193 protein-coding genes, 1 tRNA gene, 2 pseudogenes and 1 riboswitch (2 of these 197 cut by a window edge) are annotated in these 230,686 nt (G+C 73.6%); of the genes and pseudogenes, 115 read left to right on the top strand and 81 right to left on the bottom strand.

The genetic code is table 11. The annotated features are described in order from the left end of the window. Both CLV70_RS01755 and CLV70_RS01750 read left to right on the top strand, forming a co-directional pair. Nucleotides 1–903, top strand: the 3' portion of a protein-coding gene (locus tag CLV70_RS01755; RefSeq protein WP_245907956.1) for a hybrid sensor histidine kinase/response regulator. It extends 1,014 nt beyond the left edge of the window; only the last 903 of its 1,917 coding nucleotides appear in the window; its start codon lies beyond the left edge, outside the window; it ends in the stop codon at nt 901–903. 108 nt (nt 904–1,011) lie between these two features. Then, nucleotides 1,012–1,950, top strand: a complete 939-nt coding sequence (locus CLV70_RS01750) for a DUF5995 family protein (RefSeq protein WP_211303599.1) — start codon at nt 1,012–1,014, stop codon at nt 1,948–1,950. A gap of 18 nt (nt 1,951–1,968) precedes the next feature. On the opposite strand, the gene CLV70_RS01745 is transcribed toward CLV70_RS01750, so the two are convergent. Beyond that, nucleotides 1,969–2,529, bottom strand: coding sequence for a hypothetical protein (locus CLV70_RS01745; protein ID WP_106124523.1), 561 nt, complete (start codon nt 2,527–2,529; stop codon nt 1,969–1,971). Between the two features lie 23 nt (nt 2,530–2,552). Further along, the gene (locus CLV70_RS01740; RefSeq protein WP_106124522.1) at nt 2,553–2,870 is read right to left on the bottom strand and encodes a CU044_2847 family protein; all 318 of its coding nucleotides are present in this window, start codon (nt 2,868–2,870) and stop codon (nt 2,553–2,555) included. A gap of 73 nt (nt 2,871–2,943) precedes the next feature. Between CLV70_RS01740 and CLV70_RS01735 the strand changes: the two genes are divergently transcribed. The 11 genes from CLV70_RS01735 to CLV70_RS01685 all read left to right on the top strand — a co-directional run bounded on the left by CLV70_RS01735 (nt 2,944) and on the right by CLV70_RS01685 (nt 22,263). After that, on the top strand, nt 2,944–7,083 hold the full coding sequence (locus tag CLV70_RS01735) for a trypsin-like peptidase domain-containing protein (RefSeq protein ID WP_106124521.1): 4,140 nt from the start codon (nt 2,944–2,946) through the stop codon (nt 7,081–7,083). Nucleotides 7,084–7,169: 86 nt separating this feature from the next. Then, nucleotides 7,170–9,983 (top strand): AfsR/SARP family transcriptional regulator, encoded by a 2,814-nt coding sequence (locus CLV70_RS01730; protein ID WP_211303598.1) that lies wholly within the window; start codon nt 7,170–7,172, stop codon nt 9,981–9,983. Between the two features lie 91 nt (nt 9,984–10,074). Next, complete coding sequence (locus CLV70_RS01725) at nt 10,075–10,620, top strand: hypothetical protein (protein WP_146163921.1); 546 nt, start codon at nt 10,075–10,077, stop codon at nt 10,618–10,620. A 96-nt stretch (nt 10,621–10,716) separates the two neighbouring features. After that, a complete protein-coding gene (locus CLV70_RS01720) occupies nt 10,717–11,517 on the top strand; it encodes an SDR family NAD(P)-dependent oxidoreductase (RefSeq protein ID WP_106124990.1) in 801 nt (266 codons plus the stop codon). Nucleotides 11,518–11,858: 341 nt separating this feature from the next. Next, nucleotides 11,859–12,977: a uroporphyrinogen-III synthase gene (locus CLV70_RS01715; protein WP_425440102.1), complete on the top strand. Its 1,119-nt coding sequence runs from the start codon at nt 11,859–11,861 to the stop codon at nt 12,975–12,977. Continuing rightward, nucleotides 12,974–13,612 carry a sirohydrochlorin chelatase gene (locus CLV70_RS01710; protein ID WP_106124519.1) on the top strand — a complete coding sequence of 213 codons (639 nt, stop codon included), beginning with the start codon at nt 12,974–12,976 and terminating at the stop codon, nt 13,610–13,612. The genes CLV70_RS01715 and CLV70_RS01710 overlap by 4 nt, the downstream gene beginning before the upstream one ends. A 69-nt stretch (nt 13,613–13,681) precedes the next feature. Continuing rightward, on the top strand, nt 13,682–15,775 hold the full coding sequence (locus CLV70_RS01705; RefSeq protein WP_106124518.1) for a molybdopterin oxidoreductase family protein: 2,094 nt from the start codon (nt 13,682–13,684) through the stop codon (nt 15,773–15,775). A gap of 1 nt (nt 15,776) precedes the next feature. Continuing rightward, nucleotides 15,777–18,236 (top strand): nitrite reductase large subunit NirB, encoded by a 2,460-nt coding sequence (nirB, locus tag CLV70_RS01700; RefSeq protein WP_245907955.1) that lies wholly within the window; start codon nt 15,777–15,779, stop codon nt 18,234–18,236. Then, nucleotides 18,233–18,547, top strand: coding sequence for a Rieske (2Fe-2S) protein (locus CLV70_RS01695; protein WP_106124517.1), 315 nt, complete (start codon nt 18,233–18,235; stop codon nt 18,545–18,547). The genes nirB and CLV70_RS01695 overlap by 4 nt, the downstream gene beginning before the upstream one ends. After that, nucleotides 18,544–19,878: a nitrate/nitrite transporter gene (locus CLV70_RS01690; RefSeq protein WP_106124516.1), complete on the top strand. Its 1,335-nt coding sequence runs from the start codon at nt 18,544–18,546 to the stop codon at nt 19,876–19,878. The genes CLV70_RS01695 and CLV70_RS01690 overlap by 4 nt, the downstream gene beginning before the upstream one ends. 78 nt (nt 19,879–19,956) lie before the next feature. Continuing rightward, entirely contained in the window at nt 19,957–22,263 is a 2,307-nt protein-coding gene (locus tag CLV70_RS01685) for a hypothetical protein (protein WP_146163920.1), read from the top strand. Here CLV70_RS01685 and CLV70_RS01680 read toward each other — a convergent pair. Continuing rightward, on the bottom strand, nt 22,260–22,610 hold the full coding sequence (locus CLV70_RS01680) for a DUF5955 family protein (protein WP_106124514.1): 351 nt from the start codon (nt 22,608–22,610) through the stop codon (nt 22,260–22,262). The genes CLV70_RS01685 and CLV70_RS01680 overlap by 4 nt on opposite strands. Continuing rightward, nucleotides 22,607–24,433, bottom strand: coding sequence for a hypothetical protein (locus CLV70_RS01675; RefSeq protein ID WP_106124513.1), 1,827 nt, complete (start codon nt 24,431–24,433; stop codon nt 22,607–22,609). The genes CLV70_RS01680 and CLV70_RS01675 overlap by 4 nt, the downstream gene beginning before the upstream one ends. A 261-nt stretch (nt 24,434–24,694) precedes the next feature. Between CLV70_RS01675 and CLV70_RS01670 the strand changes: the two genes are divergently transcribed. Then, nucleotides 24,695–25,522, top strand: coding sequence for a hypothetical protein (locus tag CLV70_RS01670; RefSeq protein ID WP_146163919.1), 828 nt, complete (start codon nt 24,695–24,697; stop codon nt 25,520–25,522). 181 nt (nt 25,523–25,703) lie between these two features. After that, nucleotides 25,704–27,062 (top strand): IS4 family transposase, encoded by a 1,359-nt coding sequence (locus CLV70_RS01665; RefSeq protein ID WP_106124511.1) that lies wholly within the window; start codon nt 25,704–25,706, stop codon nt 27,060–27,062. Between the two features lie 36 nt (nt 27,063–27,098). Here CLV70_RS01665 and CLV70_RS01660 read toward each other — a convergent pair whose 3' ends face one another. Together CLV70_RS01660 and CLV70_RS01655 are read right to left on the bottom strand one after the other, a co-directional pair. Continuing rightward, entirely contained in the window at nt 27,099–28,319 is a 1,221-nt protein-coding gene (locus CLV70_RS01660) for an AGE family epimerase/isomerase (protein ID WP_170148557.1), read from the bottom strand. Nucleotides 28,320–28,460: 141 nt separating this feature from the next. Next, complete coding sequence (locus CLV70_RS01655; RefSeq protein WP_106124509.1) at nt 28,461–29,909, bottom strand: flavin-containing monooxygenase; 1,449 nt, start codon at nt 29,907–29,909, stop codon at nt 28,461–28,463. 69 nt (nt 29,910–29,978) lie between these two features. On the opposite strand from CLV70_RS01655, the gene CLV70_RS01650 reads away from it, so the two are divergent. Then, a complete protein-coding gene (locus tag CLV70_RS01650; protein WP_245907954.1) occupies nt 29,979–30,998 on the top strand; it encodes an AraC family transcriptional regulator in 1,020 nt (339 codons plus the stop codon). On the opposite strand, the gene CLV70_RS01645 is transcribed toward CLV70_RS01650, so the two are convergent. Together CLV70_RS01645 and CLV70_RS01640 are read right to left on the bottom strand one after the other, a co-directional pair. Beyond that, on the bottom strand, nt 30,952–31,368 hold the full coding sequence (locus tag CLV70_RS01645; protein ID WP_106124508.1) for a DUF4873 domain-containing protein: 417 nt from the start codon (nt 31,366–31,368) through the stop codon (nt 30,952–30,954). The genes CLV70_RS01650 and CLV70_RS01645 overlap by 47 nt on opposite strands. Then, nucleotides 31,365–32,033 (bottom strand): TetR family transcriptional regulator, encoded by a 669-nt coding sequence (locus CLV70_RS01640; protein ID WP_106124507.1) that lies wholly within the window; start codon nt 32,031–32,033, stop codon nt 31,365–31,367. Before CLV70_RS01640 ends, CLV70_RS01645 begins: the two co-directional genes overlap by 4 nt. Before the next feature lie 54 nt (nt 32,034–32,087). On the opposite strand from CLV70_RS01640, the gene CLV70_RS01635 reads away from it, so the two are divergent. Continuing rightward, on the top strand, nt 32,088–32,972 hold the full coding sequence (locus CLV70_RS01635; RefSeq protein ID WP_106124506.1) for an AurF N-oxygenase family protein: 885 nt from the start codon (nt 32,088–32,090) through the stop codon (nt 32,970–32,972). A 10-nt stretch (nt 32,973–32,982) separates the two neighbouring features. Here the strand turns inward: CLV70_RS01635 and CLV70_RS01630 are convergent, their stop codons facing one another. Further along, entirely contained in the window at nt 32,983–33,627 is a 645-nt protein-coding gene (locus CLV70_RS01630; protein WP_106124505.1) for a DsbA family oxidoreductase, read from the bottom strand. Nucleotides 33,628–33,638: 11 nt separating this feature from the next. Beyond that, nucleotides 33,639–33,803 carry a hypothetical protein gene (locus CLV70_RS39550; RefSeq protein ID WP_158277676.1) on the bottom strand — a complete coding sequence of 55 codons (165 nt, stop codon included), beginning with the start codon at nt 33,801–33,803 and terminating at the stop codon, nt 33,639–33,641. A gap of 75 nt (nt 33,804–33,878) precedes the next feature. Between CLV70_RS39550 and CLV70_RS01625 the strand changes: the two genes are divergently transcribed. Next, complete coding sequence (locus tag CLV70_RS01625; protein WP_106124504.1) at nt 33,879–34,241, top strand: winged helix-turn-helix transcriptional regulator; 363 nt, start codon at nt 33,879–33,881, stop codon at nt 34,239–34,241. A gap of 35 nt (nt 34,242–34,276) precedes the next feature. On the opposite strand, the gene CLV70_RS01620 is transcribed toward CLV70_RS01625, so the two are convergent. Beyond that, nucleotides 34,277–35,257 carry a hypothetical protein gene (locus CLV70_RS01620; RefSeq protein ID WP_106124503.1) on the bottom strand — a complete coding sequence of 327 codons (981 nt, stop codon included), beginning with the start codon at nt 35,255–35,257 and terminating at the stop codon, nt 34,277–34,279. A 201-nt stretch (nt 35,258–35,458) separates the two neighbouring features. Here CLV70_RS01620 and CLV70_RS01615 point away from each other — a divergent pair, with 201 nt between their 5' ends. From CLV70_RS01615 to CLV70_RS01595, 5 genes are all read left to right on the top strand, one after another. Further along, nucleotides 35,459–36,037, top strand: a complete 579-nt coding sequence (locus CLV70_RS01615; RefSeq protein ID WP_106124502.1) for a DUF6642 family protein — start codon at nt 35,459–35,461, stop codon at nt 36,035–36,037. Continuing rightward, nucleotides 36,037–36,543: a hypothetical protein gene (locus CLV70_RS01610; protein ID WP_106124501.1), complete on the top strand. Its 507-nt coding sequence runs from the start codon at nt 36,037–36,039 to the stop codon at nt 36,541–36,543. Before CLV70_RS01615 ends, CLV70_RS01610 begins: the two co-directional genes overlap by 1 nt. Before the next feature lie 45 nt (nt 36,544–36,588). After that, nucleotides 36,589–39,153, top strand: a complete 2,565-nt coding sequence (locus CLV70_RS01605; RefSeq protein ID WP_211303597.1) for a glucosidase family protein — start codon at nt 36,589–36,591, stop codon at nt 39,151–39,153. Nucleotides 39,154–39,188: 35 nt separating this feature from the next. After that, the gene (locus tag CLV70_RS01600; RefSeq protein WP_106124500.1) at nt 39,189–40,220 is read left to right on the top strand and encodes a zinc-dependent alcohol dehydrogenase family protein; all 1,032 of its coding nucleotides are present in this window, start codon (nt 39,189–39,191) and stop codon (nt 40,218–40,220) included. Between the two features lie 251 nt (nt 40,221–40,471). Next, on the top strand, nt 40,472–42,376 hold the full coding sequence (locus CLV70_RS01595) for a carboxypeptidase-like regulatory domain-containing protein (RefSeq protein WP_106124499.1): 1,905 nt from the start codon (nt 40,472–40,474) through the stop codon (nt 42,374–42,376). A 16-nt stretch (nt 42,377–42,392) separates the two neighbouring features. Here the strand turns inward: CLV70_RS01595 and CLV70_RS01590 are convergent, their stop codons facing one another. From CLV70_RS01590 to CLV70_RS01580, 3 genes are all read right to left on the bottom strand, one after another. Then, entirely contained in the window at nt 42,393–44,345 is a 1,953-nt protein-coding gene (locus tag CLV70_RS01590; protein ID WP_245907953.1) for a right-handed parallel beta-helix repeat-containing protein, read from the bottom strand. 152 nt (nt 44,346–44,497) lie between these two features. Continuing rightward, on the bottom strand, nt 44,498–44,884 hold the full coding sequence (locus CLV70_RS01585; protein ID WP_106124497.1) for a DUF2255 family protein: 387 nt from the start codon (nt 44,882–44,884) through the stop codon (nt 44,498–44,500). 61 nt (nt 44,885–44,945) lie between these two features. Further along, nucleotides 44,946–45,668 (bottom strand): SDR family NAD(P)-dependent oxidoreductase, encoded by a 723-nt coding sequence (locus CLV70_RS01580; protein WP_106124985.1) that lies wholly within the window; start codon nt 45,666–45,668, stop codon nt 44,946–44,948. Nucleotides 45,669–45,763: 95 nt separating this feature from the next. Here CLV70_RS01580 and CLV70_RS01575 point away from each other — a divergent pair, with 95 nt between their 5' ends. Beyond that, nucleotides 45,764–46,600 carry a LysR family transcriptional regulator gene (locus CLV70_RS01575; protein WP_106124496.1) on the top strand — a complete coding sequence of 279 codons (837 nt, stop codon included), beginning with the start codon at nt 45,764–45,766 and terminating at the stop codon, nt 46,598–46,600. 82 nt (nt 46,601–46,682) lie between these two features. On the opposite strand, the gene dacB is transcribed toward CLV70_RS01575, so the two are convergent. Continuing rightward, nucleotides 46,683–48,284 (bottom strand): D-alanyl-D-alanine carboxypeptidase/D-alanyl-D-alanine endopeptidase, encoded by a 1,602-nt coding sequence (dacB, locus tag CLV70_RS01570; RefSeq protein WP_106124495.1) that lies wholly within the window; start codon nt 48,282–48,284, stop codon nt 46,683–46,685. 506 nt (nt 48,285–48,790) lie between these two features. Between dacB and CLV70_RS01565 the strand changes: the two genes are divergently transcribed. Continuing rightward, the gene (locus tag CLV70_RS01565; protein WP_106124494.1) at nt 48,791–49,663 is read left to right on the top strand and encodes an NAD(P)-dependent oxidoreductase; all 873 of its coding nucleotides are present in this window, start codon (nt 48,791–48,793) and stop codon (nt 49,661–49,663) included. Between the two features lie 22 nt (nt 49,664–49,685). Here CLV70_RS01565 and CLV70_RS01560 read toward each other — a convergent pair whose 3' ends face one another. The 4 genes from CLV70_RS01560 to CLV70_RS01545 form a co-directional block, all read right to left on the bottom strand. After that, a complete protein-coding gene (locus CLV70_RS01560) occupies nt 49,686–50,234 on the bottom strand; it encodes a hypothetical protein (protein WP_106124493.1) in 549 nt (182 codons plus the stop codon). Nucleotides 50,235–50,307: 73 nt separating this feature from the next. Continuing rightward, the gene (locus CLV70_RS01555; protein ID WP_106124492.1) at nt 50,308–51,246 is read right to left on the bottom strand and encodes an RICIN domain-containing protein; all 939 of its coding nucleotides are present in this window, start codon (nt 51,244–51,246) and stop codon (nt 50,308–50,310) included. 99 nt (nt 51,247–51,345) lie between these two features. Continuing rightward, nucleotides 51,346–51,855, bottom strand: a complete 510-nt coding sequence (locus tag CLV70_RS01550) for a hypothetical protein (protein ID WP_106124491.1) — start codon at nt 51,853–51,855, stop codon at nt 51,346–51,348. Beyond that, nucleotides 51,852–53,513 (bottom strand): serine/threonine protein kinase, encoded by a 1,662-nt coding sequence (locus CLV70_RS01545; RefSeq protein ID WP_245907952.1) that lies wholly within the window; start codon nt 53,511–53,513, stop codon nt 51,852–51,854. The genes CLV70_RS01550 and CLV70_RS01545 overlap by 4 nt, the downstream gene beginning before the upstream one ends. Nucleotides 53,514–53,616: 103 nt before the next feature. On the opposite strand from CLV70_RS01545, the gene CLV70_RS01540 reads away from it, so the two are divergent. The 5 genes from CLV70_RS01540 to CLV70_RS01520 all read left to right on the top strand — a co-directional run bounded on the left by CLV70_RS01540 (nt 53,617) and on the right by CLV70_RS01520 (nt 58,450). Beyond that, on the top strand, nt 53,617–54,366 hold the full coding sequence (locus tag CLV70_RS01540) for a GNAT family N-acetyltransferase (RefSeq protein WP_106124490.1): 750 nt from the start codon (nt 53,617–53,619) through the stop codon (nt 54,364–54,366). Then, on the top strand, nt 54,363–55,469 hold the full coding sequence (menC, locus tag CLV70_RS01535; protein WP_106124489.1) for an o-succinylbenzoate synthase: 1,107 nt from the start codon (nt 54,363–54,365) through the stop codon (nt 55,467–55,469). The genes CLV70_RS01540 and menC overlap by 4 nt, the downstream gene beginning before the upstream one ends. A gap of 52 nt (nt 55,470–55,521) precedes the next feature. Then, nucleotides 55,522–55,902, top strand: a complete 381-nt coding sequence (locus CLV70_RS01530) for a DUF2064 domain-containing protein (protein ID WP_106124488.1) — start codon at nt 55,522–55,524, stop codon at nt 55,900–55,902. Between the two features lie 37 nt (nt 55,903–55,939). Further along, on the top strand, nt 55,940–57,520 hold the full coding sequence (locus CLV70_RS01525; RefSeq protein WP_106124487.1) for a PucR family transcriptional regulator: 1,581 nt from the start codon (nt 55,940–55,942) through the stop codon (nt 57,518–57,520). A 110-nt stretch (nt 57,521–57,630) separates the two neighbouring features. Further along, nucleotides 57,631–57,812, top strand: a riboswitch (cyclic di-AMP (ydaO/yuaA leader). Next, nucleotides 57,812–58,450, top strand: coding sequence for a LysM peptidoglycan-binding domain-containing protein (locus CLV70_RS01520; protein ID WP_106124486.1), 639 nt, complete (start codon nt 57,812–57,814; stop codon nt 58,448–58,450). Its footprint overlaps the riboswitch before it by 1 nt. 88 nt (nt 58,451–58,538) lie before the next feature. Here CLV70_RS01520 and CLV70_RS01515 read toward each other — a convergent pair whose 3' ends face one another. Next, nucleotides 58,539–59,561, bottom strand: coding sequence for a LacI family DNA-binding transcriptional regulator (locus tag CLV70_RS01515; RefSeq protein ID WP_106124983.1), 1,023 nt, complete (start codon nt 59,559–59,561; stop codon nt 58,539–58,541). Nucleotides 59,562–59,687: 126 nt separating this feature from the next. On the opposite strand from CLV70_RS01515, the gene CLV70_RS01510 reads away from it, so the two are divergent. From CLV70_RS01510 to CLV70_RS01475, 8 genes are all read left to right on the top strand, one after another. Continuing rightward, entirely contained in the window at nt 59,688–60,563 is an 876-nt protein-coding gene (locus CLV70_RS01510) for a carbohydrate ABC transporter permease (protein ID WP_245907951.1), read from the top strand. Nucleotides 60,564–60,567: 4 nt separating this feature from the next. Continuing rightward, nucleotides 60,568–61,428 carry a carbohydrate ABC transporter permease gene (locus CLV70_RS01505; RefSeq protein WP_106124484.1) on the top strand — a complete coding sequence of 287 codons (861 nt, stop codon included), beginning with the start codon at nt 60,568–60,570 and terminating at the stop codon, nt 61,426–61,428. A 14-nt stretch (nt 61,429–61,442) separates the two neighbouring features. Next, entirely contained in the window at nt 61,443–62,783 is a 1,341-nt protein-coding gene (locus CLV70_RS01500) for an ABC transporter substrate-binding protein (protein WP_106124483.1), read from the top strand. Further along, nucleotides 62,780–64,777, top strand: a complete 1,998-nt coding sequence (locus CLV70_RS01495) for a beta-galactosidase (protein ID WP_106124482.1) — start codon at nt 62,780–62,782, stop codon at nt 64,775–64,777. The genes CLV70_RS01500 and CLV70_RS01495 overlap by 4 nt, the downstream gene beginning before the upstream one ends. Before the next feature lie 267 nt (nt 64,778–65,044). Beyond that, the gene (locus CLV70_RS01490) at nt 65,045–65,797 is read left to right on the top strand and encodes a hypothetical protein (protein ID WP_106124481.1); all 753 of its coding nucleotides are present in this window, start codon (nt 65,045–65,047) and stop codon (nt 65,795–65,797) included. Nucleotides 65,798–66,003: 206 nt separating this feature from the next. Beyond that, a complete protein-coding gene (locus CLV70_RS01485; RefSeq protein WP_106124480.1) occupies nt 66,004–68,916 on the top strand; it encodes a glycoside hydrolase family 48 protein in 2,913 nt (970 codons plus the stop codon). Nucleotides 68,917–68,932: 16 nt separating this feature from the next. Further along, nucleotides 68,933–70,009 (top strand): lytic polysaccharide monooxygenase, encoded by a 1,077-nt coding sequence (locus tag CLV70_RS01480; protein WP_106124479.1) that lies wholly within the window; start codon nt 68,933–68,935, stop codon nt 70,007–70,009. A gap of 158 nt (nt 70,010–70,167) precedes the next feature. Beyond that, nucleotides 70,168–71,160 carry an AbfB domain-containing protein gene (locus CLV70_RS01475; RefSeq protein ID WP_106124478.1) on the top strand — a complete coding sequence of 331 codons (993 nt, stop codon included), beginning with the start codon at nt 70,168–70,170 and terminating at the stop codon, nt 71,158–71,160. 1 nt (nt 71,161) lies between these two features. On the opposite strand, the gene CLV70_RS01470 is transcribed toward CLV70_RS01475, so the two are convergent. Beyond that, nucleotides 71,162–72,160: a LacI family DNA-binding transcriptional regulator gene (locus CLV70_RS01470; RefSeq protein ID WP_106124982.1), complete on the bottom strand. Its 999-nt coding sequence runs from the start codon at nt 72,158–72,160 to the stop codon at nt 71,162–71,164. 290 nt (nt 72,161–72,450) lie between these two features. On the opposite strand from CLV70_RS01470, the gene CLV70_RS01465 reads away from it, so the two are divergent. Genes CLV70_RS01465 through CLV70_RS01445 form a run of 5 tightly spaced genes read left to right on the top strand, consistent with a single transcriptional unit; the run spans nt 72,451 to nt 77,593 of the window. Next, nucleotides 72,451–73,437 (top strand): ABC transporter substrate-binding protein, encoded by a 987-nt coding sequence (locus tag CLV70_RS01465; RefSeq protein WP_106124477.1) that lies wholly within the window; start codon nt 72,451–72,453, stop codon nt 73,435–73,437. 56 nt (nt 73,438–73,493) lie between these two features. Continuing rightward, nucleotides 73,494–75,053 carry a sugar ABC transporter ATP-binding protein gene (locus CLV70_RS01460; protein WP_106124476.1) on the top strand — a complete coding sequence of 520 codons (1,560 nt, stop codon included), beginning with the start codon at nt 73,494–73,496 and terminating at the stop codon, nt 75,051–75,053. Then, nucleotides 75,050–76,060: an ABC transporter permease gene (locus tag CLV70_RS01455; protein WP_106124475.1), complete on the top strand. Its 1,011-nt coding sequence runs from the start codon at nt 75,050–75,052 to the stop codon at nt 76,058–76,060. The genes CLV70_RS01460 and CLV70_RS01455 overlap by 4 nt, the downstream gene beginning before the upstream one ends. Continuing rightward, complete coding sequence (yjfF, locus tag CLV70_RS01450) at nt 76,057–77,067, top strand: galactofuranose ABC transporter, permease protein YjfF (RefSeq protein WP_106124474.1); 1,011 nt, start codon at nt 76,057–76,059, stop codon at nt 77,065–77,067. The genes CLV70_RS01455 and yjfF overlap by 4 nt, the downstream gene beginning before the upstream one ends. 1 nt (nt 77,068) lies before the next feature. Next, complete coding sequence (locus CLV70_RS01445; protein WP_106124473.1) at nt 77,069–77,593, top strand: RICIN domain-containing protein; 525 nt, start codon at nt 77,069–77,071, stop codon at nt 77,591–77,593. 51 nt (nt 77,594–77,644) lie between these two features. On the opposite strand, the gene CLV70_RS40260 is transcribed toward CLV70_RS01445, so the two are convergent. The 3 genes from CLV70_RS40260 to CLV70_RS01430 form a co-directional block, all read right to left on the bottom strand. After that, on the bottom strand, nt 77,645–79,285 hold the full coding sequence (locus tag CLV70_RS40260; RefSeq protein WP_211303596.1) for a serine/threonine-protein kinase: 1,641 nt from the start codon (nt 79,283–79,285) through the stop codon (nt 77,645–77,647). 447 nt (nt 79,286–79,732) lie between these two features. Then, nucleotides 79,733–80,698, bottom strand: coding sequence for a sensor histidine kinase (locus CLV70_RS01435; protein ID WP_106124472.1), 966 nt, complete (start codon nt 80,696–80,698; stop codon nt 79,733–79,735). Further along, on the bottom strand, nt 80,695–81,480 hold the full coding sequence (locus CLV70_RS01430; RefSeq protein WP_245907950.1) for an MEDS domain-containing protein: 786 nt from the start codon (nt 81,478–81,480) through the stop codon (nt 80,695–80,697). Before CLV70_RS01430 ends, CLV70_RS01435 begins: the two co-directional genes overlap by 4 nt. A 290-nt stretch (nt 81,481–81,770) precedes the next feature. Between CLV70_RS01430 and CLV70_RS39545 the strand changes: the two genes are divergently transcribed. From CLV70_RS39545 to CLV70_RS01410, 5 genes and pseudogenes are all read left to right on the top strand, one after another. Beyond that, nucleotides 81,771–82,544 carry a hypothetical protein gene (locus CLV70_RS39545; RefSeq protein WP_158277675.1) on the top strand — a complete coding sequence of 258 codons (774 nt, stop codon included), beginning with the start codon at nt 81,771–81,773 and terminating at the stop codon, nt 82,542–82,544. Between the two features lie 15 nt (nt 82,545–82,559). Then, nucleotides 82,560–83,132, top strand: a pseudogene (locus tag CLV70_RS41960) (ATP-binding protein); the annotation flags it as partial. Between the two features lie 446 nt (nt 83,133–83,578). Then, nucleotides 83,579–85,465: a helix-turn-helix domain-containing protein gene (locus CLV70_RS01420; RefSeq protein ID WP_245907949.1), complete on the top strand. Its 1,887-nt coding sequence runs from the start codon at nt 83,579–83,581 to the stop codon at nt 85,463–85,465. Between the two features lie 89 nt (nt 85,466–85,554). Next, nucleotides 85,555–87,786 carry a M4 family metallopeptidase gene (locus tag CLV70_RS01415; RefSeq protein ID WP_245907948.1) on the top strand — a complete coding sequence of 744 codons (2,232 nt, stop codon included), beginning with the start codon at nt 85,555–85,557 and terminating at the stop codon, nt 87,784–87,786. 210 nt (nt 87,787–87,996) lie between these two features. After that, nucleotides 87,997–88,242 carry a hypothetical protein gene (locus CLV70_RS01410; protein ID WP_106124469.1) on the top strand — a complete coding sequence of 82 codons (246 nt, stop codon included), beginning with the start codon at nt 87,997–87,999 and terminating at the stop codon, nt 88,240–88,242. 69 nt (nt 88,243–88,311) lie between these two features. Here the strand turns inward: CLV70_RS01410 and CLV70_RS01405 are convergent, their stop codons facing one another. Next, nucleotides 88,312–89,319: a TerC/Alx family metal homeostasis membrane protein gene (locus tag CLV70_RS01405; protein WP_106124468.1), complete on the bottom strand. Its 1,008-nt coding sequence runs from the start codon at nt 89,317–89,319 to the stop codon at nt 88,312–88,314. Between the two features lie 92 nt (nt 89,320–89,411). Continuing rightward, on the bottom strand, nt 89,412–90,179 hold the full coding sequence (locus tag CLV70_RS01400) for a dioxygenase family protein (protein ID WP_211303595.1): 768 nt from the start codon (nt 90,177–90,179) through the stop codon (nt 89,412–89,414). 354 nt (nt 90,180–90,533) lie between these two features. Between CLV70_RS01400 and CLV70_RS01395 the strand changes: the two genes are divergently transcribed. From CLV70_RS01395 to CLV70_RS01385, 3 genes are read left to right on the top strand one after another with little or no spacing between them, the layout of a single operon-like run. Beyond that, nucleotides 90,534–91,181, top strand: a complete 648-nt coding sequence (locus tag CLV70_RS01395; RefSeq protein WP_106124467.1) for a GOLPH3/VPS74 family protein — start codon at nt 90,534–90,536, stop codon at nt 91,179–91,181. A gap of 29 nt (nt 91,182–91,210) precedes the next feature. Then, complete coding sequence (locus CLV70_RS01390) at nt 91,211–92,698, top strand: APC family permease (protein WP_106124466.1); 1,488 nt, start codon at nt 91,211–91,213, stop codon at nt 92,696–92,698. Next, complete coding sequence (locus CLV70_RS01385) at nt 92,695–93,276, top strand: GNAT family N-acetyltransferase (RefSeq protein ID WP_106124465.1); 582 nt, start codon at nt 92,695–92,697, stop codon at nt 93,274–93,276. Before CLV70_RS01390 ends, CLV70_RS01385 begins: the two co-directional genes overlap by 4 nt. 45 nt (nt 93,277–93,321) lie before the next feature. Here CLV70_RS01385 and CLV70_RS01380 read toward each other — a convergent pair whose 3' ends face one another. After that, a complete protein-coding gene (locus CLV70_RS01380) occupies nt 93,322–95,607 on the bottom strand; it encodes a hypothetical protein (protein WP_106124464.1) in 2,286 nt (761 codons plus the stop codon). A gap of 57 nt (nt 95,608–95,664) precedes the next feature. Then, nucleotides 95,665–96,429 carry a GntR family transcriptional regulator gene (locus tag CLV70_RS01375; RefSeq protein WP_245907947.1) on the bottom strand — a complete coding sequence of 255 codons (765 nt, stop codon included), beginning with the start codon at nt 96,427–96,429 and terminating at the stop codon, nt 95,665–95,667. Nucleotides 96,430–96,567: 138 nt separating this feature from the next. Between CLV70_RS01375 and iolC the strand changes: the two genes are divergently transcribed. Genes iolC through CLV70_RS01330 form a run of 9 tightly spaced genes read left to right on the top strand, consistent with a single transcriptional unit; the run spans nt 96,568 to nt 105,933 of the window. Next, nucleotides 96,568–97,518, top strand: a complete 951-nt coding sequence (gene iolC, locus CLV70_RS01370) for a 5-dehydro-2-deoxygluconokinase (protein ID WP_106124463.1) — start codon at nt 96,568–96,570, stop codon at nt 97,516–97,518. Further along, nucleotides 97,515–98,384, top strand: coding sequence for a Cgl0159 family (beta/alpha)8-fold protein (locus tag CLV70_RS01365; protein ID WP_106124462.1), 870 nt, complete (start codon nt 97,515–97,517; stop codon nt 98,382–98,384). The genes iolC and CLV70_RS01365 overlap by 4 nt, the downstream gene beginning before the upstream one ends. Next, the gene (iolB, locus tag CLV70_RS01360; protein WP_106124461.1) at nt 98,381–99,259 is read left to right on the top strand and encodes a 5-deoxy-glucuronate isomerase; all 879 of its coding nucleotides are present in this window, start codon (nt 98,381–98,383) and stop codon (nt 99,257–99,259) included. Before CLV70_RS01365 ends, iolB begins: the two co-directional genes overlap by 4 nt. Further along, nucleotides 99,256–101,109 carry a 3D-(3,5/4)-trihydroxycyclohexane-1,2-dione acylhydrolase (decyclizing) gene (gene iolD, locus CLV70_RS01355; RefSeq protein WP_106124460.1) on the top strand — a complete coding sequence of 618 codons (1,854 nt, stop codon included), beginning with the start codon at nt 99,256–99,258 and terminating at the stop codon, nt 101,107–101,109. Before iolB ends, iolD begins: the two co-directional genes overlap by 4 nt. Nucleotides 101,110–101,125: 16 nt before the next feature. Beyond that, nucleotides 101,126–102,049 (top strand): TIM barrel protein, encoded by a 924-nt coding sequence (locus CLV70_RS01350; RefSeq protein ID WP_106124459.1) that lies wholly within the window; start codon nt 101,126–101,128, stop codon nt 102,047–102,049. Then, nucleotides 102,046–103,038: a substrate-binding domain-containing protein gene (locus CLV70_RS01345; protein ID WP_106124458.1), complete on the top strand. Its 993-nt coding sequence runs from the start codon at nt 102,046–102,048 to the stop codon at nt 103,036–103,038. Before CLV70_RS01350 ends, CLV70_RS01345 begins: the two co-directional genes overlap by 4 nt. Then, nucleotides 103,038–104,063: an ABC transporter permease gene (locus CLV70_RS01340; protein WP_106124457.1), complete on the top strand. Its 1,026-nt coding sequence runs from the start codon at nt 103,038–103,040 to the stop codon at nt 104,061–104,063. The genes CLV70_RS01345 and CLV70_RS01340 overlap by 1 nt, the downstream gene beginning before the upstream one ends. 3 nt (nt 104,064–104,066) lie before the next feature. After that, nucleotides 104,067–104,882: an ATP-binding cassette domain-containing protein gene (locus CLV70_RS01335; RefSeq protein WP_106124456.1), complete on the top strand. Its 816-nt coding sequence runs from the start codon at nt 104,067–104,069 to the stop codon at nt 104,880–104,882. A gap of 40 nt (nt 104,883–104,922) precedes the next feature. Further along, complete coding sequence (locus CLV70_RS01330) at nt 104,923–105,933, top strand: Gfo/Idh/MocA family oxidoreductase (RefSeq protein ID WP_106124455.1); 1,011 nt, start codon at nt 104,923–104,925, stop codon at nt 105,931–105,933. A 294-nt stretch (nt 105,934–106,227) separates the two neighbouring features. On the opposite strand, the gene paaK is transcribed toward CLV70_RS01330, so the two are convergent. The 3 genes from paaK to paaI are packed head-to-tail and all read right to left on the bottom strand — an operon-like array spanning nt 106,228 to nt 108,607. Further along, nucleotides 106,228–107,553, bottom strand: a complete 1,326-nt coding sequence (paaK, locus tag CLV70_RS01325; protein ID WP_106124454.1) for a phenylacetate--CoA ligase PaaK — start codon at nt 107,551–107,553, stop codon at nt 106,228–106,230. Nucleotides 107,554–107,573: 20 nt separating this feature from the next. Continuing rightward, nucleotides 107,574–108,206, bottom strand: coding sequence for a TetR/AcrR family transcriptional regulator (locus CLV70_RS01320; protein ID WP_106124453.1), 633 nt, complete (start codon nt 108,204–108,206; stop codon nt 107,574–107,576). Next, entirely contained in the window at nt 108,203–108,607 is a 405-nt protein-coding gene (paaI, locus tag CLV70_RS01315; RefSeq protein ID WP_245907946.1) for a hydroxyphenylacetyl-CoA thioesterase PaaI, read from the bottom strand. The genes CLV70_RS01320 and paaI overlap by 4 nt, the downstream gene beginning before the upstream one ends. Before the next feature lie 94 nt (nt 108,608–108,701). On the opposite strand from paaI, the gene paaN reads away from it, so the two are divergent. The 10 genes from paaN to CLV70_RS01265 all read left to right on the top strand — a co-directional run bounded on the left by paaN (nt 108,702) and on the right by CLV70_RS01265 (nt 119,434). After that, nucleotides 108,702–110,390: a phenylacetic acid degradation protein PaaN gene (paaN, locus tag CLV70_RS01310; RefSeq protein WP_106124452.1), complete on the top strand. Its 1,689-nt coding sequence runs from the start codon at nt 108,702–108,704 to the stop codon at nt 110,388–110,390. Then, nucleotides 110,383–111,561: a thiolase family protein gene (locus CLV70_RS01305; protein WP_106124451.1), complete on the top strand. Its 1,179-nt coding sequence runs from the start codon at nt 110,383–110,385 to the stop codon at nt 111,559–111,561. The genes paaN and CLV70_RS01305 overlap by 8 nt, the downstream gene beginning before the upstream one ends. Then, nucleotides 111,561–112,295, top strand: coding sequence for an enoyl-CoA hydratase/isomerase family protein (locus tag CLV70_RS01300; RefSeq protein WP_106124450.1), 735 nt, complete (start codon nt 111,561–111,563; stop codon nt 112,293–112,295). Before CLV70_RS01305 ends, CLV70_RS01300 begins: the two co-directional genes overlap by 1 nt. Nucleotides 112,296–112,384: 89 nt before the next feature. After that, nucleotides 112,385–113,227 (top strand): 3-hydroxyacyl-CoA dehydrogenase family protein, encoded by an 843-nt coding sequence (locus CLV70_RS01295; protein ID WP_425440105.1) that lies wholly within the window; start codon nt 112,385–112,387, stop codon nt 113,225–113,227. Continuing rightward, nucleotides 113,224–114,150 carry a 1,2-phenylacetyl-CoA epoxidase subunit PaaA gene (paaA, locus tag CLV70_RS01290; protein WP_106124448.1) on the top strand — a complete coding sequence of 309 codons (927 nt, stop codon included), beginning with the start codon at nt 113,224–113,226 and terminating at the stop codon, nt 114,148–114,150. The genes CLV70_RS01295 and paaA overlap by 4 nt, the downstream gene beginning before the upstream one ends. Continuing rightward, entirely contained in the window at nt 114,147–114,443 is a 297-nt protein-coding gene (gene paaB, locus CLV70_RS01285; RefSeq protein WP_106124447.1) for a 1,2-phenylacetyl-CoA epoxidase subunit PaaB, read from the top strand. The genes paaA and paaB overlap by 4 nt, the downstream gene beginning before the upstream one ends. A 10-nt stretch (nt 114,444–114,453) precedes the next feature. Beyond that, nucleotides 114,454–115,530 carry a 1,2-phenylacetyl-CoA epoxidase subunit PaaC gene (paaC, locus tag CLV70_RS41640; RefSeq protein ID WP_106124446.1) on the top strand — a complete coding sequence of 359 codons (1,077 nt, stop codon included), beginning with the start codon at nt 114,454–114,456 and terminating at the stop codon, nt 115,528–115,530. After that, nucleotides 115,527–116,039 (top strand): 1,2-phenylacetyl-CoA epoxidase subunit PaaD, encoded by a 513-nt coding sequence (gene paaD / locus CLV70_RS01275; RefSeq protein WP_281260421.1) that lies wholly within the window; start codon nt 115,527–115,529, stop codon nt 116,037–116,039. The genes paaC and paaD overlap by 4 nt, the downstream gene beginning before the upstream one ends. 1 nt (nt 116,040) lies before the next feature. Next, nucleotides 116,041–117,096, top strand: coding sequence for a 1,2-phenylacetyl-CoA epoxidase subunit PaaE (paaE, locus tag CLV70_RS01270; protein WP_106124445.1), 1,056 nt, complete (start codon nt 116,041–116,043; stop codon nt 117,094–117,096). 127 nt (nt 117,097–117,223) lie between these two features. Beyond that, the gene (locus CLV70_RS01265) at nt 117,224–119,434 is read left to right on the top strand and encodes a putative bifunctional diguanylate cyclase/phosphodiesterase (protein ID WP_211303594.1); all 2,211 of its coding nucleotides are present in this window, start codon (nt 117,224–117,226) and stop codon (nt 119,432–119,434) included. A 176-nt stretch (nt 119,435–119,610) separates the two neighbouring features. Here the strand turns inward: CLV70_RS01265 and CLV70_RS01260 are convergent, their stop codons facing one another. From CLV70_RS01260 to CLV70_RS01245, 3 genes are all read right to left on the bottom strand, one after another. Next, nucleotides 119,611–120,213 carry a class I SAM-dependent methyltransferase gene (locus tag CLV70_RS01260; protein ID WP_106124443.1) on the bottom strand — a complete coding sequence of 201 codons (603 nt, stop codon included), beginning with the start codon at nt 120,211–120,213 and terminating at the stop codon, nt 119,611–119,613. 181 nt (nt 120,214–120,394) lie between these two features. Further along, nucleotides 120,395–121,987 (bottom strand): prolipoprotein diacylglyceryl transferase, encoded by a 1,593-nt coding sequence (locus CLV70_RS40695; protein ID WP_245907944.1) that lies wholly within the window; start codon nt 121,985–121,987, stop codon nt 120,395–120,397. Between the two features lie 355 nt (nt 121,988–122,342). Next, a complete protein-coding gene (locus tag CLV70_RS01245; protein ID WP_211303593.1) occupies nt 122,343–124,409 on the bottom strand; it encodes an MMPL family transporter in 2,067 nt (688 codons plus the stop codon). A gap of 77 nt (nt 124,410–124,486) precedes the next feature. Between CLV70_RS01245 and CLV70_RS01240 the strand changes: the two genes are divergently transcribed. Next, nucleotides 124,487–124,981: a MarR family winged helix-turn-helix transcriptional regulator gene (locus tag CLV70_RS01240; RefSeq protein ID WP_106124442.1), complete on the top strand. Its 495-nt coding sequence runs from the start codon at nt 124,487–124,489 to the stop codon at nt 124,979–124,981. Nucleotides 124,982–125,036: 55 nt separating this feature from the next. Here CLV70_RS01240 and CLV70_RS01235 read toward each other — a convergent pair whose 3' ends face one another. From CLV70_RS01235 to CLV70_RS01220, 4 genes are all read right to left on the bottom strand, one after another. Then, entirely contained in the window at nt 125,037–125,984 is a 948-nt protein-coding gene (locus tag CLV70_RS01235) for an Acg family FMN-binding oxidoreductase (RefSeq protein ID WP_106124441.1), read from the bottom strand. Then, entirely contained in the window at nt 125,981–126,955 is a 975-nt protein-coding gene (locus CLV70_RS01230) for an Acg family FMN-binding oxidoreductase (protein ID WP_106124975.1), read from the bottom strand. Before CLV70_RS01230 ends, CLV70_RS01235 begins: the two co-directional genes overlap by 4 nt. A 78-nt stretch (nt 126,956–127,033) precedes the next feature. Further along, nucleotides 127,034–128,689: a sensor histidine kinase gene (locus CLV70_RS01225; protein ID WP_106124440.1), complete on the bottom strand. Its 1,656-nt coding sequence runs from the start codon at nt 128,687–128,689 to the stop codon at nt 127,034–127,036. A gap of 13 nt (nt 128,690–128,702) precedes the next feature. After that, nucleotides 128,703–129,578, bottom strand: coding sequence for a universal stress protein (locus tag CLV70_RS01220; protein WP_106124439.1), 876 nt, complete (start codon nt 129,576–129,578; stop codon nt 128,703–128,705). A 127-nt stretch (nt 129,579–129,705) separates the two neighbouring features. Between CLV70_RS01220 and CLV70_RS01215 the strand changes: the two genes are divergently transcribed. Continuing rightward, nucleotides 129,706–130,347 (top strand): response regulator, encoded by a 642-nt coding sequence (locus CLV70_RS01215; protein ID WP_106124438.1) that lies wholly within the window; start codon nt 129,706–129,708, stop codon nt 130,345–130,347. A gap of 6 nt (nt 130,348–130,353) precedes the next feature. On the opposite strand, the gene CLV70_RS01210 is transcribed toward CLV70_RS01215, so the two are convergent. Continuing rightward, nucleotides 130,354–131,265, bottom strand: coding sequence for a nucleoside hydrolase (locus CLV70_RS01210; protein ID WP_106124437.1), 912 nt, complete (start codon nt 131,263–131,265; stop codon nt 130,354–130,356). 45 nt (nt 131,266–131,310) lie between these two features. Between CLV70_RS01210 and CLV70_RS01205 the strand changes: the two genes are divergently transcribed. Next, on the top strand, nt 131,311–132,267 hold the full coding sequence (locus CLV70_RS01205; protein WP_106124436.1) for a TIGR03885 family FMN-dependent LLM class oxidoreductase: 957 nt from the start codon (nt 131,311–131,313) through the stop codon (nt 132,265–132,267). Nucleotides 132,268–132,279: 12 nt separating this feature from the next. On the opposite strand, the gene CLV70_RS01200 is transcribed toward CLV70_RS01205, so the two are convergent. Beyond that, nucleotides 132,280–132,942, bottom strand: a complete 663-nt coding sequence (locus tag CLV70_RS01200) for a lysophospholipid acyltransferase family protein (RefSeq protein WP_245907943.1) — start codon at nt 132,940–132,942, stop codon at nt 132,280–132,282. Beyond that, on the bottom strand, nt 132,936–133,490 hold the full coding sequence (locus CLV70_RS01195; protein WP_106124435.1) for a TetR/AcrR family transcriptional regulator: 555 nt from the start codon (nt 133,488–133,490) through the stop codon (nt 132,936–132,938). Before CLV70_RS01195 ends, CLV70_RS01200 begins: the two co-directional genes overlap by 7 nt. Before the next feature lie 402 nt (nt 133,491–133,892). On the opposite strand from CLV70_RS01195, the gene CLV70_RS01190 reads away from it, so the two are divergent. Together CLV70_RS01190 and CLV70_RS01185 are read left to right on the top strand one after the other, a co-directional pair. Beyond that, on the top strand, nt 133,893–135,221 hold the full coding sequence (locus CLV70_RS01190) for an alginate lyase family protein (RefSeq protein ID WP_245907942.1): 1,329 nt from the start codon (nt 133,893–133,895) through the stop codon (nt 135,219–135,221). A gap of 9 nt (nt 135,222–135,230) precedes the next feature. Further along, the gene (locus tag CLV70_RS01185; protein WP_106124434.1) at nt 135,231–137,393 is read left to right on the top strand and encodes an RICIN domain-containing protein; all 2,163 of its coding nucleotides are present in this window, start codon (nt 135,231–135,233) and stop codon (nt 137,391–137,393) included. A 52-nt stretch (nt 137,394–137,445) separates the two neighbouring features. Here CLV70_RS01185 and CLV70_RS41955 read toward each other — a convergent pair whose 3' ends face one another. Beyond that, a complete protein-coding gene (locus tag CLV70_RS41955) occupies nt 137,446–137,940 on the bottom strand; it encodes an ABC transporter permease (RefSeq protein ID WP_342750344.1) in 495 nt (164 codons plus the stop codon). A 17-nt stretch (nt 137,941–137,957) separates the two neighbouring features. Here CLV70_RS41955 and CLV70_RS41950 point away from each other — a divergent pair, with 17 nt between their 5' ends. Then, the gene (locus CLV70_RS41950; RefSeq protein WP_342750343.1) at nt 137,958–138,155 is read left to right on the top strand and encodes a hypothetical protein; all 198 of its coding nucleotides are present in this window, start codon (nt 137,958–137,960) and stop codon (nt 138,153–138,155) included. A 67-nt stretch (nt 138,156–138,222) separates the two neighbouring features. On the opposite strand, the gene CLV70_RS01175 is transcribed toward CLV70_RS41950, so the two are convergent. The 7 genes from CLV70_RS01175 to CLV70_RS01145 all read right to left on the bottom strand — a co-directional run bounded on the left by CLV70_RS01175 (nt 138,223) and on the right by CLV70_RS01145 (nt 147,294). Next, nucleotides 138,223–139,146, bottom strand: a complete 924-nt coding sequence (locus CLV70_RS01175) for an ATP-binding cassette domain-containing protein (RefSeq protein WP_106124433.1) — start codon at nt 139,144–139,146, stop codon at nt 138,223–138,225. Then, the gene (locus CLV70_RS01170; RefSeq protein ID WP_106124432.1) at nt 139,143–140,006 is read right to left on the bottom strand and encodes a DUF4097 family beta strand repeat-containing protein; all 864 of its coding nucleotides are present in this window, start codon (nt 140,004–140,006) and stop codon (nt 139,143–139,145) included. The genes CLV70_RS01175 and CLV70_RS01170 overlap by 4 nt, the downstream gene beginning before the upstream one ends. Before the next feature lie 413 nt (nt 140,007–140,419). Further along, nucleotides 140,420–140,926 carry a toxin-antitoxin system HicB family antitoxin gene (locus CLV70_RS01165; protein WP_106124431.1) on the bottom strand — a complete coding sequence of 169 codons (507 nt, stop codon included), beginning with the start codon at nt 140,924–140,926 and terminating at the stop codon, nt 140,420–140,422. 208 nt (nt 140,927–141,134) lie between these two features. Next, complete coding sequence (locus CLV70_RS01160) at nt 141,135–142,115, bottom strand: aminoglycoside phosphotransferase family protein (RefSeq protein ID WP_106124430.1); 981 nt, start codon at nt 142,113–142,115, stop codon at nt 141,135–141,137. Then, on the bottom strand, nt 142,109–143,596 hold the full coding sequence (locus CLV70_RS01155; RefSeq protein ID WP_106124429.1) for an SDR family NAD(P)-dependent oxidoreductase: 1,488 nt from the start codon (nt 143,594–143,596) through the stop codon (nt 142,109–142,111). Before CLV70_RS01155 ends, CLV70_RS01160 begins: the two co-directional genes overlap by 7 nt. 102 nt (nt 143,597–143,698) lie before the next feature. Continuing rightward, the gene (locus CLV70_RS01150) at nt 143,699–146,221 is read right to left on the bottom strand and encodes an MMPL family transporter (protein ID WP_211303592.1); all 2,523 of its coding nucleotides are present in this window, start codon (nt 146,219–146,221) and stop codon (nt 143,699–143,701) included. Between the two features lie 62 nt (nt 146,222–146,283). Further along, complete coding sequence (locus CLV70_RS01145) at nt 146,284–147,294, bottom strand: hypothetical protein (protein ID WP_106124428.1); 1,011 nt, start codon at nt 147,292–147,294, stop codon at nt 146,284–146,286. Nucleotides 147,295–147,609: 315 nt separating this feature from the next. Here CLV70_RS01145 and CLV70_RS01140 point away from each other — a divergent pair, with 315 nt between their 5' ends. Continuing rightward, nucleotides 147,610–148,209 carry an FKBP-type peptidyl-prolyl cis-trans isomerase gene (locus CLV70_RS01140; protein ID WP_106124427.1) on the top strand — a complete coding sequence of 200 codons (600 nt, stop codon included), beginning with the start codon at nt 147,610–147,612 and terminating at the stop codon, nt 148,207–148,209. A gap of 3 nt (nt 148,210–148,212) precedes the next feature. Here the strand turns inward: CLV70_RS01140 and yaaA are convergent, their stop codons facing one another. Genes yaaA through CLV70_RS01125 form a run of 3 tightly spaced genes read right to left on the bottom strand, consistent with a single transcriptional unit; the run spans nt 148,213 to nt 151,031 of the window. Next, the gene (gene yaaA / locus CLV70_RS01135; protein WP_106124426.1) at nt 148,213–148,998 is read right to left on the bottom strand and encodes a peroxide stress protein YaaA; all 786 of its coding nucleotides are present in this window, start codon (nt 148,996–148,998) and stop codon (nt 148,213–148,215) included. 9 nt (nt 148,999–149,007) lie between these two features. Continuing rightward, nucleotides 149,008–149,346, bottom strand: coding sequence for an STAS domain-containing protein (locus tag CLV70_RS01130; RefSeq protein ID WP_106124425.1), 339 nt, complete (start codon nt 149,344–149,346; stop codon nt 149,008–149,010). A gap of 41 nt (nt 149,347–149,387) precedes the next feature. After that, entirely contained in the window at nt 149,388–151,031 is a 1,644-nt protein-coding gene (locus CLV70_RS01125) for a copper resistance CopC/CopD family protein (protein ID WP_106124424.1), read from the bottom strand. Between the two features lie 160 nt (nt 151,032–151,191). On the opposite strand from CLV70_RS01125, the gene pgm reads away from it, so the two are divergent. Next, complete coding sequence (pgm, locus tag CLV70_RS01120; protein ID WP_106124423.1) at nt 151,192–152,835, top strand: phosphoglucomutase (alpha-D-glucose-1,6-bisphosphate-dependent); 1,644 nt, start codon at nt 151,192–151,194, stop codon at nt 152,833–152,835. Here pgm and CLV70_RS01115 read toward each other — a convergent pair. Together CLV70_RS01115 and CLV70_RS01110 are read right to left on the bottom strand one after the other, a co-directional pair. Then, on the bottom strand, nt 152,825–153,475 hold the full coding sequence (locus CLV70_RS01115) for a response regulator (protein ID WP_245908009.1): 651 nt from the start codon (nt 153,473–153,475) through the stop codon (nt 152,825–152,827). The genes pgm and CLV70_RS01115 overlap by 11 nt on opposite strands. Further along, nucleotides 153,475–155,847, bottom strand: coding sequence for a sensor histidine kinase (locus CLV70_RS01110; protein ID WP_106124422.1), 2,373 nt, complete (start codon nt 155,845–155,847; stop codon nt 153,475–153,477). The genes CLV70_RS01115 and CLV70_RS01110 overlap by 1 nt, the downstream gene beginning before the upstream one ends. Before the next feature lie 178 nt (nt 155,848–156,025). Between CLV70_RS01110 and CLV70_RS01105 the strand changes: the two genes are divergently transcribed. Beyond that, a complete protein-coding gene (locus tag CLV70_RS01105) occupies nt 156,026–158,350 on the top strand; it encodes a putative bifunctional diguanylate cyclase/phosphodiesterase (RefSeq protein ID WP_106124421.1) in 2,325 nt (774 codons plus the stop codon). 9 nt (nt 158,351–158,359) lie between these two features. Here the strand turns inward: CLV70_RS01105 and gndA are convergent, their stop codons facing one another. Beyond that, nucleotides 158,360–159,793 (bottom strand): NADP-dependent phosphogluconate dehydrogenase, encoded by a 1,434-nt coding sequence (gene gndA / locus CLV70_RS01100; RefSeq protein WP_106124420.1) that lies wholly within the window; start codon nt 159,791–159,793, stop codon nt 158,360–158,362. Between the two features lie 197 nt (nt 159,794–159,990). On the opposite strand from gndA, the gene CLV70_RS01095 reads away from it, so the two are divergent. The 8 genes and pseudogenes from CLV70_RS01095 to nrfD all read left to right on the top strand — a co-directional run bounded on the left by CLV70_RS01095 (nt 159,991) and on the right by nrfD (nt 169,934). After that, the gene (locus tag CLV70_RS01095) at nt 159,991–160,305 is read left to right on the top strand and encodes a type II toxin-antitoxin system PemK/MazF family toxin (protein ID WP_106124419.1); all 315 of its coding nucleotides are present in this window, start codon (nt 159,991–159,993) and stop codon (nt 160,303–160,305) included. A gap of 149 nt (nt 160,306–160,454) precedes the next feature. Then, nucleotides 160,455–162,302, top strand: coding sequence for a SpoIIE family protein phosphatase (locus CLV70_RS01090; protein ID WP_106124970.1), 1,848 nt, complete (start codon nt 160,455–160,457; stop codon nt 162,300–162,302). Nucleotides 162,303–162,377: 75 nt separating this feature from the next. Next, nucleotides 162,378–163,049: a phosphoribosyltransferase gene (locus CLV70_RS01085; RefSeq protein ID WP_106124418.1), complete on the top strand. Its 672-nt coding sequence runs from the start codon at nt 162,378–162,380 to the stop codon at nt 163,047–163,049. A gap of 85 nt (nt 163,050–163,134) precedes the next feature. Further along, nucleotides 163,135–163,470 (top strand): ArsR/SmtB family transcription factor, encoded by a 336-nt coding sequence (locus CLV70_RS01080; RefSeq protein ID WP_106124417.1) that lies wholly within the window; start codon nt 163,135–163,137, stop codon nt 163,468–163,470. After that, nucleotides 163,467–163,931, top strand: a complete 465-nt coding sequence (locus CLV70_RS01075; protein ID WP_106124416.1) for an SRPBCC domain-containing protein — start codon at nt 163,467–163,469, stop codon at nt 163,929–163,931. The genes CLV70_RS01080 and CLV70_RS01075 overlap by 4 nt, the downstream gene beginning before the upstream one ends. A 60-nt stretch (nt 163,932–163,991) precedes the next feature. Continuing rightward, nucleotides 163,992–167,237, top strand: a pseudogene (fdh, locus tag CLV70_RS01065) (formate dehydrogenase); the annotation flags it as partial. 25 nt (nt 167,238–167,262) lie between these two features. After that, entirely contained in the window at nt 167,263–168,492 is a 1,230-nt protein-coding gene (locus tag CLV70_RS01060) for a 4Fe-4S dicluster domain-containing protein (protein WP_106124413.1), read from the top strand. A 338-nt stretch (nt 168,493–168,830) separates the two neighbouring features. Next, nucleotides 168,831–169,934 (top strand): NrfD/PsrC family molybdoenzyme membrane anchor subunit, encoded by a 1,104-nt coding sequence (gene nrfD / locus CLV70_RS01055; RefSeq protein WP_106124412.1) that lies wholly within the window; start codon nt 168,831–168,833, stop codon nt 169,932–169,934. On the opposite strand, the gene CLV70_RS01050 is transcribed toward nrfD, so the two are convergent. Both CLV70_RS01050 and selD read right to left on the bottom strand, forming a co-directional pair. After that, the gene (locus tag CLV70_RS01050) at nt 169,918–170,862 is read right to left on the bottom strand and encodes an ATP-grasp domain-containing protein (protein ID WP_106124411.1); all 945 of its coding nucleotides are present in this window, start codon (nt 170,860–170,862) and stop codon (nt 169,918–169,920) included. The two genes, nrfD and CLV70_RS01050, sit on opposite strands and share 17 nt — an antisense overlap. Nucleotides 170,863–170,889: 27 nt before the next feature. Then, nucleotides 170,890–171,894, bottom strand: coding sequence for a selenide, water dikinase SelD (gene selD, locus CLV70_RS01045; RefSeq protein ID WP_106124969.1), 1,005 nt, complete (start codon nt 171,892–171,894; stop codon nt 170,890–170,892). Nucleotides 171,895–171,954: 60 nt separating this feature from the next. Between selD and CLV70_RS39540 the strand changes: the two genes are divergently transcribed. Both CLV70_RS39540 and CLV70_RS01040 read left to right on the top strand, forming a co-directional pair. Beyond that, nucleotides 171,955–172,047 (top strand) — tRNA-Sec (locus CLV70_RS39540). A gap of 176 nt (nt 172,048–172,223) precedes the next feature. Continuing rightward, nucleotides 172,224–172,583, top strand: a complete 360-nt coding sequence (locus CLV70_RS01040) for a hypothetical protein (RefSeq protein WP_106124410.1) — start codon at nt 172,224–172,226, stop codon at nt 172,581–172,583. On the opposite strand, the gene CLV70_RS01035 is transcribed toward CLV70_RS01040, so the two are convergent. Further along, the gene (locus CLV70_RS01035; RefSeq protein WP_146163916.1) at nt 172,576–173,379 is read right to left on the bottom strand and encodes a hypothetical protein; all 804 of its coding nucleotides are present in this window, start codon (nt 173,377–173,379) and stop codon (nt 172,576–172,578) included. The two genes, CLV70_RS01040 and CLV70_RS01035, sit on opposite strands and share 8 nt — an antisense overlap. Next, the gene (locus CLV70_RS01030; protein ID WP_106124408.1) at nt 173,343–175,739 is read right to left on the bottom strand and encodes an NACHT domain-containing protein; all 2,397 of its coding nucleotides are present in this window, start codon (nt 175,737–175,739) and stop codon (nt 173,343–173,345) included. The genes CLV70_RS01035 and CLV70_RS01030 overlap by 37 nt, the downstream gene beginning before the upstream one ends. A gap of 113 nt (nt 175,740–175,852) precedes the next feature. On the opposite strand from CLV70_RS01030, the gene CLV70_RS01025 reads away from it, so the two are divergent. Genes CLV70_RS01025 through selB form a run of 3 tightly spaced genes read left to right on the top strand, consistent with a single transcriptional unit; the run spans nt 175,853 to nt 180,446 of the window. Beyond that, on the top strand, nt 175,853–177,397 hold the full coding sequence (locus CLV70_RS01025; RefSeq protein WP_146163915.1) for a cache domain-containing protein: 1,545 nt from the start codon (nt 175,853–175,855) through the stop codon (nt 177,395–177,397). Between the two features lie 30 nt (nt 177,398–177,427). Next, complete coding sequence (gene selA / locus CLV70_RS01020; RefSeq protein ID WP_106124406.1) at nt 177,428–178,714, top strand: L-seryl-tRNA(Sec) selenium transferase; 1,287 nt, start codon at nt 177,428–177,430, stop codon at nt 178,712–178,714. A gap of 1 nt (nt 178,715) precedes the next feature. Then, nucleotides 178,716–180,446 (top strand): selenocysteine-specific translation elongation factor, encoded by a 1,731-nt coding sequence (selB, locus tag CLV70_RS01015; RefSeq protein WP_106124405.1) that lies wholly within the window; start codon nt 178,716–178,718, stop codon nt 180,444–180,446. Here the strand turns inward: selB and CLV70_RS01010 are convergent. Continuing rightward, nucleotides 180,406–181,848 carry an MFS transporter gene (locus tag CLV70_RS01010; protein WP_106124404.1) on the bottom strand — a complete coding sequence of 481 codons (1,443 nt, stop codon included), beginning with the start codon at nt 181,846–181,848 and terminating at the stop codon, nt 180,406–180,408. The two genes, selB and CLV70_RS01010, sit on opposite strands and share 41 nt — an antisense overlap. Nucleotides 181,849–182,029: 181 nt before the next feature. Here CLV70_RS01010 and glgX point away from each other — a divergent pair, with 181 nt between their 5' ends. Then, nucleotides 182,030–184,138 (top strand): glycogen debranching protein GlgX, encoded by a 2,109-nt coding sequence (glgX, locus tag CLV70_RS01005; protein WP_106124403.1) that lies wholly within the window; start codon nt 182,030–182,032, stop codon nt 184,136–184,138. 55 nt (nt 184,139–184,193) lie between these two features. After that, nucleotides 184,194–184,700 carry a hypothetical protein gene (locus tag CLV70_RS01000; protein WP_146163914.1) on the top strand — a complete coding sequence of 169 codons (507 nt, stop codon included), beginning with the start codon at nt 184,194–184,196 and terminating at the stop codon, nt 184,698–184,700. A gap of 121 nt (nt 184,701–184,821) precedes the next feature. Here the strand turns inward: CLV70_RS01000 and CLV70_RS00995 are convergent, their stop codons facing one another. From CLV70_RS00995 to CLV70_RS00980, 4 genes are all read right to left on the bottom strand, one after another. Beyond that, nucleotides 184,822–185,730: a JmjC domain-containing protein gene (locus tag CLV70_RS00995; RefSeq protein WP_158277674.1), complete on the bottom strand. Its 909-nt coding sequence runs from the start codon at nt 185,728–185,730 to the stop codon at nt 184,822–184,824. A gap of 25 nt (nt 185,731–185,755) precedes the next feature. Then, on the bottom strand, nt 185,756–186,232 hold the full coding sequence (locus CLV70_RS39535; RefSeq protein ID WP_158277673.1) for a hypothetical protein: 477 nt from the start codon (nt 186,230–186,232) through the stop codon (nt 185,756–185,758). Between the two features lie 76 nt (nt 186,233–186,308). Then, nucleotides 186,309–186,548: a DUF397 domain-containing protein gene (locus tag CLV70_RS00990; protein ID WP_106124400.1), complete on the bottom strand. Its 240-nt coding sequence runs from the start codon at nt 186,546–186,548 to the stop codon at nt 186,309–186,311. A 463-nt stretch (nt 186,549–187,011) separates the two neighbouring features. Next, nucleotides 187,012–187,263 carry a hypothetical protein gene (locus tag CLV70_RS00980; protein WP_106124398.1) on the bottom strand — a complete coding sequence of 84 codons (252 nt, stop codon included), beginning with the start codon at nt 187,261–187,263 and terminating at the stop codon, nt 187,012–187,014. 338 nt (nt 187,264–187,601) lie between these two features. Here CLV70_RS00980 and CLV70_RS00975 point away from each other — a divergent pair, with 338 nt between their 5' ends. Then, nucleotides 187,602–188,168: an NUDIX hydrolase gene (locus CLV70_RS00975; RefSeq protein WP_375790645.1), complete on the top strand. Its 567-nt coding sequence runs from the start codon at nt 187,602–187,604 to the stop codon at nt 188,166–188,168. Here CLV70_RS00975 and CLV70_RS00970 read toward each other — a convergent pair. Further along, complete coding sequence (locus CLV70_RS00970; protein ID WP_106124396.1) at nt 188,165–189,541, bottom strand: helix-turn-helix domain-containing protein; 1,377 nt, start codon at nt 189,539–189,541, stop codon at nt 188,165–188,167. The two genes, CLV70_RS00975 and CLV70_RS00970, sit on opposite strands and share 4 nt — an antisense overlap. A gap of 160 nt (nt 189,542–189,701) precedes the next feature. Further along, nucleotides 189,702–189,998, bottom strand: a complete 297-nt coding sequence (locus tag CLV70_RS41945; protein ID WP_342750342.1) for a DUF6119 family protein — start codon at nt 189,996–189,998, stop codon at nt 189,702–189,704. 161 nt (nt 189,999–190,159) lie between these two features. On the opposite strand from CLV70_RS41945, the gene CLV70_RS00965 reads away from it, so the two are divergent. The 4 genes from CLV70_RS00965 to CLV70_RS00950 all read left to right on the top strand — a co-directional run bounded on the left by CLV70_RS00965 (nt 190,160) and on the right by CLV70_RS00950 (nt 196,000). Further along, on the top strand, nt 190,160–190,570 hold the full coding sequence (locus CLV70_RS00965; protein ID WP_106124968.1) for a DUF1810 domain-containing protein: 411 nt from the start codon (nt 190,160–190,162) through the stop codon (nt 190,568–190,570). A gap of 65 nt (nt 190,571–190,635) precedes the next feature. Further along, complete coding sequence (locus CLV70_RS00960; RefSeq protein WP_106124395.1) at nt 190,636–191,565, top strand: FAD-dependent oxidoreductase; 930 nt, start codon at nt 190,636–190,638, stop codon at nt 191,563–191,565. Between the two features lie 121 nt (nt 191,566–191,686). After that, nucleotides 191,687–193,795 carry a PhoX family protein gene (locus tag CLV70_RS00955; RefSeq protein WP_106124394.1) on the top strand — a complete coding sequence of 703 codons (2,109 nt, stop codon included), beginning with the start codon at nt 191,687–191,689 and terminating at the stop codon, nt 193,793–193,795. Between the two features lie 108 nt (nt 193,796–193,903). Next, on the top strand, nt 193,904–196,000 hold the full coding sequence (locus CLV70_RS00950; protein WP_106124393.1) for a PhoX family protein: 2,097 nt from the start codon (nt 193,904–193,906) through the stop codon (nt 195,998–196,000). 43 nt (nt 196,001–196,043) lie between these two features. On the opposite strand, the gene CLV70_RS00945 is transcribed toward CLV70_RS00950, so the two are convergent. After that, nucleotides 196,044–196,805, bottom strand: a complete 762-nt coding sequence (locus tag CLV70_RS00945; protein ID WP_211303613.1) for an alpha/beta fold hydrolase — start codon at nt 196,803–196,805, stop codon at nt 196,044–196,046. A 144-nt stretch (nt 196,806–196,949) separates the two neighbouring features. On the opposite strand from CLV70_RS00945, the gene CLV70_RS00940 reads away from it, so the two are divergent. Further along, nucleotides 196,950–197,906, top strand: a complete 957-nt coding sequence (locus tag CLV70_RS00940; protein WP_106124391.1) for a sigma-70 family RNA polymerase sigma factor — start codon at nt 196,950–196,952, stop codon at nt 197,904–197,906. Here the strand turns inward: CLV70_RS00940 and CLV70_RS00935 are convergent, their stop codons facing one another. The 4 genes from CLV70_RS00935 to CLV70_RS00920 all read right to left on the bottom strand — a co-directional run bounded on the left by CLV70_RS00935 (nt 197,907) and on the right by CLV70_RS00920 (nt 202,276). Next, complete coding sequence (locus CLV70_RS00935; RefSeq protein ID WP_106124390.1) at nt 197,907–198,983, bottom strand: hypothetical protein; 1,077 nt, start codon at nt 198,981–198,983, stop codon at nt 197,907–197,909. It lies immediately after the preceding gene. Continuing rightward, a complete protein-coding gene (locus CLV70_RS00930) occupies nt 198,980–199,696 on the bottom strand; it encodes a TIGR03943 family putative permease subunit (RefSeq protein ID WP_106124389.1) in 717 nt (238 codons plus the stop codon). The genes CLV70_RS00935 and CLV70_RS00930 overlap by 4 nt, the downstream gene beginning before the upstream one ends. Then, nucleotides 199,693–200,709 (bottom strand): permease, encoded by a 1,017-nt coding sequence (locus CLV70_RS00925; protein WP_106124388.1) that lies wholly within the window; start codon nt 200,707–200,709, stop codon nt 199,693–199,695. The genes CLV70_RS00930 and CLV70_RS00925 overlap by 4 nt, the downstream gene beginning before the upstream one ends. A 91-nt stretch (nt 200,710–200,800) precedes the next feature. Beyond that, nucleotides 200,801–202,276 (bottom strand): GGDEF domain-containing protein, encoded by a 1,476-nt coding sequence (locus CLV70_RS00920; RefSeq protein ID WP_106124387.1) that lies wholly within the window; start codon nt 202,274–202,276, stop codon nt 200,801–200,803. Between the two features lie 119 nt (nt 202,277–202,395). Here CLV70_RS00920 and CLV70_RS00915 point away from each other — a divergent pair, with 119 nt between their 5' ends. After that, nucleotides 202,396–203,565 carry an acyl-CoA dehydrogenase family protein gene (locus tag CLV70_RS00915; RefSeq protein ID WP_106124386.1) on the top strand — a complete coding sequence of 390 codons (1,170 nt, stop codon included), beginning with the start codon at nt 202,396–202,398 and terminating at the stop codon, nt 203,563–203,565. A 97-nt stretch (nt 203,566–203,662) separates the two neighbouring features. On the opposite strand, the gene CLV70_RS00910 is transcribed toward CLV70_RS00915, so the two are convergent. Both CLV70_RS00910 and CLV70_RS00905 read right to left on the bottom strand, forming a co-directional pair. Beyond that, nucleotides 203,663–206,677: a putative bifunctional diguanylate cyclase/phosphodiesterase gene (locus CLV70_RS00910; RefSeq protein WP_106124385.1), complete on the bottom strand. Its 3,015-nt coding sequence runs from the start codon at nt 206,675–206,677 to the stop codon at nt 203,663–203,665. A gap of 89 nt (nt 206,678–206,766) precedes the next feature. Then, nucleotides 206,767–207,813, bottom strand: coding sequence for a Gfo/Idh/MocA family protein (locus CLV70_RS00905; protein ID WP_106124384.1), 1,047 nt, complete (start codon nt 207,811–207,813; stop codon nt 206,767–206,769). Nucleotides 207,814–207,844: 31 nt separating this feature from the next. Here CLV70_RS00905 and CLV70_RS00900 point away from each other — a divergent pair, with 31 nt between their 5' ends. Continuing rightward, a complete protein-coding gene (locus CLV70_RS00900; protein WP_245907940.1) occupies nt 207,845–208,369 on the top strand; it encodes a discoidin domain-containing protein in 525 nt (174 codons plus the stop codon). Nucleotides 208,370–208,497: 128 nt separating this feature from the next. Here CLV70_RS00900 and CLV70_RS00895 read toward each other — a convergent pair whose 3' ends face one another. Beyond that, a complete protein-coding gene (locus tag CLV70_RS00895) occupies nt 208,498–208,935 on the bottom strand; it encodes a nuclear transport factor 2 family protein (protein ID WP_106124382.1) in 438 nt (145 codons plus the stop codon). Between the two features lie 88 nt (nt 208,936–209,023). Here CLV70_RS00895 and CLV70_RS00890 point away from each other — a divergent pair, with 88 nt between their 5' ends. Further along, nucleotides 209,024–209,644 (top strand): TetR/AcrR family transcriptional regulator, encoded by a 621-nt coding sequence (locus CLV70_RS00890; protein WP_158277671.1) that lies wholly within the window; start codon nt 209,024–209,026, stop codon nt 209,642–209,644. Nucleotides 209,645–209,723: 79 nt separating this feature from the next. Here CLV70_RS00890 and CLV70_RS00885 read toward each other — a convergent pair whose 3' ends face one another. Both CLV70_RS00885 and CLV70_RS00880 read right to left on the bottom strand, forming a co-directional pair. Then, a complete protein-coding gene (locus CLV70_RS00885; RefSeq protein ID WP_106124380.1) occupies nt 209,724–212,378 on the bottom strand; it encodes a molybdopterin-dependent oxidoreductase in 2,655 nt (884 codons plus the stop codon). Next, a complete protein-coding gene (locus CLV70_RS00880; protein WP_245907939.1) occupies nt 212,375–213,199 on the bottom strand; it encodes an FAD binding domain-containing protein in 825 nt (274 codons plus the stop codon). The genes CLV70_RS00885 and CLV70_RS00880 overlap by 4 nt, the downstream gene beginning before the upstream one ends. A 139-nt stretch (nt 213,200–213,338) precedes the next feature. Here CLV70_RS00880 and CLV70_RS00875 point away from each other — a divergent pair, with 139 nt between their 5' ends. Together CLV70_RS00875 and CLV70_RS00870 are read left to right on the top strand one after the other, a co-directional pair. Then, nucleotides 213,339–215,741, top strand: a complete 2,403-nt coding sequence (locus CLV70_RS00875) for a phosphoketolase family protein (protein WP_106124378.1) — start codon at nt 213,339–213,341, stop codon at nt 215,739–215,741. A gap of 119 nt (nt 215,742–215,860) precedes the next feature. Beyond that, the gene (locus CLV70_RS00870; protein WP_106124377.1) at nt 215,861–216,493 is read left to right on the top strand and encodes a response regulator transcription factor; all 633 of its coding nucleotides are present in this window, start codon (nt 215,861–215,863) and stop codon (nt 216,491–216,493) included. A 7-nt stretch (nt 216,494–216,500) separates the two neighbouring features. Here the strand turns inward: CLV70_RS00870 and CLV70_RS00865 are convergent, their stop codons facing one another. Then, the gene (locus tag CLV70_RS00865; RefSeq protein ID WP_106124376.1) at nt 216,501–217,412 is read right to left on the bottom strand and encodes an endonuclease/exonuclease/phosphatase family protein; all 912 of its coding nucleotides are present in this window, start codon (nt 217,410–217,412) and stop codon (nt 216,501–216,503) included. A 101-nt stretch (nt 217,413–217,513) separates the two neighbouring features. Between CLV70_RS00865 and CLV70_RS00860 the strand changes: the two genes are divergently transcribed. The 3 genes from CLV70_RS00860 (at nt 217,514) to CLV70_RS00850 (ending at nt 220,302) form a co-directional block, all read left to right on the top strand. Further along, entirely contained in the window at nt 217,514–218,053 is a 540-nt protein-coding gene (locus CLV70_RS00860; protein ID WP_146163913.1) for a hypothetical protein, read from the top strand. Between the two features lie 81 nt (nt 218,054–218,134). Beyond that, entirely contained in the window at nt 218,135–218,971 is an 837-nt protein-coding gene (locus CLV70_RS00855) for a hypothetical protein (RefSeq protein WP_106124967.1), read from the top strand. Further along, nucleotides 218,968–220,302: a hypothetical protein gene (locus CLV70_RS00850; RefSeq protein WP_106124374.1), complete on the top strand. Its 1,335-nt coding sequence runs from the start codon at nt 218,968–218,970 to the stop codon at nt 220,300–220,302. Before CLV70_RS00855 ends, CLV70_RS00850 begins: the two co-directional genes overlap by 4 nt. On the opposite strand, the gene CLV70_RS00845 is transcribed toward CLV70_RS00850, so the two are convergent. The 4 genes from CLV70_RS00845 to CLV70_RS00830 form a co-directional block, all read right to left on the bottom strand. Further along, nucleotides 220,217–221,398, bottom strand: coding sequence for a glycosyltransferase (locus CLV70_RS00845; protein ID WP_106124373.1), 1,182 nt, complete (start codon nt 221,396–221,398; stop codon nt 220,217–220,219). The genes CLV70_RS00850 and CLV70_RS00845 overlap by 86 nt on opposite strands. After that, complete coding sequence (locus tag CLV70_RS00840) at nt 221,395–222,324, bottom strand: glycosyltransferase family 2 protein (protein ID WP_106124372.1); 930 nt, start codon at nt 222,322–222,324, stop codon at nt 221,395–221,397. Before CLV70_RS00840 ends, CLV70_RS00845 begins: the two co-directional genes overlap by 4 nt. Before the next feature lie 101 nt (nt 222,325–222,425). Next, nucleotides 222,426–222,761, bottom strand: a complete 336-nt coding sequence (locus CLV70_RS00835; protein WP_106124966.1) for an STAS domain-containing protein — start codon at nt 222,759–222,761, stop codon at nt 222,426–222,428. A gap of 8 nt (nt 222,762–222,769) precedes the next feature. After that, nucleotides 222,770–223,990 carry a PP2C family protein-serine/threonine phosphatase gene (locus tag CLV70_RS00830; RefSeq protein ID WP_106124371.1) on the bottom strand — a complete coding sequence of 407 codons (1,221 nt, stop codon included), beginning with the start codon at nt 223,988–223,990 and terminating at the stop codon, nt 222,770–222,772. Nucleotides 223,991–224,092: 102 nt separating this feature from the next. Here CLV70_RS00830 and CLV70_RS00825 point away from each other — a divergent pair, with 102 nt between their 5' ends. From CLV70_RS00825 to eboE, 7 genes are all read left to right on the top strand, one after another. Further along, on the top strand, nt 224,093–225,625 hold the full coding sequence (locus tag CLV70_RS00825) for a serine/threonine-protein kinase (RefSeq protein WP_106124370.1): 1,533 nt from the start codon (nt 224,093–224,095) through the stop codon (nt 225,623–225,625). Between the two features lie 106 nt (nt 225,626–225,731). Next, entirely contained in the window at nt 225,732–226,868 is a 1,137-nt protein-coding gene (locus tag CLV70_RS00820; RefSeq protein ID WP_106124369.1) for an inositol-3-phosphate synthase, read from the top strand. Beyond that, complete coding sequence (locus CLV70_RS00815; RefSeq protein WP_106124368.1) at nt 226,865–227,713, top strand: SCO3242 family prenyltransferase; 849 nt, start codon at nt 226,865–226,867, stop codon at nt 227,711–227,713. The genes CLV70_RS00820 and CLV70_RS00815 overlap by 4 nt, the downstream gene beginning before the upstream one ends. Beyond that, entirely contained in the window at nt 227,710–228,579 is an 870-nt protein-coding gene (locus tag CLV70_RS00810; RefSeq protein WP_106124367.1) for a sugar phosphate isomerase/epimerase family protein, read from the top strand. Before CLV70_RS00815 ends, CLV70_RS00810 begins: the two co-directional genes overlap by 4 nt. Further along, a complete protein-coding gene (locus CLV70_RS00805; protein WP_106124366.1) occupies nt 228,576–229,172 on the top strand; it encodes an EboA domain-containing protein in 597 nt (198 codons plus the stop codon). The genes CLV70_RS00810 and CLV70_RS00805 overlap by 4 nt, the downstream gene beginning before the upstream one ends. Continuing rightward, entirely contained in the window at nt 229,172–230,023 is an 852-nt protein-coding gene (locus tag CLV70_RS00800; RefSeq protein WP_106124365.1) for a TatD family hydrolase, read from the top strand. The genes CLV70_RS00805 and CLV70_RS00800 overlap by 1 nt, the downstream gene beginning before the upstream one ends. After that, nucleotides 230,023–230,686 carry the 5' portion of a metabolite traffic protein EboE gene (gene eboE, locus CLV70_RS00795; RefSeq protein ID WP_106124364.1) on the top strand. Its footprint extends 488 nt past the window's final position, so the window shows 664 of its 1,152 coding nt (coding positions 1–664); the start codon lies at nt 230,023–230,025; its stop codon lies beyond the right edge, outside the window. The genes CLV70_RS00800 and eboE overlap by 1 nt, the downstream gene beginning before the upstream one ends.

Here is a 230,686-nt window from a genome sequence, read left to right as displayed (position 1 = left end):
CGCCTCGAGCCCTCCCAGCCGGAGGTGCTCGACCTCAACGCGCTCGTCGCCGACGTGCAGCGGCTGCTCAGCCGTACCCTCGGCGAGGACATCGAGGTCACCGCCGTGCTGGACCCGGAGCTGCCGCCGGTCATGATGGACCGCAGCAAGCTGGAACAGGTGCTGGTCAACGCGGTGATGAACTCGCGGGCCGCGATGCCGTCGGGCGGGTACCTCACCATCGCCACCGCCGTGGGCACGGACCGGTCCGCCGTGCTCACCATCACGGACACCGGTTGTGGCATGCCGCCCGAGGTGATGGCCCGCGCCTTCGAGCCGTTCTTCACCACCAAGGGCCGGGATCAGGGCACCGGGCTGGGACTCGCCACCGCGTACGGCGCGGTCACCGAGGCGGGCGGCACCATCGAGCTCGAGTCGAGCCCCGGCGACGGCACCACCGTACGCGTGACCCTGCCCGCCAGCACCGAGCCGCTGCCGCCGCCGTCCTCCTCGCCGGCCGCCCCCGCGCCGGGCGGCGGTGAGCGCATCCTCGTGGTCGAGGACGAGGAGGCGGTGCGCGACATCGTCACCCGGATCCTGCGCAAGGCCGGGTACGAGGTGCACGCCGCCCCGGACCCGGAGCGGGCGCTGAAGATGTGCGTCCACGGGGATCTGGTCGTCGACGCCCTGCTGACCGACGTCATCATGCCGGGGATGTCCGGCACGCAGCTCGCCGCCGAGATGCGCCAGCACCGGCCGGACCTGCCGGTGCTGTTCATGTCCGGCTACACCAGCGGTCCGGCACCCGGCGGCCAGGAACTGCCCGCGGACGCGCCCCTGCTGCGCAAGCCGTTCGAGACCGACACCCTCCTGCGCGAACTCCGCAAGGTCCTCACCAGCCACGGGAATGCACTGTCGCAATGACCCGTACGCCCTCTACTGTCGGGTAGCCGCCGGGAGCCTGGTCAACCCCGGCCGGGGTGAGCAGTGTGAACGACCGACGGAAAAGCTTCGGGGCTGGGGGGCCACGCGATGACGACGACTGTCGGCTTCGACCGGGGTGGAGTGCAGAGCAGTGCCGACCTGCTCCGCACCGAACGACTGCGGATCGCCCGCGACGAGCCGGGCCTGATTCCGCGGGGACGCGGCTGGGAACCGGCGTCGCGCGAGATGGCCGAGCTCTGCGCGGACTGCCCGGACACCATCGGGGACGTGCTGCGCATGCTCACCCGCGCCCAGGAGATCCTCAACCTGCTGCCGCCGCCGGCCGCCAACCGCGTCGCGTCGTTCAACTCGCTCTACTTCACCATCACCGACCGGGTCGCCCAGTCGCTGCGCGGCACCGAGGTGCGCGACCCGTCGTTCCTCGAACTGCTCGACATCGAGTTCGCCAAGCGCTACTTCGAGGCGCTGCGCCTCTGGGGCGACGAGGACCGCTCCACACCGGACGCCTGGGAGATCCTCTTCCGCCGCGCCCAGGACCCCGGGGTGAGCAAGCTCGCGGCGGCCATGCTCGGCGTCAACGCCCACATCAATCACGACCTCGCGCTGGCCCTGACCTCCACCTGGGAGCAGCTGGGAGCGCCCCGCGACGAGGTGGTCCACCCGGACTACCTGCTGGTCAACAAGATCTTCTACCAGGAGATCCCCCGCCTGCGCCGCCGCTACTCCACCCGCTTCCAGCTGCGCATCGACGGCCTCCTCGGCGACCTCGACGACTGGAGCCAGCGCGTCCTGGTCGCGGCAACCCGCGCCCACGCCTGGGAACAGGCGCAACGCCTGTGGGAACTGCGTGACGACGAGGACGACCTGGCCCGGGCCAAACTGGTGATGGACCGCGCCTCCGCGTACGTCGGCGAACTCCTCATCACCGGCGACGGCGTGGTCAACCGCACGGGCGCGGTGCTGCGCGCAGGCCGCGACACCACCCGCTCCAGCCTCCGCCGCCTCTTCGGCCGCGCGCGGCACTGACCACACGGCCGTACGCGTTCAGGCCTTGTCGAATCTGGCCAGCATGACCCGGTCGATCTCCTGGGTGTCGTGATGGCCGTCATTGGAAACCGGAGGCAGGCCGAACTCCGACCTGACCGCATTCACGAAGGCCAGTTGCGCATCCCAGAACTGGACATCAAATTCATAGGGGATAGCCGCCGTGTCGTTCAGGCCCTTTGCGACGGCGGTCCTCCGGCTGACCCGGGCAGCGAAGCGCGCAGCTTCGACTGTGGCCTGATCGGGCGACACCAGCTGCAACTGCGCGAACGCCGCGTCCAACCGCTGCATGTGCTCCGATCCTGACGGCTCGAACTCCGGCATCAACCGTCGGCCGTCCGCGTGCTTCCGTACACCGATCCTGGTGGTGGTTCTTCCGATGTAGGACCGATAGTCCCGCAGAGATCCGAGAAACTCCGTGTACGCCGCCTGGCGGGTGTCGCGCCAGTGCTGCTGATCGGCCCGGTCCCAGGACGCCCGCTGCGTCCGCAGCGCGAGCCGCCCACCGACCCAAACCCCGACCAGGGCGACCAACGGGCTCAGGGTAGCCAAGACGTTCATGCCAGCTCCATCCCGACAGTGCCCTATTCCGGTTGGCGCGCCTGACCGGGACGCCAGGAGAGGGTGATTTCGAAGTTGCCCTCCGTCGCTGCCTTGGCCACCAGCCAGTTCGCGGTCCCGGTGACCTTGACCCCGAACTTCACCTGGACGGTGTCGGGTGCCATTGCCCGCGTCTGGTCGAGTACCTCTCTGGCTGCCGCGATGGCCGGCTCGACGGCTCGACGGACATGTCCCGCCACCTGCTCGACGCCCACCGGGATGACTCCTTCGACCGGCGTGATCTCGATGGACACCGGCTCTTCGTCGTCGAGAGCGTAGGTGACAACCTGCGAGTCGGACATGGTACCTCCCGGGACGGTACTCGGACGGATTGCCAGTCTGGACGGTTGCAGGACGTGATGCAAACATCTACGCATGGTCATCGATCGGGCGGACAGCCGACATTCTGCCGGGCCCGGGTACGACCCCTGGACGGTGACGGTCTTTGCCGGTGCGGCTGGTGCGCCCCTTGGATGCGGCGTACTGATCGATCGGCGACGGGTCCTCACCTGTTGGCACGTGGTCGAGGGCCAGAGCGCCATGACCGTCGCTTTCCCCAAGGCAGGGGTGCCGCGGACGGTGCGGGGGGAGGTCGCGGAGGTCCGCGGTGACCGGGACCTCGACGTGGCGGTGTTGCAGCTGGCCGCCGACGCGCCACCGGAGGCAGCACCGGCGCCCCTCAGGTCACCGCGCGCCCAGGATCTCGTCGGGGACCGGTGGTGGGCCTTCGGTTTCCCCCGGGAGTCCGGCTCCGGAGCGGACGCGCACGGGCAGGTCGGCATTCCCCTCGCGTACGGGCGGGTCCGCCTCGACACCCAGTCGCGGTACGTCGTCAAGGCGGGATTCAGCGGCACCGGCGTATGGTCTCGCGACTTCAACGCGGTCGTCGGTCTCGTCGTGCAGGCCCAGCAGGGTGGACGGAACGCCGGCGACGCCGAGGCGATCACGCTCCACCAGATCGCCCGGGAGTTGCCGGACGAGAACGTGCAGGCGTTGGCGGCCTGGTCGATCGCCGCGGCGGGGGACACCGCCCTCGAAGCGTGGGGCTGGTCGCTGACCACCGACCTGGAGGCGGTGCGGCACTGGCGGCCCCGAGCGCGCGGCGTGTCCATCGACACCGAGGGTGGCTACAGGTTCCGTGGTCGTACGGTCGCTCTGACCGAGATCGTCGACTGGCTGCAGCGCGCGGTGCCGGACACGAGGGCGCTGGTGATCACCGGCTCTCCGGGAGTCGGCAAGTCGGCCGTGCTGGGCCGCATCGTGACGACCGCCGACGCTGCCGTCCGCGCGGCGCTGCCCGCGGACGACCGCAACGTCCAGGCACCTGTCGGCTCAGTGGCCTGCGCGGTCCACGTGAAGGGGAAGACCGCTCTGGACGTGGCCGTCGAGATCGCCCGTGCCGCTTCCGTCCGGATGCCCAGGACCGTCAACGACCTGGTGCCCTCGCTGCGGGACCGGTTGTCGCGGACCCGGGGCCGGTTCAACCTCATCGTGGACGCCCTCGACGAGGCGGCCAGCCCGCCGCAGGCCCGGCTGATCGTCTCCGCGCTGCTGCTGCCGATCGCTCGCACCTGCGCACCGTTCGGCGCCCAGGTCATCGTCGGTAGCCGGCGCGCCGACGACGAGGGTTCCCTGCTGCGGGCGTTCGGCAGGAGTGCCCACCTCATCGATCTGGACCGGCAGCAGTACTTCGCCGAGGTGGACCTCGAGGCGTACGTCCTGGCCACACTGGCTCTGCTGGGAGCCGAGCGGGCCGGCAACCCGTACGCCGACAGGGCGGTCGCCGGCCCGGTAGCGCACCGGATCGCCGCCCTCGCGGACCGGAACTTTCTCATCGCGGGTCTCATCGCCCGCTCCCATGGCATGTACGACGACGAGGCCATCGACCCGGATTCGCTCTCCTTCACCGCGACCGTCGACCAGGCGCTCACCGAATATCTCCGCCGGCTGCCCCCGGTCGACGGCGTACCGGCGTCCGACCTGCTGACGCCTCTCGCCTATGCCCATCCGCCCGGTATGTCGGTCGACCTCTGGCGGGTCGCGCTGGAAGCGCTCGACTTGCGTATCAGTCGTGAAGGGCTCGTAGCTTTCGCCAGCTCCTCCGCGGCCAACTTCCTGGTCGAGTCGAGCCGCGACGCCGGTACGCCCCGGTACCGGCTGTTCCACCAGGCACTCAACGACTCGCTGGTGAAGCGTCGCACCTCGCATGGCCGTCGTGGCGCCGACGAGCTGGCGCTCGCCCGGCACCTCATCGGCTACGGGCGGCAGGCCGGCTGGGCGCAAACCGACCCGTATCTGCTGCGTACCCTTCCCGCCTATGCCGCCCAGGCCGGCATGATCGACGAATTGCTCGCCGACGACGCCTTCCTGCTCCACGCGGATCTCCCACGCCTGACGCAGCTCGCCGAGCACGCGCTGACACCTGAGGGGCGTACCCGCGCCCGGCTGTTGCGGTTGACCCCGCATGCCCTCAACGCACCACCGGCCGAGCGGGCCGCCCTGTTCGGCGTGACCTCCGCGCTGGAGCAGCAGCCGAACACCTTCGCGGCCTGGCCGGGGGCGCCGTACCGTGCGGCGTGGGCGGCGGTGCCCAGCCGCGCCGAGCACAGCATTCTGGAGAGCCACACCGGCGCCGTGCGGGCGATCTGCGCCGTGACCGTCGATCGCAGGTCACATGTCGCCTCGGTCGGCGACTTCCCGTACGTGCGGCTCTGGGACCCGGCGACCGGACAGCACTGGGCGGTGCCGATCGCGACCGGCGAACAGCGGACCCAGAAACAGGTCGGTTCGCTGTTCGCGGTCTGCCCTGTGACCGGGGGCGGCCGGACCCTGCTCGCCGCCGCCGGACGGAGCGGAACGATCTACTTCATCGACGCCACCAGCAGGCGCCTGGAGGGCACGTTCCAGGGGCCGACCGCGGCCATCTGGTCGCTGTGCACCGTCACCATCGGACGGCGTACCCATCTGATCGCCGGCTGCGACGACGGCATGATCCGAGTCTGGGAGGTTCACACCGGTCAGGTCCGGGTCATCCCGGCACACCGGGGCCCGGTACGCACGGTGTCGACGGCCGTCTTCGCCCGCGGCGCTGCCGTGTTGACGGCAGGGGACGACTTCCTCGCTCGGATATGGGATCCACGCCGCTGGGAGGTCATCACTCAGTTCGCCGGCCACGTCGACCGGGTCCGTGCTGCCTGCACGCTGACCGGAGGTGGACAGGTCTCGATCGCCACAACCAACTTCACCAGTATCCTGATCCACAACCGTGGCACTCTGAGACCGTCGATAGCGTCGAACGGGCACAGCAGGGCGATCCTCGGCATCTCCGCCTGCACGATCGACGGCCAGACGGCACTGGCAACGGTGTCCAGCGACGGCGACGTCCGGGTGTGGGACCCGCGCGAAGGTAGCTGCCTACGGGTCCTGGCCGGTCACACGGACGCGGTCAACACCGTCTGCACTGTCGTCCTGGACGACCACGAGTACCTCGCCACCGGTAGCAAGGATCGCACGGTCAGGCTGTGGGATCTGACCGCGGATGAGGGCAGGGTCGGGGCCACCCGTCGTGGCGGTCGCACCAGTGCGGCGTGCGCGATACACCTGGGAACCGACACGGTGGCCGGCGTGGACGGCACCAGCGGTGTCATCCGGCTGCAGTCCGCCGAAACCGGTGCCGAGGTCCGGTTGATGGGTGGCGGTCTCGGAACCGTCAACAGCCTGTGCAAGGTACGGGTTCAGGGTCGCGACTTTCTCGTTGTCGCGTCCGACTCCGGCGTCATACAGACCTGGGATCCCGTAGCCAGCAGGCAGATCCTCAAGGAGATCCGCCGCTTCGAGGACATCCAGGCGGTCTGCGCCTTCCGCGCTGAGGACGGCGAGGACCTGGTAGCAATCGCGGGTGCCCGCGGCCGCCGCGTCACCGTGAAGTTCTGCCGGCCGGACGATGGCCGGATCGTCCACCGGCATCGCCTGACGGACCGGTTGACCTTCGGCGGACCGGTCGGCAACGTCGAGCGGATCAATGCCATCCGGCAGCTGGACGGCGTCGGACGGATGCTGGCCGCGGCCGGCGACGAGAACGTGCTCTTGTGGAGTCCGGAGGGCCGTTTCCTGGCGGGCCTCAACGGGCACAGCAGAGCGGTGCGGGCGTTGACCGAAGTCGTGGTCGACGGTGGCCGGCGGCTCGCCTCCGCGGGCGACGACCGTACGATCCGAATCTGGGACACCCGGGACGGAGCATGTACCGCCGTTCTGGCCGGCCACCTGGACGGGGTGAGCGCGCTGTGCCCGGTCGTTGTCGGCGGCCGGTCCCTGCTCGCCTCCGGCGGAAGGGACCGGACGATCCGCCTCTGGGATCCGGCCGGTGGCTCTCCGATCCTCTCGATTCCGGTGCACTATCCGGTGCTGGCCTGCCTGGAAGTGTCCGGCCTGCTGTTCGTCGGCCTCACCGCGGGCTCCCTGGCTCTGAATCTGAACGCGAGGCACCAGGAACTTCCGAGCTTCTGGGAGCACTAGGTCCGCTCTCCGTCCGCAGTCGCGGGCCGAACGACTACATTGTGGACGGAGGGTCGACGGGTCGGACTGGGTGCTGGGGTCGTGTCGTGGAGTTTCGCGTGCTGGGCGCCGTGGAGGTGGTTGCGGGCGGTCGGGTCCTCGGGGTCGGCAGGCCTCAGCAGGCGGTGGTGTTCGCGGTGCTGGTGGCCGAGGCGGGCCGGGCCGTTTCCGTGGGGACGCTGGTGGACCGGGTGTGGGGTGATGCTCCTCCGCAGCGGGCGCGCCGGCTGTTGCAGACGCATGTCGCGCGGTTGCGCCGGGTGCTGGAGCAGGCTTCGGCCTTCGGTGGCGGGGCGGCCTCGGTGGTGCGCCGGGGCGACGGGTATCTGCTCGACGTACGGCCGGAAGCCGTTGATCTGGAAAGGTTCCGGGGTCTCGTGGCGCGGGCCGGGGCGGCCGGTTGTCCCGCCGGCCGCCGCGCCGCCCTGCTGCGGGAGGCGCTCGAGCTGTGGCGGGGCGAACCGTTGGCCGGGCTGGCCGGTGAGTGGGTGGAACGGACCCGGCACGTGTGGGCGCAGCAGCGGCTCGACGCCGTTCTGGAGTGGGCCCGTGCCGAGCTCGACGGCGGTGATCCCGCCGCGGCGCTGCCGCGGCTCGGCGAGCTGGTCGGCGAGCATCCGCTGATGGAGTCCCTGGCGGCGGTCTATATGCGTACGCTGTATGCGACCGGCCGTCCCGCGGACGCCCTGCACCACTACACCGCTCTGCGGCGCCGGCTGGCCGACGAACTCGGCACCGATCCCGGCGGGGAGATCCAGCGACTCCATCGGCAGGTGCTGGCGGCCGATCCGGTCCTGGCCCCGCCGGGGTCGCCGGCGGTGCCGCGGCAACTGCCGGCGGCACCCCGGAACTTCACCGGCCGGCTCCGGGAGCTGGCCGCCCTCGACCGATCGCCCGACGTGTCCGCGGTGGTGATCACCGCGATCGACGGGATGGCCGGGATCGGCAAGACCGCCCTGGCGGTCCAGGTCGCCCACCGGCTCGCCGGCCGCTACCCGGACGGCCAGATGTTTCTCGACCTCCACGGCTACACCCGGGAGACGGAGCCGACCGAACCGGCGGAGGCGCTGGACCACCTGTTGCGCGGCCTGGGCGTACCCGGGACCGAGATCCCGGCCGGCCTCGACCGGCGCGCGGCGCTGTACCGCACCCGGCTGGCCGGCCGGCGCATGCTGATCGTGCTGGACAACGCCGCCACCGAGGCACAGGTGGCACCCCTGCTGCCCGGCAGCGCGGGGTGTCTGGTGCTGGTCACGAGCAGGCGCCGGATGACCGGGCTGGACCACGCGCGCACGCTGTCGCTGGACACCCTCTCGCTCCCGGAGGCCGTGGAGCTGTTCACCCGTGCCGTCGACGGGGAGCGGCTCGCCGGCGAGCCGGCCGAGCGGGTGGCCGAGCTGGTCGAGCTGTGCGGCCGGCTGCCACTGGCCGTCCGGATCGCCGCGGCCCGGCTGGGCGCCCACCCGAGCTGGCGCCTGCCCGACCTCGTGCGGCGGCTGCGTGACCGGCGGCAGCGGCTCCGCGAGCTGGAGGCTGGGCAGCGCAGCGTCACCGCCGCGCTCGACGTGTCCTACCAGGACCTGGACCCCGAACTGCGGTGGATGTACCGGTCGCTGGGGGTGCACCCCGGCCCCGACCTCGATGCGTACGGCGCCGCGGCCCTCGCCGCAGGCACCGTCCCGCGGGCCGACCGGCTCCTCGACCGGCTCCACGACGCCCACCTGGTGCAGGAACCCACTCCCGGCCGCTACCGGTTCCACGACCTCACCCGTGCCCATGCCGCGGACACCGCCGCGGCGGACGACGCGCGGGCGGCGTTCGATCGGTTGCTGCGCTACTACGAGCACACGGCCTCGGCCGCGATGGACGTCGCCTACCCGTACGAGGGGACGCACCGGCCGCGGGGTGCACCCGTGGCCGCCCCCGACCTCGGCACCCCGGAGGCGGCGCGGGCCTGGCTCGACGCCGAGCTGGCCAACCTCCTCGCCGCGGCCCGGCACGCCGTCGACCGGGACAGGCCCGGCTACGTCCGGAATCTGTCGGGCATCCTGCACCGGCATCTGGCCACCCGGGGCCGCTACCACGACGCCGGCATCCTTCATGGTCTGGCGCTGGCCGCCGCCCGCACCGCCGGCCATCAGGAGGGCGAGCTGGACGCCCTCCTGCGCCTCGGCACCATCCACCGCTGGCAGGGCCGGCACGACGAGGCCATCGACCACCACGAGCGGGCGCTGCACATCGCCCGCGCCCTGGGCGACGGTCCCGGCGAGCTGAAGGCGCTGACCGGGCTCGGCCACCTGCACCGGGAGCAGGGCCGCGACGGGACGGCCGCCGATCACCACGAGCGGGCGCTGCGGATCGCGCGGGCCGTCGGCCACCGCCAGGGCGAACTGGACGCGCTCGTCGGCCTCGGCCGCATCCACCTGCGGCAGGGCCGGTACGACCGGGCCGCCGACCACCACCGGCAGGCGCTGCGGATCGCCCGCGGCATGGGTCACGGCCCCGGCGAGCTGAGGGCGCTGACCGGTCTCGGCCATGCCCACCGGCGGCAGGGCCGATACGAGCAGGCCGCCGACCACTACGAACGGGCGCTGCGGGTCGCGCGGGCCGTCGGCCACCGCCAGGGCGAGCTGGAGGCGCTGGTCGGGCTCGGCCGCGTCCACCTGTGGCAGGGCCGCGCCGCCGACCCCGTCCTGCGCCTGCTCACCGAGCTCGGTGTCGATCGCGCCGACGACGAGGAGGCCACCGTGGCGGCCATCCGCACCCACCTGGCCCACGGCGACCGAGCGGGATCGGCGGCCTGTCAACAATTTGGCGACACCCGCACGCCACCCTCACGGGCGGAACGTCCGCGCGAGTGAGGGGGACTTGATGGCTGAACGCAGCACACGGGCCGGGGGAGGGTGGCGGCGCCTCGCATCCTGGAGACCACGGATCGCCGCCGGTGCCGTGTTGATCACTCTGACGTCGGCCCTGACCACGGTGGCCATGCCGGCGCCGGCCCAGGCGCACAGCTGCCCCGCCGGCCTGCAATGGAGCCTCACCAGCCACGAATGGTTCCCGGAGTACTACGCCGTGCAGTACGTGGTGGACTCGGTGACCCCGGACTTCCTGGTGAGCGAGCAGCGCGCGGTGGTCAACAACACGAACACCCAGGCGACGGCCAGCTTCACCTCGTCGGTGTCGCAGACCTTCTCCATGAGCGTCACCGTCGGCACGTCCGCCTCGCTGTTCGGCTTCCTGACCGCCAACGTCAGCGCCAGCATCTCGATGAGCACCACCACCATGACCGGCGTCTCGGCCTCCGCGCCGGTCCCCCCGTTCAGCCGGGTGGTCGGCCAGTACGGCGTCGAGGCGTACCGGGTGACCTACACCGAGAACACGTACCACAACATCGGCTACAACCCGCCCAACGACAGCTGCACGCTGTACGCCTCACGCCAGGGCACGAGCGTCGCTCCCACGGTCTTCAGCGGCTGGCGCGTGCTGCCCGGCTGACCACCACCACGGGAAGCCGGCCGCGCAGGGCCGGCTTCCCGCTGGGCCCCGGCGCCGGGGCCGGGCAGAATGGCGGTGTCGACAGGGGGAGTGGTGATGCGGCGATTCGCGCACAAGGTCGCGTTTGTCACGGCGGCGGCCCAGGGCATCGGGCAGGCCGTCGCCCGCCGGATCGCCGCCGAGGGCGGCACGGTGGTCGTCACGGATCTGCGGCAGGAGGCGGTCGCGGCGCTGGCCGACGAGCTCGGCGCCGAGCGCGCGCTCGGGCTCAAGGCCGACGTCACCTCCCGCGCCGACATCGACGCCGCGGTGGCCGCCGCGGTCGGGCGGTTCGGCCGGCTCGACCTGGTGGTGAACAACGCGGGCGGCTGCATCGTCTCCTCGCGGCCGGAGGACACCTCGGACGAGGACTGGCACCGTCAGCTCGACGTCACCCTGCTCAGCGCCGCCCGCTGCATCCAGGCGGCCATCCCGCACCTGGTGAAGACCCGCGGCAACGTTGTCACGATCAGCTCGGTCAACGGCATCGCCGCCTTCGGCAACGTGGAGTACGCCGCGGCGAAGGCCGGCCAGATCGCGATGTCCCAGAACTACGCCGCCCGGTACGGCCCCCTCGGCGTCCGCTTCAACGTCGTCGCCCCCGGCACCGTCCGGACGCCGGTCTGGGACTCCCAGCCGGGCGCGCTGGAGCAGCTCACGTCGATGTATCCGCTCGGCCGCGTCGGCGAGCCCGAGGACATCGCCGCGGCGGTCGCGTTCCTCGGCTCCGACGACGCCGCCTGGATCACCGGCCACACCCTCCCCGTCGAGGGTGGCGTGCTGACCGGCCCGGCCCGGCCGCCGGTCGGTGACGCTGCCGCCGACCGCCCGGCACCCGCCGCGGCCCCTACTCGCTGAAGCCGCCGTGGGTCAGGGCCATCGCGGCTCCGCCCACGATGAAGAGGTCCGCGACGACGGAACGCTGCCGGAGCCCAGACCAGCGCCTCCATCCGCTTCGAGCGCAGCGGGGAGGGGAACCAGGGCGTATCGAGGATCCGGACCCGGGACCATTCCGGCGGTGCCAGATCGAGCTGGGCGGCGAGGTGTTCCGCCAAGGCCGCCGGCCCACGGGCCTGGGCGGGAAGGGCGTCGTGATCCGGGCCGGTCACAGGCGGGTGGGGTGGCAAGTGATACCGCGTTATCACCGGGGAAACATTCGGGTTCCCGGACCGTAATGGCTGGTGGTGAGCATCTGACGGGTGAATCCCGATCAGATCGCCGATGGTGCCGGACCGCTTGCCGGGTTCACCGTGGCCGTGACCGCCGAGCGGCGCCGTGAAGAGCTTGCCGCCCTGTTCGAGCGGCGGGGGGCCCGGGTCGTCGTCGCGCCGGCGATCACGATCGTGCCGTTGGGGGACGATCAGGCGTTGCATGCCGCGACCGAGGCGTGTGTCGGGCTGGCGCCGGACATCGTCGTCGCCACCACCGGGATCGGGTTCCGGGGGTGGCTGGAGGCGGCCGAGGGGTGGGGGATGGGTGACACCCTGCGGGCCGCGCTCGGGCGGGCGCGGCTGATCGCGCGGGGGGCCAAGCCGTGCGGGGCGATCCGGGCCGCCGATCTCACCGAGGACTGGTCCGCGGTGACGGAGTCGTCCGAGGAGATTCTGGAGCGGTTGCTCGCGCAGGGCATCGCGGGGCGGCGGATCGCGGTGCAGTTGCACGGCGGGCCGCAGGCCGGCTTCACCGGGGCGCTGCGGTCCGCCGGGGCCGCCGTCGTGGAGATCCCGGTCTACCGGTGGACGCTTCCGGCGGACCTGACGCCGGTACGCCGGCTCGTCGGCCAGCTGACCTCCGGGCAGGTCGATGCGGTGACGTTCACCAGCGCGCCGGCCGTGCAGGCGCTGCTGGAGATCGCCGGGCCGGCCGCCGGGGAGGTGCTCGAGCGGTTCCGGGGCGCGACGATGGCCGCGTGCGTGGGGCCGGTGACCGCCGCGTCGCTGGTCGAGCGGGACGTTCCCGTGGTGACGCCGCACCGGTCCCGGCTGGGGGCGCTGGTCAAGGTCGTCACCGACGAGCTGCCGCGGCGCGCCCGGAGGATGACCGTGGCCGGCGACGAGCTGGAGATCCGCGGGCACGCGGTGCTCATCGACGGCCGGGTGCAGGCGCTGGCGCCGGCCGCGATGGCGATCCTCGGCTCGCTCGCCGACCGGCCGGGCGCCGTGGTCGCCAAGGAGAAGCTGGTGGAGGCGCTGCCGCGGGGCACCGACGGGCACGCCGTGGACGTGGCGATCGCCCGGCTGCGGACCGCGCTGGGCGGCGGCGGCCACATCGAGACCGTCATCAAGCGGGGCTACCGGCTGCGGGTGGACGAGGCGTGAGGCGGCTGCTCGCCGTCGCGCACGGCACCCGGTCCGCCGCCGGGCAGGCCCAGATCCGCGACCTCGCCGGCCGGGTGGCCCGCCGGCTGCCGGAGGCGGATCTGCGCCTGGCCTACGTCGACGTGCAGCAGCCGCGGGTCGGCGACGTCATCCGGGAGACGGACGCGGTGGTCCCGCTGCTGTTGTCGGCCGGCTACCACGTACGCGTCGACATCGCGCAGGCCGCGGCGTCCGCCGGGGCGACCGTGGCCCCGCCGCTCGGGCCGGACCCGCTGCTCGCGGACGTCCTGCGGCGGCGGATCCCGCGGTGCGACGCCGTCGTGCTCGCCGCCGCCGGCTCGTCCGACCCGGCGTGGCGGGCCGACGTGGAGGCGGTGGCCGCGCAGCTCGGCGCGACGGTCGCGTACGCCTCCGGCACCGAGCGACGGGTGCCCGACGTGGTGGCCGGGCTGCGGGAGCGGGGCGCCGAGCGGATCGCCGTGGCGGCGTACCTGCTGGCGGAGGGGCTGTTCTACCGCTCGCTGCACCGCGCCGGGGCGGACCACGTGACCGCGCCGCTGGGCGCGGACCCGGCGCTCGAGGACCTGGTCCTGGCCCGGTACCGCGATCTCACAATGGCCGCCGGCGCGTTGTAGGGATTTCCGAACCTCGGGGCAATCGTTTGACGCGAGTGGCCGAAACGCCGGCCCGCGACGATCTGTCGCGTGACGGTGACCGAGACGCATTGCCCGTACTGCGCGTTGCAGTGCGGCATCCGGTTGACGCCCGAGATCCCGCGGGTACGGCTGGAGCCCGCCGAGTTCCCGGTGAACCGCGGCGGCCTCTGCGCCAAGGGCTGGACCGCCGCCGAACTGCTCGACCACCGGGACCGGCTGCTCACCCCGCTGGTCCGCAAGGACGCCGGGGACCGCACGAGCCCGCTGCGCGAGGCGACGTGGGAGGAGGCGCTGGACCGGATCGTGACGGCGATCCGGGCCGGCCAGGAGCGGTACGGCCCGGACAGCGTCGGCGCGTTCGGCGGCGGCGGGCTGACCAACGAGAAGGCGTACACGCTGGGCAAGTTCGTCCGGGTGGCGCTGCGTTCGGCGTCCATCGACTACAACGGCCGGTTCTGCATGTCGTCGGCCGCGACCGCCGCCAACCGGGCGCTGGGCGTGGACCGGGGGCTGCCGTTCCCGCTGGAGGACGTGGCCCAGGCGCGTACGGTGCTGCTGGTCGGGGCCAACCCGGCGGACGCGATGCCGCCCTCGATGCAGTACCTCGACGCCGGTCGCGCCGAGGGTGCGCGGCACATCGTCGTCGACCCGCGGCTGACGGCGACCGCGAAGGGCGCGTACCGGCATCTGCAACCGCTGCCCGGCACGGACCTGGCGCTGGCCAACGGCCTGCTGCACATCGCGATCCGCGAGGCTCTGATCGACGAGGAGTACATCCGGGACCGGACGACGGGCTTCGACGCGGTCCGCACCGCGGTCAACTCCTACTGGCCGGAGCGGGTCGAGCGGATGACCGGCGTGCCGGAGGCGCACCTGCGGGAGACCGTGCGGCTGCTGGCGGCCGAGCGGCCGTCGATGATCCTCACGGCCCGCGGTGCCGAACAGCACAGCAACGGTACGGACACCGCCCAGGCCTACCTCAACCTGGCCCTCGCGCTGGGCCTGGTCGGCCGGCCGTACTCGGGCTACGGCACGATCACCGGCCAGGGCAACGGGCAGGGCGGTCGCGAGCACGGGCAGAAGGCCGACCAGCTGCCCGGCTACCGCCGCCTCGACGACCCCGCCGCCCGCGCGCACGTGGCGAAGGTGTGGGGCATCGACCCGGCCGAGCTGCCCCTGCCGGGCCGGTCCGCGTACGAGATGCTCGACCGGCTCGGCACCGACGGCGGCGTCCGGGTGCTGCTGGTGCTGGCCAGCAACATCGCCGTCTCCGCGCCGCACGCCAACCACGTCATCGACCGGCTGCGCGCCCTCGACCTGCTCGTGGTCTCCGACATCTTCCTGTCCGAGACCGCCGCCCTCGCCGACGTGGTCCTCCCGACCGCGCAGTGGGCCGAGGAGGAGGGCACGATGACCAACCTGGAGGGCCGGGTCATCCGCCGGCGCAGCGCGCTGCCGCCGCCCCCGGAGGTCCGCACCGACCTGCGCTTCCTCAAGGACCTGGCGGAGCGCCTCGGCCGCGGCGACTTCTTCAGCGACGAGCCGCGGGAGGTCTTCGACGAGCTGCGCCGGGCCAGCGCCGGCGGGATCGCCGACTACGCCGGCATCACCTACGAGCGGATCGAGGCCGAGCAGGGCGTCTTCTGGCCGTGCCCGGCCGAGGACCATCCCGGCACGCCCCGGCTGTTCGCCGACGGCTTCCCGACCCCGGACGGCAGGGCCCGGTTCGTGCGGGTCGAGCACCGCGACCCGCACGAGGTCCCCGACAAACTGTTCCCGTACGTCCTGACGACCGGCCGGACGATGCAGCAGTACCAGAGCGGCAACCAGACCCGCCGCGTCGCCGCGCTCACCGTGTCGATGCCCGAACCGCGGGTGGAGCTGCATCCCGACCTCGCCCGGCGGCACGGCATCGCCGACAGCGACATGGTCGAGCTCCGCAGCCGCCGGGGCCGGGCGTTCTTCCGGGCCCGCCTCAACGCCGGCATCCGCCCGGACACCGTCTTCGCACCCTTCCACTGGGGCGGCGACAACGCCGTCAACGCCCTCACCGATCCCGCGCTCGACCGGCACTCCAAGATGCCCGCCTTCAAGGCGTGCGCGGTCGCCATCTCGCGTACTGAAGAAGAAGGGACCCGCTGAGGTGCAGCAACCACGTCTGGTGGTCATCGGCAACGGCATGGCCGGCGCCCGTACGCTGGAGGAGATCCTCGCCCGCGGCGGCGACTTCGCCATCACGGTGTTCGGCGACGAGCCGTACGGCAACTACAACCGGATCATGCTCTCCAACGTCCTCGCGGGCGTGGAGGACGAGTCCGGCATCTTCCTCAACGACCTGTCCTGGTACGCCGACAACGGCATCACCCTGCACACCGGCACCCGGATCGCGCGCATCGACCGGGCCGCCAAGCGGGTGCACGCCGACGACGGCACGGTGACCCCGTACGACAAGCTGATCATCGCCACCGGCAGCCGCGCGTGGGTGCCGCCGATCCCCGGCGTGCACCGCCCCGGCCGCGGCTACCACCAGGGCGTCTTCGCGTTCCGGACGCTCGACGACACCCGCGCGATGATCCGCTACGCCCGCGAGCACGAGCGCGCCGTGGTCATCGGCGGCGGCCTGCTCGGCCTGGAGGCGGCCCGCGGCCTGCAGAACCACCTGAGCCACGTCACGCTCGTGCACGCCGCCGGGCACCTGATGAACACCCAGCTCGACGCGCAGGGCGGGGCGATCCTGCAGCGCAGCGTGGAGAAGCTCGGCATCGAGGTGGTCACCGACGCGCTCACCACCGAGATCCTCGGCAAGCACGCGGTCACCGGGGTGAGGCTCAAGGACGGCACCACCATCGACTGCGACGTCGTGGTCATCGCCGCCGGCATCCGCGCCAACGCCGAGGTGGCCCAGGCCAGCGGGCTGGTGGTCGACCGCGGCGTCGTCGTCGACGACCAGATGCGCGCGCAGGGCGAGCCCGACATCTACGCCGTCGGCGAGTGCGCCCAGCACCGCGGCGAGACGTACGGGCTGGTCGCCCCGCTGTGGGACCAGGCCAAGGTGCTCGCCGACCACCTCACCGGGCGCGACCCCGAGGCGGCGTACCACGGCTCGCGGATCGCCACGAAGCTGAAGGTCGCCGGGGTCGACGTGGCCGCGATGGGCCTCAAGGAGGCCGAACGCGACGACGACGAGACGCTGGTCTTCAGCGAGCCGCGCAGGGGCGTCTACAAGAGCCTCGTCATCCGCGACGGCCGCCTGGTCGGTGCCACCCTGGTCGGCGACGTGCGCAAGTACGCCTTCCTCATGCAGGCCTTCGACCGCGGCCTGGCGCTGCCGGAGGACCGCGTCGAGCTGATGTTCGACCTCGGCGGGCCGCCCGCGGAGGTGAGCGCCGCCGACATGGCCGACGACGCGCAGGTCTGCAACTGCAACGGCGTCAGCAAGGGAACTCTCGTCGAGACCGTGCACGGCGGCTGCAAGACGGTCAACGGCGTCATGGACAGGACCCGGGCCGGCAAGGGCTGCGGCACCTGCAAGAGCCTCGTCCAGCAGATCGTCGAGTGGGCCGCCGGCGGGGAGGTCGAGGAGGACCCCAGGGCTTCCTGGTACGTGCCCGGCGTACCGATGCCCAAGCCCGAGCTGATGCGTGCCATCCGTACCCACGGCCTGAAGTCGGTGTCCTCGGTCTTCGCCACCCTCGTGCCCGGCGGCGAGGAGGACGCCAAGAGCAAGATGGGCCTCGCGTCGCTGCTGAAGATGATGTGGGGCGCCGAGTACGTCGACGAGCGCGACGCGCGGTTCATCAACGACCGGGTGCACGCCAACATCCAGCGCGACGGCACGTTCTCGGTGGTGCCGCAGATGAAGGGCGGCGTCACCACCCCGGCGCAGCTGAAGCGGATCGCCGAGGTGGCCGAGCGGCACTCGGTGCCGATGGTGAAGCTGACCGGCGGCCAGCGCATCGACCTGCTGGGCGTGCCCAAGGAGAAGTTGCCGCAGATCTGGGCGGAGCTCGACATGCCCTCCGGGTACGCGTACGGCAAGAGTTTCCGCACGGTGAAGACCTGCGTCGGCTCGGACTTCTGCCGCTTCGGCGTCGGTGACTCGACCGCGCTGGGCATCGCGCTGGAGGAGCGCTACCAGGGCATCGAGGGGCCGGGCAAGATGAAGCTGGCCGTGACCGGGTGCCCGCGCAACTGCGCCGAGGCGTACGTGAAGGACCTGGGGGTCGTCGCGATCGACGGTGGCCGCTGGGAGATCTACGTCGGCGGGGCGGCGGGGGCGCACGTGCGCAAGGGCGACCTGCTGGCCACCGTGGACTCGCCGGCCGAGGTCATCACGCTCACCGGGCGGTTCCTCCAGTTCTACCGCGAGAACGCCAACTGGCTGGAGCGCACGTACGCGTGGGTGCCCCGGATCGGCATCGAGCGCATCCGCGAGGTCGTCGTCGACGACGCCGACGGCATCGCCGCCGACCTGGACGCCGCGATGGCGGAGTCCGTGGCCGCCTACCGCGACCCGTGGAAGGAACGCGCCGCACCGGCGACCCCCGGGCAGTTCCGGACGTCGCTGCCGCTGGTGGTCCTGCCGCAGGTGCCGGTCCGATGACGACCCGGCTCGGTCCCGTGGACCAGATCCCGCCCGGCGAGGGGCGCACGTTTGCCGTGGACGGCGACATGGTGGCCGTCTTCCGGCTGCGCGACGGCTCCTTGCGCGCATTGTCCGCCGTCTGCCCGCACAAGGGCGGGCCCCTCGCCGACGGGCAGATCGACAGCAAGGTCGTCGTCTGCCCGCTGCACCTGAACGCCTTCGACCTGACCACCGGCTGCTCGCTGAGCGGGCTGCCCGGACTGACCGTCTACCCCGTCGGCGTCGACGACGAGGGGCACATCGTGATCTATTCGGAGGTTCCCGCATGAGTGCCACGACCCTGGAACGTCCCGCGCTGACCGTGCGCGGACACTGGATCGACGACTGGCGCCCGGAGGATCCGGCGTTCTGGGCGAACGGCGGCGCCGCCATCGCCCGGCGCAACCTGATCTACTCGATCTTCTCCGAGCACATCGGCTTCTCGGTGTGGACGATGTGGTCCGTGCTGGTGCTCTTCCTCGGGCCCGCGTACGGCATCGACCCGGCCGGGAAGTTCCTGCTCACCGCCGTGCCCGCGCTGGTGGGGTCGGTGCTGCGGATCCCGTACACGTTCGCGGTGGCGCGGTTCGGCGGGCGCAACTGGACGATCATCAGCGCGTCGCTGCTGCTGATCCCGGCGGTGCTGGCGGCGTTCCTGATCGAGCCGGGGGTCTCCTACAGCACGCTGCTGATCCTGGCCGCGGTGGCCGGCGTCGGCGGCGGCAACTTCGCGTCGTCCATGGCGAACATCAACGCCTTCTACCCGGACCGGCTCAAGGGCTGGGCGCTGGGCATCAACGCCGGCGGCGGCAACCTGGGCGTGGCGGCGGTGCAACTCGTCGGGCTGTTCGTCCTGGCGGTCGTCGGCGCCGGCCACCCGGGCGTCGTGGCGGGCATCTACATCCCGCTGATCGTGGTCGCGGCGGCCGGTTCGGCGCTGGCCATGGACAACCTCAGCCAGGCCCGCAACGAGAAGCGCGGCATGCGCGACGCCGCGCGGGAGCCGCACACGTGGATCATGTCGCTGCTCTACATCGGCACGTTCGGCTCGTTCATCGGCTTCGGCTTCGCCTTCGGCCAGGTGTTGCAGGTGCAGTTCAGCGACGTGTTCAGCACGCCGGTGAAGGCCGCCTACCTGACGTTCCTCGGCCCGCTGCTGGGCTCGCTGATCCGGCCGGTCGGTGGCGCCCTGGCGGACCGGCTCGGCGGCGCCCGGGTCACCTTCGTCAACTTCATCGCGATGGCGGCCGGCGCGAGCATCGTCCTGCTCGCCTCGCAGCTCAAGTCGCTGCCGCTCTACCTCGTCGGGTTCATCGCCCTGTTCGTGTTCAGCGGGATCGGCAACGGGTCGACGTACAAGATGATCCCGCGCATCTTCGCCCTGAAGAACCCGGACGACCAGCACGAGGCCCGCCGGCTGTCCGGCGCGGTGATCGGCATCGCCGGGGCGATCGGGGCGTTCGGCGGGGTGCTGGTCAACCTGGCCTTCCGGCAGTCCTTCCTGGAGTACCGGACGGCGGATGCCGCGTACCTCGCCTTCATCGCGTTCTACGCCCTGTGCGTACTGGTGACGTGGGCCGTCTACCTGCGGCGCTCGGGCGGCAGCCTGAGCGGCGTCTGACCTCACCCGGGGGACTTCCGCGCCCTGCTGTCGGCGAGCCGATCGACGGCGGGGCGTGCCGGGTGGTCGGATGCAGGCATGACGAGTCACGGCCGTCGCGTGGTGCTCCTGCTGCTCGCCGCCGCGTTGCCCCTGATCGTCGCGGCGTGCGCGCCCGGGGACCCGCCGGACCTCCCGGTGCCCTCGGGCGCGGCCGTCACCGACGCGGGGTGCGCCCCGGCGGGGCAGGCCCTGGTGGACGGCCGCCTGGCGGACGCGGAGAAGGCGTACCTCGCCCTGATGGCGTCGTCCCGGCCGGCCTGCGCCCGGGAAGGGGTGTTCGCCGTGCGCGAGCGCCGGGCCGAGGCCGCCGGCGCGGTGGCGGCGGGGGACGACGCGTACGCCACCGGCCGGTACGCCGCCGCCCGGCGCTGGTATCGGCAGGCCCAGCGCATCGACCTGGACAACACGGCCGCCACCGACGGCCTCACCGCCGTGCAGCGCCGGACCCGGGGCGAGGACCGCCTAGGGACCGGCTGGGCCGACCCGCTGGGGCGGCTCGTGCTGCCGTTCCTCGGCGCGCTCGTGGCCATGCTGCTGATCGCGCGCGTGCTGACCCGCCCGAGCCTGCCGCTGCCGAAGGACCCCGCGCGGCGCGTCCTGCTGCTCGCGGCCGGCGTGGCGTGCGGCCTCGCCGGGGCCGCCGGCATCGCCGCGACCGTCGCCGGATACGCCGCCGGCCTCCTCGTGCCGGCCGTGTCCGTCCTGCTCGGCGTGGTGGCGGCGGTCGTGCTCGCGCTGTGGCTGGGCATGCGGCTCGGCGCGCGGGTGGAGGTACGAGCCGCCGACGACAAGGGCGACGCGCAGGCCACGGCGTTCCTGGTCGGCCGGCTGGCGGCCCTCGGCGGCGAACCGCCGCGCGGGCTGCACATCCCGCGCGGCACGGACGTCGCCACGCTGCCCGAGAGCGCGTTCGCGGCGATGCCCCAGGGCGCCGTCCTCCAGGCGTTGCTCAAGGCCGGCTGGGCGGTGCTGCGACTGTCGCCCTGGCGGCTGGTCGTCACGCTCGGCGAGTGGGACAACGCGACGGTCGAGATCTCCCGCAACGGCCGCCCGGTCTCCACGGAGGTCGTGTGGCGTCGCGATCTCGTGCCGCCGGACGCCCCGGCGGACGGCGCGAAGGACGCCGTGCTCACCGGCGCCGCCGCGCTCTTCCTCATCACCCTGAGCCGCTCGCACACGAGGCTGGCCAAGGGCCTGTGCGGCACCACGAACTGGCGCAGCCTGACCAGGCAGGTGCTGGCGGGCGAGACGCAGGACCCCGGCCTGCGCACCCGCCTGCTGGCCGACGCCATCGACGCCGACCCGGCCAACGGGCTGGCCTGGTATGCGTACCTGCTCGCCCTCGCCGGCGGCGAACCGGCCCGGGTCGGCGGGTGGCGCGGCGTCGCCTGCCGGCTCGACGCCCTCTACGAGCGGCTGCAGAGTCGCCGGGCCACGGGCGCCCCGGCCTGCCCGGACGACGGGTACGCGGCGTTGCGCATCCGGGTCCTCTACTCGAGCGCGGTCGGCTGGCTGCGCCACTGGGAGGACGACAAGCGAACGGATCCGGAGCGGGCCGCGGCCCTGGCGCACGCCGCCGCCTCCGTCGAGGCGATGAACCGGGCGGTCACCGCCGCGCTCGGCATGCCGACCGTCAAGGACTTCGCAGCGGAGGCGCAGCCCCTGGCGGCGGCCCTCGCGGCGACGGTCACGGCGGCCGGCGGTGGCAAGGAGCCGGCCGGGCCATGGCTGGAACCCGGCGACCGGTACCTGACGGAACTGGTGCTCAGCTCCCTGCGCGCCCTCTACGCGATCGCCTGCCGTGAGGCCCGGACGAAGGACGGGGCGACGCGGGCCCTCGCCGCGCTGGGGCTCGCCGCCGGGCGCCCGGAGCAGCGGGCCGGCGCGGGCTCCGATCCCGCCCTGCGCGGCCTGCTGAGCGGCGGGCCCTTCCGCCAGCTGGTCACCGGCCAGCCGGGGATCTCCGAGCTCGCGCCGATCGTCTCCTACGCGGCCCCGCTCGCCGAGCAGAGGATCTTCGTCCCCGGCGACCTGCTGGCCCGGCCGCCGGCCACCGACGCGGCCCTGGCCACGGCGCTCGGCGTGCCGGTCGCCGAGGTGACGCGCTGGCGCGACTTGTGCCTCGTCGCCGTCACCTGCCCGGACCCGCGCCACGCCGCCACTTGGACGAACCTGCTCCACGGTCTCGGCATCGGCTCGCTGGGCACCCTCCGGGCCCTGCTCGGTACGCCGGGAGCCAGGCGCGGCACCGTCCCTCTCCTGGCCGCGGTATCGGCGGGCGCCCAGACCCCGCCGCCGGACGGGAAGACCCTGGAGTCCTGGGCGGCGCCGGCCACCGCCTAGGGCAGGAGGCGCTCGATGAGCTCGCGGACGTCGTTGACGGCGCTGACCACCGGCGCCGCCGCGGCGACCCGGAGGCCGATGCGCCTGAGGGCGTCGCGGAGGCGGTCCGGGTCCGGGTCCGGGCCGGCGGCCTCCTCCTCGACGGCGTCGATGTCCCGCTCCACCCGGGCGGCCTCCGGAATCCGGTCGCGGTGTTCCGCCACGAGGGAGCGCAGCCTCGCCAGCGCGCCGGTCAGCGGGTCGTCGGCGGGAGTGCCGATCGCGACGTGATGCTGGGTGGCGCGGGCGCCGCGGCCGACGGCGTTGGGGCCGTACGAGTTGCCGCCGATGTTCAGCTCGCTGGTCATGAGCCGTTCCCTTTCTTCCTGCCGCCCGTCAATGCGGCCGCGGCCGCCGACATGGTCGCCGACGCACCCGTGCCGGTGGCCACCGGCCCGTACGCCGAACCGCCGATCGTCGTGTTGTTGTACTGCCGGAAATTCACCTTGGCCGCGAAATCGGAGGTGTCCACGCCCTTGTCGGTGAGGAATTCGTAGATGGCCTCGGTGGCCCGCCGATCGATGAGGCGGGTGTATTTCTCCGCGTCGAGGCGCTGCAGATAGTTGGCGAAACCGTCGCGGGAACCCAATTGGCGTACGTCGACCCGCGCGCCGAAGTCGTACACCGCGTCCTCGGCCGCCTCGCGGTCGGCCCGGTGGATCGCGTTGACCAGCGTCACGGCCCGTACGGCGGAGCGGATCAGCCGCAGCGGCGCGAGCGCGGTCGTGCGGAAGACCCGGCGCAGCGCCTCGCCCGCGGCCGTCGTGAGCGCGTCGGTGCCCCGGTCGTAGACGTCGATGTCGAGGTAGCGCTGCTCGATCGGGCCGAGCACGGCGGTGACCAGCTCGACGTAGAGCAGGCCGCCCTCGACCGCCACGTGCACGTACGTGGAGCCGACGACGCTCTGGTGCTCGGCGGGCATGACGGCGCGCCCGTCGTCGGTGACGGCGGCCATCTCCGCGGCGCCGACGGTGGCCCGCAGGAAGTGCCGGGCGCCGGTCTGCGGGAAGCGGATGATCGCGTTGATCGCCTCCGCGGGGGCGAACGTGTACGGCAGCTTCGCCCGCTCGTCGATGAGCGGGTAGTCGTGCCAGCGCGCGCCGGAGGAGACCACGAGGTCGCGCAGTTGCAGTCCGCCGATGCGCTCCTGGGGTGGCAGGTCCCGGGAACGCAGCGCCGCCAGCCGCCGCCGCAGGTGGGTGACCAGCTCGACCGGGTCGATCGGCACCCGGCCGGTGAGCGGCCGCGGCCGGGACCCGCCGTCGACCCGGTCGCCGGGATGCTCGTCGTCCTGCTCCGGCCGCAGCTCGGTGGCGATGGACCAGGCGTTGGCCCGGCGTCCCGCGCCGACGAACGGCTCGTAGCCCGAGTGCAGCAGGATGTTGCCGTGCTGCGCCTCGTCGATCACCCGCAGCCGCTGCTCGACCTCCCGCCGGTTCGCCGGCGGCGCGGCGCGGGGGCCGCCGCGTCCGAGGTCCGCGGTGATGATCCCGATCATGCGCTGCCGGGACCACACCACCGTCGCGTACGCCGCCCCGGCGACCAGTGCCACCTTGAGCAGGAAGACGAGCACGGTGCCGGTGAGATCCGTGCCCGTGCCGCCGGTGCCGCCTTCGCCGAACGAGCCGTCGAAGGATCCGCCGCCGGCGAAGGGGTCGCCGAGGGCCTGCACCAGCCCCAGCAGCGGCCCCAGTACGCAGCCGATCAGCAGGAGGGCCGCCAACCCGGTCGCCACCGCCTTCCACGACGGGCGCCTGCCGGGCTCCGGGTGCTCCGAGGTGAACACGGCCGCGGCCACGCACACGGCGAGAACCGTCACCGTGGCCGAGGTGAAGAACGCCAGGCCCACGAGGAGGATCGCGGTGATGACGGCGTTCTGGGCGAGCCACAGCCGCTGGGCGCGGAAGCAGTGCCGGATGACAGTGGTGACGTCGTAGCCGACGGCCGGCGCGACGGCCCGGTGGCTGTCGGCGACCAGTTCGCGGATCACGTCGTCGGCGAACTTCTCGTCGACGTACGCGGCGCCGCTGAGATAGCGGGTCGTCGAGGACATCCGGGCGCCCGGGTCGCGCACGGTGCCGTCGCCGTGGCTGAAGCCGGGTTCGACCCCGGCCGTACCGTCGATTCTCATGGCCCTCTTCAATCGTGAGTGAAATCCACATTGCACAGGCCTTGTCGCCGCCGAAATTACCCACCCGCGCGGCGCTCGCCCATAGTCCGAACAGGGGTTTACGAACAGCATCGTCCGATCGGCGGAAATGGATCTTCGAATGGTTCCGGACTCCGGCAGAAAGCCGTCTGTTCCGTACGGCGGCAGTGCGATTCACTCACTCAGATGTGGACCTGCGGGCAATGCGGCGAGCGGAATGCGGAAGGCGCGGCATCGTGCGACGTGTGCACGGGGCCGCGCGGGACGCCCGCCGTGCCGCCGGCGGCGCCGCGACCGGTGGTGCTGCCGCCGGCCGCGCCGGACGAGGAGGCGCTGACCGCACCGCTGCCGTCGCCGCACCCGGCGAGCCACTGGGCGCCCGCGCCCGCCGTCGTGCCGCGGGTCCGGCGCGGCCCCGGCCGGCTGCTGCTCGTGGTCCTGCTGATCGGCGGGACGGCCGTCGCCGCGGCGCTGGTCGTGCCGCGGCTGCTCGACGCCCGCGCGGACGAGAGCCCGGCGGCCACGGCGGGGCTCGGCGAGGCGGAGCCCACGGCCGAGGAGATCGAGCCGGAGCCCACCGCGGAGGAGACCGGGCCGGAGCCCTCTGCCGATTCCGTGGCGACGGAGGACGTGACCACGCCCGAGCCGTCTCCCACCGCCGTGGGCATCGTGGAGATCGGCCCCGGGGTCACGGACGGCCGGGCCGGATCGCTGGCCGGCATGTTCGACGCGTACTTCGGCGGCATCAACGACAAGGACTACGACCGGGTCGCCGCGGTGCTGGACCCGTCCGGCTCGGTCGACCCCGGCGATCCCGCGGACATGGCGGGCCTGGCGCGCGGCACGCGGACGACGCGGGACTCCGAGATCGTGCTGCTCGGGGTCGAGGACGCCGGCGGCGGCCGGCTCCGCGCCGACGTGACGTTCCGCAGCGACCAGGAGGCCGGCGCCGGGCCGCGGCAACGGCCCGGCGAGACGTGTACGCGCTGGCGGATCACGTACACGGTCAGCGGCACGGCGCCGGGGGACTACCGGATCGTGCGCGGCAAGGGCACGTCGGCGCCGTGCTGAGGAAGGCGCCGTGCCGGGGAAGGCGCCGTGCCGGGGAAGGCGCCGTGCCGGGGAACTAGGCCCAACGCCGTTCAGTTAGGCGGTATGGATGGCTGTCAAGGTGTGTTGATCGGGAAGTGAGAAGCGGAGTTCCGGTATCAAGGTTTGTCACTCCAAGACAACCCAGAACCAGGAACTCCGCTTGGTCGATCAGATTGCCATAACCCGGACCACGACGGTAGCCGCGGGGGTGTTCGCGCCGGGGCATCTCGGTGAGCTGACCCGTCTCGTACCGTTCGAGATGATCGATGATGTCCTGGCCTCGACCGGCCGCACGCAGCAACGCCTGCGGCTGTTGCCGGCCCGGGTCGTGATGTATCTGCTGCTCGCGGCCGGTCTGTTCGCCGACCTCGGCTACCGGCAGGTCTGGGGCAAACTCCTCAGCGGCTTGCACGGCCTGCCGATCGTCACGCCTACCGGCAGTGCCCTGCGCCAGGCACGGCAACGGCTCGGGGCCGCGCCGATGCGGGCATTGTTCGACCTGCTGCGCGGGCCCGCGATCACCACTGCCACTCAGGTGCGCTGGCAGGGCATGTTGCTGGCAGTGATCGACGGGACCACGATGGTCGTCGCGGACTCGCCGGCCACCCTGCGCCGGTACACCAAACACGGCTGCGCCAACGGCACCTCGTCCGGCTACCCGCAATTACGCCTGAGTGTCCTGCTGACCTGCGGCACCCGATCGGTCATCGACGCCGTGTTCGGTCCCATCAGTGACGGCGAGATCGCGCAGGCCCACACCCTGTCCCGCAGTCTGCACACGGGAATGCTACTGCTGGCCGACCGTAACTACGCCGCCGCCGACCTGCTCGCCACCATCACCGCGACCGGCGCAGACCTGCTGATCCGCTGCAAGAACGGCCGCAAACTAGCCATCACCGGCCAGCTCGACGACGGGTCCTGGCTGACCCGCATCGCCGGCCTGCCGATCCGGGTGATCGAGGCCCGGATCAGCATCACCACCACGACCGGCACCCGAACCGGTGACTACCGGCTGCTGACCACGCTGCTCGACCCGCACCGCTACCCGGCCGGCGAACTCATCCGGCTCTACCACGAACGCTGGGAGATCGAGACCGCCTACCTCGAACTCAAATCCTCCATCCTCGGCGGACGAGTCCTACGCTCACGCACCATCGACGGCATCGACCAGGAAATGTATGCCCTGCTGACCGCCTACCAGGTTCTGCGCACCGCCATGACCGATGCCACCGACAGCCGACCCGGCACCGATCCCGACCGGGCCAGCTTCACCACCGCTCTGAACACCGCCCGCGACCAGATCATCCACGCCGCCGGCGTCATCACCGGCACCGTCATCGACCTGGTCGGCGTCATCGGCGCCCACGTCCTGGCCAACCTGCTACCCGAACGCCGGATCCGCACCAAAACCCGCATGATCAAACGCTCGAACAGCAAATACCAAGCCCGCGGCCCCAACATCGACCGGCGCAGCTACCAAGCCACCACCAGCATCGACATCATCAGCCCCGACCCTTGACACCCAACACCACGCCCTAACTGAACGGCGTTGGAACTAGGCCAGGTGCTCGTCGACCGCCGTCGCGAGCATCGGCCACAGCGGCACGCGGGCGCCGAGCGTCGCCTGGAACGCGTGGTAGAGGTCGGCCTTGCCGGGCCACACGGTCGCGGCGGGGGTGTTGGACGCGTCGAGCTGGTGGAACCAGGAGCCGCGGTCGTGGTCGATCAGGTACGCGTCCGCGTAGTCCCACCACGTCCGGTACCACTGCGCGTACGAGGGCTCGCGGGTGTACGCGTACAGCGCCGCCGCGGCGTTGATGCCCTCCGCCGCCACCCAGTGCATGCGGTCGCGGACCACCGGCCGACCCGTCCAGTCGGTCGTGTAGACGAAGCCGGGCTGCCCGTCCACGTCCCAGCCGTCGGCCACCGCACGGGCGAACAGCTCGCGGGCGGCGGTCGTGAGCCAGGACGACTCGCCCACGCGCGGGGCGGAGGCGGCGTGCAGCAGCAGGCGTGACCATTCGAGGCCGTGACCGATCGTGGCGCCGTACGGCTTGAACGGGTCGTCGGGCCGCTCGCGGTGGTAGTCGGGCAGCGGCTGCCAGGCGGCGTCGTAGTGCTCGGGGATGCGCCACTGGTGCGCCTCGGCGGCGGACACGACGAACCGGCAGATCCGCACGGCGCGGGCGATCCAGGCGTGGTCGCCGGTCACGCTGGCCACCGACAGCATCGCCTCGACGGTGTGCATGTTGGCGTTGATGCCGCGGTAGTCGTCGAGGGTCGTGAACGCCGTGTCCCAGGTGTCGGCGCACAGGCCGGCGGACTCGTCCCAGAACCGGTCGAGGAAGACCTCCTGGGCCGCGGTGAGCAGGTCGGCGGCGCCGGGCAGCCCGGCCTGCACCCCGGTGGACGCGGCCAGCAGCACGAAGGCGTGGTCGTAACAGGACTTGCCGGGTTCCGGGGTGCCGTCGGCGGCGACCGCCGAGAACCAGCCGCCGTGCCGGGGGTCGCGCAGCCGCCCGGTGAGCCCGGCCATCGCCTGCGCGGCGATCCGGCCCGCGCCCGGCACGCCCAGCAGCGCGCCGATGCCGTAGACGTGCGTCATCCGGCTGCTGATCAGGGCGGACACCGGCCGCTCCGGCTCCGGCGCGCCGTCGTCGCCGAGCCAGCGGGCGCCGCCGCCCGGGTCGGCGGTGCGGCGCCCGAACGCCAGCAGATCGCGGCTGTGCTGGTCGAGCCAGCGGTGATGGGCGGGACTGGTCGGCCAGACGGACATGGTGATCACTCTAGGTCAGGCGCCGATCCGGCCCGTCACCCGCCGCCGCGCCGGGAAGGCCGTGGCCGGCACGGTGGAGCGGCGTCCCGGACCCTGCGGCGCCGGTCACCACGGCGGTACGCCCGGCGAACCGGTACGGGGTCATCGCCGGGTCTCCTCCCGTACGGGGGCGGGCTTCGGGCCGAACGCCATGTCCCGGCGTACGTCGGCACGCGGGGTGAGAAGAACGTCGCGCAGGTAGCTCTGCTTGACCGTCCACGGGTCCCGGTCGCCCTGCTGCGGGAAGAGGTCCAGGGCGCGCTGCACGTAGCCGGACGTCAGGTCGAGCAGCGGCCGGCGTGGCCCCGGCCGCTCCTGCGGGGTCGCGGTGGCGTAGCCGTGCCGGTCCATGTGGGACAGCAGCCGGCACACGTAGCGGTGGGAGAGGTCGGCCCGCAGGGTCCAGGACGCGTTGGTGTAGCCGATGCAGTACGCCAGGTTCGGCACCCCGCTGAGCATCACGCCCCGGTACGCGACCCGGGTGGCCGGATCGACCTTCTCGCCGTCCACGGTGAGCTCGATCCCGCCGATCGGCAGCAGCGAGAGGCCGGTGGCGGAGACGACCACGTCGGCCGGCAGGACCCGGCCGCCGGTGAGCCGGATCCCCTCGGGGACGAAGCGGTCGATGCGGGCGGTGACCACCGAGGCGCTGCCGTCGCGGATGGCGGTGAACAGGTCGCCGTCCGGCACGGCGCACAGCCGCTGGTCCCAGACCCCGTACGTGGGGGTGAAGTGCTCGTCGAGGTACGCCGGGTCGTTCAGGCGGGTCAGCGCGAGGCGGCGGACGACGGCGGCGGCGGTCGCCGGGCGGCGCCGGGATAGGCGGTAGAAGCCCTGGGCGACGAGGATGTTCTTGGCGCGGACCAGCTTGCTCGCCACGCGGGGCGGCAGCCGGCGCAGGGCCGTGGCGACGACGTCCCGCCCGGGGCGGACGAGCACGTGGGTGGGGGAGCGCTGGAGCATGGTCACGTGGGCCGCCTCCGGGGCCATCGCCGGCACGAGGGTCACGGCGGTGGCGCCGCTGCCGATGACGACCACGCGCTTGCCGGCGTAGTCGAGGCCGGCGGGCCAGAACTGCGGGTGCACGAGGGTGCCCCGGAAGTCGTCCAGCCCGGGGAAGTCCGGCTGGTAGCCGTGCGCGTAGTCGTAGTAGCCGGCGCACGCGTACAGGAAATCGCAGGTGAAGGTGCCGTTGCCGGTGGTGACCGTCCAGCGGGAGTCCGCCCAGCTCGCCGCCGTGACCCGGGTGCCGAAGCGGATGTGCGGGGTGATCCCGCCCTCGTCGGCGGTGTCCCGGATGTAGCGCAGGATGGCGTCGCCCGCGGCCATCGACCGGTCGCCGCGCCACGGCCGGAACGGATAGCCGAGGGTGAACATGTCGGAGTCCGAGCGCACGCCGGGATAGCGGAACAGGTCCCAGGTGCCGCCCATCGCCGCGCGGGCCTCGAGGATCGCGTACGTGGTGCCGGGCCGCCGCTGCCGGAGCCGCCAGGCCGCGCCGATCCCGGACAGGCCGGCGCCGACGATGAGGACGTCGAAGTGTTCGGGCATGGTCCCAGTGTTCGCCCGTACCCGCACAGTGACTTGCCTTCGCGCGACAGCGATTTATCCTTGCGCGACATGGAGTCGATGGTGCGCGCCGCCGGGCTGCGGGGACTGCCCGCGCTCGTGGACAGCCTCGGCGGCGACGGGCCGGAGCTCCTCGCCCGCTTCGGCGTGACCTGCGCGGCGGTCGAGTCCGACGACGCGGTGATCCCGGCGGAGGCGGCCGGCCTGCTGCTGGAGTCGGCCGCGGCCGAACTGGCCTGCCCGGACCTCGGCCTGCGCCTGGCCGGGTCGCAGAACACCTCGGTGCTCGGCCCGCTCGCGCTCGCCATCGAGAACGCGGCGACCCTGGGCGAGGCGCTGGAGACCACCCGGCGCTACCTGTTCGTGCACAGCCCGGCCCTGACCGTCGCGCAGATCCCGGACCCGTCGGGGCGGCCCGGCGTGGTGGGCCTGCTCTACCGGGGTACGGACGCCGAACCGCTCCCGCCGCAGGTCGTCGACGTCGGGCTCGGCCTGTTCCACCGGATCATCCTGCTGCTGCACGGCGGCCCGTACGGCCTGCGCTCGGTGCATCTGCCGCATCCGGCGCTGGCGCCCGCCGAGGCGTACACCCGGTTCTTCGGCGCCGAGGTGCGCTTCGGCCGGCCGGACGCGGTGCTGCGGGTGCCCGGCGGCCTGACCAGCGCCGGGGTGCGCGGCGGCAACCAGGTGCTGCGCGACCTGGCGGTCGCCTACCTGGCCGGCCACTTCCCGCAGCCGGGCCGGAGCACGGCCGAGCGGGTGCGGATGCTGCTCACCCAGGCGCTGGGTTCGTCGCCGGTCGAGGTGGCGGCGGTCGCCCGGCGGCTGCGGACCCATCCGCGGACCCTGCAGCGCCGGCTCGCCGCCGAGGGCGCGAGCTTCGAGGCGATCCTCGACGACGTACGGCGGGTGGCCGCGTACCGGCTGATCACCCGGACCGATCTGCCGTTCACGCAGGTCACCGCCATGGTCGGGATGGCCGAGCAGTCGGCGCTGAGCCGGGCGGTGCGCCGCTGGTACGGCGTCACGCCCCGGGCGTTGCGCTCCAGGGCGGCCGGCCCACCCCGGTGAGGCGTACGCCGCCCCAGGGGTCGGGCTCGCCCAGCCGCGCGTCCGCCTCGCGCCCGCCGATCCGCACGGTCACGTCGCGGGCGCCGGCCCGGAGCCGGGCGCTGAGGGTCTCGTCGGGCGCGGCGCGACCGCCCCAGCGGTAGCGGCCCTCGATCGGTTCGAACCGGACCGACAGCCGCACCGCGACGGTCACCGCCGCCTCCCCGGCCCGGATCAGCGCCTCGCCCCGGTATTCCTCGTCCGGGGCGCCACACCGCGCCGCCTCACCGACGTCCGGCCCCTCCCGGCCGCGCTCGCCGGGGTCCGGCGCGTCCCGGCCGCGCTCGGCGAGGTTCGGCGCGTCCCGGCCGGGCTCGGCGGGGTCGCTCACAGCGTCGCCGCCAGTCCGCCCGGGGTGTCCGCGGCTGACCGGATGCCGGTGACGCCGCCCCACAGGAAGGCGGTCAGGTACTCCGCGAGCGCCTCGCGGCTGATCGGCTGCTGATGCCGCAGCCACCAGTCGCCGACCGCCTGGACGTAACCCACGATTCCGTACGCCCAGGGCAGCGCCGGACCGGAGTCCAGGCCGAGCGCCCGCAGCCGGTCGCCGAGGATGCGCGCGAGGCCGCTGGCGACCGTGTCCACCGCGTCGGCGACCACGTCGCGGGACCGGGCGATGCCGCGCTGGTGCACGACGAACCGGTACAGGTGCGGGTCGGCCTCGATGAAGGACAGGTACGCGTCGACCGCCGCGGCCACGACCTGGCGCTCCTCGCGTACGGCCGCCACCGCGGGAGCGACCGCCTCGACGAGCGCCGTGGCCGCCCGCCGCCCGACCGCCTCCCACAACCCCGGCTTGTCCTCGAAGTAGCGGTAGAGGACGGGCTTGCTGACCCCGGCGTGCGCGGCCACCGCGTCGATGCCGGGCTCCGGGCCGAGCTCGCGGATGGCCTCGATGACGGCGTCGACCAGGTCCTCGCGCCGCCGTTCGCGGTGATCGGCCCACCGCCGGCTGCGCCCGTCGGCACGGTTGACGGTCCCGTCGGTGGAGTTCATAGTACGACAAGTAGCTGTTACTTCCGGTAACGTCAACCCCCGCGGAGGTCAGACGTGGTTCTCCCCGACCGCTCCCAGACGGCCACGCGGCTGCTGCGCTCGTCGGCGTCGCACTCGTACGACCCCGAGGTCGAGATCGACTGGGACGCGCCGCTCGACCCGGACGCCTGGTTCGTGCCGGAGACCCGGTCCTCGCTCTACGGCACGGCACTGTGGGAGGGGCTCACCCCCGGGCAGCGCCGCACGCTCACCCGGCACGAGGTGGCCAGCATCGCCGGCCTCGGGATCTGGTTCGAGACGATCCTCATGCAGCTGCTCCTGCGCGAGTACTACAAGCAGGACCCCACCCGGCCGCACGCCCAGTACGCGCTCACCGAGGTCGCCGACGAGTGCCGGCACTCGGTGATGTTCGGCCGCATGATCGACAAGCTCGGGTGCCCGGTCTACCGCGTCGGCGCCTTCGACAACGGCCTCGGCAAATGGATCGCCGCCACCGCCACCGGGCCCCGGATGTACGCGGCCATCCTCATCGCCGAGGAGATCCTCGACGCCCTCCAGCGCGAGGCGGCGGCGGACGGGACGGTGCAGCCCCTGGTCCGGATGGTGTCCCGCATCCACGTGATCGAGGAGGCGCGGCACGTCCGCTACGCCCGCGAGGAACTGGCCCGGCAGGTACGCGCGGCGGGCCGGCGGCGGCTCGCGTACGACCGGGTGGTGATCGCGCGGGCGGCGTACCTCACCGGGCGGCGGCTCATCGCGCCGGAGGTGTACCGGTCGGTCGGCATCGACCCGCGGGCGGGCGCGGAGGCCGCGCGGGCCAACCCGCACCACCGCGAGACGCTGCGGTGGGCGGGGGAGGGGATCGTCGCGTACCTTCGCGAGCTGGACCTCATCGGCGGCCCGGGCCTGGCCCTGTGGCGGCGCTCCGGGCTGCTCTGACCGGGGCGGGTCAGCCGGCCGGGACGCCGGCCTCCCGGGCGGTGCGCAGGGCCTGGAGGAACACGTCCGCGGACTGGGCGCCGGAGACCCCGTACGCGCGGTCCAGCACGAAGAACGGGACGCCCGTCGCCCCGTACCGGTGTGCCTGCTCGATGTCGGCCAGGACGTCGCCGGTGTAGTCGTCGCCGTCGAGCACCCGCTGCGCCTCCGCGGCCGGCACGCCCACCTCGGTGCCCAGCCGCACCAGCGTCGCGGTGTCGAGCGTGGCGCCCTCGACGAGGTTGGCGCGCATCAGCCGCTCGTGCGCCTCGGCGCCGGCGCCGTGCGCCTTCGCCAGGTGCAGCAGCCGGTGCGCGTCGAAGGTGTTGAAGCTGACCGCGTGCTCGAAGTCGTACCGCAGGCCCTCGGCCGCGGCCAGCGCGCCGACCTGGGCGGTCATCGCCTTGACCTGGGCCCGCGAGCCGCCGAACTTCTTGGCCAGCGCGTCGTACACCGGCTCGAAGCGGCCCTTCGGGTAGCCCGGGTCGAGCTGGAAGCTGCGCCACACGATCTCGACCTCGTCCGCGTGCTCGAACGAGCGCAGGGCGGTCTCCAGGCGTCGCTTGCCGATGTAGCACCACGGGCAGACGATGTCGGACCAGATCTCCACCAGCATGTCCGTCCCCCTCAGCCGCAGGATCCGTCGGCGCACGCCTCGGCGTCGGCGTCCCCGAGGACGACGAGCCCGTGCAGCACCGGCGGCCGGGCCGCCGCGAGAAGTTCGGGTGCCTCCGGCGGCGCCGCGGCCGGCCCGGGGCCGGCCGGCGCGGGTTCGGTCGTGGTCTGGTCCATGGGTGCTCCTAGGTTACCTATTGTTAGTAACCCCATCATGCGTCAGCATTGGGTGATCGTTAAGGGGGCACATCCATGTCCGTCAGGCACCCCGGGGTAAGCACCGACGACTGTCCCGTCCGGGAGATCCTCGACCGGGTCGGCGACAAGTGGAGCGTGCCGATCGTCGTGCTCCTCGGCGAGCGCGGGCACCGCTTCAACGAGCTGCACCGCCGGATCGACGGCATCAGCCAGCGGATGCTCACCCTGACCCTGCGCACGCTGGCCCGCGACGGGCTGGTCAGCCGCACGGTGCACGCCAGCGTGCCGCCCCGCGTCGACTACGAGCTCACCGAGCTGGGCCGCACCCTGCTGGTGCCGGTCCGGGCCCTGGACGAGTGGGCCCGCGAGCACCGCGACGACATCCGGGCCGCCCGGCAGCGGCACGACGCCGGCTGACCGGCGCCGCCCGGGCGGGCGGCGCCGGCCGGGTGTCACCGGGTGAACCTGAGGTACTGCCAGGAGCCGGTCGCCGAGGCGTTGAGCGCGTCGCCGGCGAAGGCGGCCCGCAGGCGGTAGCGCATGCCGGCCTTGTGGGTGCCGACGAGCGTGCCGCCGCCGATGCTGGTGCCGTCGAGCGCGACACACCGGGCGGTCGGCAGCGGCCACCACTTGCCGGCGTCGTAGACCTGCGCGTGCAGGTCGATGCAGCCGTACGGGTGGGCCGGCGACACCATCGCCACCAGGACCGGGTCGACGTTCGTGCGGTACAGCTTCTCCGCCCCGGACGTGCGGTAGGAGCGGTCCAGCGCCTGGGTGATCCTGGCGTGCGCGGTGACCGTACGGGTGGCGGTCGCCGGGGCGTACCACTGGTCGCCCGCGAAGGTGGCGCTGAAGGTGGTGCGGCGGGTCGTGGCGTACGTGGCGGTGACCGTACCCGAGCCGCACTTGACCTTGGTCTTCGTCCCGCCGCGGGGCGTCGCCCACAGGCAGAGCGCCCGCGAATCGTGGGTGGTGCCGAGCTTGGCGGTCAGCTTCGCCTTCCCCCGGTACGCGAACGTCGACCCGTTGACCCCGAGCGTCACCTTCGACGCCCGCCGCGAGACCGCGACCCTGGCCTGCACGCTGGTTCCCGCGTACGTGTCATTCCCGGCCCAGCTGATCGTGTACGTGTTCGTGCCGCCCACCGGGGGCTTGTCCCGGACCGTCCACGCGCCGGCGGCGTCCGAGGTCACCGACGGCAGCGTCCGCGTGCCGGCGAGGTCCTTGCGGGTGACGGTGAGCGTGCCCGCCCCCGCCGACAGCGTGCCGGTGAGGGTCACCGAGCCCAGCCGGGCCACGGTGTTCGGCGCGGACACGGTCAGCGTGGCCGGCTCGGCGGCCGTCACCACTCCGGCGCCGGTGACCGGTCCGCTCGCCTGCGCCGCCACCGGCACGGCGAGCGCCGCGGCGCCTCCCGCCGCTGCCGCCGCCATCCAGGCCCATCCTCTGCTCCGCACCCGTGACCTCCACCTGTCCGCGCCGGGACGGTCCCGGCGCGGTGCGAGCCGAGAAGTCGGCGGGCCGGAGGTATTTGTGAGCCTTATCCGGCTTCATGTGTCCGATCCCACCGTACGGGCGGGCGTGGGCTAGCGTCGTCGGTCGGGCCATGATGCGACAGCGCGGGAGGAGGGGCCGTGGCGAAGGCCGGGGGAGTGTTCTGCGTCGAGGGTCAGTGGGAGGACGATCTCACCGAGCGGGGATCGGTGCTGCCCACGCTCGAGCTGCTCGAGCGCCTCGGCAGCATCCGCTTCATCCACCGTGACACCGCGACCACCGAGGAACTGCACTACTACCTGGACACCTGGCTCTCCCGGAAGTACCAGGACTTCAAGGTCGGCTTCTTCGCCCTGCACGGCCAGCCGTCCCAGCTCTGCCTCACCGACAAGACCACCGTCGAGCTCGACGAGATCGCCGCCTGGATGTCCGGGCGCTGCGGCGGCCGCAGCCTCTACTTCGGCAGCTGCTCGGTGCTGCGCGCCTCCGACCGGGTGCTCAAGGAATTCCTGCACGAGACCAAGGCCGCCATGCTCTGCGGCTTCACCAAGGCGATCGACTGGGTGGAGTCGGCGGCCTTCGAGACGGTCGTGCTCAACGCCATGGTGAACGGCGGCCGGATCGACAGCGTGGAGCGGCTCATGCGATCCAGCCGGTGGGGCGCCCTCGCCGACCACCTCGGCTTCCGCGTCGTGTACGCGAACGGCCGCACCGGCTGATGAGGGGCACCGCCGCCGTCGGGGCGGCCCTCTGCGTCCTCGTCGCGCTCGGCGGCTGCGGCGGCGACCCCGCCCCGCCGGCGGCCCGCCCGTCATCGGCGTCCCCGGCCGCCCCGGACCTCACCGCGGCGAACACGCGGGTCACAGTGCGGCTCTGGTACTTCAACGTCCGGGAACGATCGGCGGTCGTCGAGCCGACGTCGCTGCTGACCGGCGCGCAGTACTGCGCCCGGTACGCCATCCCCTCGTCGGACGACGCGTGCCGCCGCAAGCTGGTCGCCACCGGGTCCAACGTGAAGCTCACCGTGCCGATCAGCGGGAAGGTGCGGCGCCTCGGCTTCCCCGACCTCGACCTCTCCTGTGTCGACGAGGCGACGGCCGAGGGCACCTGCAAGATCACCGAGTCCGATTTCAACACGTGGGCCACCATGAACAGCCCGGCACCCGCCCGGATCACCACCGAGAAGGGCGCGATCGTCGAGGTGGCGGCCCTGCTGCTGCTCTGACCCCCGGCGGTTGTGCGGGCGCGCGCCGCGGAGGAGGGTGGGCCCATGGCACCCCACCTCCGCCGCCGCGCGGGAGGGCGAGCCCTCACCGCGGCCGTCGTGCTCGGCACCGTCCTCGGCCTGGCCGGATACGCCCCGGCGGCCCCTGCCGTCGCCGTGGCCCCCGCCCCCGCCGCCGTCCCGGCCGCCGCGGGGCTGTCCGAGACCGGCCGGCTCGCCGACCGCAGGTTCGTGGTCACCGGGACCCGGCTGTACGAAGTGGGCGCCGAGGACGGCACCTACCCCGCCACCGGGTGGCACATCCGCGGCGAGATGGGCGGCTTCTGGACGCCGCCGATCAAGATCCTGGACGGGATCTGGTTCGGCGCGAACGGGAGCTGGCTGCGGGCCGGCCGGTTCACCGCGGGCGCCGGATACACCACCATGGACCTGACCGGGCCCGGCGGCCTGACCGTCCAGCGTGTCGACGTCGTGCCGGACGGCGGGCGGGCCGCGCTCATCGGGCTGCGGTTCCCGCCCCGCGCCGGGACCGTGCGGCTGACCGTGGACGCGCACTCGGAGCTGCTGGCGGCGTACCCGTGGAGCGGGACGACCCCCGGCCAGGGCGCGGTCAACCTGCCCGACACCGGCTCCTTCGACGGCCGCAACCTGGTCTTCCGCGACCGGGGCCGGCCACCGGTCGACGGCGTCCCGCCGCACGACTGGGCCGCGCTGGTGGGCAGCGCCCTGACCCCGGCCGGGCACGCGCTCGGCCCCGGCCTGCGCGGCCCGCAGGGCGACGTCGTCTGCGGCGATCCGGCGCCGGTGGTCTGCGACGACGGACCGGACGGCCGGGGTACGGGCGGCCGGCTCACGTACGACGTCACGGTCGGCGGCTCCGGCCGTACGGTATGGTTCGCGGTCGCCGGGTCCGACCGGGGCCTCGCGCCCGCACGGGCGGAACTGGCCCGGGCGCTGCACGACCCGGCCGGCGCGCTGGCCGCCAAGCGGGCCGCGCGGGCCGCGGTCGCCCGGCACAGCCGCGTGGACCTGCCCGGCGACCGGCTGCTGCAGCGCAGCGTGGAATGGTCCAAGCAGAACCTCGCCGACTCCGTCCAGGAGTCGCGGCACCTGCGCGTCTTCGCCAGCGACCAGGGCACCGCCCACCCGCCGCCGGCCGGCGTGCTGGACCGGGCCCGCTGGATCGGCGCCGGCTGGCCGGACTACCCGTGGATCTTCGCCACCGACGGCGAGTACACGGCCTTCGCCGCCGTGGCCGCGGGACAGTTCGCGGCCGTCAAGGACCACCTGCGCACCCTGCGTGACCTCAGCGAGATCGTCAACGGCGGCTCCGGCAAGGTGGTCCACGAGGTCACCCCGGACGGCCAGGTCTACTACGGAACCCTCGCCGACCCCGGCAACACCGACGAGACCGTCAAGTTCCCCAGCGTGGTGGCGCTCGTCTGGCGGTGGACCGGCGACAACGCGTTCCGCGACGACCTGTACGACTTCTCGGTGCGCGCCATGCGCTACGCGACCGGCCTGGACGCCGACGCCGACGGCTGGCCCGAGGGCAGCGGCAACGTGGAACGTCCCGGCATGGGCGAGGAGAAGCTGGACGTGGCCGTCTACACCGTCCGCGGCCTGCTCGACCTCGCCGCCATGGCCCGGTCCAGGGGCGACCGGGCCACCGCGGCCTGGGCGCGGGACCAGGCCGCCCGGCGGATCCGGGCCTTCGAGCGCACCTGGTGGTACGGCGGCGACGCGCGCTCCTACGCCGACTCGCTCACCGGAGCGGGCAACGAGCGCCTCTACCAGCGCTACTGGATCGGCGCGACGCCGATGGAGGCCGAACTGCCGGCGCCCGGCGGCCCGCTCGCCCCGGCCGGGTTCGCCACCACCGCGCTGACCCAGCGGGAACGGGACTGCTTCACCGGCGCTTCCGGCTTCTTCCACACCGGAACCGGCCCCACCGCCGATCCCGCCGGCGATCCCGGCCCGGCGTGCGACAGCGTGGTCTCCGCCGTACCGTCCGAGCGGACCGTCTTCTCCCTCGGCAACGCCATCATGGCGGTGGCCGAGGGCAACTACGGCCGGTTGCCGCAGCAGCGGCGCTACACCACCGCGAACGCGCGCAGCCAGCTCGACCCGGGCGAGTGGGAGATGCCCGGCGCGATGCCGGAGATCCTGCCGTCCCCGGACTTCGGCTCGAACCTGAGCATGGACTTCCTCAGCCGGTCCAGCGTGCTCCAGGCCTGGGGCGCGTACGGCGTCCTCTGGCCGGTGATCCACCAGCAGCTCGGCGTGGCCCCCGACCTGGGCGCCGGACGCCTGTCCGTGGTCCCGCAGATCCCGGCGGCGGGCCGGATCGCGGGCTCGGACATCCTGGCCGGCACCGGTCACCTCGACGTCGCGGCGGCCCGCCACGGCTCCGCGCTGACGGTCACGGTGAACGCGGCCGTCGAGGCCCGGCTCACCCTCGGCACCGTCGTCCCGCCCGGCGCGCGGATCGCCGCGGTGACCCTCGACGGCCGCCACGTCCCGGCCCGGCGGCTGCACACCGCCCGCGGCGACGAGCTGACCACGACGACCGGACCGGGCCGCCACACGCTCACGGTCACCCTGCGATGAGCCCCGACGCCCGCCGCGGCTGAGATGATGGGCCGGTGCGTGCCGTAGTCCTCGATGCCGCCCGGGCCACGCCGGAGGTCCGTGAGGTCGTCGCGCCCACCGCCCCGCCCGGCGGTGTCGTGGTGCGGGTGCTGGCCACCGGGATGTGCCGCAGCGACTGGCACGCCTGGGCCGGCCACGACGACGGGATCGTCTTCCCGCACGTGCCCGGCCACGAACTCGCCGGGGTGGTGCACGAGGTGGGCGCCGGCGTCGCCCGGTGGCGGGCCGGCGACCGGGTGACCGTGCCGTTCGTGTGCGGCTGCGGCCGGTGCCGGTGGTGCCGCGCCGGGGACGCCCAGGTGTGCCCCGACCAGCAGCAGCCCGGCTTCACCCACTGGGGATCGTTCGCCGGGTACGTCGCGCTGCACGCCGCGGACACCAACCTGGTCGCCCTCCCCGCGACGGTGGACTTCCCGGCCGCCGCGAGCCTGGGGTGCCGGTTCGCCACCGCCTACCGGGCGCTGACCGCCCGCGCCCGGCTCGCCCCGGGCGAGTGGGTGACCGTGCTGGGCGCCGGCGGGGTGGGGCTCAGCACGGTGATGATCGCCCGCGCCCTGGGCGCCCGGGTCGTCGCGGTGGACCGCAACCCGCGGGCCCTCGCCGTCGCGGCAGGCCTCGGCGCCGACCACACGCTGCTCGCGGACGGCACCGACCTCCCGGCCGCCGTCGCCGCCCTCACCGGCGGCGGCAGCCACGTCGCGGTCGACGCGGTGGGCAGCGAGCGGACCTGCGCCGACGCGATCCTCAGCCTGCGCCGCCGGGGCCGCCACGTGCAGGTCGGCCTCCTCGGCGGCCACCCCCGGCTGCCGATGGCGCGGGTCATCGGCTGGGAGCTCGACCTGCTGGGCAGCCACGGAATGGCGGCGGCCGACTACCCGGCCATGATGGCGCTGGTCGAGCAGGGCCGGCTGCGACCCCAGCACCTGATCGAACGCACGATCGGCCTGGCGGAGGCGGCGGCCCTGCTGCCCACCTTCGACAGTGCCGCGGTCGCCGGCATCACCGTCGTCGACCCGTCCCGCTGACCGAAGGTCCTACCTTTCCGGCTTCGGTCGGTCTTCGGTCACAGAACTGCCGTGTCCCTCGTCGCGCGAGGACGGTGAGCGTGACAGCTGTGTCTCGTCCCGCAAGGGGGTCACCATGCGCCGTCTGATAACCGTCCTTTCCGCCCTTCTCCTGATGCTGGTGATGACGCCGGCACCGTCGCGGGCCGCCGAACGCGGGGCCGCCCGGCACTACTCAGCCGCAGGACGAACCGGAGTGGATCTCCCGGGCGGTGCTGACGCTCGACGGCGCCGCCCCGGACCGGTTCAACGCGGCCGGCACCGCCTTCTCCGTGCGCTCCTCCTGCCCGACCCTGGCCCCGGACACGGTCATCGTGTACGCCGACGGCGCCGCCGTCGCCGCCACCGTGTCCAGTGACGCGATCTCGGTCACCGGCGGAGTGCCCACCGGCCGGCACACCGTCGAGGTGCTCGGCCAGGACGTGTACGGCTTCACCGTCCGATTCGCCCAGACCCTGTGGTTCGGTGACGGGGAGCTGAGCGTCACGGTGCACACCCCCGGTGGGCAACCCGCCGGGGGCGCCGCGGTCCGGGCCGTGCTCGCCGACGACAGCTCCGTCACCGCCGCCGCGACGACGGACAGCGCCGGGCAGGCCACCTTCACCCACCTGCCCGACCGCACCTTCGAGCTGACCGCGACGGCGCCCGGGAACCTGGTCGGGTCCGTGCCGGCGACCATTCCCGACTCGCCGGTCACCCTGACGCTGGCCGCGCCGATGACGCCCAGCCCGATCGACAACAACGACTTCGCCGGCGGCACGGCCGACGGATGGGAGGTCGGCACCGCGCCGGTGGAGATCGTCCCGCACGTCGAAGGGCCACTCGGCGGCCCGGCCGTCGCGCAGACCAGGACCGGAACCGCCGCCGGCGCACGCGGGACACGGGCCGCGAAGGCCCAGTTGCCCGCCCCGAAGGCGCGGGCAGCCGCGGCCGACTTCGACCTGCAGCTGAACACGGCCGGAGAGGGCGAGCAGCGCATCGGCCGCGCGTTCAAGGTGGAACCCGGGTACAGGAGTGTGGTCGTCAGGTACCGGTTCGTCACCACCGAGGTGCCCGGCGGCTTCTTCGGCACCAAGTACAACGACTACTTCTCCATCGACGCCCGTACGCTCGCCGGTGGCACCATCCACGCCGGCAACAGCATGAACGGCCTCGGGCTGTGGGCCTTCGACGCGGCCGGCGCCACCGCGTGGTACACCGTGGAGATGCCGGTCGAGGAGACCGGCGACGAGGTGCAGTTCTTCCTCGGCGTCGCCAACGTGGCCGACGGCCTGTTCCCGTCCGCCGTCGTGGTCGACCTGGTGCAGAAGAAGAAGCTGACGATCTCCGCGCTGTCGCTGAACGACATCGACAACAGCGCGCTGCAACGGATGAGCGTGTCCGCACACGGATACTTCGGCGGCGTCACCCGCGTCCACGGCTCCCTGACCGTCGAGGGCGACGAGGACGACACGCTGCAGGAGCTGACCCTGGAGGTGGTGCAGGCCGGCGCGGTGGTCGCCACGGGGACGCTCGAACCGGGCCTCACCGGCACCCTGTACCGGCGGTTCGGTGACACGGAGACCATCGAGCTGGCGGCGGTGCAACTGCTGTTCCGGGTCCCGGCCGCCGACGTGGCCGCCGGTGACCAGGTGTCACTTCGGGTCCGGGCGCGCTCTGCCGGTGACACCGCGCAGAAGGACTTCGGCGCGGTGCAGAAGCTGGAGCGCTACGCCGCCGGCAACCGGTACGGCGGGCGCGACGAGGCCGTCGGCGGCGACGACTGGGTGCGTCCCGGGGTGCGTACGTTCATGACCGGCATCGGAGCTGTGACTTGGGGCGATATGTCGAACATGCACGGCGGCACGTTCGCGCCGCACCAGACCCACCAGGTCGGGCACAGCGCCGACGGCTGGTTCGCCGGCTACAACGCCCGCAACGCCGCCACCGCGGCCACGGTCGTCGCCCAGCTGAACGCGAACGGCCTGCGGATCACCCAGGTGTACGTGACGTTCACGCCGGCGTTCCAGGCGGCGATCCAGGGTGTCGTGCTCACCGACGGGCGGCAGGCGGTCAACGTCATCCGCAACGTCGCCGGGCACGACACCCACTTCCACTGGGAGATGACCGAGGCGTGAGAGGTGGTCCGGGGCGTTACCAGATGCGTACGCGGGACGTCCCGGACCTCAGCGCCGCCACCGGGCCCGGGGCAGCCGTCTCGCCGGCGGTCCGGCGTTCGCCGGTAAGGTCCAGGTCGATGACCGCCGGGGTGCCGTCCGGCTCCTCGAACTCGGCGTCGGCGAAGCGGACCCTGGGCAGGTCACGGCCGCCGACCGGGCCGACCCGGGCGGCGTCGAAGCCGGCCGGGAGGTTCGTCTCGAGGTAGACCGTGTCGTTCTCCTCGACGACCGAGACGCTCGCGTCGCCGAGGACGTGCGGGCCGGGCTCGGCGGCGAACGGGCGGGCGCCGGCGGCGTACACGTTGTCGCGGGCGTAGACCGGCTGGAGGACGTCGAGGTAACGCTGGTGGTCGCCCGGCGGCTGGGCGTCGATGCGGGCCAGGTACTCCTCGAAGGAGGCCGGGTACGCGTCGAAGCCGGCCAGGCCGTACCCCGGGGCCGCCTCGCCGTGGCCGCCCTCCGGGCCGTACGCCGCGGTGAGGTCGCCGCCGAGGAAGATGTTGCCGAGGTAGCGGTCGTCGCCGCCGCGGATCACCGCGTAGCCGGCCACCTGGGTGCTGTGCGGGCGGTGGTACGGCGTGGCGCGGTCCATCACCGGCTCGAAGCGCAGCGTGCCGGCGAACAGGTTGCCGACGAACGCGCCGCCCTGGCTGAACGACTCGAACGACGCCCGGGACGCGAGCACGTTGTGGTCGACCAGGTAGGGGCCGTGGCTGACCTCGATGAACAGGTCCCGGTTGTTGCGGTAGAAGATGTTGCGGGTGACGCGGGTGCCCTGGGTCTCCCAGTCGAGCCAGGTGCCCAGCGAGCAGTCGTGGATGCGGTTGTGCCGGATCACCACGTCGATGGCCGCGTGCAGCTTGATGCCGCCGATCTCGTAGCCGTAGAACTCGCGCTTGATGGCGATGTTGTAGATGTGGTTGTCCTCGATGGTGGAGAAGACGCACCCGAGGTGGCCGACGATGCCGTTCTGCCCGCAGTCGTAGATCGTGTTGCGGCGGATGACGTGCGAGCCGATGTGCTCGCGGTCCCAGCCGATCTGGCGCGCGGAGAACACCGATTCGAGCTGGTACTGGTAACCGGGCTTGTCGCCGCGCTCGGTGGCGTAGTTGTGCCCGGTCGACGCCTCCTTGCCGATCGAGATCGCCGAGCACTTCGCGTCGTGGATGACGTTGTCCTCGATGATCCAGCCCTTGGCCCAGTTGGGGCCGATCAGGCCGGGCTGGTCGGCGGTCGGCGGGGTCCACGGCGAGGCGGCCTGGGCCAGTTCGAAGCCGCGCACGGTGATGTAGTCCAGGTGCGGCACGAGCGGGTAGAACACCGACCGGCGTACGTTGATCTCGGCGAGTTCGGCGTTGGGGTCGGCACCCTGGAAGTTCGCCCAGATCGTGGTCTCGGCGGCGCCCACCTCGGCGTACCAGACGAGCCGGGTCTGCTCGGGGTCCCGGACGGTGTCGTCGACGGTGGTCCAGTCGTCGAGCACCTCGGTGCGCAGCGGCGGGTCGTCCAGCTCGGCCCGGCCGGCGACCTCGTAGAAGCTGCGGCCGTTGAGGTAGACGTCGCCGAGGTGCTTGTGCGGCGCACCCTCGGCGTAGACGATCCAGTCGCCGGCGACCTCCTCGGCGAACGGGTTGAAGTCGCCGAACAGCGTGTTCGGCACGACCGCGCGCCAGACCGTGCCGCCGTCGGACTCCCAGCCGGTGATCCGCTCGGAGCCCTTGATCACGACGTGCTCGCCGTCGGCGGCGGTGTAGGTGATCCGGCGGGTGTCGCTGAGGCCGCCGCGCCGGGGCGTCACCCACTCCCGGTACTCCCCGGCGTGCACCACGACCGTGTCTCCCGGCCGGGCCTCGGCGGCCGCGCGGTTGATCGTGCGGAACGGCCGCTCGGCCGTGCCGTCGGCATCGTCGGCACCGGAGGTCGACACGTGAAGAACAAAAGTCATGATCGGCAAAGCCCTTCTGCGTACGGCGGGAGCCGCGGAGGGGGAGACCCGGCCAACGTAATCTTCCGAAACATTCGGTGTCAACGCCGATACATTCCGAAACATTTGCGTACGCTCTCGGCAGCGTCGACGTGCTACTCCGGCCGGAGTCGCAACGTGGTGGCGGCGGCCTCGGGCGTCACCATCGGGCCCACCGCCCCGGCGCCGTACCGCCCGTATTTCGCGCGGTAGGCGGCGTCGATCGCGGTGCGCAGCCCGTCCGGTCCCGCCCCGGCCTCCTCGACCGTAACCTCTGCATCGAGTCCCGGTACGCGGATCGCCGCCCTTCCCGTTTCCCGCACGTGACCGAACCAGCCGGTGTCCCGCCGGTACCACGTCCGTACGTACACCTCGCCCCCGGTCGTCACGACCCAGATCGGCAGCCGGCGCCGCAGGGTGCCGTCGGCGCGCCGGGCCGCGATGAGCAGCTCGCCGGCGACGTCGATCCGGCGCAGGTCCGCCGGGCTCCAGGCCGCGGTCATGACGCCGCGCCCCGCGCACCCGCCCCGCCGCGAACCGGCCGCGCGGGATGCCACGCTCCGCTCACCAGGGCACGGGGCCGGCGGCGTCGAACAGGCCGCCGGTCGGGCCGTCGTCGGGCAGGGTGGCGAGCCGGATGGCGGGACGGGCGCCCTCGGCGGGGGTGCTGGTGCCCGTGAAGCCGTTCAGGTCCGTGGCGACGTACCCGGGGCAGGCGCTGTTGATCTTGATCGTGTCACCGAGTTCCTTGGCGTACTGGATCGTGACCGCGTTGAGGAACGTCTTCGACGGCGAGTACGCGCCGCTCACCCCGCCGAGGTCGACGCCCGGCGTGGTCTGCAGGGTCAGGGAGCCGACGTGGCTGGACTGGTTGACGATGCGCGGGTGCGCCGAGCGGCGCAGCAGCGGCAGCATCGCGTTGATGACCCGGACCACGCCGATCACGTTCGTCTCCACCACCGCCCGCAGGACGGCCAGGCTGACCGCGGTCGGCTCGTCCGGCCACGCCCCGGCGATGCCCGCGTTGTTGACCAGCACGTCCAGCCGCCCGGCCCGCTCCTCGAGCAGCGCCGCGGCGGCGGCCACGCTCGCGTCGCCGGTCACGTCGAGCGGCACCCCGAACGCGTCGGCTCCCGCCGCGCGCAGCTTCGCCACGGCGTCCTCGCGGCGCCGGTCGTCGCGGGCGCCCACCCCGACCCGCCACCCCAGCGCGCCGAGGCCGGCCGCAATCTCGTACCCGATGCCCTTGTTCGCGCCGGTGACCAGCGCGATCGTCGTCTCACTCATGCCGTCGATCGTGGTCGCGGCACGGCCGCGGACCAACACCGAACGGGCCGGGCAACGATACCCGGGCGGTATCGATCCGGCGGTAGGCTCGACCGGTGGACACCCGGGAGCTCAGCTACTTCGTCGCGGCCGCCGAGGAACTGCACTTCGGCCGCGCCGCGCAGCGCCTGGGCATCACCCAGCCGCCGCTGTCGCGCGCGATCGGCCGCCTCGAACGGCGGCTCGGGGTGGCGCTGCTGCACCGCACCAGCCGCCGGGTGACGCTCACCGACGCCGGAGCGGTGCTGCTGGCCGAGGCCCGCCCGATCCTCGCCGCCCTCGCCGCGGCCGAACGCCACACCCGGCGGGCCGGCACGAGCGGGCCCGGGCTCGTCCTGGCCACCAAGGCCGGCGCGTCGGGCGAACTGCTGGCGAAGCTGCTGGACGCGTACGCCGCCGAGCCCGGCGCCGTCCCCGTCGACCTGGCGCTCTGCGAATCCCAGCCCCAGCGGCTGCTGCACGACGGCCGGGCCGACGTGGCGCTGCTGCACCAGCCCTTCGACCCCGTCGCCGGCCTCGACACCGAGATCCTGCACACCGAGGGCCAGGTCGCCATCGTGCCGTCCGGGCACCCCGTCGCCGTCCGGGCCGAGCTGCGCACGGCGGACGTCAGCGACCTTCCGGACCTGCCGCTGGCCCGCTGGCCGGGCCCGGACGGCGCCTACCCCGACGGCCCCGGCGCGGAGGTCCGCAACCAGACGCAGCTCTTCCAGCTGATCGCGCTCGGCCGCACCGCGGTGATCATGCCCGAGTCCTCCGGCGCCGGCCTGCCTGAGGGACTCACCGCGGTGCCTATCGTCGACGCGCCCGCCGTGACGACCGTGATCGCCTGGCCGCCGCACAGCCGCTCCCGCGCGCTGGCCCTGCTCGTCCGGGTGGCGACCCGCTTCTGAGGACGGTCCGGGCGGCGACCCGCCTCCGGGAACGCGAACGCCGCCCGGGAGCGTCTCCCGGGCGGCGTCGGATGCCGTGCGATCAGCAGGCGTTCGGCACCCACGAGCACTCGACGTCCTCGCCGTTGCGCTTGACGACGTGGCGGGGGACCGTCGGCAGCTCGGCCGTCCGGCGGGAGGCCGCCTGCGGGCCGCCGGTGCTCGCGATGGCGACGGCCGCGGTGTCCAGGAGGTCCGCGACGTTGGACTGCGCGGCGTTCGAGATCGACGAGAAGAGCAGCTTGCGGCCCGACCGGTCGGTGACGTAGCCGGACAGCGCGTTGACGCCGGTGAGAGTGCCGGTCTTGCCGTGCAGGTTGTTCTCGGCCGGCGTGCCCTTCATGCGGCTGGCCAGGGTGCCGCCGACGAGCGGGGCCGGGTTGCCGGCGATGGGCAGCGCGGCGTACCAGGTGGCGAACCACGGGCGGGACTGGGCCGCCTGCAGCAGCGTGGCGATCTGGGCGGTGGTCAGCCAGTCGCGGCGGCTCAGGCCCGAGCCGTCACCCATGGTGATCTTCCCGGTGTCGACGCCGATGGCCTTCAGCGCGGCGGTGGAGGCGGCCAGCCCGGTGCTCCAGCTGCCGGCGGAACCCGGCGTCCTCGCCCGGCCCATCGCCTTGGTCAGCAGCTCGGCGTGGCCGTTGTTGGGCAGCTTCAGGAAGTACGGCAGCAGCTGGCTGAGCGGGATCGACGCGTGGTCGGTGATCGTCTTCGCGCTGCTCGGGGTCGCCCCGGTGGTGGTGGCACCGACCACCGTCACGCCGTGGCGCTTCAGGGCGTCACGGAACACGCCGGCCGCCACCTGGGTCGGGCTCAGCACCGACACCAGGCTGGTCTTCGCGGCCCCGCCGAGCGGCACGGAGCCGGACACGGTGATGGTGTTCGTGCCGTGCGCGCGGGTCGCGGAGACGGTGTTGGCCGAGCCCGACGCGCCGGTGACCGTGTTGTTGACGACCTTGAGGACCGAGTTGGCCGGCGTGAGCGTGACGGCCCCCGCCTTGTTGGCGGCGCTGCCCGGCTTGGTCACCACGGCGACGGCCCCGGAGTTGAAGTTGCCGTCCGCGGCGACGGTCAGCGCGGAGATCGGCGCCGTGTCCGCGTACGTCTCGTCCTGCCACGACCAGTCCAGGCCCAGCGGCGTACGGTCGAACCAGGTGTCGTCGGCGACCAGCGAACCGGTGAACTTGGTGATCCCGGCCCGGTTGACCGCGGTGGCGATCGCGTCGAACTGCGCGTACGTGAGGGTGGGGTCGCCCTGGCCCTTCAGATACAGGTTGCCGGAGACGGTCTTGCCGCTCTTGGTGCCGGAGTAGCGCGCGTACGTGTGGAACTTGTACCCGGTCCCGAGCACCTCGAGCGCCGCGGCCGACGTCATGAGCTTCTCGTTCGACGCCGGAATGACCCGCTGCTCGGCGTTGTGCGAATAGATCACCGCCCCGCTGGTCGCGTCCCGCACCTGCAACCCCGTGGTCGAACCGGCCAGCCGGGAGTTGGCGAGCACCTGGTCCAGCGTGGCGACCAGGGCGGTGTCCGACGCACCGCCGGTCTCGGCGGACGCGGTACCGACGGCCAGCGCCGTACCGGTGACGGCGACGGCGACCACCGCCAGGCCCGGGACCAGCGGCAGCTTGAGCACTTTACGCATGAGGTCTCTGCTCTGTTCTCGTCAGGAAGTCCGAAAGGGGGCGGCACATCCTCGCACGATCCGGCCGCCCGGTGGGGGCACGACGACCGGCCATACGGGCACGCCGAGAGCGGACCATACGGACCCGCCCTCCCGCGGGCGCGCTATCGCTCCGTGCCCGGCCCGCACTCGCCGGGGAACAGGTCCGCCCGGCTCCAGCCGGACCGTCGCGCCCCCGACCGGCAGGACCGTCGCGCCGTCGTACGCCCGGCCGGTCAGGCTCGTGAGGCTCCGGACCTCGAAACTGTCCACCGCCCAGGTGCAGGCATGCGTCTCTCCACTCCGGAATGTCTGGTAACGAGGAGTATCACTGGATCTCCCCCGTTTGGCCAGCGCGTACCGTGCCGTGCGAAAGGAGGACGGACGATGGCCGCCGGCGTCCCGAGGGCCGGCCCGCACGCGTTTTTGAGCCGCGGTCGCCGGATTGGCACGTGGCCGGTGGGGCAGCGGGCGGTTACGGTACGGCCATGGCGTACGGCAAGATCGTCGGGTTTCTCGGTCTGGGGGTCATGGGGGAGCCCATGGCGCTGAACCTGGCGCGGGCCGGCACCCCGCTGGTGGTGTGGAGCCGCCGGACGCAGCGGTGTGCGGGGGTGGCCGAGCACGGGGCGATCGTCGCCGGTAGCCCGGGTGAGGTGCTGGAACGGGCCGGGATCGTGCTGGTCATGCTGGCCGGCGGGGCGGCGATCGACGCGGTGCTGGGGCGGGGGACGCCCGCGTTCGAGGGGGTCGCGGGGCGGCTGATCGTGCACATGGGTACGACGTCGCCCGAGTATTCGCAGGGGCTGGGGGCCGATGTGGCCGCCGCCGGCGGGCGGTACGTCGAGGCGCCCATGTCCGGGTCGCGCCGGCCGGCCGAGGCCGGGCAGCTGGTCGCCATGCTCGCCGGGGACCCCGCCGACGTCGGTGCGGTACGGCCGGTGCTCGCGCCGATGGTGCGCGAGACGGTCGAGTGCGGGCCGGTGCCGCAGGCGCTGCTCATGAAGCTGGCCGTCAACCTGTACCTGATCAGCATGGTGACCGGGCTGGCGGAGGCGTACCACTTCGCCGCGCGGCAGGGGCTGGACCTGGAGCGGCTCACCGCGGTGCTGGACGCCGGGCCGATGGCCAGCGACGTGTCCCGGGTGAAGGCGGCGAAGCTGCTCGGCCGGGAGTTCTCCGTGCAAGCCTCGCTGCGGGATGTGCTCATGAACAACGACCTGATCGCCGCGTCCGCCCGCGCCGCCGGGATCGCCTCGCCCGTGCTGGACGCCTGCCGCGCCCTGTACGCCGAGGCCGTCGCCCTGGGCCACGGCGACGAGGACATGGCCGCGGTGATCCGGGCGCTCGAAGCCCGCTGACGGCGGTGACCGGAAGGGAGGGTCAGCGGCCTGTCCGCAGGACCCGCCCGGTCGTGCCGTAGCTGACGCTGAGGGACCAGCCGGTCGCCGTGGACACCCGGCGGAGCCGGAGGATCGTGGTGCCGCGCGGTTCGGGGCAGGGGTCGCCGACCGCCGGCGGGACGGAGGTGCCGGAGATTCCCGCGTACGGGCCGGTGATCCGGAAGCCGGTCGTGCGGCGGCTGCGCTCGTAGCCGGCCGGCGCGTCGCGGCGCGGCTCGCGGACCACGCGGTCGGCCAGCTCGTAGCGGCCGAACTCGCGGTCGTGCCGCACCGGGAACGTCCCCTTGCCGCAGGAGACGGAGTACGTGTCCCGGGTCCAGAAGTCGTGGCTGAAGGTCAGGGCGCCGGCGCGTGCGGTCAGCGTCGCGTCGCTCCAGCCGAACGCCTTGCGGACGTCCGCGGCGCCGGCGAAGCCGGTCTTGGTCCTCGGGTCGTACCGCACCGCCGCCGCGGCCGGAGTGGCGTATCCGATCCCGGCGGCGAGGCTGGCACCGGCGGCGGTGAGCTGGACAGTACGGCGCGACAGCATGGTGATCGGACTCCTGAGCGTTGACCTCGGGTTGGCTACCGGGACCAACGATCATCACGGGCGGACGGCTCGCTCAGGGCAGCGTCCAGCGCTGGTCGGCGCCGCCGGTGCAGTCGGCGACGCGGGTGTTGGCGCCCGGCGTGCCCGGGTCGCTCAGGCAGCGCCCGGTGGCCGGGTTGACCAGGGAACCGCCCGGGCCCGCCCGCCATTGCGCGCTCTGCCGGCCGTCGCAGCCGGTGGAGCGGACCTCGCCGTCGTCGGTGACCTGCGCGCAGCGGCCGGAGACCCGCAGGGTGCCGTCGGCGGCGAGGGTGAAGGTCTGAGCGGTGAAGCCGGTGCAGCCGGCGACCTGCACCGGGCTGCCGTCGATGCCCAGCAGCCCGCCGAGGGACAGGCAGCGGCCGCCCGCGGACGCGATCGTCCCGGTGCGGTCGGCGGCGGGCGGGGGCGCCAGGGTGGCCGAGGGCGGGCGGGGCGATCCCGGCCCGGTCGGCGCCGGCTGGTCCCGGGGTCCGTCGCCGGTGCCGGCCGCGGCGGAGGTTGTGGTCCGGCTGGGCGGCCGGGAGGTGGCGCGGCTGCCGCGGGCGGACGCGGCGGACTGGCGGACCGCCCCGGCGGAGGCCACGCCCGTACCGGCCGGGCCGGCCGCGGTGGGCAGGGGGAGGGTGGGGCCGGCCTCGGTGAGGCGGCGGGGCGGCGGGTCGTCCCCGGCCGCGAGGAAGAGCGCGCCGGCGCCGGCGAACGCCAGCACGGCGACCCCGCCCAGGACGATCAGGCGCTGCCGGAGCAGGGCGGATCTGCGGCCGGTTGCCTGCTGGGGCACGTACGGTTGCACCTTCGGGCCGGCGGCGGGCGGCTGCTCGTCCCCGGCCGGGGCCGGCTCGGGCCAGGTCTCCTCGGGCCGGTCGTCGTGCCCGGCGGGTGCGGCGCCGCCCGGCTCGGTCCTGATGTACGGCCTGACCAGCACGGGGTCCTGTCGCCCGCCGAACTCGTCGTCCTGCCTGTCAGCCATCGGTGTCCCTGCCTCGGTGGTACGCGGGGCGCGCAGCGCCGACCGGTACGTCAAGATACGCGAGCCACGGGCGCGGAGATCATCGCGCCGGTCCTTTTTTCACGGCGTGTAGACCTCGGCCATCTGCACGACGGTCCCGTCCCGGGTGCGCAGCCTCACGAGCAGGTCACCGCTGTTCTTCAGCAGGGCGCTGAACTGCGTCTCGGTCAGCCGGCAGGTGCCCGCCATGCTCTTGTCGTCCAGGCAGTCCGGGTCGCCGCCGTTCATGGTGAGCAGGCGTGCCCCGGCGTCGACGGGCAGGGTCACCTTCGTCTTGCTGTCCTCGGTGGTCCATTCGAGGTTGCACCGGGGGTCGGACTCCGGCAGGGCGAACGCCGTACAGAAGTCGGGGCCCTGCATGAAGATCGTCGGCTCGACCACCACCGACCGGGCCCGCGGCTCGTAGGCCCGCAGCCGCACCACCGAGTCGGTGTCGCCGCGGCTCACGTCGGCGAACGTGGGCCGCGGCGAGCCGGTGGGCGCGGCCGAGGACGGAGCGGGCTGCGGCTCTCCGGTCGAGGTGCACGCCGCGAGCAGGGCGAGGGCGACGAGGGGCAGCAACCGCTTCACAGGGATCGGATCTCCGCATCGGCGAACAGGACCGTGCCGGTGCCCTGGTAGGGGTCGTTGGTCACGCCGAGCTCGACCCGGCCGGCGACCAGGGAGGGGTCGGTGATCGGCGCCTGCAGGACCGGCCGGTCGCCGAGCGACACGGTGGCCACCTGGCCGCGCAGGTCGATCCGGACGCGGTGCCGGGCGCCCGGGGCGAAGTCGCCGGTCGCCAGCTTCGCCAGCAGGGTCTCGTCGTTGTCGTCGACGAGGCTGAGCTCCAGCGCACCCGGGCAGGCCGAGAGCACGTAGCCGCTGCGTCCGGTGTAGCGGAACCGGATCAGCGCGCAGCTGCCCGGGTCCACCACGGTCACGTCGGCGGCGATGCTCTGGTCCCCGGCGAAGCTGTCGTCCGGGCCGGGGCACTCGTACGTGCCGCTGTCCCCGGTGCGGATCCGCAGCCCGTTCTTGGTGAACACGCACGATCCGGAGCTGTCGTCGGTGACCGTCTGCCACTGGCCGGGCCGGTCCAGCGGGTCGATCACGGACGGGCCGCGGACCTGGCGCGGCGCGGGCGGTGCCACGGAGAACTCGGCCAGGACCTGCCCGCGTGAGGTGTCCCGGGTGGCGGCGTACACGGCGCCCGCGGTGCCCACGGCCGCCGCGGCGGCGCCGGCGGCGAGCCAGGGGATCAGCCTGCGGCGGCGTGGGGCAGGCGGTCCGGTGAGCGTACGGGTGGTCCGGCGGTACGGCTGGTCGCCGGTCGAGTGCCGCCCCGAGTGCTGCACCGCCTCGGCCGCCTGCCGCAGCTCGGGCCGCTGGGCGAGGGACGGGCCGGCGGCGAGGAGCATGTCGAGCAGTTCGTGCGCGGTGGGCCGCTCGGCCGGGTCCTTCGCCAGCGTGAGGGCCACCAGGTCGCGCAGCGGCTCGGGCAGCGCGGACAGCTCCGGCGGCTGGGTGAGGATCCGCGCGGCGGTCGCGGCGGGGGAGTCGGCGGCGAAGGGCGTACGGCCGGTGCCCGCGTACGTGACGACGGCGCCCCAGGCGAACACGTCGGCGGCGGGGCCCGTGGCGCGGCTGTCGGAGTCGAACCGCTCCGGGGCCATGTACGCGACCGTCCCCACCATCTGGTCGGTGCGGGTGTGCGCGCTGGTCACCTCGAGCGCGCGGGCGATGCCGAAGTCGATGACCTTCGGGGTGCCCAGGGAGAAGAGCACGTTGCGCGGCTTGAGGTCGCGGTGGATGACCCCGGCGCCGTGGATCGCCGCGATGGCGGTGGCCACCCCGATCGCCACGCTGTGCAGGTTGCCGCCTCCGAGCGGGCCCTGTTCCTGGACGACCTCGGCGAGGCTGGGCCCGTCGACGTACTCGACGACCAGGTACGGCGTCGGGTGCTCGGGGTCGGCGTCCAGCACCGCGGCGGTGCAGAACGGCGGGACCTGGCGGGCGCGGTTGACCTCGCTGCGGAAACGGGCGCGGAACTCGTCCTCGTACGCGAACTCGGGCCTGATGACCTTGACCGCCACCAGCCGGTCGTCGGCGCCGCGGGCGAGATAGACGGCCCCCATGCCGCCCTCGCCCAGCCGTGACAGCAGTTCGTACCCGCCCAGTCGCCGTGGGTCATTAGGGCGGAGCGGCTTGGTCACCGCGACGTCGTCCGTGCTGAGACGCGGGAGCACATGAGCTGGAACACTACCTCTCGGTGGCATCCGACGAAGTCCGGCCCCGGTTCTGGTGCCGCGTCACGAAGACCACGAGGGTGCGCGCGGGCAAGCTGGGGTCATGAGCGTGCAGGTGCGTACGGTGACCGGACTCGCCGAGCTGGCCGTCGTCGACCGCCTGTTCGGCGAGATCTGGCAGGGTGATCCCGGAAGTCCGGTGCTCTCCGTCGAGCTGCTGCGCGCGCTCGCGAAGGCGGGGAATTACGTGGCGGGGGCGTACGACGGTGACAGGTTGCTCGGCGCGTGCGTCGGCTTCTTCGGCGCCCCGGTGGACCGCGAGCTGCACAGCCACATCGCCGGGGTGGCGCCCGCGGCGGCCGGGCGGCACATCGGGTACGCGCTCAAGCAGCACCAGCGCACCTGGGCCCTCGAGCGCGGCGCCACCGCGATCAGCTGGACGTACGATCCGCTGGTCGCCCGCAACGCCTACTTCAACCTGGCCAAGCTCGGCGCGGTCCCGCACGAGTACCTGCCGGACTTCTACGGCGCGATGCACGACCGGATCAACGGCGACGACGCCTCGGACCGGCTGCTCGTGCGCTGGGACCTGCATCGGCCCGCGCCGGGGCGCGAGGACCTCGACGGCGCGGTGGTCGCCCTCGACCGCTCCGGCACGCCCGGCAGCCTCGCCGGTGGCAAGCTGCTGGTCGCCGTGCCGCAGGACATCGAGGCCCTGCGCGCCCACGATCCCGGCGCGGCGAAGCAGTGGCGCCTCGCCGTCCGCGACACCCTGTCCACCCTGCTCGCCGCCGGCGCCCGGATCACCGGGTTCGACCGCGCCGGCTGGTACGTCCTGAGGAGACCCTCGTGAAGCTGGAAGGCATCGAGCTGCGCCGCGTCGCCATGCCGCTGGTGTCGCCGTTCCGCACCTCGTTCGGCACCGAGACGACCCGCGACGTCCTGCTCCTGCGGGTGGTGACCGACGCCGCCGAGGGCTGGGGCGAGTGCGTGGCGATGGCCGATCCGCTCTACTCGCCGGAGTACACCGAGGCCGCCGCCGACGTGCTGCGCCGCCATCTGATCCCGGCGCTCGCCGCGGCGCCGCGGCTGGACGCGTACGCGGTCGGGCCGGCGCTGGCGTCCTTCAAGGGACACCGGATGGCGAAGGCGGCCCTGGAGACCGCGGTCCTCGACGCCGAGCTGCGCGCCGAGGGCCGGTCGTTCGCCCGCGAGCTGGGCGCCGTCCGCGAGCGTGTGCCGTGCGGGGTGTCCGTCGGCATCATGAGCTCGATCGGCGAGCTGCTCGACGCGGTCGGCGGCTACCTCGACGCGGGCTACCTGCGGATCAAGCTGAAGATCGAGCCGGGCTGGGACGTCGAGCCGGTCCGCGCGGTCCGCGAGCGCTTCGGCGACGACGTGCTGCTCCAGGTGGACGCGAACACGGCGTACACGCTGGCCGACGCCCGGCACCTGGCCCGCCTCGACCCGTTCGGGCTGCTGCTGATCGAGCAGCCGCTGGAGGAGGAGGACGTCGTCGGGCACGCCGAGCTGGCCCGGATGATCGCCACGCCGGTGTGCCTGGACGAGTCGATCACCTCGGCCCGGACCGCGGCGGCGGCCATCACGCTGGGCGCCTGCTCGGTGGTCAACATCAAGCCCGGCCGGGTCGGCGGCTACCTGGAGGCGCGGCGGATCCACGACCTGTGCGCGGCGCACGGCGTGCCGGTCTGGTGCGGCGGGATGCTGGAGAGCGGCCTGGGCCGGGCGGCCAACGTGGCGCTCGCCGCGCTGCCCGGCTTCACCCTGCCCGGCGACACCTCGGCCTCGGACCGCTACTTCGCCACCGACCTCACCGAGCCGTTCGTGCTCGAGGACGGCCACCTGACCGTGCCGTCCGGCCCGGGGCTGGGCGTGGCGCCGCTGGCCGGCGTCCTGGATTCGGTCACCACGGGTACGGAGTGGATCCCGCTGTGATTTTCCGGCGGAAGCGGGCAACCTTCCGGGCCCTCCGGGTCACTCAGGGAGCATGACTTGTCAATTCCGGGCGGGCCCCGGCGGGCCGCGGAGCTTCGCGGGGCGGCGGCCGTACCGCTGCGATCCGGGCCGTGCGCGGGCCCTCCGGCAGGCCCGCCGCGCCGCGGACGCCCGGCACGAGGACCCGTTCCTGATGATCGCGATGGACACGCCCCAGGTGACGCCGGAGTTGCTCGGCGACGCCTACGACCTGCTGCGCAGCTTCGACGCGGTGATCGGGCCGACCACCGACGGCGGGTGGTACGCGTTCGGCCTGCGCGAGCCGTCCCGGGGCGCCGACCTGGAGACGCTGACCGACTCGAACGCGCTGACCCTGGCCGCGCTCCGGCTGGGGCTGCGCGTCGCCCTGCTGCCCACCCTCCCGGCGGGTTAGCGCGGGTCCGCCGGGCCGCCCTCGCTACGTTTACGCCATGAGGCTGGGGCGGGTTCTCGACGATCTCGGTGCCACGCTGCTCACGCTCGTGCACGGCGAGCCGCGGGCGGACGAGCTCGGCGGCGTGACGATCCACGATCCGCTCGAGGACGGCGCGGCGCCGCGGCACGCGTTGGTGCTCGGCGTCGGGGTCCGGGAACCGGCGGAGACCGTCGCGCTGCTGCGCCAGCTCGGCAGGGCGGGCGCAGCCGGGCTGGTCCTGCGGGCGCCGGTGCCGTCCGGCCCGGCGGTGGCCGCGGCGGCCCGCGAGTCCGGGGTGGCGGTGCTGGCGCTGACGGCGGGCGCGTCGTGGACCCAGCTCGCCGCGATGCTCCGGGCCATGCTGGCCGAGGGCGACGTCGGCGGCGCCGGCCCGGAGACCCTCGGCGGCATCCCTTCCGGCGACCTGTTCGCGCTGGCCAACGCCGTCGCGGCGCTGATCGACGCGCCGGTGACCATCGAGGACCGGGCCTCGCGGGTGCTGGCGTTCTCCGGGCGGCAGGACGAGGCCGACCCGGGCCGGGTGGCGACCGTGCTGGGCCGCCAGGTGCCCGAGCGCTACGCCCGTTCGCTGACCGCCTCCGGCGTCTTCCGGAAGCTGTACGCCTCCGACGAGCCGCTGTTCATCGACTCCCTCGACCTCGGCGGTGAGGAGTTCGTCCCGCGCGTCGCGGTTGCCGTACGGGCCGGTGACGAGGTGCTGGGCTCGATCTGGGCGGCCGTGCGCAAGCCGCTGAGCACCGAGCGGACCCAGGCGCTGCGCGACGCCGCCCGGCTGGTGGCCCTGCACCTGCTGCGGGTGCGCGCGGGCGCGGACGTCGAGCGGCGGCTGCGGGCCGACCTGCTCGGCACGGCCCTCGAGGGCGGCCCCGGCGCGCGCGACGCCCTGGGCCGGCTAGGTCTCGCCGGGCAGCCGGTCGTCGTGCTGGCCCTCGCGCCGGTGGCGGGCCCGGTCGACGCGGCGTCGCTGACCGAGCGGCAGCGGCTGAGCGACGCGTTCGCCCTGCATCTGAGCGCGATGCACCCCCGCTGCGCGGCCGCGCTGCTGGGCGACGTGGCGTACGGCCTGCTGCCGGCCGAGGACGAGCAGCGGGCGGTGCGGATCGCGGAGGACTTCCTGGAGCGGGTCGGTGACCGGACGCCCGCGGCGGTGGGGGTGGGTCCGCCGGCGGCCGACGGCGCCGGGCTGGCGGGGGCGCGGGCCGGTGCCGACCGGGCCCTGCGGGTGCTGCGGGCCGGGCGCGGCTCCGGGCGGCGCGTCGCGACCCTGGCGGACGTCCAGGTGGAGGCGCTGCTGCTCGACCTGCGCGACCTGGTCACCGCCCGGGGGGACCGGCCCGGCGGGCCGGTGGGGCGGTTGATCGCGTACGACGACCGGCACCACGCCAAGCTGCTGGAGACGCTGCGGGCCTGGCTGGAGGCGTTCGGCGACGTCGCGGCCGCCGCCGCGGCCGTGCACGTGCACCCCAACACGTTCCGTTACCGGCTGCGCCGGGTGGCCGAGGTGGGCGGACTCGACCTGGCGGATCCGGACGCCCGTTTTGCGGCGATGATCCAGCTTCGGGTGATCGCCGAATGAAGATCAATCCGGTCGCAAAGGTGTAAACAACGTCACCTTCGGGTCCGTTTGTTTGCCGCCCGCCCTCCGGTGGTGGTTACCGTCGGCCGGGTCCGCTGACGCGGGCCCCGCGGTCGGTAACGCCGAATCCTGCCGCCGACCGGGCCGGGACCTCAATCGACAGGCATGGAGCGGGGGACCCACAGGTTCCACGGCGCGCAAGCCGCGCGCCTCGGGGTGAAGCCGCCACGCGCGGCCGGGCTCCTCGGCCCGAACCCGACAGCTGACCTCGCAGGCGTGGAGGTTTCTTTCATGGCACAGATCCGCAAGCAGTCCCTGCGCGCCCTCGGCCTGGTGGTCGCGGGAGCGGCCGGCACCGTCGCCCTCATGGCCCCGGCGTCCGCGGCCTCAGCGAAGTCCGGTGTGAACTGGGACGCCGTCGCGCAGTGCGAGTCCGGCGGCAACTGGAGCATCAACACCGGCAACGGCTACTACGGCGGCCTGCAGTTCAGCCGCAGCACGTGGAAGGCGTACGGCGGTGGCAAGTACGCGAGCACGGCGAACAAGGCCAGCCGCGCGCAGCAGATCCGCATCGCCGAGAGGGTGCTCGACGGTCAGGGCATCGGTGCCTGGCCGGTGTGCGGCAAGAAGGCGGGCTCGACGAAGTCCTACTCGGGCCGCAACACGTCCGGCTCCACGGCGAAGTCGCACAAGTCGTCGTCGCACAGGTCCTCGTCGAAGTCGTCGCGGACCACGACGCACCGGAGCGCGCCGAAGGTCACCGCGAAGGCGACCGGCGCGACGTACACCGTGCGGCCGGGGGACACCCTGGCGAAGATCGCGAGCGCCGAGCACGTCAAGGGCGGCTGGCGCGCGCTGTACCAGCTCAACCGCGGAGTGGTCGGCACCGACCCGAACCTGATCTTCCCGGGTCAGCGCCTGGCCGTCTGACGGCCCGCCCGGCCGTCCTCCGGGGCGGCCGGGCCCCGCAGCCGTGCCTCGTGCCCCGCGGCGGAACCTCGGCTCGCGGCCGGGCGCCTCAGCCCGGCGGCGGGGCGGTGCTGCCGCGGATGACGAGCCGGGTCGGTACCAGCTCGGTGCCGGCGTGGCCGGGCTCGTGGCGCAGCTGCCGCAGCAGGCCGTCCACGCACCGCCGGCCGACCTCGGCGAAGTCCTGGTGGATCGTGGTCAGCGGCGGGAAGAACGCGCCGGAGTCGGGCAGGTCGTCGAAGCCGACGACGCTCACGTTCCCCGGGATGGTGCGCCCCCGCTCGTGGAAGGCGCGCATCACGCCCAGCGCCATCTGGTCGTTCGCCGCGAACACGGCCGTGCATGACGGCTCGCCGGCCAGCACCAGCCCGGCGCGGTAGCCCGACTCGGCCGACCAGTCGCCGCGCTGCACCGGGGGGACCGGGCGGCCGGCCGCCTCCAGGGTGGACCGCCACGCGTGGGCGCGGCGCTCGCTCGCGAAGGACTCCGCGGGCCCGGTCACGTGCCAGACCGTCGGGTGGCCCAGCCCGAGCAGGTGCTCGGTGGCCTGGCGGGCGCCGTCGGCCTGGTCGGTGTCGACCACCGGGTAGCGCTCGCCGGCGTCCGAGTCGACGACCACCACCTGGACGCCCGGCGGCAGCGTCAGGTCGGCCGCGTCCAGCAGGTGCACTTCCATGATCACGATGACGCCGTCGACGGCCAGCTCGCCGAGCCGGGTGAAGGCGCCCAGCACGCCGTCCTGGGTGGGCACGGCGACCGGGATCAGGGTGATCGCGTACCCCTCCCGGGCCGCGTGCCCCGCGATCGCCTCGACCGTGCGGCTGTTGCCCGTGGTCGCGAGCGTGAAGAGGATGACGCCGAGGGTGCGGAATTCGCCGCGCTTGAGCGCCCGGGCCGCGCTGTTCGGGCGGTAGCCGAGCTGCTGCATGGCGTCGAGCACCTGACGGCGGGTGGCCTCGACGACGCCGGGGTGCCCGTTGGAGACCCGGGAGACCGTCTGGGCCGACACCCCTGCGACGCGGGCCACGTCGGCCATCGACACCCCGGGGCGGCGCCTCGCGCCAGCGGTCATGGGCGGCGACTCCTTCTTGACGCGTACGGAAGCCATGTTTACGTTAACATCACGCCCGTCACCGTCTCGACATGTTCACCCGAGCCGGCACGCCGGTCGATGTTTACGCAAACGCGAGGGGGCCGGGTGGCCGGGACACGCAGGCGGCGCTCCTGGGCGGGCTGGCAGTTCGTCGCCCCGTTCGTGGCCGTGTTCGCGTTCGTCTTCCTCGCGCCCATCGGCTACTCGATCCACCTCAGCCTCTACCGCACCCGGCTGATCGGCGGCACCTCGTTCGCCGGCCTGGACAACTACCGGCAGGCGCTCGGCGACCCGAACTTCTGGTCCGCGTTGGGCCGGGTGTCGCTGTTCCTCGCCGTCCAGGTGCCGATCATGCTGTTCCTGGCCCTGCTGGTGGCGCTCGCGATCGACAGCGGACGACTGCACGGCAAGGCGTTCTTCCGGGTGGCGATCTTCCTTCCGTACGCCGTACCCGCGGTGGTCGCGACCCTGATGTGGGGCTTCATGTACGGCTCCCGCTTCGGGCTGATCGGCGGCCTCAACGACGCGCTCGGCCTGAGCCTGCCGGACCCGCTGTCGCCCGGCCTGATCCTCGCCTCGATCGGCAACATCGTCACCTGGGAGTTCGTCGGCTACAACATGCTGATCTTCTACTCCGCGCTGCGGGTGGTGCCGGCCTCGCTCTACGAGTCGGCCGAGATCGACGGCGCGGGGCAGTTCCGGATCGTCACGGCGATCAAGCTGCCCGCCCTGCGCGGCGCGCTCGTGATCGCCACCATCTTCTCGATCATCGGCAGCTTCCAGCTCTTCAACGAGCCCAGCATCCTGCAGAAGCTCGCCCCCAACGCGATCACCACCCACTTCACCCCCAACCTGTACGCGTACGCGCTGTCCTTCTCCGGCCAGCAGTACAACTACGCCGCCGCCGTGGCCATCGTCATGGGCGTGATCACGATGGTCATCGCCTACGCGGTCCAGCTGCGCGGCACGAAGGAGCGCTGAGCCCATGGCGAAGGGGATCCGGCGCCGCCGCAGCGCGCTGCTCACCGCCCTGACCGGCATCGTGCTGATCTACAGCCTCGTCCCGCTGGTCTGGCTGGTGCTGAACGCGACCAAAACCCAGGAGGGGCTGTTCAGCTCGTTCGGCCTGTGGTTCGACGACGGCCGGTTCGCGCTCGGCGACAACATCCGGCAGACCCTCACGTACGACGACGGCATCTTCCTGCGGTGGCTCGGCAACACGCTGCTCTACGTGGTCGCCGGCGCCGGCGGCGCGACCCTGCTGGCGGTGCTCGCCGGGTACGGCCTCGCCACGTACGACTTCCCGGGCCGGCGCGGCGTCTTCGCCACCGTCATCGGCGCGGTCGCCGTGCCGGGCACCGCGCTGGCCGTGCCGACGTTCCTCATGTTCAGCCGCCTGGGCCTGACCGACACCCCGTGGGCGGTCATCGTCCCCTCGCTGATCTCGCCCTTCGGCCTCTACCTCATGTGGACGTTCACCCGGGAGGCGGTGCCCGCGGAGATCATCGAGGCGGCCCGGATGGACGGGGCGAGCGAGCTGCGGACCTTCTACCGCATCGCCGTGCCGATGCTCGCCCCCGGCATCGTCACCGTCCTGCTGTTCAGCATGGTCGCCACCTGGAACAACTACTTCCTGCCCCTGATCATGCTGCGCGACCCGGACTGGTACCCCCTGACGCTCGGCCTCAGCGCCTGGAACGCGCAGGCCGCCACGGCCGGCGGCCAGCCGGTCTTCCACCTCGTCATCACCGGATCGCTGCTCACCGTCCTCCCGCTGCTGGCCGCCTTCCTGCTGCTGCAGCGCTACTGGCAGTCCGGCCTCGCCGCCGGCAGCGTCAAGCAATAGAAGGGACCCCAGCCATGCGTACGTATCCCCGGCGTCGCCTGCTCGGTGCGGCAGCCCTCGCCACCGCCCTCGTCCTCGCCGGCTGCGGCGGCAGCGACGACGACTCCGCCCCCTCCTCCGGCGCCCCGGTGTCGGAGGCCGACGTGCGGGCCGCGCTCCAGAAGGGCGGCAACCTGACCGTCTGGGCCTGGGAGCCCACCCTCAAGCAGGTCGTGGCGAAGTTCCAGCAGGCGTACCCCGCCGTCAAGGTCGACCTGGTCAACGCGGGCACCGGCAACGACCAGTACACCGCGGTGCAGAACGCCGTCGCGGCCGGTTCGGGCGGGCCGGACGTCGCCCAGATCGAGTACTACGCGCTGCCGCAGTTCGCCCTCGGCAAGTCCATCGCGGAGCTCGGCCCGTACGGCGCCGGCGCGCTGGAGAGCACGTTCACCCCCGGCCCGTGGGCGTCGGTGCACAGCGGCAAGGGCGTCTACGGGCTCCCGATGGACTCCGGGCCGATGGCGCTGTTCTACAACAAGCAGGTCTTCGACAAGCACGGCCTGAAGGTGCCCACCACCTGGGCCGAATACCTCGACGCCGCCCGCCGGCTGCACAAGGCCGACCCGAAGGCGTACATCGCCAACGACACCGGCGACGCCGGGTTCGTCACCAGCCTGATCTGGCAGGCCGGGGGCAAGCCCTATCAGGTCGACGGCACCACCGTGACGATCACCTTCGCCGACAGCGGTACGCAGCAGTTCGCCGCGGTGTGGCAGCAGCTCATCAGCGAGAAGCTGCTCGCGCCGATCGTGTCCTGGAGCGACCAGTGGTACCAGGGCCTGGGCAACGGGACGATCGCCACCCTGGCCACCGGCGCGTGGATGCCGGCGAACTTCACCTCGGGCGTCCCGGCGGCCTCCGGCAGGTGGCGCGTGGCCCCGCTGCCGCAGTGGCAGGCGGGCGCCAAGGCGTCGGCCGAGAACGGCGGCAGCTCGCTGGCCATCATGGAGAAGAGCGGCAACAAGGCGCTCGCGTACGCGTTCCTGCGCTACGCGACCGACGGCGACGGGGTGCAGACCCGGGTGGACAACGGCGCCTTCCCGGCCACCACCGCGCAGCTCACCTCGCCGGCGTTCCTGGACAGCAAGTTCGCCTACTTCGGCGGGCAGCAGGCCAACCGGATCTTCGCCGAGTCCGCCCGCAACGTGGCCGGCGGCTGGTCGTACCTGCCCTTCCAGGTGTACGCCAACAGCATCTTCAAGGACACGGTCGGTCAGGCGTACGTGTCCGCCACCCCGCTCGCCGACGGGCTGAAGGCGTGGCAGGACCGGTCCGCGAAGTACGGCAAGGAGCAGGGGTTCACGGTCAAGTGACGACACCACCACGCTGGCTCCGGCCCACCCGGCCGGGACAGCCACCACGGCTCGAGTACGGCGCCGACTACAACCCCGAGCAGTGGCCGCGCGAGGTGTGGGACGAGGACGTCCGGGCGATGCGCGCGGCCGGCGTCACCGTCGTGTCGCTGGCCATCTTCTCGTGGGCGCTGCTCGAGCCCGAGGAGGGCGCGTACGACTTCGGCTGGCTCGACGAGGTCATGGACCTGCTGCACGCCGGGGGCATCGCGGTCGACCTGGCCACGGCGACGGCCTCCCCGCCGCCGTGGCTCACCGCGCGGCACCCGGAGATCCTGCCGGTCGACCGGCACGGCCGCACGGTCTGGCCCGGCGGCCGGCAGCACTGGCGGCCGACGTCGCCGGTGTTCCGCGAGCACGCGCTGCGCCTGGTCCGGCGGATGGCGGGCCGGTACGCCACCCACCCGGCGCTCGCCGCCTGGCACGTCTCCAACGAGCTGGGCTGCCACAACGCGTACGACTACTCCGCCGACGCGGCCGCGGCCTTCCGCGCCTGGCTGCAACGCCGGTACGGCGACCTGGCCGCCCTCAACGCGGCATGGGGGACGGCCTTCTGGTCGCAGCACTACTCCGGCTGGTCGCAGGTCCTGCCGCCGCGGATGGCGGCGACCCACCCGAACCCGACCCAGCAGCTCGACTTCAAACGGTTCTCGTCCGACGCGCTCAAGGACCATCTGCGGGCCGAGCGGGACGTCCTGCGCGAGCTCACCCCGGACGTGCCGGTGACCACGAACTTCATGGTCATGGGCGGCACGAAGGCGATGGACTACGCCGACTGGGCCGCGGAGGTCGACTTCGTCGCCAACGACCACTACGTGCAGCGGACCGCGCGCCCGCTCGACGAGCTGTCCTTCTCGGCCAACCTCACCGGCAACCTGGCGGGCGGGCGCCCGTGGTTCCTCATGGAGCACTCGACGAGCGCGGTCAACTGGCAGCCGATCAACGTGCCGAAGCGGCCCGGCGACCTGGAACGCCACTCGCTCACGCACGTCGCGCACGGCGCCGACGCGGTGTGCTTCTTCCAGTGGCGGCAGTCGCGGGCGGGCGCCGAGAAGTACCACTCGGCGATGGTGCCGCACGCGGGGGAGGACAGCACGGTCTTCCGCGACGTGACCGCGCTGGGGGAGACGCTGCGGCGGCTGGCGGCGGTCGCGGGCCGTGACCGTACGCGGGCCCGGGTCGCCGTGCTCTTCGACTGGACCTCGTGGTGGGCCGTGGAACAGGACTCGCACCCGACCGACCGGCTGCGCTACCGCGAGGAGGCCCTGGACTGGTACTCGGCGCTGCTGGACCTGGGCGTGCGCGCGGACGTCCTGCCGGTCGGTGCCGACTTCGCGGACTACGACCTGGTCGTGGCGCCGGTGCTGCACGTCGTCCCGGCGGGCCTGCGGCAGCGGCTGGAGGCGTACGTGGCCGGCGGCGGCCACCTGGTGACCACGTACTTCTCGGGCATCGTCGACGAGCACGACCATGTGTGGCTCGGCGGTTACCCCGGGGCGCTGCGGGAGCTGCTCGGCATCCGCATCGAGGAGTTCGCCCCGCTGCCGGACGGCGACCGGGCAACGCTCGACAACGGTACGGCGGGCACCCTCTGGACCGACCGGATCGAGGTGACCGGGGAGGGCGTGGAGGTGCTCGCGCGCTACGGCGACGGCCGGCCCGCGATCACCCGCCGGGAGCACGCGGGTGGCTCGGCCGCGTACGTGTCGACCCGCCTCGGCCCGGACGGCCTGGCGCCGCTGCTCGGCGAGCTGCTCGGCCGCTCGGGGGTGGAGAGCGAACTGCCGCCGGAGTTGCGCGGCCGCGTCGAGCTGGCCGTACGCGGGGAATTCCGGTTCCTGATCAACCGCACGGACGAGCCGGTCGGCCTGGCCGGTCTGCCGGGCGAGCCGCTGCACGGCCCCCTCGACCGGCTCGGACCCCGGGGCGTGACCGTCCTGCGCGCCCCGGAATAAAAGATCGCGGACCCGGGCAACCTTTCCGGGCCGGACGAGCACTAGGGGGTTGTTCGCCCGCGGGGAGGCCGTTCCCGGACCTCACCGGTCTCCTCGCGCGCGACGGAACGTACGCCCGGCCGCGACCGGCCCGGGACCCCGGCTGCCCCGGCCCCCACCCCCCTCCGCCGGGGCAGCCGGCACCACCGCCACGGGAGGACGGCGTGAGCGACCCCGGCACCCGGCGCGTGCGGCGCGTGACCGTGCGAGGCCACCGTGGGTGAGCGGATGCTCCGCCTGGCGTTGCGCGAGGAGGCGGCGCGGCACCTGCCGGACCGCGCCGTGATGCTGGCCCGGGTGGCGCGAGGACGGGCCCGCCCCGCCCGCCCGGCCCTGCTCCGGCTGCGCCCCCTCGCGGCGGCCGGTGCGGTCGCGGTCGTGCTGGCGCTCAGCATCGCCGGCGTGCGCCTGGCGGGCGGCGGCCCTGATCACGCCCCGGTTTCGGGCCCGGCGCCCGGCCCGCCACCCGGCCCGCCCTCGGCCGCGCCGCCCGTTTCCCCCTCGGCCGCGCCGCCCGTTTCCCCCTCGGTCACGCCGCCCGGCGGCCGGGAGCCCCGCGGGTCCGCGTCGAGCGGCGCCACCCGCCGGCCGCCCGGCACGACGGATTCGTTCCTGAGTTCACAGGGGGCCGTCGACCCCGGCTCGCACCGTGGCTGGTCACAGGGCAACGTCACGCTGCGCACCGGCCGGACCGTCAGCTCGCTGCGGGTGACCGTGGTGGTGGCGCGTACCGCCGGGGCGGCCGGTGCGGGCCGGTGGAGCACCGTGCCGGCCACCCTGCTCACCAGCGACGTGTCGGAGCGGGCGGACCGGATCGTCTACCGGTTCGTCCTGCGCGAGGGCGTCACCCTGCCGGCCGGGACCTACGTCTTCGCGGTCCAGTATTCGCACGCGACCGGCGGGCGCTCCCCGGCCGCCGACACCTATGCGGCGACCGCCGCCGACGGTCGCACGCAAGCGCAGGTCGCGGGCGGCTTCTGACCCTGCGGGCGGGTTGTCGCCTACTCGGTTCAGCGGAGCCGGCATCGGCGTCCGCCGATGCGCTTGTTGCCGGCTCTTGACTTCCGGATGAACAACGCCCACATTCATGGGAGCGCTCCCATCAGAGACGTCCGTCGATGGCGCTGCCCCGGCGCCGCGACGTCCGGCCCCCGTCCCCTCCCCCCGTCCTCGCAGAAGGGAACCCCATGAGACGGAAGGCAAGAAGGGCCCTCGCGGCCTTCGGTGCCTCGCTCCTCGGCACCGGCCTCGTCATCACCGCGGCACCACCGCCCGCGCAGGCAGCCGCCGCCTGCACGGTCGTCTACCGGGTGGCGAGCCAGTGGAGCGGCGGCTTCACCGGCGATATCGCGATCACCAACACCGGCGACCCGGTCACCGGCTGGCGCCTCGAATTCGACTTCCCCGACGCCGGCCAGCGCGTCACCCAGGGCTGGAGCGCCACGTACGCGCAGAGCGGCGCGCACGTCACCGTGAACAACGCCGCCTGGAACGGCAACCTCGGCACCGGCGCGAGCGTCAGCACCGGCTTCAACGGCACGTTCACCTCGGCGAACCCGGTGCCGACGGCGTTCACGCTCAACGGCACGCGCTGCAACGAGACCGCCGCGGCCCCGGCCGTGGAGATCAGCAGCCCGGCGGCGAACGCCCGGTTCACCGCGCCCGCGTCGATCCCGATCGCGGCCACCGCCACGGCGGCGAGCGGGCGGACGGTCAGCAAGGTCGAGTTCTACCACGACGGTCTGCTGCTGGGGACCGACACCTCGGCGCCGTACGCCTACACGTGGACCGGCGTGCCCGCGCAGACCGCCGCGTACCGGGTGCAGGCCGTCGCGTACGACTCGGCCGGAGTGAAGAGCCCGACCGCGGACGTACCCGTGTTCGTGGACGCCTCGGCGAACCCGGCGATCGTCGCCGACGCCACGTCGGTGACCGTGGCGCCGGGCGAGAGTGCCACCTTCAAGGTGTCGCTGTCGAAGGCGCCGGCCGCGAACACCACCGTGACGATCGCGCGGACCGCGGGTGCCACCACCGTCTCCGCCGCGCCCACCACGCTGACGTTCACCCCGTCGAACTGGGGCACCGGCCAGACGGTGACCGTGTCGGCCGCCGCGGACGCGGCGACGAACACCTCGGCCACCTTCACCGCGAGCGCGTCCGGCCTCACCGGCGCGACCGTCACCGCGCTGGTGGCCGCCGAGGGCAGCGCCGACGCCCGGTTCGCCCAGCTCTACAGCGACATCAAGAACCCGGCGAACGGCTACTTCAGTACCGAGGGCGTGCCGTACCACTCGATCGAGACGCTGATCGACGAGGCGCCCGACCACGGCCACGAGACGACCTCCGAGGCGTTCAGCTACTGGCTGTGGCTGGAGGCCGAGCACGGCCAGGTGACGGGGGAGTGGGCGCCGTTCAACACCGCGTGGCAGACGATGGAGAAGTACATCATCCCGTCGCACGCCGACCAGCCCACCAACGACAAGTACGACCCGTCGAAGCCGGCCACGTACGCCGCCGAGCACCCGCTGCCGTCGCAGTACCCGTCGCAGCTGGAGTCCGGCGTGTCGGTGGGGCAGGACCCGCTGGCCAACGAGCTGAAGACCGCGTACGGCACGTCGGACGTCTACGGCATGCACTGGCTGCTGGACGTCGACAACACGTACGGCTTCGGCCGCTGCGGCGACGGCACCACCCGGGTCGTCTACATCAACACCTTCCAGCGCGGCCCGCAGGAGTCGACGTTCGAGACCGTGCCGCAGCCGTCCTGCGACACCTTCAAGCACGGCGGCCCCAACGGCTACCTCGACCTGTTCACCAAGGACACGTCGTACGCCAAGCAGTGGAAGTACACCAACGCCCCGGACGCGGACTCGCGCGCGGTGCAGGCGGCGTACTGGGCGCTCACCTGGGCGACCGCGCAGGGCAAGGCGTCGCAGATCTCCGCGGCCGTCGCCAACGCCGCGAAGATGGGTGACTACCTGCGCTACTCCTTCTACGACAAGTACTTCAAGAACCCGGGCTGCACCTCCACCTCGTGCCCCGCGGGCAGCGGCAAGAGCAGCTCGAACAACCTGATGTCCTGGTACTACGCGTGGGGCGGGGCGACCGACACCCAGGCCGGCTGGGCCTGGCGGATCGGCTCCAGCACCAGCCACTTCGGCTACCAGAACCCGATGGCCGCGTACGTGCTCGCGAACGTCAGCGCGCTCACGCCGAAGTCGCCGACCGCCAAGGCGGACTGGCAGGCCAGCCTCAACCGGCAGCTGGAGTTCTACCAGTGGCTGCAGTCGGCCGAGGGCGGTATCGCCGGCGGCGCGACGAACAGCTGGCAGGGCTCGTACCAGGCCCCGCCGTCCGGCACGCCGACGTTCTACGGCCTCTCGTACGTCGAGGCGCCCGTCTACGAGGACCCGCCGTCGAACCGCTGGTTCGGCATGCAGACCTGGTCGCTGGAGCGGCTCGCCGAGTACTACTACCTGACCGGCGACGCCAAGGCCAAGTCGGTGCTGGACAAGTGGGTGCCGTGGGCGCTGGACAACACCACGATCGGCGCGGACACCTTCGCCATCCCGTCGGACCTGGCGTGGACCGGCAAGCCGAACACGTGGAACCCGTCGAGCCCGGCGGCCAACACCGGCCTGCACGTCGAGGTCACCAGCAAGGGCCAGGACCTCGGGGTGGCCGGCTCGTTCGCCAAGCTGCTCACGTACTACGCGGCCAAGTCCGGCAACGCGCGGGCGAAGACCGCCGCCAAGGGGCTGCTCGACGCGGTCTGGGCGTACAAGGACAGCAAGGGCGTGTCGGTGACCGAGACCCGCGCCGACTACCACCGCATGGACGACGTCTACGACCCGGCCACCGGCCAGGGCATCTACATCCCGCCGGGCTGGAGCGGCAAGATGCCGAACGGCGACGCCATCAAGCCGGGCGTGTCGTTCGTGGACATCCGCTCCTTCTACAAGAAGGACCCGGACTGGCCGAAGGTGCAGTCATACCTCGACGGCGGCCCGGCACCCACCTTCAACTACCACCGCTTCTGGGCCCAGGTCGACGTCGCCACCGGCTACGCGGACTACGCCCGGCTCTTCCCCAACGGCTAGAAGGAAGGAGTTGACGATGCGAAAGGCGAAATGGATGGCCGCCGCCGTCCTGCTGCTCACCGGGGTCGGCGTGGCGGTCCTGCAGGCCCGGCCGGCCGAGGCGCACGGCGCGATGATGGCGCCCGGCAGCCGCACGTACCTGTGCTGGAAGGACGGGCTGACGGCGAACGGCGCGATCCAGCCGAAGAACCCGGCGTGTGCCGCCGCCGTGGCCCAGAGCGGCACGACGTCGCTGTACAACTGGTTCGCCGTGCTGCGTTCCGACGGCGGGGGCCGGACGTCCGGCTTCATCCCGGACGGGCAGCTGTGCAGCGGCGGCACCGGGGGCCCGTACGACTTCACGGGCTTCAACCTGCCCCGCAGCGACTGGCCGCTGACCCACCTGACGTCCGGCGCGAGCATGCGCTTCGACTACAACAACTGGGCCAAGCACCCGGGCACGTTCTCGCTCTACGTCACCAAGGACAGCTGGAGCCCGACCCGGGCGCTGACCTGGAGCGACCTCGAGTCCACGCCGTTCTCCCAGGTCGTCAACCCCACCTCGGTGGGCGGCCCGGGCACCGAGGACGGCCGCTACTCCTGGACGGCGAACCTGCCGTCCGGCAAGACCGGCCGGCACCTGATCTACTCGGTCTGGTCGCGCTCGGACAGCCAGGAGACCTTCTACGGCTGCTCGGACGTCGTCTTCGACGGCGGCAACGGCCAGGTCACCGGGGTCGGCGACGGCACCACGCAGCCGCCGCCGAGCGACCCGCCGCCGTCCGGCCCGACCAGCCCGCCGCCGTCCGGCAGCGGAGGCTGCTCCGCGATGTACTCCACCACCGGGGGCTGGGGCGGCGGCTTCCAGGGCGAGATCATGGTGCACGCCGCCGGTACGCCGGTGAACGGCTGGACGGTCTCCTGGACGTTCCCGGGCGGCCAGACGGTCAACCAGGTGTGGAACGGCAGATACACCGCGGGCGGTTCGTTGTCGACGGTGCGTAACGAGACCTACAACGGCGCGATCGCCGCCAACGGTCACACCACGTTCGGGTTCCTCGGGTCGGGCACCGCGCCCACGAGCCTGAGCAACCTCACCTGCACCACCTCCTGATCCGCGCGCAAGCAGGCCCGGGACGCGGCTCCATCCCCGCGTCCCGGGCCGCCACGCGGGTTCCCTCTTGCCTTCCGGGCCGTTTGCCCCGACCATGGCGGGACGCGTTTCGCGTCTTTCGCACGTGATGCTCCGCCGCCCCCCCGGAACGGAAGTGCATGTCCACAGAGGATGAGTACCGGCCGCCCCTGCGCGTCGGCGGCTGGGTCGCCCCCGCCGACGGCCGCGCCCTGCCCCCGCAGCAGCCCGCCCCCGGTGTCCCCAGCGCCCTGTCCACGTCGTTCCTTGCCTCGGCCACCGCGACGGTGCCGGCGCCGGTCGCCGCCCCGGAGCGCCCCGACCCGCCCCGGCACCGGACCGCCGTCGTGGCCTGCGCCGCGCTCGCCGTCCTGACCGTGGTGGGCGTCGCGGCCCTGAACACCGGACGGCAGCCGTCGTCCGGTGGTCCCCGCTTCGTCACGCTGCCGACGGTGCCCACCGTCGCGGCCGCCCTGCCGGTCCCCGTCGGGTCGGGGCCGCCGTCCGCGCAGGCCGGGCCGTCCTCGGTGGGCGGCCGGCGGTCCCACTCGACCGCGAGCGTTGCGCCGTCGTCCCGGCCCGCCGCGGCCCCGGTGGCCCCTGGGCCGGGTCAAGCGGCGACCGGCCCGGCGACAACGGGCCCGGCGGTCGAGCCACCCGCGGCGCCCGCACCGACCCGCACCCGCACGACCGCTCCGCCGCAGCGGCGCGGGCCGTTCACCGTCGGCGCCGCGATGGGTCTCGAGCCCGCCCGGATGGCCGGCTTCCGGGTGCGTCACCGCGGCGACCAGGGCGTCGTCGACCGCATCGGCGCGAACAGCCCGGCACCGGAGCGCGCCGGCACCCGGTTCACGGTGCGGACCGGGCTCGCCGACGGCGCGTGCGTGTCGTTCGAGTCGGCGGACCGGCCGGGCCACTTCCTGCGGCACCGGTCCTTCCGGCTGCGGCTCGACCGGCGCGACGGCACGCCGCTCTTCGCCGCCGACGCGACGTTCTGCCCGGTCGACGGCCGCCGCCCGGGCACCGTCGTGCTGCGCTCGCAGAACTACCCCGACCGCTACGTGTCGCTGCGCTTCTTCCGGCTGGAGCTGGGTCGCCGCGGGACCGCTTTCACCGTACGGCCACCGCTGTGACTCACCGCGACGGCGGCGGGGCGGTGCTGCCCCGGACGACGAGCTCGGGGGAGACGACGATGTGCGCGGGCGGGCCGGCGTCCTCGCCGCCGGCCATGTGCTCGAGCAGCAGGGTGAGGCTGCGCCGGCCCATCTCGGCGAAGTCCTGGCGGACGGTGGTGAGCGGCGGCAGGAAGTAGCCGGAGTCCGGCATGTCGTCGAAGCCGACCACGCTGACCTCCTCGGGCACCCGGCGCCCGGCCTCGTGCAGGGCGCGCAGCACCCCGAGGGCGATGCGGTCGTTGGCGCAGAAGATCGCGGTGACCCCGGGGTCGCGGGCCAGCTCCTGCCCCTGCCGGTGCCCCCACTCGGCGTTCCACGAGCCGAAGCCGACCGGCGGCACCGGCGCGCCGGCCTCGTACAGGGTGTCGCGCCAGCCCTGGACCCGCTCCTGGGCCTCGGGCCAGTCGTGCGGGCCGCCGACGTGGTGGACGGTCCGGTGGCCCAGCTCGAGCAGGTGCCGGGTGGCGGCGCGGGAGCCGGCGGCGTTGTCGATGCGCACGGTCGGCACCGCGTCCGGGTCGCCGGCCCCGCCCACGGCGACACAGTAGAGGCCGGCCGGCGCCTGGAGCAGGCCGTTGGTGACCGCGGGCTTCGGCGCGATCGCGATGATGCCGTCCACCGCGTGCTGGGAGAGGCGGTCCACCGCGTCGAGCACCTCGCCGCGTTCCAGGTTGCGCACCGTCGCGATGCTCACCAGGTAGCCCGCCGTGCGCGCGGCGTCCTCGATGCCGTGCAGCATGGACGCCGGGCCGAACAGCGTGGTCTCGAAGCCGATCAGCCCCAGCGTGTGCGAGCGCCGGGTGACCAGCGTGCGGGCGGCGAGGTTGCGGCGGTAGTTCAGCGACTGCATCGCCTCCAGGACCCGGGTCCGCGTCTCCTGCTTGACGTTGGGGTGCTCGTTGAGCACGCGCGACACGGTCTGGTGGGAGACCCCGGCGAGTTTGGCGACGTCACGCATCACCGTGACCCGCTTCTTCGATGGCACGCGGCCCCCTTGTCGATCTCGCGTCGTGGCGGCTCACAGTCTAGATCCGGGGCACCCTCTTGACGCCGGGGTTGAGAACGGTAACACTCCTGAAACGCGCCGTGTGACGGATGACACTGCATAGAGCGGTGTGGCTGCCGTACCGGCCGCTGCCGCGTTGATCAACTCCGGCGCGGACGTGTCTTTTCCCTTCGACCTTCACGACCCGCAGCCCCCCGAACTTCAAATTGTGAACGCTAACAAGTGGAATTCCAGGAGGACCCATGTCCAGGAAGTGGACTGCCGCGCTCCTCGCCGGCGCCCTGGCCCTGACCGGGCCGGCCGGTTGCGGCGGCGAGGACGCCGGCTCCGGCGGCTCCGGCTCCGGCGGCGGCAAGATCACCCTCGGCTTCTCGCAGGTCGGCGCCGAGAGCGGCTGGCGTACGGCGAACACCAAGTCCATCCAGGAGTCGGCGGCCACCGCCGGCATCGACCTCAAGTTCTCCGACGCCCAGGGCAAGCAGGAGAACCAGATCAAGGCCCTCCGCTCGTTCATCGCCCAGCGCGTCGACGTCATCGCCTTCTCGCCGGTGGTGGAGTCGGGCTGGGACACCGTCCTCAAGGAGGCCAAGGACGCCGACATCCCGGTGATCCTGACCGACCGCGCGGTCGACTCCCAGGACACCTCGCTCTACAAGAGCTTCATCGGCTCCGACTTCGTGCTCGAGGGCAAGAAGGCGGGGGAGTGGCTGGTCAAGGAGTACGAGGGCAAGACCGACACGGTGAACATCGTCGAGCTGCAGGGCACCCCCGGCGCGGCGCCGGCCAACGACCGCAAGGCCGGCTTCGCCGACGTCATCAAGGCCGACCCCAAGTTCAAGGTGATCGCCTCGCAGACCGGGCAGTTCACGCGTACGGACGGCAAGGAGGTCATGGAGGCCTTCCTCAAGACCTACCCCGACATCGACGTGCTGTACGCGCACAACGACGACATGGGGCTCGGCGCCATCGAGGCGATCGAGGCGGCCGGCAAGAAGCCCGGCACCGACATCAAGATCATCACGGTGGACGCGGTCAAGGACGGCATGACGGCGCTGGCCGGCGGAAAGATCAACTACATCGTGGAGTGCAGCCCGCTCCTTGGCCCCCAGCTGATGGACCTGGCCAAGAAGGTCAAGGCCGGCGAGCAGGTGCCCCAGCGGGTGCTGACCGAGGAGACCACCTTCACCCAGGAACAGGCCAAGGCCGCCCTGCCCGACCGCAAGTACTGACCGTCCGGCGGCCGCCCCGGGACCCGGGGCGGCCGCCGCCTCACGAAGGGCCCGGCATGAGCGACCGGCCGATCCTGGAGATGACCGGGATCCGCAAGACCTTTCCCGGCGTCGTCGCCCTCGACGGGGTCGACTTCCGGCTGTTCCCCGGCGAGGTGCACGCCCTCATGGGCGAGAACGGCGCCGGCAAGTCGACCCTGATCAAGGTGCTGACCGGCGTCTACGGCATCGACGGCGGCGATGTACGGCTGGCCGGCGAACCGGTGCACTTCGCCGGGCCCCTCCAGGCGCAGCAGGCCGGGGTCAGCACCGTCTACCAGGAGGTCAACCTCTGCCCCAACCTGTCGGTGGCGGAGAACGTCTGCATCGGCCGCGAGCCGCGCCGCCTCGGCCGGATCCGCTGGGCCGCGATGCGCCGCCGGGCCGCCGACCTGCTCGCCGGCCTCGACCTGGACCTCGACGTCTCCGCGCCGCTGCACTCCTACTCCCTGGCCATCCAGCAGATGGTCGCCATCGCCCGCGCGGTGGACCCCGCTGCCGCCCCAGCCACCCGCCCTCAACCGGAGGCCTCCGGCCGCGGATCTCGGGTCCTGATCCTCGACGAGCCGACGTCGAGTCTGGACGCGTCCGAGGTGGCGCGGCTGTTCGAGGTGATCCGACGGCTCAAGCGCGACGGCGTGGCGATCCTGTTCGTGTCGCACTTCCTCGACCAGGTCTACGAGATCGCCGACCGGATGACCGTGCTGCGCAACGGGACGCTGATCGGCGAGTACCGCACCGCCGAACTGCCGCAGATGGAACTGGTCACCAAGATGATCGGCAAGGAGCTGACCGTCCTCGAACGGCTCGACGACCAGACCCGCCACGCCGCGGCCCCCGGTGAGCCGATCGTCGCCGCGCACGGGCTCGGCCGTACCGGAGCGGTCGCGCCCTTCGATCTGACCATCCGCGGCGGTGAGATCGTCGGGCTGGCCGGGCTGCTCGGCTCCGGCCGCACGGAGGTCGCGCGGCTGCTCTACGGCGCCGACCGGCCCGACAGCGGCCGCGTCGAGATCGACGGCAGGCCGGTCACCCTGCGGGCACCGCGCACGGCCATGCACCACGGCATCGCCTTCTCCTCGGAGAACCGCCGCACCGAGGGCATCATCGGCGAGCTGAGCGTACGGGAGAACATCGTCCTCGCTCTTCAGGCCGCCCGTGGCTGGGCCCGGCCCGTCCCGCGCCGCCGGCAGGACGAGCTTGTCGCCAGGTACGTCAAGGCGCTCGACATCCGGCCCGCCGACCCGGAGATCCCGGTGCGCAACCTCAGCGGCGGCAACCAGCAGAAGGTCCTGCTGGCCCGCTGGCTGATCACCGAGCCGCGGCTACTCATCGTCGACGAGCCCACCCGCGGCATCGACGTCGGCGCCAAGGCCGAGATCCAGAAGCTCCTCGTCGAGCTCGCCGGCGGCGGCATGGCCGTGCTGTTCGTCAGCGCCGAGCTGGAGGAGGTGCTGCGGCTCAGCCACAAGATCGAGGTGCTGCGCGACCGGCGCCTCGTCGAGGAGATCGAGAACACGGACGGCGTCGACGCCGACCGGATCATGCAGACCATCGCGAGCGGAGCCACCCCATGACCGCCCTGACCCGGCACCGCCTCTTCTGGCCGGCCGTCGTCCTCGTCCTGCTGCTGGTGAGCAACGTCTTCTTCGCCCCGCGGTTCTTCTCGATCACCCTGCAGGACGGCCACCTCTACGGCTCGCTGATCGACGTGCTGCGCTCCAGCACCCCGCTCGTGCTGGTCGCGCTCGGCATGACGGTGGTCATCGCCACCGGCGGCATCGACCTGTCGGTCGGCTCGGTCATGGCCATCGCCGGCGCCCTCGCCTGCCTGATGATCGGCGACCTGCCCGACCAGGGCAGCGTCGGCGGGGTGCTGCTCGCCGTCGTCGCCGCCGTCGGCCTCGCGGCCGTCCTCGGCATCTGGAACGGCGTCCTGGTCACGGTCATCGGCATCCAGCCGATCATCGCCACGCTCATCCTCATGGTGGCCGGGCGCGGCATCGCCCAGCTGCTCACCGACGGCCAGATCATCAACGTCTCGTCGCCGCCGTTCCGGATGATCGGCGCCGGCTACTTCCTCACCCTGCCCGTGTCGGTGCTGATCGTCGCCGCCGTCGTGGTGGCCGCCGCGCTGCTCACCCGCCGGTCCGCGCTCGGCGTCCTGGTCGAGGCCGTCGGGGCCAGCCCCACCGCGAGCCGGCTGGCCGGCATCCGGGCCCGCGGGCTGACGATCATGGCGTACGTGTTCGCGGCCGTCTGCGCCGCCGTCGCCGGCCTCATCTTCAGCTCCAACGTGGCCAGCGCCGACAGCAACGCGGCCGGCAACCTCATCGAGCTGGACGCCATCCTCGCCGTCGTCATCGGCGGCACGGCCCTCACCGGCGGCCGGTTCTCCCTGGCGGGCAGCGTGCTCGGGGCCGTCCTGATCTCGGCGCTCGACATCACCACGTACACGATCGGCATCCCGGCCGAGACGACCCTGCTGTTCAAGGCGGTCGTCGTGGTCGTGCTCTGCCTGAGCCAGTCCGCCGCCTTCCGCGCGGTCGTGTTCCGCCGCCGGACCGTAGGAGCCTCCGCATGATCGACGTCAGCGCCCCGCCCCGGCCCGCCACGGCCGCGCCGCCCCGGCGCCGCCGCGGCCTCGACCGGCGCCACGTCCCGGTCCTGGTCACCCTGGGCCTGCTGATCGCCATGTACGCCACCGGGGTCGGCAACTACGAGAACTTCTCCGACACCCAGGTCCTGCTGAACGTCTTCGTGGACAACGCGTTCCTGCTCGTCGTCGCGGTCGGCATGACGTTCGTGATCCTCACCGGCGGCATCGACCTGTCGGTGGGCGCGGTGGTGGCACTGACCACGGTCGTCGCCGCCACGCTGCTCGACGCGGGCTGGCCGGCGATCGTCGTGCTGCCCCTGGTGCTGCTCATGGGCACGGTGCTCGGCCTCGGCATGGGCGCGGTCATCCACTACTTCAAGGTGGAGCCGTTCATCGCCACTCTGGCCGGCATGTTCCTCGCCCGCGGGCTGTCGCTCCTGATCAACCGCAACTCCATCCCGATCACCGACCCGTTCTGGACGGCGATGGCCCAGGAACGCATCCGCTTCGCCCCCGGCGTGTTCATCTCCACGAGCGTCGTCATCGCGCTGGTGGCGGTGCTGATCGGGGCGTTCGTGCTGGCGTACACGCGCTTCGGCCGTACCGTCTATGCGATCGGCGGCAACGCCGACTCGGCGCTGCTCATGGGCCTGCCGGTCGGCCGCACCCGGATCGCGGTCTACACGGTGAGCGGCTTCTGCTCGTCCCTGGGCGGCGTCCTGCTCAGCTTCTACATGCTCTCGGGCTACAGCCTGCACGCGCAGGGCATGGAACTGGACGCCATCGCGGCGGTCGTCATCGGCGGCGTGCTGCTGACCGGCGGCTCGGGCTACCTGTTCGGCACGGTGCTCGGCGTGCTGGTGCTCGGCCTGATCCAGACGATCATCACCTTCCAGGGAACCCTGAGCTCCTGGTGGACGAAGATCGTGATCGGCATCCTGCTGTTCGCCTTCATCGTCCTGCAGCGCCTCGTCACCCGGCGCGCCCGCTGAGATGCTGTTCCGCCTCGTCAACGCGGGGACGGGCGCGGTCCTGCCCATCCGCGACGTCACGCCGGTCGGCAACGCGCTGACCTGGCAGTGGGCCCCGCCCCGCCCGCCGCCGCCGGGCCGGGCGGGCGGCGAACTCTGGGAACCCGTCGACATGGGCGACGGCACGCAGCAGCTCCGCGACCTGGCCGGCGGCGGCCGGCTCCTCGGCGAGGCCGGGCCCCGCGCCCGCGCCTGGTGGTTCGTGCCGGACGGCCCGCACACGATCGAACACGCCCGGACCGGCCTGCGGCTGGGCGGCGAGGGCTGCCGCTGGGAGGCGGACTACCGGGTCAACGGCTGCTTCCAGCTCCGGGACGCGGAGACCGGGCGGGCGCTGGGCCGGCTGTGGCGCCTGCGCTACGGCGGTGCCGGGACGTTCCGCATCCAGAACGCCGCGACCGGCCGGGTCCTGAGCGTCACCCCCGGCGGGCGGGTGGCGGAGGTGGGCGACGGCCGCACCCCCGACCGCCTGTGGCGCTTCCTCTGACCGTCCCCGGTCACCTTCCGCCGGACGTACTTCCTTCCCGATGGGCGGCTCCTACTTCGCGGCCGGGCGGAATGCCGAGCCGGTCGTCTCGCCGGTGTCCGACCCGGCGATGCAGAGCAGCACCCATCCGCCGTCCACCTGCAACGGCCAGGCGTCGCGGCGCCACCCGGCCGTGGCTTCCGGATCCCTGCTGCGCCCGGCCATCACCGCGGCCGAACACGCCGCCGCCACGTCGCGGCGACCCATCAACCCGTCCTGGCGTACGCCGTCGGCGCCGGACGGCATGGGCAGCGCCGCGAAGGTCTCCCAGTAGTGGTCCTCGCCGCACCCGCGCTCCCCGGGCGGCGCCGCCTTGCCGCTGATCGCCACCGTGCCGTCCCAGCAGGCGGCGGAGGTGGGACAGAGCCCGGCACCGCAGGCCGCGAACCCCCGGGGGACCGCGTTCTTCCCGCCGGCACCGGCTGCGGTGGTCAGTCCCGGGCCGCGTGGCGCGTTCCCGCGTGGGCTGTCGTCGTCGCCGGTGGCCCACCAGGCACCGAACGCGCCGAGGCCGAGCAGCACTACCGCCACCGCCGCGGCGGCCACGGTCCGGCGCCGCTTCGCCGCCTGCCGGGCATCGTCGCGCGCCGGCCGGCCGGCCGGGTGGGCGGCGTGGTCTGCCGGCGGTGCGGGCGGGTGGGCGGCGTGACCCGCCGGCGGTCCGGCCGGTTGAGCGCCGTGGTCTACCGGCGGTCCGGGCGGGTGGGCGGCGTGGCCTGCCGGCGGTCCGGGTGGGTGGGCGGCGTGGTCTGCCGGCGGTGCGGGCAGGTCGGCGCGCTCGCGTGGCGGCCTTGCGGGCGGGTGGGCGTCGTGGGGTGCCGGGTCGGCGGGGTGGGGGATCGCGGTCGCGGCGGTGCGGGCGGCTGAGGCCAGGGCCGCCGCGGAGGGCCAGCGGTCCGCCGGGTCCGGGGCCAGCGACCGCTCGACCACCGCCAGCACCTCGCCCGGCAGGTCCCCGGCGAGGGTGCGCGGCGCGCCCTGGACCCGCTGCAGCGCCACCGCGTAGGGGTTGTCGCCGGTGAAGGGGCGATGACCCGCGAGACATTCGTACGCCGTGAGCCCCAGCGAGTACAGATCGCTGAGCGGGGTGGCGGGCCGCCCCAGCACCTGCTCGGGCGCCAGGTACGTCGGGGTGCCGAGGACCGCCCCGGGCGTCGTCAGCGCGGTGGCGCCGTCGATCCGGGCGATGCCGAAGTCGGAGATGAGCAGGGTGCCGTCGCGGCGTACGAGAAGGTTGGCGGGCTTGATGTCCCGATGCACGATGCCGCGGTCGTGCACGGCCCGCAGCCCCTCGGCCGCCTGGGCGACCAGGAGCATGGTCTGCGCCGCGGTGAGCCGGCCGTGGCGGGTGAGAAGCTGCGCGAGCGACTCCCCGTCGACGTACTCCATGACCAGGAAGGGGGCGCCGTCGCTGGTGCCGTAGTCATGGATCGAGGCGACCGCCGGATGGTTGACGCCGGCCATGGCCTTCGCCTCGGTCAGGAACCGCCTGGCGAACCCCGGATCGGCGGCCACCGACGCCAGCATGACCTTGACGGCGACGACCCGGCCGAGCACCTCGTCGGTGGCTCGCCACACCTCACCCATCCCGCCGGCGCCGATCCGCACGTCGAGCCGGTAGCGGTCGCCGAGTCGCTGGCCTGGCTGCAGCACCCGCGCATCATGCCACGCCCCCGGCGCCCGGCCGCCCGGGGCTTGCGCCGCGGGACCCGCCCGGCGAACCGCACCCGGCCGGCAAGCCCGACCCCGGCCGCCGGGCGCGTCCGGGCCGCCGATCCGGATGCCGCGCCGGCATGACCGCCCGCCGAGTCCGATGACGCGCGGGTCCGGTGATCGCGGGCCTGACGACTTGCCGGGCTGACGACTTGCCGGGCGGCTTGGCCGGGCGGGCGGTTTGCTGGGGCGGCTTGGCCGGGCGGGCGGTGTCCCGGGCGGGCGGTGTCCCGGGCGGGCGGTGTCCCGGGCGGGCGGCTTGCTGGGCGGGTGGCTTGCGGGGCGGGTGGCTTGCTGGCCGTGACCGGGAGCGACGCGCACCGGCATGGCCGTCGCGAAGCCTGCCGGGGCCGGCGGCCGGCGGCGACGGGCAGGGGATGGCCGGTGTCAGGCGGCGGGGACGGCGGGGTTGCCGGCGATCATGCGGATCGTCCAGCCGCGGTCGTCGGGGGCCGCGGCGACGTGGTTGCAGGCCTGGTGGGTGATCCAGAGGCCGCGGCCGCCGGTTGCCGAGTCGGTGGCCGGGAGGAGGCCCGCGAACGGGTTCTTGGGGCCCGGGCCGGCGTCGGTGACGGTGACCACGATGCGGTCGTCGCCGCCCCAGACGCGGAGGCTCACCGGGTCGCGGCCGTAGCGGACGGCGTTGGTGACCGTTTCGCTGACCGCGACCACCAGGTCGTCGACCTCCGCCGCCGGGAGCCGGCCGCGATCCGCCGCGTGGATGGCCCGGCGGGCCTCGCCGGGGGTCGGGCCGGCGAGGGTCACCGTGGGCGGGCCGGCCTGGAGCGGGTCCGGGACCGGCGGGCGGGGCTCGCTCAGGTAGGTGCGGGGTTCCGTGTACGCCGGGCTGACCCGGTGCCCGCCGCCGGGGAGGGCGAAGCGCGGATGCGTACGGGCGACGTCGGCCAGCACTCCGGGCGGCGTGGTCCGCGAGTCGTACGCGCACATGCTCCACAGCGGGAAGTCGTCGTACGCGTGGTTGATGGCCGCCTCGTAGCGCGCCCACCAGTCCCACGTGTTGCCGAACGCCTTCGCCGGCATCTCGCCGATGATCCGGATCTGGGCCGCTCCCGCCGCGACGTGCCGGGCGAGGAGCCGGCGATAGGAGCGGATCGTCGCGCTGGGGCGGGCGTACGCGTCGCCGCCGGACAGGAACTCCACGCCGGAGCCGGCCGGCAGCGCGGCACGGACCAGCCCCGCCGTGCGCTCGCCGAACGCCACGACGGTGGGTTCGCCCGCCTCGACGCCGCCGAGCAGGAACGGCACGGTGACGGCCAGGAGCTCGTCGTCGGTGGCGTACTGCAACGCCGCGTGGAAGTAGCCGTGGTGCCCGGCCGCCGCGCCCGTCCTCATCCGGCCCGCTCCACGCGCAGGCTGGGCAGGTCGAGCAGCTCGGCGAGGTGCGCGGCGCTGAACAGCCGGGTGCGCAGGACGGCGGTGAGGCCGCGGCGGCGGGCGTACGCGTCGAGGTCGAGCAGGGAGTTGTGGTCGATGAACGTCAGGCCGGTCGCGTCGATGACGAGCTCGCCGGCCGCCGGCGACGGTTCGGCGCGGTCGAGGGCCAGCGCGAGCAGCGAGCGGCTGGCGTCGTCCAGCTCGCCGGCCAGCCCCGCGTCGGCCACCTCGGCCGGGGTGGCGTACAGCCGGAACTGGGCGTCGGACTCGGGGTGCAGGCAGGCCAGCTCGTCGCACGCCGCCACGCCGAGCGCCCGGCGGTCGTAGCCGCACAGGGCGGAGAACGGGTGGTCGCGCATGTACCGGTCGACGCGGTGCTCGTAGCGGGCGAACGCGTCGAGCTGCGCGGCGGTGCGCACCAGCGGTGTGGCGTCGGCGGCGACCCGCAACCCGGTGCGGCCCTCCGCCAGGGCGCGTTCGGTCACGGCCGCGTACGCCGCGACGCCCTCATCCGGGTCGACGACCCCGTCGAGCCGATAGTGGTCACCGAGCGTGATCAGCTCCGGCTGGAACTCCCAGCCGCTCGGCGGTGTGGCGGCGATGTACCAGACCCGTTCCCCGGCGGCGAGCCCCTCGGCGAGGAAGTCGTGCGCGGCCGTCTCGAAGGCGGCCGGGTCGTCGTAGGAGAGGCAACGGTGACCCCACGGCGCGGGCGCCGGTGCGCTGGTCATCCTGCTCATTCCCCGAGCATAGTGCGTGTGCGGACGGTCGTCCGCCGAGGAGCCACCCGTCCGGGGCGGCGAGCTTGCGGGCGGCGCCCGGGCCCCAGGAGCCCGGGGCGTAGGTCTCCCATCCTTGACCCGCCGGGCAGGGACCGGCCACCCGGCGTCCCGTGCGCCCCGCGAAAAGAATCGAAATTAATCCGTCCGAAATTGAACCGCGGAATTTCGTCCCCGGGATGAACCTTGTCGTGCCCCGGTCCCGTATCGACTCCCGAACGCACATTGATGAGCGACGACGAGGAGTGGTGATGAGGCTGCGTCAGCGACGGGGTACCGGAGTCAATCGCAAGGCGATCGGTGCCGCGGTATTCGCCGGGGTGCTGGTGGCCGGCGGCATCACCGGCCTGCAGTTCGCCTCCGCCGGCGAGCAGACGAAGGCCGCGGAGATCGTGGTGGTGGACGGCCAGAACTTCGACATCGCCGGCTGCGAGAAGCTCGAGATCGACGCGGGCGCGGTCATCTGCGACGGCGAGAAATTGCAGCCGGAACAGCAGATGGGCGCCAACGAGGCGGCCGCCGCCTCGGCGCAGGCACTCGAGGAATCGTGCGACCAGTTCGCGATCGACCAGGCCGCCGCCGCGGGGGAGGCCGCCGGGGACGCGGGCAAGGAAGAGGCGGGGAACGCCGGGAAGGAAGAGGCCGGTGCCGGCGGGAAGGCCGCGGCCGAGCCGAAGTCCAAGCGCGTCAAGCGGGCCATCGCGAAGCGGTGGGCCAAGAAGATGGGCGAGGGCGAGGAGCGGGGCGCGGGCAAGGCCGGCGACAAGGGCGCGGCCGGCGCCGGGGAGCAGGGCGACGAGGCCGGGCAGGGCAACGCCGAGGACCTCGACGCCGCGGTGATCACCGCGCGCGAGGGCCTGCTGGCCGCGTGCCTGACGCTCGCCGACGCCAAGGCCGCCGCGGGTGCGGACGCCGGTGACAACGCCGGTGCGGACGAGGCCGGTGCGGACGACAACGCCGGCGCCGAGGAGCAGGGCGCCGACGCGGGTGCCGGCAAGGACAAGGGCAGCAAGTCGCAGGACTGATCCCGGGCGGGTCAGGTGGCGCGGTCCTGGGCGAGGGCCGCGCCACCACCGTGTCCGGGAACGGATACATTCACAAGTGTTGATGGAAACCGGAAGGTTTCCTTAGGCTGGGACCCCGATCAGCTCTCACCGGGGGAGACGGCCCTGGACACCGGCGCGCGGCCCGCGGCGGCCACCCTGTTCGGCAGGGGGCCGCTGCTCGCTGCCGTGGAGGCGCGGCTCGCCGCCGGCGGCGGGGTGGCGTTGCACGGTCCCGAGGGGATCGGCAGGTCGGCGCTGCTCGACGCGGTGGCCGCCACGGCCGCGGCGCGGGGCGAGCTGGTGGTGCGGTCGCGGCCGGCGGCGGCCGAGCGCTCGCTGCCGTACGCGGGCATCGCCGACCTGGTCGCGCAGCTGCCGCCGGACGCCGTCGCCGCCCTGCCCCCGGCGCACCGGGCCGCGCTCGCGCAGCTCCGGCGGGGTGTGGGCCCGCGCTCCGGCGCCCCGGCACAGGTGCGCCGCCTGGTGCTGCCCGGACTGCTCGCGCACTGCGCCCGCAACCAGCCCGTTCTGCTGCTCCTCGACGACGTGCAGTGGCTCGACGCCGAGTCGGCCGACCTGATCGGCTTCGCGATGCGCCGGCGCCCGGGACCGCGGGTCCGCGTGGTCGCGGCCCAGTTCCTCCCCGGCGGGACGGGACGGCACCGGGCGGCGCGGCTGTGCCCGGCGCCGGTCGCCGATCTGCTGGTGCCGCCGTTGCGCCCGGACGATCTGGCGGCGCTGCTGGAGGCGCGCGGGCTGTCCTGCCGTACGGCCGCCGGCCTGCACGAGGCCAGCGATGGCAACCCGTACCTGGCGCTGGCGCTGGGCTCGGTGGTGCCGGGGCCGGTGTGGCGGCCGGCGCCGCTGCCGGGGTCCGTACGCGCCCTGCTGCGCCGCCGCCTCGCCGCGCTGCCCGCCGCGGTGACCGGAACCCTGCTGGTCGCCGCGCTGGCCACCGAGCCGACCGTGACCGTGCTCGTCCGCGCCGGCCACGAGGACGCGGAGCGCGACCTGTGGCTCGCCGCGGAGCCGGGATCGTGGCGCGCGACGGCGAGGCGGTCCGTTTCACGCCGCCCGCGCTGGCCGCCGTGCTGGCCGAGGACGCGGGGGCCGCCCGCCGTGCCGGGGTCCACGACGTGCTGGCGAACACCGCGCTGGACGAGACGGTCGCGGTGCGGCACCGCGCCCTGCGCAGCGGCCGGCCGGACGCCGACGTGGCGCGCGACCTCGTCGAGGCGGCCGGGCGGGCGTTGCGGCGTGGCGCCGGGCGTACAGCCGCCGAGCTGTACCTGCTCGCCGCCGACCGCTGTCCCCGCAGCCTCGCGGCACAGCGCTTCGCCTGGCTGGTCACCGCCGCGGGGACCGCGGCCACCGCGGGCGTCCCGGCGATCGCGGGCCGCGCCGCCGAGGCGGTGCTGGCCGCCGCCGACGCCCCGCCCGCCCACCGGGTCCGCGCCCGGCTGGTGCTGCTCGACCTCGCCGGTCAGGCGCTGGCCGACATGGGGGAGATGTTCGCGGGGGCGCTCGCCGACGCGGGCGAGGACCCGGCTCTGCTGGCGCCGGTGCGGCTGCGGCTCACCTGGGCCGCGATGATCGCCGGGGACGCCGGGACCGCCGCCGTCTGCGCCGCCGACGCGGCCGCCGGTGCCCGTACGGCCGGTGACCCGGCGACCGAGGCGATGGCCCTCAGCGCGCTCGCGCAGGTGCAGCGCCTGCGCGGCGAGCCGGAGTGGGCCGGCACCCTGCGGCGGGCGCTGTCCCTGCCGGCGCCGCAGGTGCCCGGGTGGCTGCACCTGAGCCCGCGCTACCTGGCGGCCCGCTTCGCCATGGTCGACGACCGGCTGGACGAGGCCCGCGCCGAGCTGCTCGCCCTGCTCGCCGTCGCCGGGCGCGACCGGACCGGCGAGGCCCTGGTCGAGGTGCTGCGCAGCCTGTCCGAGGTGGCCACCCGGGCGGGCCGCTGCCGCGAGGCGCTGCGGTACGCCCACCGCGCCGTCACCGCCGCCCAGCACGCCGGCCTCAGCCCCGGCCCCACCTGGTACACGGCCGCCGTCGCCGAGCTCGCGGGAGGCAGCCTCGCCGCCGCGTCCGGTTACGCCGCGCGGGGCGTACGTGCGTCCGAGCAGGAGGGCGACAGCCTCTACCTGTGCCGGAACCTGCACGCCCTCGGCCAGGCGCAGCTGCGCGCCGGCGACACCCGGGCGGGGGTGGCCACCCTGCGCCGGTTGCGCGACCTCGGCACCGTCGCCGCCGACCCGATGATCGTGCGCTGGCAGGGCGATCTCGCGGGCGGGCTGGCCGCGCTCGGGGAACACGAGGAGGCGGCCGCGGCGCTCGACGGCTACCGCGGCTCCCTGACCGCGGCCTCGAGCGAAGGCGCGCACCTCGACCGGGCCACCGCGGTGGTGCTCTCGGAGCAGGGGAGGGCCGATTCGGCGGTGGCGTTGTCGGCCGCGGCGGCGCGGTACTTCGCCGGGGTGCGCCAGCCGCTGGAGGAGGCTCACGCGCTGCTCGTGCAGGGCGGGGCCGAGCGGCGCCGGCGGCGGTACGCGGCCGCCCGGCTCGCCCTCGGCGCGGCGCTCACCCTCTTCCTCGCCGCGGACGCCAAGCCGTGGGCCGAGCAGGCGCAACGGGCGCTGGCGCGTACGGAAGGAACCGCCGCACCCCCGTCCGACCTGGGCCTGACCTCCACCGAGGCCCGCATCGCGGGGCTCGTGCGCGACGGGGCGAGCAACCGGGAGATCGCCACCCGGCTGTTCCTCAGCGTCAAGACCGTCGAGGCGACCCTGACCCGGGTCTACCGCAAGCTGGGCGTGCGCTCGTGCACCCAGCTGTCCCAGCGGCTGGGCGCGGCACCGACAAGGGTTTTCCCTGATTCGGTGACCGTCGTCGATGCATAGCGTCACTGCTCAGTCAGCCTGGTGCGTCCCGACCCCGGGACAGCGCGCCCAGGCCTCGCCCGGACCGGGTCGAGAGAAGGAGTACGAGCGTGGGACGTAGAAAACTCATCTCGGCCTCGGCGGCGCTCGCCGCCGGCGCCGCGCTGACCCTGGCCGCGTCGCCGGCCTCGGCGCAACCCCAGGCCCCCAGCCCCGCACCCGCACCGGCGGCCCTGGCGGCGTCGTCCGCCGACCGGCTCGTCGGCAGCGCCGGCACGGCGTCGCTGCTGCGTCGCGCCGACGGCGACACGCTCCGGCGCACCGGCGTCGTCCAGGGCACGCGCGGGCTGCAGTACGTGACGTACGCCCGTGCCTTCAAGGGCCTGGACGTGGTCGGCGGCGACGTGGTGGTCACCACGGACGCCGCGGGCGCGGTCAAGGACACCGCGGTCGCGCAGAGCGCCCCGATCGCCGTCGGCACCGCCGCCACGGTCACCGCCGGGCAGGCCGCCCGGACCGCGCGGGCCCGGCTGGCCACGGTGGACTCCGCCACCACGCCCGAGCTCAAGGTGCTCGCCTGGGGCACCCCGAAGCTGGTCTACGAGGCCGTCGTGGAGGGGCGTACGGCCCAGGGCAGGCCGAGCAACCTGCACGTCTTCGTCGACGCGCACACCGGCACGGTGGCCGACCAGGTCGACTACGTCCGCGAGGGTACGGGCAACGGCTACTACTACGGCAACGTCAGCATCACCACGTCCGGCTCCGGCTCCTCGTACTCGATGACCGACACCACCCGCCCCGGCCTCAAGTGCGGCGGGCAGAACGGCAGCGCGTACACCGGCACCGACGACGCCTGGGGCAACGGCTCGGGTACCAACCTCGAGACCGCCTGCGTCGACGCGATGTGGGGCGCCCAGCGCGAGATCGACATGCTCGGTGCCTGGTTCAACCGCGGCAGCATCAACGGCAACGGCAACAACCCGCCGATCCGGGTGGGGCTCAACGACGTCAACGCGTACTGGAACGGCTCGTACGTCAACTTCGGCCACAGCCAGGACAACGCCCGCCAGGCCACCCCGATCGACGTGGTGGGTCACGAGCTCGGCCACGCGGTCTTCCAGTTCACCCCGGGCGGCGCCGGCAGCGGCAACGAGAACGGCGGCATCAACGAGGCCACCGGCGACATCTTCGGCGCGCTGACCGAGGCGTACGCGAACAGCCCCCTGGACCCGCCGGACTACAGCGTCGGCGAGGAGGTGGACCTGGTCGGTGACGGCCCGATCCGCTACATGTACAACCCCTCGCTGGCCGGCGACCCGAACTGCTGGTCGACCTCGATCCCGTCGACCGAGGTGCACGCCGCGGCCGGCCCGCTGAACCACTGGTTCTACCTGGTCGCCGAGGGCTCGGCGCCGACCAACGGCCAGCCCGCGAGCCCGACCTGCAACTCGTCGTCGGTCGCCGGCATCTCCATCCGCAAGGCCGGCGAGATCTACTACAACGCGATGCAGGCCAAGACCTCGACCTGGAAGTACGCCAACATCCGTACGGCCACCCTGAACGCGGCGAAGAACCTCTACCCGAACAGCTGCACCGAGTTCAACACGGTGAAGGCGGCGTGGAACGCGATCAGCGTGCCGGCGCAGAGCGGCGAGGCGACCTGCACCGGCGGCGGCAACCCGGCCGACGACTTCTCGATCGCGGCGTCGCCCGCGGCCGGCAGCGTCGCCCCGACCCTCTCGGCCACCACCACGATCACCACCGCCACCACGGCGGGCTCGGCGCAGACCGTCGCGCTCAGCGCCTCGGGGCTGCCCAGCGGGGCCACGGCGACCTTCAGCCCGGCCTCGGTGACCTCCGGCTCGTCGTCGACGCTGACCATCTCGACGACGGTGCAGACGCCGGGCGGCACCTACCCGGTGACCGTCACGGGGACCGGTTCGGCGACGCGCACCACCACGTACACGCTGACTGTGACCGGCACCGGGCCGGGCAACTGCATCGGGACCAACCCGGACGACGTGTCCATCCCGGACGCGGGGTCCGCGGTGACCAGCACGGTCACCATCGGCAGCTGCGGGCGCAACGCCTCGGCGACGTCCACGGTCACGGTGGACATCGTCCACACGTACCGCGGCGACCTGGTGATCGACCTGGTCGCGCCGGACGGCTCGGCGTACCGGTTGAAGAACAGCAGCAGCTCGGACAGCGCGGACAACGTCAAGACCACGTACACCGTCAACCTGTCCGGCGAGGCGGGCAACGGGGCCTGGAAGCTCCAGGTCAGGGACGTGTACAGCCAGGACACCGGCTACCTCAACAGCTGGACGCTCAGCCTCTGAGATTTTGCTCCGCTGTGGTGCAAAACACCGGGGCGCCCTGACCAGCCAATAGGCAACGGAGAGTGACCCGGGCTACAGCATTTCGGTGGCCCGGGTCACTCTTGCACCGAATGTTTTACCTGGTTGATTTGTTGCAGTAGTCCGGAGCCAGGAACCTGGTAGGCGGGAGCTACGAGGCTTCCGCCATCACTTTCCGTAAGGAGACGGACGATGCCCCTCAAGAACAGGATCCAGGACGTACGCGTGAACCTGTCGAACCGTCGCGTGCAGCGGCGGGCGCACCGGCAGCTGAGCGCCGAGCTCGCGGCCTTCCGCACCCCGGCCGAGCGCGCCGAGCTCGACCTCATCCTCGGCCGGCACGACGAGGCCGAGACGGCGCAGATCCGCGCGATCCTCAACCACCAGGACTACGAACGCCAGCGCACGCGCGCCGGTGCCGGCGGTTATCCCGCCTGACGGTGCCACCCCCGGACGCGAAAGACCCCGGCAGCGTCGCCGGGGTCTTTCCGTGTCCTGGGTGAAGGCTCAGTGGTCGGCGTGGTCGTCCTGCGCGGAGCGGGCCCGCAGGCTGCCGGCGTGTGCCTTGGCGGACGGATCGCTGCGGGTCTTCAGCAGGCTCGCCACCGTGGTGACCACCAGCACGACCAGGATGACGCCCAGCGAGACCGGCGTGCTGATCTGCGGCGCGTCGTGCCACACGTCCTCGTGCAGCCAGTGCAGCACCAGCTTGACGCCGATGAAGGCGAGGATCAGCGACAGCCCGGTGGACAGGTAGACCAGGCGGTCCAGCAGGCCCTTCACCAGGAAGAACAGCGCGCGGAGGCCGAGCAGCGCGAACGCGTTGGCGACGAAGACGATGTACGCCTCCTCGGTCACGCCGAACACCGCCGGGATCGAGTCGAGCGCGAACAGCAGGTCGGTGCTGCCGATGGCGATCAGGGTGATGAACAGCGGCGTCGCCATCCGCCGCCCGCCGATGCGGGTGAACAGCTTGCCGCCGTCGTACTCGTCGGTCACCGGGAACAGCCGCTTGCTGGCCTTGACCAGGGCGTTGTCGTCGACGCTCGGATCCTCCTCGCGGTGCCGGAAGAGCTGCACCGCCGTGTAGATCAGGAGCAGGCCGAAGATCAGGAACATGAACGAGAAGAGCGACAGCAGCGTCGCGCCGAGCGCAATGAAGATGACCCGCAGCACCAGCGCGATGATGATGCCGAAGGTGAGCACCTCCTGCTGGTACTTCTCCGGCACGGCGAAGGTGCTCATGATGATCACGAAAACGAAGAGGTTGTCGACGGACAGGCTCTTCTCGACGATGTACCCGGCGAAGTATTCGGTGCCGTAGTCCCACCCGGCGATCTGGGCGAAGACGACACCGAAGGCGAGGGCCACGGCGATGTAGAAGACCGACCAGGCGGCGGCCTCACGGAACCCGACCCGGTGCGGGCGCAGCACGCCGAGGGTCAGGTCGAGGGCGAGCAGGGCGACGATGACCGCGATGGTCAGCGTCCAGCCGAGCGCGGTGACCTCCAGCATCAGGGTGAAACCTCCGGACGTCGTGGCAGGGGTGGTGGGCGGAATGTACCCACAAGGGTCCCTGGTCAGACTGGGAGAATCCTGAGCACCGCTCAGCCCGCCACGAAAGAGCGCTTCGCGAGGCCCATCCAGAAGCCGTCGATCGGCTGTTCGGGGTGCCGCTCGGGGTCCCCGGAGGCGCCCAGCGCCAGGAACATCGGGGCGAAGTGCTCGATCGTGGGATGCGCGTACGGCATGCCGGGCGCCCGCGTGCGGAACTCGGCCAGCTCGTCCACCGCGCCCCGGGCCAGCACCTCGGCCGCCCAGGCGTCGAACTCGCGCGACCACCCGGGTGCCGCCGCGTCGGTGCGCCAGTCGCGCAGGAACGGCAGGCCGTGGGTGGTGAAGCCGGAGCCGATGATCAGCACGCCCTCCTCGCGCAGCGGGGCGAGCCGGCGGCCCAGCGCCAGCAGGCGGTCGGGCTCGAGGGTGGGCAGGGACATCTGCAGCACCGGGATGTCGGCGTCCGGGTACATCACGGTCAGTGGCACGTAGGCGCCGTGGTCGAGCCCGCGGTCGGTCCGCGCGACGTGCTCGTCGTCGGGCATGAGCTTCTCGACGCGCGACGCGAGCTCCGGCGCGCCGGGCGCGCGGTACTGCACCTCGTAGTAGCGCCGGGCGAAGCCGCCGAAGTCGTAGACCAGCGGGACCGTCCCGGTGGCGCCGAGCATCAGCGGGGCGGACTCCCAGTGGGCCGAGGCCACCAGGATCGCCTTCGGGCGGGGCAGGCCGGCGGCGAGATCCTTCAGCTGGGCGACCCAGGCGGGGTCGTCGACCAGCGGCGGGGCGCCGTGGCTGAGGAAGAGCGCGGGCATGGTCATGATCGCCTCCGTTGACGCTTCAACTATCTGGCCCCCACCGTACGGCGATTTACTTGATACGTCAACTAAATGGGCCCCTCGGAACGCCTCCGGACCACGGGCAGGTGACGATCCTGTTAAATACCTTCCCCGGGCCTGTCGGAAAACGGCAGCTCAGCTCGCTTGTGCAGGATGCATCGAAGCTTGGGCCACTCTGGACATTGCGCGGGGTAGTCGTGCGCTGGCAAGCTACGCGGTGTTGTCCGTACGCCGCTCCCCGTAACTACCGGCGGCTGCTCCGCCCGCTCCGTACCGCTTCCCGTGACTGCCGGTCACCACGACCGGTGGTCATTCCGTCATGCCCGAGGGGATTCCGTGTCGTCATCGCAGCTCCCGCTCGCCGACGACCTGTATCTCGCCGCGCACGACTCGGCGCGCGGCCGCTGCCTGCTCACCCCGGCCACCCAGGGCCTCGGGCTCGCCGCCGCGCTGCTCGCCGAGCTCGTCCTCTGGCGCCGCCTCGATCTGCGCGACAACCACGTCGTGGTGATCGACGATCAACCCACCCCGGACCCGGCCACCGCCGCCGTCCTGGGCCAGCTCCTGCGCGAGCCGCACCACCGCCGCATCCGCGACTGGATCTCCTTCCTCGCCACCGGGGTCGCCACCGACCTGGTCGAGCGCCGCCTGGCCCGCTCGGGCCTCGTGCAGCGCAAGGAGAAGCGCGGCCTGCTCGGCACCAAGGTGCGGTTCGTGCCCGCCGACACGTCCTCCGCCGGCTGGCCCGGCACCCGGATCCGCATCTCCGCCACCCGGGGCGAGCTGCTGGACACCTCCGACCTCGTGCTGACCGGGCTGGTGCTCGCCACCGGCCTCGACCAGCACGTCCTGGACACGCTCGAGGCCCACGAGCGCGAGCACCTGTTCGACCAGCTGCGCCGGCGTCTGCCGCCCATGCTGCAGCACCTCGTCGGCCACGCAGAGGCCGCCGTGGGTGACGCCGTGATGGCCCGACGGGCCTGACCACCCCCCTCCCCACCTGGAGACCCCCCTTGCCCGCAACCACCACCCCCGCCAGACCCAGCCAGCTCTCGACCGCCCTGGCCCGCGACCGCCTCGGCGTCGCCTCGGTCGTCTTCTTCGTGATGTCCGCCGCCGCGCCGCTCACCGTGGTCGCCGGCGTCGTGCCCACCGGCCTCGCCGTCACCGGGCTCACCGCCATCTCCGTCGCGTTCCTCGCCGTCGCCGTGGTGCTCGCGATCTTCGCCGTCGGCTACGTCGCCATGGCGCGGCACATCGCCAACGCCGGCGCCTTCTACGCGTACGTCGCGCAGGGGCTCGGCCGGCCCTTCGGCGTGGGCGCCGCCTGGGTGGCGCTGCTCGCGTACAACAGCTTCCAGCTCGCCTCGTACGGCGGCTTCGGGGCGATCGCCGCCCCGCTGTTCGCCGACTGGTTCGGCGTCGACCTCCAGTGGTGGACCATCGCGCTGGTGGCCTGGGCGCTGGTGGCCGTGCTCGGCGTCCGCGACGTCGCGGTCAACGGCAAGGTCCTCGCCACCCTGCTCGTGGCCGAGATCATCCTGGTGGCCGTGTTCAGCGTCGCCGACCTGTTCGCACCGACCTTCGAGGCGTCCGCCGCGCCGGTCGACGCGGGCAGCCTCGTCGGTGCCGGGGCGGGCGCGCTGCTGGTCATGGCGGTCACCGGCTTCGTCGGCTTCGAGCAGTCCGTGGTCTTCAGCGAGGAGTCCCGCGACCCGCGCCGTACCGTGCCCCGGGCCACCTACATCGCGGTCGCGCTGATCGCCGTCCTCTACGCCTTCTCGTCCTGGGCGATGATCTCCGCGGCCGGTGGCCAGGCGGTGGAACGGGCCGGCACCGAGGGCCCGGAGCTCTTCTTCAACCTCGCCTCGGACCGGCTCGGCGGCGCCGCCCTGCACCTGGGCCACGCGCTGTTCCTCACCTCGCTGATCGCGGCGATGATCTCGTTCCACAACATCATCGCCCGGTACGCCTTCTCGCTCGGGCGCGAGGGCGTGCTGCCGCGGGCGTTCGGGCGTACGGTGCCGGGCACGGGCGCGCCCAAGAACGGCTCGCTGGCCCAGTCGGCGCTCGGCCTGATCGCGATCCTGGTGTACGCGATCATGGGCTGGGACCCGCTGGTGCAGCTGTTCTTCTGGGGTGGCACCACCGGCGGCATCGGCGTCCTGCTGCTCATCACGGTCACGTCCGTGGCGGTGATCGGCTACTTCGCCCGCAACCCCTCCGGCGAGGACGCCTGGCACCGCCTCGGCGCCCCGGCGATCGGCACGGTGCTGCTGCTGGTGATGACGTACCTGGCGCTGACCAACATCGCCACGCTCTTCGGCGTCGAGCCCGGCTCGGAGCCCACCTGGGTCGTGCCGCTCGCGTACGGCGTCCTGACCGTCACCGGCGTCGGCTGGGCGCTGATCCTGCGGCGCACGCGTCCCGTCGTGTATGAGGGCATCGGCCTCGGCGCCCGTTCCGCCGGCACCTTCTCGTTCTCGGAGGCCACCAAGTGACCGCGATCCGCCCCGCCGCCGCCGGCGAGATCCCGGCCGTCGGCCGCCTCATCGCCGAGTCCTTCGACCACCTGCCGCAGAACCGCTCGCTGGTGCCGGACGAGACGGACCGGCTCCCGGTCATGACGGACTACTTCACGTTCCTGTCGGCGTCGGCGCCCGAGGGCGGCAAGATCGACGTCATCGAGGGCCCGTCCGGCGAGCTGGTCGCCGCGGCGGTCTGGTTCGACCGTACGCGCGAACAGCCCGAGATCCCCGCGTACGAGCAGCGGCTCGGCGTCCTGGCCGGCCGCTACCTGCCGCACTTCCAGGCGCTCGACGAGGTCTTCGACAAGCATCACCCGGAGGAGCCGCACTGGCACCTCGCGTTCCTGGCGGTCCGGCCCGGGCTGCAGAGCGCCGGGCTCGGCAGCGCGCTGATGCGGCACACCCACGACCGGCTGGGCGTCCCCGCGTACCTCGAGGCGACCAACGACGACAACATCCGCCTGTACGAGCGGCACGGCTACACCCGGATGTCCCCGTTCGACATCCGGCTCCCGGACGACACGCCGTTCTTCCGGATGTGGCGCCCCTGATCGGGCGGCGGGACGCGGGTCACGGCCCGCGTCCCGCCGCCCGGTTCACCCCGTACCGACGACCGCGTCCTGCGGTGCCGTCCGGACGGAGGCGAGCCGCAACCGCTTGACCTCGCGTACGGTCGCGGCCCAGTGCGGATCGTCCGGGTAGGACGAGTGGCCCAGGGTCGGCGGATCGGCGATGTCGCCGGTCGGCCGGGCGAAGACCGGGTCGACGAGCGACCGGTCGACGACCGCCGCGCCGTCGCCCAGGACCGCGCCACCGATCGGGTCGCTGGGCCGGTAGAGGTTGCGCCACGGCCACCGCTCGCGCTCCTCTGCCGGGCTGCCCACCAGGAACGACCCGGCCCGCTCCAGCGCTTCCGGCCCGAAGTACGCGGGGAAGAACCGCGCGTAGAGCCGGCGCAGCGGGGAGCCGTACGTCAGCAACCCCACCGACGCGCTCTGCTCGTACGTGAGCTGCATGACCACCGCGGCGCCGAGCACCGTGCCCTGGGAGTGGCAGGACAGCAGCACGTGCCGCCCGTCCCGGCGCAGCACGTCGATCCGCTTGATGAGCTGGGGCACGGCCCGCTCGGCGTAACACGGCGGCGCCAGCGGATGGGCCGCGCGCGGCCAGAAGGTGCCCAGGTCCCAGACGACGCCGACGAGCCGCCGGGTGCCGGCGTTGCGGAACGCCTGCCGGCCGACGTAGACGAGCGCGGCGGCGAACAGGCCGATCAGCCAGTCGCCGACGTTCGCCATGCCGCCGAGCCACCTCGTGTCGGTGGTCGCCGTCCGGTCGATCCAGTACCCGGCGAAGGCGCTTGCGGCCAGCAGCAGCGTGATGCCGACGAACCAGCCGGTCACCTTGCGGGTCGTCTCGTCCAGCGTCGCCGTGGCCCACTGCCGGGCGATCGCCGTCGCCCGTCGCGGGTCCGCGGCGGCCTCCGGATACGTCTCGCGGACCAGCGGCAGCATCATCCGGCCGGCGCCGCGGCGCAGCGCCACGTACCCGATCGGGGCCAGCACCGCGGCGGTCACCGCGACCAGCAGCGCCAGCGCGGCGACCCAGAAGTACGGCATGGGCGTCACCAGCGGATCGATGCCCTGGTCGCGGGGCATCGGCTTGCCGAGCACGTGCGCCACGGCGAGCACCAGGGCGGAGGCGTACGCGCCGGACAGCGCCGAGGCGAACAGCATCAGGACGGCGGTGGCGTACCCGCGCCAGGCGGGCGGGCAGTCCGTGGGCCGCTTCTCCGCCCGCTTCATCGCCCGCAACAGGGCGATCATCACGATCAGGAACACCGCCTGCGCGGTGATGTTCAGGTGCACGGCCGCGGACAGCCAGGGCAGCGTCGTGCGCGGCGCCCCGGGCGTGGTCACCGGCGCCGGGCCGGCGAAGGACAGCCAGGCCAGCGCCGCGGCCAGCAATGTGGCGGTGAGCCAGGGGAGCGCGGTGACGACGGCGGACAACGCGTCGTCGCGGCCGTTCCTGCCCGCCTCCGGCCGGTCGGACATGATCGGCAGGCAGGCGAGCACCACGCTCGTCACGCCGAGGACGCCCAGCGCGGTCAGCAGCGCCGAGCCGGCCGTCCACCCCGCCGCGAACGGCGCCAGCGCCAGCACGCCGACCAGCGACAGGGCGGCCATCACGTGCACCGCGCGCAGCAGGCGTACCGGCTTGCTGCTGTTCCACATCCGCCGGTTCTCCAGCGGCGAGCAGTGCCCCGAGCGCAGCGGCTCCGGGTCGACCTTCGTCTCCTCGGTGCTCGCCCAGGTCTTGTTCGCCAGCCACCAGAGCAGCGCGATCACGGCCACCGGCAGCAGCGTGGTCACCGCGATGCGCCGGCCGGGCGTCGCCAGCCACGGCCAGGACAGCCACCCCACCCACGCCGAGCTGCACGAGCGCCCGCCGTCCGGGCGTACGCACTGCCAGCCGGCGAAGTCGGCGGACACGTTCACGGTCGCCAGCACCAGCGTCACGGTGATCGTGAGCGCGAACAGCCGCTGCACCGCCTCGGCGACGCTCTGCCGCAGCCCGGGCCGGTCCACCGGCCGGGCGTAGAAGGCGACGTTGGCCAGCAGGAACGGCAGGAGCAGCAGCCACAGCGCCCGCACCTTGCTGCCGGCGGTCAGCCCGCCCCAGGAGTACGCCTCCAGCACCTGTTCCCCGTTGTCCTCCACCACCGGGTCGGTCTCCCACACCCGGCGGTAGAAGCCGCTCGCGGCGTCCCCGGACACCCGCCGTACGGTCGGGTGCTCGAGCATCCGCTCCGGTGGCGTCCCCGAGACGCCGTGCACGCGGAGCTCGGTCCACTCCGCGGGTTCGTTCCGTACCCATCCCGCCATGGCGCTGGTCTACCACCCGGGGCCGCCACGCACAGTCACCCAACCGACGTATCAGCCTCAACCCGCGGTGAGGTTGAGCTCGAAGCTGTAGCGGCTGGCCCGGTAGACGTGCGCGCCGTACTCCAGCGCGCGCCCGCTGACGTCCCAGGCCGTACGCGTCATCGTCAGCAGGGAGGCGCCGCGCCGCTCCCGCAGGACCCGCGCCTCGGCCGCGCCGGCCGCGCGGGCGCCGATGACCTGGGTCGCCGTCCGGGGCTGGTAGCCCGCCCGGCGCAGCAGCTCGTAGAGGCCGTGCGCGGCGAGGTCGGGCGCCTCGAGGTGAAGCAGGCCGAGCGGGATCGCGTTGTGCATGAGCGCCAGCGGTTCGCCGTTCGCGTGGCGCAGGCGTTCGATCCAGGTGACCTCGGTGCCGGGGGAGAGCTCCAGCGCCCCGGCTACCTCCGGGGGCGCCGGGACGACCTTCAGCGCCAGCACCTCCGTGCGCGGCTCGCGGTCGGTGCTGACCAGGTCGTCGTAGAGGCTGGACAGCTCGACCGGCCGGCGGACCTTGGGGTGCACCACCTGGGTGCCGACGCCGCGCTTGCGCACCAGCATGCCGCGCTCGACGAGGTACTGGATCGCGCGGCGGGTGGTGGGGCGGGAGACGCCGAGCCGCTCGGCCAGGTCGACCTCGTTCTCGATCCGGGCCCCCACGCCGATCTCGCCGGCCTCGATCAGCTCCTGGAGGCGGGTGGCGACCTGGAAATACAGCGGTACGGGGCTGCTCCTGTCCACCTCCACCGGGCGGACCGGCGTGCGCGGGGCGGAGAGATCGCGGGCCACGGAACCCCCATGCGGCGTCGTCGGCAAGTCAGTTTGTCAGGACAAAGTATTGACGTGGAAGCACCCACGTTATTACATCGAAACGAACCGTGGTACCCGGGGGCCGCCGGCTCCGACCGCTCTCCGTCAGGGGGCCGCATGCCCGCGGACGATGTACTGACAATGGGACGTACGGGCGTAGACCTGTATCCACAACAGTCCGGGGTGTCGCTGCGCGAGGTCCGGGCGTTCTCGAAGTTCCTCGGCGGCAGTCCCACCAACGTCGCCGTGGCCGCGGCGCGCTACGGACGGCGCACCGCCATCGTCACGCGCACCGGCGACGACCCCTTCGGCGCCTACGTCCACGACGCGTTGCGCGGGTTCGGGGTGGACGACCGCTACGTCAGCGCGGTGCCCGGGCTGCCCACGCCGGTCACCTTCTGCGAGCTCTTCCCGCCCGACGACTTCCCGCTCTACTTCTACCGCCACCCGAAGGCGCCCGACCTGGAGATCGCCGCCGCGGAGCTGGACCTGGACGCCGTGCGCGGCGCCGCGATCCTCTGGGTCACCGGCACCGGGCTCTGTCAGGAGCCGTCACGGACGGCGACGCTGACCGCCCTGCGCGAACGGGCCCGGTCCGGCATCACCGTCCTCGATCTCGACTACCGGCCGATGTTCTGGGAGTCGCGCGAGGAGGCGCGGCACTGGGTCCGGGAGGCGTTGCCGTACGCGAGCGTCGCGGTCGGCAACCTCGACGAGTGCCGCACGGCCGTCGGGACCGGCGAGCCGCGCAGGGCCGCCGCCGCCCTGCACGACCTCGGCGTCGAGCTGGCCGTCATCAAACGCGGGCCGGACGGGGTGCTCGCCTCCCGCGGCGGCGAGGAGGCCGAGGCGCCGCCCCTCGCCGTCGACGTGGTGAACGGGCTGGGCGCGGGCGACGCCTTCGGCGGCGCGCTCTGCCACGGCCTGCTCGCGGGCTGGGACCTCGGCCGGATCCTGCGCTTCGGCAACGCCGCCGGGGCCCTCGTGGCGTCCCGGCTCGCCTGCGCCGACGCCATGCCGACCGAGGACGAGGTCCGGGAGCTGCTCACCTCCGGGAGGCGGCCGTGACTGACGTGCGGGACCTCGTCGCCGCCCGGGTGGACCGGCCGTACGCGATCGCCTCCGCCGCCGAGCGCCGCCGCAGGCCGGCGTCCTGGCGCGGGGAGCACGGCCGCCTGATGGTCATCGCCGCCGACCACCCGGCCCGGGGCGTGCTGCGCGCCGGCGCCGACCCGCTGGCCATGGGCGACCGGGCCGGCCTGCTGCGCCGCCTGCGCACCGCGCTCGCCCGGCCCGGCGTCAACGGCGTGCTCGGCACCCCGGACATCCTCGAGGACCTGCTGCTGCTCGGCGCGCTGGACGACAAGGTGGTCATCGGGTCGATGAACCGCGGCGGGCTGGCCGGCACCAGCTTCGAGATCGACGACCGGTTCACCGCGTACGACGGGGACACCATCGCCGCGGCGGGCTTCGAGGGCGGCAAGATGCTGCTGCGCATCGACCCGGCCGACCCGCACACCGCCGCCACGCTGGAGAGCTGCGCGCGGGCCGTCTCCGGCCTGGCGCGGCGGGGGCTGATGGCCATGGTCGAGCCGTTCATCGCGGACCGCGACGGCGGGCGGGTCCGCAACGACCTCGGCCCCGAGGCGATGGTCCGGGCCATGACGGTGGCCGCCGGGCTGGGCACGACCTCGGCGTACACGTGGCTCAAGGTGCCCGTCGTCGAGGACATGGACAGGGTGATGGCCGCGACCACGCTGCCGGCCCTGGTCCTGGGCGGCGAGGTCGACGACGACCCCGGCGCCGCGTACGCCCGCTGGGCCGGGGCCCTGACCCTGCCGACCGTGCAGGGGCTGGTGATCGGCCGCAGCCTGCTCTACCCGCCGGGCGGGGACGTGGCGGGCGCGGTCGACCGGGCGGTGAGCCTGCTGTGAGCCACGTCCTGCGCCGGGGCGAGGCCGGCTCCCCGCCCTTCGAGGTCCTCGTCACGCCCGAGCGCGCCGGCTGGGGTCACAGCGGCCTGCGGGTGCTCGACCTGACGATCGGGCAGCGGGTCAGCTTCACCACCGGCGGCGACGAGATGATCGTCCTGCCGCTGGCCGGCGGCTGCGACGTCACCTGCGACGACGAGCGGGTCACGCTGACCGGGCGGCGGTCGGTGTTCACCCGGGTCACCGACTTCGCGTACCTGCCGGCCGGGTCCGCCGTGACGATCCGCGCGGGCAACGGCGGCCGGTTCGCGCTGCCCTCGGCCCGCGCCGGGCGGCGGCTGCCGTTCCGCTACGGGCCGGCCGAGGAGGTGCCCGTCGAGCTGCGCGGCGCCGGCCCGGCCAGCCGCCAGGTCAACAACTTCTGTACGCCGGAGTCGTTCGAGGCCGACCGGCTCATCGCCGTGGAGGTGCTCACGCCGGGCGGGAACTGGTCGTCGTACCCGCCGCACAAGCACGACGAGGCGGGCGCGGGGGAGACCGTCCTGGAGGAGATCTACTACTTCGAGGTGGCCCGGTCGCCGTCGGGGGTGGCCGGTGCGGGGTACCAGCGCGTGTACGGCCACCCGGGGCACGACATCGACGTGTGCGCCGAGGTGCGCGGCGGCGACGTGGTGCTCATCCCGTACGGATGGCACGGCCCCTCGATGGCCGCGCCGGGCTACGACCTGTACTACCTCAACGTCATGGCCGGGGCGGGGGAGCGCCGCTGGCTGTTCTCCGACGACCCCGCGTACGCCTGGGTCCGCGGCACCTGGGAGCACCAGGACCCCGACCCCCGGCTCCCGCTGACGTCCACCAGGGAGAGGACCCGATCGTGAGGCTGACCGTCGCCCAGGCCGTCGTGCGGTTCCTGGCGAACCAGTGGACCGAGCGCGACGGCGCCGAGCAGCGCGCGATCGCCGGCACGTTCGGCATCTTCGGGCACGGCAACGTCGCCGGGATCGGACAGGCCCTGCTCCAGGCGCAGCGCACGGGCGAGGCGGCGATGCCGTACCACCTCGCCCGCAACGAGCAGGCCATGGTGCACGCCGCGGCCGGCTACGCGAGGATGCGGGACCGCCTCTCCGCGATGGCGTGCACCGCCTCGATCGGTCCCGGCTCCACCAACATGCTCACCGGCGCCGCGCTCGCCACGGTCAACCGCCTGCCGGTGCTGCTGCTGCCCAGCGACGTCTTCGCCACCCGGGTGGCGTCCCCGGTGCTCCAGGAGCTGGAGGATCCCCGCTCGGCGGACGTCTCGGTCAACGACGCGTTCCGGCCGCTGTCGCGCTTCTTCGACCGGATCTGGCGGCCCGAGCAGCTGCCGTCCGCGCTGCTGTCCGCGATGCGCGTGCTCTTCGACCCGGCCGAGACCGGCGCGGTCACCCTGTGCCTGCCGCAGGACGTGCAGGCCGAGGCGTACGACTTCCCGGACGAGCTGTTCGCCCGGCGGGTCTGGCACGTCGCCCGGCCGGTGCCGGAGCCCGCCGCCCTGGCCCGCGCGGCCGGGGTGATCCGCGGCGCGCGCCGTCCGCTGCTCATCGCGGGCGGGGGAGCCGTCTACTCCGGGGCGTCGGCCGCGCTCGACGCGTTCGCCCGGGCCACCGGCATCCCGGTGGCCGACACCCAGGCGGGCAGGGGCGCGCTGCGCTGGGACCACCCGTGCGCGGTCGGCGGCGCCGGCGCGACCGGCACCCCGGTCGCCAACCGGCTCGCCCGCGAGGCCGACGTCGTGATCGGCGTCGGCACCCGCTACAGCGACTTCACCACGGCCTCGCACACCGCGTTCGCCGACCCGGGCGTACGGTTCGTGAACCTGAACGTCGCCGCCTTCGACGCGCACAAGCAGGCCGCCACCGCGCTCGTCGCCGACGCCCGGGAGGGGCTGACGGCGCTCACGGAGGCGCTGGCCGGCACGCGGTTCACCCTCGGCCACGCGGCGGACGTGGCGCGGTGGCAGGGGCAGGTCGAGCGGTCGTACCACCTCGGCCACGGGCCGCTGCCCGCCCAGAGCGAGGTCATCGGCGCGGTCAACGACGCCTGCGGCGAACGCGACGTGGTGGTGCAGGCCGCCGGGAGCATGCCGGGCGACCTGCACCTGCTCTGGCGCGCCCGGGACCCGAAGCAGTACCACGTCGAGTACGGCTACTCCTGCATGGGCTTCGAGATCGCCGGCGCCCTCGGGATCAAGATGGCCGACCCCACCCGCGAGGTGTACGCGCTGGTCGGCGACGGCTCGTACCTGATGATGGCGCAGGAGATCGTCACCGCCGTCGCCGAGGGCGTCAAGCTCGTCGTCGTCCTGGTGCAGAACCACGGCTTCGCCTCGATCGGCGCGCTCTCGGAGTCGCTCGGCTCGCAGCGATTCGGTACGAGCTACCGCTACCGCGGCGACGACGACGATTACGACGGCGGCTACCTGCCCGTCGACCTCGCCGCCAACGCCGAGAGCCTGGGCGCCGCGGTGATCCGCTGCCGGACGATCGCCGACCTGACCGAGGGCCTCAAGCGGGCCCGCGACGCCGACCGGCTCACCGTGGTGCACATCGAGACCGACCCGCGCTCGCCCGTCCCCTCCTCGGAGTCGTGGTGGGACGTGCCCGTCGCCGAGGTGTCCGCGCTGGACAGCACCCGCGGCGCCCGTGCCGCGTACGAGGCCGCCAAGCGTGGCCAGCGCCCGTACCTCTGAGTGAGGAGAACGCGTCATGGCATCCCCGATCCGCCGCCTGCACCTCGGCAGCTGCCCCGACTCGTGGGGAGTCTGGTATTCCGACGACCCCCGGCAGACCCCGTGGGACCGGTTCCTCGACGAGCTGGCCGCGGCCGGGTACCGCTGGCTCGAGCTGGGGCCGTACGGCTATCTGCCCACCGACCCGGCGCGGCTGCGCGACGAGCTCGACCGGCGGGGCCTGGCCTGCGCCGGCGGCACCGTCGCCGGGGCGGGCGGGCCGCACCGGGACTTCGCGACGGTGCTCGCCGAGACCCGCAAGGTCGCCGCGCTGACCAGCGCGCTCGGCGCGGAGAACCTCATCTTCGTCCCGGTGCCCGGCTACCGCGACGACGTCACCGGCGCGTACCACGAGCCCGCCGAGCTGAGCCCGGAGCAGTGGCGTGACCTGGTGCGCAACACCGACACGCTCGGCCGGATCCTCGCCGAGGAGTACGGGCTCAAGCTGCGCTTCCACCCGCACGCCGACTACCAGGTCGAGACCCAGGCGCAGACCGAGCGCTTCCTGGACGGCACCGACCCGCGCTACGTCTCGCTGTGCCTCGACACCGGCCACCTCGCGTACCGCCGGGCGGACGTGCCGGGCATCATCCGCAAATATCCCGAGCGGATCGGGTACGTCCACCTCAAGCAGATGGATCCGGCGGTCGCCGAGCGGGCGCTGGCCGAGGACCTGCCGTTCGGGCGGGCCGTCGCGCAGGGCGCCAGCGTCGAGCCGCCGGCCGGGGAGCCGGACGTGCCGACGGTCGTCGAGGCGCTGCGCGAGCTGGACGCCGAGCTGTTCGTCGTCGTGGAGCAGGACATGTACCCGGTGGAGTTCGACGTGCCCCTGCCGATCGCGGCGCGCACCCACGCGTACCTTGATTCCGTCCTCACCATCCCTGGAAGGGAAGATTCATGACGACGAGTCGATCCCGCGGCGCCCGGCTTGCCGCCCTCACCGCGGTCGTGGCCCTGGCGGTCAGCGCGTGCAGCAGCGGCGGCCGGGAGGAGACCGAGAAGTCCGGCGGCGGCGGCAACGCGCCCGGCAGCTCCGGTTACACGATCGCGTTCGTCACCCACGAGACCCCGGGCGACACCTTCTGGGACAAGATCAAGTCGGGTGCCCAGCAGGCCGCCAAGGACGAGGGCGTCACCCTGAAGTACTCCAACGACCCGGACGCGGCGAAGCAGGCCGTGCTCATCCAGAACGCGGTCGACTCGAAGGTCAGCGGCATCGCGACCACGCTGGTCACCCCGGCCGCCCTGGCCGGCGCGGTGAAGGCGGCGACCGACGCGAAGATCCCGGTGGTCGGCCTGAACGCGGGCATCGACCAGTACAAGCAGCTCGGCGCCCTGATGTACTTCGGCTCCGACGAGACGCTCGCCGGGCAGAGCGCGGGCGAGCGCATCGCCAAGAGCGGCGCCAAGCACCCGCTGTGCGTCATCCACCAGGCCGGCTCGGTGTCGCTCGAGGCCCGCTGCGCCGGCGTGCGGAGCGCGGTGGCGGGCACCGAGAACCTCCAGGTCAACGGCGCCGACGACGCCGCGGTGGTCTCGACGCTGCAGGCGAAGCTGGCCCAGGACAAGTCGGTCGACTACATCGTGACGCTGGGCGCCCCCATCGCGCAGGACGCCCTCAAGGCCACGGCCGCCGCGAACAGCTCCGCCAAGGTGGTCACCTTCGACCTCAACGCCGACATCGCGCAGAGCGTCCAGGACGGCAAGATCGAGTTCTCCATCGACCAGCAGCCGTACGTCCAGGGCTACCTGGCCGTCAGCTCGCTCTACCTCTACCTGAAGAACGGCAACGACATCGGCGGCGGCAAGCCCGTCCTCACCGGCCCGTCCTTCGTCGACAAGGACAACATCGCCAAGATCCTGCCGTTCACGAAGAACAACACCCGCTGATGACGCAGAGCGTACGGGCCGTGCCCGGCCTGTCCGGCCGCCTGCTCGCGCGCCCGGAGGTGGGCGCGCTGGTCGCCGCCGCCCTCATCTTCGTGTTCTTCCTCGCCGCGGCGCCGGCCTTCCGGTCCGCCGAGTCGTTCTTCACCGTGCTCTACCAGTCGTCGACCATCGGCATCGTCGCCGTCGGCGTCGGCATGCTGATGATCGGCGGCGAGTTCGACCTGTCGGCCGGCGTCATCACGACCACCGCCGGCCTGGTCAACTCGATGTTCTGCTGGTACTTCGGGGTCAACCTGTGGATCGGCGCGCTCCTGTCGCTGGCGTTCTGCCTGCTCGTCGGCTTCCTCAACGGCTACCTGGTGATGCGGACCGGGATCCCGAGCTTCCTCATCACGCTCGGCACGTTCTTCGTCCTCCAGGGAGCCAACCTCGGCGTCACCAAGCTGGTCACCGGCTCGGTCTCCAGCACCGACATCAGCCGGATCGACGGCTTCGACTCGCTCGGCGCCATCTTCGCGTCGAGCTTCAAGGTCGGCCCGGTCACCGTGTGGATCACCGTCATCTGGTGGATCCTCTTCGTCGCCCTCTCCGCCTGGATCCTGCAACGGACCCGCATCGGCAACTGGTTCTTCGCCGTCGGCGGCGCGCCCGACAGCGCGCGGGCGGTGGGCGTGCCCGTGGTCAGGTCGAAGATCGGCCTGTTCATGACCGTGTCGTTCCTCGGCTGGTTCGTCGGCATGCACACCCTCTACCGCTTCAACACGCTGCAGGCCGGCAACGGCGTCGGCAACGAATTCCTCTACATCATCGCGGCGGTCGTCGGCGGCACCCTGCTGACCGGCGGGTTCGGCAACGCCACCGGGGTCGCCATCGGCGCGTTCATCTTCGGCATGACCAGCCTCGGCATCGTCTACGCGGGCTGGGACCCCAACTGGTTCAAGGCGTTCCTCGGGGTCATGCTGCTGCTCGCCGTGCTGGTCAACCTGTACGTCAAGCGGATGTCGACCACCCGGAAGGCAGGCTGAGCCATGACCGACACCCTCGCGAACCACGCGGACGGCGGGCTCCGGCGGGGCGAGCCGCTCATCGAGATGGCCGGCGTCGGCAAGGCGTACGGCGCCGTCCGGGCCCTGCGCGGCATCGACCTGCGCGTCGGCGCGGGCGAGGTCACCTGCGTCCTCGGCGACAACGGCGCCGGCAAGTCCACCCTGATCAAGATCATGTCGGGGCTGCACCCGCACACCGAGGGCACCCTGAAGGTGGACGGGCGGGAGACGACCTTCGCGTCGCCCCGCGAGGCCCTGAGCCACGGCATCGCGACCGTGTACCAGGACCTCGCGGTGGTGCCGCTCATGGAGGTGTGGCGCAACTTCTTCCTCGGCGCCGAGCTGACCGCCGGCCGGTTCCCGCTGGCCGGCCTGCGGATCAGGGAGATGAGGCGGATCGCCGACGAGGAGCTCCGCAAGATGGGCATCGTCGTCAACGACATCAACCAGCCGATCGGCACCCTCTCCGGCGGCCAGCGCCAGTGCGTGGCGATCGCCCGGGCCGTCTACTTCGGCGCCCGCGTCCTGATCCTCGACGAACCGACGGCGGCCCTGGGCGTCAAACAGTCCGGCGTGGTCCTGAGGTACGTCGCGGCGGCCCGCGACGCGGGGCTGGGGGTCGTCTTCATCACCCACAACCCGCACCACGCCTACCTGGTGGGCGACCACTTCATCATCCTGAAGCTCGGCGCGACGGTGCTGGACCGGGCGCGGGCGGAGGTCTCGCTGGACGAGCTGACGGCCCAGATGGCCGGCGGCGACGAACTGGCCGAGCTCTCCCACGAGCTGGGCCGCTGACCGGGCACGGCCCGGTCCGCACGGGAAAGGACGGCTCCCCATGCTGAAGGCCGGCGTGATCGGCACCGGGATGATCGGACAGGACCACATCCGGCGGATGACCACCGTGCTCGCGGGCGTCACCGTCACCGCGGTCACGGACGTGGATCTCGAGGTCGCGAAGCGGGTGGCCGGCGGGCTGCCCGGGACGGTCGTGCACGGCAGCGGCGAGGACCTCATCGCCGACCCCGCCGTGGACGCGGTCGTCGTCTGCTCCTGGGGACCCACCCACGAGCGGTACGTGCTGGCCGCGATCGCCGCCGGCAAGCAGGTGTTCTGCGAGAAGCCGCTCGCCACCACCGAACGGGCCTGCCGGCGCATCGTCGAGGCCGAGTCCGCCGCCGGGCGGCGACTGGTCCAGGTCGGCTACATGCGACGGTACGACGGGGCGTACCGCGCGCTGAAGGCGGTGGTCGACAGCGGTGCCATCGGGACGCCGCTGATGATGCACTGCGCGCATCGCAACGCCGGGGTGCCCGCCTTCTACGAGAAGGAGAGCGCCATCACGGACACCGCCGTCCACGAGATCGACATGGTGCGCTGGATGTTCGGCGAGGAGATCACGGCGGCGCGGGTGCTCGTACCCCGCCGGAACCGCAACGGCGGCGGCCTCCAGGACCCCCTGTTCCTCATCCTCGAACTGACCGGCGGCGCGATCGTCGACGTCGAGATCTCGGTGAACATCCGCTACGGCTACGACATCCGCGGCGAGGTGATCGGCGAGGACGGCACGGCGGCCCTCGGCGACCTCACCCCGGTCACGGTCCGCACCGCCCGCCACCTCACCGCCCCGATCCCGTCCGACTGGCGCGAGCGTTTCGCCTCCGCGTACGACGTCGAACTACAGGAGTGGATCGACTCGCTGGCGGGCGGCGGCACCCCGGCCGGCCCGAGCGCCTGGGACGGCTACGCGGCGGCGGTGGTCTCGGACGCGAGCGTGGCCGCCCTGCGCACCGGCTCCCGGGTGGAGGTCACCCTCATGCCACGCCCGGCTCTCTACGACCCGGCTTAGGTGTCACCGGGTGACCGGGTGACCGGGTCACCGGGTGACCGGGTGACGGGGTGACGGGGTGACCGGGTGACCGGGAGCCCGGTGAGCCGGAACCTGCCGGGCACGTCGACGGCCACCGAGGTGGTGCCGGGCGGCGGGGCGGGGAACCACAGCGCGAGCAGCCGGGTGCTGCCGGGCGGGACGCCCCGGCCGTGGCGGGCGGCGCCGGTGTCGCGGGACCGCCCGGGGTGGCGGGGCCGGGTGGTGCGGTGGGCTGCGGGTCCGTGGCGCGGAACGAGACGGTGACGCGGCGGTTCAGGGAGTGGTGGGCCCGGGTCGGTCGCCGCGGTGGTCGACGATGCGGCGCATCTTGCCCATCGAGCGTTCCACGCCGTCCGGCTCGATCACCTCGATGGTGAGGCTGACGCCGATCGTGTTCTTCACCATCGTGGCCAGGTCGCGGCCCGCCGCCCGGGCCGCCTCCGGCGAGGTGCCGTGGCGCCGTTCCACCTTCACCGTCATCGCGTCGAGGCGGCCCGCGCGGGTCAGGACGCACTGGAAGTGGGGCGCCAGTTCCGGCGTACGCAGGATCAGCTCTTCGATCTGGGTCGGGAAGAGGTTGACCCCGCGCAGGATGATCATGTCGTCGGTGCGGCCGGTGATCTTCTCGATGCGGCGCATGGGGCGGGCCGTGCCGGGCAGCAGCCGGGTCAGGTCGCGGGTGCGGTAGCGGACGACGGGCATCGCCTCCTTGGTCAGCGACGTGAGGACCAGCTCGCCGACCTCGCCGTCGGGCAGCACCTCGCCGGTGAGCGGGTCGATGATCTCCGGGTAGAAGTGGTCCTCCCACACGTGCAGGCCGTCCTTGGTCTCCACGCACTCGGTGGCCACCCCGGGGCCCATCACCTCGGACAGCCCGTAGATGTCGATCGCGTGCAGGTCCAGCCGCTGCTCGATCTCCGTACGCAGATCCTCGGTCCACGGCTCGGCGCCGAAGATGCCGACCGCGAGCGACGTGCCGCGCGGATCGATGCCCTGCCGTTCCATCTCGTCCATGATCGCGAGCATGTAGCTGGGCGTCACCATGATGACGTCCGGCGCGAAGTCCTTGATCAGCATCGCCTGCCGCTCGGTCATGCCACCGGACACGGGGATGACCGTGCACCCCAGCTCCTCCGCGCCGTAGTGCGCCCCGAGGCCCCCGGTGAACAGCCCGTAGCCGTACGCCACGTGCACCCGGTCGCCGGGCCGCCCGCCCGCCGCGCGGATGGAACGGGCCATCAGCCGTGCCCACGTGCGGATGTCGTCCGCGGTGTAGCCGACGACGGTGGGCCGGCCCGTGGTGCCGGACGACGCGTGCAGCCGGGAGATGCGCTCGCGCGGGACGGCGAACATCCCGTACGGGTAGTTGGCGCGCAGCACCGCCTTGTCGGTGAACGGGAACCTCCCCAGGTCGGAGAGCTCCCGCAGGTCGCCGGGGTGGACGTGCTGCTCGTCGAACATCGCGCGGTACTGCGGCACGTTCTCGTACGCGTGCCGCAGGGACCACTGCAGCCGCCGCAGTTGCAGGGTGCGCAGCTCGTCGAGGGAGGCGCGCTCGACCGGCTCGAGGTCGCCGGGGCTCGGGGATCGGTCCTGCATGCTCGGGTCTCCTGACGGGTCTACGGCCGGGTGCGGAGGCCGTCGAAGGCGAGGGCGGTGACGGTCGCGGCCAGGTCCTCGGCGCCGCCGCGCTCGGGGCTGTACCACTCGATGAGCGAGTTGACCATGCCGAACAGCAGCCGGGCGGCGGTGGCGGGATCCACGTCGGCGCGGACGGCACCCTCCGACTGTGCCAGCCGGACCAGCGTGGTCACCTGATGGTCGAAGAGACGGCGGCGGAACAGGGCCTCCGTCTCGACGTCGGTGTTGCCGCGCACCCGCAGCAGCAGCGTCACGTACGGCAGGCGCTGCGCCAGCACCAGCACGCTGAGCCGGATCAGCGACTCGAGCCGGTCGAGGGCGCTCGCCCCGTGCATGCGCTGGACCCGCGCCATCGCCTCGTCGAGACCGTCGAGGGCGTGGTTGACGGCGAGCCGGAGCAACTCCTGCTTGCTGCGGACGTGGTGGTAGACGCTCGACTTGGTGATCCCGAGCCGCCGGGCCAGGTCGTCCATGCTGGTCGCGTCGTACCCGCGCTCGTTGAAGAGCTGCACGGCCGCCGTCAGCACCGCCTCCAGGTCGTGACCGGGCCGCCCGCGCCGGCTCCGCGCCCCGTGCGCGTCGAGGAGCCGCTCGACCTCCTCCGCCGTCACGCCGGCCGCCCGGGGCTGATCATGCGGCTGCGGCCCCGGAACTCCGCGACCACGTCGCCGTCGCGGGTGACCGTCACGTCGTAGATGCCGCTGCGGCCGCTCGCGGAGCGCTCCTCGGCCCGCGCCACGAGGTCGTCGCCCTCGGCCGTCGGCTGCAGGAAGATCACGTCGGCGCCCGCCGCGACGGTGACCGGGCCGCGGCTGTTGCACGCGCACGCGAACGCGGTGTCGGCGAGGAGGAAGACGAAACCCCCGTGGGTCATGCCGTGGCCGTTCACCATCGCCGCGGTCACCGTCATCCGTACGACCGCAGCGCCGTCACCTGCGGAAACGAGCTCGATCCCGAGCTGCTGCGAGGCCCGGTCCCGGGCGAACATCTCGTGCGCCGCCGTCTGTGCCATACCTCTCCCGATCAGCGTTCCGGTGGGGGTGGGGCTTGATAACCGACCGAACGGACGGTAAATAATAGGTACACCCAATCGCAAAGGAGCGCCGGTGACAAGCCCTGCCGAGTTCTACGGGACGCATCGCGAGCTGCTCGACAAGGCCATCGAGGCCGCCGGCGTCCGCGGCTACTGGTCCGCCTATCCCGAGTCGCCGAGCAAGTCGGTCTACGGTGAGGACGCCGCCGGGGCGGGGGAGCAGGCGTTCCGGGCCCTGCTCGGCAACGATTTCCCGATCGAGGTGCCCGGCGCGACCGGCACGGTGGCGACCGAGCGCTCGCCGTACGGGATCGAACTGGGCATCCGCTATCCCAAGGGTGAGCCGGCCGACCTGATCGCCGCCGCCCGCGCGGCCGTCCCGGGCTGGCGTGCCGCCGGGCCGCAGGGCCGCGCCGGCGTCGCCGCGGAGATCCTCAGGCGGGTCAACGCGCGGATCTTCGAGATGGCGCACGCCGTGCAGCACACCACCGGGCAGGCCTTCGTGATGGCGTTCCAGGCGGGCGGCGCCCACGCGCAGGACCGCGGGCTGGAGGCCGTCGCGGTGGCGCTCGCCGAGTCGACGCGCATCCCGGCCACCACCACGTGGTCCAAGCCGCAGCGCGGCGGCGACCCCCTGCTGCTCGAGAAGACCAGCACGGTCACCGGGCGCGGCGTGGCGCTGGTGATCGGCTGCAACACGTTCCCCACCTGGAACGGCTATCCCGGCCTGTTCGCCAGCCTGGTCACCGGCAACCCGGTCATCGTCAAGCCGCACCCCGGTGCCGTCCTGCCGCTGGCCATCACCGTGCAGATCGCCCGGGAGGTGCTCGCCGAGGCCGGCCTCGACCCCAACGTGGTCACCCTCGCCGTGGAGGAGCCGGGCGACGGCATCGCCGCGACCCTGGCCACCCACCCCGACGTGCGCATCGTCGACTTCACCGGCTCCAGCGAGTTCGGCAACTGGCTCGAGGCGAACGCCCGCCAGGCCGTCGTCTACACCGAGAAGGCGGGCCTGAACACGGTCATCGTCGACTCCACCGACGACTACAAGGGCCTGCTGCGCAACCTGTCCTTCTCGCTCGCGCTCTACAGCGGCCAGATGTGCACCACCCCGCAGAACCTGCTCGTGCCCTCGGGCGGCATCGAGACCGACGCCGGGCACCGCAGCCCCGACGAGTTCGCCGCCGACCTCGGCGCCGCCCTCGACAGGCTCCTCGGCGACCCGAAGCGGGCCGCGGGCACCCTCGGCGCCATCGTCAACGACGGCGTGCTGGCGCGGCTCGCCGAGGCCGGGTCGCTGCCGAGCGTCGTCCACCCGTCCGCCGAGGTCACCGACGAGCAGTTCCCGGGTGCGACGATCCGCACGCCGGTCATCGCCCGGCTGGACGCGGCCGACGAGAAGGCGTACACGAGGGAGTGGTTCGGCCCGGTGTCGTTCGTGATCACCACCGGGTCCACCGAGCACAGCCTGCGGCTGTTCACCGAGACCGTGCGCCACCACGGCGCGCTCACCGCCTCGGTCTACTCCACCTCGGAGGACGTCCTCGCGGCGGCCCGGGAGGCCGCCCTCGACGCCGGCGTGCACCTGTCGCAGAACCTCACCGGCGGGGTGTTCGTCAACCAGACCGCCGCGTTCAGCGACCTGCACGGCACACCCGCCAACCCGGCCGCGACCGCCTCGCTGAGCGACCCGGCGTTCGTGACCGGCCGGTTCTTCACCCTCCAGTCGCGTCGCCACGTCGCCGGGGAGAGCAATGCCTGAGGCGTTCCTGGTCGGCGGGGTCCGCACGCCGCAGGGCAGGTACGGCGGTGCCCTCTCCGGCGTGCGTCCCGACGACCTCGCCGCGCTGGCCGTCGGCGAGGCGGTCCGCCGCGCCGGGATGCCGGGCGACGTGATCGACGAGGTGATCCTCGGCGCCGCCAACCAGGCCGGCGAGGACAACCGCAACGTCGCCCGGATGGCGGTGCTGCTGGCCGGCCTGCCCGAGACCGTTCCCGGCTACACGGTCAACCGGCTCTGCGCGAGCGGCCTCACCGCGATCGTCTCCGCCTCGCGGGCAATCCGCAGCGGCGAGGCCGACGTGGTCGTCGCCGGCGGCGTCGAGTCGATGACCCGGGCGCCGTGGGTGATGGCCAAGCCCGGCACCCCGTGGGCGCGGCCCGGCGAGGTCGTCGACAGCTCGCTCGGCTGGCGCTTCACCAACCCGGGGTTCCGCGCGCGGCAGACGCTGTCGATGGGCGAGACCGCCGAGGAGGTGGCCGCCCTCGACGGCATCACCCGCGCGGACAGCGACGCGTTCGCGCTGCGCAGCCACGAGCGGGCCGTCGCCGCGATCGACGCGGGCCGCTTCGACGCCGAGCTCGTCGCCGTGCCGGTCAAGGACGGCGAGGTGACCCGGGACGAGGGGCCGCGGCGCGGCAACACGCTCGAGCGCCTCGGCCGGCTCAGGCCCGTCTTCCGGGAGAACGGCGTGGTGACGGCCGCGTCGTCGTCCCCGCTGTCCGACGGCGCCGCCGCGGTCGTGGTCGCCAGCGGCGAAGCCGTCGAACGGTACGGCCTGACGCCGCGCGCCCGCGTCGTGGTGTCCGCGAGCGCCGGCGTGTCCCCGCACCTCATGGGCCTCGGCCCGGTCCCCGCCACCGAGAAGGCGCTGGCCCGGGCCGGCTGGGACGCCGGCGACCTGGACGCCGTCGAGCTCAACGAGGCCTTCGCCGTGCAGTCGCTCGCGGTCGTCCGCCGGCTCAAGCTCGACGACGAACGGGTCAACGCCGACGGCGGGGCGATCGCGCTCGGGCACCCGCTGGGCTGCTCGGGCGCCCGGCTGGCCGTGACGCTGCTCGGCCGGATGGAGCGCGAGGACGCCCGGCGCGGCCTCGCCACCCTCTGCGTCGGCGTCGGCCAGGGCGTCTCCCTGCTGGTGGAGCGCGTCTGATGGCGGACACGCTCCGGATCGAGGAGCTCGGCGACCGGGTCGTGGTGACCCTGCACCGGCCCGGCTCCCGCAACGCCATCAACGCGGCCATGGTCCGCGAGCTGCACGAGGTCTGCGCGGCGCTCGAGGAGCGGCCGCGGCTGCTGCTGCTCACCGGCGACGGCGGCACCTTCGCGGCCGGCGCCGACATCGGCGAGCTGCGCGAACGCGGCCGCGACCAGGCGCTGCAGGGCATCAACAGCCGGCTCTTCGACCGCATCGCCCGACTCCCGCTGCCCACCGTGGCGGCCGTCGACGGCTGGGCGCTCGGCGGCGGCGCCGAGCTCGCCTACGCGTGCGACCTGCGGCTCGCCTCGCCCGCCGCGGTCTTCGGCAACCCCGAACCGGGCCTGGGCATCCTCGCCGCGGCCGGGGCGTGCTGGCGGCTGCGCGACCTCGTCGGCGCCTCGGTGGCCAAGCAGGTGCTGCTCGCCGGCCGCCGCCTCGACGCCGCCGACGCGCACCGCCTCGGCCTCGTCGCCGAGGTGGTGCCCGCGGACGAGCTGCTCGGCCGCGCCCACGCCCTGCTCGACCGGATGGCCCGCTCCGGCACCCTCGCCCTGCGGCTCACCAAGCTCGTGGCGGACGCGCCGGGCGGCCACCCGGTGACCGACGACCTCGCCCAGGCCATCCTCTTCGAGTCCGACGACAAACGCGCCCGCATGGACGCCTTCCTGGCCGGTGACCGCCGATGACCGCGGAGATCGGCGTGCCCCCTTCCCCGGCCGGCGGCGTGCCCCCTTCGCCGGGGGCCGACGGCGTGCCCGCTTCCCCGGCCGGCGGCGTGCCGAAGCGGGTCGGGGTCGTCGGGGGCGGGCGGATGGGTGCGGGGATCGCTCAGGTCTTCGCCGCCGCCGGGGCCGTCGTGACCGTCGTGGAGCGGGACCCGGCCGCCGGTGCCGCCGCCCGGCAGCGGGTTGCCACGGGGCTGCGGCGGGCGGCGGAGCGGGGCGCACTCGCGGAGGACGCCGGTGCCGTGCTCGAGCGGGTGGAACTCGCCGGCGAAGTGCCCGGCGACGCGGGGCTCGTCGTCGAGGCCGTGCCCGAGGACGTGCCCCTGAAGGTCGCTGTGCTCGCGGCGGCCGAGAACGCCGTGGGCGACGACGCCGTCCTCGCGACCAACACCAGCTCCCTGTCGATCGCCGGCCTCGCCGAGGGGCTGCGGCGGCCCGGGCGGTTCGTCGGCATGCACTTCTTCAACCCGGTGCCGGCCAGCGGCCTGGTCGAGATCGTCGCCGGGCCGCAGACCGCCGGCGCGGTGCGCGACGCCGCGGCCTCGTGGGCCGCCGCGCTGGGCAAGACCGCCGTCGTCGTACGGGACTCGCCCGGCTTCGCCACCAGCCGGCTGGGCGTGCTGCTCGGCCTGGAGGCGATCCGCATGCTCGAGGAGGGGGTGGCGGACGCGGCGTCGATCGACCGCGCGATGGAGCTGGGCTACCGGCATCCGATGGGGCCGCTGCGCTCGACCGACCTCGTCGGCCTGGACGTGCGGCTCGCCATCGCCGAGCACCTGCACACCGAGCTCGGCGAGCGGTTCGCCCCGCCACGGCTGCTGCGGGAGAAGGTGGCCCGCGGCGAGCTGGGCCGCAAGAGCGGGCGGGGCTTCTACAGCTGGGAGGCGTCATGAACGACGAGCAGACCTTCGCGGACACGATCGCGAAGGATCAGCGGGTCGAGCCGCGGGACTGGATGCCGGAGGCGTACCGGCGGACCATGATCCGGCAGGTCGCTCAGCACGCCCACTCCGAGATCATCGGCATGCAGCCCGAGGGGGAGTGGATCACCCGGGCGCCGTCGCTGCGGCGCAAGGCGATCCTGCTCGCCAAGGTGCAGGACGAGGCCGGGCACGGGCTCTACCTGTACTCGGCCGCGGAGACGCTCGGGGCGGACCGCGGGGATCTCACCCGCCGGCTCATCGAGGGCCGGCAGAAATACTCGTCGATCTTCAACTATCCGACGCTGTCGTTCGCCGACGTGGGCGTCATCGGGTGGCTCGTCGACGGCGCGGCCATCTGCAACCAGGTGCCGCTGTGCCGCAGCTCGTACGGGCCGTACGGACGGGCCATGATCCGGATCTGCAAGGAGGAGTCCTTCCACCAGCGCCAGGGCTACGAGCTGCTGATGACCATGATGGGCGGCACGCCCGCGCAGCGGGAGATGGTGCAGGACGCGGTCGACCGGTGGTGGTGGCCGTCGCTGATGATGTTCGGCCCGCCCGACGACCAGTCGCCGAACTCGGCGCAGTCGATGGCCTGGAAGATCAAGCGGCACAGCAACGACGAGCTGCGGCAGCGCTTCGTCGACATGAGCGTGCCCCAGGCCGAGGCGCTCGGCGTCACCCTGCCGGACCCGGAGCTGTCCTGGAACGCGGAACGCGGCCACTACGACTTCGGCACGCCGGACTGGGACGAGCTCAAGCGGGTCATCTCCGGCGACGGACCGTGCAACGCCCAGCGCATCGCCCACCGGCGCAAGGCCGACGAGGACGGCGCCTGGGTGCGGGAGGCCGCCGCGGCGCACGCGGCCAGGAAGGCGGGAACGCGGTCATGACGGACGAGATCAGGCACGAGTGGCCGCTGTACGAGGTGTTCGTCAGGGCCAAGCGCGGGCTCAACCACGTGCACGTCGGGTCCCTGCGCGCCGCCGACCACGAGATGGCGCTGCACCACGCCCGCGACCTCTACACCCGCCGCAACGAGGGGGTCAGCATCTGGGTCGTCCGCTCCGACGACGTGGCGGCCTCCAGCCCCGGCGACAAGGAGGCGTTCTTCGCGCCGAGCGGCGACAAGATGTACCGCCACCCGACGTACTACGCGATCCCCGACTCCGTACCGCACATCTGAGGGGACCGCCATGTCCTTCGACGACGCCTACGAGGCCCTGACCGACCACGCCGACGACTCGCGGTGGGCGTACGGCACGGGGTTCGCCGACCCGCTCGCGGGGGTGGACACCGCCGTGCCCGACGGCGCCGACCGGGCGGAGCTGGCCGCGTACTGCCTGATGCTCGGTGACGACGCGCTGATCATGTCCCACCGGCTCCAGCAGTGGGTGACCCGCTTGCCGGAGCTCGAGGACGAACTCGCGATCGCCAACATCGCCCTCGACCTGCTCGGCCAGGCCCGCCTCCTGTTCGCCCGGGCCGCCGAGGTCGAGGGCGCCGGCCGCGACGAGGACGCGTACGCCTTCCTGCGCGCCGAGGGCGAGTTCCGCAACGTACGCCTGACCGAGCGCGCGGATGCCGACTTCGCGCACCTGGTCGCCCGGCTGCTCGCGTTCGCCACCTGGCGGCTCGCCCTGCTCGACCGGCTCACCGCCTCCGCCGACCCGGTGCTCGCGGCCGTCGCGGCCAAGGGCGTCAAGGAGGTCACCTACCACCGCGACTACGCGGCCCAGTGGGTCGTGCGCCTCGGCGACGGCACCGGCCTGTCCCACGAGCGCATGCAGGCGGCCACGGACGCGGTGACGCCGCTGCTCGCCGAGCTGTTCGTGCCGCACGAGACGGAGCTGCGGCTGGTGCGGGCCGGGGTGGCGGTGGATCCGGCGGCCACCCGCGAGGAGTTCGACGACGTGTGGGCCCGGGTCCTCGCCGCGGCAACCCTCCGGCCGTTCCCGCCGGCGGCCTCCGCCGGCGAAGCGCCGGCCGAAGCCGGGCCCGAAGCCGGTCCCGCCGGCGGGCTCGAAGCCGGGGCCGACGGCGGGCTCGACGGCGGCCTCGGAGCCGGTCCCGCCCGGGGGCTCGACGGCGGGCTCGGAGCCGGTCCCGCCGGCGGGCTCGGAGCCGGGCTCGGAGCCGGGCTCGGAGCCGGGCTCGGAGCCGGGGCGGACGCCGGGGCCGGGGGGCGTCACGGGGTGCACACGGCGGCCATGGCGGAGATTCTCGCCGAGTTGCAGGGTGTGGCGCGGTCCGTGCCCGGGGGTGTGTGGTGAGCGCGACCGTCGCCGGGGCGCGGACGGCCGCCGACGTCGCCGCCCGGGTCACCGATCCCGAGATGCCGTTCCTGACCCTCGCCGACCTCGGCATTCTGCGGGAGGTCGCGGAGACGCCGGACGGGGTCGTCGTCACGATCACCCCGACCTACTCGGGGTGCCCGGCGATGCGGACCATCCGGGACGACCTCACCGCGGCGCTGCGGGGTGCCGGGTACGGGCGGGTGCTCGTGCGTACGGTGCTGAGTCCCGCGTGGACCACCGACTGGATCACCGCGGCCGGGCGGGAGAAGCTGGCCGTTGCCGGGATCTCGCCGCCGGGGGACGCGCCGCGCCGGGCCGGGGGGCCGGTGCCGCTCACGCTCGGGCGGCCGGCGCGGGTCGTGGCGTGCCCTCGGTGCGGTCACCCGGAGACCGAGGAGATCGCCGCGTTCAGTGCCACTGCCTGCCGGTCGCTGCGCCGGTGCCCCGCGTGCCGGGAGCCGTTCGAGCATGTGAAGGAGATCTGAGGTGGCACGCGAGTTCCAGCCGTTGCGGGTCGCCGCCGTCGAGCGGCTCTGCGAGGACGCCGTGGCCGTCACCTTCGAGGTGCCGGACGAGCTGGCCGAGCGGTACGCGTTCCGGCCGGGGCAGTCGCTGACGGTCCGGCGTACGCGGGACGGGTCCGATGAACGTCGCACCTACTCCATCTGCGCTCCCGCCGGGGCGAGGCCGCGGATCGGCGTGCGGGAGGTGCCGGGCGGGGTCGTGTCCTCGTGGCTGGTGCGCGAGGTGCGTGCCGGGGACGAGGTCGAGGTGGCGCCCCCGGCCGGCGCGTTCACCCCCGACCTGGAGGCGGGCGGGCGGCATGTGCTCGTCGCGGCGGGCTCGGGCATCACCCCGGTGCTCTCCATCGCCGCGTCGCTGCTGAGCCGGCCCGACGCGCAGGTCAGCATCCTGTACGGGAACCGGCGCGCCGACACCGTCATGTTCGCCGAGGAGCTCGCCGACCTGAAGGACGCCCACCCGTCCCGGCTGGAGCTCGTGCACCTGCTGTCGCGCGAGGCGCGGGAGGTCGACCTGCTCACCGGCCGGCTGGACGCCGCGAAGCTGCGGACGCTGCTGCCGCTGCTCATCGACGTGCCGGCGGTGGACCACTGGTGGCTGTGCGGGCCGTTCGGCATGGTCGGCGACGCCACCGAGGTGCTCGGCGAGCACGGCGTGGCCCCGGAGCGGATCCACCGCGAGCTGTTCTGGGTCGACGAGGCACCCCCGGAGCCGCTGCGCGAGGCCCGGGAACCGTCCGGCCCGGCCAGCGACGTCACCGTCATCCTCGACGGCCGGTCGACCACGGCGGCCGTGCCCGAGGGCCGGACCGTCCTCGAGGGCGTCCAGCGGTCCCGGCCCGACCTGCCGTTCGCCTGCAAGGGCGGGGTCTGCGGCACGTGCCGGGCCCGGGTCGTCGAGGGCGAGGTGCGGATGCGCCGCAACTTCGCGCTCGAGCCGGCCGAGGTGGCGGCCGGCTTCGTGCTCACCTGCCAGTCGGTTCCCGTCTCGACCACGGTGACCGTCGACTTCGACGACTGACCCGTTTCCGCCGTCTGACCAGCGGAAAGAGGGCCTCGGCGGCGACCGGCGGCGCGCTGCATCCTGCCTTCGTCGCCCGCCCGGCGAAGTTCTCACAACCGTGTCGCCGGCGCCGATGGAGACCGGCGTGCAACCGGTCGAGATCGACGACCACACTGCGGAGTACTGGACGCGTCAGATCCGGATCGGGACGTTCATCGCCGTAGGTGTGACGCTGCTGGGCAGCATCCGCGTGGCCGTGGACTGGCCACCGCAGGCGCGCTGGTGGGTGCTGCCGCTGGTGGTGGTCGCCGTGCTGCAGGGCGTGATGCTGCGGCTGCCGTGGCGGCGGTACGTGCGCTCCGCCCGTACGCGACGCTGGTTGATCCTGTGGTGGATCGCCGAGTTGCCCGCGACGTGGCTGTTCGCCGCCGCCGACCGCGAGGGGCCGATGGCGTACCTGCCCTGCGTGGCGGTGCTGCTCGTGACGTCCGCGGCGCTCTACGGGCCCTGGGTGGTCGTCGGCATCGGGGTGGCGTCGGCCGCCGGCTTCCTCGTGCTGCTGCCGCTGCGTACGGATGTCAGCCCGTTCTCGGCCGTGGTCTTCACCGGGATCATGGCCAGCGTCGCGGCGGTCTGCGCGATCAACGCCCGGAGCCGGCGGTGGCTCGACGACCGGCGGCGGGCCTCCGAGCGCCGCATCGAGCTGCTGCTGGAGGCCTCCTCCGACGCCGTCTTCGCCATCGACGTGCACAACACCGTGCGGTACGCCAGCAGCTCGGTGCGGTCGATCCTCGGGCTGTCGCCGGGGGAGCTCAGCGGGCCGGTGCTGAACGACATCATCCACCCCGACGACATCCCGGGCGCGCGGGCCTGGCTGCACGCGCTGTTCGCGGCGCCCGCCGGGCACACCACCCGCACCGAGGTGCGGATGCGCGCCGCCGACGGCACCTGGGTCTACCTCGACGTCATCGGGACGAACCGGGTCGACGACCCGGACCTGCGCTCGGCGGTCATCAGCCTGCGCGACATCGGTACGCGCCGCGCCCTCGAGGATCAGCTCACCCGCCAGGCCTTCACCGACTCCCTCACCGGCCTGCCCAACCGGGCGCTGTTCCGGGACCGGCTGGAGCAGGCGGTCGCCCGCCGGCGCGGCACGGAGGTCGCCGTGCTGCTCATCGACCTGGACGACTTCAAGCTGGTCAACGACGACCTCGGGCACGGCCTCGGTGACGAGCTGCTGACCGCGATCGCCGACCGTCTGCGCCGGGAGATGCGGCCCGGTGACACGCTCGCGCGGCTCGGCGGTGACGAGTTCGCCATCCTCGTCGAGGACGTGGACGAGCCGTCCGCCGTGGCCCTCGCCGAGCGCCTGCTGCGGGCCGGCCGGGAACGGGTCCGGCTCGCCAGCCGGGAGGTCAGCTGCTCGCTGAGCATCGGCATCGCCGGCGGCAACCGGCGCGCGGACCAGCTGCTGCGCGACGCCGACCTCGCCATGTACGCCGCCAAGCGCGCCGGCCGCAACGGCTACGCGGTGTTCGACCCGTCGATGTCGCGGACCGTGCTCGAGGAGGCGCAACAGCGCGTCGACATGGAGCGGGGGCTCGCGGCGGAGCAGTTCGTGGTGCTCTACCAGCCGGTCGTCGACATGCGCACGCAGCGGCTCACCGGGGTGGAGGCGCTGGTCCGGTGGGAGCATCCGGAGCAGGGCTTGCTCAGCCCGTACCAGTTCATCGCCAACGCCGAGGCGAACGGCCTGATCGTGCCGCTGGGCCGCTGGGTCCTGCGCCAGGCGTGCGAGCAGCTGGCGAGCTGGCGGCGGGAGACGCCGGCCGCCGCGGACCTGCGGATGAACGTCAACCTGTCCGCCCGCCAGTTCGGCTACGAGGGCCTGGTCGGCGACGTGGCCGCGGCGATCGCGGACGCGGGGATCCCGGCCGGCGCGCTCACCCTGGAGATCACCGAGTCGATGCTCATGGAGGACATCACCGCGGCCATCGAGACGCTCGGCGCGCTGCGGCGCCTCGGCGTGCGCCTGGCCATCGACGATTTCGGTACGGGCTACAGCTCGCTCAACTACCTCAAGCGGCTGCCGGTGGACATCATCAAGATCGACCGTACGTTCGTGGCGCAGGTGGACACCGACGCGGACGACGTGGCGCTGGTGGACGCCGTGGTGGGGCTGGGGCAGGCGCTGCGGCTGCAGACGGTCGCGGAGGGGATCGAGACGGACGGGCAGTGGGAGATGCTCCGCCGGATCGGGTGCGACCAGGGGCAGGGCTATCTGTTCGGGCGGCCCGGGGACCCGGCGTCGGTGAGCGAACTCCTGGCGCGGCAGACAGCCCCGGCCCCGGCCTGAGCCGTCCTCGGCGCCGGCTGAGACGTCCGGAGCGCCGGGCTGTTCAGGTCTCCGGGGTGCCGGGCTGAGATGTCCGGGCGCCGGTTCGGGCCTCCGGGGCGCCCGGGCTGAGGTGTCCGGGCGTCGGTTCGGGCGTCCGGGCGCCGGCCGGGTGGCCGGCGCCGCGCCGTCGGGGATCAGCCGGGGAGGCGGCCGAGCAGGTAGATCTGGCTCTCCGGCGGGCCGCCCGCCGGGGTGAACTCGACCGTCTCGACGCTCTCCACCGTGAAGCCGGCGTCGGTGACCCGCGCCGCGAGCTGGTCCTGCGGGTAGCCCGACACCGTCACGGGCACGCCGAGGAACTCGATCGGCAGGCTGTCGGCGTCCAGGTTGACCATGCCGAGGCCGAGGTAGCCGCCCGGCTCCAGCCAGCCCGCGATCCTGGTCAGCGTCTTCTCGATGTCCGCGCGGCTGAGCATGAGGAGCGAGAAGAAGGCGGTCACCGCCCCGAACGGGCCGAAGTCGGCGGGCAGCTCGCGGACGTCGGCCCTGACGAACTCGGCGTCCGGGACCTGCTCGCGGGCGAGCCGGAGCATGCCCTCGGCGATGTCCACGCCCACCACGCGGTGGCCGGATCCGGTGAAGATCTTCGCGGTGGGGACGCCGGTGCCGCAGCCCAGGTCGAGAATCGGGGCGGCTGCCGGGACGAGCGAGTCGATCCGCTCGATGAGGGCCGCCTGGAACGGGTTGTGGCTGTGCTCGCCCTGGTAGAGCTCGGCGAGCTGGTCGAAGGCCTCCATGCGGCGCAACCTACCGGCTCGGCGGGGCGAGATCCATTGGCCTCCCGTCCTCTTCGGACCACCGTCCGGCGCGGGTCCACGGCGGAACGGCCCGATAGTCCGGGAGCGGTTGCGGTGCGGCCGTTCGTCTGCAAGAGACGGCCCGGACATCGTCCGGGCCGTCCGCGATGCTGGTGGTGCGTCAGTCCTGATCCATCGCCGCCCGGCGCTTGCGGGTGGCGCTCAGCGCGAGCAGCCCGGCGAGGATCAGCACGGCGCCGCCGAGCCCGATCGTCATCACGTTGGCGCCGGTGAGCGCCAGCTTGTTGCCGCCCGCGGCGACGTCGGTGACCTCGGTGTCCTGCGCGGCCGCCGGCTCGTCGGGAGCGCCGGTGTCCTCGTCGCCGGTCGCCGCGGCGGACCTGGTGGACTTGGCCGGCTTCGGCGCGGCCGGCTTGTCCGCCACGTTCTCCACCGGCGCCTCACCGGCCTTCTCCTCGCCGGCCTTCTCGTCGGTGCCCGCCTTCTCGTCGTCGTCGTTCGTGGCGGGGGCGGCGGTCGTCCTGGTCGGCTTCGGATCCGGATCGCGGGTGGGCTCGTCCCCGGCACCGTTCTTCGGCGGGATGGTCACGGTCGGCGCCTTGGGCGGGGTGTTCCCGGCGTCGGTCTTGGGCGTGGTCGTCGCCCCGGGCACGGCACCGCCGTTGCCGTCACCGCCGCCGTTGTTACCGCCGCCGTTGCCGTCACCGCCGCCGTTGTTACCGCCGTTGTCGGCCGGCGGCGTCGAGGGCTGGTCCTGCCCACCGCCGTTGTTGCCTCCGTCGCCGTTGTCGCCGTTGCCGTTGCCGTTGTCGCCGTTGCCGTTGTCCCCGTTACCGCCGCCGTTGTCGCCTCCGTCGCCCCCGCCGCCGCCCTCGACGGTCACGCGGACCGCGTCGATCGCCGGGGTCTGGTTGGCGCGCTGCATCATCGGTACGCGGTGCGAACCGTCGCCGGCCCACGACGCGCACTGGGCGATGCCCGCCTGCGGCAGCCCCGGCACCTGGATCGTCACGGTGTCCGGCCGGGCGCCGCCCCGCTTGTCCTCGGTGGCCACGAAGAACGCCGGCACCGGGGCCGGGTCGACCGCCTCGGACGTGCTCTGCAACATCCGGCAGGCGGTGTGGAAGTGGCCGCGTACCAGGCCCTCGGCGGTGAGGACGGAGCTCTCCACGTAGTAGCCGCCCTGCCCGGCCGCGAGGAAGCGGTCGCGGACCAGGTTGCGGGTGCTCACCTTCAGGGTGAACGGTTCGCCGACGCGGACGCGCCGGGGGGAGTCGGTGATCAGCAGCGTCGGGTTCCTGGCCGCCTCGCCGACCTCGCCGAATTCCGTGGAGACGCAGCGGTTGCCGTTCTGGAAGCCGTCGTGCGGGGTGAGCCGGCTGTCCTCGCACGTGTCCGTGGTGATCTCGAGCCCGTTGACGGTCTTCTTGACGGTGTTGCCGTCCTTGCACTCGCCGGCGGGCTCGGGCGCGTTGGCCCGCTCACCCTTCGCGAGCTGGCCGTCGCCCTTGTGCTGGACGTCGCCGTCCTTGTCGGTGTACGTGCCCACCCGGGGATCGGCCGCCGCCCTGGCGCCCGCCGGAGCGGACGTGCCGCCGGCCGGCGCACAGGCCGCGACCTTGTTCTCGTCGGCGTTGGAGATCTGGGTGATGCCGATGACACCACCGAACGCGACAAGCACCGCTACCGCGGCGATGACACGACGGTCGGGGCCGCGGCGGGTAGCGGCCCGGCGGTAGGACGACCTTCGCATGGGTGATACCTCTTCTGTAGTCTCGCGCTCATCGTCAGCAACCTTTTCGCAGGTCAGCCGACGCCGTTTCCGGCCCCCTTCTGAGCTGGCATCCAGACGCTAGGAGCCGAGGCACGGAAAAGCCATTCGGCGCCATATCTTTCAGGAATTCTTAGGGCCGAATTAAAGAAGAAATAGGTGAGGAGATCAGAACCGCCGGCATCATCCGGACGGCCGATGCGAAGGGTTCAACGCCGGCCGGGATTTTTTCGCCGAATTTTCGGCCGGGGGAAATCATCGGCCGCCCGCCGAGTGTGCCCGATGCACGGCAAGGTGGCGAGGGCCGGAGCCCTCGCCACCTATGGGAATGCCGCCGTCAGCCCTGCTTCACCTCGGCCGATTCCGGATACCCGGCCGGCTCCGGCCGGTCCTCCGGGCCGGGGTGGGCGGCGGCCGGACGGGCCGGCCACCAGAAGCGGTCGCCGAGGAGGGTGGCCAGGGCCGGGACCAGGACCGTACGCACCAGCAGGGTGTCGAGCAGGACCCCCAGGCCGACGATCACGCCGATCTGGGTCAGGGTGATGATCGGCAGCACGCCCAGGACCGCGAACACCGCCGCCAGGAGGATGCCCGCGCTGGTGATCACCGCCCCCGTCGCGGCGAGGGCGTGGATCATGCCGTCCCGGGTGCCGCGCAGGCCTGCCTCCTCGCGGGCGCGGGTGACCAGGAAGATGTTGTAGTCGACGCCCAGGGCCACCAGGAACAGGAACGAGAACAGCGGCACCTGGTTGTCGAGGCCGGGGTAGTCCAGGACGGTCCGGAACAGCAGCGAGCCGGCCCCCAGCGCCGCCGCGAAGCTCGCGATGACCGTGCCGATGAGCAGCAGCGCCGCGACTGCCGCGCGCAGCAGGACGCCGAGGACGAGCAGCACCACGAGCAGGATGACCGGGACGATCACCTTCAGGTCGCGGCGCGAGGCGTCGCGGGCGTCCAGGTTGGTGGCCACGGTGCCGCCGACGAGGGCGTCCGCGGGGTTCACGGCGCTCCTCAGCGTACGGATGGTCCGGAAGCTCTCCGGGGTGTCGGGTGCGGCCGTGAGCACCGCGTCGATCCGGACCACCGCCGGGGTCTGCTCGGCGACCCGGGCCTGGGCGACGCCGGGGGTCGCGGTGACCGCGGCGAGCACCTCCTGGGCGCGCGCGGGGGTGGTGAGCACGACGGCCGGGTCGGCGGCGCCGGCGGGGAAGGAGCGGCTCAGCGTGTCCAGCCCGTCGACCGACTCGGCCTCGACGCGGAACTGCTCGGTCTGCGAGAGGCCGAGGCTGGTGCCGGGGATGCCGGCCGAGAGCGCGCCCAGGACGACCAGCGACACGACGGTGACCAGGCCGGGGCGGCGGGCCACGGCGGTGCCGACGCGGGACCAGAGGCCGTGCGACAGCGTCTCGCCGACGCGGGGGATGAACGGCCAGAACAGGCCGCGGCCGCAGACGACGAGGGCGGCCGGCAGCACCACGAGCGCGAACAGGGCCGCGACGCCGATGCCGAGGGCGGCCGTGACGCCGAGCGCCACCGTGTCGGCGAGGCTGGCCAGCAGCAGGGTGAGCAGGCTCAGCACGACCGTCGCCGCGCTCGCCGCGATGGCCGGCCCGGCGCCGCGCAGGGACCGCCGCATCGCCTCCCGGCGGTCCTCGTGCCGGTGCAGCTCCTCGCGGTAGCGGGAGATCAGCAACAGCGCGTAGTCGGTGCCCGCGCCGAAGACCAGCACGGTCACGATGCCCACCGTGGAGTCGCCGATCGTCAGGCTCGTGTGGCGGGAGAGGAAAGCGACGAGCCCGCTGCTCACCTGGTCGGCGGTGCCCACGACGGCGAGCGGCACCAGCCACAGCACCGGGCTGCGGTAGGTGATCAGCAGCAGCAGGGTGACCACGACGACGGTGACGATCAGCAGGTTGGTATTGGCGCCGGTGAAGCTGTCCGCGATGTCCGCGGCGAACCCGGCTCCGCCGGTCACCTGCGCGGTGAGGCCGTCCGGCAGGCCGGCCTTCGCCGTCTGCCGCAGCGAGTCGACCCGGGAGATCAGGTCGTCGGCCGGCAGGGCCGACGGCAACGGTACGGCGATGAGCGCCGCGTCCTTCCGCTCCGAGAACACCGGCGGCGACGAGGCCCGCAGCGCGCCCGCGTCCGCGGTGATCTTCCGGGTGTCCTCCGCGGTCAGTGGCGCGCCCCCGCGGCTGTAGACGATCAGGGCCGGGTTGGTCTGTCCCGACGGGAGTTGCCGCTGCAGGGCGGCCACCCGGGTGGACTCGGCGCCGTCGGGCAGCGTGGCGGTGGGGTCGTTGGACGTACGCGCGTCGCCGGCGCCCCCGATGATCGCCCCGGCCGCGAGCACGGCCACGAGCAGGACGAGCCAGGCGGTGAGCCGCCCGGTGAGTGTACGCAGCACGACAGTTACCTCCGCGACAAAGTATCTCGACCATAAAGAGTCTCCGTCACGGTGGACAAGTCTGCAACACTGGTGGCGTGTACCGGGCGCGTGAATCGGAGCGGGAACGGCTCCGCGATGAGATCGTCAACCTGCTGCGGTCGTACAGCGTCGAGGCGCAGCACGTGGGGCACGCCTTCGCGCAGCGGCACGACGTGCACCCCACCGACCTGCGCGCGCTGATCGCGGTCATGAACGCCGAGCGGCGCGGGGACCCGCTGACCCCGGGCCGGCTGGGGGAGGAGATCGGGCTGTCGTCCGGCGCCACCACGGCGGTCATCGACCGGCTCGAACGCAGCGGGCACCTGCGCCGCACCCGGGAGAGCGCGGACCGCCGGGTGGTCCACCTGCGCTACGGCGAGCCCGGGATGGCGCTGGCCGCCGCGTTCTTCGGGCCGCTGGGCAAGCGTACGGACGCGGTGATGGCCGGATTCAGCGACGCGGAACTGGCCACGGTCCACCGCTTCCTCGCCGGCATGAGCGAGGCCCTGACCGCCTACCACCGCGACGTACGCGGCAGCGGCCCCGCCTGACCGGCCCAGGCCGGCGCCGAGCCGGGCCGGGTGGGAGCGGCGCCGGGCCGGAGGATCAGTCGAGGACGTCGTCCAGGGGGCGGCGGGGCGTGGTGTGGCCGGTTCCCTGGCCGAAGCCGATGCGCAGGGCGATCTGCGGGGAGCCGGTGCGGCGCAGGGAGCGCCGGAGCTGCTCGCGGGCGGTCGGCACCTCGATCGGCTGGGAGATCATCGAGGTCGCGAGCCCGTCGTCGGTCGCGGTCAGCAGGACGCGTTGCAGCGCCTGCCCGGCGGTCACCTGGTCCGCCGGACGGTCGGTGGGCGTGCCGAGGACGGCCAGCAGCGGCTCGGCCTCGAAGTCGTCGCCCGCGGCCCGGCGCCGGTCCGAGTACGGCCGTTGCGGCAGCAGGTCCTGCGGCTCGGCGGCGGGAGCGCCCGCGGTCACCGGCACGCCGTCCGGCGACGCCTCGGCGTGCGCCCAGCCGAAGAATTCCGCCTGGTAGAGCGGGTTGCGCCGGAGCACCCGGTCGGCGCTGCGCGCGATCTCGCCGAAGGCGGTCAGCGCGGTCATGCCCACGAGCAGGTCCAGCCACGCCGCCTCGGCGCGGGCCGCCTCGATCAGGCGTACCCGGCTCTGCGAGGGCACCGGGTCCGGCCGGAACGGGCGGCGGTTGCTGAACCGGCGCGCGATCGCGGCGGCCAGGTCCGTCTCGACGTAGGTCGCGGGGCGCGGGTCGGCCGGCGTGAGCCGGGCGATCACGTCGCCGTGCGGGCGCACCTCGACCTCCGCCGGGCGGCCCGCCGCGGCCAGCGCCACGCGGGCGTTGAACGTGGCCGCGCCGCAGGCCATCCGCACCGCCCAGCCGGTCGAGTCCGCGACCGACAGCTGCCGGGTCCGGTCGGCGAGCACCTCGACGGCGCCGTCGCGCAGCCGGAACCGCCACGGCTGGGAGTTGTGCAGGGACGGTGCGCGGACCGCCGCCGCGGCGGCGATGAGCAGGTCCTCCCCGGTGTACGCGGTCATCGGGCGACGATCTCTATGACGTCGGCGGGCTCCCGGCGGGGCGCGGCCGGCAGCGGTGCGGCGGTCTCCGGGTAGCCCAGCCGGACCGCCACGTACGGCTCGCCGATGCCGGCGAGCAGCCCGCGCAGCAGCTGCCGCGGCCACTCCACCTCGACCGCGTCGCTCAGCGGGGCGGTCGCGAGGCCGTCCGCGGTCGCGGTCAGCAGCAGCGCCGACAGCGCCTCGCCGGCCCGGAGGAGGTCGGCGGGCCGGTCGGAGAGGCCGAAGACGATCACGTACGCGGCGCCGGCGTCGTAGCCGTCGCCCGCGTCGAGACCGGCCTGGCCGTCCGGCACGAAGTCCCGGACCGGTACCCGGCGCAGGGCTGGCCGTACCGCGGTGGACGGGGGCACGCCGTCGCCGGTGTGCGCGGGCCGGGCGGTCCAGCGTTCCAGCTCCTCCCGGTACGCCGGGTCCAGCCGTTCCGCCTCGCCGGCCAGCTCCGCGGAGATCCCCAGCATCGGCATCTGGTCGGGGCGCACCGTGTGCAGGTAGGCCCCCTCCGCCTCGACGACCCGGCGCAGCCCGGTCAGCTGCTCCTCGGTGACGGGACGGTCGCCGTACGCGCGCCGGTCGGTGCGCCGCACGGCCGCGGCGGCGACCAGGCCGGCGGCCCGCGCGTCGGCGGGCTTCTCGCCGGTGAACGTGATCCGGGCCAGCAGGTCGGGGTCGCCGGGCTCGGGGAGGCGCTCGACGGCCGCCTGGTGCCCGGCCGCCGCGAGGGCGACCCGGGCGTGGTGCAGCGCGGCGCCGCAGCTCAGCAGCAGGAGGCGGCCGTCCGGGTCGGTCGCCGCCAGGGCCCGGGACCGGTCGGCGCGCAGGGTCATCGTGTCGCCGGCGATCCGCCAGCGCCACGGCTGGGTGTTGAAGACCGAGGGGGCGTGCAGGGACGTACGGGCTGCTGCCGCCAGCGCTTCGGCGGGGGTGGTCATGGGCGGAACCTCCAGGTCGGTCACCCCACCACGGTCGCTCGCCGGGGCCCGTGCCGATCAGGGCCGAAGGTCCCGAAATCAGCCGCCCAGCGGCACCCGCCACGACACGATGGTCCCGCCGGCCGGCCCGGGGGTCACCTCGAAGACGCCGCCGAGGTCGCGGGCCCGTTCGCCCATGTTGACCAGGCCGCCGCGGGCCGCCGCCGGGTCGGTGCCGACGCCGTCGTCCTCCACCCGGATCACCACCTCGCCGTCGGCGGCGCGGACGGACACCCGTACGCCGCTCGCGTTCGCGTGCCGGGCGACGTTCGACAGCGCCTCGCGGAGCACGGCGAGCAGCTCGGGCACCACGTCGTCGGGCACCGCGCTGTCGACCGGGCCGGACACGTCCAGCGACGGCCGGAAGCCGAGCGCGTCGGTGGCGGCCTCGACCGCGTCGCGCAGCTCCGTACGCAGCGAGGGCCCGACCGGGGCGCGCAGCTCGAAGATCGACCGGCGGATGTCCCGGATGGTCGCGTCGAGGTCGTCGACGGCGGCGCTGATCTTCTTGGCCGTGTCGGGGCGCAGGGCGTGCGGGGCGACGCCCTGCAACTGCATGCCGGTGGCGAACAGCCGCTGGATGACCACGTCGTGCAGGTCGCGGGCGATGCGCTCGCGGTCCTCGAGGACCACCAGCAGCTCGCGCTCCTCCTGCGCGCGGGCGCGTTCGAGGGCGAGCGTGGCCTGGCCGGCGAAGCTCGACAGCAGTGCGGCGTCGTCCTCCCGCCCGGCCTCGGCCCCCGCCACGATGAGCACACCCTGCGGCATGTCGGCGTTCGCCAGCGGCGCGGCCATCGCCGGCCCGTCCGGCACCGGCCCGGGCCAGTCGGCGATGTCACCGAGGGAGGTGCCCTCGGTGGCGAGCGCGTCGACGTCGACCGAGAGCATCCGGCCGACCATGGCGTCCGCGCCGTCGGCCACCTCGATGGAGTAGCGGGCGGTGTCCTCGTCGTGGAGCAGCACCAGCACGAGCTCGGCGTTGCTGATCTCGCGGGCGCGGCGGGCGATCAGGCGCAGGGCCTCGGTGCGGTTGACGGTGCCGAGCAGCACCGACGTGATCTCCGCGGCGGCGGAGAGCCAGCGCTCGCGACGCTGGGCGAGCGTGAACAGGCGGGCGTTGTCGATCGCGACGCCGGCCGCCGCCGCCAGCGCCACCACGATCTCCTCGTCGTCGTCGGTGAACTCGGGCGCGCCCTGCTTCTCGGCGAGGTACAGGTTTCCGAAGATCTGATCCCGGGTACGGACGGGCACACCCAGGAAGCTGTGCATCGGTGGGTGGTTCGGCGGGAAGCCGTACGACCGCGGATGCCGGGTGATGTCGGGCAGGCGCACCGGGTGCGGGTCGGTGATGAGCAGGCCGAGGACCCCGCGGCCGTGCGGCAGGTCGCCGATCCGGGCGTGCAGCTCGGGATCGATGCCGTGGGTGATGAAGTCGGACAGTTCCCGGCGGTCGGGGCCGAGCACGCCCAGCGCGCCGTAGCGGGCGCCGACGAGGTTGCAGGCGGCCTGGACGATGCGTTGCAGCGTGCTGCGCAGGTCGAGGTCGGTGCTGATGCCGACGACCGCGTCCAGCAGCGCCCGGATGCGCTCCCGGCTGGTGACGACCTCCCCGACCCGGTCGAGCATCTCCTGGAGAAGTTCGTCCAGGCGTACGCGGGACAGCGGCGTCAACCCCAGCGAGGGCGGCTCGTTCATGGCTAGATGCTATCTAGCCCGCGACCAGCGCCGTACGCCTGCTCCGCACGATCAGCACCGGGCAGCCGGAGTGGTGCAGCAGCTGCAGGCCGGTCGAGCCCAGCAGGGTGTTCGCGACCGTGCCGTGACCGCGGCTGCCGACCACCATCATCCGGGCGCTGTGCGACACCGCCACCAGCACCGCGGCGGCGCCGTCGGGCGACACCACGGCCTCGGCGTCGACCTCGGGGAATTTCTCCCGCCAGGGGGCGATGTCCTGCTCGAGGCGCCGGCGCTGTTCCGCCTCGATCTCCGGCACGGCGGACTGCACGGCGGGGATGTCGCCGACCCACAGCGGCGTCGGCGGCGCGTACGTGCGCACCACGGCCAGCGGCGCGCCCCGGGTATCGGCCGCCTCGAAGGCCGCCTCCAGCACGCCGTCCGCGGCGTCCGAGTCGTCCACGCCCGCCACGATCGGGCCGGAGGCCGTCTCGGTGCGGCCGCGGACGACCACCACCGGGTGCTCGGCGTGGGTGGCGACGCGCTGGCTCACCGAGCCGAGGAGCAGGCTGGCGAAACCGCCGCGGCCGCGGTTTCCCAGCACCAGCGCCTCGGCGTCCGGCTGACCCAGCAGCGCCGCCACCGGCTCACCGGGCACGGCCTCGAGCTCCACGGCGATCCGGTACGGCGCCGCGGCCCGGGCCTGCAGGAGCGCCGCGTCGAGGATCACACCCGCCTGCTGCCGCGCGTCGCCCGCGGCGGTAGCGTCCGCTTCCGCAGGGGGCGGCGGGTACGCGTACACGATGCGCAGGGGGGTCTCCCGCCGTGCCGCCTCCCGGGCGGCCCACCGGACGGCGGCCTCGCTCGGCGCGGTGCCGTCGGTGCCGACGACGATCGGGGTGGTCCTCATGACGTGCTCCTTCCCGTGGATCTCGATCGTCGCCGAGGGCACCGCGGGGGTGGCAGAGACGCCGGCCCCGCGGACACGGGACTTTCGGCTCTTTGTGGTCCGGGCCTTTCCCGGGTAGGAAGGACACATGATCCGTGTCTTCCTGCTCGACGACCACGAGGTGGTTCGCCGGGGCCTCGCTGACCTTCTGCACGCCGCCGGGGACATCGAAGTGGTGGGGGAGTCCGGGTCGGCGCAGGAGGCGGCCCGGCGGATCCCCGCCCTGCGTCCCGACGTCGCGGTCCTCGACGCCCGCCTGCCCGACGGCAACGGCATCGACGTCTGCCGTGACGTGCGCGCCGTGGACTCGTCGATCAAGGGACTGATCCTGACGTCGTACGAGGACGACGAGGCGCTGTTCGCGGCCATCATGGCCGGTGCGTCCGGCTACGTGCTCAAGCAGATCCGCGGCACCGACCTGGTCGACGCGGTCCGGCGGGTCGCGGGTGGGCAGTCGCTGCTGGACCCGGCCGTCACCCAGCGGGTGCTCGAGCGGATCCGGCACGGCGTCGAGCAGCCCCGCGAGCTCGCCTCCCTGACCGATCAGGAACGGCGGATCCTCGAGTACGTCGCGGAGGGGCTCACCAACCGCGAGATCGCGGGCCGGATGTTCCTGGCCGAGAAGACGGTGAAGAACTACGTGTCGAGCCTGCTGGCGAAGCTGGGACTCGAGCGCCGCACCCAGGCGGCGGTGCTCGCCACCCGGCTGCTCGGCGACCACCCGCACTGAGCCTTTTCAGGTGCCGGCGAGGATCAGGTCCCGCAGCACCGGCGCGGCCGGCTCGGTCAGGCTGAGCACCACCCGGGTGCGCCGCGGCGCATCCGGGTCCTCGGTGAGCCCGCCGCGCCGGTCCGTCAGGCCGACCCGCAGTCCCAGCTCCGGCGCCTCGGCCGGGGTCACCGCGCCGGTCAGCACCGCCGCGGCCAGCGGGTCGTGCAGCGGCATCCGGCGCTCGCCCAGCACCGGTTCGTAGTAGTCGAGGTACGCGGTCAGCACGTCGGCCAGGGCGGCGGCCAGGGGAGTGCCGTGCGCCCGCAGCGCGTCCTGGTCGGCGGGCCCGAAGCAGTGCCGCATCGTCACGTCCAGCGGCACCAGCGTCACCGGCCAGCCGGCGGCGAGCACCTCGGCCGCGGCCTCCGGGTCGTCCGCGATGTTCGCCTCGCCGTGCCCGGTCACGTTGCCCGGCACCCGGACCGCACCGCCCATGACGGTCACGTCACGCACCAGCCGCGGCAGCCCGGGCTCGCGGCGCAGGGCGACGGCCAGGTTGGTCAGCGGGCCGGTGGCGAGCACCCGCAGCGTGCCGGGGCGGGCCCGGGCCAGGGCGATCAGCAGGTCCGCGGCGGCGACCGGGACGGGCTCGGCCGCCGAGCGCGGCAGCCGGACCCCGCCGACCCCGTTGCCGCCGTGCACGACACCCGCGCCCCGGAACGTCCCGGTCAGCGAGTGCCGGGCACCCGTGGCGACCGGCACGTCGGCGCGCCCGCCCAGCGCGAGCAGGTCGAGGGTGTTGCGTGCCGCCTGCTCCGCGCCGGTGTTCCCGCTCACCGTGCCGGCGCCGAGCAGGTCCGCGGAACCCAGCAGCAGCGCGAGGGCGAGGGCGTCGTCGACGCCGGTGTCACAGTCGAGGTACACGGGATCGGCCATGGCAGCAACGTTAGGGCAGGGGGTGTCCGCGGGTAGTTACCGGCCATGACGGACTACGGAATCCACTGTTCCCACGAGCAGATCCCGCCCGCCGACCTGCTCGCCGCTGTCGTGGCCGCCGAGCGGGCCGGCTTCGACGCGGCGATGTGCTCCGACCATTTCTCGCCGTGGAGCGCGCGGCAGGGCCAGTCCGCCTTCGCCTGGTCGTGGCTCGGCGCCGCGCTGCAGGCCACCAACCTGTCCTTCGGCGTGGTGAACGCGCCGGGCCAGCGCTACCACCCGGCGATCATCGCCCAGGCGATCGGGACGCTCGGCGCCATGTACCCGGGCCGGTTCTGGGCCGCGCTGGGCTCGGGCGAATACAGCAACGAGCACATCACCGGCGGGCCGTGGCCGCGCAAGGACGTCCGCAACGCGCGCCTGCTCGAGTCGGTCGGCGTCATCCGCGACCTGCTGGAGGGCAAGGAGGTCACCCGCGACGGGCTGGTCACCGTGGACCGCGCCCGGCTGTGGACCCGGCCGGAGACGCCCCCGGCGCTGATCGGCGCCGCGGTCAGCACGGAGACCGCCGCGTGGTGCGCGGGCTGGGCCGACGGCCTGGTCACCGTCAACGCGCCGGAGGAGAAGCTGCGCGCGATGATCGCCGCGTACCGGGACGCCGGCGGGCGCGGGCCGGTCAGCCTGCAGGTGCACCTGAGCTGGGCGCCGACCGAGGCCGAGGCGGAGGCGATCGCGTACGACCAGTGGCGCAGCAACATCTTCCCGCCGCCGATCTGCTGGGACCTCGAGACGGCCGAGCACTTCGACGTGGTCTCCGAGCACGTGACCCTGGAGCGGGTACGCGAGGTCGTCAACATCTCCGCCGACCTCGACCTGCACACGGAACAACTGCGCGGCTACGCGGACCTCGGCTTCGACCGCATCTACCTGCACCACGTGGGGCAGGAGCTCACGCCGTTCATCGAGACGTTCGGTGCCAAGGTGCTGCCCGCGCTGCGGTGACGGCGGCGGTGCTCACGGCGTACCGGAAAGCTTGTTGTAGTGGTCCGCACGCTCCTGGCCGGACAGCGCCGCGATCGCGTCCATGATGCGGTCGGTGGCGTCGCGGCGGGCCCGGGCGGCACCGGCCGGCGGCGGGCCGAAGGTGAGCGGCTCGCCGAAGCGGACGGTCACCCTGCCGGGCCGCGGCAGGCGGGCGCCGACCGGCTGCACGCGGTCGGTGCCGAGCACGGCCACCGGCACCACCGGAGCACCGGACGCGAGCGCCAGCCACGCGACGCCGGTGCGCCCGCGATACAGCCGGCCGTCGCGCGACCGGCTGCCCTCCGGGTGGATGCCGAACGCGCGGCCGTCCTTGAGCACGGCCAGCGCGGTCTCGAGCGAGGCCCGGGCCGCCCGGTGCGCGCCGCGCGGCACGGGAACGGCGCCGACGGCGGTCAGCGTCGTGCGGCTCAGGTGCCCGCGCAGGCCGGGACGGGTGAAATACTCGTCCTTGGCCAGGAACGCCACCGGCCGCGGGGTCAGCAGCGGGATGATGAAACTGTCCAGGAAGGACAGATGGTTCGCGGCGATGATGACGGGCCCGTCGAGCGGGACGTGGTGGCGGCCCTCCACGACCGGCCGGAACATCACGCGCGACAGCGGGACGAGGCCGGCGCGGGCCACCCGGGTCAGCACCGGCACCCCTGGAGGTACGCGTCGACGGCCGTCCGCAGCAGGTCGTCGGCGTCGCCGGTGCCGACGACCTCCAGGCTGCCCCAGAGCGACAGCTGCGCGATGCCGTGCAGGTTGGCCCAGAACGAACTCGCCACCGCGGCGGCGCCGGGCCGGTCGGGGCCGAGCAGCCCGGTCAGCACCCCGAACAGCGGCTTGCTCGCCTCGCGCAGCCCCTCGCTGTTCCCGCTGAGCAACTCGTGCCGGAACATCAATTCGAACATCCCCCGTTCCGTACGCGCGAAGTCCAGGTAGAGCCGCCCGAGGGCGAGCAGCCCGTCCCGGGGCGTCCCGGCCGGTCCCACGGCGGCGACCCGCGCGGCGAGCCGGTCGTAGCCGACCCGCGCCACGGCGGCGAGCAGGTCACGATGGGTCGGGAACCAGCGGCGCGGCGCACCGTGCGAGACGCCGGCGCGGCGGGCGATCTCCCGCAGGGACAGGGCGCCGGTGCCGCGCTCCGCCACGAGCTCGACGCCGGCGGCAACGAGCCGGGCACGCAGATCGTCGGACATGGACAGTGTCTACCAGGCGCGCGTAGACACTGTCTACCCGGCGGTCGCCCGGTCGGCCGATGGGGTTGCGGGCGGGATGGCGGGTGGAGTCCGGGTCGGCCGGCGGGTCAGGTCGCCGGCGGGCCAGCGGGCCGGCTCGCGGGCGGGCCGGCGGGTGGGGTCTGGGCCGGGTCGGCGGGTCCCCGGATGGTGGCGCACGGGGGCGGGAGAGCGCTTCCCGACCGTAACCGGTTCCGGGGCCCGGGATTGACCACTGGGCAAGAGAAAGCGCTCTCTCGGGCTGCAACCTTTCGTCATCCTTAAGTAGGTCGATGTCTGCTTGACCGCGTCCCTTTTGGCGGGGTTGAGTGGCCGAACTGTTAAGTACCCTTCCGGTTGTCCCCGCCCCCACGGGAGTCCGTCTTGTCCAGATCATCCCCACGCCGTGCCGTGCTCGCCGCCGGCACGGCCGCCCTCGCCCTCGTCGTCACCCTCGGCGTCCGCTCCGCCGCGGACGCCGGCACCCTCACCCCGGATGCCGCGCCCGGCAACAGCGCGCCCGGCAACAGCACCGCGACCCGGAACAACGCCGGGCTCGCCGGCACCGTGCAAGCCGGCGCCGCGCAAGCCCGCAGCGCGACAGCCGGCGCCGGCACCGCGCGGGCAGCCGCCGTGTTCTCGCATCCCGGGGTTCTGCTCAGCCGTGCCCAGCTCGACTTCGTGAAGGGCAGGGTCGCCGCCCGCGCCCAGCCCTGGCTCGGCGCGTACGACCAGATGATGGCCAGCCGGTACGCGTCCCTGTCGCGCACCCCGAAGCCGCGGGCCACCGTCGAGTGCGGCTCGTACTCCAATCCCGACAACGGTTGCACCGACGAGCGGGAGGACGCGATCGCCGCGTACACCGATGCGCTCGCGTGGTACATCACCGGGAATTCCGCGTACGCGCAGAAGTCGATCGCTCTGATGGACGCCTGGTCCGCGACGATCAGGAACCACACCAACAGCAACGCGCCCCTGCAAACCGCCTGGGCGGGTTCGGTGTGGCCGCGCGCCGCCGAGATCATCAGGCATGCGTACGGGAACTGGCCGAACCAGGAGCGGTTCGCCACGATGTTGCGCACCGTCTACCTGCCCGTGGTGATCCCCGGGATCCACAGCAACGGGAACTGGGAGCTGTCGATGATGGAGGCGGCCGTCGGCATCTCCGTCCACCTCGACGACCGGGCCTCGTACGACCGGGCCATCGCCCGTTTCAAGCTGCGCGCCGCCTCGTACGTCTACCTCGCCGCGGACGGGTCGCAGCCGAAGTATCCGCCGGCCGGGGGCATCGACACCCGCGCTGAGCTGATCGACTACTGGCAGGGGCAGAGCACGTTCGTCGACGGGCTCGCCCAGGAGACGTGCCGCGACTTCACCCACACGGGTTACGGCATCTCGGCCATCGCGCACGTCGCGGAGACCACCCGGATCCAGGGCGCCGACCTCTACCCGGAGCTGCAGGACCGGCTGCGGCACGCGCTCGGCTTCCACACCAAGTTCGAGAACGGCGCGGCCGTGCCGTCGACCATCTGCGGCGGCACGGTTACCAGGGGCCTCGGGCCGGTGACCGAGGTCGCGTACCACGCGCTGCACGACCGGATGGGCATCGCCATGTCGAACACCGAGGTATACACCGTCGCCAAGCGCCCCCAGGGCAGCAACAACCTCTTCGTCGCGTGGGAAACCCTCACCCACGCGGGCAACCCGGCCTAAGGACACCGCATGAAACCCCGCACCCTGACCGCCGTGGCCGTGACGGCGCTCGCCGCCGCCGGACTCGGCCTCGCCGGCGTCACCGGCGCGATGGCCGCCACCACCGGCAGCGTCGTGAGCTCCGCCAACGGCAAGTGTCTCGACGTCACCGACGGCTCCACCGCCAACGGCAACCTTCCGCAGATGTGGTCCTGCGCCTCCGGACCGAACCAGACCTGGACGTACGGCGACGACAGGTCGCTCAGGGGTCTCGGCAAGTGCCTCGACGTCGCCGGCGGTGCCACCACCGACGGCGCGGTCGTGCACCTGTGGGACTGCTTCGCCGGGCTGACCAGCCAGCAGTGGACGTACACCGCGGCCGGCGACCTGGTCAACGTCAAGGCGGACAAGTGCCTCGACATCAAGGACAACAACCTCGCCGACGGTGCCAAGCTCCAGCTGTGGACGTGCTCCGGCGGCGCCAACCAGAAGTGGACGGTCAACGGCGTGCCGACCCCGCCCACCACGCCGCCCGCCGGCGGCAACCCCGACCTCGGCCCGAACGTGACGATCTTCGACCCGTCCATGTCCGCGTCGACCATCCAGAACCGGCTCAACCAGGTGTTCAACCAGCAGGTGCAGAACCAGTTCGGCACCCAGCGGTACGCGCTGCTGTTCCGGCCGGGCACCTACAACGTGGACGCGAATGTCGGCTTCTTCACCCAGGTCGCCGGGCTGGGCCTGACGCCGGACGCGGTGACCATCAACGGCCGGGTGCACGCCGAGGCCGACTGGTGGCCGGACGGCTCGCAGAACGCCACCCAGAACTTCTGGCGCTCGGCCGAGGGCCTGTCCGTCACGCCGACCGGCGGCCTCGACCGCTGGGCCGTCTCCCAGGCGGCGCCGTACCGGCGCATGCACGTGCGCGGCAACCTGGCGCTGTCGGACGGCGGCTGGTCGTCCGGCGGCTTCATGTCCGACACGAAGATCGACGGGCAGATCCAGTCCGGCTCGCAGCAGCAGTGGCTCACCCGCAACTCGCAGATGGGCAGCTGGAACGGCTCGAACTGGAACCAGGTCTTCGTCGGCGCCCAGGGCGCGCCGGGCAACAGCTTCCCGAACCCGCCGTTCACCACCGTGGGGCAGACCCCCAAGGTCGCCGAGAAGCCCTTCCTGTACGTCGACAGCGCCGGCAACTACCAGGTGTTCGTCCCGTCGGTGCGGACCAACACCGCCGGCACGAGCTGGGCCGGCGGCAACCCGGCGGGCAGTTCGCTGCCGATCGGCACCTTCTACGTGGTGAAGCCGGGCGACACCGCGGCGACGATCAACGCGGCGCTGGCGTCGGGCAAGAACCTGCTGGTCACGCCGGCGACGTACCACCTCAACGCGCCGATCAACGTGACCCGGCCGAACACCGTGGTGCTGGGGCTCGGGCTGGCCACGTTCGTACCCGACAACGGGGTGACCGCGATGAACGTCGCGGACGTCGACGGCGTCCGGGTCGCGGGCCTGCTCTTCGACGCCGGCACCACGAACTCGCCGGTGCTGATGGAGGTCGGACCGAACGGGGCGTCCGCGGACCACTCGGCCGACCCGATCGTGCTCTCCGACGTGTTCTTCCGCATCGGCGGCTCGATCGCCGGCAAGGCCTCGGTCAGCCTGCGGATCAACAGCGACGACGTGATCGGTGACCACGCCTGGATCTGGCGCGCCGACCACGGCAACAACGGCACGTACGGCTGGACGGTCAACCCGGCCGCGAACGGCCTGATCGTCAACGGCGACGACGTGACCTTCTACGGCCTCTTCGTCGAGCACTACCAGCAGTACCAGACGATCTGGAACGGCGAGAACGGGCGGACGTACTTCTACCAGAACGAGATGCCGTACGACCCGCCGAACCAGGCCGCGTACATGAACGGCTCGACGCAGGGCTGGGCGGCGTACAAGGTGGCCGACTCGGTCAACAACCACCAGGCGTGGGGTCTCGGCAGCTACTGCTACTTCAACGTCAACCCCGGCGTGGTCAACGCGCGGGCCTTCGAGGTGCCCGCGAAGAGCGGCATCAGGTTCACCAACATGACGACGGTGTCGCTGGGCGGCACCGGCACGATCTCGCGCGTCATCAACAACAAGGGGGCCGCCGTGAACGCCGGTCACCAGGTCGAGCCGCTGGTCAGCGGGCCCTGACCGGGGCGGCCCGAGGACCCGTCCGGCACGCCGGGCGGGTCCTTCCGCGTGCTCAGAAAGCGTTGTACCTGCGCCGGGCCCACCCGTACCCGATCAGGGCGATGACCGTGCACCAGGCGAGGGTCATGCCCAGGTCGCCGCCGGACGGGCTGCCGCCGGCCAGGAGCGCCCGCAGCGTGTCCATGATCGGCGTGTACGGCTGGTACTCGGCGAACTGGCGCAGACCGGCGGGCATGGTGTCGGTCGGCACGAAGCCGCTGCCCAGGAACGGCAGGAGGGTCAGCGGCAGCGGCGTGTTGCTTGCCTCCTCCGGCGTCTTGGCCACCATGCCCAGCGCCACGCCGAGCCAGGTGAAGGCGAAGCTGACCAGGGCGAGGATGCCGATCGTGGCCAGCCAGCCACCCGGCCCCGCCGTGGGCCGGTAGCCGACGGCCACGGCGACGCCGAGCACGATGGTCAGGCCGATCAGGTTCTGGATGACGCTGCCCAGGACGTGCCCGGTCAGCACGGACACCCGGGCGATGGCCATCGTGCGGAAGCGGGCCACGATGCCCTCCCTCGGTCATGTCCGTGGCGACCGAGACCGAGGTGCCGGTGGCCGTGCCGCCGATGGTCATCAGCAGGATGCCGGGCACCACGAAGACCAGGTATTCGGCGCGACCGCCGCCGAGTCCCGCCCCGAGCGAGCCGCCGAAGACGAAGACGAACAGCAGCAGGAAGATCACCGGCATCCCGGCCAGCATCACCGTCATCGCCGGGTAGCGCAGGATGTGCCGCAGGTTGCGCCGCAGCATCGTGTGCGAGTCGCGTACGGCATAGGAGAGGGTCGTCATCGCGCGTCCTCCTTCGCCGAGGCGGTCAGGGCCAGGAAGACGTCGTCGAGGTCCGGGGTGTGCACGGCGAGCTCGTCGATCTCCACGCCCGCCCCGTCGAGCGTGGCGAGCAGGGCCCTCAGGCCCTGGACGCTGCCGTCGCCGGGCACGTCGAGCGTGAGCCGGTCGTCCGCGACGGTCACGCCGAGGGCCCGCCCGGCCGCGCCGGTCTGCTCCGGGCCGGCGAACGTGAGCGTCACGTGGCCGCCCGGCGCCAGGCGTTTGAGCTGCTCGGCCGTGCCCTCGGCGACGATCCGGCCGCCGTGCAGCACGGCGATCCGGTCGGCGAGCTGGTCGGCCTCCTCGAGGTACTGGGTGGTGAGGAAGACGGTCGCGCCGCCGGCGGCCAGGCCGCGGATGGTGTCCCACATCGCCCGCCGGGCCCGCGGGTCGAGCCCGGTCGTGGGCTCGTCGAGGAAGACCACGCGCGGGGTGCCGACCAGGCCCATCGCGATGTCGAGCCGGCGCCGCATGCCGCCGGAGTACGTGGCGGCGGTCCGGCCGGCGGCGTCCTCGAGCCCGAACAGCGCCAGCAGCTCCGCGGTCCGCTCGCGCCGGGCGCGCCGGTCGAGGTGGTGCAGGTCGGCCATGAGCATCAGGTTCTCGGCGCCGGTGAGCAGCCCGTCCACCGCCGCGAACTGGCCGGTGACGCCGATGGCCGCCCGTACCGCGTCCGGCTCGGTCCGCACGTCGTGCCCCGCGACCCGCAGCTCGCCGGCGTCGGGGCGCACGAGCGTGGTCAGGATCTGCACGGTCGTGGTCTTGCCGGCCCCGTTCGGGCCCAGCAGGGCGAAGACCGAACCCGCGGGCACGTCCAGGTCGATGCGGTCCAGCACGGTGTTCTTCCCGTACGCCTTGAGCAGACCCGTCGCGGTGATCACGCGACGTCCCCGGCGTGCGCGCGGACGACCGTGATGTCGCCGAACGAGGTGCGGGCACGAACCTCGACGCTGCTCTCGCCCGGCTCGGGTGCGCCGCCCGCGTCGAGCCCGTTGCGCATCCTGCCGAAGGAGGTGTGCAGGTCCAGGTACGCGGCGGTGCCCCGGGCGACGCCCACCTGCACCGAGCCGGCCGCGGTCTTCACCGAGACGACGCCGCACCGCACCTCGTCCACCCGGATGCTGCCGTTGGCGGTGGTCGCGGTGACGTCGCCGCCGGCCTGCCCGACGAGGATGTCGCCGTTGGCCGCGTTGACCCGCAACTCCCCGGCGACCCGGCCGATGCGGCTGTCGCCGTGGGAGTTGCGAACCACCGCCGAGCCCGCGACGGAGCCCAGGTGCACGGCGCCCGAGGCGGTGGCGGCGTGCACGTCCCCGTCGGCGGTCTCGACGACGATGGTGCCGGCGGCGGTGTTCAGGTCGAGAACGCCGGAGTGCTCCACGCGTACGTCCCCGGTCGCGGTCTTGATCCGGGTCTCGCCGAGGATGCCGGTGCAGTGGAAGGCCGAGACGGCTGCGTCGGCCCGGACGCGGGAGCCGGTCGGCAGGGCGATGCGCACGTCCACCGAGCCGGGGCGCCCGAACAGGCCGAGGTTGCGCGGTTTCGGGGTCTTCACGAGCAGGCGGCCGTCGGCGTACTCGACGCGGGTCTGCTCGGCGGCGCGGACGTCGCGGTCGGAGCCAGGGTCGGTGGGGCGGACCTCGACGACGGTGTCCGGGCGGTCGGCGGCGGCGATCTGCGCGTCGCCGACCTCGAGCTCGAGGGTGGCGGTGATGGGTCCGGGTGACTCGAACGCGGGCATGGTTGTCCCTTCCGGTGGATGACGGGGGCCGGTTCGTCGTTCGGCGGCCCTGGATCGGCTGTCGCGCCGGCAGCGGCGGGCCGGTGCGGGAGGTCCGGCGGGTCTGTGGGTGTGGCGCGGGCCCTGTTGGCGGGGTGGGCTGCGAGAGGTCCGGCGGGTGTGGCGCCGGCCCTGTTGGCGGGGTGGGCTGCGGGAGGTCCGGCGGGTCTGTGGGTGTGGTGCCGGCCCTGTTGGCGGGGTGGGCTGCGAGAGGTCCGGCGGGTGTGGCGCCGGCCCTGTTGGCGGGGTGGGCTGCGGGAGGTGCGGTGGGTCTGTGGGTGTGGTGCCGGCCCTGTTGGCGGGGTGGGCTGCGGGAGGTGCGGTGGGTCAGCGGGTGTGGCGCCGGTCCCGTTGACGGGGCGGGCTCCGGCGGGTCAGCGGGCCCAGCCGGTGTAGCGCTGGCCGGCGATCGGCGCGCGGTCGGTGGTGGGGCGTGCGGCGGGCTGCACGGCCGCGCCGGAGACGCGGATCAGCCAGGCGTTGACGGACAGACCCTCGCGGGCCGCCGCCTCCTCGATGCGGGACTTCAACTGCTCCGGCAGCCGGAAGTTGATCCGGGACGCCGTAGCGTCACCCTCGGCTGGGGGTGGCGCCATGGTGGCGTCGGATGGCGCCGTCGGTGGTGCCGACGGCTCGGCCGGGGGAGGGGTGACCACGAACGCCGGGTCGCCCGAGCGCAACCGCACCTCGACGGAGCCCGGGGCCAGGTCCCGGGTGATCTCGTCGGCCGCCGCGGTGAGCGCGTCGAGCAGGGCGAGGCGCATGCCGGACTCCAGCGGTGCGCTCAGCCGCTCCGCCAGGGCGCGGGTGTCGGGGCCGCCCAGTTCGGCGGCCGAGGCGAGCTCCTCCCGGAGCCGGGAGACGTACGTCGACAGGTCCATGACGCCACTATGGCATCACAATGGCGCCATGGCAAGAGGATTGGCGCCGTCATGGCATCACTGGCCCACGTCGAGGGGTCCGGACGCCAGCACGCGGCCTCTCCGGGCGCTGGCACGAGCCGGTCCGGGCGCTGGCACGGGCCGGTCCGAGCGTCGGCACGGGCCGCTCCGGGGGGCGGCGCGGGGGCGCTCCGGGCGAGGAAGGTGGTCAGATCAGGCGGGCGAGGACGGCGGCGTGGCGCAGGGCGGTCCTGCCCTCCGCGACGCGGCCGTGGTGGGTCGACCACAGGGCGGTCTCGATCCGGCGGGCCAGGCACCAGCCGGCCACCCGGGCCGGGTCCAGTTCCAGTTCGCCGGCCAGCAGCGCGATCCGCTCGCGCAGCGGCCGGGCCGGGTCGTCGTGCGCGTACGGGTCGCCGACCTGTTCGAGCAGGGGCCAGAGGTCGTACGCCGGGTCGCCGATCATCGGCTTCGGGTCGATCGCCACCCAGCCGTCGCCGTCGGACAGGATGTTGCCCGGGTTGAAGTCGCCGTGCAGCACCACCTCGTGCGGCGCGGAGGCGGGCAGGTCGTGCAGCAGCCGCACGCCCTCCGCGATCAGGCCGGCGTCGGCGACGGGCCGCAGGCGGGCGGTGCGCTCCTCGACGAGATCGGCCCAGTCCGCGGTCACATCGACCAGCGACTCGATCGGTATGGCGGGTGCGGCCGTCACGTCGGCGGGGTCGGCGGGGGCGGCCTCGACGGGCTCCGCGGGGGCGGCTTCGGGCAGGCCCGCGGACCACAGGCGGCGCAGGACGTCCGCGCCGATCAGGAGGCGGTCGGTGACCGGCAGGCCGCTTGTGGTCAGCTGCTCGCCGGGGTCGCAGCGGTGCAGGATCAGGGCGTGCCGGTCCGGGTCGTGGGCGAGGAGGCGGACCGCGCCCCGGCCCGCCCAGAGGCGCAGGGCCGAGGGTTCCGCGTACATCTCGCGGTGCGGCCAGGCGATCTTCACGATCACCGGCGTGCCGCCGGGCAGCGTCGCCGGGGCCACCCAGCTGCAGCTGCCGCCGTGCAGGGCCGGGCCGAGGGTCAGGCCGTGCGCGTCGCGGACCTCGTCGATGAGGCCGGGGAGGCGTTCCAGCCAGCGCCGGGCCTCGCGGTTGCCGGACAGCTCGCGCACCACGGGCAGGTCGGGGGAGACGGTCACCATGCGATCGGGGCGTAGTCCTTGAGGAAGCAGCCGTACAGGTCCTCGCCCTGCTCGCCGCGCACGATCGGGTCGTAGACGCGGGCGGCGCCGTCGACCAGGTCCAGCGGGGCGTGGAAGCCCTCGCCGGCCAGCCGCATCTTCGTCGGGTGCGGGCGCTCGTCGGTGATCCAGCCGGTGTCCACGCTCGTCATCAGGATGCCGTCGGCGAACAGGTCCTCCGCGCTGGTGCGCGTCAGCATGTTCAGCGAGGCCTTCGCCATGTTGGTGTGCGGGTGCCCGGCGCCCTTGTAGCCGCGATTGAACACGCCCTCCATCGCCGACACGTTGACCACGTAGCGGCGCGGGAAGGGTGACCGGGTCATCGCCGTGCGCAGGCGGCTGACGAGGATGAACGGGGCGGTGACGTTGCAGAGCTGCACCTCCAGCAGCTCCAGCGGATCCACCTCGTGCACCCGGTCACTCCAGCTGTTCGTCGGCGCGAGGTCGGGCACGAGCCCGCCGGCGTCCACGGCCGTCGACGCGGCGATCCGCTCCGGGCTGGCCGAGCCGCCGGTGAGGGCCAGCGCGGTCAGCGCGTGCGGGGCGAACATCGGCCCGCCGCCGGCCCCGGTCAGCGCCTGCGGATGGGCCTCGGTGGAGTGGCCGCCGAGGTACTCGAGCTCGGGAAGCGGGCCCTCGGGCAGCGGCGCCGACTCCGCGGCCACCAGCGCGCCGTAGGAGCCCGGCGAGCGGCGTACCGTCTGGGCCGCGTTGTTGATCAGGATGTCCAGCGGCCCCCGGGCCGCGACCGCGTCGGCCAGGGCGACCACCTGGGCCGGGTCGCGCAGGTCGATGCCGACGACCCGGAGCCGGTGCAGCCAGTCGCCGCTGTCCGGCATGGCGGCGAACCGCCGGACCGCGTCGTGGGGGAAGCGCGTGGTGATCGTGGTGTGGGCGCCGTCGCGCAGCAGCCGCAGCGCGATGTACATGCCGATCTTCGCGCGCCCGCCGGTGAGCAGCGCCCGGCGGCCGGTGAGGTCGGTACGGGCGTCGCGCCGGGCGTGGTTCTCGGCCGCGCAGCGCGGGCAGAGCTGGTGGTAGAACGCGTCCACCTCGGTGTAGCGCTGCTTGCAGATGTAGCAGCCCCGGGCCTGCTGGAGGACCCCGGCGACCCGGCCGGCGGTGGCGGTGGTCAGGGCCAGGCCCGCCGTCTCGTCGTCGATGCGGGTCGGCGCGCCGGTCGCGGTGGCCGCGGTGACGGCCCGGTCGTTGGCGAGGACGGCCTCCCGGCGGTCCTTGCGCCGGCGCACCTTCACCGCCTTGAACAGCCCGGCGGTGGCCCGGCGCACGGCGACGGCGTCGGGGTGCTCCGGATCCAGGGCCTCGGCCTCGGCGATGACGGCGAGGCAGACGGCGAGCCGGTCCGGATCGATCCCGTCCCCGGCGCCCGGTCCCGCGCCGGGCGCCACGGCCGGTGCGGTCTCGTCAACTGTCGCGGTCATGCTCGTGTCCGTTCCGGTAGCACCCTGACTCTCCGCAGGGCACTGTACTGACCCGGCGGCCCGCACCGCTCCCCGGCGGGGGTGGGAAGGCGCCGGTGAGGGTCAGGGCTGCTCCGCCGCCGGGCCGTACCGGGAGAGGTCGACCGTGTCGGACGGCGGCCCGGAGCGGCGGTTGCCGAGATCCACGGTCGGGCCCAGGTCGGAGAGGCTCTCCGGGCGCCGGCCGGCGGCGCGTACGGGCGCGGGCAGCACCTGCTCCTCGAGCGTGATCCGGGACTGCCCGGGGCCCGGTGCGGAGCCCGCGACGGGCAGCTCGCCGGGGTCCGGCCAGGCCGGGGCCGCCGCGGGGCCCGGCACCGGCCCGGCGGCCTCCGGGGCGGTCCCCGGCGGCGACGCGGCGAACACGATGGTGTCCGAGGTCGCCACCGCGCCCGGCCCGCGGTCGGCCGAGAGCAGGGCGGCCAGTTCGCGCGCGGCCGGCTGGGCGTCCGGTTCGGGAGCGGCGTGCCGGCCGACGGACACGGTCGGGAAGAGCTCGTCGTCCTCGTACTCCGCCAGGCCGGCCCGTTCCTGCAGGCGGCGCAGCGGCCCCGGCGCCCACCAGGCGGCGTTGCCCATCAGGCGCAGCACCGCCGGCACCAGCAGCATCCGGACCACGGTCGCGTCCAGGAACAGGGCGACGATCATGCCGACGCCGACGAAGCGCATGGTGGTCACCGAGGACAGGGCGAAGGCGCCGGTCACCACGATGAGCAGGATCGCGGCCGCGCTGATCACCCGGCCGGTGCGGGCCAGGCCGGTCGTCACCGCCTCGGCCGTGGTGGCGCCGCGGGTGCGGGCCTCGACCATGCGCGACAGCAGGAACACCTCGTAGTCCGTGGAGAGGCCGAAGACGACCGCCGCCATCAGCACCACGATGCCGACCTCGAGCGGGGCCGGGGTGATCCGGAGCAGGTCCGCGCCGTGGCCGTCCTGGAAGATCCAGACGAGGATGCCGAAGGTGGCGCTGAGGCTCAGCGCGCTCATCACCACGGCCTTGACCGGCAGCAGCACCGAGCCGAACGCGAGGAACATCAGCAGCAGCGTCGCGCCGACCAGCAGGCTCACCATCAGCGGCAGGCGATCGGCGGTGGCGGCGAGGCTGTCCACGTTGCGGGCCGTCGCGCCGCCGACCAGCAGCTCGGCGCCGGGCGGGGGAGGCAGGGCGCGGATCCGGTCGACCGCCGTGCGCGCCGCCGGGCTGAACGGGTCCGTGCCCGCGAGCGTCGCCGTGTACGTGACGACGCCGCCGCCCCTGCCCGCCGGGGTGACCGTCGCGACGCCGGGCACCTGGTGCACCGCCTGCGCGAAGGAGCCGTCGCCCGCCCCGGGGCCGCGCAGCACGACGAGGACGCCGGCGCTGCTCAGGGCCGGGAAGTCGCGTTTGAGCGCCTCGACCGCCTGGCGGGCCGGTTCGGCGGCGGGCAGCACCCGTTCGTCGTTCTCGCCGAACTGCACGCCGCGGATCGGGGCGGCCAGCACGACCAGCCCCGCGAGGATCGGCAGGGCCACCAGCACCGGGCGGCGCAGCACGACGTCGGCGAGGGTGGCCCAGCCCGTGCCCGGCGGGCGGCTCCCGCGGCGGCGGGGGAGGCGTACCGGAAGCTTGTCGACGCGGTGACCCAGGACGGCCAGCAGCGCGGGCAGCAGGGTGAGCGACAGCAGCGCGGCGAGCGCCACGGCGGCGAGACCGCCGTAGGCGAGCGACTTGAGGAACCCCTGGGGGAAGAGCAGCAGGCCGGCCAGGGCGATCATCAGCAGCGTCGCGGAGAACACCACGGTGCGCCCGGCGGTCGCGACCGTCCGGGCCACGGCCTGGGCCGGCGTACGCCCGAAGCTCTGCTCCTCCCGGAACCGCCCCACCATGAACAGCCCGTAGTCGATCGCCATGCCGAGCCCGAGCAGGCTGGCCACGTTGACCGCGAACGAGTTGACGTCGTGGGTGTACGCGACCGCGTGCAACACCCCCAGCGACCCGAGCACCGCGCACCCGCCGACCAGCACCGGTAGCGACGCCGCGACGAGCGAGCCGAAGATGAACAGCAGCAGGATCAGCACGATCGGCAGGGACACGGCCTCGGCGAAGGCGAGATCCTCGGTCGACCGGGCGGCGGACGCGTCACCGAGCGGGGCTCCGCCCGCGAGCTGCACCGTGGCCCCGGCGACGCTGAGCTTGTCGCCGATCTCCCGGAACGCCTCGAGCTTCTCGCCCTCGTCCTCGCCGGCCAGGGTCAGGACGGCCACCGCGCTCCGGCGGTCGGCCGCCGCGAACTGCCCGGCCCGGCCCGGCCAGTAACCGGCGACCGCCGTGACGGACGACTTGGGCAGCGCGGCCAGCCGCGCCTCGATGCGCCTGCCCAGCGCCGGGTCGTCGATCGACCCCTGCCCGGGCCGGTAGATCGCGACGACGTCGCCGCCCTGCGGGCCGAGCGCCTCGCGGACCACCTCGGCGGCCCGGCTGGACTCGCTGCCCGGGTCGGTGTAGCCGCCCTCGGAGAGCTGGCCGAACACGCCCATGCCCCAGACGCCGGCCGCCGTGACGGCGATGACCGCGACAGCGAGCACCGCCCAGCGGAACCGGGCCACCCACGCACCCCACGTGGCGAACAACGATTCCCCCTTACCGTGAGCCTTGCCCCCGCGAAGGCTCAGCGCAGCGTCGCCGCCTCGAGGGCGACCCCGCCGCAGTCCGAACTGAACGAGTCGTCGGTGACCCAGCTGAGGTTGATCTTGCCGTTCCTCGGCGCCCGGTAGGTGACGACGAACGCAACCGTGGCCAGGTTGTTGCCCCGGTTCTCGAAGCTGCCGGTGGCCGTCGGGCCGCCGGTGGAGAGCTTCGCGGTCAGCTTGCCGCGCCCGCCGAGCGCGCCCACGTAGAGCTTCAGGGTGCGCGCCGAGGTGCTCGCCGGGGCGGACAGCGTGAAGCCGTTGCCGTCGCCGCAGGTGCGGATGCCCGTCGGGGTGCCGTCGGAGGAGGCCACCGGGGAGCCGCCGCGCCAGGCGAAGCGCTGCGGGCTGAAGCCGTGCCGGAACCGGGGAGCGGTCGGCGCACCCTCGAGGATCGCGAACACGCCGTCCTTGCGTTCCAGCGAGAAGGTGCTCTGCTGACCCCAGTGCACCCAGTCGCGGGAGCCTTCACCGGAGAGGTCCACCTGCCCGGGGATGCCGGTGCGGGCGACCGTCACCGAGCCGGCGAACTGCGGCGGCTGCGTCCTGCGCGGCGGCGGCTTGCTCGTGGTGCGGCTCGGCGTGGCCGAGGCCGTGGCGGAGGGCGGCGCGGACGGGCTGCCGGACGCGCTGGGCAGCGGGATCGGGAACTGGTCGGGCGGGTTCAGCGGCACGTCGCCGAGCGCCGGCGGCTGCACCGGCGGGATGGCCGAGGTGTCGTCGTCGCGGACGGCGCGGCTGATGACCAGGCCGAAGGCGACCACGATGAGGACGCCGGCCAGGATGACGGCGGCGGGCAGGAGGAACTCGTTGAACTGCCGCGGCCGGGCCTCGAGCAGCTCGGGCGGCACGGCCGCGCCCCGGCGGCCCGTGGTGCGGTATCCGTAGCCGCCGCGCGGGTACGCGGCCGGGTAGGGTCGGCGACGCCCGGCGTCGGACGCATGCTCCCCGGGCTGTGGCTGGCGACCAGTCGTACGGTCGTCGTCCGGCAACCGACCCTCCCCGGTCGTTCGCGGGCGCACCGCCGGACGCCGGAGCCGGGCCGGGCGGGTTGTCCCTGGTAGTGGCGCTGTGCTCAGTCTCTGGCTCGGGTGCTGCGCCGGCGGTGAGCGGCCGCCGTGGTGCGGTGGGGAGGTACACGGTCTCACCTTGCGTGAGTGACGGAGAAGAGCGAAATGAGTAACCAGCCGTTCGATTGATCACCCGGGTCGGCGGTTCGGCGGAGGTGCGGTCCGCCCGGACGGGCCCGGACGAGTACGGTGTCCGAAGTTTCCCGCGTGTCCCATCCGACAGGAGAAGCAGTACAGATGAGTGTCCAGGACAAGACCGCCGGCAAGCGTCGCGGCCAGGCGCTCACGGGCGCGCTCGCCGGAGTTGCCGTGATCGCCGTGCTCGTGGCGGTCTTCGTCGGCATCCAGGTGTCGGACGACGACAAGCCGGAGCCGGCCGCCGCGCCGCCCGCCGCCGCGACCGAGCCGGCCCCGGTCCCCAGCGAGCCCGCCGCCCCGAGCGCGCCGGCGCCGCAGACGCCCCTCGACCCGGCGCTGAAGGAGAAGCCGGTCGTGCGGGCGGGCAAGGGCGACGTCAGGAAGCTGACCGTCAAGTCGCTGGTCGCGGGCAAGGGGCCGAAGCTGACGGCCGGCCAGACGATCCAGGCGAACTACGTCGGGGTGACGTACAAGGACGGAAAGCAGTTCGACTCGTCGTGGGACCGCGGGCAGCCCGCCGAGTTCCCGGTCGGCGTCGGACAGCTGATCAAGGGCTGGGACCAGGGCCTCGTCGGCGTGCCGGTGGGCAGCCGGGTGCAGCTCGACATCCCCGCCGACCTCGCGTACGGCGAGAACGCCACCGGCGGCCGTCCCGCGGGCGACCTGCGGTTCGTCGTCGACGTGCTGGCCGCGCAGTAGCGGTTACAGCTCGCGTACCACCACGTCCGCCTGACGGGGGCGGCCCGCCGCGACGGGCCGCTCCTCGACGGTGAACTTGAGGTCACGCAGCGCGCCGAGCAGCTCGTCCGCCGAGCCCGGGGTCACGCCCGCGACGGCCAGGGCCCGCACCAGGCGCCCCTTGGTGGCCTTGTTGAAGTGGCTCACCACCGAACGGCGCGGCTCCCCGCCGACGATCCGCTCGTGCAGCACCCGCAGCGCCACGGCCTCCGCCCCCGGCGCCCACATCGCCGCGTAGGCCCCCGAGCGCAGGTCGAGCACCGGGCCACCGGCCGGCATCGCCCGGGTCAGGGCGGTCCTCCAGTACGGCGTCAGCCCGCCGATCCCGGGCAGCGTCACCCCGGCCGAGCAGCGGTACGCCGGGATGCGGTCGGTGAGCCGCACGACGCCCCACAACCCCGAGAAGACGACAGCGCGCTCGTCGACCCAGGCGCGCGCGTCCGGGGCGAGGGTGGCGACGTCCAGCGCCTCGTACAGCACGCCGGTGTAGACCTCGGCCGCGGGCGCCGCCGGCGCGGTGGCCAGGGCGGCGTTGCGGTCGAGCTCGCCGCGCTGCCCGGTGCTGAGGCCGAGGATCTCCAGCGACTCGGCGACGGCGCGGGCGCTGCGGCGCCGGCTCAGCGTGGCGAGGCGGCCGAGCACCCGCTTGCGGGCGGCGGCGAGGCGGGGCAGCCAGAGCGCGGCGGGGTCCACCGGGTCACCGGCGGCCGGCGCGGTCTTGCCCTCGGACGGCGGCAGCAGGATGAGCACGCCGCGACCTTACAAGCCGGCCGCGAGCGCGTCCGCGACGGTCGGGAAGATGCCGAGGGCGGGCATCGGGCCGGCCGTGCGCAGCAGGCCGGGCAGCCAGTCGCCGGGGGCGGCCAGCCGCACCCAGCCCCCGGAGCCGGCCGCGCGCCGGTGGCCGGAGACGATCTCGCCGAGCCCGGCCGGGTCGCAGAAGCCGACCCCGGACACGTCGACGACGACCCGCGGGTGCGGCCGGTCGAGCACCTGGTCGAGGGTCGTCCGCAGGACGGGCGCGGTGGCCAGGTCCAGGTTGCCGCGGACGGTCACCACGACGGTGTCGTCCGGGTTGCCGATGACGGAAACGTGCACGGCCGGCCTCCTGGGATCGACGGAGACCTTCCTCTGCCCACTCAGGGACGCTCCGGAACCTTCGGCACCGTGATCGTCGTCCGGACCGTCGCCTGGTCGATGTCCGTGGTGCGGACCGTGAACGTCAGGTCGTACGTGCCCGGCAGCGGGAAGGTCAGCGCGCCCATGGCGTCGTTGCGCGGGTGCAGCGGCAGCATCGGCTGGGTGAACGGCTCGAGATCCCGCCCGCGCAGCCGGGTGGTGACGGTCCACTCCTCGGCCGCCAGCGGCTTGCCCTCCGGCGTGTACGTGAACCCGTGCACCGTGTTGTTCTCGCCGAGCTCCACCGGATAGACGGAGTACTGCAACGAGAACAGCTCGGAGGTGAGCGTCTGGGACACGCCCGGCCCGGAGCTGTCCCGTTCCGCCGTCTCGGTGCGGCCCGGGTCGGTCTGCACCAGCACCGCGCTCAGCCCCAGCACCACCACGGTGCCCAGGACCTCGATGCCGACCGTACGCCGCAGCGGCGCGGTCCCAGCGGTGGTGACCCGCGAGCGCAGCACGAAGCCGCGCGCCGCCGCCGCGACCGCCAGCACCGCCGCCAGGATCGTGACCTTGCCCAGCAGCAGCCGGCCGTACCCGGTGCCCCAGAGCGCGCCGACCGAACCCAGCTGGACCACCGCCTGGACGACTCCCGCGCCGGCCAGCCACACCACGGCCAGGGTCGCCCAGCGGGACCAGGCCGGCAGGATCCGGCCGAGCACCCGCGGGTGCGCGCGGCGCAGCAGGAACACCGACAGGGTCACCAGCCCGCCGAGCCAGCCGGCCATCGCGGCGAGGTGCACGACGTCGGCCGTGATGATCGCCGGGGCGAGCGGCGACTCGGTGGCGTGCCCGGTCAGCGGCCACGTCGTCAGGCCGCCGGCGGCGAGGACGAGCAGCGCCGGGCCCCGCCACCGGCCGCCGTGGCCGTGCAGCACCGGAGGCAGCAGGGCGGCGACGGTGGCCAGCACCGCGAGCCGGGCCAGCAGCGCTACCCCGTACGGGCTGGCGAGCACGTCCGCCAGCTCGGTCACCGACACGTCCCACAGGGGTGCCCCGCTGCTGGCCGGGGCCTGGGTCCACAGCGCGGCCAGGGTCGCCGCGGCGGTGCCGATCAGGCCGGCGCGGACCAGCGCGATCGGGCCCCGCCGGGACAGCCGCCGGGGCCACAGCAGGGCGAGGAACAGGGCCGGGCCGGCGATCAGGGTCAGGCCGGCGTACCCGAGGAACTTGGCGGCGGGGACGGCGACCGCGACCGACGGGTGCACGCCGGTGGGGTCGCTCTCCGCCGGCCGGGCCGACGGTGCGCCGACGGAGAAGGTCATCGCGCCGCCGACCGGGTGGCTGTCGGCGGAGATCACCCGGTAGCTGACCACGTACGTGCCCAGCGGCCGGTCGGCGCGGCGCACCTGGATGCGCAGCAGCGGGCCGGCGGCGGTGACCGTACCGGTGATCCGCTTGCCGTCCGGGGCCAGGACCTGGGTGCGTCCCTCGACCGGGGTGACCGCCTCGCTGAACCGCACCACGATCTCGGCCGGCGCGGCGGCGACCACGCTGCCCGGCTCCGGGCTGGCCCCGAGCAGCGCCGCGTGCGCGTCCGCCGGGGAGGCCGGCAGCAGCACGGTGGCGAGCCCGGTCAGCACCAGGATCAGTACGCGAAACACCCGCGGCCCCCCAGCCGCTCGAACCCCTGTCACGGAAGGTAGTTCGGATGGCCGCCGGGAAAGGTTCAATCCCCGCGTGGCGGCTTACCGATCGCGGCCGGCGGGTATCGCAGCGGCGATACGATCCCGGGCAGATCCACGCCCTCAAGGAGGCCCCTCGATGTCCGTCCATCCCCGCGCCGGCACCCCCGCCGAGTCCCGCGACACCATCGACGTGCCCCGGGTGGTCCTCAGCTACTACACCGATCACCCCGACCCGGGCGCCGCCGAGCAGCGGGTCGCGTTCGGCACCTCCGGGCACCGGGGTTCCAGCCTGCGGACCGCCTTCAACGAGGACCACATCGTCGCCACCAGCCAGGCCATCGTCGAGTACCGGCGGGACCAGGGCACCGACGGGCCGCTGTTCCTCGGCCGCGACACCCACGCGCTCTCCGAGCCGGCCATGGTGTCGGCGCTCGAGGTGTTCGCCGCCAACGACGTCACGGTGCTGATCGACAGCCGGGACGGATACACGCCGACGCCCGCGCTGTCGCACGCCATCCTCACGTACAACCGCGGCCGCACGGACGGGCTCGCCGACGGCGTGGTGGTCACCCCGTCGCACAACCCGCCGGACGACGGCGGCTTCAAGTACAACCCGCCGCACGGCGGGCCCGCCGACACCGGCGCCACCCGGTGGATCCAGGACCGGGCCAACGCCCTGATCGCCGGCGGGCTCAAGGACGTCCGCCGGGTCGGTGCCGCCCGGGCCCGCGCGTCCGAGCTGGTCTCCGGCTACGACTACCTCGCCGGGTACGTGGACGACCTCGGCTCGGCCATCGACATGGAGGCGATCCGGTCCGCGGGGGTGCGCATCGGCGCCGACCCGCTGGGCGGGGCGTCGGTGGCGTACTGGGGCGAGATCGGCGAGCGGTACGGCCTGGACCTGACCGTGGTCAACCCGGACGTGGACCCGACGTTCCGGTTCATGACGCTGGACTGGGACGGCAAGATCCGGATGGACTGCTCGTCGCCGTACGCGATGGCCTCGCTGATCGCCCAGAAGGACAGGTTCCAGCTGGCCACCGGCAACGACGCGGACGCCGACCGGCACGGCATCGTCACCCCCGACGGCGGGCTGATGAACCCCAACCACTACCTCGCGGTGGCGATCTCGTACCTGTTCCGGGTGCGCGAGGGCTGGCCGTCGGGCGCGGCGATCGGCAAGACCCTGGTGTCGTCGTCGATGATCGACCGGGTCGCCGCCGACCTGGGACGCAAGCTCGACGAGGTGCCGGTGGGCTTCAAGTGGTTCGTGCCGGGCCTGCTGGACGGCTCGGTGGGCTTCGGCGGCGAGGAGAGCGCGGGCGCGTCGTTCCTGCGGCGCGACGGCAGCGTGTGGAGCACCGACAAGGACGGCATCCTGCTCGACCTGCTCGCCTCGGAGATCCTGGCGACCACCGGGCGCACGCCCAGCCAGCACTACGCGGACCTGACCGAAAAGTTCGGCTCACCCGCGTACGCCCGCATCGACGCCCCCGCGACCCGCGACGAGAAGGCGGTCCTGGCCAAGCTCTCGCCCTCGCAGGTGTCGGCCAAGGAGCTGGACGGCGAGCCGATCACGGCGGTGCTCACCACCGCGCCCGGCAACGACGCCCCGATCGGCGGCCTGAAGGTGGTCACCGAGTCCGGCTGGTTCGCCGCCCGCCCGTCCGGCACCGAGGACGTCTACAAGATCTACGCCGAGTCGTTCAAGGGGCCGGAGGCGCTGGCCCGGATCCAGGAGGAGGCCCGCGCGGTCGTCTCCTCGGCGCTCAAGGGGTAGGCCGCACCAGGCCGAGGTCGTAGGCGGCGATCGTCGCCTGCACCCGGTCGCGGACGCCGAGCTTGGCGAGCAGGGCGTTGACGTGCGCCTTGACGGTGCCGGTCGTGATGCCCAGCGCCGCGCCGATCTCGGCGTTCGACAGGCCCCGGGCGATGCTGACCAGCACCTCCCGTTCGCGCGGGGTGAGCCCGGTCAGCCGGGGATCCGCGCCGGCGGCGGGCGACACCGGGCCGCCGCCGGCGAACGCGTCGATCAGCCGCCGGGTGACCGCCGGGCTGAGCATCGCCTCGCCGTCGGCGACCACCCGGATCGCGGCCAGCAGGTCGGCCGGCTCGGTGTCCTTGAGCACGAAGCCGGACGCTCCCGCCCGCAGCGCCTCGTAGACGTAGCTGTCCTGGTGGAACGTGGTCAGCACGAGCACCCTGGGCGGCTCCGCCGCGGCGGTGAGCCGGGCGGTCGCGGTCAGCCCGTCCATGCCCGGCATCCGGATGTCCATCAGCACGACGTCGGGGCGGACCCGCGCGGCGACCTCCAGCGCGGCGGCCCCGTCGCCCGCCTCGCCGACGATGGTCAGATCCTCCTCGGCGTCGACGATGGCCGCGATCCCGGCCCGCACCATCAGCTGGTCGTCGACGACCATCACCCGGGTTGCGATGACGCCACCTCCCCGTTCTCCTGGGGCCCGGGCGCCGCCGCCGGGCCGGTCCGTGCCGTGCCACCGGCCGCCGTCGCGGGCAGCCGCACCTCCGGCGATCCGTCCGCCGCCGGGTCCAGGGAGCCGCCGACGGCCGCCAGCCGGGCGCGCAGCCCCGCGGCCACCTCGCCGCCGGGGTCGGCCGGCATCGGGATCACCCGGATTCGCAGCGGATCGCCGGTCAGGTCCACCCGTACGGTCACCGCCCCGGTGTCCCCGGCCAGCAGCAGTTCCACCACCCGGTACGCGGACAGATCCACGTCCGGCCCCAGCGCCCGCCCCGCGCCGGCCACCTCGAGCGTCACCGACCGGCCGTTCGCCCGCCAGCGGTCCGCCAGGTCCGGCAGGGCGGCGAGCGTCGGCTGCGGCGTACGCCCGGCGCCGTCCGCGTCCGCGGCGGGCGCCTCCCGCAGGTCGTTGAGCAGCCCGCGCATGCCGTCCAGCGCCGTACGCGCCGAGTCCAGCACCTCGTCCAGGTCGCCGCGGTCGGCCGCCTCGGCGACGCGGGCGGTGTCGCGCAGCACCGCGGCCCGCAGCCCCTCGGCCACCCGGGCCCGCTCGGCGCCCGCCTCGGCCAGGGCCCACGCGGTGGCCGCCGCGACCGCGTGGTGCTGCCGCAGCCGGGCCCGCGCCCGGCGGCGGCGCACGAGGAAGCCGGTGAGCCACGCCCCGAACACGGGCAGGGCCAGCGGGATCCCGCCGATGACCGCGAAGACCAGCAGCAGCCCGGCGTAGGAGTCGGTGGCGGCGTCCGCGGGCGGGTCGAGGACCAGCATCAGGGTGATCGCGGGGATGGTCGACACCAGTACGGCCACCATGGCGAGCCAGGAGAGCGCCGGTCTGCGGCCGTAGCGCGCCACCGCGTGCACGGCGAGGGCCTCGACGCCGAGGCCGGTGATGGGCAGCCAGCCGTGCGTGATCGGCAGGATGCCCGCCGCGACCAGCGCCGGCCACACCCAGGTGGAGGCGACCGCGACCGCCAGCACGGTCCAGGGCCGGTCGCGCCGCCACAGCAGGGGCGCGGCGTGCGCGGTGAGCGTCAGGGCGGCCAGTGACACGAGCCCCGGTGCCACCTCGCTGTCGAGCAGCAGCGCCACCCCGATCGCGGGCATGGCGAGCGCCAGCAGCAGCACCGCGATGTCCATGAGCCGGTCGGTGGTGAGCCGCCGGCCGGCGACCGCCACGGTGGCCGGGCCGGCTGGCAGCAGCGCGGTCACCTGCCATCCGCCGCCGGGGCGCGGCCCGGCCTCCAGGGTGCCGCCGAGGGCCTCGGCCCGCTCCCGCATGCCGGTGAGGCCGCGCCCGGAGCCGAGCCGGCCGGCGGCCGTGCCCTCCGGTGCCGCGGCGCCGTCGTCGCTCACGGTCAGCTGGACCGCGCCGCCGGACAGTTCCTCGAGGTGTACGGCCACCGCCGCGCCCGCCGCGTACCGCAGGGTGTTGGTGAGCGCCTCGCGGACGATGCCGTGCGCCGCCTCGGCCACCGCCGGGCCCGGGGCCGCCGTACCCGTGACCGTCACCCGCTGGCCCAGCTTGCGGAAGCCCTCGGCGAGCTCCTCCAGCCGCGGGCCGGCCGCCCCCGGCCGGTCGTCGGGGCGTTGCAGCAGCGCCACCAGGCGGTGCAGGGCCGCGAGCGTGTCCCGGCCGGTCCTCGCCGCGAAGTCGCGGGCCTCGGCCACCAGCTCGGGGCGGGAGCCGCCGATCCGCTGGGCGGCCGACGCGATGACGACGATCGAGGTCAGGTGGTGGGCGGTCACGTCGTGCAGCTCCCGGGCCAGCCGGTGCCGTTCGGTGTCGGCCGCCCGCGACCGCCGGTCCTCGGCCTCGGCCAGCTCGGCCGCCGCCCGCGCCCGGTCGGCGTGCCACCGGCGGCGGGCCCGCCCGAGGGCGAGGACGATGACGTAGAACGCCACGACCAGGGCCGCGCCCGCCGGATAGTCCGAGCCCAGGTCGCCCCGGACCGCCATGACGCCGCACTGCCAGACGATCATGCCGAGCGTGGTGAGCAGCGCCGTACGCTGCCGGCACAGCACCGCCACGCCGAAGAGGGCGACGACGTCGGCGGCGGAGATGCCGGAGAGCGCCTCCTCGGGCAGCCCGAGGTCGCCGACGGTGAGCGCGACCATGACGACCCCGGCGACCGGAAGGGGCGCCGCGCGGCGCCACAGCAGCGCGGCCGTCGTCACGGCGGTGACGGCCAGCGCCGTCGCCACGTGCAGGGCGGAGACCGGCCGCTGCTCGAGCCAGGGCATGCCGGGCCACACCATCAGCTGCTCGAAGGCGAGCAGGACGGGCAGCACCCAGACCGGGATCCGTTCCATGACGCCTGAGACCTTAGGCGGCGCGCGCCCGCCGGCGCATCCGCCACCCGACCACCCTGCTCGCCGGCCCGGTGACGGTGCCCGATCCCGCCGGGGCTGCGTAATTCTCAGCTTGCCCGCGCGGGCGCCGACTGGAATTCCACCAGGACCGCCTCGAGGGACGGGAGCCGTACCCAGCATGACGTCACCAGCCACGCGGGTGGGCCGCCGGCGTGCGCAGAAGCAGGCCCGTCCGGGCCCGCTGCCGCTCGCCGTGGCCTTCGGCGCGGTGCTGGCGGTGGTCGGGTGGCTGCTGGTACGCGATCCCACCGGCCCCCTGCGCCCCGGCTTCGTGGCCGGCCCGGTCGCCCTGGCCGCGGCCTTCGTCGCCTGTCGCCGGATCGGCGCGATGATCGTGGTGGCCCGGCCGGTACGCGGCTTCTGGCGGTACTTCTCGCACGCCGCGATCTGCGTGGGCATCGGCGCCGTGGTGAGCCTCGCGTACGCCAGCACCCAGCCGGGCATGTCGCCGTACGTCGCCGGGCCGATGCTGCTCGGCGTGGTCATGGCGATGCTGGCCTTCGCGCAGCTGCCCCGGGAGAAGCGGTCCGCGCTGCGCTGGGCCCAGCTGATGCTGGACGGCGCCACCGTGGCCGTCGCGGGCGCGCTCATCTTCTGGTACGTGATCGTCGAACTGGCCCCGCCGACCGACGACCCGGCCGCCCAGAACGGTGCCGCGGTGGTCGGCATCGGCGGGCTCATCGCGCTGGTGGTGATCGGCAGGGCGGCGATGAGCCCGGCGACCGTCGTCGACTCCGTGGCGCTGCGGATGCTCGCCGCGGCCCCGCTGGCCGGCGTGGTCGTGGCGGTGCTGCTGCTCAGCGGGGTGGAGACCGGGCGGTTGTGGTTCAACGTGCTGGCCCTGCCGGTGGTGGGGGCGGCCATGACGCTGGCCGCGTACCGTCAGCACCTCGTGCTGAGCCGCCCCGTGCCCGCCGCCGCGGCACCGGCCGGGCGCAGCGTCTACAACGCGCTCCCGCTGGTCGCGGTGATCGCGACGGCGGCGCTGGTGATCACGGTCTCGGCCCGGCAGCTCGACACCGACCAGCGGGTCGTCATCGTCGGCGCCGTGCTCATCGCCGCCTTCGTGGCGGCCCGCCAGCTGCTCGGGCTGCGCGCGAACGACCGGATGCTGCTCGGCATCCGCCACCAGCAGGCCGAGCTCGAGCGGCTGGCGATGCATGATCCGTTGACCGGGCTGGCGAACCGGGCGCGCTTCGGCGCGGTGCTCGGCGAACGCCTCGACCAGCACCGCGCGGCGAGCGTGCTGCTGGTCGACATCGACGACTTCAAGATGGTCAACGACACGATGGGCCACGGCGTCGGCGACCAGCTGCTCTTCCAGATCGCCCAGCGGCTGCGCCACCACAGCGCGGTCACCCACCTGCCGTCGCGGCTGGGCGGCGACGAGTTCGCGGTCCTGCTCGACACCGACGAGCCGGTCCAGGCCGAGGCGGCCGCGGCGCGCATCCTGGCCGCGCTGGCCGTGCCGTTCCGGGTGGGCGAGCACCAGCTGCTCGCGCACGCCAGCATCGGCGTGGCGCTGGCCGGGCCGGGGGACAGCGCCGACGAGATGCTGCGCAACGCCGACATCGCCATGTACGCCGCGAAGGCCGCCGGCAAGGCCGCCTGGGCCCGCTTCGAGCCGCGGATGCGCCACGAGGTGGTCAACCACGCCCGCCTCGGCAGCGAGCTGCACAACGCGATCATCCGGCACGAGCTGTTCCTGATGTACCAGCCGGTCTTCGACCTCGACACCGGCCGGATGTCCGGGGCCGAGGCCCTGGTCCGCTGGCAGCACCCGGCCCGCGGGCTGGTGTCCCCGGCGGACTTCGTCCCGGTCGCCGAGCGGTCCGGGCTGATCGTGCCGCTCGGCTCGTGGGTGCTGCGCGAGGCGTGCGAGCAGCTGGCCCGCTGGCAGGCCGAGTACGGCCCCGCCGCCATCCGGTCGGTCAACGTCAACGTGGCCGCCCGGCAGCTGCGCGAGCCGGGCTTCGTGGACGAGGTCGCCGCGGTGCTCAGCGACACCCGGCTCGGCCCGATGAACCTGGTGCTGGAGGTGACCGAGTCGTCGGTGGTCGACGGGCGGCAGGTGCGCGACACCCTCGAGGCGCTGCACGAGCTGGGCGTACGCCTGGCCCTGGACGACTTCGGCACCGGACAGTCCAGCCTCAGCCTGCTCCGGGCGTTCCCGGTCGACGTGCTGAAGCTGGACAAGTCGTTCGTGGACGGCATCTGCGACGGCGAGGACCGCGGCCGGCTGGCGGTGGCCGCGGCGGTCGCGCAGCTCGCCGAATATCTGGACCTGTACGCGGTGGCCGAAGGCATCGAGACCGCCGCGCAGCTGGACCGGTTGCGCCGCATGGGCTACCGGCTCGGCCAGGGCTACTACATGGCCAAGCCGCTGCCGCCGGCGGAGATGGCGGTCCTGATGCAGCGGACCGCCACCGCCGTCGCGGCCTGAGGGCTACAGCTAGGCGCCGACCTCGTTGCGCTCGGCGCCCCACATCGTGTGGAACGAGCCGTCCTTGTCGATGCGCTGGTACGTGTGCGCGCCGAAGAAGTCCCGCTGGCCCTGGATCAGGGCGGCCGGCAGGCGCTGGGCGCGCAGGCCGTCGTAGTACGCCAGCGCCGACGCGAAGCCGGGCGCCGGGATGCCCTGCTGCGCGGCGAGGGCCACGACCCGCCGCCACGCCTCCTGGGCGCCGCTGACCGCGTCGAGGAAGTAGTCGTCGACGAGCAGGGTCTGGAGGTTCGCGTCCTTGTCGTACGCCTGCTTGATGTAGTCGAGGAACTTCGCCCGGATGATGCAGCCGTCGCGCCAGATCTTGGCCATCGCGCCCGGGTCGATCTCCCAGCCGTACTCCGCGCTGGCCGCCTGGATCTGCTGGAAGCCCTGCGCGTACGCGACGATCTTCGAGGCGAACAGCGCCTGCTCGACGTCCGCCCGCAGGTCCGCGCCGCCCGCGCCGGTCTGCGCCGCCGGGCCGGGCAGCTTGCCGGCCGCCGCCCGGCGCACGTCCGCGCCGCCGGACAGGGCCCGCGCGAAGACGGCCTCGGCGATGCCGCTGACCGGCACCCCCAGGTCCAGCGCCGACTGCACGGTCCAGCGGCCGGTGCCCTTCTGCTCGGCCTGGTCCACCACGATGTCGACGAACGGCTTGCCGGTCCCGGCGTCGACCTGCTTGAGCACCTCGGCGGTGATCTCGATCAGGTACGACCCCAGCCGCCCCTCGTTCCAGCTGGAGAACACGTCGGCGATCTCCGCGGGCGAGTGGCCGCCGGCCTGCCGGAGCAGGTCGTACGCCTCCGCGATGAGCTGCATGTCCGCGTACTCGATGCCGTTGTGCACCATCTTGACGAAGTGGCCGGCGCCGTCCGGGCCGACGTGCACGCAGCACGGCTCGCCGTCGACCTTCGCCGCGATGTCCTCGAGCAGCGGGCCGAGCGACTCGTAGGACTCCTTCGAGCCGCCGGGCATGATGCTCGGGCCGTGCAGCGCGCCCTCCTCGCCGCCGGACACGCCGGTGCCGACGAAGTGCAGCCCCCGCTCCTTGAGCGAGGCCTCACGCCGGCGGGTGTCCGCGAAGTGCGCGTTGCCCGCGTCGATGATCATGTCGCCCGGCTCCAGCAGCGGGGCGAACTCCTCGATCACCGCGTCGGTCGGCTTCCCGGCCTTCACCATGATCACCACGCGGCGCGGCCGTTCGAGGCTGGCCACGAAGTCCTCGGCGCTCTCCGCGGGGAGGAACGTGCCCTCGTGGCCGAACTCCTCGACCAGTTCCTTGGTGCGGCCGTAGCTCCGGTTGTGCACGGCGACCGTGTGGCCGTGGCGGGCGAAGTTCCGGGCCAGGTTGCGGCCCATCACCGCCAGGCCGGTGACGCCGATCTGAGCCTTCTCCGTCATGAACGTCCTTCCTCCACGCGAGCGGCGGGCGGCAGCCCGTCAGTCGCAAGTCGTCACGGTCATTGTTACGGATTCACAACGCCCGAGGTTCGACCGGTCACGAGGAACGTTCACCCTGCGGGACGTCGCTGCCCGGGCCGCCGGGCGCGGGCGGACGCGCGCGCCGCGGAAGATCGGTCCGACGGTACGCTCGGCGCGTGAAGCGCGGCGAGATCTGGACCATCGGCAGCCGCACCGACCTGCGCTACCGGGTGATCGTGCTCTCGGCCGACAGCTACAACGACCGGTCGAACGCGTCCCCGTTCTGCGCGCCCATCGTCCGCCAGCGCGGCGTCACCGAGCTTCCGCCGTACGCGGTGGCCCTCACCGAGCAGGACCCGATCACCGGCGTCGTGGTGGTCAACCGGCTGCGCCGCCTGCCGGCGTCGGTCGGCGCCGAACGGATCGGCATGGTCACCGGCGCCAGCATGGCCCGGCTCACCGAGGCGATGCGCACCCTGTTCGAGATCTGAGCCGGCCGCCGGTAGCCCTTCCGGGTGATCCGGGGGCCGTCGCGCCGCAGGTCGGATGGGGGTGGGGGTGTTCGGGGGATGACGCCGCCGGGCGCGCTGGCGTATTCAGGAGGCGACGGTGTTCGGCGTGGGAGAGGGCAGTGACCTGGATGGGCGGTCGGCAGGCGTACGTCGAGGCGGTGGACAGCCTGCGCACGGCCACCGGCCGGCCCGCGGGTGATGCCGGGCGCGCCGTCGTCGACCGGGCGGTGGGGCTGCTGGCCGGGCGTACCCGGTGCCGGCTGGCCGAGGCGCACCGGCACCTGCTGAGGATGAGCGCCGAGCAGCGCCGGGATCTGGTCGAGGTCGCCGCCGGGGTGATCGGCCTGCTGGACGTGCCGGAGCAGGACGAGGGCCCGCCGCATCCCGTCCCGCTGCCCGCGCCCGCCGTCGGCGTCGCGGCGGTGCGCCGCCCCGAGTCGTGGCTGCCGGTGGTGCAGGCCGTGCTCGACACCATGCCCGGCCGCCACGCCCTGCTGACGCCGGTCCGTGACGCCGCCGGCCGCCTCGCCGATCTCGAGTTCGCCGCGGTCAGCCCGGAGGCGATCGCCGGCGACGGGCTGCACGGTCAGGGCCTGCTGGGCGCGCGGATGTCGGAGCACTTCCCGGAGACGCTCGCCAGCGACCGGTGGCCGATCTACGAGCGGGTGCTGGCCACCGGCGACCCGGCCGAGACCGGGCCGTTCCGGCACGCCGCGGGCCGCTCCAGCGTGCGGGCCCACCGCCTGGGCGCCGGCCTGCTGCTGACCTGGGAACACCACGACGGCGGCCCGGACGGTTCGGAGCGGATCGCCGCGACCGAGCGCCTCGGCAACCTCGGATGGGGGGAGTGGGACCTGGTCAGCGGGGAGGTGCGCTGGTCCGAGCAGCTCTACCGCATCTACGAGCGGGACCCGGCGCTCGGGCCGCTGTCGCGCGAGGAGTCGGAGGCGCTCGCGGTGCCCGGCGACCTGCCGTTGCGGATGGCGGCGGCCGAGGCGTTCGAGCGCGCCGAACAGGTCGACCTGACCACCCGGGTGCGGATCAACGGCAGGATCAAGCATCTGCGTACGGTCGTCGACGCCGTCCGCGACACCACCGGGGCGCCGCTGCGCATCTACGGCATCGTCCAGGACGTCACCGCGCGCGAGACCAGCGTGCAGCGCCTCGCCGAGGTCGAGCGGCAGCTCGCCGAGCAGCGCCGGTCGCTGGCGGCCGAGCACCAGCTGGCCGCTCGGCTGCAGCAGATCATCCTGCCCATCCCGGACGGCCCGATGGAGCTGCCCGGCCTCAAGGTGGCGGTCCGCTACCTGCCGGCCGAGCAGGAGGGCATGGTCGGCGGCGACTGGTACCACGCCGAGGCCCTGCGCGACGGCTCGGTGCTGCTCGCCGTCGGCGATGTCGCCGGGCACGGCACCCAGGCCGCCACCACGATGGCCCAGCTGCGGCACTCGCTGCGCGCGCTGGCGGTCACCACCGGCGACCCGGCCGTGCTGCTGGGCCACCTCAACCGCCTGACCTGCGACCTCGACCGGGAGACGCCGGAGACCACGGCGACCGCGATCGTGGCCCGCTACGACCCGGACCGGCGCCGGCTCACCTGGGCCCAGGCGGGCCACCCGCCGCCGCTGCTGTCCCGCGGCGGCCGTACCGCGCCGCTGCCCAGGCCGGCCGGCCCGATGCTCGGCGTGGTCGAGGACGCCCGGTACGGGTGCGCCACCCTCGACCTGGCCATCGGCGACGTGCTGCTCTGCTACACCGACGGCCTCGTCGAGCATCGGCGGCGGGGCCCGGACGACGGCCTGCACGCGGTGATCCGCACGGTCGACGAGGCGGTGGCGGCCTCGCCCCGGCAGCCGCTGGGGGAGCTGCTCGACCGCCTCCGCCAGGCCAACCCGGACGACGACACCTGCATCCTCGCGGTCCGGCCGGTCACCGGCGAGACCCGTGACCTGCGGCACTATCTGCGGATGGGCTGAGCCCGGGGAAACGCCTGACGTCTGACCGTTCGCCGCACCCGGTCCACCCCGTCCGGAAGCCGCTACGGTGAGGAGGTGGCGACTGCCCGTACGGCGTCCGAGCCCTGTTTCACCGACCGCACCGCGGCCGGGCGGCTCCTCGGCGTCACGGTGGCGCGGCATCTCGGCAACGTCGGCCTGACCCGGTGCCCGCTCGTGCTGGCGCTGCCCCGCGGCGGCGTGCCCGTGGCGGCCGGGGTGGCGGCGGCCGTCGGTGCGGAGCTCGATCTCGTCGTCGCCCGCAAGATCGGCGCGCCCGGCCGGCCGGAGCTGGGTGTCGGGGCGCTCGCCGAGGACGGCGAACCGGTCTTCGACCGGGGCCTGCTCGGCGAGCTGGGGCTGACCCCGCAGGACCTCGACGGTACGGTCGCGGCCGAGCGGGCGGAGCTGGACCGCAGGATCAGGGCGTACCGGGGGGACCGGCCGGCGGCGGAGGTCGCGGACCGCGTGGTCATCGTCGTGGACGACGGCGTGGCGACCGGCGTGACCGCCCGGGCGGCCCTGCGCTGGCTCCGGGGCCGCGGCGCCCGGCCGCTGGTGCTGGCCGCGCCGGTGTGCTCGCACGAGGCCGACCGCTCCCTGGCCGCCGACGCCGACCTGGTCATCTGCCTGCGGAGGCCGGAGCGGTTCGGCGCGGTGGGCCGCTTCTACCGCGACTTCGCGCAACTCGGGGACGCCGACGTGCTCGCCGTGACCGCCGCTCGCTGATCCGTCTTGACATCCCGCCCGGGAGGGGTAGGCTCAACCGCACGGTTGATAAACCGTTTGGTTGATAAGCCAGGTGGTTGACAGCATGACGACAGCGGATCCGATCAGCGGCGTCTTCGCCGCCCTCGCCGACCCGACCCGCCGGGCGATCCTGGCCCGGCTGGCCGAGGGCGAGGCGACCGTCGCGCAGCTCGGCGCGCCGTTCCCGATCAGCGCCCAGGCGATCTCCAAGCACCTCAACGTGCTGGAGCGGGCCGGCCTGATCGTGCGGACCCGGGAGGCGCAGTGGCGGCGGGTGCGGATCGAACCGGCCCCGCTGCGCGACGTCGCGGGGTGGGTCGCCCAGTACCGGCGGCTCTGGGAGGAGCGCTACGACGCGCTGGGTGGCTACCTGGAACGCCTGCAGAAGGAGGAGCCATGAGCACCATCGCCATCAGCACGCCGTCCGGGACCGAGCTGGTCATGAGGCGCACCTTCGACGCGCCGAAGGCCCTGGTCTTCGCCGCGCACACCGAGGCCGAGCATCTGCGGCACTGGTGGGGCCGGGGCAACCCGCTCGACGTGACCATCGACTTCCGGGTCGGCGGCGCCTGGCGCTTCGTCGAGACGGCGGACGGCCGGCAGCACGCGTTCCGGGGCGAATTCCTCGAGATCGAGGCGCCGGACACCTTCACCTGGACCTTCGAGTACGAGCCGATGGCCGGGCAGGTCTGCGTGGACCGCTACGTCTTCACCGAGCAGGACGGGCGCACCACGGTCACCAGCACGACCACGTTCAGCTCGCAGGCCGACCGGGACGGCATGGTCGCCTCCGGCGCGGCGGCCGGCGCCGAGCAGAGCTACGCCGCGCTCGACGCGTACCTCGTCAAGCTCGGGGCGTGACGGGCACGCCGGGCGCCGCGTGCCGTGCGGCGCCCGGAGCCGTGGTCTAGTGTCGATCTCATGGGCGTCCGCACCTGGATCGAGGGCTGGCCGGTCTATCGGCAGCTGACCGGCACCGACCCGCTGGGCCGGGGCGCCGCCGCGCAGTCGGAACGCTCCCGTGCCCTCACCGCCCGCACCGAGACCGCCGACTCCGTGGCGAGATCGGTCTGCCCGTACTGCGCGGTCGGCTGCGGACAGCGGATCTTCGTCAAGGACGGCGAGGTCGTCCAGATCGAGGGTGACCCGGACAGCCCGATCTCCCAGGGCCGGCTGTGCCCCAAGGGCTCGGCGAGCAAGAGTCTGATCACCAGCGACCGCCGGCAGCGGAAGGTGCTCTACCGCCGGCCGTACGCGACGGACTGGGAGGAACTCGACCTCGACACGGCGATGAGCATGATCGCCGACCGGGTGCTCGCCGCGCGCGACGAGACCTGGGAGGACGCGGACGAGGACGGCCGCCCGCTGAACCGCACCCTCGGCATCTCCAGCCTCGGCGGCGCCACGCTGGACAACGAAGAGAACTACCTGATCAAGAAGCTCTTCACCGCCATGGGCGCCATCCAGATCGAGAACCAGGCGCGTATTTGACACTCCGCCACCGTCCCCGGTCTGGGGACCAGCTTCGGCCGTGGCGGGGCCACCGGATTCCTCCAGGATCTGGCGAACGCCGACTGCATCGTCATCCAGGGCTCCAACATGGCGGAGGCCCACCCCGTGGGGTTCCAGTACGTGGTGGAGGCGAAGAACCGCGGCGCCAAGGTGATCCACATCGACCCGCGGTTCACCCGGACCAGTGCGCTGGCGCACACCTATGTGCCCGTGCGCGCCGGGGCCGACATCGCGTTCCTCGGCGGCGTCATCAACTACATCCTCAGCAACGAGAAGGACTTCCGGGAGTACGTGCTCGCGTACACGAACGCGTCCATGCTGGTCAGTGAGGAGTTCCAGGACACCGAGGAGCTGGGCGGGCTGTTCTCCGGCTACGACCCGGAGACCGGCGCGTACGACCAGAGCAGCTGGCAGTACGCGGGCCAGCAGGACGAGGGCCAGGAAGAGGAGGAGTCGCACGTCGACCGGGAGACCGCCTCCGGCCTCGAACAGGAGTCGCACGGCCCGCCGGTGCCCGCCGACGTGCCCCGCGACCCGACGCTGCGGGACCCGCGCTGCGTCTACCAGGTGCTCAAGCGGCACTACGCGCGCTACACGCCCGAGGTGGTCGAGCGGCTCTGCGGCGTACCGCGGGACAAGTTCCTCGAGGTGTGCGAGGCGTGGACGGCCAACTCCGGCCGCGAGCGCACGACCGCGCTGGTCTACTCGGTCGGCTGGACCCAGCACAGCGTCGGCGTGCAGTACATCCGCGCCGGGGCGATCATCCAGCTGCTGCTGGGCAACATGGGCCGGCCCGGCGGCGGCGTGATGGCGCTGCGCGGGCACGCCAGCATCCAGGGCTCGACCGACATCCCGACCCTGTTCAACCTGCTGCCCGGCTACCTGCCGATGCCGCACCACCGCCAGCACGAGACGTTCCGGCAGTGGGTCGACGCCATCCGCCACCCCGAGCAGCAGGGCTTCTGGGCCAACGCCGAGTCGTACGCGGTCAGCCTGCTCAAGGCGTACTTCGGCGACGCGGCCACCGCGGACAACGACTTCGGGTACGGCTGGCTGCCCCGGCTCACCGGCGACCACGGCACGTATCAGCAGGTCCTCGACATGATCGACGGCAAGATCAAGGGCTACTTCCTGCTGGGCCAGAACCCGGCGGTCGGCTCCGCGCACGGCCGCGCCCAGCGCCTGGGCATGGCCAACCTCGACTGGCTGGTCGTCCGCGACCTGTTCATGATCGAGAGCGCGACGTTCTGGAAGGACGGCCCCGAGGTCGCCACCGGCGAGATCGTGCCCGAGCAGTGCCGGACCGAGGTCTTCTTCCTGCCCGCGGCGTCGCACGCCGAGAAGGAGGGCACGTTCACCCAGACCCAGCGGATGCTGCAGTGGCGCGAGAAGGCCGTCGAGCCGCCCGGCGACTGCCGCTCCGAGCTGTGGTTCTTCTACCACCTCGGACGGTTGCTGCGGGAGCGGCTGGCCGATTCCGCCGCGCCCCGCGACGCCGGCCTGCTGAACCTGACGTGGGACTACCCGCTGCACGGCGAGCGCGGCGACGAACCGAGCGGTGAGGACGTGCTCAAGGAGATCAACGGGTACGACCTCGCCACCGGCCGCCCGCTGTCCAGCTTCACCGAGATGAGGCCGGACGGCTCCACCTCCGGCGGCTGCTGGATCTACACCGGCGTCTACAAGGACGGGGTCAACCAGGCGGCGCGCCGCAAGCCGCGCACCGAGCAGAGCTGGGTGGCCGGCGAGTGGGGCTGGGCCTGGCCCGCCGACCGCCGCACGCTCTACAACCGCGCCTCCGCGGACCCCGAGGGCCGGCCCTGGTCCGAGCGCAAGAAGTACGTCTGGTGGGACCCCGAGGCCGGCGAGTGGACCGGCTACGACGTGCCCGACTTCGAGAGGACCAAGCCGCCGTCGTACCGGCCGCCGGAGGGCGCGACCGGCGTCGAGGCGATCTCCGGCGACGACCCGTTCATCATGCAGGGCGACGGGAAGGGCTGGCTCTACGCGCCCAGCGGCCTCATCGACGGGCCCATGCCGACGCACTACGAGCCGGCCGAGTCGATGGTCCGCAACCCGCTCTACGAGCAGCAGGCCAACCCCACCCGCAAGGTGTACGACCGCTCGGACAACCTCACCAACCCGAGCCCGCCCGAGCGGCACTCCGAGGTCTTCCCGTACGTGTTCAGCACCAGCCGGCTGACCGAGCACCACACGGCCGGGGGCATGAGCCGGCAGCTCGCGTACCTGTCGGAGCTCCAGCCGGAGATGTTCGCCGAGGTGTCGCCGGAGCTCGCCGCCGAGCGCGGGCTCGAACACCTCGGCTGGGCGCACATGGTCACCGCGCGGGCGGCCATCGAGGCCCGGGTGCTGGTCACCGACCGGCTCATCCCGCTGCGCATCGAGGACCGGATCGTGCACCAGATCTGGATGCCGTACCACTGGGGCGGCGAGGGCCTGGTCACCGGCGACTCGGCCAACGACCTGATCGGCATCACCCTCGACCCGAACGTGCTGATCCAGGAGAGCAAAGTGGGCACGTGCGACATCCAGCCGGGGCGGCGGCCGACCGGTCCGGCGCTGCTGGCGTACGTCACCGGCTACCGTGAGCGGGCCGGCCTGGTGCCGGGGCACCACACGCCGCCGCTTCTCACCCCTGACCAGCCGGAGGAGAGCTGACGTGGCCGGACCGAACAGTCTCTACGGCCCGCTGGACCCGGCGCCCGACGCCGGCTACCTTGACCCGCCGCCGCGGATGGGCTTTTTCACCGACACCAGCGTCTGCATCGGCTGCAAGGCGTGCGAGGTGGCGTGCAAGGAGTGGAACCTCGTCCCGGACGACGGCTTCAACCTGCTCGGCACCTCGTACGACAACACCGGCGGGCTGACCGCCAACTCCTGGCGCCACGTCGCGTTCATCGAGCAGCCGGTGGCCGGGCGCGGCGGCGGCACCGACACCCCGGGCGCGTTCGCCGGCCTGCCGGTCGGCCCCCCGGCGAGCGGGCTCGCGGCGGTAACCGCGGCCCGCACCGGCCAGGACACGGGTACGGACCCGGGCGTGCCGCCGGCCGTGGACGCCCTCGCGGCGGCCGGCACCATCACCCCGCCCGGCGCCCTGGCCCCGCCGGGCACTCCGGCCTCGACCGGCACTCCGGCCTCGCCGGGCGCCTTGACCCCGCCGGGCGCCCTGGCCTCGCCGGGCACTTTGGGCCCGCTGGGCTCTGCCGCCCCTGCCGGCGCTCCCGCCTCGTCCGGCGGCGGCGGTGCGGCCGCGACCGGGCCGCAGTTTCTCGGGATGCCGATGGCGGACCTGCCGGGGCGCACGATCGACGCGCCGCGCAGCGACTTCCGCTGGCTGATGATGTCCAACGTCTGCAAGCACTGCACCCACGCGGGCTGCCTCGACGTGTGCCCGACCGGCGCCCTGTTCCGCACCGAGTTCGGCACGGTGGTGGTCCAGGAGGACATCTGCAACGGTTGCGGCTACTGCATTCCGGCCTGCCCGTACGGTGTCATCGACCAGCGCAAGGACGACGGCCGCGCGTGGAAGTGCACGCTCTGCTACGACCGGATCGGCGACGGGCTGACGCCGGCGTGCGCCAAGGCCTGCCCGACCGAGTCGATCCAGTACGGCGAGCTCGAGGAACTGCGCGGCCGGGCGGCGCACCGGCTGGAGAAGCTCCAGGAGCAGGGCGTCACCGAGGCCCGCCTGTACGGCCACGACCCGGAGGACGGCGTGGGCGGCGACGGCGCGTTCTTCCTGCTCCTCGACGAGCCCGAGGTGTACGGCCTGCCACCGGACCCGATCGTGACCACCCGCGACCTGAAGGCCATGTGGAAGCGGGCCGGCGTCGCCGCCCTGACCATGGCCGCCGCGGTCGTCGTCTCGTTCGCGGGACGCCGCCCGTGAGCCCCCGCGACGACGCCCCCGACCGTGGCGTCCCCGAACGTGGCGTCCCCGACCGTGCTGCCTCCGACCGTGGCGTCTCCGAGCGTGGGGCCTCTGAGCGTGGGGCCTCTGAGCGTGGCGGCTCTGAGGGTGGGGCCTCTGAGCGTGGCGGCTCTGAGGGTGGGGCCTCTGAGCGTGGCGGCTCTGAGCGTGGCGGCTCTGAGCGTGGCGGCTCTGAGCGTGGCGCGCCCGACCGCGGGGGCCGCGACGTGCGGGCCGGCGGGTCTGCCGGGGACGGGCGGCGGGCCTCCGGCGGGCGGCGCAAGGGTGGGCGCGGGGGTGGCCGGGGGGACCGCTCCATGGTGCCGCCGGCGGACTTCCGGTCGTACTACGGGCGGCCGATCGTCAAGGCGCCGGTGTGGCACCATGACATCGCCGCGTACCTGTTCACCGGCGGGCTCGCCGCCGGGTCGTCGCTGCTCGCCGCCGGCGGGGACGCCACCGGGCGGCCCGCGCTGCGCCGCGCCGGGCGGATCGCGTCGCTCGGCGCCCTCACCGCCAGCACGTACTTCCTGATCAACGACCTCGGGCGGCCCGAGCGCTTCGTCAACATGCTGCGCGTCGCCAAGCCGACCTCGCCCATGTCGGTGGGCACCTGGATCCTCAGCGCGTTCGGTGCCGCCGCCGGGGTCGCGGCCGTCGCCGAGGCGGCGCCCCTGCTGCCCGACCGCGGCGTGCTGGGACTCGGGCGCCGGCTCCTGCCCCCGCTCGGCACCGCGGGCCAGTACGGCGCCGCCGTGCTCGCGCCGGCGCTGGGCACGTACACGGCGGTGCTGCTCGCCGACACCGCCACGCCGAGCTGGCACGAGGCGTACCCGGAACTGCCCTTCGTCTTTGCGGGCAGCGCCCTGGCCAGCGGCGCCGGGGTGGGCCTGCTGGCCGCGCCCCCCGGCCAGGCGGGCCCGGCCCGGCGGATGGCGGCGCTCGGCGCGGCCCTCGAGCTGTACGGCGCCCACCGCATCGAGACCACCAAGGGGATCCTCAGCGAGCCCTACCGCGAGGGCCGGCCGGGCCGCCTGCTGCGCGCGGGCCGGCTGCTGACGGCCGCGGGCGTCGTGGGGGCGGCGCTCGGCCGCCGCAGCCGCGTGGTCTCCGGCCTGTCCGGGTTGTCGCTGCTGACCGCGTCGCTGGTGACCCGGTTCGGGATCTTCGACGGCGGCGTCGCCTCGGCCAAGGACCCGAAGTACACGGTCGTGCCCCAGCGCGAGCGCCTCGCCCAGCGCGAGCGCCTCGCCCAGCGCGAGCGCCTCGCCCAGCGCGAGCGCCTCGCCCAGCGCGAGCGCCTCGCCCAGCGCGAGCGCCTCGCCCAGCGCGAGCGCCTCGCCCAGCGCGAGCGCCTCGCCCAGCGCGAGCGCCTCGCCCAGCGCGACGCCGGGACGGCCGGCGCTACCGAGCCCGGCTGAGGGCGGCGATCAGCTCCTCCGCCGGGGTGCTCGCCGGCCGGTCGCTCACCTGACCGTCGCCGACCTCGACCACCCGCCAGTCGCCGTCGTCGCGGCGTACCAGGTCGGCGGTGACGAACGGCAGCCCCAGGGCCGCGATCCGGCCGGCCACCGCGGACAGGTCCAGATCGTCCGGGGGCAGCTCGTCCGGCGTATCCGGGTGGGCGGTGACCAGCCGGCACTCGCCGCCGGCCCACCAGGTGCGGGCCTCCGCGCCGGTGAACGGCTCGAAGCGGCGGAGCACGAAGCCGCCGGCGTACTCGTCACCGCGAAGCTCCCGGAAGCGGGAGGCGACCCGCCAGGCCCGATCCCGGTCGGCGACGTCCGGGATGTACGCCGCCTCGTGCCAGTAGTGCTTCATCGACTTCGTGTAGTCCCGCAGCACCGCGGGGCCGTCGCCCAGCCGGGTGAGGGCCCGCTCGAAGTCCTCCCGGGCGTCGCCCTCCGTCCAGGCGGTCTCGGGGGTGAGCGGCCGCAGGGTGTCGTACCAGCCGGGGAGCTCGTGTGCCCGCCGGTACGCGTCCGCGCTGGTCCGGAGCGTGACGTGGCGGGCGGCCAGCGCGGTTGCCAGGTCCGCGTAATGCTCGGAACGCAGCATCCAGCCGCGATAGACAGCGTCGCCGCTTGCGCCGGCGTCGCCGCTTGCGCCGGCGTCGCCGCTTGCGTCGGCGTCGCCGCTTGCGTCGGCGTTGCCGCTTCCGCCGGCGTTGCTCTCTTCCCCGGCGGGGACGAGGGCGACGGCGGCGGGGGTCGCGCGGCCCTGGGCGAAGGCGTCATGGTCGATCACGGCCACCGGCACCCCGGCGTCGCGCGCGGCGGCGGCCTCGGGCGCGAAGTGCTCGTCGGGCCGGCGCGGGCGCAGCGGATCGGCCGGCAGCAGCAGCATCATGCCCTCATGATCCCAGGCGGGCGCGACTCAGCGGATCTCCAGGGTCACCCCGTCCGCGCGGGCGGGCAGGAGCTCGCCGACGATCGGGAAGCCCGGCACCTCCCCGGCGACGAGCAGCCCGCCGGAGGTCTGCGCGTCGGCCAGCAGCAGCAACTCGTCCTCGGCGACGCTGCCGGGGTCGGCGTGGGGGCGTACCCAGTCGAGGTTGCGCCGGGTGCCGCCGCTGACGCACCCGGCGGCCAGGGCGTCCCGGGCGCCGTCCAGGTAGGGCACCGCCGCGGCGTGGACCCGGGCGGTGACGCCGCTGGCGCGGGCCAGCTTGTGCAGATGGCCGAGCAGCCCGAAGCCCGTCACGTCGGTCGCGCACACCGCGCCGGCCTCCAGCGCCGCCTCGGAGGCGGCCCGGTTGAGCCGGGTCATCGCCGCCACGGCCTGCGGGAACACCTCCCCGGTGGACTTGTGCCGGGTGTTGAGCACGCCGATGCCGAGCGGCTTGGTCAGGGTCAGGGGGGTGCCGGCCACGCCCGCGTCGTTGCGCATCAGGCGGGCCGGGTCGGCGACCCCGGTGACCGCCATGCCGTACTTGGGTTCCGGATCGTCGACGCTGTGCCCGCCGGCCACGTGACAGCCGGCCTCCCGGGCCACGTCGAGGCCGCCGCGCAGCACCTCCCCGGCCAGCTCCATCGGCAACAGCTCCCGGGGCCAGGCGAGCAGATTCACCGCGACGACGGGACTGCCACCCATCGCGTACACATCGGACAGGGCGTTCGCGGCAGCGATGCGCCCCCAGTCGTACGCATCGTCCACCACCGGCGTGAAGAAGTCCGCGGTCGCCACCACGGCCACCCCGGCGGCCAGCTTCACCACCGCGGCGTCGTCCCCGTCGTCCAGCCCGACCAGCAGCTCACCGGGCCCCCGCGGCGCGCCCGGCCCGAGCAGCCCGGCGACCACCGACTCCAGCTCACCGGGGGGAATCTTGCACGCACATCCGCCGCCGTGGGCGTACTGGGTGAGCCGTCGGCTCTGCGAGATCGTCACCCGGAGAACCCTCCCACGAACCGGGGCGATCCGCCCACCGCTACGCTGACCGGCGGAGGCGTTCAGGTGGCTGGTGCCCCTCCCGGTCTTCAACACCGGTGTGGCCCGGCATCCGGGCCAGGCGGGTTCGATTCCCGTCCGCCTCCGCTCCCCAACCCGTCCGCGTGGCGCCGACACCCTCTACCCCTGGGTGCCGGGTGGCGCCCGGGGAAGGCCGCTGCGCCGACAAGAGCCGCCGGAGGGTCATCCACATTTTTCCGGGCGTTCACCCCCCGACCGGGGCAGAAGGGATATCAATGGTGACCGATCACTGAGGAGGATCCATGAAGAACTGGTCCCGCAGGGCCCGCCTGCTGGCCGGCGCGCTCGCGCTGAGCCTGGTCACCGTCCTGGCCCCCGCGTCGCCCGCGCTCGCGCTCAACCGGGTGGCCTGCAACGAGCGGGGCTACCTCCGGATCTGGTTCTGGTCCTGGACCAGCGACGGGTTCGAGTACGAGGACAGCATCTGCTGGGCCAACGCCGGCGAGGACGACCTGCTCGAGATCCGGCGGGCGACGCGGCTGTGGTCGGGCGAGAATCTCGGGTACGTGACCACCGCGCAGCGGGGCCGGATCGACTTCGACAAGCGGAACCAGGAGTTCGACCTCCACGAGGGCACCGTGGACTTCCTCAAGATCAATTGATCGCGGGGTTCGCGGGGGAGATCAGCTGGCGTACGAGAACCTCGGCTTCCTGCAGACTCATGCCGTCGCGTTCGGTCGAGAACCGGCCCTCGGTGCTGACGCCGCGGTAGAGGGCCTCCCATTCGGCGAACTCGCCGAGGTTGACCCGCTTCTGGGCCACGTACAGCAGCATGGCGGTCGCCGGGCTGTCCCGGTACAGGCGGGCGTCGCCGAGTGCCGGGATCTCCACCAGCAGGCGGGGGTGCTCGCAGATCGCCAGCGCCAGGGCCACCGGGTCGGGGGAGCGGTCGAGCTCCAGCAGCAGGCCGATCACCTGCCGCGCGTCCTTGACGGTCAGCTCGGTCACCCGGGTGCGCAGCAGGAGCATGAGCAGGCGGGCCACCTTGTCGCGGTCGGGGCGGCTCGCCCGCGCCGGCGGCGTGGGGGTGACGATGTGGTCGAGGTGGCCGAAGGCGATCGCCGGCACGAGCCAGCTCTGCATCTGCAGCCACCAGTCGTCGGCGGTGAAGATCGTCCGGGTGCCGTGCAGGACGGCGGCGCCCAGACCCAGCTGGGCGGCCGTTCTCGCGTCGTCGACGAGACGCGCGCTGTCGTACTCCGGGAAGGTGCGTCCGTGGCTGGGCGGCTGAGTGCGGATCGTGCCGTCCCGGCGGTCGAGGGTCATCGCCCCGAGGGTGGCCAGCCAGGCATCGGGGTCGAGGCCGGCGTGCCAGAGTGCCACCAGCGAGGACCAGTCCTGGGCCAGCTGGGGTGATCTCGTCAGCCGGCCGTCCGGGGTGAGGTTGAGGCGGAGCACGACCAGATTCGCCGAGTACGCCGCCAGCTGCCGCACATGGTCGGCCGGCAGCGGGCGGTAGGACCGGTACTTCTCGGACGGCGGCCGGGTGCGCCACCGGCCGAGCAGAAGTCGACGACCTTGGCGATCTTCGCCTGCTCAAGCTCCGGAAGCGCCCGGAAGATCTGGCTCGCGAACTGCAGGATGGGCCGTTGGGTCGCCAGAGCCTGGTGGGAGAGCAGCGCGTGCAGGAGATCGTCGTCGGGGTCGCGCTGCCGGCGGCCGTTGTACGCCACGTCGGCGACGTCGCGCAGCACGTCGATGATCTTGCGGGCCACCAGGTATTCCCCGAAGGTGGCGTGCAGGAACTCGTACGAGCGCTCGGCCGCGTCGCCGCCGATCAGCGTCGCCTCGGACGCGTGGATGAAGAAGAACTCGATCAGCAGCCGGCGTCCGGAGTCGCGGGGCCGACGGTCCGTCGACTCCGCGGTCAGGGCCTCGAGGTCGCCGCCCAGCTCGGTCTCGCCCACGTGCTGGCGCCCGCGGTTGAACATCGCCAGCGCCGCGATGCTGAGCCGGTCGATCGAGGCCTCGATGGCGGCACGGGTCTCCTCCCGCAGCGACGTACGCCGGATGTCCTTGGTCCGCTCTCGTCCGGCGAACCGGGTGAACAGGTGGTCGTACAGGGTGGCCTTGGACGAGTCCGCGTCGAGCTCTGCCGCTCCCGGGCCGCTGACGTAGAGGGCGAGCAACATCAGCAACAGCGGCTGCCGGGCCAGGTGCGGCTGGCGTAGCGCCTCGTCCCGGGTGAGCCGGCGGGACCCGGGGACCCGCGCCAGGGCGGGTGTGGCGCTGTTCCACCGGCTGATCCAGGTGCCGATCTGGTCGTCACTGAACTCGGCGATCTTCAGGGTGGCGGTGCCGGCCGGGATGTCGATGCGGTCGGCGACGACGGTCCGCGAGGTGACGATGACCGCGACGGGATGCCCCTGGTCGGCCTCCACCTGCTGGAACCGGACGATCTCGTGCAGGTAGCCGGTCCGGTCGAGGTTCGCCGCCTGCAGCAACTCGTCCAGGCCGTCCAGCAGCACGACGCGCAGCCGGTCCGTCGTGGCGTCGACGAGCTCGGCCCACCCCACCCGCCGGTTGGTCGCCAGGTCGAGACCCTCCTGGATCTGGTCGAGGATGGAGGCGTGCGCGCTCACCGCCCTCAGCGGGACGCTCACCGTGGTGTAGTCGGTGGAGGGCAGGCTGGCCGCCAGCATCTTCGTCAGCATCGACTTGCCCGCGCCCGGATGCCCGAGCAGCAGCAGCGGCCCGCGCGTCGCGTCCGTGGAGAGCAGGTGCGCGGCGAGCCGGTCCGCCAGGTGATGGTGCAGCGGCAGGCCCGACCACCAGGTGTCGTCGGACGCCCGGGTCCCGGAGTCGAAGACGCAGATGCGGAACCCGGGCGGTACGAACAGCTCGGCGACGCTGGGAAAGCGGAAGGCGGCGTCGCGCCACGGGACGCTCGTGGAGACCACGGGGTCGCGGAGCCGCCCGGTGTTGGCGAGGTCGAGGGCATGCGCCGCCGCGGGCGTCTGCCCGGCCTTCGCGCCGAGCGCGGCGAGCAGGGCCTTGATCTGCAGGAACGAGGTGTCGACCGCGCTCCGCGTCGCCGCGTGCTCGTCCAGTTCGGACCAGATCCGGAATTCCGGCGCGCCGGCCTCCAGGTCGACGTAGTACGCGCGGTAACGTTCCGCCGCCTTGCGGGGCAGTGCCCGCATCCGGCGCTCGAACGTACGTGCCTGTTCGGAGACCAGCCGCAGGAGGCTCAGCGACTGGAGGAGATCGGTCGTCGAGAGGTGCAGCCGGTCGAGCCAGGCGTCGACCTGCCGCGCGTTCTCGACGAACCCCCGGGTGGCGGACGGCAGCGGGATCTCGCTGGTGTACAGCCGCTCGACCAGGGAGTTCGCCTGGCCGGGCGCGGGGCCGAAGGCGGCGTTCGCCTGCTCCCGCTCGTCGAGCCGGAAGCCACCGAACCCGGCGTCGGTGACCGCCTCGTGGAATACGTCGAAATAGGCGGCGACCACGATGGTGCTGTGTGCCGCCCTGATCAGGTGCCGGCGCTCGAGTCCCGCCGTACCGTCGATTTTTCCGCCGAGCCGGACGACCAGCTTGCGGAGCAGCCCGGTGGCCTCGTTCTTCTGGTCGATCCACCCCCAGACCGGCGCCAGGACGGCGGCGCCGGCCGGTCCGCCCGCGGCGGCCAGCCCGGCGCCGGCCCCCGCGGCCAGGATCACCCCGCCGAGCAGGGTGTCCAGCCGGTCGACGAGCGGGCTCTCCGTTCTGCCGAGGATCCGTAGGGCTCCGCGGAAGGTCAGCGACGGCTCTCGGCCCATGCGGTCAGCGTATCCGACGGCTACACGCGGTAACGGACGCGTAAACTGCTCAGATTTCGGGGCCGGGACCCGAAGAATCCGGTGACCTGCGTCTCACTGCGGAAGGTGTGCCGGTGCGGAAGATCAATGCCTCCATCGCCGTCAAGCTCATGGCTGTCGCGCTGGTCGCGGTGCTGGGCGTGCTGGTGCTCGCGTTCGTCCGGATCGCCGATATCCGCCCGACCGAGATGGAGGCGCGGGAGGTCAAGATGCGGCAGCTGGTCGAGGCGGCGCACTCGGTGCTGGGCTCGTACCAGAAGCTGGAGGCCGACGGCACGCTGACGCGGATCCAGGCGCAGGACGCGGCCAAGGCGACCATCAAGAACATGCGGTACGACAAGGTCGAGTACTTCTGGATCAACGACATGCACCCGCGCATGGTCATGCACCCGACGTCGCCCGCGCTGGACGGCGAGGACCTGTCGATGAACGAGGACCCCAACGGGAAGTTGCTGTTCGTCGAGATGGTCAAGGTCGTGCGGGCCAACGGGGCCGGATCCGTCAGCTACCTGTGGCCGAAGCCCGATCACAAGGACCCGGTGCCCAAGCTTTCGTACGTGGCCGGCTTCGCCCCGTGGGAATGGATCATCGGCAGCGGCATCTACATCGACGACGTCGACGCGATCGTGGCCACCAAGCGCAACCAGGTGCTGCTGCAGACCGGCGTCGTGCTGGTGCTGCTGCTCGCCGGGCTGGCCGCGGTCAGCCTCTCCATCTCGCGCCCGGTGCGGCGGATGACCGGCACCCTGGACCGGCTGGCGGCGGGCGACCTCGACGTGCCGGTGCCGCCCGCGGGACGCGACGAGCTCGGCCGGATGGCCGCCTCCGTGCGTACGCTGCAACGGAATCTGCGCACCAAGCAGGAGCTGGAGCAGCAGGCCGCGGGTCTGCAGGAGCAGGCCGCCGCGGACCAGCGGCGGGCCACCGCCGACCTGGCGCAGCGGGTGGAGTCCGTGGTCCGCACGGTGCTGGACCGGATCACCGAGGCCGTCACCAGCATGCAGGAGACCGCCGCGGACCTGACCACGACGACCGGCGACCTGAGCACGGCCGTCGACCGGATCAGCGGGCAGGCGGCGGAGTCGACCGGCACCGCGGCCCAGGCGGCCCAGGAGGCCAACCAGGTCAGCGACACGGTGACCGGGCTGACCTCGGCGGCCGAGACGATCGGCGGGGTCATCGAGGTCATCCGCAGCGTCGCCGCCCAGACGAACCTGCTGGCCCTCAACGCCACCATCGAGGCGGCCCGTGCCGGCGACATGGGCAAGGGCTTCGCCGTGGTCGCCAACGAGGTCAAGGAGCTGGCCCAGCAGAGCGCGGCGGCCACCGACCAGATCGCGTCCGAGGTGGAGGCCATCCAGGCGACGTCGAACGACGCGGCCTCGGTGATGGCGCGCATGGCGGAGACCGTACGCTCGCTCGGCTCGGCCACCGACGACGTCGCGGTCGCCATCGCGGGCGGCGACGGGGCCCGCAGCAGCGTCCGCGAGACCGCCTTCCGCACCGGTCAGGTAGCGGTCCGCATCCAGCAGGCCTCCGACCAGCTGGCCCGCGAGGCGGACCGGGTGAGCACGGAGTTCGCGGCCCTGATCGAACAGATGACGGAGGGCCACCGCTGACCCACCCGCCGGTTCGATACGGTGGTGCGGATGGAGCAGGACCCGAGGCGGGGCATTCCGCGTACCGATGTGGTTCTCGGCGATCCGCGGGTCGTCGCCGCGGCCGGGCGGCTCGGGCGGGAGCAGGTCAAGGCCGCCGTCGTCGGGGCGCAGGGGCGGGCGCGGGCCGGTGAGATCGGGCCCGGTGACGTGGTGGAGGCCGCGCTGGCCGCTCTCGAGGGCGGGTTGCGGCCGGTGCTGAACGCCACCGGCGTGGTGCTGCACACGAATCTGGGGCGGGCCGCGTTGTCGCCGGCGGCGGTCGAGGCCGTCGTCGCCGCCGCCGGTCACACCGATGTCGAGCTCGATCTGGACAGCGGGCGGCGGGCGAAGCGGGGGCGGGATGCTCTCGCCGCGCTGGCCGCCGCGGTGCCGGACGCCGGCGGGGTGCACGTGGTCAACAACGGGGCGGCCGCGCTGGTGCTGGCCGCGACCGTGCTCGCCCAGGGGCGGGAGATCGTCGTCAGCCGGGGCGAGCTGGTCGAGATCGGGGACGGGTTCCGGCTGCCGGACCTGCTCGTCTCCACCGGGGCCCGGCTGCGGGAGGTCGGCACCACGAACCGGACCTCGCGGGAGGACTACGCCGCGGCGGTCGGGCCGGAAACCGGCTTCGTGCTCAAGGTGCATCCGTCGAACTTCGTCGTGCGGGGGTTCACCCGGTCGGTGGGGATCGGCGAGCTGCGGGGGCTGGGCGTTCCGGTGGTCGCCGACATCGGGTCGGGGCTGCTCGCGGCCGATCCGCTGCTGCCGGACGAGCCCGACGCGGCATCGACCCTGCGGGCCGGGGCGCACCTGGTCATCGCCAGCGGGGACAAGCTGCTCGGCGGGCCGCAGGCCGGGTTGCTGCTGGGCGACGCCGCGCTGGTGGAGCGGTTGCGGCGGCATCCGCTGGCGCGGGCGCTGCGGGTCGACAAGCTGACGCTCGCCGCGCTGCGGGCCACCGTGGCCGGGCCGGAGACGCCGACGTGGCAGGCGTTGCGGATGGACGCCGGGGAGCTGCGGGCGCGCACCGAACGGGTCGCCGCGGAGCTGGCCGGCGCCGGGGTGGCCGCCGAGGTCACCGGCTCGGTCGCGGTCGTCGGCGGCGGCGGCGCCCCGGAGCTGGAGCTGCCGTCGTGGGCCGTGGCGCTGCCCGAGGCGTACGCCCGCCCGCTGCGCACCGGTGAGCCGCCGGTGGTCGGCCGGGTCGTGCGCGGGCGGCTGCTGCTGGATCTGCGATGCGTGCCCGCGGCCCAGGACAGGGCGCTGGTCTCGGCGGTCCTCCGGGCGGACGCCTGACGTGCACGTCGTCGCCACCGCCGGGCACGTCGACCACGGGAAGTCGACCCTGGTCCGCGCCCTGACCGGGATGGAACCCGACCGGTGGGCCGAGGAGCGGCGCCGCGGCATGACCATCGACCTGGGTTTCGCGTGGACCACGCTGGAGCCCGGCGGCACCGTGGCGTTCGTCGACGTCCCCGGCCACGAGCGGTTCGTGCCGAACATGCTCGCCGGGATCGGGCCGGTGCCCGCCGCCATGGTGGTCGTCGCGGCCGACGAGGGCTGGATGCCGCAGTCCGCCGAGCACCTGGCCGCCCTGGACGCGCTCGGGGTGCGCCACGGCCTGCTGGTCGTCTCCCGGTGCGACCTGGCCGATCCGGGGCCGGCGCGGGACCGGGCGGCCGCGGAGCTCGCCCGCAGCTCGCTGGGCGCGGTCGAGGCCGTGGCGGTCAGCGCGGTCACCGGCGAGGGGCTGGGCGCGCTGCGGGCCGCGCTCGGCCGGCTGGTCACGGCGCTGCCCGCGCCGCCGGAGGGTCCCGTACGGCTGTGGATCGACCGGGCGTTCACGATCAAGGGCGCGGGCACGGTGGTCACCGGGACGCTCGGCGGCGGCGAGCTGCGTACGGGCGACGAACTGGAACTGACCGGCGCGGACCGGGCGGTGCGGGTGCGCGGCCTGCAGAGCCTCGGGAAGCCGGCCGGCTCGGTGCGGGGTACCGCCCGGGTGGCGGTCAACCTGCGGGGCGTCGGCACGGACGAGGTGGGGCGGGGCGCCGCGCTGCTCACGCCCGGCCGCTTCCTCTTCACCGGCCTCGTCGACGTGCGGGTGCACGGCGACCCGGCCGGCGAGCTTCCGGCCACCCTCACCCTGCATGCCGGATCGGCCGCCGTTCCGGTGCGGGTACGCCCCCTCGGCGCCGACACCGCCCGGTTGCGGCTCGCCCGCCCCCTGCCGCTGCGCGTGGGGGACCGGGCGCTGCTGCGCGATCCCGGCCGGCACCACGTGGCCGGGGGCGTGACCGTGCTGGACGTCGTACCCCCGGGACTGAACCGGCGGGGTGCCGCCGCGGCCCGCGCGGCGACGCTGGCCGGGATGGACGGCGTGCCCGACCTGGCCGGCGAGCTGCGGCGGCGCAAGCTCGCCCGGCGCGACGACCTGCTGCGGATGGGGGTGCCCGCCACGGGGGACACGTGGCTGGCCGACCCGGAGCACTGGGCCGGGCTGCGCGTGCGGCTGGCCGCGGAGGTGACCGCGTACGCCGCGGAACGCCCGCTGGAGCCGGGAGCACCGGTGGAGGCGCTGCGACACCGGCTCGCCCTGCCGGACCGGTCGCTGGTCGAGGCGCTCGTCGCCCCGCCGCTGGTGCTGCGCGCGGGCCGCGTGTCGGCGGGCGGGACCGGCGTGCCGGCCGAGCTGGCCGCCGCGGTGGACGAGGCGTTCGCCGAGCTGGCCGGGCCGTTCGCGGCGCCGGAGGCGTACCGGCTGGCGGAGCTGGGGCTGGGGGTGCGGCAGGTGGCCGCGGCGGTCCGGGCCGGGCTGCTGGTGCAGCTGGCGGGGACGGTCGTGCTGCGGCCGGACGCCGTCGCGCGGGCCGGCGAGGTGCTGGCCGGGCTGCCGCAGCCGTTCACGCTCAGCGAGGCGCGTCAGGCGCTCGGCACGACCCGCCGGGTGGCCGTGCCGCTGCTGGAGCTGCTGGACCGTACCGGCGTCACCCGTCGCCTGCCGGACGACCGCCGCTCGCTGCGATAACCGCGGGGGAGCCCGCCGCGGTGGCGCGGGCCCGGGCGCTCGTCGTCACCAGGCCCAGGACCAGCACGGCGGCGCCGCAGCCGGCCATGATCCACCAGCCGGCCCGGGACGCCTCGGCGAAGCGGGCGGCGGACGGGCCGTCCAGCCCGGAGACGACGGCGGCGCCGATGACCGCGACGCCGAGCGCCGCGCCCACCTGCCGGCTGGTCGAGGCGAGCGCCGCCGCGACCCCGGCCTGCGCGCGCGGCAGGCCGGACACGGCGGTGTCGGTGATCGGCGCGTTGACCAGGCCGAACCCCAGCCCGAAGAGCACATAACCGATCATCAGCACCCAGACCGGCGTACGGGCGGTGAGCTGCGTGAACGGCAGCATGGCCAGGGCGATGGCCGCGCCGCCGAGGGCCAGCGGCAGCCGGGCGCCGCGGGTGCCGACGATGCGCCCGGACAGCGGCGCGACGACCGCGGTGACCAGCGCCATCGGCAGCGTCCAGAGGCCGGCGTGCAGGGCGGAGAGCCCGCGTACGTCCTGGAGGTAGAGCGCGTTGAGGAACAGGAAGCCGGCCAGGGCGCCGAACGCGCACACCGCGATCACCGTCGCGCCCGCGAACGGCACGCTGCGGAACACCCGCAGGTCCAGCAGCGGTTCCTCGCGGCTGTTCTCGTACGGGATCAGCACCGCCAGCGCCGCCGCCCCCACCGCGAAGCAGCCGATGATCCCCGGCGCGGTCCACCCCCGCGCCGGCCCCTCGATGATCCCGAAGGTCACGGCGGCCAGCAGCGTCAGCACCAGCAGCTGCCCCACCGGGTCGAGCCGGCGCGCCCGGGCGGCCCGCGACTCCGGGACGAAGGCGGCGGCGAGCGCGATCGCGGCCAGTCCGACCGGCACGTTGATCCAGAAGATCGACCGCCAGCCGAGCGCGGCCACCAGGGCGCCGCCCAGGACCGGGCCGAGGGCCATGCTCAGCCCCACCACCCCGCCCCACACGCCGATGGCCCGGGCCCGCTCGCGCGGCGCGGTGAAGGTGTTGGTGATGATCGACATCGCGACCGGGTTGAGCATGGAACCGCCGACCGCCTGCAGCGCGCGGAAGAAGATGAGCCAGCCCAGCGAGGGCGCCACGCTGCACAGCAGCGAGCCGGCGGTGAACAGGGCGAGGCCGGTCTGGAAGGTGCGCCGGCGGCCGGCCCGGTCGGCGGTCGAGCCGGCCAGCACCAGCAGGCTGGCCAGGACCAGCGTGTACGCGTCGATGACCCACTGGAGGCCGGACACGGAGGCGTCCAGGTCGGCGCGGATCGACGGCAGCGCGATGTTCACGATCGTGGTGTCGAGCCCGACGATGAACAGGCTCAGGCAGCAGATCGCGAGCACCGACCGGCGGCGGCGGGGGCTGAGCTCGGTCATCCCACCAGTTGTACCGCGCGAAGTGTGCATGATGCAGCATTCCGCGGGCGGGTGCTTCGCGCCGTTCCCCGCCTCGGCCGGCGCGGCCGGGCGTACCTTACGGTCAGCGGGCGGTGCGGGGAAGGTTCATTCCCTCGCGTACGGGGAAGGTCTGCGCGCAAGCCGTCACGAGGAGAACCGCATGAAGATCTGGCCGGGCAACCCGTATCCGCTCGGTGCCACCTACGACGGGGGCGGCACGAACTTCGCCCTCTTCTCCGAGGTCGCCGAGCGGGTGGAGCTGTGCCTGTTCGACGACGCGGGCAACGAGACGCGGGTGGACCTGCCCGAGCGGGAGGCGCTGGTCTGGCACGGGTACCTGCCGCGGATCGTGCCGGGTCAGCGGTACGGCTACCGGGTGCACGGGCCGTACGACCCGTCGCGGGGGCTGCGGTGCAATCCGAGCAAACTGCTGCTGGATCCGTACGCGAAGGCGATCGAGGGACACCACGTGTGGGACAACGCGTTGTTCTCGTACAACTTCGGCGACCCGAACTCGTACAACGACACCGACTCGGCGCCGTACGCGATGCGCTCGGTGGTGGTGAACCCGTACTTCGACTGGGCCAACGACCGCCCGCTGCGGATCCCGTTCCACCAGACGGTCATCTACGAGGCGCACGTGAAGGGGATGACGGCCGCGAACCCGCGGATCCCCGAGGACGTGCGGGGCACCTACTCCGGCCTCGCCCACCCCGAGATGATCAAACATTTCCGGCAGCTCGGGGTGACCGCGGTCGAGCTGATGCCGGTGCACCAGTTCGTCCACGACTCCGGCCTGACGGAGCGCGGCCTGTCGAACTACTGGGGCTACAACACGATCGGATTCTTCGCCCCGCACAACGACTACGCCTCGTTCGGCGGCAGCGGCGGCCAGGTCCAGGAGTTCAAGTCCATGGTCAAGGCCCTGCACGCGGCCGGCATCGAGGTCATCCTCGACGTGGTCTACAACCACACCGCCGAGGGCAACCACCTCGGGCCGACGCTGTCCTTCCGCGGCATCGACAACCCGGCCTACTACCGGCTCGTCGACGGCGACCGGCAGTACTACTACGACACCACCGGCACCGGCAACAGCCTGAACGTGCGCCACCACGAGTCCCTGCGGCTGCTGATGGACTCGCTGCGCTACTGGGTGACCGAGATGCACGTCGACGGGTTCCGCTTCGACCTCGCCGCCTCGCTGGCCCGCGAGTTCCACGAGGTGAACCGCCTCGCCGCGTTCTTCGACCTGGTCAACCAGGACCCGGTGGTGTCGCAGGTGAAGCTGATCGCCGAGCCGTGGGACGTCGGCGACGGCGGCTACCAGGTCGGCGGGTTCCCGCCGCTGTGGACCGAGTGGAACGGCAAGTACCGCGACACCGTCCGCGACTTCTGGCGCGGCGAGCCGGCCAGCCTCGGCGAGTTCGCCTCCCGCTTCACCGGCTCCTCCGACCTGTACGAGATCGACGGGCGCCGGCCGATCGCCTCGATCAACTTCGTCACCGCCCACGACGGGTTCACCCTCACCGACCTGGTCTCCTACAACGAGAAGCACAACGACGCGAACGGCGAGGAGAACCGCGACGGCGAGAGCCACAACCGGTCCTGGAACTGCGGCGCCGAGGGGCCCACCGACGACGCCGGCATCGTGAAGCTGCGGGAGCGGCAGAAGCGCAACTTCCTCGCCACCCTGCTGCTGTCGCAGGGCGTGCCGATGATCGCCCACGGCGACGAGCTCGGCCGCACCCAGCAGGGCAACAACAACGTCTACGCGCAGGACGGCCCGCTGTCCTGGATCGACTGGGACGACGCCCGCCACCACGACGTGCTCACCCTGTTCACCCAGCAGCTCACCGCGCTGCGCGCCCGGCACCCGATCTTCCGCCGCCGCCGGTTCTTCACCGGCGACCCGGCCGGCGACTCCAAGCAGCCCGACATCGCCTGGCTGCGCCGCGACGGCGAGCCGATGACGCCGGAGGACTGGACGGCGCAGTCCGGGATGACCATGACGGTGTTCCTCAACGGCCACGGCATCCCCGAGCAGGACCCCCTCGGCGAGCCCATCGTGGACGACTCGTTCCTGGTCCTGTTCAACCCGCTGCCGGAGGACGTCACCTTCACCTTCCCGCCGATCGAGTACGGCCGGACCTGGGAGAAGGTGGTCGACACCGCCGACCCGCTGCTGGCCGGCCGGAAGAAGTCGGTGAAGGCCGGGGGCACCCTGCCGGTCGGCGGCCACACCATGGTCGTCCTGCGCTGCCGCTACTGACGGGTGGAAACGGTTGTCCGGACTCGAGCTCGCCCGCCGCTTCTACCACCGGCAGGTGCGGCCGCTGCTCGGGTCCGGGCAGCACGCCGCGGCCCTGCTCGGCAACGGCTCCGAGGTGCTCGGCCTCGACGACGAGGTGTCGGCCGACCACGACTTCGGCCCGCGGGTGCAGGTGTTCCTGCCGCCGGGGGCGCCACGGCCCGACCTGGCGGCGCTGCCGGCGACCTTCGAGGGTTTCGGCACGGACCAGGTCGAGCTGACCACCGCAGGGGACTTCTTCACCGACCGCCTGGGCATCGACCCCGCCGACGGCCTCGCCCCGAGTTCTTGGGACAGCGCCAGCCGGGTCACCGACGCGCACGACCGCCGTGCCCTGCCTGCCTATGGCGTCGTGAGGCGCCGGAAACTCCAACGCAACGTCGGAGCGCCGGCCTCTTCCAGCGCCAGCGCGAGGCGGCCGGCGGACCTCCGCGCCGCCTCTTCGTCAGCTTCCGTCATCGTCGCCCGCCTGCCGGTTCCTCTGGGTCTACCGCGTCGACTTTGCGCGGCGTGTAACGAATAGGCGACCACACCGTTAGGACGTCTTGGGACCTTCTGGCTGGCATGGCCGTCTCGCCAGCGAGGGAGTCGTTGCGTGAACCATCCGCGGGAGTTCCCGCCGAGCCGGGTGCTCTGGTCGGCCGTCAGATGTAGTCGGGTTCGAGTTCGCTTCGGGCCGTGTCGAGCAGTTCGGCGGCGAACGCCTGGGTGTCGACCTTGCCGAGCCAGTCGACGAAGGCCTTTCGTGCCTGGTCGATCTGTGCGGCGAGCGCGTCGTCGCCGACGATGTCCGCCGGCGCGATCACGCGTCGCAGCGAGGTCGACTCGATGGCGGCCTTGGCCAGTTTCTCGCCGATCCAGAAGCCGGTGCGTTCGCGGATGACGAAGGTCAGGTGGACGCTGTCCTCGGTCTGGTTGAAAGCGTGCGGGTTGTGGACCCAGCCGCGCGGGAGCACGAGAACCTGCCCCGGTTTGAGCTCGATCTCCAGGTCGGGGCCATCGGCCTTGAGCTGCTCGACCAGTTCGTCGAGCGGCTGGGTGTTGGATGCCTTGTAGCCGCGATGCGGTTCGTCGCCGACCGGCCGCCAGATCTGCCAGGTCTTGCAGCCTGCGGCTTGGTAGACGATGCCGATGTTCTGGTCCCAGTGGTAGTCGAGGCCCTGGGCGCCGGCGGGGGTGACGAACGCGGTGACGTAGCAGCCGTAGCCGGTCTCGTGTTGGATGGCTCGGCACATGGCGTGCAGCGGCGGGTACCAGCGGTCCAGGTTGCGGATCTGGAAGCTGTAGCCGCGCTCGCGCCACATCGCGATCCGTGCGGGGTCGAGCTTGCCGGCGGTCGCGTACGCGCGAGGATGGCGGGCGGCGCCGTCCTTGACGACGTTGATCTCGTCGGCGGGCGCGCACCCGGTTTCGAGGTATGTGTTGAGTAGTTTCGCGTTGACGATGGCCGGCAGGTGACTGCCGTCGGGCAGGTCGTGGATGGCTGGTTCGGTCGGCCAGTTCGTCATCATGTCCTGGTACGTCGCTTGATCGAACAGCATCCTGAGGGTCACGGCGTCCTCCGCGGGCTGGGAGTGGTCAGGGTCGGGGCGGTAGTGGGCATGGGATGTCGGGCAGGTGGGTGTGCGGGCAGCAGATGGCCGCGTAGGCGATGACTCCGCCGTTCGGGTTGGTGTAGTACTGCCAGTAGGCGTCCACACCATTGAGCAGCCCGTCCCGGGAGGTGGCTCTGCGCGCGTCCAGTCCGACATCGCCGGCCAGCGGTGGTCGGGCGCCGTTGACGGCGGGGAATCCGACGTCGCCTTCCATGGGCGGGTGGCTTTTGTAGGTGGCGGCCATCCAGTCGATGGCGTCGTCGACGTCGGTCCAGGTGAGGTCGGCTGATACAGCGTTGCGGCGTAACAGGTAATGGCCGAGCCGCATGGGTGGCAGTGAGGAGCGGAGGAATTCCTGGGTCGCGGGTGTGCCGGGCACGCCGGGCCGGCGCAGCGATACGTCCTTCAGATCCTTGCTCGATCCGGTCCAGAGATAGCCGTGCCAGTGCCCGAGGGTCATCCCGCTTCCTCAATCTGTTGTCAGCTGCGGTGGGCCGCCCTCCGGCGACCCACCCGGTGTGAACTGGGCTTGCGGATCAGGCGTTGTCGCCCGGCCCGGTGATGGCGATGACGAAGTCGGTCATCTCCGCCGCGCTGAAGCGCAGGGTCGGGCTGGCCGCGCCGAGCTTGGTGTCGCGGATGGCGTAGGCGCCGGGCTCGCCGGGGATGTCCGCGAACGAGACGCAGGACTCCAGGCTGCCGCCGATGTTGCCGCCACACGGCGTGCGGAACGCCGTTTCCGGGACCTCGACCGAGTACAGGTCGTCGGTGTCCATGGCATGCTCTCCTTTGCGTGTGCGCCACGAGGTCCGTCCTCGCGGGTGGTGCATTCGCCCCGGTCTGGTCGTCGTCTTTCGCAGGGAAGGCGACCGGACCGGGAGTCTGAAGGGCCGAGAAGTCAATCGCTCGGCTTCATGGAGAGGTGCTCTCGCTTCCGACTACGGGATGTGTCGGCTTGTCCTCGCCGTGGGTGCCGTAGCAGACGTGGCAACGGGCGTGCAGCGCGTCGGCGGGTTGGTCGTCGCTGGGGACGTAGCGATGTGGCCGGTACTCGAGTCGTTCGACGGTGACCATCGGGACGATGCCGTCACGGATGAAGTGCCCGGCCGCGACGGCGGCGATGCACTGCACCCTGCTCAGCCAGCTCGACCTTTGCCGGGTGCGCACAGCCACGGCTCGCCGCAGGCCGGGCAGTCCCATGTCGGCCGGTCGGACTGGTGCGTGTCCTCGCAACCAGCATCAACGGCCGCCGTTCGCGCGGCGCCACTGAGCCGGGGTGAGAGCTCCAGCTCGCCCGACCTGGCTGTAGGACTGCGTCGGCAGCGCCGACCAACTCGGAACGCACGGCGCGGCCGGCGGGACGGTCGCTGCGGGCAGGTCGGCGGTGGTCATCGCGCCGCACAGCGGGCACCACCGGCTTTTGACCTTGAAGCTGATCAGGCCCGCGAGGAACCCCAGCAGGAGTGCGCTCGTCGCCGCTATCGCCACCACTGGGGTTCACCTCCGTGAACGCGGTGGTTCGTGGTCGTCGCCATGTCCTGCCTTCCGTGATGTCGAGGGCACGCCGACCTGCGACGTACTGTCACGGTGGTCTCACCCGGCCCGCTGGTTCGTTGTGGTGCGGCGGGGACTTCGTGCCCGGTTTCGTTTCCAGGGGTGGCGGCCGGCGTGGTGCGGTGGCCGCCGTGGGCTTCGCTGCTGTTCACCAGGTGTTTCGTTCACAGCGTGGCGGTCCGGTGACCCGGAAATGAAGGCGACAAGCGTCAGCCGCTGTCAGCCGACGCGGCAGGTGTCGGAGTACAACCCGGAAGGCGTACGGATACTGTGCGCTGATGAGCGTTGAGCCGAAGCGAGCCAGTGAATGGACCATCCACGGCGAGCGCGTCGTCGACGACACCCGGCGGGCTGTGCTGAGCATCGCGGACGTGGAGCTACCCGACGGCGTCCGCTTCGAGCAGTACGTCCTGCGGATCCCGGCCGCCGCGATGGTCATCGTGCTCGACGACGACGAACGCGTGCTGATGATGTGGCGGCACCGGTTCATCGTGGACCGCTGGGTCTGGGAACTGCCCGGCGGTTACCTCGACCCGGCCGAGGACTCTATGACCTGCGCCGCTCGCGAGGTCGAGGAAGAGACCGGCTGGCGGCCGCGCAGCATCGAGAAGTTGATCAGCTTTCAGCCGATGGTGGGCACGATCGACCAGGAGAACATCGTCTACCTGGCCCGCGGCGCCGACTTCACCGGCGCGGCCCCGGACATCAACGAAGCCGAGCGCCTCGGCTGGATCCCGCTCGACGAGATCCAGCAGCACATCGACGATGGCACCATCGTCGGCGCCGGCTCCGTTTCTGGGCTGCTCGCCCTGCTGCTGCGGAAGGCGACCGGAAAGCTTTAGGCGCTGGCCAGGATCGGCCTGGCCCGCTCGGCGAAGTCCTGCACCGCTGGTAGCCCGACATGCTTGGAGAGACGGTCGGCGAGGTCGGTCAGGTAGTCACGGGCGCGTGACGAGTACAGCCCTTCCGCGGCTTCGACCGCCTCGACACCGACCCGCGCGGATTCCTCCGGCTCGCCGTTCTGCGCGTGCGCTACGGCGAGCAGGACGAGGTTGAACTGCCGGCCCCGGGCATACTGTCGGCCGTCCATGGCCAGCGACCGGGTGGCGAATCTTGTCGCGATGTCGCCCCTGCCCAGGGCGGTGAAGCAGTGCCCGAACTTGGCCGCAAGGTAGTTCTCGTCGAAATACCCGATCCACTGCGGCTCGCTGGTCCGGTCAGCCTTGTCGAAGATCGCCTCGGCCCTGTTCAGAGCCGTCGCGCAGGCCTTCTCGTTGCCGCCGACGGCATGGCCTTGGGCTTCGAGAACTGCCGACTCCGCCTCGATCGCGGCGATACCTGCCTCCCCTGCCGCGCGGCCGGCGGCCTTGGCCAGGTCCACCGCCTCGCCGGAGGCGCGCAGGAACGCGGCCTGATGGCTCATCGCCGCCAGAATCTCCGCTCCCAGCGCCCGGTCACCGGCGCCCGCCGCAAGGCGAAGAGCCTGGATCAGGTATCGCTGGGCCAGCCCGTGCATTCCGGCGTCGTACGAAGCCCAGCCCGCGAGCTGGGTCGTCTCCGCGACCGCGGACAGCAATTGACGGCCGGTCGCCGCGTCGTAGCGGCCGTTGATCAACTCGGTGACGTCGGCGTTGAGGAAGCGCACCAGACTGTCGCGGATGTGGCCGCCGCCGAACTGGTTGTCCAGCGTCCGGGACGTCGAGGTCATCCGGCGCACGGTCTCGACGTCGGCGACCCCGATCAGCCGTTCACCGTTGCCGGCCGGGCGCTCGTCGAGCGACGACATCAGCCATCGCATCGCCGCAGGCAGAAAGGCCGTCGCGCTGAAGCCCACCTGCCGAAGAAGGTTCCGCCGCTGCATATCGCCTCGCCAAAGATCAACGACGACATCTATGCCGTGCCGCCGGTCCGGCGCGAACTCTAGCCCGGACGGCATGGCCACTGCCGTTTGTTCGGCCGCGCCGGGCCGGGCATTGGTGTCGGCTGACACCTCGGACACCATGGCGGACAACTGACCGCCCGCGCTGAGCGCCTGATCCAGCAGAACCGCGACGGAGAGACTCGGTCGTTTGCTCCCCGATTCAAGATCCCACAGGTGGCCGTGCGAACAATGGACCATCCCGCCGAGCCGGCGCAGAGACAATCCATGCTGCTCACGCAGCGCTTTGAGCTTGCGGCCGAAGTCGGGATGGGCAACAACAACCCGCCGTGGCATCGGCCACCCCTAACGATTCCGATGAACGGTGATCCCGGCTTTCCGAACCGGGCATCACCGGACACCATAGCCCTCATGCGGACGTTTCCGGGGGCCACACAATCTCTCAGCCGTGTTCCGGACTGCACCTATCCGATGTGGCGACCGCTGATGTGGACCGTCACCCACTGATTCCGACGACCTCGACCTCGATCTCGTAACTGCACAGGTGTCGTACTGCCCGGTACGTCGCGACCTGGGAGAACGTGAACAGATTCTGCGGCGTCAACGCCTCTCCAGACTTCAGGGTGATCCCGTACACGACCTTGGAGGGCTTGAAGCCGAGCGGCACCGTCCGCGTCCCCCTGACACCGCATGGACGCGCTCGGTGAAGCGCTGGCCGGCGCGTCGAATATCGTTCACGCAGAGACGCCTTGAAACTTCTGCACGTCCCGCGTTGGCGGCGTCTCGCCGTCATCCGCATCCACCCCGTGGCGGTCAGTTGCCGGCTTGGCTGGCCAAGCTGCCCGGGACGGCGGACCAGGTCATCGACTCGACCGAGGTGCTGACCGATCCGGGCCGGTGCCGGGCGGCGGCCCCGCTGCTCGGCCTGGCGGGGGCCGGGGAAGAATGCGGGTCATGGACGATCTCGACCGGTTCGTAACGGCTCAGGACGGTGTGTACGAGCGGGCGCTCGCGGAACTGCGGGCCGGGGACAAGCGGAGTCACTGGATGTGGTTCGTGTTCCCGCAGATCGTCGGCCTGGGTTCCAGTGCCACGGCCCGGGCGTACGCGATCCGTGACCTGGCCGAGGCCCGCGCCTACCTGGCGCATCCGGTGCTGGGGCCGCGTCTCGCCGAGTGTGCCCGGGCGCTGCTGGCGGTCGAGGGTCGCACGGCCGCCCGCATTTTCGGGCATCCCGACGATCTGAAGCTGCGCTCGTCGATGACGTTGTTCGCGCGGGCCGCCGATGATCCGGGTCCCTTCCAGGCGGTGCTGGACAGGTTCTACGACGGCGAGCCGGATCCGGCCACACTCGAGCGGCTCTGAGGGCGCGCCGTCGCCGATCCGACCGAGAGGGCTCGTCCGCGGGTCCGGTGGGCCAGGATGGTGGCATGGCGGATGTCATCGTGGTGGGTGGCGGGATCATCGGGATGACGGCGGCGATGCGGCTGCGGGAACGCGGGGCCGAGGTGACCCTGTGGACACCGGTCGGTCCCACCGAGACGGTGTCCGCGGTCGCGGCGGCGGTCTGGTATCCGACCGGCCTCACCTTCGAGCCGCGCCTGCTCACCTGGGCCGCGGCCACGTATGCGGCGTTCCGCCGGCAGGCGCACGACGGGGTGCCGGGCGTGATCATCCGCGAGACCCGCAACCTGGAGCGCGACGGCTCGATCGGCGAGCCGTGGTGGGCGGCCGCCGCCGGGCGGGTCCGGTACCTGCCGATCGGGGCGCCGTGGACCCGGGAGGTGCGCTTCGAGGCGCCGACCGTGGAGATGAGCGTCTATCTGCCCTGGCTGCGGGAGCGGTTCGTGCGGGCCGGGGGCCGGGTGGTGCGCCGCCGCGTCGACCGGCTGGAGGAGGCGCTGACCGAGGCGCCGGTGATCGTCAACGCCACCGGGCTCGCCGCCGGGTCGCTGTGCGGGGACCCCGAGGTCCATCCCGTACGCGGGCAGATCGTGCTCGTCGCCAACCCCGGCGTCTTCGTCTCCGTGCGCGACCAGGGCGAGCCCGGTACCTATGTGCACCCGCGGACCCGGGACGTCGTGCTCGGCGGCACCTTCCAGGCCGACAACTGGAACACCACGCCGGAGCCGGCGACCCGGGACGCGATCATCGAGCGCTGCGTGGCGCTGGTGCCCGAGCTGGCCGGGGCGCCGGTGCTGGGGGAGAAGGTGGGGCTGCGGCCGGCGCGGCGGGGTGGCCCGCGGGTGGAGGCGGAGAAGTGGCCGGGCGGGACGGTGGTGCACGCGTACGGGCACGGCGGCGCCGGCATGACGCTGTCGTGGGGCTGCGCGGACGAGGTCGCGGCGCTGGCGTTCTGACCACGGATCGTTAACCTTCCGTTTACCCAAGGTCCGGTTTAGACTCACCGCAGCCCCGCGTCGGGCCAGTTCAACCCGGTTCATCCCGCTTGATTCCCTCGACCGCGAGGAGCCCCGACCGATGTCCGGACACCGGCGTCCGCTGCCCGTCCTCTCCCACGGGCGCGACCAGATGACCTGCCTCTACCGCTGCGGCAACGCATGCGACCACCCCGTGCCGAACCCGACCGACAACCCGTACCTCGGCGATCTGCTGAGCGACGGCCTGACCCGGCGTGGCCTGGTGCGGGCCGGCGCCGCGGGCGCCCTGGTGCTCGGCTTCGGCGCGGCGGCCGGCGCCACGCCCGCCGCCGCGGCCGCACCGGCGGCTCCCGTGGCGTCCGCGGGGAAAGCGCCGGCCGCCGGGGAAGCACCGGTCGCGGGAGCGGCCTCCGGCCGGGCCGCCGCGCTCGGCTTCAAGCCGATCCCGCCGAACGAGCTCGACACCGTCATCGTGCCCAACGGCTACGACCACGCGGTGGTGATCCGCTGGGGCGACCCGATCCTGCCCGGCGCGCCCGCGTTCGACGTGCACCGGCAGAGCGCCGAGGCGCAGCTGCGCCAGTTCGGCTTCAACAACGACTTCCTCGCCGTCCTGCCGCTGGGCCACGACGGCCGGCGCGCGCTGCTCGTGTCCAACCACGAGTACACCAACGAGGAGCTGATGTTCCCCGGCTTCACCACGCTCGAGGCGATGACCGTCGAGCAGGTCCGGGTGGCGATGGCCGCGCACGGCATGTCCGTGGTGGAGCTCGAGCGGGCCGGGCACACCGGGCAGTGGCGGCCGGCGCGCGGGCGGCACGCGTACAACCGCCGGTTCACGATGCTCGAGACGCCGTTCCGGTTCACCGGGCCGGCCGCCGGTTCGGCCCTGCTGCGCACGGCGGCCGATCCCGCCGGGACGACACCGATCGGCACGCTGAACAACTGCTCGGGCGGGGTGACGCCGTGGGGCACGGTGCTGTCCGGCGAGGAGAACTTCAACCAGTACTTCGTCGGCGGCGACCAGGCCCCGGCCGAGCTCAAGCCGTCGCTGGCCCGGTACGGCATCACGACCACGGCCCGTTACCCGGGCGGGTCGCGGCGCTGGGAACGCGCGCAGGAGCGGTTCGACCTGGCGAAGCACCCGAACGAGGCGCACCGGTTCGGCTGGATCGTCGAGGTGGACCCGTACGAACCGGGCTCCCGGCCGCGCAAGCACACCGCGATGGGCCGGTTCAAGCACGAGGGTGCCAACGTCATCGTGGCGAAGAGCGGGCACGTCGTGGCGTACATGGGTGACGACGAGCGGTTCGACTATCTCTACAAGTTCGTGTCGAAGAAGCGCTACCGGCCGGGCGACCGGCGGCACAATCTGACGTTGCTGGAGTCGGGCACGCTCTACGTCGCCAAGGTCACCGGGGACAGCCCGGCGGCGGAGATCGACGGTACGGGCAAGCTGCCGTCCGACGGCGCGTTCGACGGCACCGGCCGCTGGATCAAGCTCGTCTCCGGCGACCGCTCGTACGTGCCCGGCATGAGCGCCGTCGACGCCCTCACCTACGCCCGCCTCGCCGGGGACGCGGTCGGTGCGACGAAGCTGGACCGGCCCGAGGACGTGCAGCCCAGCCCGGTCACCGGCAAGATCTACGCGGCGCTGACCAACAACTCGAACCGGGCCGTCGGCACGAACCCGGGCGTGGACGAGGCGAACCCGCGCCGCGCCAACCGGCACGGCCAGATCCTGGAGATCACCGAGGACGGCGGGGACCACACGGGCGAGTCGTTCACCTGGTCGCTGCCGATCGTCTGCGGCGACCCGGCGGACTCCTCGACGTACTTCGGCGGCTACGACAAGAGCGCGGTGTCGCCGATCTCGTGCCCGGACAACGTCGCCTTCGACCGTACGGGAAATCTCTGGATCGCGACCGACGGCAACGCGCTGGGCAGCAACGACGGCCTGTTCGCCACGGCGATCGAGGGGCCGGAGCGCGGGCACCTGAAGCAGTTCCTCACCGTCCCGCCCGGCGCCGAGACGTGCGGCCCGTTCATCACCGGCGACGAACGGTCGGTGTTCGTCGCCGTGCAGCACCCCGGGGAGATCACCGGCGCGACGGTGGAGAACCCGGCCTCGACGTGGCCGGACGGCGACTTCGCCAAGCCGGCCGTGGTGGTCACGTGGCGCCCGGACGGGGGCGTCATCGGCACCTGAGCACGGCGTTAACGTTCTGTTCACCGGCAGTCGGGTTGCGACTCACCCCGGCCTCCTAGCGTCAGGCCAGCGTAAGGACGCGCACCCGCCTGCAAGGAGTTCCGCCCGATGACTGAACGACCCCGTCTGCTCCCGCTGCTCGGCCCGGCCGGCCACAGCGGGCGTGACGCCATGACCTGTCTCTACCGCTGCGGCAACGCGTGCGACCACCCGGTGCCGAACGAGTCGGGCAACCCGTACCTCGGTGACGTCGTCCGGGACGGCCTGAGCCGCCGCGGCGTCGTGCGCGCCGGGGCGATCGGCGCGATGGTGCTGGGCTTCGGCGGCTCTGCCGCCGCGGCGACGCCGGCCGCCGCCGTGCCCTCGGCTGTGCCCGCTGCCGGGCCGGCGCCCGCGGCGGGCCGGGACCGGGCCGGCGCGCTGACGTTCAAGCCGATCCCGCCCAACAAGCTCGACAACCTGGTCGTGCCGAACGGGTACGACACCGCCGTGGTCATGCGCTGGGGCGACCCGGTGCTGCCCGGCGCGCCGGCCCTGGACGTCGCGCGGCAGAGCGCCGACCGGCAGTCCCGGCAGTTCGGCTTCAACAACGACTTCGTGGGGGTCCTGCCGCTGGGCCGCGACGGGAACCGCGCGCTGCTCGTGGTCAACCACGAGTACACCAACGAGGAGCTGATGTTCCCCGGCTTCACCACGCTCGAGGCGATGACCGTCGGGCAGATCGAGACGGCGATGGCCGCGCACGGGCTGTCGGTGGTGGAGCTCGAGCGGGTCGGGCACACCGGCCAGTGGCGTCCCGTACGCGGCAAGCGCCTGCCGTACAACCGCCGCATCACCGCCCTGCGCACGCCGTTCGCCTTCACCGGCCCGGCCGCCGGCTCGACCTGGCTCCGGACCGCCGCGGACCCGAAGGGCACCACCGCCATCGGTACGCTCAACAACTGCTCGGGCGGGGTGACGCCGTGGGGCACCGTGCTGTCCGGCGAGGAGAACTTCAACCAGTACTTCGTCGGCGGCGACCAGGCCCCGGCCGAGCTCAAGCCGAAGCTCGCCCGCTACGGCATCTCCACCACCGCGCGCTACCCCGGCGGGTCGCGCCGGTGGGAGCGGGCGCAGGAGCGGTTCGACCTGGCGAAGCACCCGAACGAGGCGCACCGGTTCGGCTGGGTCGTCGAGGTGGACCCGTCCGACCCCCGCTCCACCCCGCGCAAGCACACCGCGCTCGGGCGGCTCAAGCACGAGGGCGCCAACGTCATCGTGGCGAAGAGCGGGCACGTGGTCGCGTACATGGGTGACGACGAGCGGTTCGACTACCTGTACAAGTTCGTGTCGAAGAAGCGCTACCTCCCCGGCGACCGCCGGCACAACCTCACCCTGCTGGAGTCGGGCACGCTCTACGTCGCCAAGGTCACCGGGGACAGCCCGGCGGCGGAGATCGACGGTACGGGCAAGCTGCCGTCCGACGGCGCGTTCGACGGCACCGGCCGCTGGATCAAGCTCGTCTCCGGCGACCGCTCGTACGTGCCCGGCATGACGGCGGCCGAGGTGCTGACCTTCACCCGGCTGGCGGGTGACGCGGTGCAGGCGACGAAGATGGACCGTCCCGAGGACGTCCAGCCCAGCCCGCGTACCGGCAAGATCTACGCCGCGATGACCAACAACAGCAACCGGGCGGTGGGCGGCAACCCGGGCGTGGACGAGGCGAACCCCCGGGCGAACAACAAGCACGGCCACATCTTCGAGCTGGTCGAGGACGGCGGGGACCACACGGGCGAGTCGTTCACCTGGTCGCTGCCGATCGTCTGCGGCGACCCGGCCGACGCGTCGACGTACTTCGGCGGCTACGACAAGAGCGCGGTGTCGCCGATCTCGTGCCCGGACAACGTCGCCTTCGACAGCGCCGGCAACCTGTGGATCTCCACCGACGGCAACGCGCTGGGCAGCAACGACGGCCTGTTCGCCACGGCGATCGAGGGGCCGGAGCGCGGGCACCTGAGGCAGTTCCTCACCGTGCCGCTGGGCGCGGAGACCTGCGGGCCGTTCATCACCGGCGACGACCGGTCGGTGTTCACCGCGGTGCAGCACCCGGGCGAGATCAGCGGCGCGACGCTGGAGAAGCCCGCGTCGACCTGGCCGGACGGCGACTTCGCCAAGCCGGCCGTGGTGGTGACCTGGCGCCTCGACGGCGGCCCGGTCGGCAGCTGACGGGCGCGGGGCCGCCGGGTGGGGGACCCGGCGGCCCCGGGGGTCAGTCCTCCCGGTCGGTGAAGGCCAGCGTCACCGCCGCGAACAGCGGGGACCGGAACAGGTCGTAGTGGGTCAGGCCGGGCAGGATCGCCAGCGCGTGGCCGCCCTTGGGCCGTCCCTCACCCGTCCAGCCGCCGTCGCGGGCGCCGCCGTCGAGCAGCCCGAAGACCTCGACGAAGTGGGCGGGCGGCACCAGGTCCGCGTCCGCGCCCACCACCAGGGCCGGCACCTGGAGGCCGCGGACCTCCTCGGTGAAGTCGAAGTCCTCGGCCATCGCCGCGCCGATCTTGTCGAGCAGCCGGGGGAAGTCCTCCGGGCGGGGCGCCACCCGCTGGTACAGCTCGTACATCGGCGTCTCCTTCATGAACTCGGCCGCCGCGCCGGACACCTGCCCCTGCTGCGCCAGGATCTCCGGGTAGGTCGCGCCGCGGCGGATGCCGGCCGACGCCGAGACCAGGCGGCGTACCTTCTCCGGGTGCCGGATCGCGGTCAGCAGCGCCACCCCGCCGCCCAGCGAGTAGCCGGCCACGTCCGGCCGCTCCAGGCCCAGGTGGCCGATGAGGGCGGCCACGTCGTCGGCCATCGTGCGAATGTCGAGCGGCCGGTCGACGTCGGCGGTCCGGCCGTGGCCCTGCAGGTCCGGCAGGACGACCGTGCGGTGCGCCGTGAGGGTGTCGAGGAGCGGTGCGAACATCTCGCCCGACCCGAGCCCACCGTGCAGCAGCACCAGCGGACGCCCGCTGCCGTGGACCTCGTAGTACATGCTGAGCCCGTTGACGTCCGCGTACTGCCCGGTTGCGGTCATGGCCACTCCTTGTGCTTGTTCGTCCGGGTGTCGCAGGGGTAGACCGGGCGGCCACCGGAAAGTCATCGGTGCCCGGCGGGGAATTTTCCGTAGTCTTGCCGCGTGACCGACGTGGCCCAGCTCGAGGCGTACCGGCCGGAGCTGACCGGGTACTGCTACCGCATGCTCGGTTCGGCCTTCGAGGCCGAGGATGCCGTGCAGGACGCCCTGCTCCGCGCCTGGCGGGGGCTCGACGACTTCGAGGGCCGCGCGGCGCTGCGGTCGTGGCTCTACCGGATCGCCACCAACGTCTGCCTCAGCATGCTGGACAGCGCCCAGCGGCGGGTCCGCCCGATGGATCTCGGCCCGGCCGGCTCCGGGCACGCCACCGATCCCGGCGAACCCCGGCCGGAGGCGGTCTGGCTCGGCCCGGTCCCGGACACCCGGGTGGTGCCGGAGCGGGCCGACCCCGCCGACGTGATCGCCGAGCGGGAATCGATCCGGCTGGCGTTCGTCGCGGCGCTGCAGCTCCTGCCGCCGCGGCAGCGGGCCGTGCTGATCCTGCGCGACGTGCTGGCGTGGTCGGCCCAGGAGGTCGCCGAGCTGCTCGGCACGTCCGTGCCGAGCGTCACGAGCGCGCTGCAGCGGGCCCGCGCGACGGTGGCCGCCGCGGACGCCGCCACGGACGTGTACCGGCCGCTGGACGAGGCGCAGCGGGTGCTGCTCGGCCGCTACGTCGAGGCGTTCCAGGCGTACGACCTGGAGGCGCTGACCACGCTGCTGCACGAGGACGCGACGCTGTCGATGCCGCCGCTGCCGCTGTGGCTGCGCGGGACCGGCGACATCGGCGCCTGGATGGCCGGCACCGGCAGCGGCTGCCGGGGCTCCCGCCTGATCCCGGTGGCGGCCGGCGGCCAGCCGGCGTTCGGCCAGTACCGGCCGGCGTCCGGCGGCGCGGGCCACGAGCCGTGGGCGCTGATCGTGCTGGAGATCTTCGGGGGGCGGATCGCCGGGATCACGAACTACCTCGACACGCCGCGCCTGTTCCCCCTCTTCGGGCTGCCGCCGCGCCTCGGCTGATCAGACCGTACGCAGGTCGAGCGTGTGCCAGACCAGCGAGTCCTGGTCGCCGGTGGCCCACCACAGCACGCCGTTGCGGGCGAAGGCGCCGTCGGTGGCCGCGGTGACGTCCACGGTGCGGCCGTCGCGCAGGTCGTGGACGAGCAGCGCCTCCGTGCCGGTGAGGTCGGAGTCCGGGCCGGCCTCGGAGAGGATCTCGAAGCGGTCGAGGATCGCCACGTCGGTGATCGCCGCGCCCGCCGAGCCGCCCGCGATGCGCCGGCGGGCGGTGCCGTCCGGGTGCATGGCGTCGATCCGGGCCAGTCCGTCGCCGGTCAGCACCATCACCCGGCACCAGACCGGGCCGCAGGTGGTCAGCTCGGTGCCGGTCGTGGCGACCCGCTGCTCCCGGTTGCCGGTCAGCTCGCGCAGGGTCGTGGTGCCGGTCCGGTCGCCGGCGCCGTCGGTCAGCCACGGCCAGGCCGTCAGCGCCCAGGTGCCGGGCACCCGGCGTACGGTGACGGCCCCGCCGGCCAGCGCGACCGACCGGATCTCGGTCTCCTCGTCGCCGGAGGCCGCGGCCCACCAGGCCCGGCCGTCCGCCAGGACGACGTCCCACTGCGAGCCGGCGAACACCGGGTTGCCGGTGTCGCGGGTGAGGCGCCGGACGTCCGCGCCGGCGGTGGTCGCGGCCCACAGTTCGGTGCGCGTACCGTCGGCGGACTCGGACCAGACCAGGTCGGTGCCGGCGACGGCCAGGGTGCCGAACTCGGGCCGGGAGGCGATCGGGCGGCGCCGCAGCTCGCGCAGCGACCCGTCGGCCGCGCGCAGGACCAGCCGCACCGCCGCGCCGTCCGGGCTGGGGGCGGTGCCGACGCTGGTCCGCGCGTCGAGGAACAGCTCCGGGTGGTAGATCGGGCCGTCCGGCACGTTGCCGGGGAGGTCGGCACGCTGCGCGTCCGGCCAGGCCGTCGCCAGGCTCACCCTCCCCGGGGGCGCGCTGCGGTCGCCGTTCTCCGGGTACGCGAGCAGCACCCCGCCCGCCACCAGCGCCACCGCCGTCGCCGCGCCGCCGGCCAGCCGCCGACGCCCGCTCACTCGTACTGCTGCTTCGGCGCGGGGATCTCCTGCCAGCCGGTGACCCGCAGGTACGGCACGTCGGCGTCGTTCACCGGGTCCTTGCCGACGCGGTCGGCGTACGTGCCGTCCACCCGCACCCAGGTGTCCGGGGCGACGCCGGCCAGGTCCCCGCCGTCGAGGCCGACCTTGATCGGGCGCCCGTCGGCGGCGCAGCAGGACATGACCATGCGGGCCAGCATCGGCTCGCCGTCCGGCCCTGGCGTCACGAAGCCGGTGAGCCGCACCGTGCGGCCGGTGAGGCTGCGTCCCTTGTCGAACACCGCCCGGGAGGCGTAGTCGAGCACCGCCACCTCGACCGGGTCGCCCGCGGGCAGCGCGGGGTAGTCCGACGACGAGTTCTGCGCGGTGAGCACGCTGCCGGCCTGCCCGGCGGCGTACGACCCCAGCGCGGGCGGCGCCACCAGCAGCAGGCCGAGCACCGGCAGGATCAGCAGCCAGCCGACGCGCGGCTCGTGGTGGTGAGCGCCGGTCTCCGGGGCCGTGGCGGCGCGGCGCGGGCGCAGCTCGTACCAGAGGGTCATGACGGCCGCGGCGACCAGCAGTAGGCCCGCGCCGATGAGGAAGGGGCGCAGCCCCTCCTTGACGTAGCGCAGGTAGAGGTCGCCCATGCAGGCCTTGAGGATCGCCCCGCCGAACAGCAGCATGATGACCGCCTGGGCCTGCCGGTTCACAGCAGCACCGCCCCGAACGCCGAGCCGGCCAGGATCCCGGCCACCAGCGTCGCCGGGGCGAACCGGGCGGCGAAGCGGCGGCCGAAGACCCCGGTCTGCATGCTGATCAGCTTGAGGTCCACCATCGGCCCGACCACCAGGAACACCAGCCGCGAGGTGAGCGAGAACTGGGAGAGCGAGGCCGCCACGAACGCGTCCGCCTCGCTGCAGATGGAGAGCAGCACGGCCAGGACGGCCAGGGCCAGCACCGACAGCACCGGATTCGAGGCGAGGCTGGTCAGCCACCGCTCGGGCACCACGACGTTGATCGTGGCGGCTGCCGCGGCGCCGAGCACGAGGAAGCCGCCGGCGTGCATCACGTCGTGCCGCGCCGCCGCCCAGAACGCCTGGCCGCGGCCCAGGCCGTCGAGGTCCGGCCGGTGCGGCAGCCTGATCCAATCGGCCTTGCCCAGCCGCAGCCAGAGCCAGCCCATGGTGACCGCCACGACGAGGCTCGCGGCCCCCCGGGCGACGACCATCTCCGGGTTGCCCGGGAAGGCGACGGCGGTGGCGGTCAGCACGATCGGGTTGATCGCCGGCGCGGCGAGCAGGAACGCGAGGGCCGCCGCCGGGGTGACCCCACGACGGATCAGCGAGCCGGCGATGGGCACGCTGCCGCACTCGCAGCCGGGCAGGACCACGCCGGCCAGGCCGGCCGCCGGCACCGCCAGCGCGGGGTGCTTCGGCAGCGCCCGGGCCCAGAAGGAGCGGGGCACGAACACCGCGATCACCGCCGACAGCACCACGCCGAACACCAGGAAGGGCACGGCCTGCACCAGCACCGACACGAAGACGGTGGTCCAGGTCTGGAGGCGGGGGCCGGAGATCAGCGACGCGAGCGGGCCGCGGAACACCACGAGCAGCACGAGCAGCGCGGCGAGCACCTCGACCGAGCCGATCCGGCGCTCCCGGTGCGGGGGCGGCGCCGGGGGTGCGGCGACGGCCGGGTGGTCGATCTCGTCGGTTGCGCTCAACGGGTGCTCCGGGTCGCGATCGGGGGCGGGCCGGGCCCCACCCTACCGGGTCGGCGGCCCGGGCCGCCCACCGCGACGCGGCCCGTCCGACCTATTGCGACCTGCGCATATGCACATCCGGCCACGGGTCCGCGGCGACGATGCGGTCGCGTCCGGCGCCCTTCGCGGCGTACAGGGCGGCGTCGGCCCGCGCGATGAGCTCGTCCGACGTCTCGGTGCCGTCCCACAGGGCGAGGCCCGCCGAGAACGTCTGCCCGAGCGGGGTCGCGGCCAGTGCCCGTTCGGTCGCGGCGCGGGCCGATGCCAGGTCCGCGCCGGGCAGCAGCACGGTGAACTCCTCGCCGCCGTAGCGGGCGAGCGTGTCGACCTCGCGCAGCGCCGAGTGCCACGCGGCGCTGGCCTCCTTGAGCAGGCGGTCGCCGGCCGGGTGCCCGTAGCTGTCGTTGAACTGCTTGAAGCGGTCCAGGTCCAGCACCGCCACGCAGACCGGCGCGCCGTCGCGGCGGGACCGTTCGAGGGCCCGCGGCAGCTCGTCGTTCCACGCCCGCCGGTTCGGCAGGCCGGTCAGGTCGTCGGTGCGCGACAGCTCGCGCACCTGCCGGGACTGCCGCTCGACCTGCCGCACGAGCTGTGCCATCCGGGTCACGACGAGCAGGAACAGGGCCGTCGAGCCGACCACGATGGCCGGGCCGTCGGTGACCCGGCCGGAGGCGACCTGCCCGGCCAGGATCGCCGGGGCGATGAGGGAGGCGCCGGTCAGCGCGGCCAGTTGCAGGCGGCCGAGGCGGGGCGGGAGCGGCGCCGCCGTCCGGGCCAGCTCGCGGGCGCCCAAGTGCAGGGCGGCCAGGCCGGCCAGCGCGAACGCGGTCAGGAACATCATGTCGATGCCCCGGCGGAACCACAGGACCTCCTCCAGCGCCCAGCCGGCGTCGCCGAGGTTGCCGAGGACCACCCAGGTGGTGTCCCCGGCGAGGAAGGCGGTGAACGATCCGGCGAGCCACCAGAACGAGGCCCCGCGTACGCCCCCGGCCCGCAGCAACCGCGTCAGCATGGCGAGCAGGAGCAGATCCCCGACCGGGTACGCCACCTGCACCGCCCGGCCCAGCAGCGACATGCCCGCCTCCTGGGCGGCCGGCTCGATCACGTACACCCAGGCGAGCAGGCCCAGCCCGGTGGTGATGGTGGTGGCGTCCACCATGGCCGTCCAGTTGCGACCGGGCTCGCGCCGGCGGATCAGCAGCGCCAGGCCCAGCGCGCACGCGGGGTAGAGGACGAGGAACAGCGGGTCCGCCGGGGTGGGCAGATCCACCCGGCCGAGAACGCTCTCGGCGTAGACCGCCACGGCGATGCCGGACGAGTTCGCGAAGATGCCCAGCGCGAAGCACCACCAGGGCAGCCGGTCGCGCCACGGCAGCCGGCGCGCCCCGGCCAGGATCGCCGCGGTGCCGGCCCAGCCGATGCCGACCTGCCACGCCGCCGTCCACCAGGGACCGTCCGGGAGCAGCTGGTAACCGGCGATCACCACGGCCATGGCGACCGCGTAGGCCCGCCGGTCAGTGCCCCGCATCGCATCCCCGTTCGCCGGCCGCTCAACCGGATCAGTCAACCCGGCGGCGGGTGCGTGGCGGGTGCGCGGCGGGTGCCGTACGGGTGCGGCGGGGGAGCGATGCCTAGGATCGGCGGGTGATGATCGACTCCCATGACGCGGCCGTGGCCGCCGCCCACGAGGTCGCCGCGGCGCTGGCGCCGGGCGTGATCCGGCGCGACCGCGAGGGCGCCGCGACCGTGCCGGCCGACGCGCTGGCGGTGCTCGACGGCTCGGGGCTGCTGGGCATCACCGTCCCGGCCGCGGACGGCGGGCCCGGCCTCGGCCCGTCCACGCTGGCCGAGGTGATCCGGGTCGTGGCGGCGGTGGACCCGGCGATCGCCCAGGTCCCGCAGGCGCACTACCTGCTCGTCGACGTCCTCGCCGCGCACGGCGACGACACCACCCGCGCCACGCTGTACGCCGAGGTCCTCGCCGGCCGGCGGATCGGCAACGCGATCGCCGAGCGGGGCGGCACCCACGCGCAGGACCTGCGCACCCGGTACGCGGGCGGCCGGCTCACCGGCCGCAAGTTCTACACGACCGGCGCCCTGACCTCGGCCTGGATCGCGGTCAGCGCCCTCGGCGAGGACGGCCGTCAGGTCCTCGCGTTCGTCCGGCGCGACGCCGGCGGGGTCACCGTCGACACCGACTGGGACGTGATCGGGCAGCGCGCCACGATCAGCGGGACCGCGACCTTCACGGACGTCGAGGTGCCGCTGGTGCTCGACTACGCGGGGGCGTACGAGGTGCCGCAGCAGCTGGGTGCCCGGGCGCAGGTGGTGCACGCCGCCATCGAGGTGGGCATCGCCGGGGGCGCGCTGCGGGACGCCCGGGCGTACCTGCGGGAACGGGCCCGTCCGTCCACCGAGGCCGTGCGGGCCGGCGCGGTGACCGCCACCGACGATCCGCACGTGCTGCACCGCTACGGCCGGGTCGCGGCGCGGGTACGGGCGGCCGAGGCGCTGCTCGCCGACGCGGCCCGTACCCTCGACGGGATCGGCCTGATCCCGGCGGACGCCGCGGAGGCCGCCCGCGGCTCCCTCGCCGTGGCGGCGGCGAAGGCGTTCGGCAGCGAGGTGGCCCTGGAGGCGGCGTCGGAGCTGTTCCAGATGTGCGGCACCAGCGCGACGGCGGCGAAGTACGACCTCGACCGGCACTGGCGCAACTCGCGGACGCACACCCTGCACGACCCGCTCGACTGGAAGTACCACCACCTGGGCGCGTACGAGCTGGCGGACGTCCAGCCGCCGAACCACGGCCAGCTGTAGCGGGGCACTCCGGCGAATCCCGCACCCACCGGTGGCAGCGCGCGTAGCGTGAACATGAGAACTTCTCACGTTATGTCCCGTCGCTCGGCCTGCGGCCTCAGGCCGGCACGCCCGGCCGCGCGCCGGCGGTGATCTCGGCCGGCCAGAGCGGCTCGGCGAAGAGATAGCCCTGGCCGTACGGGCAGCCCATGGCGGCGAGCACGACGCGCTGCTCCTCGTGCTCGATGCCCTCGGCGACCACGGCCAGCTCCAGGTGGCGGGCCAGGGTGACGATCGCGTCGACCAGCGCCCGCTGCTGGGTGCCGGCCAGGATGTCGTCGATGAACGACTTGTCGATCTTCAGCACGTCGACCGGGATCTGCCGCAGGTAGCTGAGCGAGGAGTAGCCCGTACCGAAGTCGTCGATCGCGATCCGGACCCCGAGGGCGCGTAGCTCCTCGAGGTCGGCCCAGACCTGCTCGACGTCGCGCAGCACCAGGCTCTCGGTGATCTCGAGCAGCAGCCATTCCGGCGCGGCGCCGGTGTCGGCGAGCGCCTCGCGGACCTGGTCCACGAAGCCGGGCTGCCGGAACTGCCGGGCCGACACGTTCACGCTGACGTAGCGCAGGGGCGCGGCGGGCGCGCCGGCGTGCCACTCGGCGAACTGCCGCAGCGCCTCGCGCAGCACCCAGGCGCCGATGCCGACGATCGCGCCGGACTCCTCCGCCAGCTCGATGAAGTGGTACGGGCCCAGCAACCCCCGCTCCGGGTGCTGCCAGCGGATCAGCGCCTCGACGCCGGTGACCGTGCCGCTGGGCAGCTCCACGATGGGCTGGTACTTGAGCACGAACTGCCGGTCCTCGACCGCCTCGTGCAATGCGGTACGCAGCGCGAGCCGCTCCACCATCGCGGTGTCCAGGTCGCTGCGGTAGCGCTGCCAGGTGGCCTTGCCGGCACCCTTCGCCAGGTACAGCGCGAGGTCGGCGTGGCGCAGCAGCTCGGTGGGGCTGTCCGCGTCCCGGCCGGTGGCGAGGCCGACGCTGGCCGCCCCGCTGACCACGTGGCTGCCGCCGAGGCCGTCGCTGACCTCGACCGGCGAGCCGAGCGCGGCCACGATCCGGGCGGCGACCCCCTCGGCCGCGTGGGCGTCGGACGCCTCGGCGACCAGGACGGCGAACTCGTCCCCGCCCATCCGCGCCGCGGTGTCGCGCGGCCCGATGGCCTGGGCGATGCGCCGGGCGACGGCGACCAGCAGCTGGTCGCCGACCGCGTGCCCGAGGGTGTCGTTGACCTCCTTGAAGTCGTCGAGGTCGACGAAGAGCACGCCCAGCTCGGTGCCGGCGCTCACGGCGGCGGCGAACGCCTGCTCGAGCCGGTCGCGGAACAGCGCCCGGTTGGCGAGGCCGGTGAGCCCGTCGTGGAACGCCTGGTGAGCGAGGTCGTTCTCCAGGCGGCGCCGCTCGGTCACGTCGCGCACGGTCAGCACGAGTCCGCGTACGGTGGGATCGTCGCGCAGGTCGCGGGCGATGCACTCGACCTGCAGCAGGCGGCGGTCGGCGCAGACGACGGTGAGGTCGGTGCCGTCGCGGTTCCCGGCGCGGGCACGCACCAGCAGGGCGGCCAGCTCGTCGTGGTGGGTGTCGGCGACCAGCCGGATGAGCGGGGAGCCGGTGAGGTCGGGCCGGCCGAGGACCGGGCCGGCGGACGGGCTCGCGTAGCGGATCTCGTCCTCGTCGCCGACGATGAGGATCACGTCGGACGCGCTCTGGATCAGGGTCCGGAAGTACGCCTCGCCGTCGCGGCGGCTGATCTCGCCGGCCAGCGCGATCCGCTCCACCACGAGCCCCACCTGGGCGAACAGGGCCTGCACCGCGGGGCGTACGGCCCGCAGCGTCGCCGCCGGCGCGGACAGCCGGACGACGGCCCGGGCGGGCGGGGGACCGGGCACGACCATGGCGGCCTGCAGCACGTACGGGAATCCGGCGACGGCCGGGTCGGCGGGGACCAGGCTGACCCCCAGCTCCATGGTGCTCGCGTCGCCCAGCGGCACCGGCTCCCCGGTCACCAGCGTGTACGCCTCGCCCGGCGGCATGATCGTGGCGATCGCGGTCCGCACCGCCGCCCGCACGTCGTCCCCGGTCGCGGCGCCGGCGAGGGCGGCGGTGGCCCGGCGCAGCGCCCGCTCCCGGTGGTGCGCCCGGCGCTGCTCCTCGAGCAGGCCGCCGACGCGCGCCATGACCAGCAGCACGAGCACGGCCGACCCGGCCGCGATGACCGGCGCGTCCACGACCTCGCCGGCGAGGTGCTCGGCGAGCAGGACGCCGGGGGCGATGAGGGCCGCGAGGGTCAGCAGCGCCAGCCGGCGCCCGCCCACCGTGGGCGGGGCGTCGCCTGCGGTGGCGTCGCGGGTCAGCCAGGTCATCGACGGGTGCAGCGCGGCGAGCCCGGCGGCGCCGTAGAGGACGATCCAGCCGAGGTCGACCGGACCGCCGACCGCCCAGCCGTTGCCGAGGCGGGCGAGGCCGTACATGACGTCGGAGACGAGGACGCCGACGATGCTCAGCGACAGCAGCCGGACCGCCGCGGGCTTGCCGCCGGGGGAGGTGAGCACGCGCAGCAGGATCGCCAGGGCCAGCACGTCGCCGAGCGGGTACGCGACCGACACCGCCTTCTCGGCCAGGCTCAGCTCGGTGTCCCGGGTGTACGGCGCGATCAGGTAGACCCAGGACAGCAGGCCGAGGCTGACCGTCGGCACCAGCGCGTCGAGCAGGGCGGCCCGGTTCCGGTCGCCGGAGCGGGCCCGGACGAACAGCACCAGACCGCCCGCGAGAAGCGGGTAGACGAGCACGTACAGGACGTCGGCGGGGCCGGGGAAGGGCGCGTCGAGCCCGAGCGTGACCTGGGCGTAGTAGATGGTGTCGCCGGAGACGAAGAAGAGCAGCGCGGCGGCGATCAGATACCACGGCAGCCGCTGCGCGGGGCGGTGGACGCGGACGCCCAGCACGATCGCGGCCACCCCGGAGAGCCCGATCGCCGCCCACGAGTACAGGTGCGTGGCGGGCCAGGCGTAGTAGATGCCGGTGAGCAGCGCCAGCCAGCCGGCGAAGCACGCGCGAGCGGTTCGCGGGTTCATGCGGGCTCCGTCCGGACGGAATGCGGGGTCGATCTTCCGATCGGCCGCCGCGTGCCGCTCCTGACCCGCTCCGGCGTTCCGCAACCGGATTACGCCCAGTCCTCCGCCGCCGTGGTCACCGTGCGGTCGGTGTCGGCGGCTTCCTCGATCGCGAGCGCGATCAGGTGGTCGTGGGCGCCGTCGGCCAGCGGGTACGGCGCCGGCGCGGTGCCGCGCACCCAGGCGGCGGTCGCGTCCAGCAGGGTGGCGATCGCGATCTCCTCGTCGCTCCAGCGCCGCCCGGGGTACGGGTTGCGGTAGAGCACCTCGCCGCCGAGCGTGATCGTGTCCGTGTCGAAGCCGTCGAGGTCCAGGTCGTAGCCGGTCTGGCGGCGCACCAGCGGCGAGCGGATCACCGTACGCGGGGCGGCCAGCCGGACCACCTCGTCGTCGCGCAGCTCGCCGTGGGTGCCGCGGACCAGCAGCCGGCGGAAGCGCAGCTGGTTGTGCCACTGGTTGGCGGTGAAGTCGTAGACGCCGGAGCGGCCCTCGCCGAAGTCCAGGGTGGCGATGGTGGTGGTGGCCGGCCGCGGGTCCGGGTCGTCGGTCCAGCCGTCGCGGGTCAGCGGGTCGACCAGGGGAGCGGTGGTCCGGCTCGCGCGCACGGTGACCGGCTCGCGCCCCACCCCGAGCAGCCCCCGGATCAGCGACACCGCGTGGTACATGTGCGTCGACGAGACCTGCACCTGGGTCGGGGTGCCGATCAGGCCGAGCCGCACGGCGGCGGCGCGGGCGGCGTGCGAGGGCACGAGCAGATACTGCTCCGCGACCTGGACCAGCCCGGATTCGCCGACCGCCGCCCACAGCGCCCGCAGCCCGTCGGCGTCCGGCGCGGGCGGCGTCTCGGCCAGCACCGGCAGCCCGCGCTCGACCGCCTCGACGATCATCCCCGGGCTCGCGCCCCAGGACACCGCGGTGACGATGAAGTCGGGCCGGGCCTGCTCCACGCACTCGGCCAGCGAGGCGTACGAGGGCACCGGCAGCGTCCGCGGCGTGCGCACCACCGCGCCGACGCAGTCGAGGTCGTCGAGGCTCGCGGCGAGCCGCCAGAACATCTCCGCGCGCCAGCCGGCGCCCACGATCGCGAAGGAGGTCACGGGCGAACCCTATCGGGCCGGAGCGGTTCCGGTGGAGTCCCTGACGACGAGCTCGGTGGCGAGCTCCACGTGCAGCGCCTCGACCGCGTGCCGCTCGAGGACCCGGACCAGCAGGGACACCGCCATCCGGCCCTTCACCTGGCCCCGCGGCGCCCTCCCCGCCGCCGGCCGCCTCCTGCCGCCCGGCGACGCCACCGCCACTGCCTGCCCGTCGGGCGACAACCCGGCGGCGGCCGTCGACGGCGACGCGTCCACCCGCTGGTCCAGCGCCGCCGCCCAGGCGCCCGGCCAGTACCTGCGCGCCGACTTCGGCACGCCCCGCCGGTTCCGTGAGATCGCCGTCGACAGCGGCGACAACCTCGGCGACTACGCCCGCTCCTGGGAACTGGCGGCGAGCAACGACGGTACGCACTGGCGCACGCTCGCCACGGGCCGCGGCACCGGCCAGCTGACGACCGTCCGGGTGCCGCCGACCCGGGCCCGCTACGTACGGATCACCAACACCGGCACGAGCCCGCACTGGTGGAGCATCGCCGACCTGCGGCTGTACCGCTAGTCACGGTCTCCGGGCCGGTAACCAACCGCGATATTCGACCCGCTGTCCTCGTCGGCGTCCGACGCCGGTGAGACCAGGACGCTGCTCGCAGGGGAAACCTGCCGGCGGCGATCGTGTGCCGGCCCCGGTCAGGAGACGGGCACCGTGAGAACGGCCGGGTTCCCTGTGCTCCAGAGGCCCCGGATGCGGCGGTTGCTGATCTGCCAGCCCTGCTCGGTACGCCGGAAGGTGTCGTCATAGGTGCCGCCCAACAGGAACTGCTCTTCACCTCGCACGTGCTGGGCCGTCATCGTGGCGTGGGTGGTGGCGGTGTCGCCGTCGATGCTGACCTCGATGTTGTGCACGGCGTGCTGGGTCGCATCGAGCGGCCCCAGGAAGGCCCGGGTGCCCTCGACGATCTCCGCGCGCCCGCCGGCGGCGGCGTTGACGTAGTCGCCCTGGGCATCCTCGGTGTAGCCGGCCGCGAGCAGGTCCCAGTCCTTGCTGTCCATCGCGCGGGCGATCCGGTACAGCACGTCGGTGATGGCGGCGCGGTCGAGCAGTTCCTGAACGTCGTTGCTGTGCATGGTGGTTCTCCTGGATCGGATCGGTGGGACGCCCCACGCTAATACGGCACTATCCAGTGCCGCAATTGATGGTGCGTACCATCACGGGATGACCAGCGCTCCCACGGCGGGTAAGGCCGGACGCCGGCGCGACCCTGAGAAGGACGCGCGGATCCTGCAGGCCACCCTCGACGTGCTCGCGGAGACGGACTACGCCGACGTCACCATCGAGTTGGTCGCGGCCCGGGCCGGAGCGGGAAGGCACACCATCTACCGCCGCTGGGAGGGCAAGGACGAGCTGATCCTGGCCGCCATCGCCTGCACCGACTCGGCCGACCTGGGCCCGGACGGCCTGCCGGACACCGGCACACTGCGCTCGGACTTCCTGGCTCTGCTGGACCCGAACTGGATGGGCGGCAGCGAGCGGCGCCTGCGCATCCTGAGCAGTGTCTCGGCCATGATCACCCGCACCCCCAGGGCCGTGGACGCCGTGACCAGGGCCATCGTCGAGCCGTCGACCGCCGCCTACCGGTTCCTGATCCAGCGGGCCGTCGATCGGGGCGAGTACGCCCCGCCGCCCCACCTCGACGCTCTGGCGCAGGTGATCCCGTCGATGGCGGCCTACCGCGCGTTCTTCATGCAACAGGCCGTCGACGAGGAGTTCATGCTCGCGATCATCGACGGCGTCGTGCTGGCCGCACTTCGCGAACCATCCGCTGCCGATCGCTGAGGAGCGATGCCGATCCACAGCTTGCGGCGAACGGCGGCAGCTGGTCGCTCGCGTGCCGCACCGCCCTGCCCGGAGGCGGTCAGCCCTGGAGCCGCTGCCAGATCCGGTCGGGGGTGAACGGCAGCTCGGTGAAGCGGATACCGGTGGCGTCGCGCAGGGCGTTGGCCAGGGCCGGCGCCACCGGGTTGTACGGGCTCTCGCTCATCGACTTCGCCCCGAGCGGCCCGATCGTGTCCTCGGTGCGGGCGAACACCACCTCCGTGCGCGGCACGTCCGCGAAGGCCGGCAGGTGGTACTGCCGGAAGCCGGTCGTGGTGACCGCGCCGTGCCCGTCGATGACCATGCGTTCGGTGAGGGCCGAGCCGAGCGCCTGCGCGACGCCGCCCTCGACCTGGCCGCGGCACTGCAACGGGTTCATCACCCGGCCGGCGTCGGCGCTGTGCACGCTGCGCAGGATGCGGAGTTCGCCCGTGGCCGGGTCCACCGCGATGCGGAACCACTGGGCGTTGAAGGCGACGCTGCGCGGCGTACCGGTCCACTCGCCCCGGGCCAGGATCGGCGCGCCCGACGACGCGGCGAGGTCCTTCAGGGTCAGCAGCGCGCCGCCGGGCAGCTCCACCGCGTCGGCGGTGAGCGTGACGCCGCCGGTCAGGGCCAGGATCCGCGCCCGCAGCGCGGTGGCGGCGCGCAGCACGGCGTGGCCCGCGACGACCACGCCGGTCGAGGCGAACGCGCCGGTGTCGTGGCCGACCAGGTCCGTGTCCGACTGGCGGACGACGATCCGGTCCGGGGTGGTGCCCAGGGCGTCCGCGGTGATCTGGGTGTGCACGGTGGTGCTGCCGTTGCCGAACTCCGCGGTGCCGACGGCCACCTCGTACCGGCCGTCGCTCAGCAGGGTCACGGCGGCGTCGGCGAGGTGGCCGCCGGGCGGGCCGGCCGCGATCATCGCGATCGCCATGCCGTCGCCGACGAGCCAGCCGGGCGGGGCGGCGGGGCCGGGCGGGGCGGCGGCGGCCTCGCGCATCACGTCCAGGCACTGGTCCAGGCCGTAGCTGCCGATCAGCAGGTCGTCGGCGTGGTCGCCGGGCGCGGCGAGCGGCTCGCCGGGGCAGACCACGTTGCGCTCGCGCAGCACCACCGGGTCCAGCCCGAGCCGCCGGGCCAGTTCGTCCAGCATCGACTCCACGGCGAAGGACACCTGGCCCAGGCCGTAGCCGCGGAACGCTCCGGAGGGGACGGTGTGGGTGTAGACGGCGTACGCGTCGACCTTCTTGGCGGGGCAGCGGTAGACGGCGATCGACTCGTGGCAGCCGTGGTACATCACCGACGGGCCGTGGTTGCCGTACGCGCCGGTGTCCGTGACGACGTGCAGTTCGAGTGCCGTGAGGGTGCCGTCGCGGCGGGCGCCGGCTCTGATCCGTACGGTGAAGGGGTGCCGGGTGGTCGCCGAGGTGAACTGCTCGGCCCGGGTGTACTCGAGCTTGACCGGCGCCCCGGTCCGCCGCACCGCCAGCGCGACCAGGTCCTCGACCAGCATCTCCTGCTTGCCGCCGAAGCCGCCGCCGACCCGCCCGGTCAGCACCCGCACCTCGCTCAGCGGCAGGTCGTAGAGGTCGGCCAGGGCCCGCCGGGTCAGGAACGGCGTCTGCGTGCTGGACCGCAGGGTCAGCCGCCCGCGCTCGTCGAACCAGCCGATCGCGCCGTGCGTCTCCAGGCTGGCGTGCTGGACCCGCGGCGTGCGGAACGTCTCCTCGTGGACCACGTCGGCGGCGGCGAAGCCGTCGGCCACCGAACCCAGCTCGGCGTGCAGTTCCCCGGCGACGTTGCCGGCCGCGCCCTTGTCGCCGTGCACCAGCGGGGCTCCCGGCCGCAGCGCCTCGAACGGGTCCAGGACCGCGGGCAGCACCTCGTACGTGACCCGCAACCGCCGGCACCCCTCCTCGGCGGCGCCCTCGGTCTCGGCGACGACGGCGGCGACGCGCTGGCCGACGTGACGCACCACGTCGTCGAGGACCCGGGTGTCCGCCGGGTCCTCGCCCGGGTTCTCGTGGCGGGCGGTGGAGAACAGCCGCGCCGGGGCGTCCGCGTGGGTCAGCACCGCCCGTACGCCCGGCACCGCCAGCGCCTCCGCCGTGTCGATGCCGAGGATCCGGGCGTGGGCGTGCGGCGACCGCAGCACCTTGAGGTGCAGCAACCCGGGCACGTCCAGGTCGAACGTGTACCGGGCGGTGCCCGTGACGACCTCCGGGCCGGCCGGCGCGCCGGTGCTCGCCCCGACCGCCTCGCCCGCGCGGGGCTCGCCGACGCCGCCCGCGCCGTGGATCGCGTCGGCGATCGCGCGGTAGCCGGTGCACCGGCACAGGTTGCCCTTGAGCGCTCGCGGCAGGTCGGCCAGCTTCTCGTCGTCCAGCGCCGCCGTGGTCATGATCATCCCGGCGGTGCAGAACCCGCACTGGAAGCCCTGCGCGTCCAGGAACCGCTGCTGCACCGGGTGCAGGCCGTCCGGCGCGGCCAGCCCCTCGATCGTGGTGACCTGCCGGCCGCGCGCCCGGAACGCGGGATACACGCAACTGTGCACGGGCACGCCGTCGACGTGGACGGTGCACGCGCCGCAGTCGCCGGTGTCGCAGCCCTTCTTGACGCCGAAGCAGCCCTGCTCGCGCAGGAACGTCCGCAGGCACTGCCCGGGTCGCGGGTCGCGGTCGTGGTCCGTACCGTTGATCCGGACCGTCATCGGGCCAGCTCCGCGCGGATCTCCTCGGCGTAGCGCAGGGTCAGGTGCCGCCGCCAGGCCGGCAGCCCGTGCACGTCGTCGAACCAGCCGTCACCTACGGCGTCCAGGATCGCCGCGCGCAGCTCCGCGGGCCCCGGCGCGGCGGGAAACCGCAGCTGGTGGGGGCGGGGGGTCGCGGCGGTCACGGTCAGGACCAGGCCGCCGCCGGCCGGGACCCGCCCGGCGAGCAGGACGGCGGAGCGGCCGTGCGGGAAGAGCGAACCGCGACGGTACGCCGTGAGCCCGGTCAGCGCCTCCGCGGGCAGCGTGACCGACCGCAGCACCTCGCCGTCGCGCAGCACCGTCGTGCCGTCGCCGGTGACGAACTCCACCACGGGCACCCGGCGCTCCCCGGCGGGGCCCAGGATGCGGCACCACCCGTCGAGCGCGGCCGTCAGCGCGATCATCGGCCCGGCGGGCAGCGCCGCGCAGAGGTTGCCGCCCACGGTGGCCACGTTCCAGATCTTGAAGGACGCGAGGAACGCGTGGCAGCACGCGACGGCCAGCCCGTGGAAGGCGGTGTGCGCCGCGGTGCCGGTGAACCCGGCCAGCTCGGCGACCGTGCAGGTCGCGGCGATCTCGAGGCCGTCGTCGCCCGGGGTCAGCGGCGTCCAGCCCGCGGCGCCCAGATCCAGCAGCCGGGTCACGCCGGCGGGCGGCGCCCCGAACAGGGCGGTGCCGCCGGCCAGCCAGGCGTCACCGGGCCGCCAGTCGCCGACGCGGGCCGGGCTGACCACCTCGACGACCGTGTGCAGATCCACGTCGGCCCACCACCTCGTCACGACCGCTGACCAGGAACTACGGTACGGTACGCGGCCTCTGTTACGGGGCCGCGTCGCGCGGCCGGGGGCCGGAGAGCCATTTTCGGACAGGACCAAAGACCCTGAGCGAGGCGGGCGATCTTGTCGTAGCGTCGCAGGCATGACGACGCTTACTGAGGACCTGACCAGCCTCGGCCGGCTCGACGACGGGGACGTCGCGAGCCTTGACGCCTGGTGGCGCGCGAACAATTACCTGACGATCGGTCAGATCTATCTTCAGGGCAACCCGCTCCTGCGCCGGCCGCTGGCCCCCGACGACATCAAGCCCCGGCTGCTGGGCCACTGGGGAACGAGCCCCGGACTGTCCCTGATCTACGCGCACGTCTCCCGGCTCATCAAGCGCACCGGGCAGCAGGCGATCTACCTGGCCGGCCCCGGCCACGGCGGCCCGGCCCTGGTGGCCGCGGGCTACCTGGAGGGCACCTACAGCGAGGTCTACCCGCAGGTCAGCCAGGACGAGGCCGGCGTGCTGCGCCTGTTCCGCCAGTTCTCGGCGCCGGGCGGCATCCCCAGCCACGTGTCGGTCACCACGCCCGGCTCCATCCACGAGGGTGGCGAGCTCGGGTACGTCCTGGTGCACGCGTTCGGCGCGGTCATGGACAACCCGGACCTGATCGCCGTGGCGGTCGTCGGCGACGGCGAGGCCGAGACCGGCCCGCTGGAGGGTTCCTGGAAGGGCGTCTCCTTCATCAACCCGGAGCACGACGGCGCCGTCCTGCCGATCCTGCACCTCAACGGCGCGAAGATCGCCGGCCCCACCGTGCTGGCCCGCAAGGACCGCGCCGAGGTCCGCTCCCTGTTGGAGGGACACGGCTACGAGGTCCTCGAGGTCGAGGGCGACGACCTGCCCGGCATGCACCACCGCTTCGCCGCCACGCTCGCCGAGGCCTGGACGAAGATCCGCGACATCCAGCAGGCGGCCCGCACCGGCGAGTGGGACGGCGTCCGCCCCCGCTGGCCCATGATCATCCTGCGCTCGCCGAAGGGCTGGACCGGGCCGGAGACGGTGGACGGCATCCAGGTCACCGGCACGTGGCGCTCGCACCAGGTGCCGCTGTCCGGGGTCAAGGACAACCCGGAGCACCTGGAGATCCTGGAGAAGTGGCTGCGGTCGTACCGGCCGGAGGAGCTGTTCGACGAGAGCGGCGCCCCGACCGCCCTGGTCCGCGACCTCGCCCCCGACGGCGACCTGCGGATGAGCGCCAGCCCGCACGCCAACGGCGGCAGGCTGACCCGCGACCTCGACCTGCCCGACTTCCGCGACTACGCCATCGACGTGCCCAAGCCGGCCGAGCTGCGCGCCGAGTCGACCCGCAAGCTGGGCGAGTTCATGCGCGACATCTACTCGCGCAACCCGGAGACGTTCCGGCTGTTCTGCCCGGACGAGACCAACAGCAACCGGCTCGGCGCCGTCTTCGAGGTCTCCGACCGCGGCTTCATGGAGCACGTCACCGACGCCGACGTGAAGATCAGCAACAACGGCCGGGTCATGGAGGTGCTCTCCGAGCACAACTGCCACGGCTGGCTGGAGGGCTACAACCTCACCGGCCGGCACGGCATGTTCGCCACCTACGAGGCGTTCGCCATGGTCAGCGCCTCGCAGACGGTGCAGCACGGCAAGTGGCTCCAGGAGGCGCGGCACCTGCCGTGGCGCGAGAAGGTGCCGAGCCTCAACGTCCTGCTCACCTCGACCGCGTGGCGCAACGACCACAACGGCTTCTCGCACCAGGGCCCCGGCCTCATCCAGGTCGTCCTGACCCAGCGCGGCGACGTGGCCCGGGTCTACCTGCCGCCGGACGCCAACACCCTGCTGTCGGTGGCCGACCACTGCTTCCGGTCGCGGTCGTACATCAACCTGATCGTGATCGACAAGCAGCCGCAGTTGCAGTGGCTGACCATGGACGAGGCGATCGAGCACGCCACCCGCGGCGCGAGCGTCTGGGAGTGGGCGGGCACCGACGACGGCACCAGCGACCCGGACATCGTCCTGGCCTGCGCCGGCGACGTGGTCACCATGGAGACCGTCGCGGCGGCCCAGATCCTCAAGGACAAGCTGCCCAGCCTCAAGGTGCGCGTCGTCAACGTGGTCGACCTGATGACCCTGCCGCGGCCGAAGGACCACCCGCACGGCATGAGCGAGACCATGTTCACCGAGCTGTTCACGGACTCCGTCGACGTGGTCTTCTCCTTCCACGGCTACCCGGGCGCGATCCACCAGCTCGTGCACGGCCGCCCGGACGCCGACCGGTTCCGGGTCCGCGGCTTCATCGAGCAGGGCACGACGACCACGCCGTTCGACATGACGGTCCGCAACAAGGCGTCGCGCTACCACCTCGTGATGGACGCGATCAACAACAGCAAGCGCCTGCCCCGCGGGGCGAGCGACCTCAAGGCGTGGTGCGAGGCGCAGCTGGCGCGGCACGAGCAGTACGTGGTGGAGCACCTCGAGGACATGCCCGAGGTGCGGGACTGGTCGCTCGGGGACTGGGCCTCGCGCGGCTGATCAGAGTTGGTTGTCCCCGTCCCCGGTCCGCCGGGGGCGGGGATACGCCTTTCCGCCTCCGGCGGACCCCCGACGGCCGCGGTCTGAACCGTGCGGCGCGATGATCCGTACCATCGCCCATGAGGGTCTTGCTGGTAGAGGACGACAGGTCCATCGCGAAGCCGCTGGTCGACGGCCTGGCCCGGTACGGCATCCAGGCGAACCACGTGGCCACGGGCGCCGCGGCACTCGCCGCACCGCCCCCCGACCTGGTCGTGCTCGACGCGGAACTGCCCGGCCTCGACGACTACCGCGGCCTCCGCCGGGCCGGCGGCCCGCCGTTGATCATGCTCACGCCGGACGGCGCCGGTCGCGACGACGGGTTCGACGCCGACGACTACCTGCCGAAGCCGGTCAGCGTCCCCGACCTGGTGCACCGCCTGCGGGCGGTCGACCGCCGCTCCCGGTCCGAGGGCGACCCGGTGCTGGTCCGCGGCCCGCTGACCGTCGACACCCGGCGGCGCGAGGTCCGGGTGCACCGGATCCCGGTGCCGCTGAGCCCCAAGGAGTTCGACCTCCTCGCCCTGCTCGCCGCCGAACCGGGTGCGGTGGTGACCCGGCGCTACCTGATGGAGCGGGTGTGGGGACCCGGCGCCCCCGGCCCGGGCAAGACCCTCGACTTCCACGTGGCGAGCCTGCGGCGCAAGCTGGGGGACAGCGCCTGGATCGAGAACCGCCGCGGCGTCGGCTTCCGGCTCGCGATTCCCGCCTGACGACCGCTCAGGCGGTGTCGATCTCGGCCAGCGCGGCCCGGTGGTCGCTGCCCGGCACCCGGACGACCCAGGACCGCTGGGTGGACATGCCGCGCTGGAGGATGTGATCCGGGCGCATGACCGGCAGCTCGGCCGGCCAGGTGAAGCCGAACCCGGCGCCCGCCTCCTGCTGGGTGTCCCGCAGCGGCGCCAGCTCCCGGAACCGCCGGTCGGTGGTCGTCGTGTTCAGGTCACCGGCCACCACCAGGCGCTCGCTCCGGTCGGCCGCCACCTCGCGGGCCAGGGCGGCCAGCGTCTGGTCGCGCTCGGCGGTCGCGCCCGGCCGCGCCGACGCGAGATGGGCGGCATAGACGCGTACGGGACCGTCCGGCGTGGTCACCGACGCCCGCAACGCCCGGGTCCAGCCGATGCCGATGTCGACCGCGGCGGTGCCGGTCAGCGGCAGCCTGCTCCACAGCCCGACGGTGCCGGCCACGATGCGGTGCTCCCACCCGTCCCGCAGCTCGCGCTCGGCGACCTTGCGGTTGGCGGTGGTGAGCTCCTGCAGCACGAGCACGTCGGGCTCCTCGCCGGCGACGGCGCGTACGGTCGCCGCGGCGTCGGCGTTGGCGGCGCCGAGGTTCAGCGTCGCGATCCGCAGGTCGTGATGATCGGCCCCGGACCTCGGCAGCAGCACCCGCCCGAACATCGTGGTCCACACCACCACCGGCACGAGCGCGACGGCGAACGCCCGCCGCGACCGGCGCAGCGCCGACAGCGCCAGCAACGGCACGAGCAGCAGGCCGAGCCACGGCAGTCCACTGTCGAGCGCCGTGCCCAGCCACCCCGGCACCAGAGCGTGCAGGCCCAGCGCGGCGGCGAGAACGACGGCCGCCCCGGCGATGACGGCACTTCCCGCCCGCCATGACCGTGTCCGCATCCCGGCAGTTTAGTGAACCCCTGACAACTTCCACACGTTCTCTCGCCAGCATGCCCTGCACGGGACCGGAGCGGTCCGGCGGAAGCAAGGGAGCTGTTGTCATGCGCCGAGGGCACTGGATGGTGGCGGCGGTCGCGCTGGGAGCGTTGTCGGCGTGCACCTCGCAGGCATCGACCGGGAACGGCGACTCCGGGGGCAAGGTGGCGACCCTGGCCAGCGGCGCACCCGCGCCGGGCGCTTCGCCGACCCCGGAGCGGCCGCGCTACCGGCTCGACATGACGCCCGAGGAGAAGGACAGGCTCATGGTCCCGTACGAGAACTGTCTGACGCGGTACGGCTACAGCCGCGTGGACGCCAAGAAGGCGGAGTTCGCGGGCACCGATCTCACCCGGGTCGACCCCAAGGCCGGCAAGAAGATCCGGGAGTTGCAGGACTGCACCGCGAGGTACTTCCCGTTGCCCGAGTGGGAGCGCGATCCGGCCAACCCGAGAGCCGCCGACTTCGAGCACGAGGTGACGAAGTGCCTGAAGGCCAAGGGGGTCACGATGACCGGTGATGGGGCGATGGCCGGCGACAACGTCAGGAAGAGCCTGGAGCTGACGCCCGCGTGCGAGCGCGAGGCGGCCGCCGCCGTGAAATAGCGGGCGACACGCGGGCGACGGATGGGGGAACAGTCGGCGCAGGCGTGGCGGGGGCCGGCCCGGGCGCGCCAGAATCCTCCGGTGCACCGGGCCAACGACTACTACGGGCACTCGCACGTCCTGGCGCGCTACTGCGGCGTGCGGTCCGACCCGCCGCCCCGGATGTCCGGGTACCTCCAGCACGGGTGGAACATCGGCGACGGCATGGCGGCCGACCACGAGTACGTGGCGGGCGTACCGCTGTTCCTCTGGTCCGAGCGCACCCGGCGGCGGGCGTGGTCGCTGGGGCGGCGGGGGACGTACGTCGTCGGCGCTCCGTGGGCGTACCTGCTGCGGCTGGTGCCGCCGCCGGACGACGGTCCCGCCCGCGAGGGCACCATCTGGTATCCGTTCCACGGCTGGGAGGGCCAGCACGTGGTCGGCGACCACGCCGGTCTCATCGCGCGGATCCGCGGCACCGAGCCCGGTCCGGTCACGGTCTGCCTCTACTGGCAGGAGTTCCGTACGCCCGGCGTGCGCCGCCGCTACGAGAACGCCGGCTTCCGGGTGATCTGCCACGGCTACCGCGGCGACGCCCACCGAGAGGGCGACGCCGGCTTCCTCGACCGCCAGCTCGCCGAGCTCCGCCGGCACCGCCGGGTCGCCTCGAACCGCCTGTCCAGCGCCGTCTGGTACGGCATCCTCGCGGGCTGCGAACCCGCCGTCTACGGAGACCCGATGACCCTGGAGAACGAGGACCCGGTGCACGGGGGACAGGCGCGGATCCGCCGCCAGTGGGACTTCCTGCACGGCGAGCAGGTCGACGGCGACCGGGCCCGGGCGGCCGCCGTGGAGGAGCTGGGCGCCGACCGGCTCGTGCCGGCCGCCGAGCTGCGCCACCTGATGCGCTGGCGCGACCGGCGGGGGGTGGCGCGGTGAACCCGCGGTTTCTCGGCGGCGAGATGCTCGTCTGGTCGGACCTCGACGGCGCGCACGGTCCGGGCCCCGTCCGCGGCGCCGCCCTCGTCCCCTTCCTGGCCGCCGCCCGGGGCCGCACCCTGGTGGCCGGACCGCACGACCCGGCCCTGCTGGCGGCCCTTCCCGGGGCGACGGTGCTGGTCCGGGGCGTGCCGGACGCCGAGCGCCTGGCCGCGGCCGGGAACCTGACCGTGCTGTGCGGCGGCCCCGCCAAGCTCGCGGCGGAGCCCGCCTTCGACACGATCATCGCGCTCGACGGGCTCGGCCGGCTGGGCACCGCCGAGCAGGACGAGGCCACCTGGCTCGCCACGCTGGACTCGCTGCGGGCCGCGCTGGCGCCGGGCGGGCTGCTGATGCTCGGCCTCGCGAACCCGTTGGGCCTGCACCGCCTGGTGGCGGTGCCCCGGCCGCCGGCCGACTCGGACTGGACCCCCGGGTACGACGACACCCGGCCCGCGACCCCGGCGGCCCTGGCCGGCCTCCTGGGCGGGACGGCACGGGTCTATGCCGCCTACCCCGACCCCGTCGCGCCGCGCCTGGTCCTGCCGTCCGACGCCGGTGGCGGCGCCGCGGAGGCCGCGCTGGCCCGGGCGTACGCCGGCGCGGACGCCGGGGAGACGCTGACCGATCCGGAGCCGTGGGCCCGGGAGAGCCTGCGCCGGGGCCAGCCCCTCGCGCCCGGGTGGATCGTCGTCGCGGCCCCCCGCCCGCCCGCGATCGAGGTCGAGGTGCCCGGTCCCTCCGGGCGTACGGTCGAGAGCCTCGTGGCCGGCGCCGCCGCCCGGCGTGACCTGCCCGCCGTGCGCGCCCTGCTCTCGGCCTGGCAGGAGAGCCCGGCGGCCGGCGTCCCGGCCGGCCAGGTGATCAGCGGCCCGGACGGCGTCCTGACCCCGCTGGTGCCGACGGCGGACCCGGACCACGCCCTGCACGACCTGGCCGAGCGGCTCCTGCGTGCCGGCGATCACCCCTGGCCCGGGGTCACCGGCCCCGCGGACCTGGCCGCCCTGCTCGCCGCGATGACCGGCCGCGAGGCCGGCGTGGCCGAGGTGCGGCAGCCGCGCCCGCTGCCGTTCGCCGAGCTGCGGGCCGAGCGCGACCGGCTCACCCGGGAGGTGGCCGAGGTGCGGGCGCAGGCGGCGTTCCTCGAGGCGGAGCTCACCGCCCGCGAGGCCGACCTGCGCCGGGCCCGGCGGACGGTGGAGCTGCTCAGCGGTAAGGGCCCGGCGCGGGCGGGGCAGGTGTTCGTGGGCGGGGTACGCGCGGCCCGGCGCCTGCTGCGGCACCGCCCGTGACCGCCGCCCCCGCGACGTCGTCGTAGAGCCGCTCGAGGGCGGCCGTCCGGCGGCGGAGGTCGAAGTGGCCCGCGGTGTGCTCCCGAGCCTGCCGCCCCAGCCGCTCCCGCAGCTCGTCGCCGGTCAGCAGCACCCGCAGGTGGGCGGCCAGCGCCTCGCGGTCCCCCTCGGCGCCGAGCAGGCCCGTCGTGCCGTGCACGACCGCCTCGGGGATGCCGCTGTGCCGGGTCGACACCACCGGTACGCCCAGCGCCGCGGCCTCCAGCACGGTGGTGGGCAGGCCCTCGGCGTCCCCGTCCGGCGCGGTCCGCGACGGTGACGCGAAGACCTTCGCCGCGGCCATGGCGGCGCTCGCCGACGCGTGGTCCAGGGCCCCGGCGAAGGTCACCGGCACGCCCAGCCCGGCGGCGCGGGTACGGATCGCGGCGGCGAGCGGCCCGTCGCCCACGAACAGCACGCGCGGCTCGAGGTCGCGCAGCGTGGCCAGGGCCGCCAGCAGGTCGTCGAGGCCCTTCTTCGGGACGAACCGGCCGGCGAACACCACGTCCCATTCCTTCTCCGCGCGCGGCGGGGGCGGGATCGGGACGCCGGTGTGGTGCACGCGTACCTTGGCCGGATCGGCGCCCTGCTCGATCGCCCGGCGGCGGATGTGCTCCGAGACGGCCAGGATCACGGCCGCCCGCCGGAAGACCGTCCGCAGGTTACGGCGGTGCCGCACACCCTTCGGGCCCTTCGCGTACGGCTGGCGCGTGACGTCGTGGCCGTGCACGGTGACGATCAGCGGCACGCCGAGCTCCTCCGCCGCGGCGCTGACCAGCCAGCCGTCGCCGCCGAAGTGGGCGTGGACGAGGTCCGGGCCGAGGGCGGCCAGCATCCGGCGCAGGCGTGGCGAGCGGCCGGTGACCCGCAGCCGCAGGAAGCGCTCGTCCGCGCCGGGCGGGAAGACGATCACGTCGTCGTCCCGGGCCAGCGCGGAGGGCACCTTCACCGCGCCGAGGTAGCGCACCTGCCAGCGGGTCAGGGCGTCGCCCTGGCTGCGGACGAAGGTCTCGGAGGGCGCGAGCAGGCCGCTGCGCCAGACCACCACCCGGCTCATCCGCGCCCCAGCACCTTGTCGCGCAGGACGTGGCGAAGATGCGGCGGGATCGCCCAGATCTGCAGGTGGGTGACGTAGTCCAGGGCGCCGGGGCGGCCGTGCTCGCGGGCCTCGCGCAGCAGCTCACGGAACACCCGGGCGTTGCGCGTCGGTGCCGCCATCGAGCTCAGCACGCTCATCGTGAAGGCGGCGTACGCGCGCGGCGTGAACAGCGCACGGTTGCCGCGCAGCCAGGCGAGCTGGGACTGCCAGGGCATCTCCAGGCTGATCCGTTCCCGGTTCTCGTCCTGGTGCCAGATGACCAGCGGCTCGGCGGCCATGACCAGCCCGGTGCCCGCGGCCCGGACGGCGCGCAGCGTCCAGTCCAGTTCCTGCTGCCGGCGCAGGCCGACGGTGAACGGCACCTCGCGCAGCAGCGCGGTCGGCGCCAGGATGGTCGAGGTCTGGATGAAGCCCTCGCCGTGGAACAGCCCCCGGCGGACCGTGAAGTACTCGCTGAGGTGCTCGCCCTCGGCCGGCAGCCGGCGGGGCATGACGAACTCCGCGCGGGGGGTGCGGTTGAGCAGCCGGGTGGCCACGATCGGCCGGGCCACCCCGGCGGCGGCGGCCAGCTCCAGCTGGACGGCCAGCTTGCCGGGCAGCCATTCGTCGTCATCGTCGAGCAGGGCGGTCCACGGTGCCCGGGCCTCGCGGGCCCCGGTGTTGCGGGCGTTCGGGGCGCCGCCCTTCACCGGCAGCGTGACCGTGCGGATGCGGGGGTCGCCGAGCTCGGCCAGCGCCTTCGGGGTCGCCTCGTCCGGTCCGTCGACGACCACGACGACCTCGAGGTCCGGCACGGTCTGCGCGAGGACGCTGCGGACCGCACGGGTCACCAGCTCGGGGCGGTTGCGGGTCGGGATGACCACGCTGACCTGGGGGGTGTCCATGACGACGGGACGCTACGGGCGCCCGTCGTCCGGCACCTGAACGGCAGATGGCCCGCCGCGTGACGGGCATCGACGAACCGGTCACCTGACGCGGGGTGCGGTCAGCCGGCCGCCGCCGAGTCGGCGTCCTCGTAGACGCCCAGGTAGTCGCCCAGGTTCGTGGCGTCCAGCACGTACCGGACCGCGCCGGTGGGCGCGGCCAGCCGGAACCAGCCCCCGGCGGCGGCCGTCCGCCGGTGCGCCTCCACGAACAGGCTCAGGCCGGCCGAGTCGCAGAACGCCACCGTGGACAGCTCCACGACCAGCCGGTCGCGTCCCTCGGCGAGCGCCTGCTCCACCGCCGCCCGCAGGGCCTCCACGCTGTCGTGGTCGATCTCGCCGGACAGGCACAGCACGCGGACGCCGCCGGGCCGGTCGTGGGTCGTGACCCTGAGCATGTCGGGCATCATCGTGGCTGGTCGTCCGCTCGTGAGGTCGGTGGCACGGTACGCAGCGCCGCGTCCGCCGACCATTCCACCAGCACCAGGGTCAGGTCGTCGGCCGGGGGTCCGGTCCGGTACCCGAGGACGGTGTGCGCGAGCCGGCGCAGGGCCTCGGGCAGCGGGAGGCCCGCCCCGGCGTGTTCCTCGGCGACGGCGGCGAGGCGGCGGATGCCGAAGTGCTCACCCGAGTCGTCGCGGGCCTCGGTGACCCCGTCGGTGTAGAGCAGCAGGCGGTCGCCGGGCCGCAGCTCGACCTGCCCGTACGAGGCCTTCGGGTCCTCGATGCCCAGCGGCATCCGGCGGCCGTCGGTCAGGGTCTCGACGATGCTGCCGTCGCGCAGGACCAGCGGCGGCGGGTGTCCCGCGTTGACGTAGCTCAGGAGACCCGTGTCGAGGTCGAGCTCGGCGAGCACCGCGGTGGCGAAGCGGGCGTCCGGGAACTGCCGGAGGAGTTCCTCGTCGGCGGCGCGGGCCTGGGCGAGCAGATCCTGCCCGGCGCGCCGGGCCGAGCGGACGCACGACAGGACCACCGCGGCGGCGAGGCCGGCGCGCATCCGGCGGCCCGCCGCGTCGAGGACCACGAACTGGGGCCGGCGCCCGTCCGCCGCGTAGTCGAAGGCGTCGCCGCCGACGTCGTAGCAGGGCTCCAGCACCGCCGCGACGGCGAAGTCCGTCACGCTGACGGTGAGCGGCGGCAGGAGCTGCCGGAGCAGCTCCGCGCCCGGGGACATCGGGCCGGTCCGGCGGATCCGGTGCAGGTGGTCGCCGCGCGGCGTGGTGGTGGTGATCAGGTGTCCGACCAGCCCCGCGACGGTCTCGCAGGCCCGGACCAGGGCGGGGTCCGGCGTACCGGCCGGGAACTCGACCTCGAGGACGCCGATCCGGTCCGTGCCGTTCACCATGGGGGACCAGTGCCGGTCGCCGGCGGTCACCGTCTCGATCAGGGCGAAGGCGCGGCCGGCGTCGGTGCCGTCGATCGCCAGCGGCCCGGCGGCGGGGCGGCCGGGGACCGGCAGGGGGTGCAGGGCGAGCTGCTCGTGGTCCACCAGGTGGACGGTCATCCGCAGGCCCAGCGCGGCGGCGGCGCCGTCGAGGATGCCGCCGACCTCCTCCGGGCGCCACAGGTGCGAGCGGTCCAGGAGTTCCCTGATGAGCCCGGACCACAGGCTGTCCTCGATGGCCATGCCGCAACCCTACGGTCCCGGCGATCACGGTGCCCGCGAAGCCGCGGCAGAGCCGGCCGTCCGGGAGGTTTTCCGGGGCCCTCCACCGGGCACTGCTGGGCGGTGGATCTTCGCTACCAGTTCCGCGACCGCATCGGCGTGGGCGGCATGTCGGTCGTCTGGCGCGCGTACGACGAGGTGCTCGAGCGCGAGGTCGCGGTCAAGGTGCTCTCCGCGGCTGCCGCCCCCGACCCGGCCAAGCTCGCCCGCATCCGCCAGGAGGCGCGCGCCGCCGCCGGGCTGCGGCATCCGCACATCGTCGATGTGTACGACTACGGCGAGGTCCCGGGGGAGTCCGGCGCCGCCCCCCAGCCGTACGTGGTGATGGAGCTGGTCGAGGGCCGTACGCTGGCCGCCCTGCTCGCCCGGGCCGCCCTGCCGTGGCGCACCGCCGTGCACATCGGTGCCCAGGTCGCCGACGCGCTCGCCGCCGCCCACGCCCGCGGGGTGGTGCACCGCGACGTCAAGCCCGGCAACGTGATGGTCACGCCGGCCGGGGTGAAGCTGCTCGACTTCGGCATCTCGGCCGCCGCGGGCGACCCCGACGAGACCGACGGCGAGGTGCTGGGCACGCCCGCGTACCTGGCGCCGGAGCGGCTCGACGGCGGTCCGGTGCGCGCGGCGACCGACGTCTACGGGCTGGGCCTGCTGCTCTACCGCGCGCTGGCCGGGCGGATGCCGTGGCACGCCGCGACCGTGACCGAGATGGTGCGGGCCCACCTCTACGCCGAGCCGGCGCCGCTGCCCCCGATCGCGGGCCTGCCGCCGGCGGTGGCCGGCCTGTGCCGCCGCTGCCTCGCGAAGGATCCGCGGGACCGGCCGGACGCCGCGGAGGCCGCCCGGATCCTGGGCGCGGCGGTCGGCCTCGCACCCCTCGCGCTGCCCGAGCCGGGCTCGTCCGTGCAGGCGGACACGGTGCCGATCCGCCGCCCGCCGCGCCGGCGCCCGCTGGTCACCGCGGCCGCCACGGTGCTCGCCGTGGGTGCCGCGGGCGTGGCCTGGTCGCTGCAGGCACCCGATCCGGTACGCGGGGGAGCGACCCCCGCCGCCGCGGCGGAGGCCCCGGAGTCCCGGTGCACGGTGCGCTACACGGTCCGCAGCGCCGCCGGTGGCCGCCTGGCCAACGCCGTGTCCCTGGTGAACACCGGGCAGACCGCGTTCGACCGGTGGCGCCTCACCTTCGTCCTGCCGTCCGGCCAGCGCGTGGTGCGCGGCTGGGACGAGCGCTGGCACCACCAGGGCACGCGGGCCCAGGTGGTGGGCGCCGGCCTGGCCCCCGGCGCCACGGCGGACACCGGCTTCGACGCCGCGTACGACGGTGCCGGCGGAGCGGCCGCCTTCCCGACCCGCTTCGAGGTGAACGGCGTCGCCTGCGAATCGGTGCTCGCCGCGCGGACGGGCGGCGCGGCGGCGCTCGCCACGAGGCGCGCGAGCCCTCCGACCACGGCGAAAAAGCCGGCGAAGTCCGTGGCGGTGCCGAAGAAGCACAGGCCGGCCAAGAAGGTGAAACACCGCAAGGGAAAGGGGCCCGGGCACCACTTTCGTACGCATCGAGCAAAACTTTTCCCCTGGCACGGAGAAGTTTCTCGATATTGAGGCTTTCCTTTGTCCCGGGAGCTGAGTTAGCGTCGCTTCACGTAACACGGGAGACACATCGTGTTATCGCCAAGGCGCCTCTGTCCGCTCTCGGGAGGGATGCTGCATGCGTACCGGAATCTGGCTGATCGGCGCACGCGGCTCCGTCGCCGTCACCGCCCTGATCGGCGCCGCCGCCCTCCGGGCCCGTCTCGTCGACGCCACCGGTTGCGTGACCGAGCTCCCGCCGCTGCGGGCCGCCCCGCTGCCGGCCTGGTCCGACCTGGTCTTCGGCGGTCACGACGTGGTGACCCTGCCGCTGCTGAAGAAGGCCGAGACGCTGGCCGCCGCCGGGGTCGTCCCCGGGCGGCTCGTCACCGCGCTCGCCGACGAGCTGGGCCGCACCGAGCAGGAGCTGCGGCCGCTGCCGTCCGGGGACACCCAGGCGGAGACCGCCGGGCGGATCGCGGACGACCTGCGCGACTTCCGGGACCGGCACGGGCTGGACCGGGTCGTGGTGCTCAACGTGGCCACCACCGAGCCCGTCGTCGCGGAGCATCCCGCCCACGGCTCCCTCGACGCCCTGCGCGCGGCGCTCGGCGAGGCCGGGACGGTGCTGCCGCCGAGCTCGCTGGTGGCGTACGCGGCGTTCGAGGCCGGGTGCTCCTTCGTGGACTTCACGCCGTCGACCGGCGCCCGGCTGCCCGCCCTCGCCGAACTGGCCGCCCGGGCCGGGGTCCCGTACGCCGGCAACGACGGCAAGACCGGCGAGACGCTCGTCAAGTCGGTGCTCGCGCCGATGTTCGCGCTGCGCAACCTGCGCGTGACGAGCTGGTCGGGGCTGAACCTGCTCGGCGGCGGCGACGGCGCCAACCTCGCCGACCCGGCCGCGAACGCCGCCAAGGTGGCCAGCAAGCAGCGTGTCCTCGGCGACGCGCTCGGCTACCAGCCGGAGGGCACCAGCCGCATCGACTACGTCGCGGAGATCGGCGACTTCAAGACCGCCTGGGACCTGATCACCTTCTCCGGCTTCCTCGGCACCGGCATGCGCATGGAGTTCAGCTGGCACGGCTGCGACTCCGCCCTCGCCGCCCCCCTCGTGCTCGACCTGGCCCGGCTCACCGCCGCCGCGCACCGCGACGGGCGCCGCGGTGCCCTGCCCGAGCTGGGCTTCTTCTTCAAGGATCCGCTCGGCGACGGGCCGTCCGCGCTCGCCGCCCAGTGGGACGCCCTGACCGGGTTCGCCGCCGGGCTGACCCGATGAAGGCGCCGCTGCGGACCCTCGCCGAGCTGGTCCGGGCCCCCGCCGCGCTGTCGGTGCCCGGGGACGTGGTGGCCGGTGCCTCGGCGGCCGGCACCCTCGGCCCGCGCAGCGTCGGGCTGGCCGCGGCGTCGGTGTGCCTCTACTGGGCCGGGATGGCCGCCAACGACTGGTCCGACCGCGAGCTCGACGCGGTCGAACGCCCCGAGAGGCCGATCCCGTCGGGCCGGATCAGCGCGCCGGCCGCGCTGGGGGTGGCCGCCGGCCTCACCGCCGCCGGGCTGGTCGTCGCGGGGCGCTCCGGCGGGCCTCGGGCCCTCGCCGTCGCGGTGCCGCTCGCCGCGGCGGTGTGGGCGTACGACCTGCGGCTCAAGAACACCGCCGCCGGTCCGGCCGGGATGGCCGCCTGCCGGGCGCTCGACGTGCTGCTGGGCGCCAGCGCCGGCAACCCGGTCCGGGCGGTGCCGGCCGCCGCCGCCGTCGCGGTGCACACGTACGCGGTGACGGCGCTGTCCCGACACGAGGTCGCCGGCAGCCCTGGTCCGCGACTCCCGGCCGCCACCCTGGCCACCACCGCCGCGATCACGGGTGCGGTCGCGGCCCGCGGCGGCGCCCCGGCCGCGATGCTCGCCGGGCAGTACGCCGCCGCCTTCGGGCGCGCCCAGGTGGCCGTGGTCGGCGACCCCGCCGCCGCCCGGGTCCGGGCCGCCGTCGGCGCGGGCATCACCGCCCTGCCGGCCTTGCAGGGAGCGCTCTCCGCCCGGTCCGGCCGGGTGCTCGCGGGCCTCGCCGTCGCGGCCGCCGCCCCGCTCGGCCGGCTGCTCGCCCGCAGGGTGTCCCCGACATGACCACGCTGCGCTACGGCTACGGCACGAACGGCTTCGCCAACCACCGCCTCCACGAGGCCGTCGGGGTGATCGCCGACCTCGGCTACTGCGGGGTGGCGCTGACCCTCGACCACGACCACCTGGACCCGTTCGCGCCCGGCCTGGCCCGGCGCGTCGCCACGGTCGCCGACCAGCTGCGCGACCGGCACCTCGGCGTGGTCGTCGAGACCGGCGCCCGCTACCTGCTGGACCCGTGGCGCAAGCACGCGCCGACGCTGCTGCACGACGACCGCAAGCTGCGGCTGGAGTTCCTGCGCCGGGCCGTCGCCGTCGCCGCCGACCTGGGCGCCGAGGCGGTGTCGTTCTGGGCCGGCGTGCGCCCCGACGGGGTCGGCGAGCGCGCGGCCTGGGACCGCCTGGTCGACGGCTGCGCCGAGATCACCGAGCTGGCCGAGATGGTGGGCGTGCCGGTCGGGTTCGAGCCGGAGCCGGGGATGCTCGTCGAGGACCTCGCCGGATGGTACCGGCTGCGCGACGCCCTGGGCGCCCCGGCGGGCTTCGGCCTCACCCTCGACATCGGGCACTGCCGCTGCCTGGAGCCCCACCCGGTGCCGCAATGCGTGGCCGCCGCGGCGCCATACCTGGTCAACGTGCAGATCGACGACATGCGCCGGGGCGTGCACGAGCACCTCGAGTTCGGCGCCGGCGAGATCGACTTCCCGCCCGTGCTGCGCGCGCTGATCGACGGCGGCTACCGCGGGCTGGTCGCCGTCGAGCTGCCCCGGCACTCGCACGCGGCGCCGTCCGTCGCCCGCCGCTCGCTGGCCTACCTCATCGAGGCCGAGGCGGAGGCCGAGGTCCGAGCCGACCGGGAGGGGCACCCATGAACCTCGACGACCTGCGTGCCGTGGTCGCCGCCGTACCCGGGAAGGACTGGCTGGCCGGCGCCGAGGCCCGGGTGCGCGCCGACCCGGACGCCGTCGCGCCGCTCTTCGCCCGGGCCGGGCGCGAGCTGGGCCGCCGGCCGCTGCCGGACCGTCCCGGCTGGACCGCCGGTCAGGCCGGGCGGGTGCTGCTGCTGGCCGCGCTCGCCGACCCCGCCCGGACCGCCGAGCTGTACTGGCACGGCGACGCCGCCGAACGCCTCGCCGTGCTGCACGCACTGCCGCTGCTCAACATCGGCGACGCCGGGGTGCCGCTCGCCGAGGACGCCCTGCGCACCAACGACGCCCGGCTCGTCGCGGCGGCGCTCGGGCCGTACGCGAGCCGCCTCGACCCGGCGACCTGGCGCCAGGGCGTCGTCAAATGCGTCTTCATGGGCATCCCGCTGAGCGTCGTCGACCGCCTCGAGGACCGCGCCGACGCCGCACTGACCGGCATGCTCGCCGCCCTCGCCCGGGAACGCGCCGCCGCCGGGCGCCGGATGCCGGCCGACGCCCTCGCGTTGCTCAACCGCCACCTGCTGCGCAAGGAGGACTGATGCGCGTCTTCGACCCGCACATCCACATGACCTCACGCACCACCGACGACTACCGCAGGATGGCGGCGAACGGCGTGCGGGCGGTGGTCGAGCCCGCGTTCTGGCTCGGGCAGCCGCGGACCAGCCCCGGCTCGTTCGCCGACTACTTCGACTCGCTGCTCGGCTGGGAGCCGTACCGGGCGTCGCAGTTCGGCGTCCGGCACCACGCCACCCTCGCGCTGAACCCGAAGGAGGCGAACGACCCGCGCTGCAAGGGCGTGCTCGACCTGCTGCCGCGCTACCTCGACAAGGACGGCGTGGTCGCGGTCGGCGAGATCGGCTACGACTCGATGACCCCGGCCGAGGACGAGGCCTTCGCCGCGCAGCTGGAGCTGGCCGTCCGGTTCGAGCTGCCCGCGCTGGTGCACACCCCGCACCGCGACAAGGCCGCCGGCACCCGCCGCACCCTGGACGTCGTCGCCGCCTCGGGCATCGCGCCGGGGCTGGTCGCCGTCGACCACCTCAACGAGGTCACGGTGGCCCCGGTCCGCGAATCCGGCTGCTGGGCGGGCTTCTCCATCTACCCGGAGACCAAGATGTCGCCGCCGCGGATGGTGGAGATCCTCAAGGAGTACGGCACCGAGCGGATGCTGGTGAACTCCGCCGCCGACTGGGGACACTCCGATCCGCTGCTGACCGTCGAGACCGGACGGGCGATGCTCGCGGCCGGCTTCACCGCGGACGACGTCGACCGCGTCCTGTGGCGCAACCCGGTCGAGTTCTACGGTCAGTCCGGCCGCCTCGACCTGTCCGAGACCGGCACCCCGGAGTCCGCGTACGCGGGCAGCTCGATCGCCCGGGGAGGCAGCTGATGCGCCTGCGCCACCGCGACGGCCAGACGGTGCACCTGTCGTACTGCACCAACGTGCACGCCGGCGAGAACCTGGAGGGCATCCTCGAGCAGCTGGACACGTACGCCGTACCGATCCGGGAGCGGCTCGGCAGCGACGTGCTGGGCCTCGGGCTGTGGCTCGCCGCGCCGGTGGCCGCCGGTCTCGCGTCCGACGTGGCCGACCGGCAGCGCCTGCGCCGGGCCCTGGACGCGCGCGGGCTGGAGGTGGTGACGCTCAACGGGTTCCCGTACCAGGCCTTCCAGGCGCCGGTCGTCAAGCACGCCGTCTACCAGCCGGACTGGACCACGGCGCACCGGCTGGCGTACACGCTGGACCTGGCCCGGATCCTCACCGACCTGATGCCGGCCGACGCGGCCCGCGGCTCGGTCTCGACGCTGCCGCTCGCCTGGCGCGAGCCGTGGGACGCGGCCCGGGCGAGCGCCTGCCGGCGCAACCTGGACGAGCTGGCCCGCGGGCTGCACCGGATGCCCCGGCCGGTACGGGTGGCGTTCGAACCCGAGCCCGGCTGCATCATCGAGAACACCGCCGAGGCGGTCGCCCTGCTCGGCGAGGGGGACACGTCGGTGCTCGGCGTCTGCCTCGACCTCGCCCACCTCGCCTGCGCGTGGGAGGAACCCGCCC

The organism is Pseudosporangium ferrugineum (genome assembly GCF_003002065.1).
GTDB classification, from domain to species: Bacteria; Actinomycetota; Actinomycetes; order Mycobacteriales; family Micromonosporaceae; genus Actinoplanes; species Actinoplanes ferrugineus_A.
This window is presented reverse-complemented; position numbering and strand designations above follow the sequence as displayed.

Coding starts and splice junctions, on each gene's coding strand:
- CLV70_RS01525 (WP_106124487.1), top strand. CDS start 55,940: ATGAGGCTGGGGCGGGTTCTCGACGATCTCGGTGCCACGCTGCTCACG.
- CLV70_RS01580 (WP_106124985.1), bottom strand. CDS start 45,668: ATGAGTGAGACGACGATCGCGCTGGTCACCGGCGCGAACAAGGGCATC.
- CLV70_RS01030 (WP_106124408.1), bottom strand. CDS start 175,739: ATGGGCCGAGAGCCGTCGCTGACCTTCCGCGGAGCCCTACGGATCCTC.
- CLV70_RS01090 (WP_106124970.1), top strand. CDS start 160,455: ATGGGCGGTCGGCAGGCGTACGTCGAGGCGGTGGACAGCCTGCGCACG.
- CLV70_RS01720 (WP_106124990.1), top strand. CDS start 10,717: ATGCGGCGATTCGCGCACAAGGTCGCGTTTGTCACGGCGGCGGCCCAG.
- glgX (WP_106124403.1), top strand. CDS start 182,030: ATGAAGATCTGGCCGGGCAACCCGTATCCGCTCGGTGCCACCTACGAC.
- CLV70_RS39550 (WP_158277676.1), bottom strand. CDS start 33,803: ATGGACCAGACCACGACCGAACCCGCGCCGGCCGGCCCCGGGCCGGCC.
- iolC (WP_106124463.1), top strand. CDS start 96,568: ATGCCCGCGGACGATGTACTGACAATGGGACGTACGGGCGTAGACCTG.
- CLV70_RS01610 (WP_106124501.1), top strand. CDS start 36,037: ATGAGGGGCACCGCCGCCGTCGGGGCGGCCCTCTGCGTCCTCGTCGCG.
- CLV70_RS01605 (WP_211303597.1), top strand. CDS start 36,589: ATGGCACCCCACCTCCGCCGCCGCGCGGGAGGGCGAGCCCTCACCGCG.
- CLV70_RS01050 (WP_106124411.1), bottom strand. CDS start 170,862: ATGATGCTGCTGCTGCCGGCCGATCCGCTGCGCCCGCGCCGGCCCGAC.
- CLV70_RS01680 (WP_106124514.1), bottom strand. CDS start 22,610: ATGACCAGCGAGCTGAACATCGGCGGCAACTCGTACGGCCCCAACGCC.
- CLV70_RS01140 (WP_106124427.1), top strand. CDS start 147,610: ATGAGTGTCCAGGACAAGACCGCCGGCAAGCGTCGCGGCCAGGCGCTC.
- CLV70_RS01500 (WP_106124483.1), top strand. CDS start 61,443: ATGCGTACGTATCCCCGGCGTCGCCTGCTCGGTGCGGCAGCCCTCGCC.
- CLV70_RS00945 (WP_211303613.1), bottom strand. CDS start 196,805: ATGTACTACGAGGTCCACGGCAGCGGGCGTCCGCTGGTGCTGCTGCAC.
- CLV70_RS01675 (WP_106124513.1), bottom strand. CDS start 24,433: ATGAGAATCGACGGTACGGCCGGGGTCGAACCCGGCTTCAGCCACGGC.
- CLV70_RS01215 (WP_106124438.1), top strand. CDS start 129,706: ATGATCCGTGTCTTCCTGCTCGACGACCACGAGGTGGTTCGCCGGGGC.
- CLV70_RS01110 (WP_106124422.1), bottom strand. CDS start 155,847: ATGGAACGGATCCCGGTCTGGGTGCTGCCCGTCCTGCTCGCCTTCGAG.
- CLV70_RS01620 (WP_106124503.1), bottom strand. CDS start 35,257: ATGGCGGCGGCAGCGGCGGGAGGCGCCGCGGCGCTCGCCGTGCCGGTG.
- CLV70_RS01515 (WP_106124983.1), bottom strand. CDS start 59,561: ATGACCGCTGGCGCGAGGCGCCGCCCCGGGGTGTCGATGGCCGACGTG.
- CLV70_RS39535 (WP_158277673.1), bottom strand. CDS start 186,232: ATGACCCTCGGGCACTGGCACGGCTATCTCTGGACCGGATCGAGCAAG.
- CLV70_RS00890 (WP_158277671.1), top strand. CDS start 209,024: ATGACCAGCGCTCCCACGGCGGGTAAGGCCGGACGCCGGCGCGACCCT.
- CLV70_RS01565 (WP_106124494.1), top strand. CDS start 48,791: ATGGCGTACGGCAAGATCGTCGGGTTTCTCGGTCTGGGGGTCATGGGG.
- nrfD (WP_106124412.1), top strand. CDS start 168,831: ATGGTGCCGCCGGCGGACTTCCGGTCGTACTACGGGCGGCCGATCGTC.
- CLV70_RS01455 (WP_106124475.1), top strand. CDS start 75,050: ATGACCGCCCTGACCCGGCACCGCCTCTTCTGGCCGGCCGTCGTCCTC.
- CLV70_RS00970 (WP_106124396.1), bottom strand. CDS start 189,541: ATGCCACGGCGGGTTGTTGTTGCCCATCCCGACTTCGGCCGCAAGCTC.
- CLV70_RS01225 (WP_106124440.1), bottom strand. CDS start 128,689: ATGAACGAGCCGCCCTCGCTGGGGTTGACGCCGCTGTCCCGCGTACGC.
- CLV70_RS01170 (WP_106124432.1), bottom strand. CDS start 140,006: ATGCCCGCGTTCGAGTCACCCGGACCCATCACCGCCACCCTCGAGCTC.
- CLV70_RS00840 (WP_106124372.1), bottom strand. CDS start 222,324: ATGGACACCCCCCAGGTCAGCGTGGTCATCCCGACCCGCAACCGCCCC.
- CLV70_RS01305 (WP_106124451.1), top strand. CDS start 110,383: ATGCCTGAGGCGTTCCTGGTCGGCGGGGTCCGCACGCCGCAGGGCAGG.
- CLV70_RS01335 (WP_106124456.1), top strand. CDS start 104,067: ATGACCGACACCCTCGCGAACCACGCGGACGGCGGGCTCCGGCGGGGC.
- CLV70_RS01115 (WP_245908009.1), bottom strand. CDS start 153,475: ATGGTCGTCGACGACCAGCTGATGGTGCGGGCCGGGATCGCGGCCATC.
- dacB (WP_106124495.1), bottom strand. CDS start 48,284: ATGCGTAAAGTGCTCAAGCTGCCGCTGGTCCCGGGCCTGGCGGTGGTC.
- CLV70_RS01485 (WP_106124480.1), top strand. CDS start 66,004: ATGAGACGGAAGGCAAGAAGGGCCCTCGCGGCCTTCGGTGCCTCGCTC.
- CLV70_RS00810 (WP_106124367.1), top strand. CDS start 227,710: ATGACCACGCTGCGCTACGGCTACGGCACGAACGGCTTCGCCAACCAC.
- CLV70_RS01630 (WP_106124505.1), bottom strand. CDS start 33,627: ATGCTGGTGGAGATCTGGTCCGACATCGTCTGCCCGTGGTGCTACATC.
- CLV70_RS40695 (WP_245907944.1), bottom strand. CDS start 121,987: ATGCGAAGGTCGTCCTACCGCCGGGCCGCTACCCGCCGCGGCCCCGAC.
- CLV70_RS01165 (WP_106124431.1), bottom strand. CDS start 140,926: ATGGACCTGTCGACGTACGTCTCCCGGCTCCGGGAGGAGCTCGCCTCG.
- CLV70_RS00865 (WP_106124376.1), bottom strand. CDS start 217,412: ATGCGGACACGGTCATGGCGGGCGGGAAGTGCCGTCATCGCCGGGGCG.
- CLV70_RS01685 (WP_146163920.1), top strand. CDS start 19,957: ATGACGAGTCACGGCCGTCGCGTGGTGCTCCTGCTGCTCGCCGCCGCG.
- CLV70_RS01625 (WP_106124504.1), top strand. CDS start 33,879: ATGTCCGTCAGGCACCCCGGGGTAAGCACCGACGACTGTCCCGTCCGG.
- CLV70_RS00920 (WP_106124387.1), bottom strand. CDS start 202,276: ATGCGGGGCACTGACCGGCGGGCCTACGCGGTCGCCATGGCCGTGGTG.
- CLV70_RS01650 (WP_245907954.1), top strand. CDS start 29,979: ATGGAGTCGATGGTGCGCGCCGCCGGGCTGCGGGGACTGCCCGCGCTC.
- CLV70_RS01155 (WP_106124429.1), bottom strand. CDS start 143,596: ATGACCGCGACAGTTGACGAGACCGCACCGGCCGTGGCGCCCGGCGCG.
- CLV70_RS01430 (WP_245907950.1), bottom strand. CDS start 81,480: ATGAGCAGGATGACCAGCGCACCGGCGCCCGCGCCGTGGGGTCACCGT.
- CLV70_RS01230 (WP_106124975.1), bottom strand. CDS start 126,955: ATGACCACCCCCGCCGAAGCGCTGGCGGCAGCAGCCCGTACGTCCCTG.
- CLV70_RS01465 (WP_106124477.1), top strand. CDS start 72,451: ATGTCCAGGAAGTGGACTGCCGCGCTCCTCGCCGGCGCCCTGGCCCTG.
- CLV70_RS01220 (WP_106124439.1), bottom strand. CDS start 129,578: ATGAGGACCACCCCGATCGTCGTCGGCACCGACGGCACCGCGCCGAGC.
- CLV70_RS01745 (WP_106124523.1), bottom strand. CDS start 2,529: ATGAACGTCTTGGCTACCCTGAGCCCGTTGGTCGCCCTGGTCGGGGTT.
- CLV70_RS01555 (WP_106124492.1), bottom strand. CDS start 51,246: ATGGCTGACAGGCAGGACGACGAGTTCGGCGGGCGACAGGACCCCGTG.
- CLV70_RS00835 (WP_106124966.1), bottom strand. CDS start 222,761: ATGCTCAGGGTCACGACCCACGACCGGCCCGGCGGCGTCCGCGTGCTG.
- CLV70_RS41945 (WP_342750342.1), bottom strand. CDS start 189,998: ATGACGGCGAGACGCCGCCAACGCGGGACGTGCAGAAGTTTCAAGGCG.
- CLV70_RS01350 (WP_106124459.1), top strand. CDS start 101,126: ATGGCATCCCCGATCCGCCGCCTGCACCTCGGCAGCTGCCCCGACTCG.
- CLV70_RS00915 (WP_106124386.1), top strand. CDS start 202,396: ATGATCGACTCCCATGACGCGGCCGTGGCCGCCGCCCACGAGGTCGCC.
- CLV70_RS00910 (WP_106124385.1), bottom strand. CDS start 206,677: ATGAACCCGCGAACCGCTCGCGCGTGCTTCGCCGGCTGGCTGGCGCTG.
- CLV70_RS01400 (WP_211303595.1), bottom strand. CDS start 90,179: ATGACCATGCCCGCGCTCTTCCTCAGCCACGGCGCCCCGCCGCTGGTC.
- CLV70_RS00815 (WP_106124368.1), top strand. CDS start 226,865: ATGAAGGCGCCGCTGCGGACCCTCGCCGAGCTGGTCCGGGCCCCCGCC.
- CLV70_RS01340 (WP_106124457.1), top strand. CDS start 103,038: ATGACGCAGAGCGTACGGGCCGTGCCCGGCCTGTCCGGCCGCCTGCTC.
- CLV70_RS01585 (WP_106124497.1), bottom strand. CDS start 44,884: ATGACCGCGGCCTGGAGCCCGGCGGACCTGCGCCGGATCGACGTCGCC.
- paaA (WP_106124448.1), top strand. CDS start 113,224: ATGAACGACGAGCAGACCTTCGCGGACACGATCGCGAAGGATCAGCGG.
- pgm (WP_106124423.1), top strand. CDS start 151,192: ATGTCCGTCCATCCCCGCGCCGGCACCCCCGCCGAGTCCCGCGACACC.
- CLV70_RS01735 (WP_106124521.1), top strand. CDS start 2,944: ATGGTCATCGATCGGGCGGACAGCCGACATTCTGCCGGGCCCGGGTAC.
- CLV70_RS00870 (WP_106124377.1), top strand. CDS start 215,861: ATGAGGGTCTTGCTGGTAGAGGACGACAGGTCCATCGCGAAGCCGCTG.
- CLV70_RS01750 (WP_211303599.1), top strand. CDS start 1,012: ATGACGACGACTGTCGGCTTCGACCGGGGTGGAGTGCAGAGCAGTGCC.
- CLV70_RS01740 (WP_106124522.1), bottom strand. CDS start 2,870: ATGTCCGACTCGCAGGTTGTCACCTACGCTCTCGACGACGAAGAGCCG.
- gndA (WP_106124420.1), bottom strand. CDS start 159,793: ATGACGGAGAAGGCTCAGATCGGCGTCACCGGCCTGGCGGTGATGGGC.
- CLV70_RS01380 (WP_106124464.1), bottom strand. CDS start 95,607: ATGGCGGGATGGGTACGGAACGAACCCGCGGAGTGGACCGAGCTCCGC.
- selA (WP_106124406.1), top strand. CDS start 177,428: ATGGAGCAGGACCCGAGGCGGGGCATTCCGCGTACCGATGTGGTTCTC.
- CLV70_RS01520 (WP_106124486.1), top strand. CDS start 57,812: ATGGCACAGATCCGCAAGCAGTCCCTGCGCGCCCTCGGCCTGGTGGTC.
- CLV70_RS01640 (WP_106124507.1), bottom strand. CDS start 32,033: ATGAACTCCACCGACGGGACCGTCAACCGTGCCGACGGGCGCAGCCGG.
- CLV70_RS00820 (WP_106124369.1), top strand. CDS start 225,732: ATGCGTACCGGAATCTGGCTGATCGGCGCACGCGGCTCCGTCGCCGTC.
- CLV70_RS01195 (WP_106124435.1), bottom strand. CDS start 133,490: ATGTCCGACGATCTGCGTGCCCGGCTCGTTGCCGCCGGCGTCGAGCTC.
- CLV70_RS01475 (WP_106124478.1), top strand. CDS start 70,168: ATGTCCACAGAGGATGAGTACCGGCCGCCCCTGCGCGTCGGCGGCTGG.
- CLV70_RS01460 (WP_106124476.1), top strand. CDS start 73,494: ATGAGCGACCGGCCGATCCTGGAGATGACCGGGATCCGCAAGACCTTT.
- CLV70_RS01410 (WP_106124469.1), top strand. CDS start 87,997: ATGCCCCTCAAGAACAGGATCCAGGACGTACGCGTGAACCTGTCGAAC.
- CLV70_RS00845 (WP_106124373.1), bottom strand. CDS start 221,398: ATGAGCCGGGTGGTGGTCTGGCGCAGCGGCCTGCTCGCGCCCTCCGAG.
- CLV70_RS00805 (WP_106124366.1), top strand. CDS start 228,576: ATGAACCTCGACGACCTGCGTGCCGTGGTCGCCGCCGTACCCGGGAAG.
- CLV70_RS00830 (WP_106124371.1), bottom strand. CDS start 223,990: ATGGCCATCGAGGACAGCCTGTGGTCCGGGCTCATCAGGGAACTCCTG.
- CLV70_RS01560 (WP_106124493.1), bottom strand. CDS start 50,234: ATGCTGTCGCGCCGTACTGTCCAGCTCACCGCCGCCGGTGCCAGCCTC.
- CLV70_RS01435 (WP_106124472.1), bottom strand. CDS start 80,698: ATGAGGACGGGCGCGGCGGCCGGGCACCACGGCTACTTCCACGCGGCG.
- CLV70_RS01210 (WP_106124437.1), bottom strand. CDS start 131,265: ATGGCCGATCCCGTGTACCTCGACTGTGACACCGGCGTCGACGACGCC.
- CLV70_RS01695 (WP_106124517.1), top strand. CDS start 18,233: ATGACGACCCGGCTCGGTCCCGTGGACCAGATCCCGCCCGGCGAGGGG.
- yjfF (WP_106124474.1), top strand. CDS start 76,057: ATGATCGACGTCAGCGCCCCGCCCCGGCCCGCCACGGCCGCGCCGCCC.
- CLV70_RS39545 (WP_158277675.1), top strand. CDS start 81,771: ATGAGGCTGCGTCAGCGACGGGGTACCGGAGTCAATCGCAAGGCGATC.
- CLV70_RS41950 (WP_342750343.1), top strand. CDS start 137,958: ATGTCCGTGGCGACCGAGACCGAGGTGCCGGTGGCCGTGCCGCCGATG.
- CLV70_RS00990 (WP_106124400.1), bottom strand. CDS start 186,548: ATGGACACCGACGACCTGTACTCGGTCGAGGTCCCGGAAACGGCGTTC.
- CLV70_RS00875 (WP_106124378.1), top strand. CDS start 213,339: ATGACGACGCTTACTGAGGACCTGACCAGCCTCGGCCGGCTCGACGAC.
- CLV70_RS00950 (WP_106124393.1), top strand. CDS start 193,904: ATGACTGAACGACCCCGTCTGCTCCCGCTGCTCGGCCCGGCCGGCCAC.
- CLV70_RS01235 (WP_106124441.1), bottom strand. CDS start 125,984: ATGACCGCGTACACCGGGGAGGACCTGCTCATCGCCGCCGCGGCGGCG.
- CLV70_RS01345 (WP_106124458.1), top strand. CDS start 102,046: ATGACGACGAGTCGATCCCGCGGCGCCCGGCTTGCCGCCCTCACCGCG.
- CLV70_RS01040 (WP_106124410.1), top strand. CDS start 172,224: ATGAAGAACTGGTCCCGCAGGGCCCGCCTGCTGGCCGGCGCGCTCGCG.
- CLV70_RS01010 (WP_106124404.1), bottom strand. CDS start 181,848: ATGACCGAGCTCAGCCCCCGCCGCCGCCGGTCGGTGCTCGCGATCTGC.
- CLV70_RS01480 (WP_106124479.1), top strand. CDS start 68,933: ATGCGAAAGGCGAAATGGATGGCCGCCGCCGTCCTGCTGCTCACCGGG.
- CLV70_RS01655 (WP_106124509.1), bottom strand. CDS start 29,909: ATGCCCGAACACTTCGACGTCCTCATCGTCGGCGCCGGCCTGTCCGGG.
- CLV70_RS01690 (WP_106124516.1), top strand. CDS start 18,544: ATGAGTGCCACGACCCTGGAACGTCCCGCGCTGACCGTGCGCGGACAC.
- CLV70_RS01080 (WP_106124417.1), top strand. CDS start 163,135: ATGACGACAGCGGATCCGATCAGCGGCGTCTTCGCCGCCCTCGCCGAC.
- CLV70_RS00885 (WP_106124380.1), bottom strand. CDS start 212,378: ATGACGGTCCGGATCAACGGTACGGACCACGACCGCGACCCGCGACCC.
- CLV70_RS01505 (WP_106124484.1), top strand. CDS start 60,568: ATGGCGAAGGGGATCCGGCGCCGCCGCAGCGCGCTGCTCACCGCCCTG.
- paaK (WP_106124454.1), bottom strand. CDS start 107,553: ATGCAGGACCGATCCCCGAGCCCCGGCGACCTCGAGCCGGTCGAGCGC.
- CLV70_RS01160 (WP_106124430.1), bottom strand. CDS start 142,115: ATGGTGACCGTCTCCCCCGACCTGCCCGTGGTGCGCGAGCTGTCCGGC.
- CLV70_RS01660 (WP_170148557.1), bottom strand. CDS start 28,319: ATGTCCGTCTGGCCGACCAGTCCCGCCCATCACCGCTGGCTCGACCAG.
- CLV70_RS00800 (WP_106124365.1), top strand. CDS start 229,172: ATGCGCGTCTTCGACCCGCACATCCACATGACCTCACGCACCACCGAC.
- paaB (WP_106124447.1), top strand. CDS start 114,147: ATGACGGACGAGATCAGGCACGAGTGGCCGCTGTACGAGGTGTTCGTC.
- CLV70_RS00955 (WP_106124394.1), top strand. CDS start 191,687: ATGTCCGGACACCGGCGTCCGCTGCCCGTCCTCTCCCACGGGCGCGAC.
- CLV70_RS01105 (WP_106124421.1), top strand. CDS start 156,026: ATGACGTCACCAGCCACGCGGGTGGGCCGCCGGCGTGCGCAGAAGCAG.
- CLV70_RS01205 (WP_106124436.1), top strand. CDS start 131,311: ATGACGGACTACGGAATCCACTGTTCCCACGAGCAGATCCCGCCCGCC.
- CLV70_RS01530 (WP_106124488.1), top strand. CDS start 55,522: ATGACTTGTCAATTCCGGGCGGGCCCCGGCGGGCCGCGGAGCTTCGCG.
- CLV70_RS01260 (WP_106124443.1), bottom strand. CDS start 120,213: ATGGAGGCCTTCGACCAGCTCGCCGAGCTCTACCAGGGCGAGCACAGC.
- paaC (WP_106124446.1), top strand. CDS start 114,454: ATGTCCTTCGACGACGCCTACGAGGCCCTGACCGACCACGCCGACGAC.
- CLV70_RS01185 (WP_106124434.1), top strand. CDS start 135,231: ATGAAACCCCGCACCCTGACCGCCGTGGCCGTGACGGCGCTCGCCGCC.
- CLV70_RS01470 (WP_106124982.1), bottom strand. CDS start 72,160: ATGCGTGACGTCGCCAAACTCGCCGGGGTCTCCCACCAGACCGTGTCG.
- CLV70_RS01300 (WP_106124450.1), top strand. CDS start 111,561: ATGGCGGACACGCTCCGGATCGAGGAGCTCGGCGACCGGGTCGTGGTG.
- CLV70_RS00960 (WP_106124395.1), top strand. CDS start 190,636: ATGGCGGATGTCATCGTGGTGGGTGGCGGGATCATCGGGATGACGGCG.
- CLV70_RS01405 (WP_106124468.1), bottom strand. CDS start 89,319: ATGCTGGAGGTCACCGCGCTCGGCTGGACGCTGACCATCGCGGTCATC.
- CLV70_RS01330 (WP_106124455.1), top strand. CDS start 104,923: ATGCTGAAGGCCGGCGTGATCGGCACCGGGATGATCGGACAGGACCAC.
- CLV70_RS01445 (WP_106124473.1), top strand. CDS start 77,069: ATGCTGTTCCGCCTCGTCAACGCGGGGACGGGCGCGGTCCTGCCCATC.
- CLV70_RS00860 (WP_146163913.1), top strand. CDS start 217,514: ATGCGCCGAGGGCACTGGATGGTGGCGGCGGTCGCGCTGGGAGCGTTG.
- CLV70_RS00965 (WP_106124968.1), top strand. CDS start 190,160: ATGGACGATCTCGACCGGTTCGTAACGGCTCAGGACGGTGTGTACGAG.
- CLV70_RS01075 (WP_106124416.1), top strand. CDS start 163,467: ATGAGCACCATCGCCATCAGCACGCCGTCCGGGACCGAGCTGGTCATG.
- CLV70_RS01540 (WP_106124490.1), top strand. CDS start 53,617: ATGAGCGTGCAGGTGCGTACGGTGACCGGACTCGCCGAGCTGGCCGTC.
- paaI (WP_245907946.1), bottom strand. CDS start 108,607: ATGGCACAGACGGCGGCGCACGAGATGTTCGCCCGGGACCGGGCCTCG.
- CLV70_RS00895 (WP_106124382.1), bottom strand. CDS start 208,935: ATGCACAGCAACGACGTTCAGGAACTGCTCGACCGCGCCGCCATCACC.
- CLV70_RS01490 (WP_106124481.1), top strand. CDS start 65,045: ATGCTCCGCCTGGCGTTGCGCGAGGAGGCGGCGCGGCACCTGCCGGAC.